At 61.2% G+C, this 230,686-nt stretch carries 207 protein-coding genes, 2 tRNA genes and 6 pseudogenes (2 of these 215 cut by a window edge); 81 read left to right on the top strand and 134 right to left on the bottom strand.

The genetic code is table 11. The features are described 5' to 3' along the window. Together RPMA_RS07940 and RPMA_RS07935 are read right to left on the bottom strand one after the other, a co-directional pair. A protein-coding gene (locus RPMA_RS07940) for a TPM domain-containing protein (RefSeq protein ID WP_211912301.1) crosses the window boundary here: on the bottom strand, positions 1 to 240 show its start. It extends 648 nt beyond the left edge of the window; the window shows 240 of its 888 coding nt (coding positions 1–240); the start codon lies at positions 238 to 240; the stop codon falls past the left edge of the window. 7 nt (positions 241 to 247) lie between these two features. After that, the gene (locus tag RPMA_RS07935; RefSeq protein WP_211912300.1) at positions 248 to 856 is read right to left on the bottom strand and encodes a LemA family protein; all 609 of its coding nucleotides are present in this window, start codon (positions 854 to 856) and stop codon (positions 248 to 250) included. Positions 857 to 1,048: 192 nt separating this feature from the next. Here RPMA_RS07935 and RPMA_RS07930 point away from each other — a divergent pair, with 192 nt between their 5' ends. Then, entirely contained in the window at positions 1,049 to 2,611 is a 1,563-nt protein-coding gene (locus tag RPMA_RS07930) for an AMP-binding protein (RefSeq protein ID WP_211912299.1), read from the top strand. 139 nt (positions 2,612 to 2,750) lie between these two features. Here the strand turns inward: RPMA_RS07930 and RPMA_RS07925 are convergent, their stop codons facing one another. Further along, entirely contained in the window at positions 2,751 to 2,951 is a 201-nt protein-coding gene (locus RPMA_RS07925; protein WP_211912298.1) for a hypothetical protein, read from the bottom strand. 169 nt (positions 2,952 to 3,120) lie between these two features. Here RPMA_RS07925 and RPMA_RS07920 point away from each other — a divergent pair, with 169 nt between their 5' ends. From RPMA_RS07920 to glgA, 5 genes and pseudogenes are all read left to right on the top strand, one after another. Beyond that, positions 3,121 to 3,453 carry a winged helix-turn-helix transcriptional regulator gene (locus tag RPMA_RS07920; RefSeq protein WP_328516568.1) on the top strand — a complete coding sequence of 111 codons (333 nt, stop codon included), beginning with the start codon at positions 3,121 to 3,123 and terminating at the stop codon, positions 3,451 to 3,453. Beyond that, on the top strand, positions 3,453 to 3,623 hold the full coding sequence (locus RPMA_RS28390; RefSeq protein ID WP_328516567.1) for a hypothetical protein: 171 nt from the start codon (positions 3,453 to 3,455) through the stop codon (positions 3,621 to 3,623). Before RPMA_RS07920 ends, RPMA_RS28390 begins: the two co-directional genes overlap by 1 nt. After that, the gene (locus tag RPMA_RS07915) at positions 3,620 to 5,023 is read left to right on the top strand and encodes an MATE family efflux transporter (RefSeq protein ID WP_249225591.1); all 1,404 of its coding nucleotides are present in this window, start codon (positions 3,620 to 3,622) and stop codon (positions 5,021 to 5,023) included. Before RPMA_RS28390 ends, RPMA_RS07915 begins: the two co-directional genes overlap by 4 nt. 113 nt (positions 5,024 to 5,136) lie before the next feature. Further along, complete coding sequence (locus RPMA_RS07910) at positions 5,137 to 6,525, top strand: MFS transporter (protein ID WP_211912297.1); 1,389 nt, start codon at positions 5,137 to 5,139, stop codon at positions 6,523 to 6,525. A 201-nt stretch (positions 6,526 to 6,726) separates the two neighbouring features. Next, a pseudogene (gene glgA, locus RPMA_RS07905) lies at positions 6,727 to 8,140 on the top strand (glycogen synthase GlgA). 125 nt (positions 8,141 to 8,265) lie between these two features. On the opposite strand, the gene RPMA_RS07900 reads toward glgA, so the two are convergent. Both RPMA_RS07900 and RPMA_RS07895 read right to left on the bottom strand, forming a co-directional pair. Beyond that, on the bottom strand, positions 8,266 to 8,679 hold the full coding sequence (locus tag RPMA_RS07900) for a YciI family protein (RefSeq protein ID WP_211912296.1): 414 nt from the start codon (positions 8,677 to 8,679) through the stop codon (positions 8,266 to 8,268). A gap of 94 nt (positions 8,680 to 8,773) precedes the next feature. Continuing rightward, complete coding sequence (locus RPMA_RS07895) at positions 8,774 to 9,421, bottom strand: glutathione S-transferase family protein (protein WP_211912295.1); 648 nt, start codon at positions 9,419 to 9,421, stop codon at positions 8,774 to 8,776. Between the two features lie 506 nt (positions 9,422 to 9,927). Here RPMA_RS07895 and RPMA_RS07890 point away from each other — a divergent pair. The 3 genes from RPMA_RS07890 (at position 9,928) to RPMA_RS07880 (ending at position 14,058) form a co-directional block, all read left to right on the top strand. Next, entirely contained in the window at positions 9,928 to 11,943 is a 2,016-nt protein-coding gene (locus RPMA_RS07890; protein ID WP_249225590.1) for a TonB-dependent siderophore receptor, read from the top strand. A gap of 98 nt (positions 11,944 to 12,041) precedes the next feature. Beyond that, on the top strand, positions 12,042 to 12,845 hold the full coding sequence (locus RPMA_RS07885; protein ID WP_211912293.1) for an SDR family NAD(P)-dependent oxidoreductase: 804 nt from the start codon (positions 12,042 to 12,044) through the stop codon (positions 12,843 to 12,845). 178 nt (positions 12,846 to 13,023) lie between these two features. Further along, positions 13,024 to 14,058 (top strand): FkbM family methyltransferase, encoded by a 1,035-nt coding sequence (locus tag RPMA_RS07880; protein WP_211912292.1) that lies wholly within the window; start codon positions 13,024 to 13,026, stop codon positions 14,056 to 14,058. Between the two features lie 61 nt (positions 14,059 to 14,119). Here the strand turns inward: RPMA_RS07880 and RPMA_RS07875 are convergent, their stop codons facing one another. From RPMA_RS07875 to RPMA_RS07845, 7 genes are all read right to left on the bottom strand, one after another. Continuing rightward, positions 14,120 to 14,593 (bottom strand): anthrone oxygenase family protein, encoded by a 474-nt coding sequence (locus RPMA_RS07875; RefSeq protein WP_328516566.1) that lies wholly within the window; start codon positions 14,591 to 14,593, stop codon positions 14,120 to 14,122. Between the two features lie 5 nt (positions 14,594 to 14,598). Then, positions 14,599 to 15,837 (bottom strand): multidrug effflux MFS transporter, encoded by a 1,239-nt coding sequence (locus RPMA_RS07870; RefSeq protein WP_211912290.1) that lies wholly within the window; start codon positions 15,835 to 15,837, stop codon positions 14,599 to 14,601. Positions 15,838 to 15,909: 72 nt separating this feature from the next. Further along, positions 15,910 to 16,329 carry a VOC family protein gene (locus RPMA_RS07865; protein WP_211912289.1) on the bottom strand — a complete coding sequence of 140 codons (420 nt, stop codon included), beginning with the start codon at positions 16,327 to 16,329 and terminating at the stop codon, positions 15,910 to 15,912. A 22-nt stretch (positions 16,330 to 16,351) separates the two neighbouring features. Further along, a complete protein-coding gene (locus RPMA_RS07860) occupies positions 16,352 to 16,759 on the bottom strand; it encodes a DoxX family protein (RefSeq protein WP_211912288.1) in 408 nt (135 codons plus the stop codon). A 177-nt stretch (positions 16,760 to 16,936) separates the two neighbouring features. Further along, a complete protein-coding gene (locus RPMA_RS07855; RefSeq protein WP_211912287.1) occupies positions 16,937 to 18,199 on the bottom strand; it encodes an RNA polymerase sigma factor in 1,263 nt (420 codons plus the stop codon). Continuing rightward, positions 18,196 to 18,561 carry a YciI family protein gene (locus RPMA_RS07850; protein WP_211912286.1) on the bottom strand — a complete coding sequence of 122 codons (366 nt, stop codon included), beginning with the start codon at positions 18,559 to 18,561 and terminating at the stop codon, positions 18,196 to 18,198. The genes RPMA_RS07855 and RPMA_RS07850 overlap by 4 nt, the downstream gene beginning before the upstream one ends. Before the next feature lie 92 nt (positions 18,562 to 18,653). Beyond that, entirely contained in the window at positions 18,654 to 19,214 is a 561-nt protein-coding gene (locus tag RPMA_RS07845) for a TetR/AcrR family transcriptional regulator (protein WP_328516565.1), read from the bottom strand. A 198-nt stretch (positions 19,215 to 19,412) separates the two neighbouring features. Between RPMA_RS07845 and RPMA_RS07840 the strand changes: the two genes are divergently transcribed. Beyond that, positions 19,413 to 20,057, top strand: a complete 645-nt coding sequence (locus RPMA_RS07840) for a glutathione S-transferase C-terminal domain-containing protein (RefSeq protein ID WP_211912285.1) — start codon at positions 19,413 to 19,415, stop codon at positions 20,055 to 20,057. On the opposite strand, the gene phnE (RPMA_RS07835) is transcribed toward RPMA_RS07840, so the two are convergent. From phnE (RPMA_RS07835) to phnC, 4 genes and pseudogenes are all read right to left on the bottom strand, one after another. Then, on the bottom strand, positions 20,058 to 20,906 hold the full coding sequence (phnE, locus tag RPMA_RS07835; RefSeq protein WP_211912284.1) for a phosphonate ABC transporter, permease protein PhnE: 849 nt from the start codon (positions 20,904 to 20,906) through the stop codon (positions 20,058 to 20,060). It abuts the gene before it with no gap. After that, positions 20,903 to 21,786 (bottom strand): annotated as a pseudogene (gene phnE, locus RPMA_RS07830) (phosphonate ABC transporter, permease protein PhnE). The gene phnE (RPMA_RS07835) and the pseudogene phnE (RPMA_RS07830) overlap by 4 nt, the downstream one beginning before the upstream one ends. Positions 21,787 to 22,018: 232 nt before the next feature. Next, positions 22,019 to 22,957 (bottom strand): phosphonate ABC transporter substrate-binding protein, encoded by a 939-nt coding sequence (gene phnD / locus RPMA_RS07825; protein ID WP_211912283.1) that lies wholly within the window; start codon positions 22,955 to 22,957, stop codon positions 22,019 to 22,021. 117 nt (positions 22,958 to 23,074) lie between these two features. Continuing rightward, the gene (gene phnC / locus RPMA_RS07820) at positions 23,075 to 23,890 is read right to left on the bottom strand and encodes a phosphonate ABC transporter ATP-binding protein (protein ID WP_211912282.1); all 816 of its coding nucleotides are present in this window, start codon (positions 23,888 to 23,890) and stop codon (positions 23,075 to 23,077) included. Positions 23,891 to 24,078: 188 nt separating this feature from the next. On the opposite strand from phnC, the gene RPMA_RS07815 reads away from it, so the two are divergent. Genes RPMA_RS07815 through RPMA_RS07805 form a run of 3 tightly spaced genes read left to right on the top strand, consistent with a single transcriptional unit; the run spans position 24,079 to position 26,664 of the window. Continuing rightward, positions 24,079 to 24,726, top strand: coding sequence for an LbetaH domain-containing protein (locus tag RPMA_RS07815; protein WP_211912281.1), 648 nt, complete (start codon positions 24,079 to 24,081; stop codon positions 24,724 to 24,726). Next, the gene (locus RPMA_RS07810; RefSeq protein WP_211912280.1) at positions 24,723 to 25,907 is read left to right on the top strand and encodes an alpha-D-ribose 1-methylphosphonate 5-triphosphate diphosphatase; all 1,185 of its coding nucleotides are present in this window, start codon (positions 24,723 to 24,725) and stop codon (positions 25,905 to 25,907) included. Before RPMA_RS07815 ends, RPMA_RS07810 begins: the two co-directional genes overlap by 4 nt. 52 nt (positions 25,908 to 25,959) lie before the next feature. Beyond that, entirely contained in the window at positions 25,960 to 26,664 is a 705-nt protein-coding gene (locus tag RPMA_RS07805) for a DUF1045 domain-containing protein (RefSeq protein ID WP_211912279.1), read from the top strand. Between the two features lie 4 nt (positions 26,665 to 26,668). Here the strand turns inward: RPMA_RS07805 and RPMA_RS07800 are convergent, their stop codons facing one another. The 3 genes and pseudogenes from RPMA_RS07800 to araD form a co-directional block, all read right to left on the bottom strand. Beyond that, the gene (locus tag RPMA_RS07800; protein ID WP_249225589.1) at positions 26,669 to 27,208 is read right to left on the bottom strand and encodes a class I SAM-dependent DNA methyltransferase; all 540 of its coding nucleotides are present in this window, start codon (positions 27,206 to 27,208) and stop codon (positions 26,669 to 26,671) included. A gap of 317 nt (positions 27,209 to 27,525) precedes the next feature. Next, a pseudogene (locus RPMA_RS28525) lies at positions 27,526 to 27,879 on the bottom strand (tetratricopeptide repeat protein); the annotation flags it as partial. 112 nt (positions 27,880 to 27,991) lie between these two features. Further along, positions 27,992 to 29,725, bottom strand: coding sequence for an L-arabinonate dehydratase (gene araD / locus RPMA_RS07790; RefSeq protein WP_211912277.1), 1,734 nt, complete (start codon positions 29,723 to 29,725; stop codon positions 27,992 to 27,994). A 247-nt stretch (positions 29,726 to 29,972) separates the two neighbouring features. Between araD and RPMA_RS07785 the strand changes: the two genes are divergently transcribed. Together RPMA_RS07785 and RPMA_RS07780 are read left to right on the top strand one after the other, a co-directional pair. Then, complete coding sequence (locus RPMA_RS07785) at positions 29,973 to 30,869, top strand: 3'-5' exonuclease (RefSeq protein WP_211912276.1); 897 nt, start codon at positions 29,973 to 29,975, stop codon at positions 30,867 to 30,869. A gap of 265 nt (positions 30,870 to 31,134) precedes the next feature. Next, a complete protein-coding gene (locus RPMA_RS07780) occupies positions 31,135 to 33,003 on the top strand; it encodes a dihydroxy-acid dehydratase domain-containing protein (RefSeq protein WP_249225588.1) in 1,869 nt (622 codons plus the stop codon). Positions 33,004 to 33,181: 178 nt separating this feature from the next. Here RPMA_RS07780 and RPMA_RS07775 read toward each other — a convergent pair whose 3' ends face one another. Both RPMA_RS07775 and RPMA_RS07770 read right to left on the bottom strand, forming a co-directional pair. Next, the gene (locus RPMA_RS07775; protein WP_211913549.1) at positions 33,182 to 34,747 is read right to left on the bottom strand and encodes an amidase family protein; all 1,566 of its coding nucleotides are present in this window, start codon (positions 34,745 to 34,747) and stop codon (positions 33,182 to 33,184) included. Positions 34,748 to 34,925: 178 nt separating this feature from the next. Beyond that, a complete protein-coding gene (locus RPMA_RS07770; protein WP_211912275.1) occupies positions 34,926 to 35,765 on the bottom strand; it encodes a hypothetical protein in 840 nt (279 codons plus the stop codon). 429 nt (positions 35,766 to 36,194) lie between these two features. On the opposite strand from RPMA_RS07770, the gene RPMA_RS07765 reads away from it, so the two are divergent. Continuing rightward, on the top strand, positions 36,195 to 37,466 hold the full coding sequence (locus RPMA_RS07765) for an acyl-CoA dehydrogenase family protein (protein ID WP_211912274.1): 1,272 nt from the start codon (positions 36,195 to 36,197) through the stop codon (positions 37,464 to 37,466). A gap of 124 nt (positions 37,467 to 37,590) precedes the next feature. Then, complete coding sequence (locus RPMA_RS07760; protein WP_211912273.1) at positions 37,591 to 39,087, top strand: AMP-binding protein; 1,497 nt, start codon at positions 37,591 to 37,593, stop codon at positions 39,085 to 39,087. A gap of 40 nt (positions 39,088 to 39,127) precedes the next feature. On the opposite strand, the gene RPMA_RS07755 is transcribed toward RPMA_RS07760, so the two are convergent. The 5 genes and pseudogenes from RPMA_RS07755 to RPMA_RS07740 form a co-directional block, all read right to left on the bottom strand. Then, positions 39,128 to 39,892, bottom strand: coding sequence for a hypothetical protein (locus tag RPMA_RS07755; RefSeq protein ID WP_211912272.1), 765 nt, complete (start codon positions 39,890 to 39,892; stop codon positions 39,128 to 39,130). Positions 39,893 to 39,900: 8 nt separating this feature from the next. Then, positions 39,901 to 40,101, bottom strand: coding sequence for a hypothetical protein (locus tag RPMA_RS07750; protein WP_211912271.1), 201 nt, complete (start codon positions 40,099 to 40,101; stop codon positions 39,901 to 39,903). A 4-nt stretch (positions 40,102 to 40,105) separates the two neighbouring features. After that, entirely contained in the window at positions 40,106 to 40,558 is a 453-nt protein-coding gene (locus RPMA_RS07745; protein ID WP_249225587.1) for a hypothetical protein, read from the bottom strand. A 24-nt stretch (positions 40,559 to 40,582) separates the two neighbouring features. Then, positions 40,583 to 40,921: a CHAT domain-containing protein gene (locus RPMA_RS28235; protein WP_256438217.1), complete on the bottom strand. Its 339-nt coding sequence runs from the start codon at positions 40,919 to 40,921 to the stop codon at positions 40,583 to 40,585. Positions 40,922 to 40,944: 23 nt separating this feature from the next. Continuing rightward, positions 40,945 to 42,909, bottom strand: a pseudogene (locus RPMA_RS07740) (CHAT domain-containing protein); the annotation flags it as partial. A 1,210-nt stretch (positions 42,910 to 44,119) separates the two neighbouring features. On the opposite strand from RPMA_RS07740, the gene RPMA_RS07735 reads away from it, so the two are divergent. Next, complete coding sequence (locus RPMA_RS07735; protein ID WP_211912270.1) at positions 44,120 to 45,040, top strand: dienelactone hydrolase family protein; 921 nt, start codon at positions 44,120 to 44,122, stop codon at positions 45,038 to 45,040. A 64-nt stretch (positions 45,041 to 45,104) separates the two neighbouring features. On the opposite strand, the gene RPMA_RS07730 is transcribed toward RPMA_RS07735, so the two are convergent. Continuing rightward, positions 45,105 to 45,755, bottom strand: coding sequence for an invasion associated locus B family protein (locus RPMA_RS07730; RefSeq protein WP_249225586.1), 651 nt, complete (start codon positions 45,753 to 45,755; stop codon positions 45,105 to 45,107). After that, positions 45,745 to 54,030, bottom strand: coding sequence for an autotransporter outer membrane beta-barrel domain-containing protein (locus RPMA_RS07725; protein ID WP_211912269.1), 8,286 nt, complete (start codon positions 54,028 to 54,030; stop codon positions 45,745 to 45,747). Before RPMA_RS07725 ends, RPMA_RS07730 begins: the two co-directional genes overlap by 11 nt. A 422-nt stretch (positions 54,031 to 54,452) precedes the next feature. Here RPMA_RS07725 and RPMA_RS07720 point away from each other — a divergent pair, with 422 nt between their 5' ends. Beyond that, on the top strand, positions 54,453 to 56,420 hold the full coding sequence (locus RPMA_RS07720; RefSeq protein WP_211912268.1) for a methyl-accepting chemotaxis protein: 1,968 nt from the start codon (positions 54,453 to 54,455) through the stop codon (positions 56,418 to 56,420). 11 nt (positions 56,421 to 56,431) lie between these two features. Here the strand turns inward: RPMA_RS07720 and RPMA_RS07715 are convergent, their stop codons facing one another. From RPMA_RS07715 to soxY, 6 genes are all read right to left on the bottom strand, one after another. Continuing rightward, positions 56,432 to 56,821, bottom strand: a complete 390-nt coding sequence (locus tag RPMA_RS07715; protein WP_211912267.1) for a c-type cytochrome — start codon at positions 56,819 to 56,821, stop codon at positions 56,432 to 56,434. 69 nt (positions 56,822 to 56,890) lie between these two features. Next, positions 56,891 to 57,592, bottom strand: a complete 702-nt coding sequence (locus tag RPMA_RS07710) for a c-type cytochrome (protein WP_211912266.1) — start codon at positions 57,590 to 57,592, stop codon at positions 56,891 to 56,893. Continuing rightward, a complete protein-coding gene (gene soxC / locus RPMA_RS07705; RefSeq protein ID WP_211912265.1) occupies positions 57,576 to 58,856 on the bottom strand; it encodes a sulfite dehydrogenase in 1,281 nt (426 codons plus the stop codon). The genes RPMA_RS07710 and soxC overlap by 17 nt, the downstream gene beginning before the upstream one ends. A gap of 43 nt (positions 58,857 to 58,899) precedes the next feature. Then, positions 58,900 to 60,597, bottom strand: coding sequence for a thiosulfohydrolase SoxB (soxB, locus tag RPMA_RS07700; RefSeq protein WP_211912264.1), 1,698 nt, complete (start codon positions 60,595 to 60,597; stop codon positions 58,900 to 58,902). A gap of 50 nt (positions 60,598 to 60,647) precedes the next feature. Then, a complete protein-coding gene (soxZ, locus tag RPMA_RS07695; protein ID WP_211912263.1) occupies positions 60,648 to 60,977 on the bottom strand; it encodes a thiosulfate oxidation carrier complex protein SoxZ in 330 nt (109 codons plus the stop codon). 48 nt (positions 60,978 to 61,025) lie between these two features. Further along, the gene (gene soxY, locus RPMA_RS07690; protein WP_211912262.1) at positions 61,026 to 61,490 is read right to left on the bottom strand and encodes a thiosulfate oxidation carrier protein SoxY; all 465 of its coding nucleotides are present in this window, start codon (positions 61,488 to 61,490) and stop codon (positions 61,026 to 61,028) included. 165 nt (positions 61,491 to 61,655) lie between these two features. On the opposite strand from soxY, the gene soxA reads away from it, so the two are divergent. From soxA to RPMA_RS07675, 3 genes are read left to right on the top strand one after another with little or no spacing between them, the layout of a single operon-like run. Beyond that, complete coding sequence (soxA, locus tag RPMA_RS07685; protein WP_211912261.1) at positions 61,656 to 62,480, top strand: sulfur oxidation c-type cytochrome SoxA; 825 nt, start codon at positions 61,656 to 61,658, stop codon at positions 62,478 to 62,480. Positions 62,481 to 62,490: 10 nt separating this feature from the next. Then, positions 62,491 to 63,117, top strand: coding sequence for a sulfur oxidation c-type cytochrome SoxX (gene soxX, locus RPMA_RS07680; RefSeq protein WP_211912260.1), 627 nt, complete (start codon positions 62,491 to 62,493; stop codon positions 63,115 to 63,117). Positions 63,118 to 63,139: 22 nt separating this feature from the next. Next, on the top strand, positions 63,140 to 63,640 hold the full coding sequence (locus RPMA_RS07675) for a GlcG/HbpS family heme-binding protein (RefSeq protein ID WP_211912259.1): 501 nt from the start codon (positions 63,140 to 63,142) through the stop codon (positions 63,638 to 63,640). 27 nt (positions 63,641 to 63,667) lie between these two features. Here the strand turns inward: RPMA_RS07675 and RPMA_RS07670 are convergent, their stop codons facing one another. Beyond that, positions 63,668 to 64,255, bottom strand: a complete 588-nt coding sequence (locus RPMA_RS07670; protein ID WP_211912258.1) for a SoxW family protein — start codon at positions 64,253 to 64,255, stop codon at positions 63,668 to 63,670. Positions 64,256 to 64,273: 18 nt separating this feature from the next. Next, a complete protein-coding gene (locus RPMA_RS07665) occupies positions 64,274 to 65,017 on the bottom strand; it encodes a cytochrome c biogenesis CcdA family protein (RefSeq protein WP_211913532.1) in 744 nt (247 codons plus the stop codon). Positions 65,018 to 65,078: 61 nt separating this feature from the next. Between RPMA_RS07665 and RPMA_RS28385 the strand changes: the two genes are divergently transcribed. The 4 genes from RPMA_RS28385 (at position 65,079) to RPMA_RS07650 (ending at position 67,053) form a co-directional block, all read left to right on the top strand. Beyond that, a complete protein-coding gene (locus RPMA_RS28385; protein ID WP_328516564.1) occupies positions 65,079 to 65,339 on the top strand; it encodes a hypothetical protein in 261 nt (86 codons plus the stop codon). Further along, positions 65,315 to 65,464, top strand: a complete 150-nt coding sequence (locus RPMA_RS28380; protein WP_328516563.1) for a hypothetical protein — start codon at positions 65,315 to 65,317, stop codon at positions 65,462 to 65,464. The genes RPMA_RS28385 and RPMA_RS28380 overlap by 25 nt, the downstream gene beginning before the upstream one ends. 32 nt (positions 65,465 to 65,496) lie before the next feature. Then, on the top strand, positions 65,497 to 65,874 hold the full coding sequence (locus tag RPMA_RS07655) for an ArsR/SmtB family transcription factor (protein WP_211912257.1): 378 nt from the start codon (positions 65,497 to 65,499) through the stop codon (positions 65,872 to 65,874). Positions 65,875 to 65,943: 69 nt separating this feature from the next. After that, positions 65,944 to 67,053: a YeeE/YedE family protein gene (locus RPMA_RS07650; RefSeq protein WP_211912256.1), complete on the top strand. Its 1,110-nt coding sequence runs from the start codon at positions 65,944 to 65,946 to the stop codon at positions 67,051 to 67,053. A gap of 6 nt (positions 67,054 to 67,059) precedes the next feature. Here the strand turns inward: RPMA_RS07650 and RPMA_RS07645 are convergent, their stop codons facing one another. The 7 genes from RPMA_RS07645 to RPMA_RS07615 form a co-directional block, all read right to left on the bottom strand. Then, the gene (locus RPMA_RS07645) at positions 67,060 to 67,509 is read right to left on the bottom strand and encodes a DsrE family protein (protein WP_211912255.1); all 450 of its coding nucleotides are present in this window, start codon (positions 67,507 to 67,509) and stop codon (positions 67,060 to 67,062) included. 14 nt (positions 67,510 to 67,523) lie between these two features. Next, positions 67,524 to 67,997: a DsrE family protein gene (locus RPMA_RS07640; RefSeq protein WP_408056542.1), complete on the bottom strand. Its 474-nt coding sequence runs from the start codon at positions 67,995 to 67,997 to the stop codon at positions 67,524 to 67,526. Positions 67,998 to 68,089: 92 nt separating this feature from the next. After that, entirely contained in the window at positions 68,090 to 69,139 is a 1,050-nt protein-coding gene (locus tag RPMA_RS07635; protein WP_211912254.1) for a YeeE/YedE family protein, read from the bottom strand. A 198-nt stretch (positions 69,140 to 69,337) separates the two neighbouring features. Next, positions 69,338 to 70,093 carry an IclR family transcriptional regulator gene (locus RPMA_RS07630; RefSeq protein ID WP_211912253.1) on the bottom strand — a complete coding sequence of 252 codons (756 nt, stop codon included), beginning with the start codon at positions 70,091 to 70,093 and terminating at the stop codon, positions 69,338 to 69,340. Positions 70,094 to 70,173: 80 nt separating this feature from the next. Continuing rightward, complete coding sequence (locus RPMA_RS07625; RefSeq protein WP_249225585.1) at positions 70,174 to 71,253, bottom strand: extracellular solute-binding protein; 1,080 nt, start codon at positions 71,251 to 71,253, stop codon at positions 70,174 to 70,176. A 41-nt stretch (positions 71,254 to 71,294) separates the two neighbouring features. Continuing rightward, positions 71,295 to 73,088, bottom strand: coding sequence for an ABC transporter permease subunit (locus RPMA_RS07620; RefSeq protein WP_211912251.1), 1,794 nt, complete (start codon positions 73,086 to 73,088; stop codon positions 71,295 to 71,297). Next, positions 73,085 to 74,236, bottom strand: coding sequence for an ABC transporter ATP-binding protein (locus tag RPMA_RS07615; RefSeq protein WP_211912250.1), 1,152 nt, complete (start codon positions 74,234 to 74,236; stop codon positions 73,085 to 73,087). The genes RPMA_RS07620 and RPMA_RS07615 overlap by 4 nt, the downstream gene beginning before the upstream one ends. Before the next feature lie 273 nt (positions 74,237 to 74,509). Between RPMA_RS07615 and RPMA_RS07610 the strand changes: the two genes are divergently transcribed. From RPMA_RS07610 to RPMA_RS07580, 7 genes are all read left to right on the top strand, one after another. Continuing rightward, complete coding sequence (locus RPMA_RS07610) at positions 74,510 to 75,295, top strand: CoA transferase subunit A (RefSeq protein WP_211912249.1); 786 nt, start codon at positions 74,510 to 74,512, stop codon at positions 75,293 to 75,295. Then, entirely contained in the window at positions 75,295 to 76,062 is a 768-nt protein-coding gene (locus RPMA_RS07605; protein WP_211913530.1) for a CoA transferase, read from the top strand. The genes RPMA_RS07610 and RPMA_RS07605 overlap by 1 nt, the downstream gene beginning before the upstream one ends. 33 nt (positions 76,063 to 76,095) lie before the next feature. Next, entirely contained in the window at positions 76,096 to 78,408 is a 2,313-nt protein-coding gene (locus tag RPMA_RS07600) for a molybdopterin-dependent oxidoreductase (RefSeq protein WP_211912248.1), read from the top strand. Positions 78,409 to 78,423: 15 nt separating this feature from the next. Beyond that, positions 78,424 to 78,993, top strand: a complete 570-nt coding sequence (locus tag RPMA_RS07595; RefSeq protein ID WP_211912247.1) for a peroxidase-related enzyme — start codon at positions 78,424 to 78,426, stop codon at positions 78,991 to 78,993. A 74-nt stretch (positions 78,994 to 79,067) separates the two neighbouring features. After that, complete coding sequence (locus RPMA_RS07590; RefSeq protein WP_211912246.1) at positions 79,068 to 79,754, top strand: L-fuculose-phosphate aldolase; 687 nt, start codon at positions 79,068 to 79,070, stop codon at positions 79,752 to 79,754. A gap of 33 nt (positions 79,755 to 79,787) precedes the next feature. Further along, positions 79,788 to 80,747 carry a sugar kinase gene (locus RPMA_RS07585; RefSeq protein ID WP_211912245.1) on the top strand — a complete coding sequence of 320 codons (960 nt, stop codon included), beginning with the start codon at positions 79,788 to 79,790 and terminating at the stop codon, positions 80,745 to 80,747. Between the two features lie 51 nt (positions 80,748 to 80,798). Continuing rightward, positions 80,799 to 81,545: an SDR family NAD(P)-dependent oxidoreductase gene (locus RPMA_RS07580; RefSeq protein ID WP_211912244.1), complete on the top strand. Its 747-nt coding sequence runs from the start codon at positions 80,799 to 80,801 to the stop codon at positions 81,543 to 81,545. 31 nt (positions 81,546 to 81,576) lie between these two features. Here RPMA_RS07580 and RPMA_RS07575 read toward each other — a convergent pair whose 3' ends face one another. The 7 genes from RPMA_RS07575 to urtA all read right to left on the bottom strand — a co-directional run bounded on the left by RPMA_RS07575 (position 81,577) and on the right by urtA (position 88,413). Beyond that, complete coding sequence (locus RPMA_RS07575) at positions 81,577 to 81,918, bottom strand: FmdB family zinc ribbon protein (protein ID WP_211912243.1); 342 nt, start codon at positions 81,916 to 81,918, stop codon at positions 81,577 to 81,579. 173 nt (positions 81,919 to 82,091) lie between these two features. Further along, complete coding sequence (gene fmdA / locus RPMA_RS07570) at positions 82,092 to 83,321, bottom strand: formamidase (RefSeq protein WP_211912242.1); 1,230 nt, start codon at positions 83,319 to 83,321, stop codon at positions 82,092 to 82,094. 44 nt (positions 83,322 to 83,365) lie between these two features. Beyond that, a complete protein-coding gene (urtE, locus tag RPMA_RS07565; RefSeq protein WP_211912241.1) occupies positions 83,366 to 84,055 on the bottom strand; it encodes an urea ABC transporter ATP-binding subunit UrtE in 690 nt (229 codons plus the stop codon). A gap of 120 nt (positions 84,056 to 84,175) precedes the next feature. Further along, positions 84,176 to 84,931 carry an urea ABC transporter ATP-binding protein UrtD gene (gene urtD, locus RPMA_RS07560; protein WP_211912240.1) on the bottom strand — a complete coding sequence of 252 codons (756 nt, stop codon included), beginning with the start codon at positions 84,929 to 84,931 and terminating at the stop codon, positions 84,176 to 84,178. An 11-nt stretch (positions 84,932 to 84,942) separates the two neighbouring features. Beyond that, on the bottom strand, positions 84,943 to 86,091 hold the full coding sequence (gene urtC / locus RPMA_RS07555; RefSeq protein ID WP_211912239.1) for an urea ABC transporter permease subunit UrtC: 1,149 nt from the start codon (positions 86,089 to 86,091) through the stop codon (positions 84,943 to 84,945). Between the two features lie 33 nt (positions 86,092 to 86,124). Then, the gene (urtB, locus tag RPMA_RS07550) at positions 86,125 to 87,051 is read right to left on the bottom strand and encodes an urea ABC transporter permease subunit UrtB (protein WP_211912238.1); all 927 of its coding nucleotides are present in this window, start codon (positions 87,049 to 87,051) and stop codon (positions 86,125 to 86,127) included. A gap of 102 nt (positions 87,052 to 87,153) precedes the next feature. After that, the gene (gene urtA / locus RPMA_RS07545; RefSeq protein ID WP_211912237.1) at positions 87,154 to 88,413 is read right to left on the bottom strand and encodes an urea ABC transporter substrate-binding protein; all 1,260 of its coding nucleotides are present in this window, start codon (positions 88,411 to 88,413) and stop codon (positions 87,154 to 87,156) included. Between the two features lie 159 nt (positions 88,414 to 88,572). Between urtA and RPMA_RS07540 the strand changes: the two genes are divergently transcribed. Together RPMA_RS07540 and RPMA_RS07535 are read left to right on the top strand one after the other, a co-directional pair. After that, on the top strand, positions 88,573 to 91,944 hold the full coding sequence (locus tag RPMA_RS07540) for a hybrid sensor histidine kinase/response regulator (RefSeq protein ID WP_211912236.1): 3,372 nt from the start codon (positions 88,573 to 88,575) through the stop codon (positions 91,942 to 91,944). Continuing rightward, positions 91,934 to 92,857: a response regulator transcription factor gene (locus tag RPMA_RS07535; protein WP_211912235.1), complete on the top strand. Its 924-nt coding sequence runs from the start codon at positions 91,934 to 91,936 to the stop codon at positions 92,855 to 92,857. Before RPMA_RS07540 ends, RPMA_RS07535 begins: the two co-directional genes overlap by 11 nt. Before the next feature lie 23 nt (positions 92,858 to 92,880). Here RPMA_RS07535 and RPMA_RS07530 read toward each other — a convergent pair whose 3' ends face one another. The 12 genes from RPMA_RS07530 to RPMA_RS07475 all read right to left on the bottom strand — a co-directional run bounded on the left by RPMA_RS07530 (position 92,881) and on the right by RPMA_RS07475 (position 107,108). Continuing rightward, positions 92,881 to 93,465, bottom strand: a complete 585-nt coding sequence (locus RPMA_RS07530; protein WP_211912234.1) for a glycerol-3-phosphate responsive antiterminator — start codon at positions 93,463 to 93,465, stop codon at positions 92,881 to 92,883. A 15-nt stretch (positions 93,466 to 93,480) separates the two neighbouring features. Then, positions 93,481 to 95,022, bottom strand: a complete 1,542-nt coding sequence (locus RPMA_RS07525; protein WP_211912233.1) for an FAD-binding oxidoreductase — start codon at positions 95,020 to 95,022, stop codon at positions 93,481 to 93,483. Positions 95,023 to 95,026: 4 nt separating this feature from the next. Further along, positions 95,027 to 95,668 (bottom strand): glycerol-3-phosphate dehydrogenase C-terminal domain-containing protein, encoded by a 642-nt coding sequence (locus tag RPMA_RS07520; protein ID WP_211912232.1) that lies wholly within the window; start codon positions 95,666 to 95,668, stop codon positions 95,027 to 95,029. Continuing rightward, positions 95,665 to 96,702 (bottom strand): glycerol-3-phosphate dehydrogenase/oxidase, encoded by a 1,038-nt coding sequence (locus RPMA_RS07515; protein WP_211912231.1) that lies wholly within the window; start codon positions 96,700 to 96,702, stop codon positions 95,665 to 95,667. Before RPMA_RS07515 ends, RPMA_RS07520 begins: the two co-directional genes overlap by 4 nt. Beyond that, positions 96,703 to 98,241 carry an FGGY family carbohydrate kinase gene (locus RPMA_RS07510; protein WP_211912230.1) on the bottom strand — a complete coding sequence of 513 codons (1,539 nt, stop codon included), beginning with the start codon at positions 98,239 to 98,241 and terminating at the stop codon, positions 96,703 to 96,705. It abuts the gene before it with no gap. Continuing rightward, positions 98,241 to 99,692, bottom strand: a complete 1,452-nt coding sequence (locus tag RPMA_RS07505) for an MFS transporter (RefSeq protein WP_211912229.1) — start codon at positions 99,690 to 99,692, stop codon at positions 98,241 to 98,243. Before RPMA_RS07505 ends, RPMA_RS07510 begins: the two co-directional genes overlap by 1 nt. Positions 99,693 to 99,891: 199 nt before the next feature. Beyond that, a complete protein-coding gene (locus RPMA_RS07500; protein WP_211912228.1) occupies positions 99,892 to 101,331 on the bottom strand; it encodes an NAD-dependent succinate-semialdehyde dehydrogenase in 1,440 nt (479 codons plus the stop codon). 78 nt (positions 101,332 to 101,409) lie between these two features. Further along, positions 101,410 to 102,591: an ABC transporter substrate-binding protein gene (locus tag RPMA_RS07495; protein ID WP_211913529.1), complete on the bottom strand. Its 1,182-nt coding sequence runs from the start codon at positions 102,589 to 102,591 to the stop codon at positions 101,410 to 101,412. 69 nt (positions 102,592 to 102,660) lie between these two features. Further along, positions 102,661 to 103,503, bottom strand: coding sequence for an alpha/beta fold hydrolase (locus tag RPMA_RS07490; RefSeq protein ID WP_211912227.1), 843 nt, complete (start codon positions 103,501 to 103,503; stop codon positions 102,661 to 102,663). Beyond that, complete coding sequence (locus RPMA_RS07485; RefSeq protein ID WP_211912226.1) at positions 103,500 to 103,865, bottom strand: hypothetical protein; 366 nt, start codon at positions 103,863 to 103,865, stop codon at positions 103,500 to 103,502. Before RPMA_RS07485 ends, RPMA_RS07490 begins: the two co-directional genes overlap by 4 nt. An 11-nt stretch (positions 103,866 to 103,876) precedes the next feature. Then, positions 103,877 to 105,964 (bottom strand): acetate--CoA ligase family protein, encoded by a 2,088-nt coding sequence (locus RPMA_RS07480; RefSeq protein WP_211912225.1) that lies wholly within the window; start codon positions 105,962 to 105,964, stop codon positions 103,877 to 103,879. Next, complete coding sequence (locus tag RPMA_RS07475) at positions 105,954 to 107,108, bottom strand: acyl-CoA dehydrogenase family protein (RefSeq protein ID WP_211912224.1); 1,155 nt, start codon at positions 107,106 to 107,108, stop codon at positions 105,954 to 105,956. The genes RPMA_RS07480 and RPMA_RS07475 overlap by 11 nt, the downstream gene beginning before the upstream one ends. A gap of 119 nt (positions 107,109 to 107,227) precedes the next feature. Here RPMA_RS07475 and gcvA point away from each other — a divergent pair, with 119 nt between their 5' ends. Further along, on the top strand, positions 107,228 to 108,121 hold the full coding sequence (gene gcvA / locus RPMA_RS07470; RefSeq protein WP_211912223.1) for a transcriptional regulator GcvA: 894 nt from the start codon (positions 107,228 to 107,230) through the stop codon (positions 108,119 to 108,121). Positions 108,122 to 108,128: 7 nt separating this feature from the next. On the opposite strand, the gene RPMA_RS07465 is transcribed toward gcvA, so the two are convergent. After that, positions 108,129 to 108,902, bottom strand: a complete 774-nt coding sequence (locus tag RPMA_RS07465) for a TrmB family transcriptional regulator (RefSeq protein WP_211912222.1) — start codon at positions 108,900 to 108,902, stop codon at positions 108,129 to 108,131. 227 nt (positions 108,903 to 109,129) lie between these two features. On the opposite strand from RPMA_RS07465, the gene RPMA_RS07460 reads away from it, so the two are divergent. The 5 genes from RPMA_RS07460 (at position 109,130) to RPMA_RS07440 (ending at position 113,639) form a co-directional block, all read left to right on the top strand. After that, a complete protein-coding gene (locus RPMA_RS07460; protein WP_211912221.1) occupies positions 109,130 to 109,963 on the top strand; it encodes an ABC transporter permease in 834 nt (277 codons plus the stop codon). Positions 109,964 to 109,974: 11 nt separating this feature from the next. After that, complete coding sequence (locus tag RPMA_RS07455) at positions 109,975 to 110,817, top strand: ABC transporter ATP-binding protein (RefSeq protein ID WP_211912220.1); 843 nt, start codon at positions 109,975 to 109,977, stop codon at positions 110,815 to 110,817. Positions 110,818 to 110,820: 3 nt separating this feature from the next. Then, positions 110,821 to 111,876 carry an ABC transporter substrate-binding protein gene (locus RPMA_RS07450; protein WP_211912219.1) on the top strand — a complete coding sequence of 352 codons (1,056 nt, stop codon included), beginning with the start codon at positions 110,821 to 110,823 and terminating at the stop codon, positions 111,874 to 111,876. Between the two features lie 174 nt (positions 111,877 to 112,050). Beyond that, the gene (locus RPMA_RS07445) at positions 112,051 to 112,683 is read left to right on the top strand and encodes a flavin reductase family protein (protein ID WP_328516562.1); all 633 of its coding nucleotides are present in this window, start codon (positions 112,051 to 112,053) and stop codon (positions 112,681 to 112,683) included. A gap of 5 nt (positions 112,684 to 112,688) precedes the next feature. Next, a complete protein-coding gene (locus RPMA_RS07440; protein WP_211912217.1) occupies positions 112,689 to 113,639 on the top strand; it encodes a carbon-nitrogen hydrolase family protein in 951 nt (316 codons plus the stop codon). Positions 113,640 to 113,874: 235 nt separating this feature from the next. Here the strand turns inward: RPMA_RS07440 and RPMA_RS07435 are convergent, their stop codons facing one another. From RPMA_RS07435 to RPMA_RS07370, 14 genes are all read right to left on the bottom strand, one after another. Continuing rightward, positions 113,875 to 115,377 carry an aldehyde dehydrogenase gene (locus tag RPMA_RS07435; protein ID WP_211912216.1) on the bottom strand — a complete coding sequence of 501 codons (1,503 nt, stop codon included), beginning with the start codon at positions 115,375 to 115,377 and terminating at the stop codon, positions 113,875 to 113,877. 63 nt (positions 115,378 to 115,440) lie between these two features. Then, positions 115,441 to 116,430 carry an amidohydrolase family protein gene (locus tag RPMA_RS07430; protein ID WP_211912215.1) on the bottom strand — a complete coding sequence of 330 codons (990 nt, stop codon included), beginning with the start codon at positions 116,428 to 116,430 and terminating at the stop codon, positions 115,441 to 115,443. A 13-nt stretch (positions 116,431 to 116,443) separates the two neighbouring features. Further along, positions 116,444 to 117,832: an amidase gene (locus RPMA_RS07425; protein WP_211912214.1), complete on the bottom strand. Its 1,389-nt coding sequence runs from the start codon at positions 117,830 to 117,832 to the stop codon at positions 116,444 to 116,446. Next, positions 117,832 to 118,026, bottom strand: coding sequence for a hypothetical protein (locus RPMA_RS07420; protein WP_211912213.1), 195 nt, complete (start codon positions 118,024 to 118,026; stop codon positions 117,832 to 117,834). Before RPMA_RS07420 ends, RPMA_RS07425 begins: the two co-directional genes overlap by 1 nt. Positions 118,027 to 118,033: 7 nt before the next feature. Beyond that, the gene (locus tag RPMA_RS07415) at positions 118,034 to 118,738 is read right to left on the bottom strand and encodes an ABC transporter ATP-binding protein (RefSeq protein ID WP_211912212.1); all 705 of its coding nucleotides are present in this window, start codon (positions 118,736 to 118,738) and stop codon (positions 118,034 to 118,036) included. Continuing rightward, complete coding sequence (locus RPMA_RS07410) at positions 118,731 to 119,486, bottom strand: ABC transporter ATP-binding protein (protein WP_211912211.1); 756 nt, start codon at positions 119,484 to 119,486, stop codon at positions 118,731 to 118,733. The genes RPMA_RS07415 and RPMA_RS07410 overlap by 8 nt, the downstream gene beginning before the upstream one ends. 61 nt (positions 119,487 to 119,547) lie before the next feature. Next, complete coding sequence (locus RPMA_RS07405; protein WP_211913528.1) at positions 119,548 to 120,807, bottom strand: ABC transporter substrate-binding protein; 1,260 nt, start codon at positions 120,805 to 120,807, stop codon at positions 119,548 to 119,550. Positions 120,808 to 120,851: 44 nt separating this feature from the next. After that, the gene (locus tag RPMA_RS07400) at positions 120,852 to 121,814 is read right to left on the bottom strand and encodes a branched-chain amino acid ABC transporter permease (protein WP_211912210.1); all 963 of its coding nucleotides are present in this window, start codon (positions 121,812 to 121,814) and stop codon (positions 120,852 to 120,854) included. Continuing rightward, positions 121,811 to 122,662: a branched-chain amino acid ABC transporter permease gene (locus RPMA_RS07395; RefSeq protein ID WP_211912209.1), complete on the bottom strand. Its 852-nt coding sequence runs from the start codon at positions 122,660 to 122,662 to the stop codon at positions 121,811 to 121,813. The genes RPMA_RS07400 and RPMA_RS07395 overlap by 4 nt, the downstream gene beginning before the upstream one ends. Before the next feature lie 21 nt (positions 122,663 to 122,683). Beyond that, positions 122,684 to 123,568 (bottom strand): polysaccharide deacetylase family protein, encoded by an 885-nt coding sequence (locus tag RPMA_RS07390; RefSeq protein ID WP_211912208.1) that lies wholly within the window; start codon positions 123,566 to 123,568, stop codon positions 122,684 to 122,686. A gap of 2 nt (positions 123,569 to 123,570) precedes the next feature. Then, positions 123,571 to 124,278, bottom strand: coding sequence for a fumarylacetoacetate hydrolase family protein (locus RPMA_RS07385; protein WP_249225584.1), 708 nt, complete (start codon positions 124,276 to 124,278; stop codon positions 123,571 to 123,573). Then, positions 124,275 to 125,159 carry a polysaccharide deacetylase family protein gene (locus RPMA_RS07380; protein WP_249225583.1) on the bottom strand — a complete coding sequence of 295 codons (885 nt, stop codon included), beginning with the start codon at positions 125,157 to 125,159 and terminating at the stop codon, positions 124,275 to 124,277. The genes RPMA_RS07385 and RPMA_RS07380 overlap by 4 nt, the downstream gene beginning before the upstream one ends. Before the next feature lie 37 nt (positions 125,160 to 125,196). Continuing rightward, the gene (locus RPMA_RS07375; protein ID WP_211912207.1) at positions 125,197 to 125,844 is read right to left on the bottom strand and encodes a cysteine hydrolase family protein; all 648 of its coding nucleotides are present in this window, start codon (positions 125,842 to 125,844) and stop codon (positions 125,197 to 125,199) included. A gap of 2 nt (positions 125,845 to 125,846) precedes the next feature. Then, positions 125,847 to 127,100, bottom strand: coding sequence for an alpha/beta hydrolase family protein (locus RPMA_RS07370; protein ID WP_211912206.1), 1,254 nt, complete (start codon positions 127,098 to 127,100; stop codon positions 125,847 to 125,849). A gap of 162 nt (positions 127,101 to 127,262) precedes the next feature. Between RPMA_RS07370 and RPMA_RS07365 the strand changes: the two genes are divergently transcribed. Further along, a complete protein-coding gene (locus tag RPMA_RS07365) occupies positions 127,263 to 128,030 on the top strand; it encodes a GntR family transcriptional regulator (RefSeq protein WP_328516561.1) in 768 nt (255 codons plus the stop codon). Between the two features lie 397 nt (positions 128,031 to 128,427). Here the strand turns inward: RPMA_RS07365 and RPMA_RS07360 are convergent, their stop codons facing one another. Continuing rightward, positions 128,428 to 128,664: a hypothetical protein gene (locus tag RPMA_RS07360; protein ID WP_211912204.1), complete on the bottom strand. Its 237-nt coding sequence runs from the start codon at positions 128,662 to 128,664 to the stop codon at positions 128,428 to 128,430. Positions 128,665 to 128,818: 154 nt separating this feature from the next. Here RPMA_RS07360 and RPMA_RS07355 point away from each other — a divergent pair, with 154 nt between their 5' ends. Further along, the gene (locus RPMA_RS07355; protein ID WP_305849007.1) at positions 128,819 to 129,646 is read left to right on the top strand and encodes a GrlR family regulatory protein; all 828 of its coding nucleotides are present in this window, start codon (positions 128,819 to 128,821) and stop codon (positions 129,644 to 129,646) included. Between the two features lie 227 nt (positions 129,647 to 129,873). Here RPMA_RS07355 and RPMA_RS07350 read toward each other — a convergent pair whose 3' ends face one another. From RPMA_RS07350 to RPMA_RS07295, 12 genes are all read right to left on the bottom strand, one after another. Beyond that, the gene (locus RPMA_RS07350; RefSeq protein ID WP_211912203.1) at positions 129,874 to 130,758 is read right to left on the bottom strand and encodes a tripartite tricarboxylate transporter substrate binding protein; all 885 of its coding nucleotides are present in this window, start codon (positions 130,756 to 130,758) and stop codon (positions 129,874 to 129,876) included. Positions 130,759 to 130,853: 95 nt separating this feature from the next. Continuing rightward, positions 130,854 to 131,420 (bottom strand): VOC family protein, encoded by a 567-nt coding sequence (locus RPMA_RS07345; protein WP_211912202.1) that lies wholly within the window; start codon positions 131,418 to 131,420, stop codon positions 130,854 to 130,856. A 5-nt stretch (positions 131,421 to 131,425) separates the two neighbouring features. Next, entirely contained in the window at positions 131,426 to 131,713 is a 288-nt protein-coding gene (locus tag RPMA_RS07340) for a YciI family protein (protein WP_211912201.1), read from the bottom strand. 65 nt (positions 131,714 to 131,778) lie between these two features. Further along, positions 131,779 to 132,750 carry a sugar ABC transporter substrate-binding protein gene (locus tag RPMA_RS07335; protein WP_211912200.1) on the bottom strand — a complete coding sequence of 324 codons (972 nt, stop codon included), beginning with the start codon at positions 132,748 to 132,750 and terminating at the stop codon, positions 131,779 to 131,781. 40 nt (positions 132,751 to 132,790) lie between these two features. Then, positions 132,791 to 133,765: an ABC transporter permease gene (locus tag RPMA_RS07330; protein ID WP_211912199.1), complete on the bottom strand. Its 975-nt coding sequence runs from the start codon at positions 133,763 to 133,765 to the stop codon at positions 132,791 to 132,793. After that, complete coding sequence (locus RPMA_RS07325) at positions 133,762 to 134,712, bottom strand: ABC transporter permease (protein WP_211912198.1); 951 nt, start codon at positions 134,710 to 134,712, stop codon at positions 133,762 to 133,764. Before RPMA_RS07325 ends, RPMA_RS07330 begins: the two co-directional genes overlap by 4 nt. Further along, positions 134,705 to 136,243 (bottom strand): sugar ABC transporter ATP-binding protein, encoded by a 1,539-nt coding sequence (locus RPMA_RS07320; RefSeq protein WP_211912197.1) that lies wholly within the window; start codon positions 136,241 to 136,243, stop codon positions 134,705 to 134,707. The genes RPMA_RS07325 and RPMA_RS07320 overlap by 8 nt, the downstream gene beginning before the upstream one ends. Next, positions 136,240 to 137,634 carry an FAD-linked oxidase C-terminal domain-containing protein gene (locus RPMA_RS07315; RefSeq protein WP_211912196.1) on the bottom strand — a complete coding sequence of 465 codons (1,395 nt, stop codon included), beginning with the start codon at positions 137,632 to 137,634 and terminating at the stop codon, positions 136,240 to 136,242. The genes RPMA_RS07320 and RPMA_RS07315 overlap by 4 nt, the downstream gene beginning before the upstream one ends. A 60-nt stretch (positions 137,635 to 137,694) precedes the next feature. Beyond that, positions 137,695 to 138,576, bottom strand: a complete 882-nt coding sequence (locus RPMA_RS07310) for an intradiol ring-cleavage dioxygenase (RefSeq protein ID WP_211912195.1) — start codon at positions 138,574 to 138,576, stop codon at positions 137,695 to 137,697. Positions 138,577 to 138,583: 7 nt separating this feature from the next. Beyond that, on the bottom strand, positions 138,584 to 139,489 hold the full coding sequence (locus RPMA_RS07305; protein WP_211912194.1) for an NAD(P)-dependent oxidoreductase: 906 nt from the start codon (positions 139,487 to 139,489) through the stop codon (positions 138,584 to 138,586). Continuing rightward, a complete protein-coding gene (locus tag RPMA_RS07300) occupies positions 139,486 to 140,844 on the bottom strand; it encodes an amidohydrolase family protein (RefSeq protein ID WP_211912193.1) in 1,359 nt (452 codons plus the stop codon). The genes RPMA_RS07305 and RPMA_RS07300 overlap by 4 nt, the downstream gene beginning before the upstream one ends. 2 nt (positions 140,845 to 140,846) lie before the next feature. Beyond that, positions 140,847 to 141,881, bottom strand: coding sequence for a maleylacetate reductase (locus RPMA_RS07295; protein WP_211912192.1), 1,035 nt, complete (start codon positions 141,879 to 141,881; stop codon positions 140,847 to 140,849). Between the two features lie 214 nt (positions 141,882 to 142,095). Here RPMA_RS07295 and RPMA_RS07290 point away from each other — a divergent pair, with 214 nt between their 5' ends. Next, on the top strand, positions 142,096 to 143,196 hold the full coding sequence (locus tag RPMA_RS07290; protein ID WP_211912191.1) for a LacI family DNA-binding transcriptional regulator: 1,101 nt from the start codon (positions 142,096 to 142,098) through the stop codon (positions 143,194 to 143,196). Positions 143,197 to 143,482: 286 nt separating this feature from the next. Next, positions 143,483 to 143,824 (top strand): NADPH-dependent FMN reductase, encoded by a 342-nt coding sequence (locus tag RPMA_RS28320; RefSeq protein ID WP_305849006.1) that lies wholly within the window; start codon positions 143,483 to 143,485, stop codon positions 143,822 to 143,824. Between the two features lie 352 nt (positions 143,825 to 144,176). Here the strand turns inward: RPMA_RS28320 and RPMA_RS07280 are convergent, their stop codons facing one another. The 8 genes from RPMA_RS07280 to RPMA_RS07245 form a co-directional block, all read right to left on the bottom strand. After that, positions 144,177 to 145,769, bottom strand: coding sequence for a gamma-glutamyltransferase family protein (locus RPMA_RS07280; RefSeq protein WP_211912190.1), 1,593 nt, complete (start codon positions 145,767 to 145,769; stop codon positions 144,177 to 144,179). A gap of 76 nt (positions 145,770 to 145,845) precedes the next feature. Further along, positions 145,846 to 147,237 (bottom strand): aspartate aminotransferase family protein, encoded by a 1,392-nt coding sequence (locus RPMA_RS07275; RefSeq protein WP_211912189.1) that lies wholly within the window; start codon positions 147,235 to 147,237, stop codon positions 145,846 to 145,848. A gap of 92 nt (positions 147,238 to 147,329) precedes the next feature. Further along, entirely contained in the window at positions 147,330 to 148,376 is a 1,047-nt protein-coding gene (locus RPMA_RS07270; RefSeq protein WP_211912188.1) for a histone deacetylase family protein, read from the bottom strand. Continuing rightward, on the bottom strand, positions 148,373 to 149,977 hold the full coding sequence (locus RPMA_RS07265) for an ABC transporter ATP-binding protein (RefSeq protein ID WP_211912187.1): 1,605 nt from the start codon (positions 149,975 to 149,977) through the stop codon (positions 148,373 to 148,375). Before RPMA_RS07265 ends, RPMA_RS07270 begins: the two co-directional genes overlap by 4 nt. Next, positions 149,974 to 150,804, bottom strand: coding sequence for an ABC transporter permease (locus RPMA_RS07260; RefSeq protein ID WP_211912186.1), 831 nt, complete (start codon positions 150,802 to 150,804; stop codon positions 149,974 to 149,976). The genes RPMA_RS07265 and RPMA_RS07260 overlap by 4 nt, the downstream gene beginning before the upstream one ends. Beyond that, positions 150,801 to 151,769, bottom strand: a complete 969-nt coding sequence (locus tag RPMA_RS07255) for an ABC transporter permease (protein ID WP_211913520.1) — start codon at positions 151,767 to 151,769, stop codon at positions 150,801 to 150,803. Before RPMA_RS07255 ends, RPMA_RS07260 begins: the two co-directional genes overlap by 4 nt. A gap of 20 nt (positions 151,770 to 151,789) precedes the next feature. Continuing rightward, on the bottom strand, positions 151,790 to 153,439 hold the full coding sequence (locus RPMA_RS07250) for an ABC transporter substrate-binding protein (RefSeq protein ID WP_211912185.1): 1,650 nt from the start codon (positions 153,437 to 153,439) through the stop codon (positions 151,790 to 151,792). A 48-nt stretch (positions 153,440 to 153,487) separates the two neighbouring features. After that, positions 153,488 to 154,726 carry an allantoate amidohydrolase gene (locus tag RPMA_RS07245; RefSeq protein WP_211912184.1) on the bottom strand — a complete coding sequence of 413 codons (1,239 nt, stop codon included), beginning with the start codon at positions 154,724 to 154,726 and terminating at the stop codon, positions 153,488 to 153,490. Positions 154,727 to 154,903: 177 nt separating this feature from the next. On the opposite strand from RPMA_RS07245, the gene RPMA_RS07240 reads away from it, so the two are divergent. Continuing rightward, positions 154,904 to 155,503 (top strand): TetR/AcrR family transcriptional regulator, encoded by a 600-nt coding sequence (locus RPMA_RS07240; RefSeq protein ID WP_211912183.1) that lies wholly within the window; start codon positions 154,904 to 154,906, stop codon positions 155,501 to 155,503. A 51-nt stretch (positions 155,504 to 155,554) separates the two neighbouring features. On the opposite strand, the gene RPMA_RS07235 is transcribed toward RPMA_RS07240, so the two are convergent. Next, positions 155,555 to 156,214 (bottom strand): TetR/AcrR family transcriptional regulator, encoded by a 660-nt coding sequence (locus tag RPMA_RS07235; protein WP_211912182.1) that lies wholly within the window; start codon positions 156,212 to 156,214, stop codon positions 155,555 to 155,557. A 129-nt stretch (positions 156,215 to 156,343) separates the two neighbouring features. Here RPMA_RS07235 and RPMA_RS07230 point away from each other — a divergent pair, with 129 nt between their 5' ends. From RPMA_RS07230 to RPMA_RS07215, 4 genes are read left to right on the top strand one after another with little or no spacing between them, the layout of a single operon-like run. After that, a complete protein-coding gene (locus tag RPMA_RS07230) occupies positions 156,344 to 157,537 on the top strand; it encodes an ABC transporter substrate-binding protein (RefSeq protein WP_211912181.1) in 1,194 nt (397 codons plus the stop codon). A 10-nt stretch (positions 157,538 to 157,547) separates the two neighbouring features. Continuing rightward, positions 157,548 to 158,558, top strand: coding sequence for a glutathione S-transferase N-terminal domain-containing protein (locus RPMA_RS07225; protein WP_211912180.1), 1,011 nt, complete (start codon positions 157,548 to 157,550; stop codon positions 158,556 to 158,558). Beyond that, positions 158,528 to 160,102 carry an acyl-CoA synthetase gene (locus tag RPMA_RS07220; protein ID WP_211912179.1) on the top strand — a complete coding sequence of 525 codons (1,575 nt, stop codon included), beginning with the start codon at positions 158,528 to 158,530 and terminating at the stop codon, positions 160,100 to 160,102. Before RPMA_RS07225 ends, RPMA_RS07220 begins: the two co-directional genes overlap by 31 nt. After that, entirely contained in the window at positions 160,089 to 160,826 is a 738-nt protein-coding gene (locus RPMA_RS07215) for a glutathione S-transferase N-terminal domain-containing protein (RefSeq protein ID WP_211912178.1), read from the top strand. The genes RPMA_RS07220 and RPMA_RS07215 overlap by 14 nt, the downstream gene beginning before the upstream one ends. A gap of 337 nt (positions 160,827 to 161,163) precedes the next feature. Here RPMA_RS07215 and RPMA_RS07210 read toward each other — a convergent pair. After that, positions 161,164 to 161,257 (bottom strand) — tRNA-OTHER (locus RPMA_RS07210). Positions 161,258 to 161,356: 99 nt separating this feature from the next. Between RPMA_RS07210 and RPMA_RS07205 the strand changes: the two genes are divergently transcribed. Beyond that, positions 161,357 to 162,562: a site-specific integrase gene (locus RPMA_RS07205; RefSeq protein ID WP_211912177.1), complete on the top strand. Its 1,206-nt coding sequence runs from the start codon at positions 161,357 to 161,359 to the stop codon at positions 162,560 to 162,562. A gap of 156 nt (positions 162,563 to 162,718) precedes the next feature. Here RPMA_RS07205 and RPMA_RS07200 read toward each other — a convergent pair whose 3' ends face one another. From RPMA_RS07200 to RPMA_RS07185, 4 genes are all read right to left on the bottom strand, one after another. After that, positions 162,719 to 163,117 carry a hypothetical protein gene (locus tag RPMA_RS07200; RefSeq protein ID WP_211912176.1) on the bottom strand — a complete coding sequence of 133 codons (399 nt, stop codon included), beginning with the start codon at positions 163,115 to 163,117 and terminating at the stop codon, positions 162,719 to 162,721. Between the two features lies 1 nt (position 163,118). Next, entirely contained in the window at positions 163,119 to 164,306 is a 1,188-nt protein-coding gene (locus RPMA_RS07195) for a hypothetical protein (RefSeq protein ID WP_211912175.1), read from the bottom strand. 127 nt (positions 164,307 to 164,433) lie between these two features. Beyond that, complete coding sequence (locus tag RPMA_RS07190) at positions 164,434 to 165,540, bottom strand: hypothetical protein (protein WP_211912174.1); 1,107 nt, start codon at positions 165,538 to 165,540, stop codon at positions 164,434 to 164,436. Then, on the bottom strand, positions 165,537 to 167,369 hold the full coding sequence (locus RPMA_RS07185; protein ID WP_211912173.1) for an AAA family ATPase: 1,833 nt from the start codon (positions 167,367 to 167,369) through the stop codon (positions 165,537 to 165,539). The genes RPMA_RS07190 and RPMA_RS07185 overlap by 4 nt, the downstream gene beginning before the upstream one ends. 630 nt (positions 167,370 to 167,999) lie before the next feature. Between RPMA_RS07185 and RPMA_RS07180 the strand changes: the two genes are divergently transcribed. The 4 genes from RPMA_RS07180 (at position 168,000) to RPMA_RS07165 (ending at position 172,952) form a co-directional block, all read left to right on the top strand. Further along, entirely contained in the window at positions 168,000 to 168,617 is a 618-nt protein-coding gene (locus tag RPMA_RS07180) for a recombinase family protein (RefSeq protein ID WP_211912172.1), read from the top strand. 498 nt (positions 168,618 to 169,115) lie between these two features. Then, positions 169,116 to 170,204: a DUF4268 domain-containing protein gene (locus tag RPMA_RS07175; protein WP_211912171.1), complete on the top strand. Its 1,089-nt coding sequence runs from the start codon at positions 169,116 to 169,118 to the stop codon at positions 170,202 to 170,204. Positions 170,205 to 170,493: 289 nt separating this feature from the next. Further along, positions 170,494 to 171,600, top strand: a complete 1,107-nt coding sequence (locus RPMA_RS07170) for an ATP-binding protein (protein ID WP_211912170.1) — start codon at positions 170,494 to 170,496, stop codon at positions 171,598 to 171,600. An 89-nt stretch (positions 171,601 to 171,689) separates the two neighbouring features. Further along, positions 171,690 to 172,952 (top strand): hypothetical protein, encoded by a 1,263-nt coding sequence (locus tag RPMA_RS07165; protein ID WP_211912169.1) that lies wholly within the window; start codon positions 171,690 to 171,692, stop codon positions 172,950 to 172,952. Between the two features lie 430 nt (positions 172,953 to 173,382). On the opposite strand, the gene RPMA_RS07160 is transcribed toward RPMA_RS07165, so the two are convergent. Further along, entirely contained in the window at positions 173,383 to 173,889 is a 507-nt protein-coding gene (locus RPMA_RS07160) for a hypothetical protein (protein ID WP_211912168.1), read from the bottom strand. 3 nt (positions 173,890 to 173,892) lie between these two features. Next, the gene (locus RPMA_RS07155; protein ID WP_211912167.1) at positions 173,893 to 174,282 is read right to left on the bottom strand and encodes a hypothetical protein; all 390 of its coding nucleotides are present in this window, start codon (positions 174,280 to 174,282) and stop codon (positions 173,893 to 173,895) included. Positions 174,283 to 174,335: 53 nt separating this feature from the next. On the opposite strand from RPMA_RS07155, the gene RPMA_RS07150 reads away from it, so the two are divergent. Next, positions 174,336 to 174,515 (top strand): helix-turn-helix domain-containing protein, encoded by a 180-nt coding sequence (locus tag RPMA_RS07150; RefSeq protein ID WP_211912166.1) that lies wholly within the window; start codon positions 174,336 to 174,338, stop codon positions 174,513 to 174,515. Between the two features lie 50 nt (positions 174,516 to 174,565). Here RPMA_RS07150 and RPMA_RS07145 read toward each other — a convergent pair whose 3' ends face one another. The 7 genes from RPMA_RS07145 to RPMA_RS07115 form a co-directional block, all read right to left on the bottom strand. Continuing rightward, positions 174,566 to 174,943 carry a DUF3768 domain-containing protein gene (locus tag RPMA_RS07145; RefSeq protein WP_249225582.1) on the bottom strand — a complete coding sequence of 126 codons (378 nt, stop codon included), beginning with the start codon at positions 174,941 to 174,943 and terminating at the stop codon, positions 174,566 to 174,568. After that, positions 174,937 to 175,503 carry a hypothetical protein gene (locus tag RPMA_RS07140; RefSeq protein WP_211912165.1) on the bottom strand — a complete coding sequence of 189 codons (567 nt, stop codon included), beginning with the start codon at positions 175,501 to 175,503 and terminating at the stop codon, positions 174,937 to 174,939. The genes RPMA_RS07145 and RPMA_RS07140 overlap by 7 nt, the downstream gene beginning before the upstream one ends. Before the next feature lie 217 nt (positions 175,504 to 175,720). Next, a complete protein-coding gene (locus RPMA_RS07135) occupies positions 175,721 to 176,836 on the bottom strand; it encodes a hypothetical protein (protein WP_211912164.1) in 1,116 nt (371 codons plus the stop codon). Between the two features lie 237 nt (positions 176,837 to 177,073). Further along, positions 177,074 to 177,817 (bottom strand): hypothetical protein, encoded by a 744-nt coding sequence (locus RPMA_RS07130; protein WP_211913875.1) that lies wholly within the window; start codon positions 177,815 to 177,817, stop codon positions 177,074 to 177,076. After that, entirely contained in the window at positions 177,777 to 177,971 is a 195-nt protein-coding gene (locus RPMA_RS07125) for a helix-turn-helix transcriptional regulator (RefSeq protein ID WP_211912163.1), read from the bottom strand. Before RPMA_RS07125 ends, RPMA_RS07130 begins: the two co-directional genes overlap by 41 nt. Positions 177,972 to 178,068: 97 nt before the next feature. Continuing rightward, complete coding sequence (locus RPMA_RS07120; protein WP_211912162.1) at positions 178,069 to 178,905, bottom strand: hypothetical protein; 837 nt, start codon at positions 178,903 to 178,905, stop codon at positions 178,069 to 178,071. Positions 178,906 to 178,988: 83 nt separating this feature from the next. After that, a tRNA-Gln gene (locus RPMA_RS07115) sits at positions 178,989 to 179,063 on the bottom strand. 251 nt (positions 179,064 to 179,314) lie between these two features. On the opposite strand from RPMA_RS07115, the gene RPMA_RS07110 reads away from it, so the two are divergent. The 11 genes and pseudogenes from RPMA_RS07110 (at position 179,315) to RPMA_RS07060 (ending at position 192,622) form a co-directional block, all read left to right on the top strand. Further along, on the top strand, positions 179,315 to 181,090 hold the full coding sequence (locus RPMA_RS07110) for an acyl-CoA dehydrogenase (RefSeq protein WP_211912161.1): 1,776 nt from the start codon (positions 179,315 to 179,317) through the stop codon (positions 181,088 to 181,090). A 114-nt stretch (positions 181,091 to 181,204) separates the two neighbouring features. After that, positions 181,205 to 181,969, top strand: a complete 765-nt coding sequence (locus tag RPMA_RS07105) for a crotonase/enoyl-CoA hydratase family protein (RefSeq protein WP_211912160.1) — start codon at positions 181,205 to 181,207, stop codon at positions 181,967 to 181,969. A 23-nt stretch (positions 181,970 to 181,992) separates the two neighbouring features. After that, positions 181,993 to 183,654, top strand: a complete 1,662-nt coding sequence (locus RPMA_RS07100) for a bifunctional metallophosphatase/5'-nucleotidase (protein ID WP_211912159.1) — start codon at positions 181,993 to 181,995, stop codon at positions 183,652 to 183,654. A gap of 84 nt (positions 183,655 to 183,738) precedes the next feature. After that, a pseudogene (locus RPMA_RS07095) lies at positions 183,739 to 184,682 on the top strand (histone deacetylase family protein). Positions 184,683 to 184,793: 111 nt separating this feature from the next. Next, entirely contained in the window at positions 184,794 to 185,045 is a 252-nt protein-coding gene (locus tag RPMA_RS07090; protein WP_211912158.1) for an exodeoxyribonuclease VII small subunit, read from the top strand. Between the two features lie 134 nt (positions 185,046 to 185,179). Beyond that, positions 185,180 to 186,487, top strand: a complete 1,308-nt coding sequence (locus RPMA_RS07085) for an alpha/beta hydrolase (RefSeq protein ID WP_211912157.1) — start codon at positions 185,180 to 185,182, stop codon at positions 186,485 to 186,487. Positions 186,488 to 186,819: 332 nt separating this feature from the next. Continuing rightward, the gene (gene dxs, locus RPMA_RS07080; protein ID WP_211912156.1) at positions 186,820 to 188,745 is read left to right on the top strand and encodes a 1-deoxy-D-xylulose-5-phosphate synthase; all 1,926 of its coding nucleotides are present in this window, start codon (positions 186,820 to 186,822) and stop codon (positions 188,743 to 188,745) included. A 139-nt stretch (positions 188,746 to 188,884) separates the two neighbouring features. Further along, positions 188,885 to 189,427: a nucleoside 2-deoxyribosyltransferase gene (locus RPMA_RS07075; protein WP_211912155.1), complete on the top strand. Its 543-nt coding sequence runs from the start codon at positions 188,885 to 188,887 to the stop codon at positions 189,425 to 189,427. Positions 189,428 to 189,429: 2 nt separating this feature from the next. Further along, a complete protein-coding gene (locus RPMA_RS07070; protein WP_211912154.1) occupies positions 189,430 to 190,185 on the top strand; it encodes a TlyA family RNA methyltransferase in 756 nt (251 codons plus the stop codon). Next, on the top strand, positions 190,178 to 191,401 hold the full coding sequence (locus RPMA_RS07065; RefSeq protein WP_211912153.1) for a class I SAM-dependent RNA methyltransferase: 1,224 nt from the start codon (positions 190,178 to 190,180) through the stop codon (positions 191,399 to 191,401). The genes RPMA_RS07070 and RPMA_RS07065 overlap by 8 nt, the downstream gene beginning before the upstream one ends. Before the next feature lie 78 nt (positions 191,402 to 191,479). Continuing rightward, positions 191,480 to 192,622: an alpha/beta hydrolase gene (locus tag RPMA_RS07060; protein ID WP_305849012.1), complete on the top strand. Its 1,143-nt coding sequence runs from the start codon at positions 191,480 to 191,482 to the stop codon at positions 192,620 to 192,622. Between the two features lie 54 nt (positions 192,623 to 192,676). Here the strand turns inward: RPMA_RS07060 and RPMA_RS07055 are convergent, their stop codons facing one another. Then, positions 192,677 to 194,431: an acyl-CoA dehydrogenase family protein gene (locus RPMA_RS07055; protein WP_211912152.1), complete on the bottom strand. Its 1,755-nt coding sequence runs from the start codon at positions 194,429 to 194,431 to the stop codon at positions 192,677 to 192,679. A 91-nt stretch (positions 194,432 to 194,522) separates the two neighbouring features. On the opposite strand from RPMA_RS07055, the gene RPMA_RS07050 reads away from it, so the two are divergent. Further along, positions 194,523 to 195,224: an SDR family NAD(P)-dependent oxidoreductase gene (locus RPMA_RS07050; RefSeq protein WP_211912151.1), complete on the top strand. Its 702-nt coding sequence runs from the start codon at positions 194,523 to 194,525 to the stop codon at positions 195,222 to 195,224. A gap of 15 nt (positions 195,225 to 195,239) precedes the next feature. On the opposite strand, the gene RPMA_RS07045 is transcribed toward RPMA_RS07050, so the two are convergent. Together RPMA_RS07045 and RPMA_RS07040 are read right to left on the bottom strand one after the other, a co-directional pair. Further along, on the bottom strand, positions 195,240 to 195,851 hold the full coding sequence (locus tag RPMA_RS07045) for a GNAT family N-acetyltransferase (RefSeq protein ID WP_211912150.1): 612 nt from the start codon (positions 195,849 to 195,851) through the stop codon (positions 195,240 to 195,242). 26 nt (positions 195,852 to 195,877) lie between these two features. Then, positions 195,878 to 196,081: a DUF1127 domain-containing protein gene (locus RPMA_RS07040; RefSeq protein WP_211912149.1), complete on the bottom strand. Its 204-nt coding sequence runs from the start codon at positions 196,079 to 196,081 to the stop codon at positions 195,878 to 195,880. Positions 196,082 to 196,206: 125 nt separating this feature from the next. Between RPMA_RS07040 and RPMA_RS07035 the strand changes: the two genes are divergently transcribed. The 4 genes from RPMA_RS07035 to RPMA_RS07020 all read left to right on the top strand — a co-directional run bounded on the left by RPMA_RS07035 (position 196,207) and on the right by RPMA_RS07020 (position 200,054). Then, a complete protein-coding gene (locus RPMA_RS07035; RefSeq protein WP_211912148.1) occupies positions 196,207 to 197,106 on the top strand; it encodes a transcriptional regulator GcvA in 900 nt (299 codons plus the stop codon). A gap of 112 nt (positions 197,107 to 197,218) precedes the next feature. Then, complete coding sequence (tcuC, locus tag RPMA_RS07030) at positions 197,219 to 198,544, top strand: MFS transporter (protein ID WP_211912147.1); 1,326 nt, start codon at positions 197,219 to 197,221, stop codon at positions 198,542 to 198,544. A gap of 80 nt (positions 198,545 to 198,624) precedes the next feature. Beyond that, positions 198,625 to 199,569, top strand: a complete 945-nt coding sequence (locus RPMA_RS07025; protein ID WP_211912146.1) for an MBL fold metallo-hydrolase — start codon at positions 198,625 to 198,627, stop codon at positions 199,567 to 199,569. Next, positions 199,566 to 200,054: a CinA family protein gene (locus RPMA_RS07020; protein WP_211912145.1), complete on the top strand. Its 489-nt coding sequence runs from the start codon at positions 199,566 to 199,568 to the stop codon at positions 200,052 to 200,054. Before RPMA_RS07025 ends, RPMA_RS07020 begins: the two co-directional genes overlap by 4 nt. 97 nt (positions 200,055 to 200,151) lie before the next feature. Here the strand turns inward: RPMA_RS07020 and RPMA_RS07015 are convergent, their stop codons facing one another. The 7 genes and pseudogenes from RPMA_RS07015 to RPMA_RS06990 all read right to left on the bottom strand — a co-directional run bounded on the left by RPMA_RS07015 (position 200,152) and on the right by RPMA_RS06990 (position 207,370). Then, the gene (locus RPMA_RS07015) at positions 200,152 to 201,123 is read right to left on the bottom strand and encodes an ABC transporter ATP-binding protein (RefSeq protein WP_211912144.1); all 972 of its coding nucleotides are present in this window, start codon (positions 201,121 to 201,123) and stop codon (positions 200,152 to 200,154) included. Next, positions 201,120 to 202,535, bottom strand: coding sequence for an amidase (locus RPMA_RS07010; RefSeq protein ID WP_211913510.1), 1,416 nt, complete (start codon positions 202,533 to 202,535; stop codon positions 201,120 to 201,122). Before RPMA_RS07010 ends, RPMA_RS07015 begins: the two co-directional genes overlap by 4 nt. Continuing rightward, positions 202,532 to 202,729 (bottom strand): hypothetical protein, encoded by a 198-nt coding sequence (locus RPMA_RS27970; RefSeq protein WP_249225702.1) that lies wholly within the window; start codon positions 202,727 to 202,729, stop codon positions 202,532 to 202,534. Before RPMA_RS27970 ends, RPMA_RS07010 begins: the two co-directional genes overlap by 4 nt. Before the next feature lie 16 nt (positions 202,730 to 202,745). Beyond that, positions 202,746 to 203,741, bottom strand: a pseudogene (locus RPMA_RS07005) (ABC transporter ATP-binding protein); the annotation flags it as partial. 53 nt (positions 203,742 to 203,794) lie between these two features. Next, positions 203,795 to 204,682, bottom strand: coding sequence for an ABC transporter permease (locus RPMA_RS07000; protein WP_211912143.1), 888 nt, complete (start codon positions 204,680 to 204,682; stop codon positions 203,795 to 203,797). A gap of 4 nt (positions 204,683 to 204,686) precedes the next feature. Beyond that, a complete protein-coding gene (locus tag RPMA_RS06995) occupies positions 204,687 to 205,640 on the bottom strand; it encodes an ABC transporter permease (RefSeq protein WP_211912142.1) in 954 nt (317 codons plus the stop codon). A 113-nt stretch (positions 205,641 to 205,753) separates the two neighbouring features. Beyond that, positions 205,754 to 207,370: an ABC transporter substrate-binding protein gene (locus RPMA_RS06990; protein ID WP_408056541.1), complete on the bottom strand. Its 1,617-nt coding sequence runs from the start codon at positions 207,368 to 207,370 to the stop codon at positions 205,754 to 205,756. Positions 207,371 to 207,629: 259 nt separating this feature from the next. Here RPMA_RS06990 and RPMA_RS06985 point away from each other — a divergent pair, with 259 nt between their 5' ends. Next, positions 207,630 to 209,228 (top strand): ABC transporter substrate-binding protein, encoded by a 1,599-nt coding sequence (locus RPMA_RS06985; RefSeq protein ID WP_211912140.1) that lies wholly within the window; start codon positions 207,630 to 207,632, stop codon positions 209,226 to 209,228. Between the two features lie 145 nt (positions 209,229 to 209,373). Here RPMA_RS06985 and RPMA_RS06980 read toward each other — a convergent pair whose 3' ends face one another. The 3 genes from RPMA_RS06980 to rocF form a co-directional block, all read right to left on the bottom strand. Beyond that, a complete protein-coding gene (locus RPMA_RS06980) occupies positions 209,374 to 210,975 on the bottom strand; it encodes an alpha-amylase family glycosyl hydrolase (RefSeq protein ID WP_211912139.1) in 1,602 nt (533 codons plus the stop codon). 90 nt (positions 210,976 to 211,065) lie between these two features. Further along, positions 211,066 to 211,347, bottom strand: coding sequence for a hypothetical protein (locus tag RPMA_RS06975; protein WP_211912138.1), 282 nt, complete (start codon positions 211,345 to 211,347; stop codon positions 211,066 to 211,068). 134 nt (positions 211,348 to 211,481) lie between these two features. Continuing rightward, positions 211,482 to 212,450 (bottom strand): arginase, encoded by a 969-nt coding sequence (gene rocF / locus RPMA_RS06970; RefSeq protein ID WP_211912137.1) that lies wholly within the window; start codon positions 212,448 to 212,450, stop codon positions 211,482 to 211,484. A 151-nt stretch (positions 212,451 to 212,601) separates the two neighbouring features. Here rocF and glgX point away from each other — a divergent pair, with 151 nt between their 5' ends. Together glgX and RPMA_RS06960 are read left to right on the top strand one after the other, a co-directional pair. Next, positions 212,602 to 214,707, top strand: coding sequence for a glycogen debranching protein GlgX (gene glgX, locus RPMA_RS06965; RefSeq protein ID WP_211913508.1), 2,106 nt, complete (start codon positions 212,602 to 212,604; stop codon positions 214,705 to 214,707). Positions 214,708 to 214,848: 141 nt separating this feature from the next. Next, the gene (locus RPMA_RS06960) at positions 214,849 to 215,685 is read left to right on the top strand and encodes a transglutaminase-like domain-containing protein (RefSeq protein WP_211912136.1); all 837 of its coding nucleotides are present in this window, start codon (positions 214,849 to 214,851) and stop codon (positions 215,683 to 215,685) included. A gap of 1 nt (position 215,686) precedes the next feature. On the opposite strand, the gene RPMA_RS06955 is transcribed toward RPMA_RS06960, so the two are convergent. Further along, positions 215,687 to 217,210, bottom strand: coding sequence for a permease (locus RPMA_RS06955; RefSeq protein WP_211912135.1), 1,524 nt, complete (start codon positions 217,208 to 217,210; stop codon positions 215,687 to 215,689). After that, positions 217,207 to 217,959 carry an ABC transporter ATP-binding protein gene (locus RPMA_RS06950; RefSeq protein WP_211912134.1) on the bottom strand — a complete coding sequence of 251 codons (753 nt, stop codon included), beginning with the start codon at positions 217,957 to 217,959 and terminating at the stop codon, positions 217,207 to 217,209. The genes RPMA_RS06955 and RPMA_RS06950 overlap by 4 nt, the downstream gene beginning before the upstream one ends. Positions 217,960 to 218,205: 246 nt before the next feature. On the opposite strand from RPMA_RS06950, the gene RPMA_RS06945 reads away from it, so the two are divergent. Together RPMA_RS06945 and RPMA_RS06940 are read left to right on the top strand one after the other, a co-directional pair. Next, positions 218,206 to 218,898 (top strand): Crp/Fnr family transcriptional regulator, encoded by a 693-nt coding sequence (locus RPMA_RS06945; RefSeq protein ID WP_211912133.1) that lies wholly within the window; start codon positions 218,206 to 218,208, stop codon positions 218,896 to 218,898. Between the two features lie 177 nt (positions 218,899 to 219,075). Next, the gene (locus tag RPMA_RS06940; protein ID WP_211912132.1) at positions 219,076 to 221,037 is read left to right on the top strand and encodes a methyl-accepting chemotaxis protein; all 1,962 of its coding nucleotides are present in this window, start codon (positions 219,076 to 219,078) and stop codon (positions 221,035 to 221,037) included. A gap of 69 nt (positions 221,038 to 221,106) precedes the next feature. Here the strand turns inward: RPMA_RS06940 and RPMA_RS06935 are convergent, their stop codons facing one another. After that, positions 221,107 to 222,015, bottom strand: coding sequence for a LysR family transcriptional regulator (locus RPMA_RS06935; RefSeq protein WP_211912131.1), 909 nt, complete (start codon positions 222,013 to 222,015; stop codon positions 221,107 to 221,109). A gap of 250 nt (positions 222,016 to 222,265) precedes the next feature. Here RPMA_RS06935 and RPMA_RS06930 point away from each other — a divergent pair, with 250 nt between their 5' ends. Together RPMA_RS06930 and RPMA_RS06925 are read left to right on the top strand one after the other, a co-directional pair. Then, complete coding sequence (locus RPMA_RS06930; protein WP_211912130.1) at positions 222,266 to 223,207, top strand: ring-cleaving dioxygenase; 942 nt, start codon at positions 222,266 to 222,268, stop codon at positions 223,205 to 223,207. Then, complete coding sequence (locus RPMA_RS06925) at positions 223,204 to 223,842, top strand: alpha/beta hydrolase (protein WP_211912129.1); 639 nt, start codon at positions 223,204 to 223,206, stop codon at positions 223,840 to 223,842. The genes RPMA_RS06930 and RPMA_RS06925 overlap by 4 nt, the downstream gene beginning before the upstream one ends. A gap of 202 nt (positions 223,843 to 224,044) precedes the next feature. Here RPMA_RS06925 and RPMA_RS06920 read toward each other — a convergent pair whose 3' ends face one another. The 3 genes from RPMA_RS06920 to RPMA_RS06910 form a co-directional block, all read right to left on the bottom strand. Continuing rightward, positions 224,045 to 225,742: a thiamine pyrophosphate-binding protein gene (locus RPMA_RS06920; RefSeq protein WP_211912128.1), complete on the bottom strand. Its 1,698-nt coding sequence runs from the start codon at positions 225,740 to 225,742 to the stop codon at positions 224,045 to 224,047. A gap of 199 nt (positions 225,743 to 225,941) precedes the next feature. After that, complete coding sequence (locus RPMA_RS06915) at positions 225,942 to 226,265, bottom strand: hypothetical protein (RefSeq protein ID WP_211912127.1); 324 nt, start codon at positions 226,263 to 226,265, stop codon at positions 225,942 to 225,944. A 126-nt stretch (positions 226,266 to 226,391) separates the two neighbouring features. Continuing rightward, entirely contained in the window at positions 226,392 to 227,399 is a 1,008-nt protein-coding gene (locus tag RPMA_RS06910; RefSeq protein ID WP_211912126.1) for a class 1 fructose-bisphosphatase, read from the bottom strand. A gap of 150 nt (positions 227,400 to 227,549) precedes the next feature. On the opposite strand from RPMA_RS06910, the gene RPMA_RS06905 reads away from it, so the two are divergent. Then, entirely contained in the window at positions 227,550 to 228,218 is a 669-nt protein-coding gene (locus tag RPMA_RS06905) for a biliverdin-producing heme oxygenase (protein WP_211912125.1), read from the top strand. On the opposite strand, the gene hemF is transcribed toward RPMA_RS06905, so the two are convergent. Further along, complete coding sequence (gene hemF, locus RPMA_RS06900; RefSeq protein ID WP_211912124.1) at positions 228,219 to 229,103, bottom strand: oxygen-dependent coproporphyrinogen oxidase; 885 nt, start codon at positions 229,101 to 229,103, stop codon at positions 228,219 to 228,221. 262 nt (positions 229,104 to 229,365) lie between these two features. Here hemF and hemE point away from each other — a divergent pair, with 262 nt between their 5' ends. Continuing rightward, entirely contained in the window at positions 229,366 to 230,337 is a 972-nt protein-coding gene (hemE, locus tag RPMA_RS06895; RefSeq protein WP_249225701.1) for a uroporphyrinogen decarboxylase, read from the top strand. Positions 230,338 to 230,415: 78 nt separating this feature from the next. On the opposite strand, the gene RPMA_RS06890 is transcribed toward hemE, so the two are convergent. Then, a protein-coding gene (locus RPMA_RS06890) for an amidohydrolase family protein (RefSeq protein ID WP_211912122.1) crosses the window boundary here: on the bottom strand, positions 230,416 to 230,686 show its end. Its footprint extends 833 nt past the window's final position; only the last 271 of its 1,104 coding nucleotides appear in the window; its start codon lies beyond the right edge, outside the window; the stop codon is at positions 230,416 to 230,418.

Raw genomic sequence — 230,686 nt, 5'->3', positions numbered from 1 at the left:
GGAGAACTGCGCGATCGTCTCGGGCTCCGTGGTCGGCACGATCAGGACGCCGATCTGGCTGCCCTTGCGCTTCTCGAAATCTGCCAGTTTGCCGCTGAGCTCGGATTGCTCGCTGCTGGACAGCGTGCCGGTCTGATCCACCACACGGCCGGTCAAGGCCGGCACGGCGACGTCGGCAAAGGCTGGCGCGCCGCAGCAGAACAGCAGCAGCGCCAGCAGGCCGGCCTGGACGAGCCTCATGGCAGCGTTACTTCGCCGGGGCCGGTGTCGGATTGAAATCGACCTTCGGCGCGGTGGAGATCTCGCCTTCATTGGCGACGGAGAAATTCGCCTTCTCCTTGTAGCCGAAGATCATGGCCGTCAGATTGTTCGGGAAGGTGCGCACGCCGACGTTATATTCCTGCACCGCCTTGATGTAGCGGTTGCGCGCCACCGTGATGCGGTTCTCGGTGCCTTCGAGCTGCGACATCAGGTCCTTGAACAGCGCATCGGACTTCAGCTGCGGATAGTTCTCCGTAACGACGAGAAGACGCGACAGCGCGCCGGAGAGTTCGCCCTGCGCAGCCTGGAATTTCTGCAGCGCGCCGGGATCGTTCACCACGTCGGGCGTCGCCTGCACGCTGCCGACCTTGGCGCGGGCATTGGTAACGCCGAGCAGCACGTCCTTCTCCTGCTGGGCAAAGCCCTTCACGGAATTGACGAGATTGGGGACGAGATCGGCGCGGCGCTGATACTGGTTCACGACCTCGGACCAGGACGATTTCACCTGTTCGTCATTGGTCTGGATCGCGTTGTAACCGCAACCGGACAGGCCGAGGGTCGCCAGTGCCGCCAGCACGGTCAAAAACTTGCGCATCGTTGTCTCCTGTGACGCAGCCGAACGTTCGGCCGGTTTCTAGCACAGTCAAATGACGGAAGTCGCGAGAAGTTCGTCCCCAGCCGTCAGGGCTCCTCGCAATGACGGTGAGGTATTTGCACGCATTGAAATCGTTGCTAGCCTGATCGCCATCATCGGCCCGCAGAGGCCGGGACAAAACGGGAGGATGCGATGACGGACGTGCTCAACACGTTTCCGACGGTGGGCCTGCAAACCCTGCGTGCGCTGGCGCGCTATCCCGATCGCATCGCCTTCAGCTGGCCCGGCGGCTCCCTCACCTATCGCGGCGCCACCGACATGATCGGGCGGCTGCAGCATGCGTTCATGAACCTTGGCGCAAAGCCCGGCACCAAGGTCGCGCTGCTGACCGCCAATCGCGCGGATACGTGGTGCACCGGCGTCGCAGCGCAACTGTCGCGCTTCGCCATCACCTGGCTGCATCCGCTGGGATCGCTGCAGGACCAGATCGACCAGATCGAGGATTCGGAATCGCAGATCCTGGTGATCGATGCCGACAACTTCCTGCAGCGCGGTGGCGAGCTGGCGGCCAGGGCGCAGGGGCTGCGTCATGTCTTCACGCTCGGCCGTGCGGATTACGGCGTCGATCTCCTTGATGTGATCGACAAGAACGGCACCGCCACCGCACGCGACTTCGCCGGGATCGACGACGTCGCCGTGCTGAACTACACCGGCGGCACCACCGGCAAATCCAAGGGCGCGCTGCGCCGGCATCGCGAGGTCTCCCCCTTTGCCGATGGCGTGTTGTCGGATTTCGAAATACCGGACACGCCAAGCTATCTCACGGTCGCGCCGATCAGCCATGTGGCCGGCACGAAGGTGCTGCCGACGCTGATGCGCGGCGGCACGGTGCACATGCTGAAAGGTTTCGATCCCGAGGCCGTGCTGAAAACCATCGAGCGCCAGCGCATCAATTTCACGCTGTTCGTGCCGACCATGATCTATGTGCTGCTCGATCATCCAACTCTGACGAAGACCGATCTCTCGTCGCTCGACCTCGTGCTCTATGGGGCGTCGCCGATGTCGCCAAGTCGGCTGGTGGAAGGCATCGAGCGGATCGGACCGGTGTTCTCGCAGCTGTACGGCCAGACCGAGTGCTATCCGATGTCGGTGCTGCGCAAGGCGGATCACGACGTGAAGCAACCGGACCTGTTCCTGTCCTGCGGCTTCCCCATCGCCATGTGCGACATCCGCATTCTCGACGATGACGACAACGAAGTGGCGCGGGGCGAATCCGGCGAGATCTGCGTGCGCGCGCCGCATGTGATGCTGGAATACTGGAAGCGGCCGGAGCAGACCGCGGAGACATTGAAGAACGGCTGGCTGCATACCGGCGACATCGCGCGCATGGACGAGCGCGGCTACATGTTCATCCTCGACCGCAAGAAGGACATGATCGTGTCCGGCGGCTTCAACATCTTCCCACGCGAGGTCGAGGATGTGCTCACCACCCATGCCGATGTCGCCATGTGCGCCGTGATCGGCATTCCCGACGACAAATGGGGCGAGGCTGTCACCGCTGTGGTGGTGACGCGCAGCGGCGCGCAGCCTAATGCGGACGAGCTGATCAATCTGGTGAAAGCACAGAAGGGCTCGGCCCATGCACCGAAACATGTGAAGTTCGTGACGGAACTGCCGATGACCGGCGTCGGCAAGATCGACAAGAAAGCTCTGCGCGCGAGCTTCTGGGTCGGGCGGGAACGGATGGTGGGGTGAGCACACTCTGTCCCTCATGGTGAGGAGGCGCGAAGCGCCGTCTCGAACCATGAGCTTGCCTGGCTCCAAGCCTGGGGCCATCCTTCGAGACGCGGCCAAGAGGCCGCTCCTCAGGATGAGGGGAGAGTTTTAGTTGCGCTCAGTGCTCTAGCCTCGCCGCATGGAACCGCGATTTAACTTTCAAATCCGCCGTCCATCCTTTACCGAAATCATCGTCTTCCACTTGGGTCTCACAATGTCCTGGTTCCAGCTTCCGCTTCGCGAGCAACTGCTTGTCGGCGCCGCGATGGCGCTGACCTTTGCCGTCTTCTATGTCGCCGGCCTGCAAATCGGCGGTCACTGGTAAAATCCCGTAGCCCGGATGGAGCGAAGCGCAATCCGGGGACAGCGTTTCAATTGAAGCGCCGTCCCCGGATTGCGTTACCGGCGCGATGCGCCGTCCACTCCATCCGGGCTACTCTTTCCGATGTGACTTGCATGATGATAGTGACTCGCCTAGCTTGTCTCCCATGCAGAGGAAGAGCTTCAACAAGATGGAGTGCCCGGTCGCCCGCAGCCTCGAGCGCGTCGGCGAATGGTGGAGCATCCTGATCATGCGCGACGCCATCTATGGGATGACGCGCTTCGACGAGTTTCAGAAGAATCTCAACATCGCCCCGAACATGCTGACCAGGCGCCTCGCGGTGCTGGTCGAGGCCGGGCTGCTGGAGAAGCGGCTCTATTCCGAGAAGCCGCCGCGCTACGAATATATCGTCACACCGCGCGGCCGCGATTTTCGCGCCGTGCTGTGGTCGCTGCAGAGCTGGGGCAACCGCCATTTCGCCCCGAGGGCGAGAGTGTGATGCTGGTCGACAAGGAGACCGGCGCGCGCGCCGATCCGATCCTGGTCGATCGCAACACCGGCAAGCCCATCACCGAAGCCACCCACGCCAACGCACCCGGCCCCGCGGCCAGTGCGCGTGTGCAACGCCGCCTCACCAAACCGCGCCCACAGAAGGACGGACAACAATGAAACTGGAAACGCCGCAGGCGATCGCTGCCGCCCATCCCGCGCCGGTGCCGGAGATGAATCCGCGCACGCGGATGCTGCTGCAGGCACCGCTCGCCCCCACGCTGGTGAAGCTCGCCTGGCCCAATCTGCTGGTGATGCTGGCGCAGGCCTCTACCGGCCTCATTGAGACCTGGTGGGTCTCGCATCTCGGCAGCGATGCCCTCACCGGCATGGCGGTGGTGTTTCCCGGCTTCATGATGATGCAGATGCTGTCGGCCGGCGCCATGGGCGGCGGCATCTCATCGGCCATTGCGCGTGCGCTCGGTGCGCGGCGCACGGCAGATGCCGAGGCGCTGGTGCTGCATGCCACCTTCATCAATATCCTGCTCGGCCTCACCGGCTCCGCGATCTTCCTGATCTTCGGTCGCGCCATCTACACATCCATGGGCGTCAGCGGCGGCGCGCTCGATGCGGCCATGCAATATTCAAATGTGGTGTTCGGCGGCAGCGTGCTGGTCTGGCTGATGAACGGCTTTGCCAGCATCATCCGCGGCACCGGCAACATGCTGGTGCCGTCGCTCTCGATCTGCATCGGCGTCGTCATCCTGATCCCGCTGTCGCCGCTCCTGATCTTCGGCTGGGGGCCGATCCCCGCGCTCGGCATTGCCGGCGGCGGCTGGGCGGTGGTGCTCTCGACCTTCACCGTGGGCGCCGTGCTGGCCGGCTACATTCTCTCCGGCCGCTGCATCGTGCATTTCAAATGGGCGCCGCTGCGCTGGGACCTCTCGGCCGACATTCTTCGCGTCGGCGCCATCGCTGCTGTCATCTCGCTGCAGACGAGCCTCACGGTGCTGCTCACCACCGCACTGGTCGGCGGTTTCGCGGGTGGTGACGCAGTGGCCGGCTTCGGCACAGGCGTGCGGCTGGAATTTTTGATGGTGCCGCTGGCCTTCGGCTTCGGCGGGCCGCTGGTCGCCCTTGTCGGCACCAATATCGGCGCCGGGCAGGAAGACCGCGCACTTCGCGCAGCTCTGATCGGTGGCGCCATGGTGTTCGCGATCACCGAAACGGTCGGCCTCATCGCCGCCATCTGGCCGGCGGCATGGCTCGGACTTTTCGGCAGCGATCCGCAGATGATCGAGACCGGCAGCGCCTATCTGCGCATCGTCGGCCCCGCCTACGGCTTCTTCGGCCTGGGCCTGTCGCTCTATTTCGCCTCGCAAGGTGCGGGCAAGATGCTGTTTCCGCTGCTAGCCGGCGTATTGCGGCTACTGATCTCGATCGGCGGCGGCTGGCTGGCACTGCGGCTGACGGGATCGCTGACCTGGCTGTTCGCCTGCCTCGCATTGGCGCTGGTCACCTACGGCACCATCATTGCCACTGCGGTGGCATCGGGGACGTGGTTCAAGAAAGCGAACTGAGCCGGCGACGGGCGCATATGGCACATGCAGTTGCGCGTCTGCAGGCCTGCGACGAACTGGCCTAGATAGCCGGGATCGGCCACGATGGCGGCCGCATCTAGGAATCCCCAGAGATGGCAGATGGTATCGCGGCACAGGCTTCTCAGCCCAACGGGCTGACGCCGCAACAGCAACGCTGGGCGCGTGTCGCGATCTTCACCGCGCTGGCCATGGCCTCGCTCGACACCGCTATCGCCAACATCGCGCTGCCCACCATCGCATCGGATCTGAAGGCGACACCAGCCGACGTCATCTGGGTGGTCAATGTCTACCAGATCGCCATGGTCGCCACTTTGCTGCCTTTCGGCGCGCTGGGCGAGATCATCGGCCATCAACGCATCTATCTGTTCGGGCTGGTCCTGTTCACCGTGGCGTCCGTCGCCTGCGCGCTGGCCTGGTCGCTGGAATCGCTGCTGATTGCACGCGTGCTGCAAGGGCTCGGTGCCTCCGGCGCCATGAGCGTCAATGCCGCGCTGGTACGCACCGTCTATCCACCCCAGCATTTCGGCCGAGGGCTCGGGCACAATGCGCTGATCGTGGCCACGTCCTTCACCATCGGGCCGACCATCGCGTCTGCCATCCTGTCGGTGGCCAGTTGGGAATGGCTGTTTGCCATCAACCTGCCCTTTGGCCTTGCGGCACTCGCCATCAGCCTGAAAACCCTGCCGAAGACGACGCGCGCGACGCACAGCTTCGACTACCTCGGTGCTTTGCTGGCTGTTGCGTGCCTGGGCCTGCTGATTACCGGCATCGACAGCGCCGCGCATCATGTCTCGGCCCCGGTCGTAATCGCCGAACTCGTCGCCGGAGCGCTGATAGGCTGGGTGCTGCTGCGACGGCAGGCTGGACATCCCGCGCCTATGCTCCCCATCGACCTGTTCCGCCGGCCGCTCTTTGCCCTTTCGGCGGCGACGGCGGTCTGCTCCTTCGCCGTGCAGGGCCTCGCTTTCGTGTCGCTGCCTTTCTACTTCGAAGAAGTTTTGCATCGCTCGGCGGTGGAAACCGGCATCTTCCTGACGCCGTGGCCGCTGGTGGTGGGCATCATGGCGCCGATCGCCGGCCGGCTGTCCGACCACTATCCGGCCGGCCTGCTCGGCGGCATCGGCCTGGCGCTGCTCGGGGTCGGCATGGTGCTGCTGGCAACCCTGCCGCCGGACCCGAGCATCGCCAATATCGTCTGGCGCATGGTGATCTGCGGCGCCGGCTTCGGCTTCTTCCAGGCGCCGAACATGAAGGCCATCATGTCCAGCGCCCCCGCCGGCCGCAGCGGCGGCGCCAGCGGCATCGTCGCCACCGCCCGGCTCACGGGCCAGAGTACCGGCGCGGCCCTTGCTGCGTTCTGTTTCGGACTCTTCGGCCATGCCGGCGCGACCTGGGCGCTGGCGCTCGGCGCCGGCTTCGCCGCCATTGGCTGCGTCATGAGCTTCCTGCGCCTCATCGTGCAGCAGCCGACCGACGCTTAAAAATTATTAGCGACAAATCGCGCGCGTCACATTTCTCTTTTGCAATGCCGCATTAAGTGATGTGATATATCGCAGTGCAAATAGAGTTGATTTGGCCGGCAAGTAATAAAACTGAGTTCCAAAACCGTTAGGTAGTGATGCACCCAGAGGCATCGGACCGGTTTCCATTCACTTGCGCCACATGGGGCACGAGGGGCGCGCTTGAGGGTTCTGTTCGTCACGCCTGAGATCGACGACTATGTCCGCGTCGGCGGACTCGCCGCCGTGTCGGCGGCCCTACCCCGCGCGCTGCGCAACTGGACCGACGTTCGCGTCATCCTCCCCGGCTATCGCGACGTGGTCTCCCAATGCGGACCGATCGAGATCGTGGGGAATGCCCGGCGCTGGCCGAGATGCCGGCCTGCTCGCTCGGCCTCGCCGCCACCCGGGACGGCATGCCTATCTATGTGCTGCTGTGCCCGCAGCTCTATGATCGCCCCGGCAATCCCTATGGCGACGAAAACGCCCGCGACTGGCCGGACAACGATATCCGCTTTGCCCGCTTCGCCTCGGCGGCGGCGCTGCTGGCAGCCGGCGAGCTCGACCCGAACTGGGCGGCCGATCTCGTTCATGCCAATGACTGGCCGGGCGCACTGGTGCCGGCCTATATGGCCTGGAACGGCAGCCAGATCCCGACCATCCTGACCATCCACAATCTGGCCTATCAGGGCCTGTTCCCGAAGACTGCGCTGCGCCGTATCGGCGCGCCGGACGAGTCGTTCCATATCGACGGGCTGGAATTCTACGACAAGCTGTCCTTCCTCAAAGGCGGCCTGAACTATGCGACGCATCTCACCACGGTGAGCGAGACCTATGCCCGCGAGATCACCACGCCCGAGCTCGGCTGCGGCCTCGAAGGCCTGCTGAAGAAGCGTTCGAATGCATCGCAGCTCACCGGCATCCTCAATGGCATCGACGAGACCTGGGATCCGCGCGTCTGCCCGGAACTGATGCGCCCGTTCGGCGCCGGCGACTGGGAAGCCAAACGCGCCAATGCCGATGGTGTCCGTCAGCAATTCGGGCTCGCGCTGTCGCGCGGGCCCATTTTCGGTCTGGTCGCCCGTCTCGTGCATCAGAAGGGCGTCGATCTCGTACTCGCTGCGGCTGATGCGATTGTGTCGGCTGGCGGACAGATCGTCGTCACCGGCCGCGGCGAGACCGCCATCGAGAATGCGCTGATGGAGGCGCATCGCCGCCGACCCGACGCCATCGGCGTCGCCATCGGCTTTAACGACCGCGAAGCCCGCCGCATCTTCGCCGGCAGCGATTTCACGCTGATGCCGTCACGCTTCGAGCCGTGCGGCCTGAGCCAGATGTATGCGCAGCGCTTCGGCTCGCTGCCGATCGGCCATCAGACCGGCGGCCTTGCCGAAACCATTGTCGATGGCGAGACCGGCTTCCTGTTCACGCAGCCCTCCACCGAGTCGTTCCTCGGGGCATCCTGCGCGCCTTCGCCACCTATGGCGCGAAGGACCGGCTGAACTCCATGCGCCGCAGCGCCATGGCGAAATCATTCTCCTGGAACATTTCGGCGGCGAGCTATTCCTCGCTCTATCGCAAGACCATCGCCGCCTGATTTGCGCCTGTAGGGTGGGCAAAGCCTCCGCCATAGCGCGCAGCGCGTCGGCGGACGCGTGCCCACCGTCAGATGCTGGGTCGGGAATGGTGGGCACGCTGCGCTTTGCCCACCCTACATGTCGCTTACTTCTCCAGCTGCGCGCGCATCAGCTCTTCCTGCTCGCGCAGCTCGGGCGTGAACGCGTCGCCAAAATCCTCCGGCGCAAAGATCTGTCGGATCTCGATCTCGGCACCGCTCTCGAACGGCGCGCGCTTCATCCAGGCGATCGCTTCGTCGCGCGTCTCGGTTTCGATCAGCCAGAAACCGGCAAGGAGATCACTCGACAGAGGGAATGGCCCATGCGTCACAGCGGGCGCGCCGTCCCCATAGCGGATGCGCGTGCCCTTGCTGGTCGGATGCACGCCCTCGCCGGCCTGCATCACACCGGCCTTGACCATTTCTTCGTTGAAATTTCCCATCGCCGTGAGCAATTCCATCGACGGCATCACACCGGCTTCGGTGTCCTTGTTGGCCTTCACGATCACCATGAAACGCATGGCTCTTCCCCTTCAGCGTTGACTGTCAGAATGACGATTGGTGATCTGCCAATCCGACAGCGCCTTTGGAATTATCTCCGGCGTCATGGCCGCATCATTCCTGCGGGAACATGCCGAGATAAGGCTCGGCTTCCCTGAGCACGCGCGCGATCGACGGCCGGGCCTGCAAGCGCTGGAGATAGGCGAAGGCGCGCGGATGCGTGTCGGCAAAGGGCAGCACCTTGTTGGCGTAATAGAGCGGCGGCAAGGCCGCGCAATCAGCGAGCGTAAAGGCACGCGCCATCGCCCACGGTCCATCGGCCATGTCGCGCTCGATCATGTCATAGGCGATACCCAACTTTGTCTTCGCCTCCGCAACGCCATGCGGATCCTTGACATCGGCCGGGCGCAACCGGTCGTCGATGATCTTCTGCATGTGTGCGTGAAGGTGGAGATCGAAGAAGCGATCGCGCAGCCGTGTCTTCAGGCCGAGATCGCCTTCGGGAATGAAACGTGTCGCCCCGGGATAGTGACTGTCGAGATAGTCGATGATGATGGTCGCTTCCGGCACGATGTCACCGCGCGCATCATCCTGCAGCACCGGGAACTTGCCGACCGGCCACAACGCCAGATGCGCATAGCGTTGCGCGGGGTCACCGAGATTGACTATGCGCGGCACGAACGGCGTGTCGTTCTCATAGAGAGCGATCAATGTCTTCCAGCAATAGGATGACAGCGGATGGAAATGCAGAGTGAGTGACATGAGCATTCTCCCGGACATGCGCGAGCATTGAGATTTGGCAAGCGACTGAAAGACGAATGACAACCGCACGTGCCGACATACTCTTTGTAGTTTCGTAAAAAATAACATGCTCCTCTTAGTTTCGCGACTAACAAGGAGTCGCGCAGAAACGCTGGGCAACAGTGGAGCGATACTAAACTGGTGGCCTGTGAAAACAGCCATTTGGCGTTTCCTCGGCCGTAGAGAGGCGTTACCGAATGAGCTGAAAATTAGGCGACAAGGTAACTATGCTAAACTCCAGCACATCTCGGCGACTCTTCGGAGCGTCAATCTCGGTTCTCACCATCTTCGCTGTCGATGCATCGGCACAGGCGCAAAACCAACTCCCACCCGTTGTTGTCGAACAAGCCAAACCCAGGGCCACGCCGATCCGTCCGCAACGTGCGCAGACGGCGCGTGCAACAAGCCGTCGAACTGCGGCGCGCGGCAACACGGCTCCGACTGCTGCAACAGCAGCAGCACCCGCGGTGCGTGCGGCGACCGGCACCAGTCCCGTACAAGGTTATCTGGCAACAGTCAGCGGCACCGGCACCAAGACTGACACGCCACTGAACCAGACGGCACAGTCGGTCAGCGTCGTGGGCGCCGAGCAAGTGCGCGATCAAGGCGCCACCAGCGTTGCCGAAACCCTGCGCTATGTGCCCGGCGTGTTTGCCGAACCCGGCGGCGTCGATACGCGCAACGACTACATGACGATCCGCGGCCAGAGCCCGAACGTCTATCTCGACGGCACGCGGGTGAATGAGCGCGGCGCCTTCAACGAATGGCGCGTCGATCCTTTCATGCTCGAGCGTGTCGAAGTGTTTCGCGGCCCGGCCTCGGTGCTTTACGGCGACTCGTCGATCGCCGGCCTGGTCAATCTGATCTCGAAACGCCCGCGCGCCGAAGCGCATAATGAAGTCGGCGTCGCCTTCGACAATTTCGGCCGCAAGCAGATCCAGATGGATTCCACCGGCAAGCTGACCAAGGATGGCGAGTGGCTGTACCGGTTCGTCGGCCTGTTCCGCGATAGCGGCACCCAGGTCGATTTTGTCCCGGACAATCGGATCGCCCTCTCGCCATCGCTGACCTGGCGCCCGACTGCGAATACCAGCTGGACCGTGCTTGGCACCTATCAGAAGGACCGATCAGGCACCAGCAACGGCTTCCTGCCGCGCGAAGGCACGCTGGTGGCGGGACCGAACGGCTATATTCCACGCAATCGCTTTACCGGCGATCCGCAGAACGACATCTACCAGACCGAGACCGGCGCCATCAGTAGCCTGTTCGAACACGAATTCAACGATGCGGTGAAGTTCACCCAGAACATGCGCTACGCGCATGTTGATGGCATCTACCGTTCCGTCTACGCGTATTCGTTCTTCCCGAATCCCTATGTGTTCGACTTCAGCGGCAACAGGCGTTCCGTCATTCGCGGGACCGGCAATCAGACGTCGTCCAACGACAGCTTCACCATCGACAACAATATCCAGGTGAAGGCGCTGACCGGCCCGATCGCGCACAAGATGCTGTTCGGTGTCGATCATCGCAATCTCGAGCAGCGCTCGGCGTCGGCCGGCGGCGTCGATGCTCAACTGTTCGACCTCTATAACCCCGTCTATAGCAGCGTGGCCCTTCTCCCGCTGGTCAATAATCCCGATACGCGGCAGACCCAGACCGGATTTTACGCGCAAGACCAAATGCGCCTCGGTCCTTGGCTGGCAACGCTGGGCATTCGGCATGACCTTGCCAGCACACGACGCACCGTGGCCGACGACAGCGACCGATCGGCCACCACCGGCCGTGCCAGCCTGATGTATGAAACGCCTTTCGGTCTCAATCCCTATGTGACCTGGGCGCAATCGTTCAATCCGGTCTTTGTGAGCGCCGTCTATGGCGGCAGTGCCTGTGTCGGCGGCACCTGCAAGGATCAGCGCGGCGAAACATTCGAGGTCGGCTTCAAGTACAACCCGACCTCCACCTTGGCGATCAATGCTGCGCTCTACGACACGGTGGAGAAGAATCGGCTGGCCCCATCAAGTAATCCGTTCGCCTCCAGCCAGACCGGACAAGTCCGCATTCGCGGCGCCGAGCTCGAAGTCATCGGCAAGGTGACCGCTGATCTCGACATCATCGGCAGCTACTCCTACATCAACGCCAAGGTCGAAAGCGGCACAAATATCGGCAAGAGCGTCGAAGGCGTGCCGAACAACCAGGCCTCGCTGTGGGGCAAGTATAGACTGACGGCATTCGGTCTGCGCGATGTCTCGGTGGGCGCCGGCGTGCGCTATATCGGAACGTCCTATGACGAGCCAAATTTGATCACCATCCCCGACTACACGCTGTTTGACATGATGATCGCCTGGGACCCCGGCCCGTTCCGGCTGCAGATCAACGCCAACAATATCAGCGACGAGCGCTATGTGGCAGCGTGCTATTCCCGCGGCGACTGCTATTACGGCCTTGGACGTACGGTGTTGGGAACGGCGACCTACCGGTTCTGACGACCGAACCTCCCGTCAGGATCGCGCAACGGCCGGGCTTGTCCCGGCCGTTGTCATTTCCTAAACAGCCCTTCAACGATCAAGCTGCAGGGCAGGACATGACCAAGACTGACAACAACGAACAGACCCGCAAGGTCGCGCTGGTAACCGGCGCTGCGCGCGGCATCGGGCTCGCGGTGGCGAAGCGGTTTCTTGGCGAGGGCTATCGCGTCGCGCTTCTGGATATCGAGGGCGAGCTGCTCGCCGCCAGCGTCAAGGCGCTCAACGATCCCGACAATACGCTGGCGCTGCATACGGACGTCTCCGACGAGAAGGCCGTCGCCAAAGCCTTTGCCGACACGCAGGCCCGCTTCGGCCGGCTCGATGCGCTGGTCAACAATGCCGGCATCGCGAATTTCAAGCCGCTGCTGGAGACCACGCTGGACGAATGGGAACGCATCATGGCGGTGAATCTCACCGGCCCGTTCCTGTGCACCAAGGCGGCAGCCCCCCTGATGCGCGAACATGGCGGCGGGGCCATCGTCAATATCGCCTCGATCTCGGCTTTGCGCGCCTCGACGCTGCGCGTCGCCTACGGCACCAGCAAGGCCGGCATCATCCATTTCACCAAACAGTCCGCCGTCGAACTGGCGCTGCAGGGCATCCGCGTCAATGCGGTGGCGCCCGGCCCGGTGGAAACGGCGATGGCCAAGGCCGTGCACACGCCGGCGATCCGCGCCGACTATCACGACGCCATTCCGCTGAACCGCTACGGCGGCGAGGACGAGCTGGCCGATGCCATCTTCTTCCTGTGCAGCGACCGCGCCAGCTACATCACCGGCCAGATGCTGGCCGTGGACGGCGGCTTCGACGCCACCGGCATCGGCCTGCCCACGCTGCGGCGTGAAGGGATCAATGGGTGAGATGCCATGCCGCTCCGATGAGCGCATGACTGACGAAGCTGGGAACTAAGCTTCCGCGCCGAGGGCAAGCGCCTCAACGCGGGCGTCGCGACTTAGCCCATTTGATCTCGGCATTTGTAGCTTTCGTCTCGCCGAAATCATGGATATGTTAGTAATTAGTTTAAATTTTAGGTCAAAAATGTCGCTCTGGCTCTTAAAAGAATGTTACGCACACCCGCTCCTGATTGGAGCCTTGTCCGATAGTCCACTGATTTTTGTCGATGTCGGTGCGGCTGTTGGCGTCGAAGACCCTTGGTGCGATTTAATCTCCGATAGAAAGCTAACAAAAGTAGTAGCCTTCGAACCGCATCCGGACAATTTTCAAAAAATAAAACGAGAGCCAAACGGCGACTATCATCAGATTGCTATCGGCGAGAAAGACGACTCTCTCCCGTTCTACCTTGATGGAACCGAAAGCTCGCTTACGAATCGAACGGGCAACTGCGAACATCAAATGGTCTCCGTGCGATCGCTACAGTCGTTGCGGCACGACGGAACCATCCCATCGCTCGACGTCATAAAAACCGACGCCGAATGTCACGATTTCGAAGCAATGATGAGCGCCGGACACTTTTTGGCGGATGAGACCCTCGCCATCCAATGTGAGTTTGGCTTCGACACTGTCGGCGAGCCCGCATTCCGAGAATACGACGCGGTTCTCTCCCCTAAGGGCTTTAAGCTCTTCGGACTCTCAACCCAACGTGGGGCACTGGGTGAAATCATGGGGGGAAACTTTCTTTATGTTCGAGACATTTTCTCTCTGCTCGATGATGTAGCAGATCCACAACATTTGCGAGTTAAGGCGCTTAAGCTTTTCGCCATCTCGATCTCGCTGAGCAACCTGAACTACGCTTACGTGATCGCGCGAGCACTAGGCGAACAAGGTATTTTGTCTCCAGATGAATCGTCCGAGCTCGTGAGACTGTCAACATCCGGACGATACATGCCGGATGCATACCAAAGCTCCCCCCTGCGTAACCGGATAGCAGCTGCGCTTGGCAATCTCGCGCATCTCGTCGTAGGCCAGGATTGGCGAGCAGTAAGCTCACTGGAGGCAAACAGACTTCACAATTACTCTCTGCTAGTACGAAAGGGGCGCGCGGATACCCATTTGTATGAGTACTATTATAACGAGGTCAAGCAAAGCCACACTCATTCGAAAAGCGCTCTGTAAAATCATGATCCTCTGTGAATTCGCGATCAGGATAGTCGGCAATCCTCGATGTTGATTGGTCCTAGAGATGCCGCAGCGCCATAATGAAACTCCCGAGCGCCGCGGTGGATGTCACCGTGCGCACGTGGTTCCAGCCGGTCCAGACCGCGAGATAGCGCGTCCACAAGCTTGCTGCCTCGCTGCTGTCGGGCGTGGCGGCGGCGAGCGCATCATTCATCGGCACGTTGAAGATGATGGTGACGAGGAAGGTGCCGGCGACATAGAGTAGCGCGCCGGTCACCAGCCAGCCCGATGCGGGGCCAGCCCAGTCGAGCATCGCGATAACGGCGATGATCACGCAAACCAGCGCCGTGCCCATGAAAGCCGCGAGAAACAGCGGGTTCAGGATCGTCGTATTGATGGACTGCATCGCGGCGATGCCGGCGGGCACCGGCAGCTTGCCGAGCGCGCTCATGATCGTCACCGAGAAGATGAAGAACAGTCCGGCCATCAGGCCCGAACCGATCGCCGCGAGAAAGGCCAAACCGAACGTCATTCGCTTCATCCCTCTTCCTCGATCGATCGAGCCTGACAGATATTGCTCATTCCGCAAGTTGCGGCGATAGCGCGCGGACGCAGGGTGGCCATGGTGATCACCAGAGCCGCCACCGCCGTGAGCGCGATCGTCACCACCATCGGCAGCGACGTGCCGTTGAAGAACAGGCCGGCGACGGCGATCACCGCACCGCCGGTCAGCATCTGCAATGTGCCGCCGAGCGCGCTGGCGCTGCCGGCGATGGGGCCGTGATTTTCCAGCGACAGCACCATGGTCGAGGGGATCACCAGGCCGAGAAACGCGAAGGACGTGAACAGCAGCGGGATCAGCACCCACAGGCTGGTGAAACCGGCCAGCGTCAACGCAAGCAGCAGTACGGCGAAGCCGGCATAGGCCATCACCGCGCCCATCACCACGCGGCCCATGCCGAAGCGCCCGCCGAGCCGGCTGGCCAGCTGCGACATACCGATGAAGCCGACCGCATTGATTGAGAAAGCCACGCTGTATTCCGCGAGGCTCATGCCATAGGTCTTGATATAGACGAAGGACGACATCGACAGGAAAGTGAAGAAACTCGACATGCCGAGGCCGCCGATAAAGGTGAGGCCGAGGAAATGCCAATCGCGGAACAGAGTGCCGAAATGGCCGAGCACGCTGCGGATATCGCCGCGAATGCGCTCATGCGCCAGTCGCGTCTCGGGCAGCATCACAGCCAGCAGCACGGTCGCGATCAGTGCCGCGATCGTCACCGCCACGAACACGGCGCGCCAGCCGAACGGCACGATCAGCGCGCTGCCGCCAAGCGGCGCGAGAATTGGCGAAACCGAGAATACTAGCATCACCAGCGACATCAGCCTGGTGGCCTCGATGCCGGTGTGCAGATCGCGAATGATGGCGCGCGGGATCACGCCCATGGCGGCAGCGCCGAGGCCCTGAACGAAACGCGCTGCGATCAGCCATTCCACGCTGGGCGCAAAGGCGCAGCCGATGGAGCCGACGACAAACAGCGCCAGGCCGGCATAGAGAGGCGCTTTGCGGCCATAGACATCGGATAGCGGCCCATAGGCGATCTGGCACAGGCCGAAAGCGATGAAGTAGCTGGTCAGTGTCAGCTGCGTCGCGGATGTGGTGGCGCCGAGATCGCTCTCGATATCCGGCAGGGCCGGCAGATACATATCGATGGCGAAAGGACCGACGGCACAAAGCAGGCCGAGCACGATGGCGTTACGGGCAAACGGAGACATAAGACTACTTTTCAATTCGGAAGCACAGGCGCAGCGCCTCCCCGCACATCGCGGGGAGGCGTCGGCAAAACATCACTGGTCGGGACAGTCCTGCGCGGTGTTGATCATCCATGGCACGCCGAACTTGTCGATGCACATGCCAAAGCCTTTTGACCAGAACGTGGCAGCGAATGGCATCTTGGCCTCACCGCCCTCGGCCAGCGCATTGAACCACGTCTCGCCCTCGGCCGGGGTCTGGGCCTGCAGACAGACCGAGAAGCCCTGCATCTTCTCGAAATAATCCGGCGGACAATCGGAGGCCATGATCACCTCGCCATCGATGGAGAGCTGCGCATGCAGCACCTTCTTGGCCATCGAGGCCGGCATCTGTTCGGCGGCCGGTGAGCCCTCGATATGCATGATCACATCGATCTTGGCACCGATCGCCTTCTCGTAAAACTTGAAGGCTTCCTCGCAATTGCCGTCATAGTGAAGATAAGGATTGATCTGCATGGTCGTCTCCTCGGGTTGAGTTTCAGGTCCGGATCGGAATCAGCGCACGCAAGGCGGGGTCGCGCAAGTAGAGGCCGCCCCACGCCATCACACCGATATAGAGGCCGAACAACAGATGGCTGAATAGCGGGCTGTCGACACGCAGATGCGTTGCCATGGCGCCCCCGAGCAATCCGGTCAGCAGGATCGCGCCGAGAATGGCGGTGCGCGGAATGGCATACAGCACTGCGCAAGCCAGGGTGATGACACCAAGCAACCGCGCCTGCCCGACCGAGCCGCTATAGCCGAGCTGCTGCAGGGTCTCGGTAACCTCCTTGATGGGCACCAGCTTGATGCCGCCATCCATGAGCAGGAACAGAATGACGAGGCCGCTGAGAATGCGGCCGGTCCAGAGAGCGACGGGAGAGACGGGCATGGTGGGCCTAAACATTGAGAAGTTGTTCTGGAGAGGACGAACGGCGAGGATGGGATCCGACATGCGATAAGGATTTTTCTGTAGGATGGGTAGAGTGCAGACGCGCAGCGTCGAAACGAAACCCATCGGCCGGAGCCAGCCACAAGCGTGATGGGTTTCGCTTCGCTCGACCCATCCTACGAACGCGCTGTTTCAGACCACCTTGACCTTGCTGTCGTCCTCCAATCGATCGATATGCCGGCGAATGTGATCGGCTTCGGCAGGCGTGTTCGCCAGGGCGATCGCCCGGTTGAAGCTTTCGCGGGCTTCGTCATGCCGGCCGAGCTGGTTCAGATAGGCGCCCTGCGCGCCGAAGAAGTAGAAGTAATTGGCGAGTTTCGATGCCAGCGGCGCGATCATGTCCAATGCTGCCTGCGGGCCACGGACCTTTGAAACGGCGACCGAGCGATTGAGCGTGATCACCGGCGACGGCTGCAGGATTTCCAGCGAGCCATAGAGCAATTCGATCTGTGCCCAATCCGTATCTTCCGGCCTGGCCGCGCGCGCATGCAAAGCGGCAATGGCGGCCTGGATCTGATAGGCGCCGGTGCGGCGATGGCGCATGGCCTTGTCGATCAGCGCGAGGCCTTCGGCGATCATCTTGCCGTTCCACAGCGCCCGATCCTGATCCTCGAGCAGGATCGCAGCACCATCGGCATCGAAACGTGCCGCCGAGCGCGCATATTGCAGCAGCATCAATGCTGCGAGACCCATGATCTCGGGCTCGGCTGGGAAGAGCTTGAGCAGCAGGCGCGCGAGGCGAATGGCTTCCTCGCAGAGCGGGGCGCGCAGATCGGCGCTCTCGCCGCCGGCCGAATAGCCCTCGTTGAAGACGAGATAGAGCATCGCAGCCACGGCGGCCAGACGCTCACTGCGCTCCGGCGCGCCCGGCGCTTCGAACGGCACCTTGTTTTTGGCAATCGCCGCCTTGGCGCGGGTGATGCGCTGCTCCATCGCCGCCTCGCTGACGAGGAAGGCGCGGGCGATCTGCTTCACGGTCAAGCCGGAGACGATGCGCAGCGCCAGCGCGATCTGTTGCGTCGCCGGCAATTGCGGATGGCAGCAGATGAACAGCAGCCGCAGGATATCGTCGCGATATTGCGAGCCATCGAGCCGGTCGGCGATTTCGCTCTCTGCATCGTCGAGATCGGAGATCGCATGGTCGTCATCGGGCAGCGGCTGCTGCCGCTTGCCGCGCCGGATATCGTCGATGCCGGTATTGCGGCCGACCATGATGAGCCAGGCCGCGGCATCGCGCGGCGGACCATTCTGCGGCCACGTCTTCAGCGCGCGCAGACAGGCGTTCTGATACGCCTCCTCCGCGGTGTCGAGATCGCGGAAATAGCGCAGCAGTGCGCCGAGCGCCTGGGGACGCGCCGAGGTCAGCGCCGCATCGATCCAGGCAACATCGGTCATGGCTGGAATGCTCCATGAAAGACACCGATGGGACGGATCTCATAGGCGCCGCCGGGATTGGCGCGCCCGAGGTCCTGCGCGATCTCCAATGCGCCATCGAGATTCTCCGCCTCGACCACATAGAAACCGAGCAACTGCTCCTTGGTTTCGGCAAAGGGCCCATCCAGCACCACCGGTGGATCATCCTTGCGCAGCGTGGTGGCGGCGGTGGTCGGCAACAATCGCGCGACGGGACCGAGGCGGCCCTGCGCGGCCAGCTTGCCATGCACGACGGCGAGCTTGGCCATCACGTTGTCGTCCTCGTCCTTGGACCAGGCACCGACAACGGCTTCGTCATGGTAGCAGAGAATGGCGTACAGCATGGGGGCTCCTTGATTGAAAGACGGGCAGCGCGCGGCGATGCCGACAGGTTAGCTGAAATTATTGTGGCGTGACGCGCAGGACGGTTCCCGCCTCATGCGCGGCAGAGCTGGGTGATGGCGCCGTCCACGATGGAATCGAGTTCGGCGCGCGGCACGCCCGCGCGGGCACGGATCGACGACAGGTTCAGCAAGGCGGAGGCCAGTTTTGCCAGCCCATCGACATCGGTGGCCTCGGGCAGCTCGCCGCGCGCGATGGCGGTGCGGAAGCACCACGCAAAGGCATCGTCCAGCTCCTTGAACCCTTCGACCATCATGGCGCGGATCTCAGGATCGGCGATGGCGTCGGACGCCACTGTCATCACAGCGAAACAGCCGCCTGGATCGACATCACCTGTCGTGTAGATATCGAGCGCCGCGGCATAGAAGCGGCGCAGGCGTTCGCGGATATCGATATCGGCCTTGAACAGCGCCAGCACCTTGGCGGTGTAGTCGTCGCGATAGCGTTGATAGCTCTTGATGTAGAGCGCGCGCTTGTCACCAAAGGCGCCGTACAGGCTTGGCCGGTTCATGCCGGTGGCGGCGCTGAGATCATCCAGCGATGTCGCGGCATAGCCGGTGCGGCGGAACAGCGACAAGGCCTGCCCGACAGCCACATCCGGATCATAAGCGCGCGGACGACCGCGACGTTTGCCCTCGCTCGGCCCCCTCCCCCCGTCTCCGTTCCGCCCGCGGCCGATTTCTTTTTTTGTACCATTTCGCAAATTATTCCTTGACCGCCCTATTATTGTGCGAAACGGTAGGAAAATCAACAAAGGCGCCACCGCACGGCGCCATACTGCGAAGGAAACCCCATGGATCTCTATTTCTCGCCGATGGCCTGCTCGATGGCTACCCGTATTGCGCTGTATGAAGCCGGCGCCGAGGCGCGCTTTCTCGAAGTCGATCCGCCGAGCAAAACCCTGCTGCAGGACGGCTCGAATTTCTACGGCGTCAATCCGCTCGGCCTTGTGCCGACGCTGCGCACCGATGACGGCGTGATCCTGACCGAGAATGCCGCGATCCTGCAGCATGTGGCCGAGTGTTTCCCGAATTCGCCGATCGCGGCCGGTAGCGGCATGGAGCGCAGCCGGCTGCAGCAATGGCTGTGCTTCATCGGGACGGAGCTGCACAAGTCACTGTTCCAGCCGCTGCTTTCGAAGAAGGCGCCGTCTGACGCGAAAGCCTATGCGCTGGAAATCGGCCGTTCGAAACTCGATTATCTGGAGAGACATCTCGCTGGCCGCGAATTTCTGCTGGATCGGTTCAGCGTGGCCGATTGCTATCTCACCACGGTGCTGAACTGGACCATGGTGATCCCGCAGCTGGATCTGGAGCAATGGCCGGCGATCAAGGCGTATCACGCGGGCATCCGCCAACGCCCCCATGTGATGCGGGCTGTGGCTGAGGAATTTGAACTGTTCAAGGCCGAACAGGCCCGCCACAAGGCGGCGGCGTGATTACGCCACCGCGCGGCGGCCGATGATCGCGAAACGGAGGCGGCCGGAGATCCAGTCAATGGCCGCCACTGCGACAAGAATCATCAGGATCAGGAACGACACCTTCTGCCATTCCAGCACGCGGATCTGCTCGGCGAGCTGCAGGCCGATGCCGCCGGCGCCAACGATGCCGATGATAGTGGCCGAGCGCGTATTGGATTCGATGAAGTAAAGCACCTGCCCTGCGATGACGGGCAGCACCTGCGGCATCAGGCCGAAGCGGATTTCATGCAACGGGCTGCCGCCGGAGGCGCGAATGCCTTCGACCTGTTTCTTGTCCGCGCCTTCGATGGCCTCCGAGAACAATTTGCCGAAGGCGCCGAAATCCGACACTGCAATGGCGAGCACGCCGGCGAATGGGCCGAGGCCGACCACATTGATCCAGACCAGCGCCCAGATCAGCGTATCGACGCCACGGATCGTGTCGAGCGAGCGGCGCACGGGAAAACGCAGCCAGGCGGACGGAATGACGTTTCGTGCGGCAAGCAGGCTGACGGGCAATGCGAGCAGCGCGGCGAGCGTGGTACCCAGCACGGCAATCGACAGCGTCTCGCCCATGGCCTGCAGATAGGCCGGCAATGACGAGCCGGGATCGGGCGGGATCATCATCATCGTGATCCAGCCCAATTGCTGCACACCGTGCAGCATACGCGCCGGGGAGAAATCGAGTTCGACAAGGCCGAAGATCAGCAGCGCCAGCGCGGCCACGAAGATCGTCGGCACGGCTGCGCGCGACTTCAGCGGGCGGTGGAACACATGCGGATAGCGCGCGCGCAACGCGTCGGTGTTGATATCGGGCTGTCTGCTCACGACCGCGTCTCCTTGCCGAACAGGCGGCCACGCAACCAGCCGGTCGAGACATCGATGACGAAGACCGTGACGATGATCATCAGCAAGATCGCGCTGACATCGGAATAATAGAATTTTCGCACGGCGACCACGAGCTCCTGCCCGATGCCGCCGGCACCGACGAAGCCCATCACGGACGCGCCGCGCACATTGATCTCGAAACGCAGCAACGTGTAGCTGGCAAAGCCGGCCGAGACCTGCGGCAGCACGGCGAAGCGCATGCAGTCGATCCAGCTGGCGCCGGTCGAGCGGATACCTTCCACCGGCTTCATGTCGATATTCTCGACGATCTCGCCATACAGCTTGCCGAGCGCGCCGACACAGTGAATGGCGATGGCGAGCACGCCGGCCATGGGCCAAGGCCGAAGGCGATGACGAAGATCAGCGCAAACACGATGTCCGGCACCGTGCGGCAGAATTCCATGAAGCGCTTGACGACAAAGCGCAGCCAGCGCGACGGCGCGGTGTTCTCGGCGGCGAGGAAGTTCAGGCCGAAGGCGAGCACAGCGCCCACTACGGTGCCGACATAGCTGATCAGGATCGTTTCACCGAGCAGCGACAACCACTTCTGCCAGCCCCAGAACCATTCGGCAAAATCCGTCCAGACGCGCGCGCCGCTCTCCAGCGTGAAGATGCGATCGAAATAGCTGAAGAAGTTGCCGATCTTGGCGATGAAGGTCGACAGGTTCACCTCGGCGCCGATGGCGGCGACGAACAGCACCACCGCGCAAGCGACGCAAACGAACAGCGTCCGCAGGCGACGCCGCGACACCGCCTTGCGATAGGCGTCGTTCAATACGGCGAGCTGCTGGCTCGGCAGGATGGAGACGGCGGCGGGCATTTGGGTGAGCCTTGCGTGCCAAAGATGAAGCGACGTAGTCCCCTCTCCCCTCCGGGGAGAGGGTTAGGGTGAGGGGGCGCCGCGGACGATGTTATTTGTGGATGCCCCCTCACCCGCCGCTACGCGGCGACCTCTCCCCAACGGGGAGAGGTGAAGAAAGAAAGCGCACCAGCAGTCAGAATAAAAAAGGAGCCGGATCATGCCCGATCCGGCTCCCGTCGAAGTTAGGGTCTTACGACGCCTTCTTCTTGCGCAGGGCGTCGACGAACTTGATCAGGTCGATGGTCGCGTCCCAATCCTTGGTGGTCGCGGCATGGAAGCCCTTCTTCTGGCCGTCGGACAGCTTGTCGAAGGCCGCCTTGTCCTTGGTCGGCGCTTCTTCGAACGCCTTGCGGATGGCGGCCTTGAGCTCTTCCGGCAGGTCCGAGCTATAGGCATAGGGGCCGTTGATGATCGGCGCCGACTTGTGGATGATGCGGAAGTCGTCCTTCTTCATCACCGAGCCGTCAGCATTCTTCAGCATGCCTTTGGTGATCATCTGGGCCAGCGTGGAGTCGCCGTCATTGGTCCACTGATTGGCAACCACATCGACGGTGCCCTGCGACAGCGCCAGCATCGCGTTTTCGTGGCTACCGGTGAACACGACCTTGCTGAAATAGGTGTCGGCATCGGTGATGCCCATCTTGTCGAGCTCGAAGCGCGGCACATTGTTGCCCGAGGTCGAATTCGGATCGACCAGGCCGAGATTCTTGCCCTTCAACTCCTGCACGGTCTTGTAGGGGCTCGTCGCCTTGACGAAGAACACCGAATAATAGCCCGTTGAACCGTCGATATTGATGTCGTTGGCGAAGGCATCGGTCTTCACGCCGGTGAGGCGGGCGCGGGCGAACGAGGCCGAACCGTAGCTGGCCAGATGAATATTGCCCGAACGCTGGCCTTCGATGACGGCGGCATAGTCATTGGCGATGCGCAGATTGACCTTCACGCCCAGCTCCTTGGAGAGATAGGCGGTGAACGGTGTCCAGCGCTCGGTGACGCCCGAGGCGTTCTCTGCGGGCACGACCGCGAAGGTCAGTTCCGGATACTTCGCCTTGTAGTCCTGGGCCGAAGCCGAGGTGGCGGCGAAAGCCAGCGCCGCGGCGCTGAGCAGAATGGAGCGACGATTGATCATGGCAATCCCTGCGTGATCTGGAGAGGTGACGGAGTTTCTTGTTGCTAAGCGGAGCGTCTATCGCCGCGATGACATCACCCGCGCAAAATGCGGGCGCGGACCATTGCGGAAATTCGATCAGGCGACGGCGGCTGCGCCGTATTCCGGAACGCGTGCGCCGACTGGCGCATGTATTGGCGTCGATCCCATCACCTCATCGGCTTCGAGATCGTAGAGTTCGCGGGCAATGTGCTCGGTGAGCTGCGCAGGCGCGCCATCGAACACGACACGACCGGCCGACATGCCGATCAGGCGATCGCAATAGGTGCGTGCCAAATCGAGCGAGTGCAGGTTGCACATCACCGTGATGCCGAAATGCTTGTTGATACGCAGCAGCGCATCCATGACGATGCGTGTGTTGCGCGGATCGAGCGAGGCGATCGGTTCGTCGGCGAGAATGAGATCGGGCTGCTGCACCAATGCGCGGGCAATGGCGACGCGCTGCTGCTGGCCGCCCGAGAGCTGGTCGGCGCGCTGCGAGGCATATTGCGCCATGTCGAACTGTTCGAGTGCGGACATCGCCAGCGCGCGATCTTCATCGGGCCACATCTGCGTAAGCGAGCGCCATTGCGGCATGCCGGACAGGCGCCCCATCAGCACGTTGGTGAGCACGTCGAGACGGCCAACGAGATTGAATTGCTGGAAGATCATGGCCGAACGCGCACGCCACTGGCGTAGTTCGCGCCCCTTGAGCGCAGTCACATCGAGACCGTCGAACATGATGCGGCCCGCAGTCGGCTCGGCCAGACGATTGATCATTCGCAGCATCGTCGACTTGCCCGCGCCGGAACGACCGATCACGCCGACGAAAGCGCCGGGCGCAATCGTGTAGTTCGCGTTATCGACCGCCGCCTTGGTACCGAAGCGGCACGTGAGGCCTTCGACTGCAAGCATGAGATACTCCGGTATCAATAAATTAACGAACCGGTATCGCTGGGGAATGACAGTGATGTGACGAATAAATTGCAGGGCTTAACCCGCAGCCCTGCGGCGATGCGGCGCGGTTTTTCATTCCTGCGTCACGCGCCTGTCACGAAAGCGTCTGATGACGCCTCACCCGCATTTGAAGTCACGGAGCCGTCATGGTCGGAAAGATGCTGTCGCTCGATCCCGTTATCGAGCCGAGCGCAAAACTCAAAGACGCTACATTCGGCCGCTATAACGAAGTCGGCGCGCGAACCGTGCTGAATGAAGTATCGATGGGCGACTACTCCTATGTCGAGCACGAGTCCCAGATCACCTATGCGACGATCGGAAAGTTCTGTTCCATCGCTTCGCTGACGCGGATCAATCCCGGCAATCACCCGATGGAACGCGCTGCGCAATCGCATTTCACCTATCGCGCCAGCGCCTATTTCCCCGGCGAAGCCGATGACAGCGACTTCTTCGCATGGCGCCGTGAACATCACTGCATCCTCGGCCATGATGTCTGGCTCGGCCACGGCGCGGTCGTGCTGCCCGGCCGACAGATCAGCACGGGTGCGGTGATCGCCGCCGGCGCCATCGTCGCAAAAGATGTTCCCGCTTACACCATCGTCGCCGGCAACCCGGCGCGGCCGATACGGCGGCGTTTCTCGCAGGCGGTCGAGGACGGGCTGATGACCCTCGCCTGGTGGGACTGGGATCACGAGATGTTGCGGCAAGCTTTGCCGGATTTCCGCAAATTGTCTGTGGATGACTTTCTGAGCAAGTATAAGGGCGTCAAGGCGACGCAGGTGGAGACGGCATGACTGAACTTTACATCGAAGGCGGACGCACCCTGCTCGGCACCGAGATCGGCGAGACCTCGCTGACGATCTCGGGTAACGTGATTGCCGGGATCGGCGATGCCGCCCATGGCGCATTCGGCCTCGACGCCAGCGGACTGCTCGTGATGCCGGGGATCGTCGATATCCATGGCGACGCTTTCGAGCGCCAATTGATGCCGCGTCCCGGCGTCGATTTCCCGGTCGATGTGGCGCTGATCGACAGCGACAGACAGGCCATCACCAACGGCATCACCACCGTCTTTCACGGCACCACATGGTCGTGGGAGCCGGGACTGCGCGGCGCCGACAATGCGCGCAAGCTGCTCGCCGCCATCGAGACGCTGCGGCCGCAACTTGCGGCGGATACGCGCTTCCATCTGCGGCAGGAGACGTTCAATCTCGATGCGGAAGACGAGATCATCGGCTGGATGAAGGACGGCCGCATCGACCTGCTCGCCTTCAACGACCATATGGATCTCGCCGGCATCTCCAAGCCTGCGAAGCGCGCGCGCATGGTGGAACGCACCGGCCTCAGCAGCGAGGCCTTCGATCAGCTGGTGGACCGCGTGCTGTCGCGCGCCGATCAGGTGCCGGCCTCGATCGCCCGGCTGGCCGAGGCCGCCAATGCGGCCGGCATCCCCACGCTGTCGCATGACGACAACAGCCCGGCGATGCGCGCTGGCTTCCGCGATCTCGGCGTCCGCATCGCGGAATTCCCGATCAATGAGGAAACCGCAATCGCTGCCGCGGAAGCCGGCGACTTCATCGTGTTCGGTGCGCCCAACGTGGTGCGCGGCGGCAGCCATACCGGCTGGACCAAGGCTTCCGACATGATCGCCAGGGGCCTCTGCTCGGTGCTGGCGTCGGACTATTATTATCCCGCGCAGCTGCTTGCGGCATTCCGCCTCGTCCATGACGGCATTCTGGCACTGCCGCAGGCATGGTCGCTGGTCTCGTCGGCCCCGGCCAGAGCGGCCGGCCTCACCGATCGCGGCGACATCGCGCCGGGGCGGCGGGCCGACCTGCTGCTGATCGATGACAGTATCGCGCTGCGCCCGCGCATCGTTGCCGTCATCGCCAATGGCAAACTGGCCCATCTCGCCGATGGCGCGCGGTTGCGCCCTGCGACAGCCTTGCCACATCAGGCGATTGCTGCGGCCTGACGGACGATCATGCTCTCTGGAGCATGATCCCGTCATGCTCTATGCTGGACCCATGAGTGACTATCCGAGATATGCGATCTATTTCGCACCCGACGCCGACCGCGCGCTGACGCGGTTCGGCGCCGAAACCCTGGGCTATGACGCCTATAGCGGCCACGACATTGACCATCCAGATTCGCTGACGACCGAATTCGAGGATTGGAGCGCCATCACCAGGGATCCGCGCAAATACGGTTTCCACGGCACGCTGAAGGCGCCGTTTGCGCTCGCAGAAGACACCAGCGAGGCCGAACTGCTGGCTGCCGTCGATGACTTCGCGGCGGAGCCGCGGGAGATCCCGATCATCGCGCCGGTGGTCCGCACCATTAGCGGCTTCACGGCCATCGTCCCGCGCGAAGACGACGATGACGAGTTGCATCTGCTGGCGGAAGCCTGCGTGCGCGACTTCGATTCCTTCCGTGCGCCGATGACGGCGGACGACCGCGCGCGTCGCAAGCCCGATGCGCTGACGCCGCGCCAGATCGAGCATCTCGACGATTGGGGCTATCCTTATGTGTTCGAGGACTTCCGGTTTCACATGACGCTGACCGGACGATTGCCGGAGGAGCGCGGCGCACAGGTGCTCGCCACCTTGCAGCATCACTTCTCCGAACTCGATCTCGAAGCGCTGTCCATCGACAGCATCGCTGTATTCAAGCAGGACAGCAGCGCGACGCGCTTCCGCATCATCAAGCATGTGGCGCTGACGCCGGCCTGATCCGTCAGCGACGGCGCCAGACGAACAGCGTGCCCTTCACGGGCATGTTCGCTTCCAGCCGGATATCGACAGGGCATTGCTCCAGCAATTCAAAATAAGGCTCGGCGAGGCGAAGCAGATAGTCGTCCGCATGGGCGAAACGGCCGGATGGCAGGATCGCGAAATCCTGGGCGGCACATTCGATGCTGGCCGCGAAGATGCCGCCATGCATGACAGCCTGCGCGATCACAGCCATCGCAGCATCGAGCCTGCCGAAATAGATCAGCGTATCGGCCGCGAAGATGAGATCGAACGCAGCGGAATGCGCGCGGAGATGATCCAGCGCTTCGGCATGGACCAGCGCGTCGTAGACGCCGCGCTGCTCTGCGCGGGCCAGCATCTGCGTGGACAGATCGACGCCTGACAAATCGCCGCCCCATGCCACAAGATGCGGCCCCGCGAGGCCGGTGCCGCAGCCGAGATCGAGCATGTGCTCGAAGCTGCGGCGATGACCGCTGACCAATGCGGCAAGTTGCGCCGGCACGTCATAGCGCAGCACGCCCACCAGCTTGTCGTCGAAGCCCGCGGCAAACGCGTCGAAATGGGCCTCGACATAAGCGGGGGAACGCTGTCGATCGCCCGCCGAGCGACGGCATCGTTCAGGTGCCGCTGCACGGGGTCATCGGGTGTCGCCGCGATCAGCCATTCGCCCAGCCCCAGCGCCGCCTTGTCATGACCATAGGCACTCAGCAAGCCGAAGCCTTCACGGATGACATCGGTGATGGGATCGGCGTCACTGCCGGCGATCGCGGGATAGCGCGCGATGGCGCCGGCGACATCGCCGTCGATCATCGCGGCAAACATATGGGCACGGACATAGCGGCGCACCGTTTCGCCGGCGAGCGGCGTATCGTTGCGCGCCGACTCAAACGCCGCTGCGCTGTCTCTGAAGCGCCCCAGTTGATAGAGCGATTGCCCCAGCAGCAGATGCACGACGGCATCCGCCTCGCCGCGCGCAACCACCGCCTGCAGATAGCTCGCCGCCTGGTCGTACCGCGATGCACGGAAGCACGCGACGCCCAGTCCGAAATAGGCGTCACTGAGATCCGGATCGCAAGCGAGCGCCTGGAGGAAACCATGTTCTGCCGCAGCGGCATCGCCTGCTGCATCGGCCGCCACGGCCTGCTGCAGCCAGACCTGCGCTGCAGCCTTGTCTTGATCGGATATGTCAACCATGCCGCCGTCCACCAACGCCGGCGACACCACCAGGCGTGCACCGCGAATCCGGTGCAGCCCTGATCTAGGTCAACGCGGCGCAAGCGGGAAGACGCGCCGTTGTCACAGCGTATCAGTAGATCGCCGGTTCCTTCACCGGCGCGCCGAAATCGGTGCGCAGGAAATCGAAGTCGCAGCCTTCATTGGCCTGCTGGATATGTTTCGAGAACATCCAGCCATAGCCGCGTTCGTAATTGCGCTCGGGCGCGACCCACGCTGCGCGACGCTTCTCCATCTCGGCATCGGAGATATCGAGATTGATGGTGCGCGCATCGACGTCGAGCGTGATCATGTCGCCGTTCTGCACCAGCGCGAGCGGACCACCGATGAAGGACTCCGGCGCCACATGCAGGATGCAGGCGCCGTAGCTGGTGCCGCTCATGCGGGCGTCGGAGATGCGCACCATGTCGCGCACGCCCTGCTTCACCAGTTTCTTCGGGATCGGCAGCATGCCCCATTCCGGCATGCCCGGCCCGCCCTGCGGCCCGGCATTGCGCAGGATCAGCACGTGATCCGCAGTGACATCGAGGCTTTCGTCGTCGACGGCCTTCTTCATGCTGGGATAGTCGTCGAACACCAGCGCGGGGCCGGTGTGCTTGAGAAAGCGCGGATCGCAGGCCGACGGCTTGATCACACAGCCATCCGGCGCGAGATTTCCCTTCAGCACCGCCAGCGCGCCTTCGGCATAGATGGGATCATCGACGGTGCGGATGACATCGCTGTTATACACTTCGGCGCCGGCAATGTTCTCGCCGAGCGTCTTGCCGGTGACGGTCATCACATCAAGATGCAGATGCTCCTTGATGCGCCCCATCAGGCCAGGCAATCCGCCGGCGTAATAGAAATCCTCCATCAGATAGGTGTCGCCGGACGGACGCACATTGGCGATGACCGGCACCTTGCGGCTCGCGATCTCGAAATCATTGAGGCCGATATCCTGCCCGGCGCGGCGCGCCTGCGCGATCAGGTGAATGATGGCATTGGTGGAGCAGCCCATCGCCATCGCCACGGTGATGGCGTTCTCGAACGACTTGCGCGTCTGGATCTTTGCCGGCGTGAGATCCTCCCACACCATTTCAACTATTCTTCGGCCGCAGGCCGAGGCCATGCGGATATGGCCGGCATCGGCGGCGGGAATCGATGACGCACCGGGCAGCGACATGCCGATGCTCTCGGCGATGGCTGTCATGGTGGAGGCCGTGCCCATGGTCATGCAGGTGCCGTAGCTGCGCGCAATGCCGCCCTCGACTTCCAACCACTCTTTCTCGGAGATATTGCCGGCGCGGCGCTCATCCCAGTATTTCCAGCCATCGGAACCGGAGCCGAGCGTCTTGCCCTTCCAGTTGCCGCGCAGCATCGGGCCGGCCGGAAGATAGATCGCGGGATAGCCGGCGGAGGTCGCTCCGAGCAGCAGGCCCGGCGTGGTCTTGTCGCAGCCGCCCATCAGCACGACGCCATCGACGGGATGGCCGCGCAATAACTCCTCCGCATCCATCGCCAGCATGTTGCGATAGAGCATCGTGGTCGGCTTGAGGAAGCTCTCCGACAGCGACAGCGCAGGCAATTCCATCGGGAAACCGCCAGCCATCAGAATACCGCGCTTCACGTCATCGACGCGGGTCTTGAAATGCATGTGGCAAGGTTGTGCCTCGGACCATGTATTGAGGATCGCGATGACCGGACGTCCCTTCCACTCCTCCGGCGCATAGCCCTGCTGCATGGCGCGCGAGCGGTGACCGAAGGCCCTGAGATCGTCGGGTGCAAACCAGCGCGCGCTGCGGAGTTGGTCGGGCGTCTTCCGGGTCATGGGCTTCCTCAAAGAATGGCGGCGACATTGATGCGGTCGCGCTTTACCGGCGACTATATATCTGCCGCCATTCGGGGGTCCATGGGGATCGCGGCTGGCAATGCTCAAGCACGGAACGGTTGCAATTCTGCGGCAGCAAGCGCGGATGGCAAGATAGGGATGCCTTCAGCGGGCGAATCACCGATCATGCAGTTCTGATTTTTTATATGCACCGATCGACACCCGACGCTGGAATTCACTGCACGACATGCCTGAACCATCGCTGAGCCTCGCTGCCATGGCGGACGAACTTGCCAAGAGCGGCGACTATCGCATCCTTCGCCGTCTCGTGCCGCGCGCGAACTACACGCCGTCAAATGGTCAGGCCGTCAAAACCGGCATCCTGCTCGACGTCGAAACCACCGGCCTCGATTACACCCGCGACGAAATCATCGAACTGGCGATGATCAAGTTCGACTATCTGCCGGATGGAACCATCATCCGCGCCGGCGAGGTGTTCACGGCGTTCAACGAACCGTCGAATCCGATTCCGCCCGAGATCGTCGAACTGACGGGGATCACCGACGAGATGGTGGCCGGACATCGCATCGATACCGATGCCGTCACCGCCTTTGTCGATGGCGCCGTGATCGTCATCGCGCACAATGCCGGCTTCGATCGCAAATTCGCCGAGCGCATCTGTCCGCTATTTGCCAAGAAGCCGTGGGGCTGCTCGCAGAAGGAGATCGACTGGCAGAAGCATGGTTTCGAAGGCGCCAAGCTCGGCTATCTCCTCGCCGGCGCCGGCTATTTCCATCAGGCCCACCGCGCCATCGACGATTGCCACGCGCTGCTGGAGATCCTCGCTTTCGAGCTGCCGACCCTCGGCACCTCCGCCCTCGCTGCGCTGCTGGAACGGGCGCGCCGCAAGACCATGCGGGTGTGGGCGGAACAGTCGCCGTTCGATCTCAAGGACGAGCTGAAGCGCCGCGGCTATCGCTGGAGCGACGGTTCCGATGGCCGGCCGAAATCCTGGTATATCGACGTGGATGAGGGGCAGGAGGACGCGGAAATCGCGTTTCTGCGGAGCACCATCTATCTCCGCGAGGTCGATCCCCGGGTGCAGGCGCTCAGCGCCACGGTCCGGTATTCGACCAGAGCCTGACGTCTCTGCCGTCATTGCGAGGAGCCATTTGGCGACGAAGCAATCCAGAGCCCCGCGAAGGAAGAAAGACTGGATTGCTTCGTCGCTCCGCTCCTCGCAATGACGGGGATCGGCCCGACGCCGCAGAAACGCGCAGATTGCAAGCGTTCTAAGCAATTGTCTTTGCGCGCCCCCGGGTTTATTCACAGAACCGGCGGATCGGAACTGGCTTTAGCCTGCCGATCGTCTTACCCCACAGAATACCGCCGCTAGGAAGGAATTCGTCGTGTCCAAGTCTCCCGTCGTCACCATCGACAACCACCCCGGCCGTTCCGCGCAGACCATTGGCATGGCGCGCGTACTCGGCACGGACGAGACGCTCATTCATGAGCCGTCGGTGGGCGTGGTGGGCACCAAGGGTGACAGCCAGTGCTACATGGGCGTGATGTCCAAGGTGGACGCGATCCATGAAAGCCTGAAGAAGCGGATCGGCCGCGGCGCGGGCCAGCTGCCCTATCGCCTCGTGCAGCCCGAATACACCATCGCCACCTCGGACGGCATCCGCAACGGCACGCGCGAAATGCGCTATTCGCTGATCGGCCGCGAAGTGACCAACGACGCGCTGTCGGAACATCTGAGCGCCACCGGCCTGCTCGGCACCATCGCCGTCGTCGCCTGCGACAAGCCGCCGGTCGGCACGCTGGCCGCGCTGCTCGAACATAACGAGCCGGCGATCATCATGTCGGACGGCTCGATCCATCCGGGCGAAGATCCGAAGACCGGCGAGAAGCTGGACATCGTCAGCGCCTATCAGGTCGCCGGCAATCCGGACGCCGAATATCGCCACCACATCGCCTGCCATGCCTGCCCGGGCATCGGCTCGTGCGGCGGCATCTTCACCTACAACACCATGCAGACCTTCATCGGCGTGGTGGGCATGCAGCCGCTGCACATGGTGGCGCCGCCGTCGGACGATCCGCGCCGCCTGAAGGAGTTTCCGGAGCAGCTGGTCGGCTATCTCTCCAACATGATCGCCAAGGGCATCAAGCCGCGCGACATCGTCAGCCGTGACTCCATCCGCAACGCGGTCATCGTCTCGCTGGCGATCGGCGGTTCGACCAATGTGACGCTGCATGCGCCGGAAATCGCGCGCGCTGCAGGCTTCACCGACTTCTGGAAGGAAGTCATGACGCCGCAGGAATTCAACTATCTCTCGCAATATGTCGTGCCGGTGCTCACCGACGCGCGGCCCTATGGCAAATATTCGATGGTGGACATCGACAATGTCGGCGGCGTGCAGGTGATCGTGCGCGAGCTGATGGAAGCCGGCCTGATCAATGGCGACGTGCTGACCTGCACCGGCGAGACGCTGGCCGAGCAGATCAAGCGCCTCGAGACCAAGCCGGCCGACGGCAAGGTCGTCTACAATGTCGCAAAACCCTACAAGCCGACCGGCGGCCTGCGCGTGCTCGGCGGCAACCTGTCGCCGGAATTCTCCGCGATCCTCAAGCTCGCCGGCGTCGAAGGTGGCCTCGAGGACAATTGCTTCCGCGGCACTGCGCGCGTGTTCGAAGGCGAGCGCGGCCTGATCGCCGCACTCGACCAGCATCCGGAGAAATTCCAGAACCACGACATGGTGATCGTGCGCTACGACGGCCCGGTCGGCGCTCCCGGCATGCCGGAAATGCTGGACCCCACCTCGCGCATCACCACGCTCTGCCGCGAGCGCAATATCGTGGTGGGTCTGATGACCGATGCGCGCTTCTCCGGCGGTTCGGTGGGCCTCGTCATCGGCCATGTCGGACCGGAAGCGGCACTCGGCGGCGCCATCGCGCTGGTGGAAGACGGCGACGAGATCGTGGCCGATCTCAACAGCAACGAACTGAACTGCACGCAGCTTCAGGACGCTGCCGTCTATGCCAAGCGCAAGGCGGCATGGGACAAGGTGGTCGCCGACAATGGCGGCATCCATCCGAGCTGCGGCGAGGCCGATACGCGCCTGCTGCATCGTGCGCGCCAGACGGCGGTGCCCGCCACCCGCGGCGCCGGCCTGCATCCGAACCGCGAAGTCTGGGTGCGCAATGCGCGTGAAGCCAAGCGTTCCGGCTTCTCGCCGAAGAACGTGCATCGTCCGGACGCCGACAAGACGTTCTGATCGGAGCGATACATCGCCGTGTAAGGTGGGCAACGCCGTGCCACCTTACACTCGGTCCCGTAGCCCGGATGGAGCGAAGCGCAATCCGGGAGCCGGCGTTTGAACAATCTCTGCTGTCCCCGGATTTCGCTTCGCTCCATCCGGGCTACAGACCCACTCCAGACGAGAGCGGAGCGAATTACTCCGCTCGCTCCCACAACTGCCGCACCAGCATCCCCACGCGCTTCTCGATCGCCGCGGCGGCATCCAGCGCCAGATCCTCGCGATAGCGTCCCGCGATGAGCTGCACGCCTATCGGCTTGCCGTCATGCAGCGCCACCGGCACCACCGCGCCAGGCAGGCCCAACACGTTGATGGCCGAGATGAAGCGCAGATCGTTCCAGAATATCTCGAGCGTCCGCTCCGGGCTCTCGGCATCCGCACGCGGCCCCGGCGTCGGTTGCACCGAGGTCGGCGCCAGCACCACCGGATAGTCCTCGAAGAACATCTGCCACGTACGGATATGCGTGCTGCGCGCTGCCGTCGCCTTCATCCAGGCGCTGAGATCCAGCGGGTTGGCTTTCGTCGTGATGCCGGCCCAGGCCTTGTGGAAGTCCTTCGAGGTCACCGGCAGCATCGCGGCTTCCTGCAGCGTCATTGCCTCATTGGCGATGATGTCACACCAGGTCTGCCACACCGCACTGATATCCGGCACCGCAACCTCGGTGACGCGGTAGCCGCCGCGTTCCAGATGGTCGGCAGCCTGGCGCAGCGCCGCCGTCACCGACGGATGCACGTTCATGTCATCGGGCATCTTCGCCAACGCGACCTTGATCGGCCCCTTCAGCTTCGGCCCCTCCAGCGGGGCCGGCACCCACCAGGGATCGCGCGGATCGCGCCGGCTCATCACGCCGAGGGCCAGGCGCACATCGGCGACGCTGCGCGCCAGCGGCCCCTGCGCGGACATCAGATGCGCCATCAGCGGCCGCTCGGCCGCCGCACTCTCGTTGAAGGCGGGGATGCGCCCCTGGGTCGGCTTGATGGTGGCGACGCCGTTGCAATGCGCCGGCCAGCGCAGCGAGCCGCCGATATCGTTGCCATGGGCGATCGTGCCGATTCCGGCCGCCACCGCCGACCCCGCGCCGCCCGACGAGCCGCCGCAGGTAATGTCCGGCCCCCACGGATTGAGCGTCAGCCCGTAGAGCGGATTGTCGGTGAAGCCACGGAACGAGAATTCCGGCGTGTTGGTCAAACCGAGAACGATGGCGCCGGCCTGTTTCAGGTTGCGCACCACCGGCGCGTCCGACGGCGCGATCAGATTGGCCAGCGCCGGCACGCCATTGCTGTTGGCCTGCCCCTCGAAATCGACATTGACCTTGATGGTGATCGGCACGCCATGCAGCGCGCCGCGATCGGCATCCTTGCGCACCTTGTCGGCGGCCCGCGCGGCGTTCAGTGCCTGCTCCGACAGATCGACCACGAGAGCGTTCAGCTTCGGATTGACCGCCTTCATATGCGCGATCTGTGCTTCGGTGACCTCGACGGCCGACACCACGCCCGAGCGGATCGCCGCAGCAGTCTCCACCGCGGTCCACTGCCAGGCCGGTCCCTTCGGCAGACGCACCTTCGGCGTGACTGTTTTGGATGCCTTGGCCGGGGATGACTTAGCTAGAGATGTCTTGGCCTTGGATGCTTTGGGCTTGGATATTTTGGGCTTGGATACTTTGGCCTTGGCTGCCGGACTTTTGGCTGCCGCCTTCTTCATCACCTTGTGCGCCTTGACCGTTTTCGCCGCCGGGCGCTTCACCGTCTTCTTTGCCACCACGAAGTCTCCATCCATCGAATGGACACAGCCTGCCAACACATGCGCCGCGTGGCAACGCGGCGTTCCGTGCAAATGCAAAAGATGCGCGTCTATGCGACATTGATAGTCATGGGCGCCCCTATGGGGCGCCCGCTGCATATGCCCGCTCGATGATCACGAGCTTTTCGGCCTGCGCCATCGCATATTCGCGCCAGAATCCCTGAGAAATCCACATTGCCGACTGGCCGCGCTTGCCGGCCCAGCCAAGGCTGCCGATGGCCTCCGCCGCGCGCAATTTGCGCAGGAGATGACCACGGGACAGAGCGAGCCCGACCACCATGTCGATCGCCGACGTGGACGCTGTCGGGATGCGATCGTTCTGGATATCATCCAGCGAAATGCCGGCCATGATGCGATCCATCACCAGGCCGCCGCTATTGATCCAGGTGAAAAGAGCAAAGGTCTTGTCAGGCTTGCGTATGGCCGGCGACACCAGCAGCCCATCGGCGACTAAGGGCTGAACGCGCACCAGGATATCGTCGTGCGCCATCGCGCGGGTGTAGCGCGATCCGCCATCGAGGCCGTCCAGCGTCGCCAGATGCAGCATCAACCAGCCATGCACCTGCGCCAGACTTTCCGCCGTCGGTTCGATCGGGCGCGTGCGCTTGTCGCGCTCGTCTTCGGTCGCACGCGCAAAATCGTAATGCACCATCTCCTTGACGAAGGTGTCTGCGGTGTTGCGGCTGGCAATCTCATGCAGCGCCACGACATCGAAAAAATCCGCGAGCTTGATACGACGTTCCGGACTACGGAAGTAAAGCGCGAGCGCAGCGTGGGCCATCAGCCAGCGCTGCTGGGTGGCGAACACCGCCGTGAGCCGCGGATTTCCTTCGAACGCCCCAATCAGGCCAGCAGACTGTCGCTGCAGACAGGCGGCGAAGCCCGGATGCTCCACGAGCTGATCAGGCGTGAAAAACATGGGCGCGGCATTCCGTGATGTCGTCGAACGGGCATGGAAACCGTCCAGCCACAGGACGGCTCTCTTGGCATGGATGGCGCGATTTTACCATGACAGCCTTCGCCGGTTGTCTTTCTGCGATATGCCATTTGATGAAATTGCGGGCTGCGCCTGAGCAGCATGATGTCGTTTTAAACATGCGCACAATTGACGTTCCGCGCGCTGGAATTGCCGCACAGCAACCAACGCCGCAATGCGTATAAAACGCTTGGGACGACGCGCCACACATGCAATCGTATCGTGCTGCAAACCGACCGCACCAATGCGCTCCGATGTCCCATGCCGGTCACGTATATCGGCACAAGACAGCAACAAGCTCCGCGCCTGCAACACGCGCGCAACCATCCGATCGAGATGGTCGCCAACAGAAGAAACGGGAGAACGACGACGATGAAGACGACCTATACCCCGCGACAGACGCCCTACACGCTTGCGCCCGAAGACGCGCTGAACGATCTGCGCATGTCGGAGCAGGTCAGGCCGCTCTACGACCACGTCCGCAAGTTCATCGCGACCACCGTCGAGCCGATGTCCGTCGAATTCTATCGCGCCGGCGAGAAGAAAACCGATCGCTGGTCGTTCACGCCGGAACAGCTCGAGATTCTCGGCAAGGCGAAGAACAAAGCGCGCGAGGAAGGCCTCTGGAACTTCTTCTTGCCCGATGCAGAAACCGGCGAAGGCCTGAAGAATCTCGATTACGCCTATATCGCCGCCGAGCTCGGCAAGAATCCCCTCGCCTCCGAAACGATGAACTGCTCCGCGCCGGACACCGGCAATATGGAAGTCATCGAGCGCGTCGGCACCAAGGAGCAGAAAGAGAAGTGGCTGAAGCCGCTGCTGGCCGGCGAAATCCGTTCCGCCTATGCGATGACCGAACCGAATGTCGCGTCATCGGATGCCAAGAACGTCTCCACCTCCGCCAAGCTGGAAGGCGACGAGTGGGTGATCAATGGCGAGAAATACTACATCTCGGGTCTCGGCGATCCCCGCTGCAAGATCATGATCGTGATGGTCAAGACCAATCCCGATGCCGCGCCCAGCAAGCAACAGTCACAGATCCTCGTTCCCGTCGACACGCCCGGCGTCGAAGTGATCGGCCCCATGCATGTGTTCGGCCATGACCATGCGCCGCGCGGCCACATGCATATGCGCTTCAACAATGTGCGCGTGCCCAAGGAGAACATGCTGCTCGGCGAAGGCCGCGGCTTCGAGATTTCGCAGCTCCGTCTCGGGCCTGGCCGTATTCATCACTGCATGCGCACCATCGGCAAGGCCGAGAAGGCGCTCGACATGATGGTGGCACGCGGCCTGACGCGTGAGGCCTTCGGCAAGAAGATCGCGCATCTCGGCGGCAACCTGCAGATCATTGCGCAGGCACGCTGCGAGATCGAGGCGATGCGCCTGATGGTGCTGAAGGCCGCCAAGGCCATGGACGTGCTCGGCAACAAGGAGGCGCGGATCTGGGTCAGCATGGTCAAGGCCATGGTGCCGGAGCGCGCAGCGAAGATCATCGACCAGTCGATCCAGATGCACGGCGCCACCGGCATCTCGCAATGGACGCCGCTCGCCGAAATGTACACCGACGTGCGCCATCTGCGCTTCGCGGACGGCCCGGACGAGGTGCACTGGATGGTCGTCGGCCGGCATGAGCTGACGCTCTGATTCATCCATCGACGTGCAAAGAAAACGGTCGCCCGGCATCGTCGATGCCCGGGCGACCGTTTCAAACTTCCTGCCACACAGGCCCAACGCTCATGAAGAAGCGTAACGATACTGGAGAAACCATATGCTGATCCCCCTCGCCGACGTGCCGCGCTGGTATGCCGAACGCAAACCGAAAGACACGATCGCGGTCAGCCATAGTGCGGACACGCTGACATGGGAGCAACTGGAGCGCGGCGCCAATCGCCGTGCGCGCGCTTTCGCCGCCAAAGGCGTCAAGCCCGGTGACTTCGTCGCCATCGGCCTGCCCAACAGCAATGAATTGTTCGAAACCACTTTTGCCGTGTGGAAATGCGGCGCGACGCCGACATCGCTGTCCTGGCGGTTGCCGCGCGGCGAGGCTGCGGCCGTCCTCGACATCCTCAAGCCATCGCTGGTGGTGGGCGGCGAAGCCGACTGGAATGCGCCGGTGTCGCTGCCGGCAAGGTTTACGCCCGACGGTTTTTCCGACGAGCCCCTGACAGCGCCGGTCTCACGTTACTGGAAGGCCATGACCTCAGGCGGCTCGACAGGGCGACCGAAAGTCATCCTCGATCATCTTCCGGCCGTGACCGACACCGCGGCTGAGCCACCACTCGGCATGCCCAAGGGGGCATCGGTCCTCAATCCCGGCCCGCTCTATCACAACGCGCCTTTCATCGTGTCGCATTACGCGCTGTTCACCGGTGGCCGCCTCACGGGCATGGTGAAGTTCGATGCCGAAGAAACGCTGCGCCTGATCGCGGCGCAACAGGTGCAATGGGTGAACTTCGTACCGACCATGATGCACCGGATCTGGTCGCTGCCGAAAGCGGTGCGCGAGAGCTACGATATCTCCAGCCTGCATATGATCTTCCATATGGCGGCGCCGATGCCGCAATGGCTAAAGGAAGAATGGATCAACTGGCTCGGGCCGGAGAAAGTTTTCGAACTTTATGGCGGCACCGAGCGGCAGGGCCGCTGCGTGATCTCCGGCACCGAGTGGCTGGCGCATAAGGGCTCGGTCGGCAAGATCGGCGACGGCTGCAAGCTGCGCATTCTCGACGCCAATGGTCAGGACGTGGCGCCCGGCGAAAGCGGCGAGATCTTCTTTCTGCCGGATGAAGGCGCCGGCAGCACCTATCACTATCTCGGCGCCGAGCCGAAGCGCAGGCCAGACGGCTGGGAGTCGCTTGGCGATGTCGGCCGGCTCGATGCCGAGGGCTATCTGTATCTCGGCGACCGCCTGTCCGACATGGTGATCCGCGGCGGCGCCAATATCTATCCGGCGGAGATCGAGGCGGCGCTGATGGCGCATCCCGATGTGCGCTCCTGCGTGGTGATCGGCCTGCCCGATCCGGCACTCGGCCAGCGCGTCCACGCCATTCTCGAACTCGGCGCTGGCGTCGATCCGCAAAGCGCGATCGATGGCATGTCCGGATTCCTCGCCGACCAACTCAGCCGTTACAAGCATCCGGAGAGCTATGAGGTTCTCAGCGAGGGCCTGCGCGACGATGCCGGCAAGGTCCGCCGCACGATGCTGCGGGACGAGCGGGCGGCGTGGCTGGCGGAAGGCCGGGCGTTCCGGCTGATGGCATCCTGATGAATGAGTGCACGGCGCCGTCCCGCGCCGCGCCGTGCATCTAGAGCAGCACGCCTTTCAGGCCCGTATAGATCGAGCCGGCGACGCCGGCTCCGGCGCCGATCAGCGGCCCCACGGTCTGGGCCAGCTCCTGGATCCAGCGGGCGCGCCGACGCAACTGCTCGTCGCCCACATGCTCGCCGAGCAGGCGCGCGGCCTTGAACGCGACCGCATTGGGCTTGCCGCCTTGCGCGAGCGTGCTCGGCAGGATGCGGAATACTGCCATGCCGAGAACATTGCCGGACAGGAATGCCAGGCTGATGCTGGCAACATATTCGCCGACCTCGCGCCACTCCGTCCAGGACGCGGGGATGATGGGCACATCGTCATTCACGCCGGTGACGACCAGCATCAATCCGACGCTCAGCATCGCCGTGACCACGCCGATCAGCAATCCACCGAGTGGCCCAAGCTTGTGGAACGGCATCGATGCGACACCGAACAGCAACGGAATCACGATCGATGCCACGCGCAGATAGAGCGGCGAGACGTTCAGGACTATGGTGATCAGGATATGCGCCGCCACCAGCAGGATCGTGGGTATCAGCACATAGATCGCGGAGTGTGACAGGAAATAACGGAGCGGGTGTTTCAAACGGCCCAGCTTCGCTTCGGCGCGATCCAGCGCATGGGTGAGCTTGTCGATCTCGCTGACGAGATCCTGCACTTCAAGCAGGACCGGCCGCACGAAACGCAGATCGCGCGAACAGCCCTTGCAAGCGATGGCCTCGTCCCTGATCGTCTCCGTGCAGAATGGGCACTCCATCGACGGCCTCAGCCCTTTCGCCCGGCACGGAAGGACGTAATCTCGCTTCTGATCCGGGCCAGCTTGTCCAGCGCAGCATCCCGCTTGGCGATCAGATCCAGCCGCTCCTGCGCGAGCGCTTCAGGAATAGCGATGTCCCGTGAACAGGTGGTGCAAACCAGCACCCTGTCATCGTTATCACGCAGGCAATAGGGGCAGGTCAGCGCCATCGTGTCAGCGCGCGACCTTGAGGATGAAGCTGGTGCTGCCGGCGCGGCCGTCGCTGTCCTTGAGATCGACCCGAAGCATGTGCTCCCCGGGCGGCAGCGATGCATCGGGCATGTCGATGCCGGCCGGCTGCAGGAATGTCTTGAGGCGCTCGGTCAGATCGACATTGGGCGTTCGCAGATAGAGCACTTTCACCGACGCCAGATCGACGGTCGCGCCGCCGAAGGTCTGAAACTTCAGCTGAAAGCGCGTCGGCAAAGATGCGATGTCGCTGCCAGACACCAGCTCGATCTTCGGACCGCGCGTCACGCCGCGCCGGTCGACGCCAACCGCGCCTTTCGGCGGCGGCAGAGCGGCTTCTTCCGGCGTGATCAGCGGCCCTGCAGCGCGCGACGGCAATGGCTGACACAAAGCCATCAGGCAAACGACCAGAAGACCAAGACCCTTACGACTCATCATCACTCCCCCAACCCCGCTAAACGCTTATCTCGCTCCGCCGTCACCGATGATGGTGTAGGGCGCCCAGAACAACGGATGCGCGTAAGAAAACTCCGTCTTGCCCTCGGCATTGAGATAGCCGGGACCATCCGCCAGCGCCATCATCGCCTGCCGTTGCGCTTCCCCGCGCGCGAGCGTGGTGTCGTCGGCCTGCCGCTTGAACAGGTCTGCCATCAACTCCCGCGCCGACTGCGAATGCACCGACCAGTTGGTGACCAGTAGCGCGCGCGTGCCCGCATAGAAGAAGGCCCGGCCGAGCCCCGAGGCAGCCTCGGCGCCGGCACCGGCCCCGCGCCGGTGTTGCAGGCGGAGAGAACGACCCAATCCGCATCGAGCTTGAGACCCAGGATCTCTTCCATGGTCAGCAGGCCATCGCCTTCCTCACCGGTGACCGTTGGCGACGACAGTGCGAGCGCCGGCTGCGTCAGCCCGTTCAATTCGCCAGGGACCAGACCATGCGTTGCGAATGCGATGACCTTGAACCCGGAGAGATCGACCGACTTGACGGCCTTCTCGGTCGCGCCCTTACCGAGATTCAGCACCTTCGACGGATCGGCCTGCAGTGCCAGGGCGATCGAGCGAAGCTCGTCTGCTGTATCAGGAAGCCGCGGCAGCAGGCCCAGTTCGGCGCTGTCCACGCCGTCGAGCTTGGGGCTGTTGCGCCGCTTCAGCGGTACGCCGCGCATCGTATTGGCGTCCGCGAGATCCGCGACCCGGATCTTCGCATCGATCTGTTCGGCTTCCACCTGCTGCTCGCTGTTGAAATAGGGATCGCCGAACGCAATCATCTCGCCGCGATTGGCCTTGCCGGCTGGCAACTGCCGCAGCGTCCGCAGCGCTGCCGCAGATGGCACCATGGTGACCGCATGGGTTCGCGCCAGCCACGGGACGTCCTTGTAGCTCGCGAACAGGACATCCTCATCCTTCTTGAGTTCGGATGGTGCGGTCGGCAGCAGCGATGCGGGCAGCAGGCCCAATGCACCATTGGTGACCACGATCAATTTCTTCGCCGGCTTCCAGCCTGCTTCGACAGGCTTCAGCAGCAGGGAATAGATCTCGTAGCCCAGCGCCAGGTCGAAAGCGGGGATGTCCGAGATCATGGCGGCCGGCGGCTCCAGCGCCTCGCGCAGCTGCCGGATCTTGGTCTGGACATCCGCAGCGCTGGCGCTGATCGCAGCAAAGGCAACGGGCCCTGATTTTGGCACCGCCCAGACGAAACTGGCATTCTGGCCGAAATAGAACGACAGCATCGACTCATCCGCCGCCAGGGTGGCGCGAATGTCATCGACGGACGGCGCCTTGGGCGACACGAGATCGGCATAAGACGGGAATTTGCGATTGATCTCCTGCCGCGCATTGACGCGTTCGCTACGCAGGCTGGCGATCGATGCGTTGAGGGCCTGAACACCTTTCTCATCGCGCTCGGCCGATGCCAGCGACAGCGCATTGTTCAGCGTGCCGAGCTGCGCATTGATCTGCTTCGACAGATCCTGCTCCTTGCGCACCAGTGCCGCGAGCGCCGGATCCTTCACCGAGCTACGCGCGCTCGACGCCGCCAGCGCCTGCTGCACCGAACTGCCGCGAATGGCATCCGCGAGGCTGAATGTCTCGGTACCGACATCGGCAACCGTGTCGCCCCCCTTGGCCAGCACGCGGAAATAGGCTTCGACGATGGTCTGGAAGCGCTGGCTGCGCGTCGCGACGAGCGTCGTGTCGTCCTCGTCACCGCCCTCGCGCGACGACGCCACCAGGATCGGGATGGCTGCCTTGAACTCGCGAATCGCATCGGCGTCACGCCCTGCCCGCGACAGTCCGATGGCCAATGTTCCGCGCGCGGATGCCGTGTCGAAATGATTGTCGCCGACGCGTGCGACCTGCTTCTTGACCATCTGATTGGCGGCCGCGATGCCGGCCTCGATCTGCCCTGACGCATAGAGCGACGAAATCCGCGAGCCGTTCAGCTCGAAAGCCTCCCGGCGCAACGGCTCCCAATTCGCGATGGCGCGGTCGATCTGTGCGTAGATTTCGACCGCTTCATTGCTCTTGCGCTGCAGATTAAGCACGCCCCCGAGCTGCGCCAGCGTCTGGACCATCTGCGGCGCATCATCGGGAATGCCGGTCGTCTTGGCGATATCCAAAGCGACGCGCAGCAGTTTCTCAGCGTCGGCATGCCGCCCCTGCTCGACCAGAACCCCGGCAAGACCCATGACAAAACGCGCGGTCGAGCTGTGATACTTGCCCTGGTTCTTGAGCTGCGACAGCAGCGCGCGACGCGCATCGGACTCGGCCTCGGCGAAGCGGCCCTGACGCATTTTTGTACGCGAGAGATTGAGCGCGATGAAATCGATCGCCTGGGTCAGCGACGATTCCGTGGGCGGATTTTCGCCGGATAGCAGACCTTTTGCGCCCGCGCGCTTCCGCGCCTCGGCGATCCGCAGCGCCGCTTCGGCTTCCTTGAACTGGCCACGCGCCTCGAAGATCGCGGCATTGCCGAGTTCGATCTCGGCTTCCCAGTTCTGGCCGTAGCGCGCATAGGCCGCGCGCATGGCGGGATGGCCGCTCGTGCGCGCTTCCTCGATCGCGGGACGGCTGCGACGCATATAGCCTTCGGCCTGCACGATGTCGCCCATCTGGATCAGCGACATCGCGATGGAGCGATTGGCGGTGTGTACGAAGCCCTTGGCGCCCGGCGTATTGGCGGTGTCGCGCAGCAAGCGCTGGAAGGTTTCGAGCGCCTTCTTCGGATCGCCGGCGCTATTGTATTGCACGGCGACGAGCTGGACCATGCGCGCCATCATGCCAGGCGCGACGTTGCCACGGCCTGTCTCGATGCCCTTTTCATAGTCAGCGATGCTATCCGTCAGCCGGCCGAGCTGCGCGCGGGCGCCGGCACGATCCGAATAGAACTGCGCGAGAGCGGCGCTCGATGCCCCGCCGGGGACCTTGACGTCGGCATCGATCTTCAGCTGCTCGATCTTCTTGGCGTCCGGCTTCTCGGTATCGAGAATCGCCGTGATATCGGCGATGGAGCGCGGGGGCGCGACGAAGCCGACCGGCAATGCCGATCCCGGCGCCACCTTCGGCGCGGCTTCCACCGGCACCGCGACCGCCACATTGGCACGTCCATTCGCAGCCTTGAGACTGGACATCACGCAGGATCGAACCGCCGGCGTCGCCTGCCCGCGGCATGCTTCCAGACTACCGCCGCCGCCGCGCATGCACGACATCACGATGGGCCGGCCCACGGTCATCCTGCACTTTTCGAGCGCAGCTTCCTGGCTGAGTGCGAAGACCGGCACTGCCGACGATATGATCGCCGCCATGGCGCCGAAGACAGCGAGTGCGCCGGAGGCCACATATCGGGTCGCGAAAAACCTGGAATTGACCGCTTGCATGATCACGGTTCCAAATAACTAGCTGAAATATGCCGCGATCCTATCCACAAACCGATTTGATCGACAAGCGCATTGCAACGTGTTTCGAATGGAACTCAGTTGTTTCCATCACGCGCGGACGTCGAAGATGTGGACCTGCAGCCGACGGCTTTGTCAGTTAGTTGTTATCACCGCCGCGCTCAGCACGGCCTCGGTAAGCGCGCTTCATGCCGAGCCCGAGCAGCCACTGCGCGCTTTGCCGCCGGACGCCGCAATCCGGGCCACGACATTTGCTGCTGACCTCGTGTTTCCGGAACGCGCCGAGGCCGTCGAAGCTTTGGCCTCTCCGCGAGCTGCGCTTCTGAAACCATCTGGCGACGGGCCATTCCCGGCCCTCGTGATGGTACATCAATGCGCGGGATTGAATCCGGCCGTCGCCCACTGGGCGCGCGAAGGCGTCCGGCGCGGTTACGTCGTGCTGCTGATCGACAGCCTGAAGCCGCGCGACGTGCAGACTGTATGTTACGGGCCGCGCGCGGGCGTCAACCTGTTCCGTGGCGCGAAGGACGCTTTCCAGGCTGCTGCGCATCTGCGCAACTATCCGTTCGTTGACCCGTCGCGAATATCGTTTGTCGGTTACTCATGGGGTGCCATGGTGGGCTTGATCGTCGCCAGCGCGCGCTACACCGACGCACTCGGAGGCCGACCATTCGCCTCGATCACGAGTTTCTATCCTGGCTGCTTTCGCGTCTCGCGTCCGAACGCACCTGTCTTCGATCTCGTCAGCGATGACATGAAGCAACCCGTCCTGGTGCTGATGGGCGACGCCGACAACGAAACGCCAGCGGCGGAATGCGTCGGCAAATTGCAGCATGCGAAATCCAGTGGCTCGCTGGTGGATTGGCATGTCTATCCCGATACAGGACATTGCTGGGATTGCCAGCAACTCGACGGCCGCACAAAGACCGACATGCGCGGCAACCAGATTTCCTACAGATTCAGCGCCGCGGCCACACATGATTCATCGAAGAGGCTGTTCGCTTTCCTCGGGGCCCTGCCGGCGAAATAAGCGATACGTGCCGTGAGAGATATCGGAGCGGAACGCCGCCGGGCTCCTCTCCACCATCCCTGGATCAATTGATCTTGTCGTAGCCTTCGGCAAAGCCCGAGAGCACGAAGGCAAGGTTCACGTTTTCTTTGTTCAGGTTCTGGAAAACGACAGAGAGCCGTTTGCCGGATGTCATCGTCGTCAGTATGTCCGGTGAGAGCGGCGTCGCGGCATAACACCCCTTCAGATCGCAGGTCTGGATCGCGAGTGCCTGAGGCTTGCCTTCATCGACCTGGAAGGTGACTCCGGCGGGTAGAAACAGCCCCACCGGAAGCTGGATCATCATCACCGGCTGCCGCGTATCGGCGGGCAGCTTGACATTCACGGACGCCACAAGCTGTCCCGTCTTGGTCATGTAGAGACTTTGCTCGACCTCGCAGAGCAGTGCGGACTTCCTTCCCTCGCTTGCGCAACGCGATGTCCAGACCGGCTGAGACTGCGCGTTGCCCTCCACCGATGCAGCAGGCGCAGGTGCCGCCGCCGCTGCGGGTTTCGGCGCAGCCGGGGCCGCCTTGCTCGGTTTCGGTTGCGCTTGTTGAGGCTGCTGTGCCGCTGCCGGATTGCCCAGCACCAGGCAGATCGCTCCCGCCACCAGAACAAACGTCCGCGCAATGTTTTTGATCATTTTATCCATCGTCATACCGAGCGCTCGATTGATATCGAGCTTACCACGCAATCTTCAGACCGGTCGTGCCTGCATAAGCGAGGCTACGCGCAGCCACCTGAGTTGAGAAAGAGCTGAATACCGACACCCGGTTAGATAGCGTGATTTCACCACCGGCGACAATCTGCGCCGAGTCTGCCGACGCGGGCGTTCCGATCGTATTGAACAGGAAACCCGGCGCAACATTGAACGATGCCGTGATATGCCGATCCGGGAAGAAATCATGCACCCAGACGGCGCGCACGAACGGCGTCCAGGTCATCTGATCCGCCAGTTCGAAGCGGCTGTCGAATTGCAAGCCGAGCGATGCCGGCAACGACATCGTCGATTGCGCTTGATAGGTCAGCCCGAGAAGACCATTAGAGGCGCCCGACGCGATGGTTTCCGTGTAACCACGCTGCCACGTATTCGACAGTTGCAAAGCGGCAAACGGCGTGACCGTCAGCCCCTCAAGCGCATGGCGCCATCCCAGCTCTAGACGTCCGGAGAATTGATCGCTGGCGAATTTGCCAGCAACGAACTCGATCGGGAGACCGGCCACCGCGATTTCGCGGGTCATCCGATTGTCGAATCGGCTGTAGCCGAGGCTACCGCTCAGATAGAGCGGACCATCGCGATATGCACCGTAGACACCGACATGCGCGCCTTCGATGCGACCGGTGGTGGAACGGTCCTCCACCGCCCAGGCCGAGCTGCTGCCGCCGACACTGACGCCGAACACCGCGCTGTCGCCGAACTGACGCTCGACACCAAATCCGCCACCGGCCCCGCGCGCAGACGAGCCCGGAGCTCCCGTCATCGCATTGCTGCCGATGGTCTGCTTCGAGCCGAACGGTGCGGCCCATGTCCGCCAGCGGTCAGAGAAGCTCGTCGGCGTCTTGCGGATGACACGGAATGCACTGTCTGCAACGACATCGGCGGGCGACATGGCGGCATAGGCCATCGCATTGTCGTCGAACACGACGCCATTGTTGCTCGGCGCACCGGCGACCCATGTGTTGATCTGGTCGAACATCATGGACGCGAAGCCCGTTCCGGCGCCGAAGCTCGCCTCCTGCGTTGCCGCCGTACCGCCGCCGCCGACAGCATTATAGAACTTCGTCAGCGCGGGCTGATCAGGCAGGTCGAACAATGCGGCTGCAATCGGCGCGAAGCCCGGCGAGCTGCGGGCTGTTTGGATCGCATTGATCGTATTGCCGATCGAGGCGAATTGCGGAGCCATCCCGACCGGATTGAACGTGACGCTGTAGCCGAGCAGCACGTCATTCGGGTTCGGATAGATCAGCCTGTAGGTCACGATCGCAGACGATGCGGCGTCGATCGACAGTCCGGTATCGGAGACACCACCGCCGGTCGACACGATCGTCATCTGGTGGTCGCCGGGCGATACGAGCGCCTTGTTCAGGAAATTGATAGCAACCTTGCCGCCGAGCGATCCCGTGCCCGTCGCATTGATCCGGTCAGCCGTGCTCGGCCCGAAATCGAGATCGAGCTGATAGGTGGCACCAGCCGACTGCGCGAGATTACCTGACACCGCGCTGGTGAAGACGTTATTGATCGCGCCGGGCGACATCGTTCCGTTATTGGCGAAAAGGTTTCCGGCACCGAGCGTGACATTCGCTCCCATGTCGAACAGCGCCCCGGCCCGGTTGTTGAAGGCATTGGCACCTGCGCCAAGATTGATCGAGCCGATCATCCTGCCGTAATTGTCGACCGTATCGTCGCCGCTGGTGGCCGTCATCGCATAGCCGGCGATCTGGTTGACCGATGTGATCCGGCCGTTATTGGTCAGCACATTCGTTGCGCCTTCGAGGAAGCCGACGCCTGCGCCGGTCCCGGTGCCGCCAACGATCGTGGTCCCGGACGTGACCGTGACGTCCATATCGCCATTGCCGGTCCCGCCGGCGCTCTGCACCAGCAGGCCGACCGAGTTGAGGCCGATCGACGCGACATCCTGAGTCTGCGTCAGCGACACGCGTGCACCGGTGCCAGTGCCGCCCGCCGTGCCCCGGAACATCGGATCGAGGCCGAGCAGATCTCCGGATTTTCCGATCACGCCGCCGCCACCGCCGACGCTCTGCACGAAGACACCCGCGGCGTTGTCGCCGGTCATGATGATGGAGCCGTTGTTGACAACGCTCACGACGCCGCCATTGCCGTTGCCCTGCGCCTGGAGCGCGAAGGTCGCAGCGCCATCGGCCGTCGCAATGCCGCCGCCGCCGCCAACGCTCTGCGCGAACAGGCCGACAGAGCCCGCGCCTGTCATCGTGATCGTCCCGGTCGATGTGTTGGTGACCGTGACGTCTCCGCCCGTGCCGACAGAACCGTTGCCGCCGCCGATCGGCACGACAGCGCCGATGGTCGCCGCGATCGCCGATCCTCCCGAACCGCCGCCGCCGCCGACGCTCTGCGCGAAGATGGCAACCGAGTTGATGCCCGTCGTCGTGATCGCGCCGTTGTTGGTGACCGTGATGACGCCGCCATTACCGCCGTTGCCGCCGGTGCCGCCGACCGCCACGGTGCCGCCGCCTGCGGTGCCCGACACTGTCAGTGCAGCGCCGCCATTGCCGCCGCCGCCACCAACGCTCTGCGCGAAGATCGCCGTCGAGCCTGCGCCCGTGGTCGTGATCGTTCCGCTCTGGCGGTTGGTGATCGTGATATTGCCGCCGTCCCCGCTCGAACCACCGCCACCGCCGACGCCGATTCCGACGGGTGCGCCGAGACCGTAGCTGCCGGACGTACCGCCATTGCCGCCGCCGCCGCCGATGCTTTGCGCGAAGATGCCGAGGGCGATCGCGCCATTGGTGCGGATCGCACCGTAGTTGTCGATGGTGATGGCGCCGCCATTGCCGGACGATGCACCATTGCCGCCGACGGACATCGAGAGCCCGACGCCGCCCGACACGACATTGCCGCCACCACCGCCACCGCCGCCGACGCTCTGTGCGTAGATGCCGTAGGCCATGTCGCCCGAGGTGGTGATCGAGGCCGTCGATGAATTCGTGATCGAGATGGCGCCACCATCGCCGCTCGAACCGCCGGAGCCGCCGAACGCCATCAAGCCATTGGCTGCCGCGCCGCTACCGCCACCACCGCCGACGCTCATGGCCATGATGCCGTTCGCGTTCGCTCCGGTCGTGACGATCGCACCGGTGTTGGACACGGTTACGGCGCCACCGGCACCGGAATTGCCGCCCGTGCCACCGATCCCGAGCACGCCTGACGTCGCGCGTGCCGAGCCGCCGCCGCCGCCAATGCTTTCCGCGACAATGGCGTGAGAATTCACGCCGCTGGTCGTGATGGATGCATTGGTCGTCACGGTCACGGTGCCGCCGTCGCCGCTGCCGCCGCCATCGCCGCCGACCGTGATGATGCCGAGCAGGTCACCACCGCCGCTACCGCCGCCGCCGCCGATGCTGGACGCATAGACACCGCGCGAGTTGCGCCCGGAGGTGACGATGTTGCCACCGCTCGACACCGTGACGGTGACCGTGCTGCCGTTGCCGCTGGAGCCGCCGGCGCCGCCGATGCCGAGCAGGCCAGTGATGCCCGGGGCTGCATTGCCGCCGCTACCGCCACCGCCACCGACGCTTTGCGCCATGATGGCATCGGAATTGGCGCCGCTCGTGGTGATCGCGCCGGAACTGGTCACGGTCACCGTGTTGCCCGCACCCGAATTCGCACCGGTGCCACCAATCGCAATTTTCGGACTGAGCGGCGTCGCATTGCTGAAGGGGATGAGAACTGTGCTGGGATCGACCGGGAGCGGGGTCAAACCGCCACCGAGGCCGACCGAACCGTTGCCGGCTTCGCCGCCGCCGCCACCGATGCTCTGGGCGAGAATGCCGACGGAGTTGTCGCCGGTGATGGTGATCGCGCTGTGATTATTGACGTTGACGGTGCCGGCATCATTGCCCGTGCCGCCGTTGCCACCGACCGAAATCGCGATGTTGATATTCGTGCCACCGCCCGGTGGGTCGCACACGACAGGGAGTCCGCATGTTCCACCGAGCGCGAAAGCGAGCGAATTGGCGCGGCCACCGACGCCACCGCCGCCGCCAATACTCTGGGCGAGAATGCCGTGCGCGCCATCGCCGATGGTTTCTATTCCACCGGTCTGATCAATCGTGACATTGCCGCCGACATTGCCCGAGCCGGCATTGCCACCGACCGCGACCGATGCATTGATCGTATTGCCGGCGCTCCCCGCAGAAGCACCGACGATGGCGCTGATCGATCCACCGCCATTGCCGCCGCCGCCGCCGATGCTTTGCGCCTGAATGCCATAGGCACCATCGCCGCGCGTGCTGAGCACCCCGTTATTGGTGACGTTGACTGCGCCACCGCTGCTGCCTGAGCCGCCCGAGCCGCCGATCGACACGCCCATATTGACGCTGGTGGCAGTGCCGCCGGTGCCGAGCGCGGTGGCAACGGAAAGGCCACCATTGCCGCCACCGCCGCCGATGCTTTGTGCGAGGATAGCGGTGGAGTCGGCACCGGTTGTGCCGATACGGCCGGTGTTGTTGACCGTCACGGCTTCGCCGATGCCGCCGACACCGCCCGAGCCGCCGAGCGCGAAATTCACATTGAACGAATTGCGCTGCGCGAAGCCACCCGCGAAAGCGAAACCACCGCTGCCGCCGCCGCCGCCAATGCTCTGCGCGAGAATGCCGAACGAGCCAGCACCCGACGTCGAGATGTCGCCGTTGCGCGTGACACCTACGATGCCGCCGTCGCCGCCGGCACCACCGGTGCCACCGATCCCCAAAGCAAGGCTGAGATTGCTGTTGCAGTCGCAAGCGGTTCCTGCGGCGATCGACGCCGCAGCGCCGAAACCGCCGGTGCCACCGCCGCCGCCGACGCTTTGCGCGAACACCGCCGCCGACGTGTCGCCGACCGTCGCCAACGAACCGGTGCTGTTGACCGTGACAGTGTTGCCATTGCCACCACCGCCGCCCTTGCCACCAACCGACGCGCTCAGCGCTCCGGAGATGCCGGCAGTATTGAATGCCAGCGCCATGCTCTGGCCGCCGTCACCGCCACCGCCGCCGACGCTTTGCGCCAGGATCGCATTCGATCCCTTGCCGCTGGTGAAGATGTTGTCGACACTGGTGACATTCACGGTGCCGCCCTGTCCGGCCGTCCCTGCGGAGCCACCGACACTGACGCCGACATTAGCGAATGTTCCGGCCGTGCCGGCGGATATCGCGCCGCTGAAACCACCACTGCCGCCGCCGCCGCCGACGCTCTGGGCATAGATCGCCGACGCATCGTCACCTGCGGTTCGCATGGTCAGCGTCGTGCCCAATGTCGCTCCGACATTGCTGTTGACCACGACGCTGCCCGCATCCTGGCCACCGCCGCCACTGCCACCGACGCTCACACTGCCGGCACCTGGCCCCGTCGTGAACGTGCCGGTGACGCTGAAGCCGCCATCGCCACCGCCGCCACCGATGCTTTGTGCCTGGATCGCCCGCGCACGGGCACCATCGGTGAACACCGTGCCGGTATTGGTGACGGTGACTGTTCCTGCGATGCCACCGAGGCCGCCCGACCCGCCGACGCTGACGCTGGCGGCACCGGTCTGCGCGCCCGCTGCCGACAGGCTGAAGCCGCCATTGCCACCGCCACCGCCGATGCTTTGGGCCAGGATCGCCGTGGATCCACTGCCGCTGGTCCATATGTCGCCATGGCTCGACACGCTGACATCCCCGGCATTGCCGCCGCCCGCGCCGCTACCACCCACGCTCACGGCAGCGGCGCCGGTCAAACCGCTTCCCGCGGAGAACGCGCCGGATACGCTGAAGCCGCCATTGCCGCCGCCGCCGCCGATGCTTTGCGCAACGATGGCCTGTGCATTTTGACCCGTGGTCCGGATGTTGCCCGTGCTGGCCACCGTCACGGCGGCACCTGTCTGGCCTGCGCCACCGCTGCCACCCAGACTGATGCCGACCGATGCCGCGCCGGGGATCACAGGCGGCGCAAAGCTGAAGGCGCCGGTGACAGAAAATCCGCCATTGCCGCCACCGCCGCCAATGCTCTGTGCAACGATGCCGCGCGCATCAGAGCCAAATGTCGTGATCGCTCCATTGCTGGTCACGGACACGAAGTCGGCGACGCCACCGCCGCCGCCGCTGCCACCGAGGCCGATCGCGGCGGCGATCGCGCCACCGCTGGCCGCAACCGCGAAGCCGCCGTCGCCACCGCCACCACCGATGCTCTGCGCGATGATGCCGTTGGAGCTCCTCCCGACCGTCGTGATCGCGCCGGAATTGCTGACGGTCACGCCGCTCGAGCGGCCGCCGCTGCCGCCCCTGCCGCCAAGCCCGACAGAGACGCTGACGCCTCCCACGCCGGCCGCGACCGCAAAGCCGCCATTGCCGCCGCCGCCGCCGATGCTTTGCGCGGAAATGCCGTTCGACTGGCTGCCGCTCGTGGAGATGGAGGCCGCCGTCGTCACCGTGACCGACGCGCCCGCGCCACCACTACCACCGCTGCCGCCCAAGGCGACTGACGCCGAGAGGTCGCTGCCGCCGGCTGCGCTGACGGCGAAGCCGCCATTGCCACCACCGCCGCCGACGCTCTGCGCGAGGATGCCCGAGGCGCTGTTGCCGGACGTATTGATATTATAGGCCGGATTTCCGCTGGTCCCTTGAACCGTGACCGTGCCGCCAGCGCCGCCCGCACCGCCGCTGCCGCCCATCGCCAGAGTCAGCACACTTGTGGAGAAGGCGACGGAATTGCCGCCATTGCCGCCGCCGCCGCCGACGCTCTGCGCCTGAATGCCGACCGAGTTGACGCCCTGCGTGGTGATGGAGCCGCCATTGCTGACAGTGACATTGCCGCCGACACCGCCGCCGCCTGCACTGCCGCCGAACGAGAACGTACCACCAGCCGTTCCGCCATTGCCGCCGCCGCCACCGATGCTTTGCGCAAAGATGCCCTGGGAGTCCGCGCCTTGTGTGCTCAGCGTGCCGGTGTTGGATACGGTGACATTGCCGCCGGGAGTGGTCGACGATCCGTTACCACCCAGCGACACCAGCCCGCCGGAATTGCCGCCGTCGCCGCCGCTACCGCCGACGCTCTGCGCAAAGATCGCGATCGACTTCGCACCGCTGGTGGTGATGGCACCGCTATTGGTGACCGAGACGTCACCGCCATTGCCACCGCTGGAGCCGCTGCCGCCGAGCGACACGAGGCCACCGGCACTGCCGCCGCCACCGCCACCGCCGCCGATGCTCTGTGCAAAGATGCCGTAGGAGTTTGCCGCATGCGTCGTGATCGAACCTGCATTGTTGATCGTGACGGTGCCGCCATTGCCTGCGCTGGCGCCGCTGCTGCCGAATGCGACGACGCCGTAGGAGCTGCCGCCGCTTCCTGCAAAGCCACCGATGCTGGCGGCGTAGATGCCGTTGGAATAGGCGCCGAAGGTCTCGATGGATGACCCCGACAAGGTCGTCACATTGACGCTGGAACCGTAAGCCGCGCCGCCGCCGCTGCTCGATCCGCAATAGATGCCGGCGCAATCACCCGCAGAGCCGCCGGCGCCGCCACGGCTGACCGCGCTGATGCCGTTGGCATCCGACCCATTGGTGCGGACCGAACCATTGAGCGTGACCGCCACCGCGCTGGCATGACCGCCTTCGCCGCCATTACCACCACTGCCGCCAAGCCCTGCGGAATCGCCACCATTGCCACCGTCACCACCAACGCTGGCGGCGACGATCCCTGCCGCGCCATTGCCAGTGGTCGAGATGGCACCCGTCGCCGAGACCGTGACTGCACCGCCGGCACCACCATTGCCGCCGCCACGTCCGTTGCCGGCTACATAGGCGTCACCGCCACTGCCACCATTGCCGCCTCGTGAGCTGACAACAATGCCTGAAGCGTTGGTCGTCACGATCGCGCCGGAACTCCCCGAGGACGCACTGGCGCCTAGCTGCGAATAAGTCAGGGTGAGACCGTTACCACCGTTACCGTCGTCACCGGGCTCCGTCCCGATTCCAACACCGCCATCGCGGCCATTGCTGCCATCGTCGGCGCGGGCGGACAGGTTCAATCCCGCAACGCCGCCGGACGGGGTGACATTCGCGGTCAGGGAGTTGACGTTGAGGGTCGTGACCGAATTGCCGTCATAGCTGACGCCGCCCGCGATATTCCCCGAGCAGTTGACGACGCTATCGCAAACGGCAGCCGCCGGAGCGACAGAGGCGACCAGACCGGCGCAGCCAATGGCCGCAGCCCGCAACCAACGGACCAGCCCAAATCCCTCCCCGAGATTTCGCAATGCCCTGTTCCTCTCCCGACACGCACAGCCTGCGCCTATGGCTTACAGACCGGTGACACCCCACGAATCGTCATGTCATGGCGTCGCGATAAGTGTCCTGAAATGGCGGCGGGTTTTTCTGAAATTTTTCTGAAATTCCCTTTGGGCTGTGAGACTTAAGTATCTCAGGCGCGGTCTCGATTGACCGGCCAGCCGAGAAAGCGGGGACCTCGCGTTTGGTTTTGCACGTTTAAAGCCGAACGGATCGCGAGAGGCATCGGGCCTTCGGCGCAGGCCGAGCAACGAAAGCCGTCCATCACCAGGTGCTGCCGAATAGCAACCTAGCCGGCTCTCGACGGTATATTAATATTCTCAACCTATGGTTTTCAGGAGGAAACACCAAAGTCCGATAGAGCTGTCATAGCCGCGGACGGGAGCATCGCATGCTTGCCAATCTGAGCCTGAAGGCCCGTATCACCGCAGCACTTGTGGTATCCGCCGCAGCGACAGCACTCGCTTTGCTCCTGGGAGCCATGTGGATCATCGGCGGCATCGTCGACCGCGCCGATCGCAGCGAACTGCAGAGCAATTACGATGCCCTGCAATCACGCCTGCTTCAGGAAGCACGCCGGGCGGCAGCAATGAGCGCGGTGGTGGCGACGATTCCTGCGGCGCAGCAGGCGGTGGCACGCAATGATCGTGAGGCATTGCAGCAACTGTTCGGGCCGGGCTTCGCCCGACTCAAATCCGACTACGGCGTCGACCAGTTTCAATTCCATACACCGGCCGGACTATCGCAGTTCCGGGTACATCAGCCGGCCAAGTTCGGCGACGACCTCACGGGCTTCCGCAAGACGGTGGTCGTGGCCAATTCGAGCATGAAACCGGTGGTGGGCCTTGAGGGCGGCGTGGCCGGCCTCGGCATTCGCGGCGTCGTGCCCGTGGCGGACAAAGGCAAGCATCTCGGCACTGTCGAATTCGGGCTTACATTCGGACAGGGCTTCTTCGATGAGTTCAAGCGCGACCGTGGCGTGGATGTGGCGTTCTATCTCGCCGACAAGGATGGCTTCAAAACCTTCGGCGGCACGCTGAACAAGACCAGCTTCTTCGATACCGCGGCCTATCGCAGCGCCACGGCCGGCAGCTTCGTGATCCGTCCGGGCGAGCTGAACAAGACGCCGGTGGTCGCTCTGCTGGGACCGGTCAAGGATTTCTCCGGCCAATCCATTGGCGCCGTCGAGATCGTCATGGACAACAGCGAATATATGGCCTCGATCGCGCAGGCGCGCTTGCTTGCTGCCTGCATGGCCGCGATCTGCCTGATTCTCGCCGCAACCGGCGGTCTGCTGATCGCGCGCAGCATCTCGCGTCCGATCCTTGCGATCACCCATGCCATGCGCGAACTCGCCGACGGCAACCTGTCGATTGCTCTGCCACAGCGTCGCGGCACGGATGAGGTCGGCCAGATGGCGCAGGCGGTGGAGATCTTCAAGCAGAACGCTATCCGGGTCAGCCATTTCCAGACCGAGCAGGACGCGAACAATGCGCGCGTCGAGCAGGAGAAACGCGCGATCTTTACGGCGCTTGCCGACAATTTCGAAAGCAATGTCCGCAAGGTCGTCGATCACGTGTCATCGGCCGCAACAGAGATGCAGCACACAGCACAATCCATGTCGGCCGTCGTCGAGCAATGCCGCGTGCAATCCAATGAAGTGTCAGACGCCTCGGTGTCGGCGACGGACAATGTGCAGACCGTGGCAGCAGCGTCCGAGGAGCTGTCCTCGTCGATTGCGGAGATCAATCGGCAGCTGGCACAGTCATCGGCTGCCGTCGGCAAGGCCGCCGATAGCGGACGACGCTCCAATGCGCGCATGCAAAGCCTTGCAGCCGCAGCCGAAAAGATCGGCGAAGTCATCGCCCTGATCAATCACATCGCAAGCCAGACCAACCTTCTCGCGCTCAATGCAACGATCGAGTCGGCGCGCGCCGGTGAAGCCGGCAAGGGATTTGCCGTGGTGGCCGGCGAGGTCAAATCACTGGCGACCCAGACCGCCAAGGCGACCGAGGATATCCGTGCCCAGATCGCCTCGATTCAGGACGAAACCAAAGCTGCGGTGGATGAGATCCAGGCAGTCTGCGTCACCATCGACGAAGTCGACAAGATCTCATCGATCATCGCCGCCGCCATCGAGGAACAGGGCGCTGCGACACAGGAGATCGCCCGCAACGTCAATCAGGCCGCCGCGCGTACCGACGATGTCTCGCGCAATATTTCCAGCGTGACGTCGGGGATTTCAACAACCGGCATCGCCGCGCATGACGTCCTGGGCTCGGCGACGAAGCTCGCAGCGCAGTCCGAAACACTGCGCGGCGAGGTCGATCGCTTTCTGGCGAGCATCAGGGCCGCATAAACAAAGGCGGCTCAGCCGCCCTTCTTGCCGTCCGCACCAAACTGCTTAAGAAACGCGGTGAGATCCTTGATCTCCTGCTCGTTCTTGATGCCGGCAAAGCTCATCTTGGTACCTGGCATCTTGCCCTTCGGGTCCTTGATATAGTCGGTGAACACAGCGTCATCCCAGGTGAGGCCGGAACTCTTGTTTGCTTCCGAATAATTGTAGCCCGCCACGGTGCCCGATTTGCGGCCGAACAATCCGTTGAGGATTGGCCCGACAGTGTTCTTCGCGGTCTCGCCGACCTGATGGCAGGCACGGCATTTGTTGAAGGATTTTTCGCCAGCAGCGACATCCTGCGCCATGGCGTCGGTGGCGAATAAGATCAGCGAGACAGCGAGCAGCGAAGAACGAAATGTCATTCTGGTCAAACCTCTGTTGTGATGATTATCATTTCCTGCACGGCACAGCGCAGATGATCGCGGCGCTACTCACTCGACCTTGGGGCCCGACTTGCCATCGGGTGTGACGTCGATCGACATCGCACGCCCGGTGACTTTCGGCGCGGGCCGGCAATCCTTCATGCAGGGGTTCTTGTTCCAGAACTGCTTTTCGGACGTCTCGCGGTCATCCTCGAAGAAGGCCGACGCGTTCGGCATCTTGATCGAGGTGAAATTCTTGTGGCTCAGCTCGAAATTCTCGTCCTTGACGACATCGTTCATGCTGAGCAGGTAGGCCGTCAATGCGTAGACTTCATCATTGGTAAGCGACTGCGCGTTGCCATAGGGCATGGCACGCTTGATATAGTCGAACACGGTCGATGCATCCGGCCAGAACGAGCCCACGGTCTTGTCCGGCCGGTCCGCCTTCAGCGTGCCCGCGCCACCCGCGAGAACCGGCCAGCGGCCAACGCCTTGTCCGAATTCGCCATGACAGGATGCGCATCGCTCCTGAAACAGTTCGTCGCCCTGCTTCACCGTCCCCTTGCCCTCTGGAAGGCCACGGCCATCGGCCCGCACATCCGTGTCCCAGGCGGCGATCTCATCGGCCGTCGCAGGACGCCCGAGCCCGAGTTTCGCAGCGGGCTTAGTCACCTCGCGGTTCGCAACCTGCTGTGCCGATCCTTCACCGGCGATGCTGCCGAGCAGGATGGCCGTCAGCACGAGCGCTACAGCACTAGCCGATTTCGACATTTTCAGTCTCCCCGCCTGAACGCACCAGCCAGGTCTGAATGCCATTATTGTGGTAGATCGAATTGACACCACGTACCTTGCGCAACTCGTCTTTCGACGGCTGCACATAACCGGTGGAATCGATGGCGCGGGACTGGATCATCAGCTCCTGGCCGTTCCACTCGAAATCGACATAGAAGCGCACCACGGATTTATCGAAGACGGGGCCGTCGATGCGCGCGGTCTGCCAGTTGCGACCGCCGTCGAGCGAGACATCGACGCGCTTGACCGTTCCGCGGCCGGACCAGGCAAGACCGCTGAGCACGTTGCGCCCCTTGTGCTTCAGCGGCGCCTGCGGCGACGGATTGGTAACGACGGATTTCGCATCCATCACGAATGTATGTTTGCGCGACGTACCGTTGGCGAGGAGATCCGTATATTTCGACGTCTCTTCACGCGTCTGCCATGGCTGGTCGCCGGCCTCGACGCGGCGCAGCCATTTGACCCACAGATTGCCTTCCCAGCCGGGAATGACCGCACGCAACGGATAGCCCTGCTCCGGCCGCAGCGCCTCGCCATTCATGGCGAAGGCAAGTATGACGTCGTTCAGCGCCTTCTCGATCGGGAGCGAGCGGTTCATGCCGGAGGAGTCCGCGCCTTCCAGCATCAGCCATTTGGCATTCGGCTTCAGCCCGGCTTCATCAAGCAGCACCTTCAGCGGCACGCCGGTATACATGACATTGTGGATCATGCCGTGCGTGAACTGGCAGCCATTGAGCTGGCTGCCGCGCCATTCCATGCCGGAATTGGCGGCGCATTCGAGGAAATACACCTTGTTGACGCGCGGCATCCGCTTGATGTCGTCCATGGTGAAGACGAGCGGCTTGTCCACCAATCCATTGATCATCAAGCGATGATCTGCCGGATTGATCTCGGCGACGCCGCCATGATGACGTTCGAAGCAGAGACCGGATGGCGTGATGATGCCGTCAAGCTCATGGAGCGGCGTGAAATTGACCGAGGATTCCGCAGATGCCGTGAGCCACGGCACGTCACGACGGATCACGTTCTTTTCGAACTTGGACGGCACACCGTAAGGATGCTTATCGACGCCTTCGCCGAGATAGCGCTGCCAATCCTGCACGTCCGTGATCAGCGCTTCGGATTTCGCCGTCTCGCCGGCGATTGCGGGAACGCCTGACAGCGCCGCGCCGGCGCCAGCCAAACCGGCCGCGCCGAGAAAGCGGCGGCGGTTGAGCGTTTTCCCTGAGGTTAGATCAGTCATGCGGCAAGCTTCCCTTGTCTCTGCACGTTTGATGGCGCCTGGATCAGGCGCCCGTCACCTTGACCGCCGTGTTCGGCTCGATCTTCACGTTCGAGACCTTCGCCACATGCGCGGCCACCACATCCCAGATCGGCGGTCCCTGCGTGTTTTCGTTGATGCTGGCCCAGCCGGAGACCGTGTAGGTCTTGCTCGCCTCGATCGGCTTGCCAGATTTCAGATGCGTCATCGCCGAGATGCGCGAGCCCATTGGCTTGGAGATATCGATCGCGTAGCCCATGCCACCCATGCGGACCATGTCGCCGCCGCCCTGGAAATACGGATCGGGATGAAAGATGTTGTCGGCGACGTCTTCGAGCACTTCCTTGATCTGAGTGCCCGTCATCTGGTTGCGATAGCAATTCGGATAGGTGATCGCCGTCGCGTTCGTAATCTGCTCCCAGGTTATCGCATCACCCGGAACGAGCGTGCCGCCCCAGCGGAAGCCCGGCGACAGCACGATCTCCGCATCGCGCTCCGCCATCATGGCGTTGCAGATCAGATCGTCGAAGGTTCCGTTGAAATTGCCGCGGCGATAGAGCAGCGAATCCGTCTTGCCGATCTCGCGTGCCAGATCTTTGGCGAACGGCGCACGCACCTTCTCGACCAGCGCCGTCATGGCCGGGTCGGGTTTGATCGCATCGGCGAACACCGGCATCAGCTTGAATCTGACATCGGCGACCTTCTTGTCTTTCACCTCGATGTCGAGGCGCGACACGAATTTTCCGTGCGATCCCGTCGCCACCAGTACGGTGTTGCCGACCTTCATGAGGCCCGGCATCGCGTCATGCGTATGCGCGGTCAGGATGACATCGAGCCCCTTCACACGGCCTGCCAGCTTGTGATCGACATCGAAGCCGTTATGCGAGAGCAGCACGACGATGGACGCGCCGGCGGCGCGGGCTTCATCGACCTGCTTCTGGATATCTTCCTCGCGGATACCGAACTCCCAATTCGGGAACATCCAGCGGGGATTGGCGACGGCCGTCCGCGGCAACGCTTGGCCGATCACCGCAATCTTCGCGCCGCCACGCTCGAACATCTTGCGCGCTTCGAAGACAGGCTCCTGCCATTCGTTGTCGCGCACATTCTGGGCGAGGAAAGCGAAAGGCGCGGAGTCCGCGACCTGCTTGACGCGCTCGGCGCCGTAGGTGAACTCCCAATGGCCAACCATGGCGTCGAGCTTCAAGGCCGACATCACGTCGATCATGTCCTGCGCCTTGGTCTGCAGCGACGTCCAGCTGCCCTGCCAGGTATCGCCGCCATCCAGCAACAGCACCTTGTCGTCGCCGCGTTCGGCACGCACGGCGCTGATCAGCGTGGCAATGCGATCCATGCCGCCCATGCGGCCATAATTCTTGGCGAGCGCCGTGAAGTCGTCGGCCGTCAGTGCGAAGGCATCCGCCGAGCCTGCCGCGATCTTGAAGTATTTCCGGAACTGGTCGTCGGTCAGATGCGGCGGCTTGCCCTTGGCGTCGCCGACGCCGAGATTGACCGAAGGTTCGCGAAAATGCAGCGGCATCAACTGCGCGTGGATATCGGCGACATACAGAATCGTCACCGTGCCCAGCGGGTCGAACCGCAGGATATCGGCCTGGGTCAGACGCTGCTGTGCCGCAGCCCGACCGAGCGGGCCAAGGCCGCCACCGATCGTCAGCGCCGACGCAGCCGCCGTCGCTTGCAGGAAATCCCGCCTCGATATCATGAGTCACCTATGATCCCTTCCAACCGGAAGGGTGAATGTTCAGAAGAACGTCAGGCCACGGTCAACTTGTTGGTCGCGACATAATCGGAGCCGTCGTCATCCTTCCAGGTGAAGGTGAACTCGCCGGACTCCGAGGCCTTGTAGAAGAAGGACTGATATGGATTGGCCGAGATGGCAGGATTCCAGTCGGCCTCGAACACCATCTTGCCGTTGAAAGCGGCGGTGAACTTGTTGATGATCTTGCGCGGCACGATCTTGCCGGACGCATCCTTGCGCTGGCCCGATTCCATTTCATGAGAGATCAGCGTCTTGATCTCGATCATTTCGCCGGCCTTCGCCTGGGAAGGGACACGAACGCGCGGGGTTGGTTTGGTTGCCATGGGAAAGTCCTCGCCTGATGAGTTTGTTGTTTGAACAATATTGCGGGACTAGCCGCCGCAGCCGCCGATCGTGACCTTCACATTGGCCTTCGCCATGTGAAGCTTGCCGTTCGACATTTCGGCGATACAAACGATGTTCTGGGTTTCCGCGAGACGCATGCGGGTGGAGGCCGACGCCTTGCCGCAGGCCGGCGTGAACTTGTAGCTCACCACGCCCGGCAAAGGATTGCCTTCGGCGAACACATGCACCGACTTGACGTAGTCGGCATCGGTCATCGGGCTTTCGATTTCGACATTGATGGGAACGACGAGGCCGTTCTCGGCAATTTCGGGAACGTCGAGCTTGATCTTGCCGCTCTCGAACGTCTTGTCGCCATACAGCTTCTTGATTTCTGCAGCGACCATCTTCTCGTCTGCAAATGAAAGCCGCGGCGCCAGGATTGCTGCAAGCCCGGCAATGCCAACCATTGCCAGCGTATTGCGACGGGTCAGTTCGACCGACTTCGAAACCATGAGCACATCCTCCTGCGGGATTTGAATGATCCCTTTACGATAGTATCGCTTGACGATTGCAAGTCTGATCTATCTTATCTGCACATATCATTATATTCTTTTTCTTGAATGTAAAGATGTGAAATGCACGAACGCCGCAAAGACGGCTTGTGTGGGAGGGGATAGATGAGGACAACCGCCATCTGGTCAGCGGCAGCGGCCGTACTGGCATTCTGTGCGATCGGGCTCAGTGCCAACGCGCAGGACGCCAGTGAGAAAGAGATCGAGCGTTATCGCGAGATGATCTCCGATCCGATGTCCAATCCGGGCTACCTCGCCGTCGATCGCGGCGAGGCGCTATGGAGCGAAGCCCGCGGCACCAAGAACGTCTCGCTGGAAAAATGCGACCTCGGCCTCGGCGCAGGAAAGCTCGAAGGCGCCTTCGCAAAACTGCCGCGCTACTTTGCCGATGCCGACAAGGTCATGGACCTCGAGCAGCGGCTGCTTTGGTGCATGCAGAACCTCCAGGGTCTTGATACCAAGGACGTCATCGCACGGCGTTTCTCCGGACCGGGCCGCGCCTCCGACATGGAAGATCTCGTCGCCTTCATCGCCAACAAGTCGAACGGCATGAAGATCGACATCCCCGTCGCCCACGCCAAGGAACAGGAAATGCTCGCGGTCGGCGAGGCGCTGTTTTATCGCCGCGGCGGCGTCAACGACTTCTCCTGCGCCACCTGTCACGCCGACGAAGGCAAGCGCATTCGTCTGCAGGGGCTGCCGAACTTCTCGAAGCCCGGCAAGCCTGCGCAGGAAACCATGGGCGGCTGGCCGACCTATCGCGTTTCGCAAGGCGCGCTGCGCACGATGCAGCATCGCCTGTGGGATTGCTTCCGTCAGCAGCGCTGGCCCGTGCCGGAATATGGCTCCGATGCCATTACCGCCCTCACCGTCTTCCTGCAGAAACAAGCATCGGCCGGCGAACTCAATGTGCCGTCGATCAAGCGATAAGGAGCCCGAGATGAAACGCTCACTCACCCTCGCCGCGCTCGTGCTTGTCGCAGGCTCATGGATGACGGCCGCCACGGCGCAGACCGCGGTCAAGGCGCCGGATCCGGCCCTTGTCGATCGCTACATGAAATCGACCTTCGGCAAGGCCCCGCCGGAATGGCAGGCGCGGATCGAACCGGATGAAACGCTGAAGGCCTGCAACGCCTATCACAACAATGTTCCGAGTGCAGAGGCCGACAAGATCGTCGCGCGCGAACTCGCCCGCGTCGTGTATCCCGCGGATGGCAAGTTCCTCGGCAACTGGAAGGAAGGCGCGAAAATCGCCAATAACGGCCGCGGCGGCCAGTTCTCTGATCCGCCGGACACCGTGAGCGGCGGCAATTGCTATGCCTGCCATCAGATGGAGCAGAAGGAAGTCAGCTTCGGCACGCTGGGGCCGAGCCTGACGAATTACGGCAAGGATCGCAAATTCGATCCGGAAGAAATCAAGAATGCCTACACCAAGGTCTATAACTCACAGGCCGTCCTTGCCTGCTCGAACATGCCGCGCTTCGGCGTCAACAAGGTGCTGAGCGAGCAGCAGATCAAGGACATCGTGGCGTTCCTGTTCGATCCGGAATCGCCGATCAACAAGTAGACAGGAACGGGAGACGATCGACATGACGATGAAAACCCTCTGGGCCGCCATTGCCCTGTCGGTCGCTCTATCCTCCACGGCGCGCGCGGAAGAAACGGTGGTCACCTACAAGTCTCTCGGGCTTGAGCTGGCACTCGACGCTGCGCGCGCCGCTTTGAAGGACTGCCAGAAGCGCGGCTATCAGGTGGCCGTCGCAGTGGTCGATCGCTTCGGCACGCCGCAGGTTCTGTTGCGCGACCGGTTCGCCGGTCCGCACACACCGCCGACTGCGACCGGCAAGGCCTGGACATCGGCGACGTTCCGCAACAGCACGACCGAGCTCAACGCCATCAGCCAGCCCGGCATGATGCAGGCGGGCCTGCGTGATCTGCCGAATGTGGTGATCATCGGCGGCGGCGTCATGATCGAAGGCGGCGGCGCGACGCTCGGTGCAATCGGCGTATCCGGTGCGCCGGGCGGCGATGCGGATGAAGCCTGCGCAAAAGCAGGCATCGCCGCAATCCAGGACAAGCTCGATTTCTGATCGGGCTTTATCCGCAGGCGTATCGCGCTACGCCTGCTTCTTCAGCCATTCCGGGAATGTCGCCGTCTCATAGCCCTTCTCGCGCACGTAACGAAACATCGCGAGAAATTCCGTGGGCTCAAGCAAGCCGGGCATGCGAGCGACTTCCCGCGCCTGTCCATTCTTGCCAGCGAGACCTGCGACAGTTTCGGGAAAGAACTGGATCGTCGGCGTGAAGCGGATGCCATAGGCTTCGCCGAACGCCTTTTCACCGCGCTTGCGACCGTCGAAATCCGTCACCTCGCGCGCACCGATGTGATTGAGATGGAGTATCTCGAAATTGTCGCGGATATAGGTTTCGATTTTCGCATCGAGCATATGGACTTCGTGCATGCGCTTGCAGGAGGGACATCCCTTTAGCCCCCACATGATCGCGAAGCGTTTGCCCTTGGCGGTTGCGCCCGCAAGATCCTCGGCGACGTCGAGGAAGCTCTCGAGATACCAATCCATGTGATAGAGGCCGTCGTCGCCGAGCGTCGCTTTCGCTGATGCCGGCATCGCCCGCAACGTGGCAATGCCGATACCGATGGTGGCGAGCGCATGCCGCCGGGTCATCGCGCCATTCGTCCTGGACATCCGATCCTCCGATCCGCTTCAACCAAGAGTGCCGAAAGCTGGAAAAGTCTCCAGCATCCAGCCTGCAATCCGCGGCATGCTGCCAGTCAAAAACAGAATCCCTGTCAGGACAAGGCCGCCGCCGATCGTCTTTTCGATGACAGGCATGTGGCTGCGCAGCCGCGCCATCAGTCGCATGAACGGCCCCGAGAACAGCGAGGCCAGCATGAAAGGGATACCAATCCCTAACGCATAGGCTGCGAGCATCAACGCGCCCTGCGCCGGAGCCCCTTCGGCACCGGCCACCATCAGGATCGCAGCCAATACCGGCCCCACGCACGGCGTCCATCCGAAGGCGAAGGCCAGGCCGACCAGGTAAGCGCCGAGAAAACCTGCCGGCTTGCGCGCCGTTTGAAACCGCGCTTCGCGAAACAGAAGCCCGATCCTGAAGACACCGAGAAAGTGAAGCCCAAGAACGACGATGAGTATGCCGGCAATGATACCGAGCGTCTCGAAATGCGCAGTGATGGCCTTGCCGATGAAAGACGCCGATGCACCGAGCGCGACGAACACCGTCGCGAAGCCCAGCACGAATGCAAATGATAGCGCGACGACGCGCATATTCGGCTTCCAGCCAATCTGCTCATCGGAATCGGTCAGTTCGTCCAGACTGACGCCGGCCAGAAAGCACAGATAGGGCGGCACCAGCGGCAGGACGCAAGGCGACAGGAACGACAGCAGTCCCGCGCCGAGTGCTCCAAACAACGAGATCGATGACAGCACGGCAGCCCCGGCACTGGTATAAATATTCAAATTCGTCTATATGTAACACATGACGTCGAGATTGGCTCTGAAAAACGCGTTGATTGCCGCTTTGTTGTTGCTGGCCACGGTGCTGCCGGCGGGAATGGTCGAGGCATCGGAGCTTGTGATGTTCGAGCGTGACGGCTGCGCCTGGTGCGCGCGCTGGAATCGCGAGATCGCGCCCGGCTATGACAAGACCGACGAGGCGAAGCTGCTTCCGTTGCGCCGCATCAACATGGATCACGACAAGAACCCGGCTTCACGCTGGCATCGCCGGTGCGCTTCACGCCGACCTTCGTGATCGTCGATGACGGCCACGAGATCGGCCGCATTACCGGTTACATGAATGACGAATCCTTCTGGGGCCTGCTCGGAAAGTATGCCGCCAGACTGACGACCTCGCAGCCCAACGCCAATCGTTCCTGAAGCTCTCAACTTTCGCGGGATCCGCGCCTCCTATGGCTTCCATCATCTCATCTGAACTCGAAGACGAATTGCGCGACGGCGCGGAGTATTCTCCCGAACTCGACCAGCTGATGCGCAAGGCGCGCACGGCCAGCAATTTCCTCAAGGCGATCTCGCACGAAAACCGGCTGCTGCTGCTTTGCCTGCTGGCCGAGCGCGAACGCTCGGTGTCGGAGCTCGAAAACATCCTGTCGCTGCGGCAGTCCGCTGTGTCGCAGCAGCTCGCGCGTCTGCGCTATGACGGCATGGTCGATACCCGCCGCGACGGCAAGACGATCTATTACAGCCTGGCCAGTGACGATGTGCGACGCGTCATCTCGGTCATCTACGATATCTTCTGCGCCACGCCGGCGCCGACCAAGAAAAAATAACGCCGCCGAACTGGCAGGCGGAGGCGGACGGCCCGTAAGGCTGGCCCGCTTCGCATCAGGAGGAAGCCCATGCAGAGTGTGTCTGCCTGGTTATCTGCGCTTGCTGGTTTTGCCATCGGCGTCGTTGCGGGCTTTGCCGTGCAGCGCGCCCGCCTCTGCACATTCGGCGCGATCGAGGATGCTCTGATCGGCGGCGATGCGCGTCGGCTGAAAGTCTTCGGTCTCGCGCTGGGCATTGCGATCCTCGGCACCCAGGCGCTGGTGCTGACCGGCTTCCTCTCGCCCGAACTGACGACGTTCGTTCCGCCCGCTTTGCCCCTCGTCGCCATCGTCATCGGCAGCCTCATGTTCGGTATCGGCATGGCGATGGTCGGGACGTGCGGCTTCGGCTCGCTGGTGCGGTTCGGCACCGGCGATCTCAAGAGCCTGGTCGTCATTCTCGTGCTTGGCGCAACCGCCTACGCAACGCTGCGCGGCCTGTTCGCCGACCTGCGCATCAGCGTGCTCGAACAGCTTTCGATCCAGATGCCGGACGGCATTCGCTCCGACTTCGCGTCCTTGCTGGCCGAGGCCACTGGCAGCGATCTCCGACTGCCGCTCGCCGTGCTGCTCGGCGGAAGCCTGTGCTGGCTCGCGCTCACCGACAAGCGTTTGCGCCGCGCACCGCGCTTGCTGACGGCCGGCGTAACCCTCGGCCTGCTGATCGTCGCCGGCTGGATCGCGACCGTCGGCCTGGCCGACGACTTCGCCGGCCCGCCTCGCCCGCAGAGCCTGACATTCGTCTCGACGGTCGGAAAAGCGCTCTATGCCGGGGTGCTGAATGTCGCGAATTTTGCGGATTTCGGCGTCGGCACCGTGTTCGGCGTCATCGCCGGCGCATGGCTCGCGGCATGGCATGCCGCCGAACTGCGCTGGGAGGCTTTCGACGACGATCACGAGATGCGCCGTCATCTGCTCGGCGCCTGCCTGATGGGTGTCGGCGGCATTCTGGCGGGCGGCTGCACCATCGGTCAGGGCATCACGGCCGGATCATTGCTTGCGCTGTCCTGGCCGATTGCCCTGGCGGGGATCGTCGTGGGTGCACGGATCGGCATTGCGATCCTGGTCGATGGCTCGCCCCGCGACATCATCCAGCGCAACTGGATGCTGCTAGCGCGCAAGGCACCGCCATCGAAGTGAGAATCGTCAGGGCTTGAGATAGCTCCAGCCGGCTTCCTGCAGCTCGATCAGCCGCACGGCGCCGGACGGCACCACTGTGGCGTCTGAGATCACGCTGATTGCCTTGCCCTCCCGCTTCTCCATGCCGTCCTTGGTATTGCCGCAGGCGAGAAACTTGATGTTGGACGGAAAGCTGGCATCGACAATCTGCTTGATGCGATCCTTCACCGGCGAGGTGTCATCCCGGAGCATATGCAGGCCCGGACCGAAGGTGACGATCTCGACCTGCACCGTCTCGCCCTTGGCCTTGTAGAATTCCATGACATTGGTGGCGTTGTTGAGCGCCAGATTCATAACTGCCGGATCGTTTTGATTGACCTGGATGGCGACGCGATGCTCCTTGGCATCGGCGGCATGAGCGGTCCATGCGACCGCGGCAAACCAGATCATCGCAATGACGCCGAGTATCGATCGCATCTGAGAACTCCGTTTCAAGGACGTACAATCGTAAAGCCGCGCTCGGCCAATTCCAGCATATGGCCGACGCCGACCTGCACTTCGATCGCATGCGGATTCAACGCCGGACGCCTGCCGGTCTCGCGTTCGATGGTATCCAGCGTATTGCCGCACACCGCAAAGCGCACGCCCTGGCTCACCAAACTGTCGACCAAGGCGCGATGTTCGTTCTGCTCGCGCAGCAAATCGATCCCGGGGCCGAAAGCGACGACTTCGACAGCCACCTTGTCGGGCCCGTAGGCTTTGAGGACATTGCTGGCCACGCTGAGAACCAGCCGTTCCTTTTTCGAGTCGGATTCTGACAACTGCAAAACGATGAAATGTTCGGCAAAAGGCTTGTCGGGAGCGGCGCCCTGTTTTGCTGGATCTGCATGTGCGAGGGACGCCAGCAGTGTCGGCGATGCGAGCATCAGGACCGACAGCAATATGATAAGTGGTCGCCAATTCATCGCGCGCAAAACCTCTGACGATCGCCAGACTGATTAGCAATCGCCACAGGCGCGCGCAATTGAACTAACGAAGCGCGCGCGTTGCTCGCGCGTTATTGCGCTGCAAACACAGGGCGCGCCGCAAAACCGCGAAGCGCTAGCGCGGCACCGACGAGGATACCAGCCACTGCGATGAAGGACGGCAGCGCGAGCGTCGATAGGCCGGTCAATCCTTGCCCGACAGAGCATCCATAAGCCATCGCACCGCCGATCCCCATCAGTGCAGCGCCGGCCATCGAACGCCCCGTGTGGCCCGCCGATGTATATCCTTCGAATGCGAAGCGCCCCGTCAGCAAGGCCGTGAGCAGGCTGCCGACCAAGACGCCCGCGACCAGCGCGATGCCGAAATTCAGCGTCATGCCGGTGGACAGCATGATGAATTGCAGCGTGTCGGCGACCGGCGAGATGAATGTCAGCGACGCGACCGGAACCGGGTCGAAATCATCAGCGCCAAGCCAGCCGGTGGCGAGCCAACCGGCGACCACCAGAGAGCCCATGGCGAGACCCGCCAGCATCTGGCCGGGCGAGCGGCGGAGTTCGCGATGCGACAATGCAAAGACCAGCAAGACGCCGCCGACGCTCAGTGCCGCAGCGATCCGGGCGGTGCCGCCATTTAGGCCGAGCCGATCGAGCAATGCCGGCATGGAATTCGCTGCCGGTGTCATCTGCGTCCATTGCAGGATCGCCAGCCGCGCCGGGGCCAGAAGCCCCTTCAAGGTCATCTGCGCGGTGACGCCGATGATGGTGAGCACGGCGAGCGACCTGAGATTTCCCTTGCCCAGAAGAACCACGGCCCGTGACGCGCAGCCATTGGACAGCATCATCCCAAGGCCGAACAGGATTCCACCGATGAAGATCAACGGCGCTGAAAAGGACGGCTGCAGATAAAGCGATTTCGTGATGTCGATCAGGCCAGCGGCAGCGACGACTTGAGTCCCGAGGATCGCCACCGCAACGGCCAGCGCGTAACTGCGAATTCTCCGTCCGTCGTCCCGTGTCCACCAGTCGCGCAAACTGCTCATCAAACAGAAGCCGCTCAACAGCCCGACAACGCCAAAAACGGCGCCGATGGCAAAACCGGCTAGGACCGGCAAGGTTGGCATGGAAGGCTCCTGGTCGAGACTGTGCGAAACGGGAGCCGTCCAGATATCCACCGGTCCGGTTGCAGTCCAGACTGCGCCGATATTCAGTATTTCATTCCATCGGACAGCTGAATTGGCGGATATCCGTCCAAAATATCCGGCTTTGGTGGCAAAAATGACTGGCACGTCGCGGCAAACGGTACCGCTGAAACGTCGTACCTACAGCCCGCGTACGTGACCGAGCGCCAGGCCGATGGTCCGTGCGGCATCCATCACATGCACGGAATATTCCTTGAGCTGCTTTCGTTTGACCCGGATATCCGGGCCGGACATCCCGATCGCTCCAACGAGTTCACCGGACCGTCCGACAATGGCGCAGGCGCAGGCGGCGATGCCTTCCCGCCATTCACCGTGCAGGACGGAGGAATATCCCTGTGCGCGTGCGGCGTGAATATCCTCACGCAACTCCTCGATCGTCGTTCGCGTCGTGTCCGTGTAGCGCTTCAGATGCGGGCGAAAATTCTCGAGATAGTCGTCGGGCATTTGCGCAAGCATGGCTTTGCCTGTCGCCATGGTGAAGGCGGGCGCGCGCATGCCGACGCTCGTATGCGCGCGGATATGATGCGCGCTTTCGATCTTGTCCACATAGACCACTTCAGTGCCCTCGAGCACCGACAAATGCACAGTTTCTCCGGTGATTTCGGCCAGCTTCGTCATCGCCGGACGCGCGATGCGGATCAGGTCCATGCGCTGAATGACGTGATTGCCGAGCACCCACAATTTCGTGGTGAGCTCATAAGTGCTGTGCGGCGGGATCTGACGCACGTAGCCCTGGGACTGCAGGGTTGCCAGCAGCCGATGCACATTGCTCTTGGTGAATTTGAGCTCATTGGCGAGGTCGGTGACCCCGCGCGGCTGGTCGCTGAGCGCAAGGGCCTCAACTAGTCGAAGTCCCTTTATGAATGCTTTGTCCATTCAAGCAGCCGCTGCGGTGTCCCTGTCTTCCGAATGACCGGCAGCCATCCGCTGCCGGTCATATTGTTGTCTGGCAAGATTTACTGGGCAAGCAGTGCGTTCAGCTTTTCCTGCGCATATTCTTCATTGGTCGAATTGCCCGCCGGCGACGGCGCGCCCCAGAAATCCGGGCTCCACTCGATCGCCTTGGAGACGTTGTCGGGATTGTTCGCCCAATAGCGCGCGATGTTCTTGTCGGTCGCCGCATCGAACACGACCTTCGATGGCAGCGCCACCGGGAAATTCGAGGTCAGTTCGGCGGCGCGCTTGGGATCAAGACGCCAGGACAAGAGCTTGAGCGCATTGTCGTAGTTCGGCGCGCCCTTCGGGATCGAGAAGAAGTCGTAATAGACGAAGCCCTGGTTGAAGGTGAGATCGATCGGTGCACCTTCCAGCGCCAGCTTGCTCATGGAGCCGGTATAGGCCTGGCACATATCGGCTTCGCCATCGAGGATCAGCTGCGGCGGTTGCGCGGCGGTGGTCCACCACTTGACGATATGCGGCTTGATCTCCTTGAGCTTCTTGAGCGCCCGCTCCATGTCGATCGGATACAGCTTGTCCTTGGCGACGCCATCAGCCATCAGCGCGGCTTCGAAGGTGAAGCGTGGCCAGGCGGGCATGCAGCGGCGGCCCGGAAACTTCTTCACATCCCAGAAATCGGCCCAGTTCTGCGGGGCCTTGTCGCCCTTGAACTTGTCCTTGTTATAGACGAGGCCGACGCCGATCACCTGCAGCGCGACGCCCTTCTTGCGCTTGAGATTGTCCGGCATCGCCGCCAGCGTCTTTCGGGCGGACTCCGACAGCTTCGAATAGTCGATATCGGCCAGGCAGCAATCGCCGAGCAGCTTGGTTTCCTGATCGAAGATGAAGGTCAGGTCCCACTGCGCCTTGCCGGCATCGGCCTGCGCCTTGATGCGCGGACCGCTGCGGGCCTCCTGCACGGTGACGACCTTGATGCCGGTTTCCTTCTCGAACGGGCCATACATCACCTTGCGCAGCGCATCGCCATAACCGCCGCCCGGATCCTGCATGATGACGACATTGCTCTGGGCAACGGCAAGACCCGTTCCCATCGCGATGAACGCCGCCGAAGCCAAGGCCGGCAGCCTGAAACGCTTCATTCCCAGCATAGTCCCGTTCCTCCTGTTGGATCGTTTATTGATCAAGTCGCCTTTTGCGACGTTGCGAGCACCGGCCGCGCGAGGAACAATCCTCCCACCACCAGCAGCACTTCGAGCGTGGACACCACGGCCAGCACCGGATTGAGCCGGTAATTGATGTCACCCCACAGCATCAAGGGAAGCGTCTTCAGCTGCGCGCTCGACAGGAACAGGGTCAACACCAGTTCGTCGAACGAATGCAGGAATGCGAAGAAGGTCGCAGCGGCAAGACCCGGCGCGATAGCCGGCAGCGTGACCAGCCGCAACACCGTCAGCGACGACGCACCATGCACCGAAGCTGCCTGCTCGAGCCGCGAATCCACTCCCTGCAGCGCCGCCGCCAGGATCACCACCACGATGGGCAACCCACCGATGGCATGTGCCGCGGCAAGGCCGAACACCGAGCCGATGAGATCGAACTTCAGGAACAGCGTGTAGAGCGACAGGCCGAGCACGACAGGCGGCACGATGATCGGACTGACCAGCAACAGCATGATCGCCGATTTGCCGCGCACATTTCCCCTCACGATCCCCAGCGCCGCGCATGTCCCGAGACCGACCGCAATAATCGCGGAGACCACCGCAATCAGCGCCGATGACCAGAATGCGCTCATCCAGTTGCTGTCGGCGAAGAATTGCTCGTACCAGCGCAGCGAGAAACCCGGCGGCGGAAAGGTCAGGTAGCTGGCACTGCTGAAGGAGATGATCATCACCACAACGATCGGCAGGATCAGCACCGCGACCACAAGGCCGCCCATCAACCGCACCGTCCATGTGCCGCAGCTGGCCGGCAGCATGCCGAACAGCCGCAGCAACGGCCAGCCGATGGCATCCGCAAAGGCGCTGCCGAAGCTGCGGCGCGGCGAAGCAGCCGTTGCAACGGTTCTGGCTTTGCTCGCGGTCGTCTCGGTCAGCTTGCGGCCACCCCAGATGAATTCGAGCCCAAGAAAACGCCCGGCAATGGCCACCACGGCCAGCGTGATCAGCAGCAGCACGACGCCGAGTGCCTGCAGAAAGCCTTCCGACGTCACCGAGTCCGCCTGCTGCGTGATGTGCATGGCAAACATCTGATCGCCGGGACCACCTAGCAATGTCGGCGTGATGAAGAAGCCGATGGCTGCCACGAAGACCAGCAGGAAACCGGCACCGATGCCGGGCAGCGTCAGCGGCAACAGCACGCGCCAGAACACGGCGATGGGCCCGGCACCACTTGCCAGTGCTGCACGGGTCAGGCCGGGATCCAGACGCGACACGCTCGAATAGATTGTCAGCACCATCAGCGGCAGCAACACCGCGGTCATGCCGAGCAGCACGGTCCCGCGGTGAAACAGCAACTGGACCGGCTCACTCAGGACACCGATCGACACCAGGAACTTGTTGACCGGCCCATTGCGACCGAGCAGCACCATCCAGGCATAAGTGCGGATCAGAATGGCGATGAAGTATGGCAGCACGATCGTGGTGGCGATCAGTGCGCGCGTGATGCCGCGGCTGCGATGAATGAGCAACGCGGTGGGATAACCGAACAACAGACACAGACAGGCCACGGTGACCGAAATCTGCATCGTCCGGACCAGCGACTCCCAATAGAGCGGAACCGCAAAGACGCGTTGGAAATAGGTCAGCCAGCTTGGACCGCTGATGCTGATGCGAATGAGATCGATCAGCGGCAGCAGATAGATGAACCCCAGAAAGGCGACTGCCGGCAGCAGCAACAGCGCAGGGTTCTTGAGCTTAATGGCCAGGCTCGAGCTCGGCCGATGCCGTGGCTCGTCGGACAGCGATATCGTCGTCATGTCAACACCCAGCAGTCTTCCGAGCCCCAGCTCACATGCAGGCGATCGCCGACATTGGGCATCGGCCGCTTCGCAGTGTCGGTGCAACGGATCAGGAGCGTGTCTCCGCCTTCCATTGTCGCTTCGATACGGAGAATTTCGCCGAGGAAAATCGCCGATGTCACGGTCACCGGCGTCGAGCTAGCGGTCGGCTCATTGGCGATGGCGACGCGCTCGGGCCTCACCAATACGGTGACACGGCCGACATCGATGGCATCGCGGCTTTCGGCGTCGAACACATAGCCGGCGCGGTTCTTCAGCGTCACCGTGGTGCCGCGCTTCTGCATGATCTCGGCTTCGATCAGATTGCTCTCGCCGACGAATGACGCCACGAAACGATTCGACGGATGGCGATAGATGTCGAGTGGTCGGCCGATCTGGACAATCTTGCCGGCATCGAGAACGGCGATCCGATCGCTCATGGTGAGCGCTTCACCCTGATCATGGGTGACGAACAGGATCGTGCTGCCGATGGTCTGATGCAGATCGCGAATTTCGATCTGGATCGATTCGCGCAAGCGACGGTCGAGCGCGCTGAGCGGCTCGTCCATCAGTACCACTTTCGGCCGCATGACGATCGCTCGTGCGATCGCAACGCGCTGTTGCTGACCGCCGGACATTTCCGACGGCGATTTCCGTGCATGCTCGGACAGGCGCATGATTTCCAGCGTCTCGGCAACACGCCGCTCAGTGGTGGCGCGATCGACACCGGCCATGCGAAGCGGGAACGCAACGTTCTGCGTGACCGTCATGTTGGGGAACAGCGCATAACTCTGGAACACCATGCCGAAGCCGCGCTTGTGCGTGGGCACGTTATGCACGGGCTTGCCATCGACCAGGATTTCGCCGCCATCGAGGGTTTGGAAGCCGGCCAGCAGGTTCAGCAAAGTGGTCTTGCCACTGCCCGAAGGGCCGAGCAGCGTGATGAATTCGCCGGGCTCGATATCGAGATTGATGCGATTGACGGCGTGGAAGTCGCCATAGCGTTTCTCGGCATCGCGAACCGCAATGCGCGAACCGATGACCTGACGTGCGCTTGCGCCGCCCGACTGCGATGCCGGACCACCTGCGCCGAAATCTCCCGCGCGCAGCGCCAATGGCTCAGCCATCATCATCCTCCCTAGTCGTTCTATATTATGAGACGTTATTCCAATTATTCTTGGCGCAGCGAAGCAACTTGTCAAGTCAGTGAACCATGCGGCACTGCACCCACGGCCACAACACGTTTCGCAGAATTGCAATTATCGTCTGCGCTAGAAGTGTTTCCCGACACAAACGCATTGACAGCCGCGTCGCCACGAGACTAATTTTATTTAGAACTTCGTTCTACATTATAGAACAATAAAATCGGGAGGCGAATTGTGATCAGCGATCTTCGCGCAATGGCGAAGTACGTAGAGCCGGGAACGAGGCTCGCACTGCCGGTTGATTACGCCGGTGTCTCCATGGCGATGACGCGCCTGATCATCGAGCGTAAGACCCGCAACCTCGATCTCGTTTGCGTGCCGACCGGCGGCCTTCAGGTCGATCAGCTCATCGGCGCCGGGCTGGTGCGGTCCGTCGAGACCAGCGCCGTCTCGCTCGGCGAAGCTGGCGGCGCACCGCGCTTCAATGCCGCCGTCAAGGATGGCGCGATCCAGCTCAAGGACGCCACCTGCCCGGCCATTCACGCGGGCCTCATGGCTGCGCAGAAGGGCAGCCCGTTCATGCCAATGCGCGGCCTGATCGGCAGCGACCTTCTGCGTCACCGCAGCGACTGGCAGGTCATCAACAATCCGCTGGCAGATGGCGGCGACCCCATCGTGCTCATTCCCGCCATCAACCCCGATGTCACGATCTTCCACGCACCGATGGCCGACCGGTTCGGCAATGTGTGGATCGGCCGACGCCGCGAACTTGCCGCGATGGCGTATGCATCGGCGACCACGCTCGTCACCGTCGAACGCATCGTCGATGAAAGCCTGCTCGCCAACGAAATGAGCGCCGCGGGCGTATTGCCGGCGCTCTATGTTACCGAAGTCGCCGTAGCTCCGAAGGGCGCATGGCCCTATGGCCTGTGGGGCGAATACGCGTCCGACACCGCCGAGATCGTGCGCTATGCCCGCGCGGCACGCACCGCCGAGGGATTTGCCGACTACATGGCAAATGCCCAGATGGAGCCCGCATGATGCGTGAGATTCATCCGCGCGAAATCCTGATCTGCACCATCGCAAAACTGCTCGACGGCGTTCGCCATGTCGCTGTCGGTGCATCGTCGCCCATCCCTGCCGCCGGCGCCATGTTGCTACGTGCACTCAAGCAACAGGCCGGCGAGAAAGGACCGCGCATTTCGATCCTCGGATCGGTGGAGCATAATTTTTTCACCAACGGCTCGGCGGAATTGTTTGACTGCGCCGGCCAGGGCCGTATCGATGCTTTTTTCCTCGGCGGAGGCCAGATCGACGGCCGCGGCAACATCAATCTGGTGGGCACCGGCGACTATCCGCAAACGCCGGTGCGATGGCCCGGCTCGTTCGGATCGGCCTATCTCTACTACGTCGTGCCGCGTGTCATCCTGTTCCGCGAGGAACATACGCCACGCGCACTGGTCGAGAAGGTGGATTTCATCAGCACGCCCGGCGTCAGCGACGATGGCGTCCATCGCAGCGGCGGGCCGATCGCATTGTTGACCAGCAAGGCGCTGTTCCGCTTTGACAAGTCGCGACCGGGTTTTGCACTGGAAAGCATCCATCCTGGCCATGATCTGACGGGTATCAAGGACGCGACCGGTTTTCAGTTCACGCATGACAGCGCTCCGGAACAAACCGCGCCGCCGGATGCGTCAACGCTGGCTTTGCTGCGCGGACGCGTCTACGACGAGGTCGCGGAGACCTACCCGGACTTCGCAGCCCAGATACGGCGCGAAATCGAACAGACCTTATCCCGTGCATCCTGACCGGACCGGGGAGAAGCAACACGGAGACGGCGCGTGAGTGAGATCAAGCGGATCCCGCATTGCAGCCACTGGGGCGCCTATACGCTGCTCGTGAAGGACGAGCAGATCGTGGGCGTCGAGCCGTTTGCTCACGATCCCGCTCCCTCGCCGATCATTCATTCGGTGCCCGAATGGGCCAATCCGGAGCGCCGCATCCTGCGCCCGATGGTGCGCAAGGGCTGGCTCGAAAAGCGAGAACAAAGCGACCGCCGCAAGCGCGGCGCGGAGAAATTCATTCCCGTCAGTTGGGAAGAAGCGACGACACTGGTCGCGGATGAAATCCGCCGCGTCTCCACCACGCACGGCAATGCGTCGATCTTCGCGGGCTCCTATGGCTGGACCAATTCCGGTCGGCTTCACCATGCCTCGTCGCTGCTCAAGCGCATGCTCAATCTGGTGGGCGGTTTCACCCGGCACGTGGATACATATTCCATCGCCGCCGGCCCGGTGATCCTGCGCCACATATTGGGAAGCTCGGACGCCTGCGACGGCCAGGCCAACACGCTGGATACCATCGCAGAACACACCGAGACGCTGGTGGTGTTCGGCGCGCTATCGCCGCGAACGGCGCAGACCGAAGCCGGCGGCATCGGCGCCCATCGCCTTGAAACCTATCTGCGGAAAATAGCCGACCGCGCCATTCGCATCGTGCATGTGTCGCCGCTGAAAGACGACCTGCCGGACTGGGTTGATGCCGAATGGTGGCCGATCCGTCCGAATACCGACACCGCGCTGATGCTCGGCCTCGCCGGCGAGATTGTGAAAGCCGGCCGACACGCCCGCGATTTCCTCGCCCGCTGCACCAGCGGCGCCGATCAGCTGCTTGGCTATCTCGACGGCTCAGCTGACGGCACCCGCAAGGATGCGACCTGGGCTGCGGAGATTTGCGGTCTCGACGCCGAGAACATCCGCCAACTGGCACAGCGCCTCTTCGATACCCGCAGCATGCTCACCGTGAGCTGGAGCCTGCAGCGCGCGCATCACGGCGAACAGCCGTTCTGGGCCGCGCTCGGCCTCGCTGCCATCGTCGGTCAGATCGGATTGCCGGGCGGCGGTGTCGGCTATGGCTATGCGTCACTCGGCGGCGTCGGCTCGCCGTTCAATCTCGGCAAGTCACCGGCGATCTCGCAGCTGACGCGCCCGATCGACAGTTTCATTCCGGTGGCGCGCATCAGCGACATGCTGCTCAATCCCGGCGCGAGTTTCACCTATGAAGGCGAGACGCGGACCTATCCGGATACGCGGCTAGTCTACTGGGCCGGCGGCAATCCCTATCATCACCATCAGGATCTCAACCGGCTGTCCGAAGCCTGGACGCGGCCGGAGACCATCATCGTCCAGGACCCGATGTTCACCGCAACGGCACAGCGCGCCGATATCGTGCTGCCAGCGACCACATCGATCGAACGCAACGACCTCGCCGGCAACAAGCGATCCGACTTCATCGTGGCGATGAAGCAGGCCATCAAGCCGATCGGCGACTCGCTGCCCGACTTCGAGATATTCGACCGCATCGCCGGCAAGCTCGGTGTCGCCGATCGTTTCAACGAAGGCCGCGACGAGATGGACTGGGTGCGTCATCTCTATGAAGAGAGCCGCAAGGATGCCGCCGACCGGCTTGGCTTCGCCATGCCCGATTTCGACACATTCTGGCACGACGGCTATGCCCGCTGCCCCGTGCGCGCCAACCATACCTTCCTGGCTGACTTCCGCGTCGCGCCCGAAGCACACCCGCTCAAGACCGAGAGCGGCAAGATCGTGCTCGGCAGCGAGACATTGGCCAGCCTCGGTTATGCCGATTGTCCGTCGCATCCGGCCTGGGTCGAGCCGGCGGAATGGCTCGGCAAGAGCAGCGACGCGTCCGACCTGCACATGATCTCGCATCAGCCGGTCGGCCGACTGCACAGCCAGATCGAGACCGGCGTCGCCAGTGCATCCACGAAGCGCAACGGCCGTGAACAGGCCCGGCTGCATCCGGCTGATGCTGCTACGCGCGGGATCAGCGATGGCCAGACCATCCGCATCTGGAATGCGCGCGGCGCCTGTCTCGCCACCGCCGATGTCAGCGAGAGCGTACGTCCTGGCGTACTGGTGCTGCCGACTGGTGCGTGGTTCACTCCGCGTGACGAGAGCGGCCTTGAAGTCGCCGGCAATCCAAATGTGTTGACGCTCGACATCGGCACCTCGCAATTCGGCCAGGGCTGCTCGGCACATACATGCCTGGTCCGGGCTGAACCCCATATCGCAGATCAACGCGACGCCTTTGAAGAATACCAAGAGAGACTGGTTGCACTCGCGACCGCCTGAGAGGAAACAGACGTCATGACCACACCTGCCATCAGCCGCTTCCCCGTCCCCGAAATCTCCGGCCTGCCGGACGATATCCGCACGCGCATCCTCGCGGTGCAGGAAAAGTCCGGCTTCGTGCCCAATGTCTTCCTGACGCTAGCGCATCGCCCCGACGAATTCCGCGCCTTCTTCGCCTATCACGACGCGCTGATGGACAAGCCGGGCCCGATCACCAAGGCCGAGCGCGAAATGATCGTGGTGGCCACCAGCAATGCCAACCAGTGCCAGTATTGCGTGGTCGCGCATGGCGCGATCCTGCGCATTCGCGCCAAGAATCCGCTGATCGCCGACCAGATCGCCGTGAACTACCGCAAGGCCGACATCACGCCACGGCAGCGCGCGATGCTGGATTTCGCCATGAAGGTCTCCATGCAGGCCTACGAGGTCGGCGATGCCGACATCGAGACACTGAAGGGCCATGGCTTCTCCGAAGACGATGTGTGGGACATCGCCGCCATCGCTGCTTTCTTCGGCATGTCGAACCGGCTGGCAAACGTCACCAGCATGCGACCCAATGATGAGTTCTTCGCCATGGGGCGCTAACGCGCCTCACGCGATATCATGATCCCCGCAGCGGCCATCAAGAGCCGCTGCGCCGACGACCGAGGAAACGAACCATGACGCATCCGAGCGCCACCGACATTGCGACCCGACAGGCCATCATCGATGCCTGCTGCGAAATGTCGGCCGCGGGCATCAATCAGGGGACGTCCGGCAATATCAGCGTTCGGTGCGACGATGGCATCCTGCTAACGCCGTCCGGCGTTCCCTATGACACGATGCGGCCCGAAGACATCGTTCACATGACATGGGATGGCTCGTGGACCGCACCGGAAGGCCGCGTCCCTTCGACCGAATGGCGTTTCCATCTCGATATTCTCAAGGCCAAGCCTGAGACCGATGCCGTTGTGCATGCGCATCCGATCGCCTGCACGATCATCGCCATCATGAACCGCAGCATTCCGGCGATCCACTACATGATCGCGGCGGCCGGCGGCAACGACATCCCCTGCGCGCCCTATGCGCAGTATGGCACCGCAGAATTGTCGGAAGCCGCGCTCGTCGCGTTGCGCTATCGCCGCGCCTGCCTGCTCGCACATCACGGGCTCATCGCCATCGGCCCGAACCTGCGCAAGGCGATGTGGCTGGCGGTGGAAGTCGAGGTGTTGGCGAAGCAGTATCACGGCTGCCTGCAACTCGGCACGCCGCCACTGCTGCCCGATGCCGAGATCGACAGCATTTTGAAGCGATGGGGACAATACGGCCTGCGTGACAGCGACAGCACGCCGAAGACCTCGACCTGACAACCCTGCACCAACCACTGCGAGACTTGCTCCATGGCCCATCCCCACGACGTCAGCGTCTGCGGCACCTATATCCTCGACATCCTCGGCGTTCCCGTGACGGAAATCCCGGCCGGCGGCGGCCGCGCGTTGATCGATGAAATCAAGCTCACGGTCGCCGGCACCGCAGGCGGCACCGTCGTCCCCTGCGCGCGCCTTGGATTGAAGGCCCTCGCCGTCGGCGCAGTCGGTGCCGACGAAAAAGCGGACTGGGTGCTGAATGCGATGGAGCGCGAAGGCATCGACATTTCGGTGATGGAACGGATGGAAGGTGCACCGACCTCGGCCACCATTTTGCCGATCCGCCCCGACGGCTCGCGCCCGGTGCTGCATGCGCGCGGTGCCTCCGCGCGCTGGAAGATTTCGCCGGAAGCGCAGAAGGCCGCCTGCAAGAGCAAGGTGCTGCATCTCGGCGGGGTCGGCTCATTGCTGGCGATGGATGGCGAACCGACGGTGTCACTGCTGCGCGATGCAAAAGCTGCCGGCTGCATCACCACCGTCGATCTCATTCAGGCACGCGCCGAAACACTGGCGCTGGTCGAACCGCTGATGCCGTATACTGACTTCTTCATGCCGAGCATCGACGAGACCCATGCTCTGGTCGGCACCGACGATCCCGCGGCCTGCGCACAGTATTTCATCGGTAAGGGCGCCGGCGCCTGCGCCATCTCGCTCGGCGAGCACGGCTCCTTCGTGATGACGCGCGATGGACGACAGTTCACGGTGCCAGCCTTCGATGTGAAAGTCCGCGATACGTCAGGCTGCGGCGATTCCTACACCGGCGGCTTCATCGCTGGCCTGGTACGTGACTGGGATCTGCTGGACTGCGCGAAACTGGCGACAGCAACTGCAGCCACTGTCGCGACCGGACTCGGCTCCGGCGCCAATCTCGTGTCCTTCGAGGAAACCGTGAAGGCGATGAACACGCTGCCGGTCCGTGGCGCGCGCGCCTGATCCTCACATCACACAGCCTCATCTAAACAGAAACGTTCCGAGGAAACTTCCATGACCAGACATGCCATCGTGACCGGAGCAAGCCGCGGAATCGGACGCGCCATTGCCCTCGGGCTCGCCCAGCGCGGCTACAATCTCGCTCTCACCGATATTGCCGCGCAGGAGAGCACGCTGCTCGAGACGGTCGCCGACGTGAAAAAGCTCGGCGGCAAGTGCATCCCGGTATTGGCCGATGTCAGCAAGCTCGAGGATTGCCAGCGCTCGGTCGCCGAGGCGCTCGCGGGTCTTGGTCATGTGGACGCGCTCGTCAACAATGCCGGCATCCTTCGTCTCGCCACCATCGACGAGACCACTCCTGAACACTGGGACCAGACCTTTGCCGTAAACGTCCGTGGCGTGTTCCAGATGACCCAGGCCATGGTCGTGCACATGAAGGAGCGCAAATACGGGCGTATCGTCAATATCGCCTCGCTGGCCGCGCGGACCGGTGGCCCCGGCCAATCACACTATGCCGCCTCGAAATCTGCCGTGGTCGGTTTCACGCGCGTTTCATCGATGGAATTCGGTGGCCACGGGATCACCGTGAATGCCGTCTGCCCCGGCATCATCCTGACCGAGATGGGCCGCAACAATCTGCGCGATCCCGAGCGCGTCACCTATTTCGAAAAGATCACCGACCTGCATCGTCTTGGCCAACCGGAAGACGTTGTCGGCCCCGTGGCGTTCTTCGCTTCGGACGATTCCGCCTTCGTGACGGGACAAGCGCTCAATGTGGACGGCGGCATTTTCTATAGCTGATACACGCCGTCATACCTCGGTGTGAACGCGGTCAGTGGCTGATCATCCACGGCCGTGCGGTCGGAAAACTCTTGGATCCGGTCGCGGTTTTATTCATCAACCGCGCCGGCTTCTTGCCGGAGCAACAGCCACAGCCGGGCGCATGCTTCGCCTTGTATTCCGCCACGGTCTGCGGCGCGCTGCTGCTCCGCTCATTGGTGGCGTGCGCTTTGCGCTTGTCCGACGGCATGCAGAAGAAGGCCGGCGCCGTGAGCATGACGCGCGGCGCCGAAGTCGCGCAATGCGGGCAGTCCTGCGGATCGTCGCATTCGGCCATTGGCCGCATGTCGGTAAAAGGTCCGCAAGCGTTACAGAGATATTCATAGACCGGCATGATGGTGATCCATCGTTGGCCGCAGGCCTCTCCCCGTCATTGCGAGGAGCGGAGCGACGAAGCAATCCAGAGAGCAGAGTGAAGGAAGGGCTGGATTGCTTCGCTTCGCTCGCAATGACGGAAGGAAAAAGCCGCCGCGCCGATGACGTGGCGCCGCGGCCGAGTTAACCGCGTTACTTGTCTGGCGACAGCGGCATCTGGATGGACCCGTCGATATGTTTGATCGGTCCGGCCCCTGACGGCATGATGTCGAAGTCGAAGATTTCCGTCGGCAGCCACAATGTGGCGCAGGCATTGGGCACATCGACGACGCCGGAGATATGTCCCTGGCACGGCGCAGTGCCGAGGATCGAATAGGCCTGTGCGCCGGAATAGCCGAATTTCTTCAGATATTCGATCGCATTGAGGCATGCCTGACGATAGGCGATGTGGACGTCGAGATAATGCTGCTTGCCGGCTTCATCGACCGAAATGCCTTCGAAGATCAAGAAGTCCTTGTAGTTCGGTGTCATCGGCGACGGCTTGAAGACGGGATTCTTGATGCCGTATTTGGCGACACCATCCTTGATGATATCGACCTTGATATGCAGCCAGCCCGCCATCTCGATGGCGCCACAGAAGGTGATTTCACCGTCGCCCTGGCTGAAGTGCAGGTCGCCCATGGAGAGGCCGCCACCGGGCACATAAACGGGGAAATAGACCTTCGAGCCGCGTGAAAGATCCTTGATGTCACAATTGCCGCCATGCTCGCGCGGCGGGACGGTGCGCGCACCTTCAGCCGCGGCCTTGTCTCGCGCCTCGCCCTTGAGGCGGCCCATATGGGCGGTCGGGCCGAAGGGCGGGTTGGCGAGGCCAGGCACGCGGGTTGGGTTGGTGTCGATCAGCGCCTGCTCGCGCTCGTTCCAGGTGGCGAGCAATTTCGGATCGGGCAGACAGCCGATCAGGCCGGGATGGATGAGGCCCGCAAAGTTCACGCCCGGGATATGGCGCGACGAGGTGTACATGCCCTTGAAGTCCCAGATCGACTTCTGCGCCTGCGGGAAATGATCGGTGAGAAAGCCACCGCCATTCTGCTTGGAGAAAAAGCCGTTGAAGCCCCACTGACTGTCCTTCATCGGGCCGACATCGAGCAGATCGACGACAAGGAGATCGCCGGGCTCGGCGCCCTTGACACCGATCGGTCCGGACAGGAAATGCACGATCGACAAATCGATGTCGCGCACGTCGTCGGCTGAGTCATTGTTCTTGATGAAGCCGCCGGTCCAGTCATAGGTCTCGACGATGAAATCGTCGCCCGGATTGACCCACGCCACCATGGGAATGTCCGAATGCCAGCGGTTGTGGATCATGTCGTTGTCGTAGGCCGACTGCGTGAGATCGACCTTGATCAGTGTATCAGGCATTCAATGCTCCCCATGGGTTACAGGTGTTGCGTTTCTACGATTGACTAGACGGACAGATATTTTGCGATCTGCGCCGCATCGATCCCCTCGCGCGCTTCGTCGCGAACGATCTCGCCGTTCTCGATCACCAGCACGCGGTCGGCGACATCCAGCGCGAAGCTGAGCACTTGTTCGGAGACGATGATCGAGAGCCCCTTGTCGTCACGGATCTTCTTCAGCGTGCGCGCCATGTCCTTGATGATCGAGGGCTGGATGCCTTCGGTCGGCTCGTCCAGCAGCAACACCTTCGGCTTGGTCGCAAGCGCCCGCGCAATGGCGAGCTGCTGCTGCTGACCGCCCGACAGGTTACCGCCGCGGCGGCCTTTCATCTCCAGCAGCACCGGGAAGAGTTCATACAGATCCCCGGGCACGTCCTTGCCGCCATGCGCCACCAGGCCGGTCTCGATATTCTCCTGCACCGTCATGTGCGAGAAGATCATGCGTCCCTGTGGCACGTAAGCGAGACCACGCGCGACGCGCTCATAGCTCTTGAGCGCGCCGAGCTCCTTGCCATCCATGGTCACCGAGCCGGATTTGGTCGGCACGATCCCCATCAGGGATTTCATCAACGTTGTCTTGCCCATGCCGTTGCGGCCCATGATCGCAACGATCTCATTGGGCTGAACCTTCACATTAAGGCTGTGCAGGACCTCGGCGTGACCATAGGCGACATGGAGATCGTTAATGGCGAGCATGGCTCTCTCCCTTCGTCATTGCGAGGAGCGTAGCGACGAAGCAATCCAGAGCCGCAATCGAAGAAAGAACTGGATTGCTTCGCTGCGCTCGCAATGACGGCTGATGGTGCGGTGTCATGCTCAATGCCCCAGATAGACTTCAATGACCTTGGGGTCGTTCTGCACCTTCTCCATCGTCCCCTCCGATAGGATCTGGCCCTGATGCAGCACGGTCACCTTGTGGGCGATGTCTTCGACGAATTTCATGTCGTGCTCGATCACCAGCACCGAGCGGTTCTTGATGATGGTGTTGAGCAATTCTGCAGTCTTCACGCGTTCGCTCACGCTCATGCCGGCGACGGGCTCGTCGAGCATCAGCAGATCGGGATCCTGGATCAGCAGCATGCCGATCTCGAGCCATTGTTTCTGGCCGTGCGAGAGTGCATCGGCATACATGTTCAGACGATCTTTCAAGAAGATCATCTCGGCGACTTCCTCGACGCGATCCTTCACGGCGGCATCGCGCTGGAACATCAGCGAGCCGAAGACCGAGCGCCCGCGCGGATAGCAGATCTCCAGATTCTCGAATACGGTGAGATCTTCGTAGACCGACGGTGTCTGGAACTTGCGCCCGACTCCGGCGGTGACGATCTCGTTCTCCTTCAGCTTGGTCAACTCGGTGCCGCGAAACTGGATCGAGCCGGAGGTCGCTTTGGTCTTGCCGCAGATCAGATCGAGCACCGTGGTCTTGCCGGCGCCGTTGGGGCCGATGATCACACGGATCTCGTTTTCCTCCACATAGAAAGAGAGATCATTGACCGCTTTAAAGCCGTCGAAGGAGACGGTGAGCCCCTCCACCGCGAGCAGAAAATCTTTTGGCTGGTGTCCAACGAGCATTGATACGTCCCCTACTCTGCCGGCGCGCCATCGGCGGCGGATTTGACGACCCAGTCCTTTTTCGCCTTCGACGAGAAGGACGCGATCAAGCGATCCACATGGCGCTGAACGTGATCACGCCAGATGCCGGACAGGCCATTGGGGAAGAACAGCACCACCGCGATGAACAGGCCACCGAGACCGAACAGCCAGAGTTCAGGGAAGGATTCCGACAAGCTTGTCTTCGCGAAATTGACCAGCAGCGCGCCATAGACCGCGCCAAAGATCGAGCTGCGCCCGCCGACTGCCGTGTAGATCACCATCTCGATGGACGGCACGATGCCGACAAAGGATGGCGACATGAAACCGATCTGCAGCGTGAACATGGCGCCACCGATGGCCGCGAAGATCGCTGCTGCACAGAAGGCGAATATCTTGAAATTCGCCACGCTGTAGCCGGAGAAGCGCACGCGATCTTCCTGTTCGCGCATCGCCACCAGGATGCGGCCCAGCTTGGTCAGGCGGATGAACTGCGCGGTGATGATGCAAGCGAACAGGCAGGCGACTTCGAAGAAATACAGGATGAATTTTGCGCTATCGGTGCGGATATCCCAACCGAGCAGCGTGCGCAGGTCGGTCATGCCATTGATGCCGCCGGTGTAACCCTGCTGACCGATGATGAGGATGGTGGCGATCGCCGCGATCGCCTGGGTGATGATGGCAAAATAGACGCCGCCGACCCGGCGCTTGAACATCGCAGCGCCGATGATGAAGGCGAGCAGCGCCGGCACCACAAAGATCGCGATGATGGTCAGCGTCAGCGAGTTGAATGGCTTCCAGAACATCGGCAATGCCGTGATTTGGTTCCAGTCCATGAAATCCGGGATACCTGGCGTCGATTGTATCTTGGTGTTGGCGACGCTCGATGCTTCCAGCTTCAGGAACATCGCCATGCAGTAGCCGCCGAGGCCGAAGAATACACCCTGCCCGAGGCTGAGGATGCCTCCATAGCCCCAGCACATCACGAGGCCAATGGCGACGAAGGCGTAGGTCAGATATTTCGCGACCAGATTGAGCCGGAAGATATCGAGGCAGAGCGGCAGGATCACCACCAGCAGCAGCACGAGCGACAGGAAGCCGATCAGCTCCGAGCGATTGAAGAAGCGGGAATTGATGATCATGTGAAAATGCCCTGCTCTTTCTGTGCTGCGCGCTTACTTGCGGACCTTGAGGGCGAACAGGCCCTGTGGCCGGATCATCAGGATCGCGACGATGGAGAGCAGCGTCAGCACCTTCGCCATCGAGCCGGACATGAAGAACTCCATGGTCGACTGCGCCTGCGAGATGGTGAAGGCGGAAGCGATGGTGCCAAACAGGCTGGCCGCGCCGCCGAACACCACGACAAGGAAGGTGTCGACGATATAGAGCTGGCCCGAGGTCGGTCCGGTCGAGCCGATCATTGTGAAGGCGGAACCGGCGATCCCAGCGATGCCGCAGCCAAGGCCGAACGTGTAGCGATCCACTTTCTCGGTATTGATGCCGACGGCGCCGGCCATGACGCGGTTCTGCACGACGGCGCGCACCTGCTGGCCCCAGCGCGACTTGAACATGATCCAGGCCACGACCATGGTGATGGCCAGCGTCAGGCACATCACGAAAATGCCGTTGATCGGAACTTCAATCGTATCGGTGACCTGCTTGGAGCCCATCATCCATGACGGCAATTCGACGCCGACTTCACGGGCCCCGAAAACCGAGCGATAGGCCTGCTGCAGGATCAGGCTGAGGCCCCAGGTGGCCAGCAGCGTATCCAGCGGGCGTTTGTAGAGATGCCGTATCAGCCCCCACTCCACCAGCATGCCCAGCGCGCCGGACGCGATGAAGGCGAGGATCATGGCAACGAAGAAATAGCCGGAGAACAGCGACGGCAGATAAGACTGGAAGAAGCCGGACGTCATCCACGTGACGTAGGCGCCTAAAATCATGAACTCGCCGTGGGCCATGTTGATAACGCCCATCTGGCCAAAGATTATGGCGAGGCCGAGGGCCATCAGCACATAGACCGAGAACAGGATCAGCCCGGCAAAGCCCTGCATCGCGAAGATGGCGCCGAGATCGCCAATGGAATAGTCGCCGAACATGATCCGTCCTCCGTCAGGGAAAGGTCCCGCGCCGCGTGTGAACACGCGACGCGAGGTCTTGATGCGCGGATAGGTCGTCCGCGCCAGGGAGAGCGTGAGGGCTTACTGATAGCCCTTGGGGAACGGATCCGGCTCGATCAGCTCGGGCGTCTCGAACACGACCTTGAACTGGCCATCGAGCTGGGCCTGGCCGACACGGGCCTTCGACCACAGATGGTGGTTCGGATGTATCTTGACGTAGCCTTCCGGTGCCTTGGTGAATTCGATGCCGGCACTGGCCGCCGCGATCTTGTCCACGTCGAAGGAGCCCGCCTTCTCCACCGTCATTTTCCACAGCCACGGACCGAGATAGGCAGCCTGGGTGACGTCTCCGATCACGGTCTTCTCACCCCACATCTTCTTGAAGGCGGCGACGAATTCCTTGTTGTTGGGATTATCGAGCGACTGGAAGTATTTCATGCAGGCATAAGCGCCCGCGATATTCTCGCCGCCGATGCCGTCGATCTCGTCCTCGGTGACCGAGATGGTCAGCATGGTCTGCTTCGACAGATCGATGCCGGCCGCTTTGAGCTGCTTGTAGAAAGCGACGTTGGAACCGCCAACCACCGCTGCATAGATCACGTCGGGTTTTGTCAGCTTGATCTTGTTGATCACCGAGTTGAACTGGGTATGGCCGAGCGGGAAGTATTCTTCACCCGCCACCTTGCCACCGAGCTTGCCCTCGATATGCTTGCGCGCGATCTTCATCGAGGTGCGCGGCCAGATATAGTCCGAGCCGATCAGATAGAAGCTCTTGCCCTTCTTCTCCTTGGCGACCCAGTCGAGGCCGGCAAGGATCTGTTGCGTGGCTTCCTGCCCGGTATAGATGACGTTCTTCGACTGCTCGAGGCCTTCATAGAAGGTCGGGTAGTAGAGCATGCCGTTATATTGCTCCATCACGGGCAGCACGGCCTTGCGCGAAGCCGAGGTCCAGCAGCCCATGATGGCCGCGACCTTGTCATTGACGAGCAGCTTCTTCGCCTTTTCGGCAAAGGTCGGCCAGTCCGATGCGCCATCCTCCTGGATGAACTTGATCTTGCGGCCGAGCACACCGCCCATGGCATTGATCTGCTCGATCGCCAGTTTCTCGGCCTGCACGGAACCGGTTTCCGAGATCGCCATGGTGCCGGTGACCGAATGCAGGATGCCAACAGTGACTTCGGTATCAGTGACGGCGAGACCCGTGGTGTTGATCGCCGCGGTGGCCGGCGCCTGCGCAAAAGATGTGCGTGGGAGCATCGAGATGGCCGGCAGCGCCGCCATGCCCATCAGCAGTTTTCGCCGCAAAGGCGAGTGCAGGCCCGTTTTTTTCTCGTCTGACATCACTTCCCCACTGGTTTGGAACGCTTATTGGTGAGGCAAGTGTTGCTGAACTTCGTCGCTACCCGGATACGTGGGATTGCGTATACTGCACCGCAAAATGCCGACGTAGGTTTTTGCTGAACGCAAACATGCGTGGTGATGCAGGGTCAGGAGTACGGGGTGGCAGGGCGGCAGCGGATCGACCGTGTTCGGCGCCAGTATAATCAATGGGTCGCCAACCAGACCCTTGAGGATTACGCCCTCCGCTTCACCGCGAAGAGCGCGCGCCGCTGGTCATCCGCCCGCGTGGCCAATACGGCGCTCGGCGCCATCTCGTTTCTCGCGCTGGAAGCTATCGGCGCCACCATCACGATCAATTATGGCGTCACCAATGCTGCTGCGGCCATCCTCGTGGTCAGTGTCATCATCTTCTGCTGCGGACTGCCGATCGCCTATCACGCCGCAAAGTACGGCATTGACATCGATCTACTCACCCGCGGCGCAGGTTTCGGCTATATCGGCTCAACCATCACGTCGCTGATCTATGCTTCCTTCACGTTCATCTTCTTCGCCATCGAAGCCGTGATCATGGCCGTGGCGCTGGAGATGTGCTTCGGCATTCCCCGCCCGATCGGCTATCTGATCTCGGCCGTTGTGATCATCCCGCTGGTCACCCACGGCATCACGCTCATCAGCCGCTTCCAGCTCTGGACCCAGCCGGTATGGGTCGTACTCAACCTGCTGCCCTTCGTCGCCATTGCCTATGCGAGCCGTGACAGTTTTGCCGACTGGATCAAGTTCCCTGGCGATCACGGCAGTCCCGCCGGCCATATCGATCTGCTGCTGTTCGGCACAGCGGCCTCGGTGATGTTCTCGCTGGTGGCGCAGATCGGCGAACAGGTGGACTTCCTGCGCTTCCTGCCGCGTGAGCATGGCCGCACCAGAGTATCGTGGTGGATTGCGATGATCTGCGCCGGCCCCGGCTGGATCGTGGTCGGCGCGATCAAGCTGTTTGCCGGCTCATTCCTCGCTTATTTTGCGCTCACGCATGGCGTGTCCACGGAACACGCGGCCGAACCCGCTTACATGTATCTGGAAGCGTTCCGCTACGTGCTGTCGCATCCCGATCTCGCGCTGGCGCTGACCGGCGCTTTCGTGATCCTGTCGCAGCTCAAGATCAACGTCACCAATGCCTATGCCGGCTCTATCGCCTGGTCGAACTTCTTCTCGCGCCTGACGCATAGCCATCCCGGCCGCGTGGTCTGGCTGGTGTTCAATGTGCTGGTGGCGCTGCTGTTGATGGAGATCGGCGTCTACAAGGCGCTGGAGCAGACGCTGGCGCTGTATTCCAATGTCGCCATCGCCTGGGTTGGGGCACTGGTTGCGGATCTCACCATCAACAAGCCACTCGGGCTGCGGCCCCGACATATGGAGTTCAAGCGCGCGCATCTCTACGACATCAATCCGGTCGGCGTTGGCGCCATGCTGGCTGCCACGGTGATGTCGGTCAGCGCGTTCTACGGCCTGTTCGGCCCGACCGCCAAGGCGCTGTCGCCCTTCGTTGCGCTCGTCACGGCTCTCGTCACCGCCCCCATCATCGCCTTCGCGACATCAGGAAAATACTATATCGCACGAAAGCCGAAACGCGCCTGGCAGAACGCAGCATCCATCCAGTGCTGTATCTGCGAACACACATTCGAACTTGAAGACATGGCGCACTGCCCCGCTTATGCCGGGCCGATCTGCTCATTGTGCTGTTCGCTCGACGCGCGCTGTCATGATCTTTGCAAGCCACATGCGCGCATCGATGCGCAGCTCTCGACGACCGTCGGAAAGCTGCTGCCGGAGCCTCTCCTCGCACGCCTCAACTCGCAACTCGGGCATTATCTCGGCGTGTTCGCCATGGCCGCCGGCCTGGTCGGCCTCACGCTGGCGCTGATCTATCTGCAGACATCGGCCACCTCGCCGGATGACAGCTCGACAGTCTCCGAAGTGCTGTGGAAGGTGTTTTTTGCCCTCGCTATCATCATCGGCGTCATTGCATGGCTGTTCGTGCTCGCCAAGCAGAGCCGCCGTGCCGCAGAGGCTGAGACCAAGCGGCAGACGACTCTTCTCATGCAGGAGATCGACGCTCATAAGCGCACCGATGCCGAGTTGCAGCGCGCGAAAGAAGTCGCGGAGTCCGCCAATCTCGCCAAGAGCCGCTATGTGGTCGGCCTCAGCCATGAACTCCGCTCTCCGCTCAATGCCATATCGGGCTATGCGCAATTGCTCGAACAGGATGACAGCCTGGACACGCGCCCCCGCGAGCAGGTCCGCGTCGTCAAGCGCAGCGCCGATCATCTCTCAGGCCTTATCGACGGCATCCTTGACATCTCCAAGATCGAGGCCGGGCGTCTCTATCTGTCGCGCGACGAGGTGCGGCTCACCGACTTCCTCGATCAGCTCGTCGGCATGTTCCGCCTGCAAGCCGCGGCCAAGGGCATCGAGTTCGTCTTCCGCCGTCCACCGGTGCTCCCCGCCGTCGTCTATGCCGATGAAAAGCGGTTGCGGCAGATCCTTATCAATCTGCTCTCCAATGCCATCAAGTTTACGCAGGAGGGCAGTGTCACTTTCGTCATTCACTATCGCAGCCCGGTTGCCGAATTCGAGATCATCGACACCGGCCCCGGTATCCGTCCTGATGATCTCGAACTGATCTTCGCCCCGTTCGAACGCGGCGCACTGGGCGCAGCCCAACCGCATAGCGGCACTGGTCTCGGCCTCACGATCTCGAAACTGCTCGCAGGTGTGATGGGTGGTGACATTCGCGTCACCAGCGAGGTCGGACATGGCGCGACTTTCCGCGTCAAGATGTTGCTGTCCGAAGTGAATAACCCGACCCGCACGGCACCGATCGACGCGCCGATCCTCGGCTATCACGGCCCGCGCAAGACGATCCTTGTCACCGACGACGATCCGACCCAGCGCGACTTGCTGCGGCAAGTGCTGGCGCCGCTTGGCTTCATTTTGCTCAGCGCGCCCGATGGACCCGCTTGCCTCAGCCTTGCCCAGCATTGCCGGCCTGATCTGTTCCTGCTCGACATTTCCATGGCCGGCATGGATGGCTGGACCGTTGCCGAGACATTACGCGGTGCCGGCCACCATCAGGCGCGCATCCTAATGGTCTCCGCCAGCGCGCTGGAAGCCCACGGCGCTCCGCTCGCGCAGCCATTTCATGATGGCTACCTGATGAAGCCGATCGAACTGCCGCGCCTGCTCGAGATGATCGGCCAGCTGCTCAAGATCGACTGGCGCTACGACCGCGATGACACTGTACCCGTGTCACAATGGGCCTCCAATGATGCGCCGCCGCCAGGACGGCATATCGAAGAGCTGATCCGGCTCGGCACGATGGGGCACATTCGCGCCATCCAGATGAAACTCGACGCAGTCGGCGCGGAACATCCCGAACATGCCGCCTTCGTCACGCAGATGCGCATGTTGATCGACCGCTTCGATCTCGACCAATACATGACCACCTTGAAGACGTTGCAGGCACATGACAGCTGACATCAAGAAACGCGACGTCGCACTGGTCGTGGACGACAGCCCGGAGACGCTGCGTCTCCTCACCGATGCTCTCGACAACGTTGGCATGACCGTGATGGTCGCGCTCGACGGTGCCGGCGCCATGCGCATCGTCGAGCAGATCACACCAGACATCGTGCTGCTCGATGCGGTCATGCCCGGCATCGATGGTTTCGAGACCTGCCGTCGTCTCAAGCGCGACACCGGCCTCGCTGATGTCCCGGTAATCTTCATGACCGGCCTTAGCGAGACCGCACATATCGTGCGTGGCCTGGAAGCTGGCGGCGTCGACTATGTCACCAAGCCGATCGTCATCGAGGAAATGCTGGCGCGCATCCGCGTTCATCTCGCCAATGCCCGCCTGACGCAAAGCGCGCGCGCCGCGCTGGATGTTTCCGGCCGGTTCCTGCTCGCGGTCAACAAGCGCGGCGAGATCGTGTGGACGACACCACAGGCGCAAAAACTGTTGAACGATCACCTGATCGCAGGCATTGACGACACGACCTTGCTGCCGCCCGTCATGTTGCAATGGCTCGAACAGATGCAGAAGCCTGGCGCCAAACCGGTGCCGTCGGTGCCGTTTCCCGACAACGACTTACTGCGCCTGAACTATCTGGGGAAAGCCGGCCCCGACGAATTCCTCTTGCGCCTCGCCAAGGACAATGCCGCGACCATTCCGTCCGAATTCAGCAAGGAGCTCGGCCTGACCATCCGTGAAGGCGAAGTTTTGTCCTGGCTGAGCAAGGGCAAGAGCAATCGCGATATCGCGCAGATTCTTGGGCTATCACCACGCACGGTCGATAAGCATCTCGAGCAGATCTACGCCAAACTTGGTGTCGAGAACCGCACCGCAGCGGCAGCCGTCGCGGCGAATGTGTCACTGAAGCGATCGTAGCTCGGCGAAGCGCTTCGCGAAGACTAGCCGCGGAGTGATTTTCCGCTCAGCCGCCAGAGACCTTGATCGCTCGTGGACACCGCAACGGCGCCGTTCTTGATGGCATCGAGCACGTGACTTCGGTCGCAGACGAAGCCCGATGCAATGATCGGCGGCATAGCCTTGCGGTGCTGTGCCGGGACATAAGACAGCATCGGTGCCGGCATCAGCTGCACCAGATTGGGTTCGCTCTGCCCCAGCGCCGCCACGCTTCTGGGGAAATTCGAACGGTCCGTGACGAACACCTTCTGGATGGCGACAAGCCCGGACTTCTTCGCGCGCTGAATGGTCGCCACACGCGTCGAGACGACGCCTTTGGCGCCGATCTCGACGAGATAGTCGACACCGCCCTTGTCCTGCGAAAGGCCATCACAGCTGTCGATATTCACAACAGGATACTTGTTAGCATCGACAAGCGACTTGATGACCGCACCGAGCTTCCGCAACTCGAAATTCGCGACGATCGCGATTTCCGCCTCGCCGCCGAGGAATTCCTCGACGAGCTCAGGGCCATAAAGCGTGGCGATCACAGGGTGCCGTGTGAGGCGCAGGGCCAAGGTTTTGTCCATGACCTCTATCTAAGGTTATGCGCCGACTTTGTCACTCAATCCCAGCTTTCCGGGATTCAGAATATTGTTCGGATCGAGCGCCGCCTTGATCTTCTCGAGCACCGGAAATGCCGTATCCAGCGAGGCCGCCATATAGGGCGCACGCAGAAGTCCGACGCCGTGATGGTGGCTCAATGTCGCATTGTACTTGATGATGACGGCATTCGCCGCATCCCAGGCCTGCCGATACCATTTCTGACGATTTTCGACCTCCACTTCACCGCGCAGCGAGAAATAGAGACAGGCGCCATCCACATAGGCATGAGACTGATGGGCAGAGCCTGCCAGAGTGCCGGGCACGGCATTGATGGCCTGCACGACCTCGTCATAGATGGCAGGCAGGTCGCGCCACGGACCGATCATTTCCAGCGTGTCCGCCACAAAGCCCGGGCTCGGCGTGAAACCTTCCGCGCTCTTGCCTGTGAGATAGCGGGTGTCGAGCCAACGCTCCAGGATCGCATCGCTCTCCAGCCTGTCTCCAAGCTCCGCACAGGCTTTCTCGCTGATCGCCATCACGGCATCGACCATCTCTTTTGGCCCTTCATCAGCGACCAGCAGAACATTGCTCTTGGGCATTCCGAACTGCACGCCGCTTTCCAGCTCGTCGTAAAGCCGCAATGCCGCCGGATTGGCACCCCGCTGCATGATCTGCCTGCAGGCCTCCAGACCAATGGCAAAGGTCTTGAAGCCGTAAGCGATGGCGCGGCCATAGTCGGGGAGCTGATGCAACTTGAAGCGGATCTTCACGACGACGCCCAGCGTTCCCTCGGAGCCGATGAACAACTGCAACAGATCCGGCCCGACCGCCGCACGCGAGTAGCCGCCGACAGTAATGAGGCGGCCATCGGCCAGCACCACATCCATGCCGAATACCATATCCTCGATCTTGCCGTAGCGCGTGGATAGTTGCCCGGCACCGCGGCAAGCGACCCAGCCACCCACGGTGCTGATGCCGAAGGACGATGGCCAATGGCCCATGGTCATCTTGTAGTCGCGCTGGATCGTCTCCTCGAAGACGTCGCCGAACATCCCAGCCTCGACCTCGACGATCTGGCTCTCTGCATCGAAGCCCACGAGCTTGTTGAGGTCGCACAGATCCAGCACGATGCCACCGCGAACCGGCAAGGCGGCGCCGGTCACATTGCTGCGCCCGGCCGAGACCGTGACCGGGATCGTCGCGGCATTGGCGATGCGCATGACTTCCTGCACCTGCGCGACCGACGACACGCGAACCACCACTGCATTTGGCGTCGCCGGCTTGCCCGCGGTCTCCGTCATCATCGATCCCGCCCACCAGTCGCGGGTCCAGGCAACGACGTCGGCCGTCTCGGTCATCACGTGATCGGTGACCTTGCGAAGCGATGCGATGATATCGGCCCCGACGGTGATGGGATCGCGCTGCAGACCAGGCGTCGCGGACGTCTCTTTGACACGCGCAACATAGGCCGGCGGCGTGTGTGCGCCGACAACATATCGGCCACGATTATAGCCACGACGAACGGCATCTTTGCTCAGCATTTTCTTACTCTCCCAGAAGAATGGATTTTTCGCGCGCGACACTGGCGGTGTAGTCAGCCACCTGCTGCGCAATGATCTGTTCGGACAGCCCAAGCTCGGACTGCAATATCTGGCCGACGCGCGCCGCGGAATGTGCGGATGCATCGCGCGCATTCATGCGCGCGCGCATGCGCCGGGACAGCACGTCGTCGACCGTGGCCGCCATTTCATGGCGAACCGCATAGATCACCTCGGCCTCGCTATGCGGTAGGCCTTGGACGATGGGGGCAGCCGACGCCGGATCGGCCTGCAGGATATCGCTGACGAAACACGCTTCGGTGCCGTAGCGTTCGCCGAGATGCGCCTGCATGCCCCCGGTTGCGATGATCGCCTGCGCATCGTAACCGGCGGCGCCCAGCAGATAGGCTTTCTTGGTCTGGCACCTACCGCTCTTCCCGATCACCTTCTGTGCGGCATCGACGGTCTGTTCAGCCATGTGCCGCGATGTCGTTAGCTTGCCGCCGACAATGGTGATCAGTCCGTCATCCGCAATGTCGATCTTGTGGTTGCGCTTGACCTCGAGCGTCTTGCCACCGGGCGGCGCCACCAGCGGCCGGCACCCGGCAATACTGCCGACAGCATCTTCAGGACGAAGATCCGTCTTCAACGCCGAGCGGGCCCCTCCAGCAGGAAGTCGAGCTCCTCGCGCGTACAATGCACGTCGTCGAGATCGCCCTGGTAGTCCTCGTCGGTCGTGCCGAGATAAGACACATTGCCCCACCGCGTGATCGTTGCGCGGCGACTGCGGCCGGGCACGGGAATCGTCACGGTGCAGTCATTGCGGATCTTCAACCAGGGGATCGCAACATGGACCCCCTTGGCCGGGCGTATCTCTAGCTTGCGCTCCGCACCTTTCTTGATGCCGCTCCAGTCACGCAACCAGACACCCGTGGCCATCACCACAGCCGTGGCATTGACGGTGATCTCCCGACCATCGGCCTGGACGACCGCCCCCGTCACCTTGCCATGATTGTTGCGGGTGATCTCAACAGCCTTGGTGTGATTGGTGATCGCCGCGCCGTGATAGGCAGCCGTGCGCGCAAGATTCAAGGTGAGCCGCGCATCATCGACACGCGCGTCAAAATACATCAAGCCGCCGATAAGATTGTCGTCCTTGAAGGTCGGGCAATGCGACAGAACCTCAGCCTTGCTGAGCCGCTGATGCAGGATACCTTCGCGCCAACCGCCTGCGAGGTCGTAAGTCCAGAGCAAGCTTTCAAACGCCTTCGCGAGGCGTTTGTCGAAGACACCATCCTTTTCGAGAATCGGAAACAGGAAGGGCAAGCGCTGCACCAGATGCCGGGCATTGCGGCGCAGCCGCTGACGCTCCAACAGCGAGTGGCGCACCAGACCGAGATTACCCTGCTCGATATAACGCAGGCCGCCATGCACCATCTTCGATGACTTCGACGACGTTCCCGACGCAAAGTCATCCTTCTCGACAAGCGCCACGCGAAAACCACGCAGGCTCGCATCGAGCGCCGCATAGGCGCCGGTCACACCGCCTCCGATGATCAGGATATCGAAGCGATCACTCGCCAGCCGTGCCAGATGTTCGCTGCGAACAAATCCAACAGGCGCCACGCCGGTCATATCGGCGCTTTCGCGGTTGGGCTTCAGCGAAGGTAGAAAGTTGATCATCTATCGGTCCGTCTCGTGCGCTGCGAACACGTTGGCGTGATCGAGCTCGGATTTGATGCGCGCATGCCAGAGGGCACGACGCTCATTGCGCATGTCGGCTTGCATCTTCGGTTCAAAGACCTGCTCTTCTGCAGCGAATGCCGTGCTGCGCGGAATGTCATCCCAGAACAGTCCGCGGGATCCGGCCAGATAGGCCGCTCCCCGTAACGTCGCGCGGGCGGTATTCGGCTTGCGGCGGATCGGAACGCCGATCAAATCGGCCTGCATCTGCAACAGCGGATCGCTTGCGGACAGCCCGCCACCGACGATTAGCTCCGCGATATCGACTCCCGAGACATCTCGGTCGGATTCGAGGCAGCTCGCCACCGAATGCGCGATCCCTTCAAGAATGGCATAGGCGACTTCCGGCCGGGTCGATGCCATCGAAATTCCGGTCAACGACGCGCGGGCATTCGGCTGCATGTCCGGCGTCCGCAAACCGGTCAGAGCCGGAATGAAGGTAACGCCGCCTGATGACTGGACCTCGGCAGCCAACCGGCTGATCTCGGTCGCATTGCCGAACCAGTGCAGCTTTTCGCAGACCCAATCGAGCGCAGAGCCCGTTGTGGCTGCGAATGTCTCAACGGCGAATTGCGATTGATTGTTGCGGCGACGAGCCACCATCGTGGTGGTGCCGGCGAACAAGCCAGCCTTGGCTGGCTGCTCCGATCCGATGATCAGATCCACGAAACTGCCGGTGCCGTGGATGCACATGGCCTGCCCGCGATCGAGGCATCCCAGGCCGATGGCTCCGGCATGCTGATCGCCCATGCTCGCCAGGATCGGAACGTCGATCCCGAGCACGTCAGCATTTGTGCGCCCAAGATCGTCCGCATCCGATCGCAGCTCGGGCAGCAGCTCTTGCGGAAATGCCAGTGCATCGAGCCAGTCACGTTGATAGCGATGCTCGGCGAGAATATAGGCGCCGGCCGATGTCGCATTGGTCGGCGTCGTCACGTAGACGCGGTCAAGCGTCAGATGCCACAGCAGCCAGGTATCGATCGTCCCGAAACCCAAACGCTTTTCGGCGAAAGCTTGCGCCACCTCCGCCGTTTCGCGGATATGTCGTGCCGCCCAGAGATAGGGCGAGCGGACGCCGCCTGCCCGCCCGACCTGTTTGGCCAGGATGGAATCCCAGACGGGCGCCAGCTTGTTGAGTTCGCCGACATAACGCGTGTCTTGCCAGACCATGGCGGGCACGAGTGCCCGCCCGGTGTTTTTGTCCCACAACACAGCGGTCGCCCGCTGTGTTGCAATCGCCATTGCGACAATCCTCAGTCCAGCCTGGGACGCCTGTGCGATGGTTGCACGACAGGCCGCCACGGTCTTATCGAGGATGGCGTTCGCGTCCTGCTCCACCACGCCCGGCCGCGGCGTATCGACCTCAAGTGGCAGATATTCGAGGCAGGATACATCGCCATCGGCGGAGACCGTCGCGGCACGGGTGCCGGACGTTCCCTCGTCGATGGTCAGGATGACGTCTTTGAGCTGACTGGTCATCACGGCTTCGATGTCTGCAGCGTCGTGCCGACGTAAGGCTTGTCATCCGCGAATTGCGGCGCGCCGACCTCGTTGTCCGGATTGATCGTTGTCCGGGTCGGATCCCACTTGATCGAGAAGCAGATGATGCTCGCAATCAAGGGAACGGCGGACAGGATCAGGAAGGTGTGGTTGAGGCCATACCATTCACGGAACAACGGGAAGACCAGCAGGCCGAGCGCGGCACCGATCGATCCCATGGCGCCGATGACACCATTGGCGCCAGCCCGCAGTTCACTGCGGAACGACAGTGACGACAGGCTCTTGCCGTTGGCGCCGGGACCGCCGGAGTGGAACAGGATGAACAGCGAAGGCACGATCGCTGCCAGCCAGATCGGCATCTTGTCGCTGAACAGACCGAGGATCAGCAGCATCAAGAACACCGCAGCGAAGCCTACCGCCGACGCGATGCGCAGGCCGAACACGCGCCCGATGGTCGGGGACAGGAAGCCGCCGAAGATACCGAACACGTTGAACATCAATGCACCCAGCGTTGCATAGACGAAGTCCTTGCCGAACAGCGCCGCGCTGATCAGTGGCAGATACCATCCCACCGCGAAGTACTGAATAGATTGTCCAATCTGGACGGTCGCCGCAAGGATCGTGCGCGGCAGATAGACGCCACGGAAGATCAGCAACAGGTTTGCAACGCCGCGGCGGGCCTGGTTGAGGACCGGGATACGGTCTTCTGGTGGTGCCGCAACGAAGCTCTGACCATAGATACGGGTCATCGCCACGGCGGCTTCATCGAGACGCTCCTTGCGTGCGAGCCAGATCGGGCTTTCCACCAGCAGCGAATATTGCAGGATCAGGATGGCCACGGCGAAAACAGCGGTTGCCGCGACCGAATAGCGCCAGATCGTGTCGCCCACATCCCATGAGAAGAACAGCAGTGCGAGCAGCAAGTTCGTACACACGGCGGTGTACCACATGCCCTGCCAGGTATTGAGGCGGCTCTTGAAGCGCGACGGCGTGAACTCTGCAAGCACGGCCATGGCAATCGCGAAATCGATGCCATAGGCGGCACCGACAAAGAAGCGGCCGACAATGATGGTCTCGAAATTCGATGCAAAGATCACCAAAACCGCGCCGATGATCGCCAGCACCTTTGCAGTGACCAGAGGCGCCACGCGGCCCCAGCGATCTGCCATCCAGCCGCCGATGGGATTGAATGCGATCGCGACCCAGGACGCGAATGACGTCAGCAGCGCGACCTGCCCCGCCGTCAGCTGCAGATTGCGCGTCATCGGGCCGAGCCCTGCGCTCAGCGCGGAATTGGCGAAGGCGTCGAGAAAAAGCCCACCGAGCGCGAGCCACCAGATCACACCGGCACGGCCGTTGATGCCGGTGCGCGAGTCCGTGAACGACAGGATGTCGTCCACACCACGTAGTCTTAATGTCGTTGATTGCATTGCTTTCCTCCCCAGAATTTTGATCTGTAAGGAGGCCAAAGCAAAGTATAGACGTGCAAGATGACCATCTTACAGACAGTCTTAAATCTTGCTTCTGTGCAAACAGACTAGGACGCCGCTCGAAACGTGTCAACGTGTTGATATAAATTCTTCACGAACACGTCTCCACAGCGTTCCGTCGATTTCTGGATCGCATGCGTCAGCCAGCGAACTGGCTGACATATTTGATGGTCTGGAATTCCTGTAGTCCCTCGATGCCACCTTCAGAGCCGACGCCTGAGTCCTTGTAACCACCGAACGGTGTCTCGGGCAGCGAGGCTTGCCAGTGATTGACGATGACATTTCCACTCTGGATCGCCTCGGTCATCGCCGCGGCGTTACGCATATCATGCGTCATCACATAGGACGCCAAGCCAAACGGCAGACGGTTGGCGAGGCGAATAGCGTCATCCATGGTTCGGAACGGTGCCGTGGCCGCCAGCGGACCGAACGGTTCAACATTCGAAGCCATGCAGTCATCATCGACATGCGAGAGCACTGTCGGGCGATAGAAGAAGCCCTGATTGCCGCAGCGCTCGCCGCCTGCTGATACTGCGATCTTGCGCGCCCGCGCATCCTCGACGAAACGCTCGATGGAATCGATGCGGCGCGCATGCGCCAGCGGACCCATCTTGGTTGTTGCGGCAAAGCCATCGCCCACCGTGATTGCGTTGGCGAGTTCAGAAAGTTTCGCGGCAAAGCGATCATGGATCGATTCATGCACGAAGAAGCGCGTCGGCGAGGTGCAGACCTGACCGGAGTTGCGGAATTTCGCCGTCACCGCCGAGATTGCCGCCGCTTCCGGATCGACATCGCCAAAAATCAGCACGGGCGCATGCCCGCCGAGTTCCAGCGTCATCTTCTTCATGGTTTGCACGGCAAGCGCGCCGAGCTGCTTGCCGATTTCCGTGGAGCCGGTGAAGGTCAGACCGCGCGTGATCGGTGAGCTCAGTAGCTTTTTCGAGATCAGCGCAGGATTGCCGAACACGACATTCAACACACCTGCAGGCAATCCCGCATCCACCAGCGCTGCGGCGATGGCCAGTGCGGTTGCCGGCGTCTCCTCCGCCGGCTTGATGATGACAGAGCAGCCTGCGGCCAGCGCGCTCGAAATTTTTCGCGCCGGTGTGATGGCGGGCGCATTCCATGGCGCGAAGGCTGCGATCGGACCAAGCGGCTCGCGGATCGCGACCTGCTGAATGCCACGGTTGCGCGACGGGATCACGCGGCCATAGGCGCGACGCCCCTCTTCCGCATTCCACACAACGATGCCGGCCGCCGTATCGACCTCGGCGCGGGACTCCGCAATGGGCTTGCCGAGTTCCAGCGTGATGAGGCTGGCGATTGCTTCCTTGCGCTCCATGATCAGCGCCGCAGCGCGCTGCAGGATCGCCCCGCGCTCCATCGCCGACATCTTGCGCCATTGCTCGAAGCCACGAGCGGATGACGGCAGCGCCTCATCGAGATCCGCAGCACTCGCATGCGGTAATTCACCGAGCGCGCCCCCGGTCGATGGATTGAGCACCGTTTCGCCGGCTCGGCCCTCGCCGCTGCGCCACGTGCCATCGATGAAGAGCTTCAACGCGGGATATTCGATCATCCGTGATCCTCTGGAAGCAAAACGGGCACGGCGACGCCGTGCCCGTAAGTTGGGGGCAAGTTTATTGGCGCTCGGCTCTTACTTGGCCGCGCTGACCAGCGGGCAGTTGCCGTCCTTGAGCGGGCGGAACGCCTTGTCACCGGGAATCGTGTCCAGGATCTTGTAGTAATCCCACGGATACTTGGAATCCTTGGGCTCCTTGACCTGCAGCAGATACATGTCACGGATCACACGGCCGTCTTCGCGGATCGACGCATTGGTCGTGTAGAAATCATTGATCGGCATCTTCTTCATCTGTTGCACGATCGCCGCACCGGAAGCCGTCTTATTCGCCTCGATCGCCTTCAGATAGTGCGTCACCGCGCCATAGACGGCGACCTGCAAGCTGCCCGGCGCCTTGCCGTTGAAGCGCTCCATGAAGCGCTTGCTCCAGGCGCGGGTCTTGTCATTGGCATCCCAATAGAAGCTGTCGGCAAAGATCAGGTCCTTGGCGCTGGCGAGGCCAAGCGCATGGATGTCCGGCAGATTGACCAGCAACGCCGCCATGCTCTGACCGCCCGAGGTCAACCCGAACTCATTGGCCTGCTTCAGCGCCGTCATCATGTCCGAACCGGCATTGGCGAGGCCCACGACCTGCGCCTTGGAGGCCTGCGCCTGCAACAGGAAGGACGAGAAGTCCGACGAATTCAGCGGATGCTTGGACGAGCCAAGCACCTTGCCGCCATTGGCGAGAACGACCTTGGACGCTTCCGACTCCAGTGCGAGGCCGAAGCTGTAATCCGCGGTCAGGAAGTACCAGTTCTTGAGGCCCTTCTGCACCAGCGGCGCGGTCGCCACATTGGCAAGCGCGTAGTTGTCATAGGCCCAGTGCACGCCATTCGGCGAACAGGACTTGCCGGTCAGCTCCGGCGTGCCGGGACCGGTGGCGAGCAACACCTTATCCTTCTCGCGCGACAGCTGCTGTACGGCTAGCGCAACGCCGGACGACACCACTTCGGTGATCGTGTCGACCCCCTCGGTGTCGTACCACTTGCGTGCCAGCGCGAGGCCGATATCCGCCTTGTTCTGGTGGTCGGCCGAGATTACCTCGACAGGCATGCCGGCAACCTTGCCGCCAAAATCCTCCACGGCCATTTTCGCAGCGAGAACCGAGCCGGCACCGACATTGTCAGCATAGGGCCCGGACATGTCGGTCAGCACGCCGATCTTGACGGTGCCGTTGGAAATATCCGCCGAGGCAGAGGTGACGAATGACAGCATGGCGGCTGTCACGAGCAGCTTGTTGATCTTCACGCGTTTTCCCCTCTTCAATGTTTTCTTAGGCTTGCTTCACTTGATGTCTTGCAGCACCGGCAGCAGGTAGCTCAGGAACTTCTCGGGATCCTCGCTCATCGGGAAATGACCGAGGCCTTTCATGATGGTGACGTGACTACCCTTGACGCTGTTGGCGACGGCCATCGTCTCTTCCGGCGTGCACGAGTAGTCGTATTCGCCGGATAGCAGGAATAGCGGGCACTTCGACGTATCGATCTGCGCCACACGTGCACGGATATCGCCGTCGATCTTGTAGAAATACAGGTCGCCCTTGAACACGCCGGGACCGCCCTGCATGTAGTGCCATAGCGTTTCCCAGCGATCAGCATCGGGGGCGTCCGGGCCGACGAGGCCGGAGACGATCGCCGCGCAGACTTCACCGCCATGCACATCCGGGCGATGCAGGAAGTTGAGATCGTAATAGGGATCCACATGCGCGCCGGCCTGCAGGCCGATGATCGCGCGGAAATGCTCGGGATGTTCGAGCGCCAGATGCAGCACGATGCGGCCGCCGATCGAGCAGCCCATGACGATAGGTTTGTCGAGTTCGAGCGCCTCGGAGACCGCGAGGATCATCTCGGTATATTGCGCCGAAGTGAGCTGGTATTCTTCATTGTGCCAGCCGGCCGGCGGCGACGACTTGCCGTGCCACGGCATGTCGAAGGCGATGACGCGATGCCCTGCGGTGACGCGCTCGTCATTCATCAATGCGCGATATTGGCGACCATCGGCGCCGGCAGTGTGCAAGCAAAGCAGCGGCGTGCCTTGGCCTGCTTCCTCCACATAGATGCGATGCTTGCGGCCGAACAGATCGAGATGCAGATAGCGACCGATGGTGGATTCGAAACGAGCGGTCATGCGGCGGCTCCTGCGCGCAGTTTCACCAGCGCTTCCTTGAAGTAGCGCAGATTGGCCATGAAGACGTGCAGATTGCCCTCGGCCTTCAGCACCCGGCGCTTGATCAGCGCCATCAGGTCATGCGAGCCCGGTTGCGGCTTTGCGCTCCAGAACTTGCTCCACTCGTCTTCCGATGCACGCAGCGCGAAGGACCAGGATGGCATGACGAACGGGCCCTTGGTGATCGAGACGATCTGTCCCTCATTGATGCCGATCAGCCAGGTGGTCGATCCGACTTCGAGCAGAAACGAGGTCGAGAGAAACCGACCGCGCTTCACCAGCATCTCGTCGCCATTGACCTTGTTTTTCAGGTCTTCAATCATGTGTCCTCCCTTCAGGCGAGCGCGACCAGCGCATCGACGGCGACCACGCCCTCGCCCACCCGGTTGATGATCAGCGGATTGATCTCGGCATCCACCACGACCGTATTGTTATCCAGCGCAAGCTGCGACATCGCGACAATCGCCTGCGCCAAAGCGTCCATATCGCCATGAGGCTTGTTGCGGAAGCCCTGAAACACGCGGCTGATCGACAGTTCCGCGATCATGGCTTTCGCTGTATCGAGATCGACGGGCGCCAGACGGATACTGCGATCGCGATAGATCTCGGTATAAATGCCACCGGCCGCCAGCAGCACCAACGGCCCCGCTTCCGGATCGACGCGATAACCGAGCAACATCTCGCCGAGACCCGATGTCATCGGCTGCACCAGCACTTGCGACACGTGTGCGTCGGACCGATGCGTTTTTAGGCTGGCAAGGATTTTTGCCATCGCAGCTTTCAGCTCAGCCTCACTGCCGACATTGAGCACGACGCCGCCGACTTCCGTCTTGTGCGCGATCTCCGCTGACAACAGCTTCACTGCAACAGGATAGGCGAATGGCAGCTTGATCGATGCAGCATTGATATCGACGGCAACGGCCGGCGCGTGCGGCACGCCGACCTTGTTCATCAGCGCGTAAGCCGCGATCTCGTCGAGCTGCGTCGTCGGCTTCGCCATAATGTCATGTAGCGGCTTGGCCAGCGCAGTCGCCTTGCGGCGAAGCAACGCAGCGCTGACGGCATCGGCACAGGACTCCGGCGTGCGGAAATTTGGCACGCCAGCTTCCGCCAGCAGGTTGAGCGCCTGCGGCGCATCCGGCACCAGGAAGGTCACCAGCGGCTTCGCCGATGCCGCGCTGTCGATCACCGGCTTCACCGCCAGCTCTGGCTGGAAGCGCGCGGACGAGCCTACGACGGCCACCACCACATCGAATTCCGGCGCCGATAACATGGTGTCGAGCGCGGCCTTCATCACGTCATAGCGCGTGCCGGCAAGCGTGAGATCGGTGATGCGCTCGTGATTGACCTTGACGCCAGCAGCCGTAAGCTTTGCGTAGGTCTCATCACTCGGCTTCACCACATCGATGCCGCGCATGGAGAGTTCGTCGACCACCATGGCGGCACCGCCGCCGGTGGTGGTGACCACGCCGACGCGCTTGCTGCGCGCCGCCGCCGGACGGGCCGGCAGACGCTGCAGCAGCGGCAGCGCTTCGAGCAGCGTTTCAAAATTGAATACGCGCGCGATGCCGCAATCGGCGAGAAAAGCCGCAGCCACATCGTCTTCGCCGGCCAGCGCGCCCGTATGCGACAGCGCGAGCTCCGCGGCCGCGGCCGAGCGACCGAGCTTATAGGCAACCACAGGCTTGCCGCGCTCGGCAGCGGCCAGCGCAAAGCTCCGCAGGTCCTGCGCGTGCCGGATGCTTTCGAGGAACAGCATGTAGCCGGTGACGGCGGGATCATCGAGCGTCGCCGAGCAGATTTCGCCCAGACTGAGATCGATCTCGTTGCCGACGGAGACGAGGCCGGCGAAGCCGATATTGCGCGCCTTGCCGCGCGAGATCAGACCGCCGAGCAGGCTGCCGCTATGCGAGGCCACGAAGATGCCGCCGCGCGGCAGATCCGGCTCGGCAAAAGCGGCATTGGCCGTGATGATCGTCTTGTGATGGAGATTGATGGCACCGAGGCTCGACGGCCCCAGAATGCGCAGGCCGGTCTCGGCGCAAATCTTTTGCAGCTGCGCGACCAGCTTCTGGCCGTCATCGCCGCCTTCCGCAAAGCCGGATGCGAGAATGGTGGCGACAGCCACACCGAGCCGCGCGCATTCGGCAGCGGCTTCCACGGCGCCTTCTGTCGGCGCCAGGATGAAGGCGTGGTCCGGCACCTCGGGCAGATCGGCGAGCGACGGCCATGCCTTTTCGCCCAGCACCGTCGGCCGGCGCGGATTGATCGGATAGATCGTGCCCTCATAGCCGGCGCGCCGCAGATATTGCAGCGGCCGCGCCGAGGTCTTGGTCACATCGTCGGACGCGCCGACAAGCGCGATGCTGCGCGGAGCGAGCAACGCCTGCCGGAGCGATGGTCTTGTCGTCTCAGCTCGCACGGGCGCCCCGCTGATCGAACCGGCGGTCGAACACGTCTTCGGCGATCCGGTTCTTGAGGATTTCGATGGAGCCGCCCGCGATCATCCAGCCGCGGGTGCGGCGCATGCAGTATTCTGCCAGCGCTTCCTGGCTGTAGCCGAGGCCGCCCATGATCTGCACCGCTTCATTGGCCGCATCGAACCCGGCCTGGTTGCAGGCGAGCTTGGCGAGCGCCGTCTGATATGGCGACGGCAGGCCTTCGGTGACGCTGGCGGCGCGATAGAGCAGCATCTGCGCCGACTCGAGCTTCAGCGCCATGTCGGCGAACTTCCACTGCAGTCCCTGGAACTCGCACAGCGGACGACCGAACTGCTTGCGGATCGCCGCATGGTCGCGGGCGAGATTGAAGGCGTAGCGACCAAGCGCCAAGGCGCGCGACGAATTGCCGAGACGCTCCACATTGAAGCCGGAAATCTGCTTCTTGAAGCCACCAGGGCCGAGCAACACATTAGCTTTCGGAATACGGCAGTTCTCGAAATAGAGCTGGCTCCACTGCTCACCGCTCATGAAGGGCGTGGGCTTGCCGATGGTGAAGCCGGGCGTGTCACGCTCGATGATGACCGAGCCGATGCCGTTCACGCCGGGCCCGAAGCGGACATAGACGAGATAGATCGCGGCGTCCGGACTGTGCGTGCCGAACACCTTGCTGCCATTGATGAGATAGCCGTCGCCGTCTTCAGTCGCGGAGGTCTTCAGCTCCGTCACGGCCGAGCCCGCATCCGGCTCGCTCATGCCGAGACTGATGCAGATATTGCCGGCGAGCAGATCGGGCAGCCAGCGCTCCTTCTGCTCCGGCGTCGCATATTCGACGAAGGTGCGGATCGGGCCGAAATTGCCAGCCTGGATCACGTCGGCGCTGCGCGGACAGACAGATGCAATCTGCTCGATGGCGATCACAGAGTCGAACAGCGTGCCACCCTGGCCGCCGTGTTCGGGATCGAAGGCGATGCCCATCAGGCCCTGCTTGCCCATCATCTGCGCGACGTCGCGCGGGAAATGCGGGTCATGCGCGCGCTCCAGCGCACCGGCCTTCAGATTCGCCTCGGCGAAACGTCGCACCGAGTCCGCAAATGCCTGCTGCTCTTCGTTCAGTTCGAAATTCATGTGTCTGGCGTACCTGCTGGATGACCCATCCTGTTTCCCAGCGCAGGCTTTGACCGACAACTGCACATCGGTTATATGGTCATTACAATATGTAATGATTAGAATTCGTCGATCGGACCATGATCCCACCGCTCAATCCGCTGCATGTGTTCGATGTCGCCGCGCGCCATTTGTCGTTCACGCGCGCCGCGGCGGAGTTGCGCGTGACGCAGCCGGCGATCAGCCGGCAGATCACGACGCTGGAAGGTTTCCTTGGCGTCCGTCTGTTTGAACGGGACCGACACGGCCTGCGCCTGACGTCGGAAGGCGAAGAGTTTCAGCGCCAGATTGCACCGGCATTCCGCATCATCGCCAATGCCACCACCAGCGTGATGGCCACCGGCAAGGCCGAGCCGTTGAAAATTCGCGTTTACACGACATTTGCGGCGAAATGGCTCATTCCCCGACTGCCGTCATTCTATGTCGCTTATCCCAACATCAAGCTGAACATCAGCAATGTGGTCACGCCGATCGATTTCGAGAAAGACAAGGTCGATCTCGCTATCCAGTTCGGCAACGGCAAGTGGCCCGGCGTAGAAACCGAGCTGCTGTTCAAGGACGCCATTCAGCCGATGTGCAGCCCGAAGCTGCTGAAGCGCACGCGCCTCGTCGAACTCGACGACCTCCGCAAGGTGCAGTTGCTGCATTCGCACTATCGCCGTGCAGACTGGCCCGATTGGCTGATGGCAGTGAAGCGTCCGGACCTGCTGACCGATGTCGGCGTGAGCTTCCCGAGCTCAGTTCTCACCTACCAGGCAGCCGTGGAAGGTGTCGGCGTCGCCGTTGGCCAGCTCTTCCTCCTGCGCAACGAGATCGAGGACGGCACGCTGGTGCCACTGTTCAACGCACCGTTCGAGCGCCCGATGGCCCACTATGTCGCCTGGCCCAAGCAGCGCCCCCTCGGTCGCAAGGCACGCAGTTTCATCCATTGGCTCAAAGGGCAGATTCAAAGTTCACTTCCGGCGCAGGACTGAACCCGCCTCAGCTCGCATCCGTCGTACTCAAGCTCCACATCGCATCGAACAGCGATGCTTGAAAGGCAGCAAATTCGGCACTGTCGATGATCATGCCATAGCTCTCGCGCGCCGAGGAGATCAGGCAGACCTTGTTGCCATAGACAAAGCAGGTCATCGCCAGCGTGTGGTCAGCAGGCGCATAGCGCAGTTCACGCCGGAACTCCTGGCTGGACGGCCAGATCGGCACGATGTCGCGCTCCACCGAACGGATCACTTTCAACCAGATGTCGCGACGCGCGCGCTCCTGAAGATAGCGCTCCATCTCTTCAAGGCCCGGCTCCGCCATCAACTCCTTCATCGAGAGCGTCGCCCGCAACACCTTGTCGCCACCCGAGAGCGTATCCCACAACGCGGTTCGGATACCGTCAGGGCCGGGATGGAAGCGCACATTCGGCTGCCCGCTCTCATGATGATACATCGAGCGCAGCACCGGCATGACGTCCGACAGCATCTGTCGGCGGGCTTCGATCCGCTCCAGCAGAATGCCGGGGTCTTGGGCGACCACGAAACGGCGCTTGCCGTGATCGACGAACTTGATGAGCCCTTCCGCCTCCAGCTTGGCAAGCGCGTCATGCGCGGTTGTACGCGGCAGGCCGGCGGCGGCGGCCACCTCCGTCACCGACGCGCCACCAAGGCGCACCGCCGTCAGGAACAGCTTGTAAAGCGTCCCTGTGATGCCGATCTGGGCCAATTTCTCTTCGATATCCAAGGCCATCCCCTGCGCGTACGGGGCGAACATGTCCGATACCATCGCCGCCGTCTATTATCGGTTTTAGCCGACACAACCGTAGATAATCACGCCCATTTAAGCGGCAATTGATGATCATATCGGCAGAAATAAGCGGAATAAGCTCGAAATTCGCCCAAATGCGACCTTTGTGTGAATTGACGAAAATCGCCGATATTGACTAGCCTTCTGTGTGCCTCGGGATGCGAGGTCTGTTGGACACACAGAAGGGACCTCATATGGAAGCCAACGCCGATGCGGGCCGCCTGCCCGTTCAAACCGCGGCGCCGGCCTCGGGCCTGCTGCAGCGCGCGTTCAAAGGGCGCTCAATCCGCGCCATCCTCGGCCTGACCGCGTTCTTCGCTTTCTGGCAGGCCGTGACCGGCCTCGGCATTGTCGATGGCTTCCTGTTGCCGTCGCCCGTCGCTGTCGCACAGGCGCTTTGGGATCTCGCGCTTGATGGTTCGCTCTGGGTTCATCTCGGCGCCAGCCTGCAGCGCGTGGCCATCGGCTTCGCGCTCGCCTGCATCGTCGGCCTGGTGCTCGGCCTGATCTGCGGCTGGTGGCGCACGGTGTCAGACTATGTGCGGCCGGTCGTTGAAGCGCTGAGGCCGATTCCACCGCTGGCCTGGATTCCGATCACCATTCTCTGGTTCGGCCTCGGCGATGCCGCCTCTTACTTCCTCGTGTTCCTCGGCGCCGTTTTCCCGGCTTTCGTCGCCACTTACACAGCTGTCCGCGGCCTCGATCGCAACCAGATGAATGCCGCGCTCTGCCTCGGCGCAAAACCGTGGCAGCTGTTCACCGACGTGCTGATCCCCGCCTCGCTGCCGATCATCCTGCCGGGACTGCGCATCGCGCTCGGCGTCGGCTGGATGTGCGTCGTCACCGCAGAGCTGATCGCGGCGCAGACGGGCCTTGGCTACCTGATCCAGCAGTCCCGCATGCTTTTCCAGATCAACAATGTCGTGGCCGGCATGGTCACGATCGGTCTCGTCGGCTTCGCGATGTCCGCCATCCTCGAACGGATCGAGCGGCGCGTGAATGCCTGGGCACCGTCAGAGCGCAGCTGAGGAGAACGGCAATGAACACCAGCACCGCTCTCAAAATCCCGGCATCCGGGGATTCCGTCGCGCAGACGTCGGCATCGGACATCCAGATCGACATCAGCCATGTCGGCAAAGTCTATCAATCGCAGGGCACCGACGCTCCGGTCACCGCACTCGACGGCGTATCACTGCGCATTCGCCGCGGCGAATTCATCTCGCTGCTCGGACCTAGCGGCTGCGGCAAGTCCACGTTGCTCAACATCGTTGCCGGCTTCCAGTCAGCGACGTCGGGGCAGATCCTGCAGAACGGTCGCAAGATCACCAAGCCCGATCCGTCACGCACCGTGGTGTTCCAGGACTACGCGCTGTTCGGCTGGATGACGGTGCAGCAGAATGTCGAATTCGGCCTCAAGGCCAAAGGCATGCCGAAAGCGCAGCGCGCCGAGATCGCGCGCTCGCTGATCGCCATGGTGCAGCTCTCCGGCTTCGAGGACAAATTCCCGCACCAGATGTCCGGCGGCATGAAACAGCGCGCGGCCATCGCCCGTGCGCTCGCGCCTGATCCCGACATCCTCCTGATGGACGAGCCGTTCGGCGCACTCGACGCGCAGACCCGCGTGCTGTTGCAGGAAGAAATCGCGCGCATCTCCTCGGAAGCCAAGAAGACCGTGATCTTCGTCACCCACGGTATCGACGAAGCCGTCTTCCTGGCCGACCGCGTCGTCGTCATGAGCCCGCGCCCCGGCCGCGTGCGTAACGAAGTCCTTGTGCCGCTGCCCCGGCCGCGTACGGCAGACATGCGATCCGATCCCTGGTTCGTCTCCACGGTCAAAGACCTCTGGGAGACATTGAAGCCTGAATGGCAAAAAGGAGAATAGACTGTGACATCCACGATCTCGCGTCGTCGCTTCGGTCAACTCGTCGCCGGTGCTGCTGCCTCTCTGCCTTTCGCTACACCTACGATTGTGCGTGCGCAGGAAGGCGATCTCGTCAAAATGTGCTGGTTCAACACGACTACCGTGTCGGCCCAGATCGCCCATGTCCTGATGCGCACCGACATCGCCGCCAAGAACGGCCTGAAGATGGAGATGATCCAGCTCGCCGCCTCGCCCGCGATCACCGAAGCGCTCGTTTCGGGCGCCGGCGATATCGGCACGCTGTCCGACTTCGCTGCGGTGACCACCATGGCCATCGGCGCGCCGGTGACCACCGTGGCATCGCAGGCGCTATTCCGCTCGGCCGTGCTGACGACCAAGAAGTCGGGCATCACCGACATCGCCGGCCTAAAGGGCAAGCAGGTCTACGGCACCTTCGGCATCACCGCGTTCCAGAACGCACAGGAAGCAATGATCAAGGCCGGCCTCACGCCCGGCAAGGACATGACCTTCGTCAATGTCGGCCCGGCCGAACTCGCTGACGCTGTCGGCGCGCAGCGCATCGACGCCTTCTTCACCTATGACCCGTTCGTCTCCTTCTTCGAGAATTCCGGCGCGGCCCAGGTCGTGTCGCAGAACGTCACGCCCGTGATTGCGCTGTCGGCGAACAACAAGTTCTTCCAGCAGCGCCCGGAAGTTCTGAAGCGCTTCCTGCGCGCCAATGCCGAAGCGTTGTTCTTCGCAAGCCAGAACCATGACCTCGTCAATGGCTGGTTCCGCTCGCTCGAACCGGCGAAGAATATCCCGGTGGAAGTGCTGCAGAAGGCGTCGAGCTACGATCCGGCCTGGAACGCGAAGACGTTCATGGACATCAAGGTGACACTGTCGCCGGAACAGATCGCCAAGATGGAAGCGCTCGGCAAGTGGGGCGTCGAGGCCAAGCTGCTGCCGAAGCTGCCCGACGTCGCCAAGTTCGTCGATACCAAGATCGCGAGTGCGGTCGATAAGGACGCCGCGACCAAGAGCTTCGATCCGAAGTCGGTGAAGATCACACGCGCCTGATCGTACGTCACCTTATCCAGACCAACGCTTACGGCCCATGGGCCGTAAGCACGTCTGCTCGTGAAGCCGCCATTCGATAGGACCGAGATGAGCGAGATACACGCAGAATTGCATGAGCGACAAGCGTTGCTGCCTCCCGCCTTGGCCCCGACGCGTCATTTCGATTTCGCCGCCATGTCCGGTGATGACCGCTATCGCCTGATGGCCTCCACCATCATGCCGCGTCCGATCGCATGGGTCGTGACCTGCTCCCGTGACGGCGCAATCAATGCCGCACCCTACTCCTTCTTCAACATGTTCGGCTCCGATCGCCCCGTGATTGCGCTCGGCGTTCTGGCACGCCCGGGCGCGCCGAAAGACACCGCCGCCAATATCCAGGCCACTGGCGAATTCGTCGTCAACCTGGTGCCGTTCGCGTTGACGGAAGCAATGAATATCACCTGCATCGACGCGCCACCGGATATCGACGAACTCACGCTTGCCGGCCTTACGACCTTGCCAAGCCTTGCGATCCAGCCACCGCGGATCGCCGCCTCTCCCGTCGCCTTCGAATGCCGGCAAACACATCTGCTCGACACCGGACCCGGCCAATTGCTGGTGGTCGGCGAAGTGCTCCATGCGCACTACGCCGAACACATTCTCACCGGCGATCCCGATCGCCCGCGCGTCGATCACAACGCACTCGACCTCGTCGGACGCATGCACGGCGCATCCGCCTATATCCGCACGAACGATATTTTCGATCTCATCCGTCCTGTCTGGCAGGACAATCACCCCCGCGCACCCAAGACGCATCACGAGGAATAACCGAGATGGCCAAGTTGAAAGTCGCCGCCGTTCAGGCCGCGACCATTCCCTTCGACGCAGCGGCAGCGACTGCACGCGTCGCGACCCTCATCGCCGACGCCGCCGCGACCGGCGCCAAGCTGGCGGTTTTCCCGGAAGCCTTCATCGGCGGCTATCCGAAAGGACTCGACTTCGGTTGCTGCGTCGGACGACGCACACCGGAAGGCCGCGTCGACTTCGCCCGTTATGTGCGCGGCGCCATCGCGGTCCCCGGCCCCGAAGTGGATGAACTCGTCGCGGCCTGCGCCAAACATGACATGCACGCGGTTGTCGGCGTGATGGAGCGCGATGGCGGCACGCTGTATTGCACGGCCCTGTATCTCTCCCCCGAAGGCCTGCTCGGCAAGCACCGCAAGGTGATGCCCACGGGGTCGGAGCGGCTGATCTGGGGCTTTGGCGACGGCTCGTCACTCACCGTGGTCGATACACCCTATGGCCGCCTCGGCGGCGCGATCTGCTGGGAGCATTACATGCCGCTGATGCGCGCCGCCTATTACGCAAAGGGCGTCCAGATCTGGGCTGCGCCGACCGCCGATGACCGCGAGACCTGGATCCCGACCATGCGCCACGTCGCCATGGAGGGGCGCTGCTTCGTCATCAGCGCCTGCCAGGTGATGCGTCGTTCCGATTTCCCCGCCGACTACAACAGCCGCATCGAAGCAGACCATGACGAATGGATGATGCATGGCCGCTCGGTGATCGTGGGGCCGCTCGGCGAGGTACTAGCCGGTCCACTGCTCGACGAAGAAGGCATCCTCACCGCAGATATCGACACCGACGACATCCTGGGTGCCAAGCTCGACTTCGACCCGGTCGGACACTATGCAAGGCCGGATCTGTTCAGCCTTCGTGTCGATGAACGGGTGCAGGCGCCGGTGATATCGCTGACAAAGAACAAGACAGACGGCAGCGATTAACTGCCGGTCACCACTGGAAACTGCGCGAGATCGACGCATCAGCAAGCACGATGGCTGCTTTTGATGCGTCGATCAGAATCACGGGCGCAATCCTGCTACGGCATGTCGATACGATAGGCATTGAGACTACCCGTATCAAAACCGCGGATCATACCGGGCATCCGCGGCCAGCTCTACTGCAAAGGATCACGAGCTTGACGAAAGCTTAGAAAGAACAAGCTCCAAGCACGACGTTCTAGCTGTAACGCTTTTCTTTGCCGTCTTCCGCATACCAGTCGAAAGGCTCATCGGACAGGTTGACGATGATGTTCTGGATCTGCGTGTATTCCTCATAGGCGACGACACCGTTTTCGCGTCCGATTCCGCTCATCTTGAAACCGCCCCATGGTGAGCAGGGATCGATCCGGTGGTGATCGTTGATCCATACGATGCCGCTCTGCAGCTGGTGAGCGACGCGATGCGCACGAGTGACATCGCGTGTCCAGATCGACGTCGCGAGGCCAAACTCGGTGCCGTTGGAGATTGCGATCGCTTCTTCCTCGGTATCGAACGGAATCACGCACACCACGGGGCCGAAGATTTCCTCCTGGGCGATCCGCATGTTCGGCGTCACGTTCGTGAAGATGGTGGGCTGGTGATAGTAGCCATCGGCGAATTGCGCGCCATCGGGCCGTTTCCCGCCGGCAGCGAGCACGGCGCCCTCCTCCAGCCCGATCTTCACATATCGTTCGGTGAGATCGCGCTGCCTGGCCGAGACGAGCGGTCCCATTTGCGTTGCCATGTCCTGCGGATCGCCGATGCGGATCGCCGCCGTTCGTCTGGCCAATTCGGCCACCACGGCGTCATGGACGGACCGCTGGACCAGCAGACGCGCACCCTGCACGCAGGTCTGGCCCGTGGCGATAAAAGACGCGAACAGCGCCGCGGCAACGCCACGCTCGACCGGTGTATCGTCAAACATGATCACGGCGGCCTTGCCACCGAGTTCGGCTGCAACCTTGGTGAGATTGGCACCGGCCAGTGACGCGACCATCTTGCCGGTCTCGGTGCCGCCGGTGAGATCGATCTTCTTGATGCGCTTGCTGGTTGTCAGCGCCTTGCCTGCAGTCCCGCCAAATCCCGGCACGACATTATAGACACCATCCGGGACCCCGGCTTCTTTGAAGATATCCCCCAGCAGCAGCGGCGTGATCGGCGCCAATTCGCTGGGTTTCACCACCATCGTATTGCCCGCGGCCATCGATGGCGCGATCTTCTTGGTCAGGATCAGGAGAGGATGGTTCCATGGCGTGACATGGCCAACGACACCGAGCGGCACACGGCGAGTGTAGTTCAGGAAGTTGCCGCCAAACGGCGGCACCGTGTCTTCATGCGTGCGCGCCAAAGCGCCGAAATAGCGGAACCATTCGGGCAGACGGCCGAGCTGTGCGCTCATCTCACGCCGCGCACGGCCGATCTGATCGACCTCGATCGTCACCAGCTCCGGGAGTTTCTTGGCCAGCAATTCGCCAGCGCGATGCATGATGTCGCCGCGTACGGCACCCGGCGTTGCGGCCCAGACGGCCGCCGCACGCTCGGCCGCATCGATCGCGAGGTCGATATCCGTCTCATCGCCTTCGGCAACATCCGCAACATGGCTGCGGTCCTTCGGGTTTTCCACACGGATCGTGCGCCCGGACGAAGCCGGCTGAAAGCGGCCATTGATATAGAGCCCATAGGGCTTGCCATCGTTCATCATGTTATATGCTCCCTAGCGCACTTCGCAGCAGCGCCTTAGATCCATCGATCTTCGACGCCGACGTCAGGCGATCCGAAACAGCCGGCTGGCATTCCCGAACAGGATCTTTTCGCGATCGGCATCAGACAGCTTTGCCTGTTTCACCAGACCGACCGGGTCATCATCACCCATATCGAACGGATAGTCAGATCCCATCATCACGCGATCAGCGCCCACAGTGGCAACGAGATTTTCGATCAGTCCCGAAGAGAAAACGCAGGTATCGAACCACATGCGCTTCAGATAGGTCGAGGGCGCCTCCGCCGTCAGCCGGCGCACTTCCGGCCGCACCTTCCACGCATGGTCCATGCGCGCGGCGTAGAATGGATAATAGCCACCGCCATGCGCGATCACCACATCGAGTTCGGGGTGACGATCGAGGATGCCGCCCATGATGAAATGTGCGATCGCCATTGTCTCTTCCACCGGCTGGCCGACGCTGTTGACCATGAAGAAATCACCGAGACGCTGGCCATGGGAGAAGCCGAGCGGATGGATGAACAAGGGAGCCTTGAGCCTGGCGAGCCGCGCATAAAGCGGATCGAAAGCGGCGTTCGACAGTTCGAGATCCTCGACGCGGGTGTCGATCTGGAAACCGCGCAGACCGAGATGTTCGACGGCATGCACCGCTTCATCGACGGCACGCTGCGGAAACCGCATCGGCAGTGTGCCCATGCCGCCAAAATGTTTGGGATCCTGCGCGACAAGCGACGCGATATCTTCGTTCTGCACCCGCGACAGCGCCACCAGCAGCTCTTCGTCCGCCCAGTAATTCTGTTGCGCTGGCGCGGGCGCGATCACCTGAATATCCACGCCCATCTTTGCCATCATCTCGCGCCGCTTGGCGATATCGAGCATCAGGCCCGGCAGTATCTTGCCCTGCTCCGCGTCGGTTTCGCGACTCGCAGGCGACATATCGCGACGATAGGGATTGTCCATCGGATCGTATTTGCCGGCCACCAATGGCTCGACGCGCTTGCTGAGCGCATGGGTATGCATGTCGATGATGGGCATGGGACGTCCCTTCTTAATTGATCTCGGCCGCGGCGGGCACGCGGTGATGCCAATCAGTCGTATCTTGATAAGCGTGCGCTGCACGCAGGATGGTGGCTTCGCTGTAAGGCCGGCCAACGAGCTGGAACGCGATGGGAAGGCCAGCGCGATCGAAACCGCACGGGACGGAAGCGCCGGGCAAGCCAAGGTAGTTGATGCCGCGGGTACAATGGGTGAGCTGGCCGATGACCCGTGCGATATCGGCGGGATCCCCCTCCGTGGTCGCAGCGATTGTCGGTACCGGGATCGATATGGCCGGCAACAGCGCGAGATCTGCGTCACCCATACAGGATGCAATCCAGTCCTCGGTGATCCGCGCGCGCAGGGACAGCGCCTCGACGTAACGTGTCGCCGGATAATAGAGACCTGGCTCGATACGGGCGCGCACTTGATCGGCATAGTCCTGCGGCCGTTCGATCAGCCAGCGCCGATGGATCGTCGCGGCCTCGACACCCATGATGAGCTGCATCAGCGCATTGATGAGACCCATGTTCGGCGGCGCCGTCTCGGAGATAATCGCGCCCAGCGATGCCAATGTCGCGATCGCCTCATCCAGCGCAGCGGCGATCTCCGGGTGCAGCAGCTCGCGGTAGTAGCCGCCGGGCACCGCGATGCGGAGGCCGGCGACGCCCTCGCCCAGACCAGCCAGATAATCGCGCGCGGCGATCACCGAGAGGATACGCGCTGCATCTTCCGCCGTCCGCGTCAGCGGACCAGAACAGTCCAGGGACGCCGCGAGCGGCATCACCCCGTCGGTCGGCACCAGCCCCCAGGTTGGCTTGAGCCCGACCAGACCGCACATGGCGCCGGGATGACGAAGCGACCCGCCGGTGTCGGTACCAAGCGACGCCGTCACAAAGCGCGCTGCGACTGCGACACCCGAGCCAGATGACGACCCACCCGGCACATGCGCAGTATTCCAGGGATTCAGCGCATGGCCGAGCGACTCATTGTAGCCAGTCGGACTCATGGCGAATTCAGCGAGCTGCAAGCGGCCGATATCGAGCGCACCCGCCGAATCCAGACGCGCGACCGCAGTCGATGTAACTTCAGCGCGAAAATCCGTGCGAATTTTTGAACCGCCGCCGGACAGGTGGCCGGCGCGATAGAACAGATCCTTATGCGCGAGCGGAACGCCATGGAGCGGCGGCAATGCGGCGCCAGAGGCGCGCAACCTGTCGGCTGCCCGTGCAGCTGCCAGTGCGTTGTCGCGATCAAGCCGAACTACGGCATTGAGCTTGCGGCCGACATCATCGAGGCGATCGAGCGCGACCGTTGTTGCCTGCTCCGAGGTCACGTCCCCTTCTGCGATGGCTTTGGCGAGTGCGCTGAGATCGAGCGCAGCAATCTGCGTCGCTGGCATCAGCGATCGTCCGTGTCTGCGAGCCAAGCCTGATAGGCATATGGCGTTGAATCGAATGGCAGCATTTTCAGCGCGTCAGTGGCGATCCTTGCATTCACGTCGGTCACCAGGGCGCTCATGCGCGCGGTCCGGCTTGCCGTATCCGGTGACTGGTTCAGATCGGCCGCAATCTGGCGCAACAACTCGTCGCTCATCACAACCTCACTGCACGCCGAGGCGCTGGAACAGCACTTCGGTCTGGTTGTTCAACTCTTCCGACGTCCCGTGATGCACGACCTGCCCGGTCTCCAGCACATAGACGCGATCAGCGACAGCGAGCGCGCTATAGAGGTTTTGCTCGACAAGCAGGATCGAGAGCCCCTCCTTCTTCAGGTCCACGATGATGCTTTCGAGATGTTGCACCATCACCGGCGCGAGCCCCTCGGAGGGTTCATCCATCAGGATCAGTTCGGGATCGATCATCAGGGCACGGCCGACGGCCAGCATGCCGCGTTCGCCACCCGACAGCTGACCACCGCGATGATTGCGGCGCTCTGCCAGACGCGGGAATATTCCGAACACACGATCGAGCGTCCAGCCATCTTTGGCGCGCGCGCTCTTGAGCATGGTCAGGTGCTCGGTCACCGTCAGCGACGGAAACAGCCGGCGCCCTTGCGGAACGATGGCGATCTTTCGCCCGGCAATGTCGTGCGCGGGCATGCCGATCAGGCTTTCGCCGCGCCACGTGATCGTTCCCGAACGCACCTGTGGCGGCACGAGGCCCATGATCGAACGGATGACCGTGGTCTTGCCCATGCCGTTACGGCCGAGCAGCGCCACGATCTCGCCTGGCTTCACATCGAGAGATACGCCGCGGACGACGACCGCATCACCATAACCGCTATGCAGATCGCGAACTTCAAGCATGACGCGGCTTCCCGAGATAGACTTCCTGAACCTTGGCGTTGCGGCGGATTCCTTCCGGAGGCTCCTCCACCAGCACGCGGCCCTCGAACATGCAGGTAACGAAATCGACCAGGCCCAGCGCGAGATCCATGTCGTGCTCGATCAGGATCACGGTAATCGCGGGATCGAGCGATCGAATGACCTCAGCGATCATCGAGCGCTCGGATGGCGACAGACCAGCTGCGGGCTCATCGAGCAGAAGCATGGTCGGCGTCGTCACCAGCGCGATGGCGATCTCAAGCTGCCGCTGCTCGCCATAGGACATTTCCTTGACGATGACGTCTGCCCGCTCGGCAATGCGCGCAGCTTTCAGCGCGGCAGCAATACGCGCCGCCTCCGTCCCATCAGGATCAGGCGAACCGAACAGTGAGAACTTCTTCGGCTTCAATCCGCGCAGTGCCAGCATCATGTTGTCCTGCACGCTGAGCGTGGGAAACAGGTTGGTGATCTGGAAGGTGCGCGAGATACCAAGCTGAGCACGCCGGTGTGGCGGCAGTTTGGACACGTCGTGGCCATTGAAAGTGATCTTGCCGGATGTCGGCGGATGTGCACCGGCAATGGCATTGAACAGAGTGGTCTTGCCGGCGCCGTTAGGGCCGATGATGGCGCGGCGCTGGCCGCGCGGCACGGTCAGGCTGACGCCATCGACCGCCTTCAAGGCATCGAAGGCCACCGTTACATCGCTGAGCGTCAGGATCGGTTCGGACACGTATGTTTCCCGTCAGGCGGAGCGCGGCCTGACCGCGCTCCGATGTCTGCGTTGATGGAGATCAGGTTTTCTTGATGCCCTGGAAGGTCCGCGAATAAGCCGGCTGCTTCAGGTAGGTCGCCGGATCATATTTCCAGAACTGCGAGACGTTCGGATAGGTCTCGATCGGAATGTTCCAGAACTTGCCGTCCGCACGCTTCACGGTCTTGCGAATATAGACGTCGTAGATCGGATTGCCGTAGTCGTCGAACTTGACGGTCTTGCCCAGTGGCGAGTTGTCGAGTTCGGTTTTCAGCACGGTATCGATGAAGACCTCGCGATCCTCGACCTTGCCGCCCACCTTCTTCAGCGCCGCATCGATCCACATCATGCCGGAATACATCGAGAAGCCGTATAGCGACGGGATCTTGCCGTATTTGGCTTCGTATTCCTTCGAGAACTTCGCCGTGGTCGGCACATCCGAACCTTCGGCGAAATGGGCGGCTGCGATGATGCCTTCGCATTCCGGGCCCATGGTGCGGATCACCGACTGATCGGTGCCGTTCATGGCCATCAGCAGCGGCGTTTTCCCCTTCAGGCCGAAGGACGCATATTGCTGGATCAGGCGGGTCGAATCGGCGCCGGTCTCCATGGCGAAGATCGCATCGACCTTGAGATCGGCGAGCTGGCCGAGATAGGGGCTGAAATCCGCCGTGTTCAGCGGATGCCAGAACTGCTGCACGATCTGGCCGCCGCCTTCGGTGAACACCTGGGCGAGACCGCCACACTGTTCGTGGCCGAAGGTGTAATCCTGGCTGATCGTCGCGATCTTCTTGTAGCCCTGCTTCAGGCACCAATCACCGAACGGATGAGTGAATGCCGATGCCGTGTAGCCGGCAACGCGGATCACGTTCTTGATGCGCGCCCGCTGGGTGAGATCATCGGCCGCGATGATCGGAATGAAGTAAGGCGTACCGGTGCCCTTGACGTAGTTGGCGACGGCCAGACCGGTATTCGCCAGCAGATTTCCGATCAGCATGTGGCAATTGCCCTGCTCGACCAGGCGGCGGGCCTTTTGCAGAGCCGTGTCCGGATTCGATGCGTCATCCTCGATCACGAGTTCGACCTTGCGGCCGCCCATCTCGTTCTTCACCTGGTCGAGATAGAACTGCACGCCTTCGACCATTTCCTTGCCGCCGGAGGCGACCACGCCGGTGAGTGGCGCGAGCAAGCCGATCTTGATCGGCGTCGCCTGCGCCTGGGCTGCACGCCAGGGAGCGGCGCCGACGCCGGCTGCGGCAACAGCGGCGGTAGAGGTCTTGAGAAATTGTCTGCGATCCATCTCGAAGTCCTTTCGTGAGTACCCGATTGAAACGTGAAACCGACTTATCGCGGCTTGCGCGAGGTGAGTGCGCGAAGCTTTCCGATGATGCCCTCCGGGGCAAAGATCATGATGAGAACGAATGTGACGCCGAGCACCATCAGCCAGCGCTCGGTGTAGGAACTGACAATGTTCTCGAGGATGATGATGGCTGCCGCGCCGACAAACGCACCGAACAGCGTGCCGACACCGCCCGCGATCATCATCAGAACGCCTTCCACCGACTGGGCGAGCGCCACGGTCGATGGGCTAACGAAATTGTTGAACATCGCATAGAGTGCGCCGGCAATGCCGGCGAAGATACCGGACACCGTGAAGCCAATGAACAGATGCAGCGGCACATTGTAGCCGAGGCTGCGCATACGGCTTTCACTGTCGCGAATACCGCGAAGCGTCAGACCGAAAGGCGAATTCACAAAGCGCCACATCGCATAGGATACCGCGGCCGCGCAGGCCAGCACAGCCCAATAGAAGGCGCTTTGTCCCACCAGAGCGGCGGGACGCACATCGCCACGCATGCCGTTCTCTCCGCCCGTGACCTGCGTCCAGCGCAGGCACACGCCCCAGATGATCATGCCGAGCGCCAGCGTGAGCAGTAGGAAGTAAACGCCGGAGGTTCGCACCGCTAGCAGTGCGAAGACAGAGGCCACCGCCGTTGCGGCGGCGACGCCGAGCACCAGCGCGATCCAGGGCGACATCTCGCCCTGGGCCGTCAGATACACCACCACATAGGTCGAGACGCCGAAGATCGCGCCATGGCCGAGCGAGGTGCGACCTGCAAAGCCCGCAAGAATGTCGATCGACATCGCGAGGATACCGAAGATCAGGATTTCGGTCGCGAGCCCGACCTGATAGCTCGACAGGCCCAGCGGCAGCAGCGCCGCGACAAGGACGACCGCCGTCGCGATGACGAGGCCTCGTCCGGTCATGCCGGCAAAGCGAGAGGATCGTGGTGCAGGTTGCGTCATGTGGCACGTCCGAACAGGCCGAGCGGACGGAATGCGAGCAGCACCGCCATCGGTCCGAAGATCACGAAATAAGCAAGCTCTGGGAACATCACCTGGCCGAGCGTATTCAACAGGCCGACCAACAGACTGCCGACGGCAACACCAACCAGGCTGCCACGGCCGCCGATGATCACCACGGCAAGGCTGAAGGTGAGAATTTCCGCGTCCGCCGACGGGTAAAGCGAGAGAAACGCGCCGCCCATCAAGCCACCAAGGCCGGCCAGAGCCGAACCGAACAGGAAGGTGAAGAGGAAGACGCGGCGAATATTGACGCCGGACGCTTCCACCATCTCGGCATCATCCACGCCGGCGCGGATCAGTGCGCCAAGCCTGGTGTGATTCAGCAACACCCACAAGCCGATAAAGACGAGAATGCCGGTGACCAACACGAACAGGCGATAGATCGGATAGAACGTGCCGAACACCCGCGTGCCGCCGCGCAGCAATTCGGGGATCGGCACCGTGAAGCTGTCGCCGCCCCAGATCACCAGCGCCAGATCGTTGAGGAAGAACGCCACGCCCAGCGTCAGCAGCACCTGCCGCAACTCATTGCCGCGTACGAAACGCAGCAGGCCCTGATCGAGCACGAAGCCGATAGCCGCAATCGCCGCCATGGCGCCGATACCGCCGACCAGGAAGCTGCCGGTCTTGATCGCGACGGTGTAGCCGATATAGCCGCCAAACAGATACAGCGCGCCATGCGCGAGGTTGACGATGCGCAGCAGGCCGAAGATCAGCGTGAACCCGCTCGCCACCACGAAGAGCAGCGCAGCGAAGGTCAGGCCGTTGAGAATTTGAAAGAGGCTCATGCCCTGTGACTTTGCCTGCCGTTAGACCGTCGGCGCTTTCGGCCCGACATCGAGATACCAATCGAGGATCTGCTCACCCGTCATGAAAGCGACGTCCGGCTTCTTCTGGATGGTCTCGAAGATGCGTCGGAAATGCTTCAGACGATGCGGCGCCCCCATGATGTAGGGATGCACAACCAATGCCATGACGCGCGCACTATCGGCAGCGTCCTCGTAGATCTGCTCGAACTGGTCGATGGCGCGGTCGTAATATTCCGATGCCTTGTGATGCTGGATCAGCATCATGGCGACGTCGTTGCACTCCTGCGTATACGGCACGTTGACGATCGGGGCGGTCGTCGTCTTCAGCCAGACCGGTTGATCGTCCAGCACCCAGTCGCAGACATATTCATAGCCTTCCTGCTTGAGCAGATCCGGCGTTTCCCAGGTCTCGGTCAGGCCCGGCCCGAGCCAGCCACGCGGCCGCTTACCGGTGACGTCCTCGATCACGTCCGCGGTCTTGCGGATGTCCTCGCGCTCGTTCTCCACCTTCTGCATGTTGCGTTGGGTGAAGCCGTGCCCCATGAACTCCCAATTGCGCGCTTTTGCGGCATCGACGATGGGCGGATAGGCCGCGATCGCCGACCCGTTGATCGCCAGCGCCGCCGGGAGCTTGTAGTCGTCGAACACTTTCAGCATGCGCCAGAAGCCAACGCGGTTGCCGTATTCATGCCAGGCCCAGTTCGGCACGTCCGGCGACGGCGAACCGCCGGCCGGCGGTGTCAACACCGTGCGCGGCATTGGCTGCTTGGCGTCCCATTCCTCCACATTGACGATGATCCACACGGCCATGCGCTTGCCATTCGGCAGCTTCAGCGGCGGACGGCTGTCGATCGGCGAATAGGAGATGCGTTCGGTGGGCAGCATGCTCACTCCTCCGGCGCAACGATGGTGATGCCGAGCGACGGCAGCCCATCGATCCGCGCATCAATGACATCACCCGGCACAACGGGGCCGACACCAGCCGGGGTTCCGGTATAGATCAGGTCGCCCGGCTCCAGCTTCATCTGCTTGGACAGTTGCGACACGATTTCCGGCACGCTCCAGATCATCTGGCCGATGTCGCCACGCTGTTTCTCGACGCCATTCACGGACAAAGTGATGGCGCAATTGTTGAAGTGCCGCGCGTCGCGGGCCGGCGTGATCACGCCACATGGCGCGGACGCATCGAAGCTCTTTCCCATTTCCCAGGGCAGACGCATGTCGCGCGCATCGCGCTGACGATCGCGCCGGGTCAGATCGATGCCGACCGCATAGCCCCAGATATGTTCGAGCGCGTCTTCCACTGCGATATTGCGGCCGGGCTCACCGATGGCCAGTACGAGCTCGACCTCGAACTGAAAGTCCGCGGTGAAAGCCGGATACGGCACGCGTGACCCATCCGGAACCACGCTATCGCGTGGCTTCTGGAAGAAGAACGGCGGATCGCGTTCGTCGGCTTCCTTCATCTCGCGGATATGATCGAGATAGTTCCGGCCGACGCAATAAACACGACGTACCGGAAAGAACCCGCCGCCAAGAACCGGAACGCCTATCACCGGCACCGGCGGCAGAACCTGCTGACCCGCCACGCTCACTTGGTCACCTGGGTGTTGTACCAGTCCAGAATCTGTTCGCCGTTCCAGTGCACGACGCCCTCGAACTGGCTCACATATTTATAGACCTCTTCGAGATATTTGATGCGGAACGGCTGGCCCGAAATATAGGGATGAATCGCGATCGACATGATCTTCGGCCGATCGGCGCTCTCGGCATAAAGGCGGTCGAACTGGTCCTTGGCGCGATTGAGGAACTGCGTGGCCTCGTGATGTTGCACCATCATCATCGGAATGTCGTTCATCTCGACAGTGTAAGGCAGCGTCGTCAGCGGGCCCTTCTCGGTGCGGATCACCGTCGGCTCGTCGTCATAGACCCAATCGCCAATATATTTCACGCCGGCTTCGGCCAGATATTCCGGCGTCTCCAGCGTCTGCGTCAGGCCGGGTCCAAGCCAGCCAACCGGGCGCTTCCCGGTGAATTTTTCGATGACGTCCATGGAGCGATTGATCATCGCCTTCTGGTCGGCCTCCTTGTGGATCGGCCCCTGCTCATAGGCATGGCCCATGAATTCCCAGCCGAGATCCTTGGCCTCCTGCGCCACGCGCGGATAGTCCTCGCACACCCGCGCATTGATCGACAGTGTGGGCTTGATGCCGAGCTTCTTGTAGAGCTCAAAGAAGCGCCAAGCGCCGACGCGCATACCGTATTCGTGCCAGCTCCAGTTCGGCACGTCGGGCAACAGCGGTACGCCCGTCGGCGCCGGAATGACCTGGCGCGCCATCGGCTTCGAAATATCCCAGACCTCGAAATTGACGATGGTCCAGAAGATCATGCGGGCATTGCCCGGCAACTTCAGCTTGGGACGATCAACGATCGCAGAAAAGTCGCAACGCTCGCGCGGCTGCATGGGACCGGTCATGACTGGAAACCCTTCGACAATGAGAGATTGAATCGGATCATGCCGCGCTCCTGCCAGCCTTAAGGCTATCGAGCTTCATGACTTCATCCGTATCCATCACGAAGCCGAAGGCGGTCCGGATGCAGGCAAGGCCCGCAGCATGAAGCTCGGGGCCGTCCATACTGTCCACGCAGTCCTCGACAACAATCACGGAATAGTCGCGCACATTGGCAGCCGTCGTGGTGGCCAATACGCAGGAATTGGTGTTCACACCCGTGATCAGTAGCGTGTTGATGCCGTGCGAACGCAACACGAAATCGAGGTCGGTGCCGAGAAAGCAGTCATAGCGCTTCTTGGTATTGACGATGAAATCGCGGGAATCCAGCAGCTCCGGCATCACGGTGCAGCCGGGGCCGCCCATGATGTTGTGCCGCATCACGTTTTTCCGCGTCGCCTTTGGATCTTCGGCGCGGGTGCGCCAGAATGGATTGGCGCGGATTTCCGCCTCGTCGCGATAGGACGTCAGTTGATGCACGACGAGGATGCCATGCGCACGACACCAGTCGAACAGTCGCTTGTTGGCGGCGATGACGCGATCCGCCACCTCCTGCGTAGTCGGCATGGTTGCCACCGACAGGTCGAGATGACCGCGATGCAGGTCGATGGCAACGACGGCAGCCTTGACGTGGTCCACACCGAGATTCATCGTTACACCAGCGGATTGTAGGAGGTCTTCAGCAGCTTGCGCTGATCGATCCCGAACTTGTCGGCCAGCCAGTCGGACAGCACTTCCTGACCGATGGTCGGGTTGTCATGCTGGCAATGCTCGGCGCCCGTCTCTTCCGGTTCAAGCACGCGCAATGTCGCATCGACACCATTGGCGATGGCATGATCATAGGTCGCACGCGCTGCGGTGACGGTGAGAACGTCGTGCCCGCCATGCAGGACCAGATACGGGCACTTCATGTGTTCGAGGTGCCCCTTCAGCGTGAACGGCTTCATCAGCTCATGCGCATCCTTCATGGTCTTGGCGCCGAAGACCCAGCGAATATGCATCGCAAGGCCGAAATCGTCGCCTTTCTGCCCCCACATGTCATGCACCGACCACACCGCGCCGTGCGAGATCACGGCTGCGAGGCGATGCTCGTAGCAGCCGGCGCGCGCGGCATAGTAGCCGCCCATGCTGGAGCCGCAGACGGCAATCCTCGAGGGATCGACATCGGCGCGCTGCTCCAGCCAGTCGATGCACTTGCCAACCGGCACTTCAGTATCGGCGCGCGTGGCCAGCCCGTGGCGACGAAGCGTGCCGCCCTGCCCGGGCAAATCGACCATCAGGACCGAGATGCCGCGCTGCAGGCAGCCATGGGCCTGCATGAACCACATCTCGTCCTTGATGGAATCGAGGCCGCCCATGCAGATCAGCACCGGCAGCTTGTCGCCCGGGAATGGCGCGCGAATGAAATAGCCGCAGATCGGCTTGCCCGGCTCGTACGGAATTTCGACGACCTCACCGGGCGGATTAAGATGGGAGATGAATTTGTGTGAGCAGGCTTCCATCTTCTCGAAGGTCGGAAGCCGGCGCGGATCGGTCGGCTCGAGATGGAATTCCGCCTGGCGATAGTAATCGGCAGCGCGAAGGAAGCAGTTCATCGCCGTGCGGATATGACCCAGGCCTTCTTCGGCCAGACCGCGCTGCCAATTGGCATCGGCAATCACCATCCACTCTTTATGCCAGCTCTCCAGATCGCCGGGTATCATGCGCGATCCCGCCAGCATCACCTCGGAAACGCTGCCGCCGCCTTCCTGCGTTTCGCCCAGGCCGCGACGGAATTGATAGGCGAGCCAGGGATGCTCGGGCCAATGATGCCAACCGAACGGCTCATAGTGCGGAGAACGATCCGCGGTAATCTCCTCGATCGCATTTTCGCTAATCGGCTTTCCTGAACCCATGAGATGCGCCATTCATTTGGTCGTTTCCGTTGCCGCATCATTGCGCGTCTCAAACGGGTGTCAACAAAAATTACATACACTTTGTGTGACTGATCAACATTTCTACAGATTGCCTACCCTTCTTGCGTGATTTTCATGCATATTTCTCGCGTAATTCTGTAAGATGAACTATCGATGTCAGAACACTCAAACAGAAGTGTATCCACTTTTGCCATGCGAGCGAACGAGATGTCCGACCTGACTGACCTCAAAACGGCTGAGACCACGGGCGTCCGCGCCGGCAACCGATCCCTCTCGGTCATGGAGCAAATTCGCAATTTCATCCTCGAGGGCGCGGTCAGCGCCGGCGAGCGCATGAATGAGGTTCGGCTGAGCAAGACGCTGGATGTGTCGCGCACCCCGGTGCGCGCCGCACTGCAGGCGCTGGCCGGCGAAGGACTGCTCGACTACGCGCCCAATCGCGGCTTCATCGTTCGCGAATTTCCGCTCAACGTGATTGTCGACGCCTATGAGATCCGGGCTTCGCTGGAAGGACTCGCGGCACGCTTTGCCGCCGAACGCGGCCTGAGCGACGACGAACGCGCCATCATCGAGAAGAGCCTAGTCGCAGGCGACAAACTTTTGTCGCCGGGCGAATTCGCCGAAGGCGATCTTCTGCTCTATCGCGGCATCAACGGTGATTTTCACGACACACTGCTATCGGCTGCGCGCAACCGCATGCTGAGTGAGATGATCAGAATCTGCCACCACGTCCCGATGTCCTCAACCCGCAACATCGTCGCCTTCGAGCACCGCGACGTGCGCAGGCGACATGACGATCATCACCGGATCTACGAAGCGATCTTGGCCCGCGAACCGTGGCGCGCGGAAGCCATCATGCGTGAACATGTTTCGGGCGTGCGCGCTTCTCTCATCAAGTCTCTTACCGACCGGGTCCGGTAAGCTACACATACGCCGTGTGACGAGCCGACAAGCAGCAACTCGGCTGTAATACGCTCCGGGCTCGTGCCGCGATCCGAATTTACAAAGCGGCGGAACCTTGGGACGAGAAGTTCTCCGATCGAGACCACTACCCAACAAAATAAGGGATAGCTTCCGCAACGAAACGCCGTCGCTTTCATGCGGCACCGTCGCGACTGCTGAGCGATGGCTGCAAAAGCACGCGACCTCGCTTACCGACCACACCAATAGACTGCTCGATGCTCCGATCATCAAAGTGGACTTTGTTTTCATAATTTCGAGACGAGATCGAACTGACAAGTCAGCTCGTGATATTTCGGAGGCGCCTGCCTGATGGCGTCTTGGATTGTACCGATGACGCGCCGTCGCCGCCCTGAGCTTATCCACCGGATTTTGCCGGTGCATGGGGTCGACTGTGCCAGCCGAAGACTTTCCGGAATGCGCGAAAGGCCGCGAAATGCGGGCCTTTCTCGGCGGGGCGGGCGTTCTGGCCGAATGCCCGGACTGCCTGGCTGGGGCGGGAGTGCTGTTCGTAATTATCTCCGGGAAGATTCCCTGCAAACAGGGAATTTTTCAGGGAAATCACGTTTTCGGTAACGCGCATGGCCTCAGCCAATGCTCTTTTCCCGAGAATCTGAGCCCTCTCCCGCGAGTTTCCCTAAACACTCGAACAGGGATTTCATTCTGAGTTGCAGGGATCTGGAAAGGCTCGATCTGGGACTGCCTTTACCCCTCTATCTCCGCTTTGCGTCATTTACGGACCAAGACATATGCCTCGCTCGCTTGTTCTGGATCTTGAAGTACGATGCTCTTCTAGATTCCTTTTACCGTGTCGATGTCGCTTTTCGCGCATCAAAGCACCGACTAAAGTCTTCCACATGGCTGAGGCGACCATCTCATTCGACGGCTTCTATAAATGCGAGTACCGGGCTGGCCCTGTGCTCAACCGCAGCGTCATGCACGTTCGCGGTGGCCGAATGCTTGGCGGCAATTCGGCATTCGCACACATCGGGAGCTATCAGGAGGTCAATGATGGAGAAGTCGTCGGCCAGGTTGCCGGTCAGCGTCACGCGACTGATCCGAGCGTGAGCCAGCTCTACGGCGCCGACGATGACGTCCTCAATTTCCGTGGCCGAGCCATCGGCCATGCCTATCATTTCGCCTGCTCGCCTGTTCGAATACCCGATGCAGTCGTGAACTCGATCATGACGAGGCTGGACGAGGCCTCCTTGCCGCCTCCCGGTCGCGTAGATGCAGGAGGAATCCTCAACGGCCTGTATGCATTGCGCATGCGCGCACTCGACGGCGTCGATAGCGGCCTCACGGGCGTTATGTTACTGCAGGACGGCCGCATGCTCGGCGGCGACGCCTTTTTCTATTATCTCGGCTCCTATTCCTCTGCCCAGGGCCGCTGGAAGGGCGAGATCGTCAATCAGGAGCATACGAAGGCCAACGACGCCGTGTTCGGCGGGCGCGAAGTCGGCATCGGCTTTTCAGGCGCTTGCGACGACCGGGGCGCGACCTGGGAAGCGATTGCGCTGGCCGGCAAGCGCAGCATCCGACTTTCCGCGGAGATGGAACTTCTGCACAAGATCTGATCGGGCGATGAGATCGACGCGATCGTGCACCTGCGTAGTGCAACGTGCGACTCGATAACTAGCCCAACAGCTTTCCATCATCGCTGCGCAAGGCGGCAACACGACTTTGAAAAAGCCCGAACTGCATCGCCTGCTTTATTCAAGAACGATCCCTCGTTCTTTTACCAAGCGAGCCCACTTTTCGCGTTCGGAACTCAGGACGGACGAAAACTCTTCCGGAGAACTCCCTATCCCACGAGCCCCTGCTCCTCCAGGCGCGCCGCGAATTTTGGATCTCCAAGGATCTTTCGAACCTCGGAGTGTAGTCTATCAATGACGTCACGAGGCGTCCCTGCTGGCGCCAGCATGCCGACCCAGGAATTGACCTCGAAGCCGGGATAGCCACGCTCGGCAACAGTCGGAACATCTGGCAAAGCCACCGACCGCTTCGCTCCCGTTTGAGCGATTGCATTCAGCGCGCCAGCTTTCACATGCGGCAGCGCAAGCGAGGCTGACAGGAACATAGTTTCGATATGTCCGCCGACCAAGTCCTGTTGCGCCGGTCCGCCACCACGATAGGGAACATGCGTCATGGTTGTCGCCGTCGCCGACTGAAACAGTTCGGCCGTCAGGTGGTTGCTCGAGCCAACACCGACGCTTGCATAATTTACTCGGCCAGGCTCCGACTTCAAAAGCTTGACAAAGGTCTCAAGGTCCTTTGCCTGCACCTTCGCGTGGGTGAGTAAGATAAGCGGATTGCTCGCGATCTGCGTAACCGGCACAAGATCACGCGCGACATCAAAGTTTAATTTCAGATATGTCAGTGGGTAAAGGGCGTAGGAGTCAAATACGAGCAGTATCGTATGCCCATCCGGCTGCGATCTCGCCACTTCACTGGCCCCCAACGTTCCTCCAGCTCCACCGCGATTGTCGATGACGACCGTTTGACCCAAAGCCGTCTGCAATTGAGGCTGGATCTGGCGAGCGACCGCATCAACAAAGCCACCGGCGGGAAATGGCACCACCAAACGAATCGGCTTGCTAGGCCAGGGCGTCTGGGCATAGGCGGCGGAAACGCACGCCACCCACGCCGTGACGAGTGCGCCGACAAACTTAGGTGCCGATTGTCTCATTCTGCCACTCCCTGCTCTGTCGTCATATCTGCTCACGGGCCCTCGCCGCGCGGCAGAAGCGGACCATTCAAAAGTTTAAAACAACGCTGGTACAGTCACGCCTGTGGCGGACGTTCGATCATCCGGGGCGTATCGGTCATGCCCGGTTGCGGCCAATTCCCGAACATTTCCGCATAGCTTGCCGACATTATCTCGATGACGGTGCCCCATGGATCCTCGCAGTAACATAGTCGCCAAGGACGGCCTGGTACGAAGTTGGTGGGCTCATTGCGCTTGCGGCCGCCGCGCGCACAGATTTTCATAACTAAGCCATCGACATCGGGACAGGTGAGCGCGATGTGGAACGGGCCGCGCTGCCAATAAGGCATATTCTCGGCGGTCAGTTCGACGGCTGGTTCGATGAACTGAAACAGTTCGAGGCCGACGCCGTTGGCTAGCAGCAAATGCGCTTGATAGGCTGAGCGAAACTGCTTTCCGAAAATGCCGGGCGTTTCATGCGTGGCGCTATCCGCCGCCGCGAGCAGCCGCGGGCCCATGATGTGGCTGGCGCCGAACACCTCGCCATACCAGTCGATCGCCGCGAAGATGTCGGGCACGGTGAGCCCGACATGGTTGAAAGCCAGTGGCAGGCTGCAGTTACTAAGCGTCCGGTCCGCGCTCAACGGGCTCATCCTTGACGCCGCAGGAAACCGGTGATCGTAACCTTTTCCCAGATCCCGGCTGCGAAAAACGGATCAGCACGATGAAAAGCCTCGACTGCAGCCCGGCCCGCTGCCTCGACAAGGAACAAGCTGCCAATCATTGTCTGGCCATCGTCGGCGACCAATGGGCCAGATATTACGATGGCGATATCGAAGCGCGACGTGTCCGACAGAAACGCCTTGTGCGCGTCGTAGTTGGACAGCCGCTTGTCGAGCGAACCTGGGCGATCGACAGCATGAATGGCAAATAGCATCGGGTACTCCGTGGATAGCATCATCGCGGTTCTTGGCGACCGCGATGATGCTCGGTGGTTGAATTTTACTTTGTGTTAAGTTTCGAGGCTTCATCCCAAGTCGGACACGCACGCGATTCCAGCGGCACGTCGTAGGGCTGATAGTTCTCCTTGCTGATGACGGTGGGCTTCAGAACGATCTCGGTGATGACCGGTTCGTTGCGCAGCGAACGGATGGCGATGGTCATCCCCAAACAGCCCTGAACGAACCCATTATAGTCACCGGTCGCGAGGAGCTTTCCCGACTTGATCGCATCGATCGCTTCTTTGGTGCCGTTCACTCCGATGACGGCAGCTTTCCGGTTAGCGCCCTCAAGTGCCTCGATCGCGCCGATGGCCATTGCGTCGTTGGCGGCGAGCACACCATCGATCTTCGAATTAGACTGCATCAGGTTTTCCATCACCTGCAGCGCCTGCAGTCGCTGATAGTTGCCGGGCTGCGAGGCGAGCAGCTTGGCGCCCGGATTTTCCTTCAGGGCGTCGTTGAAGCCACGCACACGATCGATGCTGGTTAGCGATCCCTTCACGCCCTCGATAATCACGACATTGCCTTTGCCGCCGAGCGACTTCAGCATGAAACGTGCGGTCTCCAGGCCGAGGCTGTAGTCGTCAGCACCGACGAAGGCGACGAACTTGCCACCGGCGGAGCGGTCGGTCACGTTGACAACCGGAATCTTGGCATCGTTGATTTTCTCGACGCCAGGCACCATGGCCTTGTAGTCGACCGGAATAAAGACGATCGCAGACGGCTTCTTAACGATGACGTCTTCGATCTGACTAAGCTGTTCCGGAATGCTGTCGGGCTTGGTCGGGATATAGTGGAGCGTCTTCGCCTTCATGGCTTTTGCCGCCGCGTCAGCCCCCACCCGCACGGTCTGGAAATACGGATTGGTTTGGTTTTTGGTGAAGACGGCAAGCGTCTCGCCATCCGCGAAGGCATGTGACGTCAGGGCGGCGGAGCAGAGCATGGTCGCAGCGATTACAGCAAGTCTCTTCATTTCGTTCCCTCCAGTTTTTCGTTTTGAAATTCTTGTAAACTTACCGCGCGTGGTGACGGGTCTTCATGTCCAGCCACACCGCGAGGATGACAATGACGCCGGTCACCAGCGGTTGCCAACTGGCGCTGACCGACAGCAGATTCATGCCGTTCAAGACCAATGTGAGGATGAGCGCTCCGACAAAGGTGCCAAACACGGTGCCGAGCCCGCCGAACAGCGACGTCCCGCCAATCAGGACGGCCGCAATCGCCGGCAGGGTCAACGTTTCGCCGATGTCGGCCTCTGCCGAATTTAGGCGCGCAAGGAAGATGATCGAGGCCAGTCCTGCCATCGCGCCGGAGACGACATAGACGAGCAACAGACGGCTGGCGACGGGAATGCCTGACAATCGTGCCGCGACCGGATTGGCACCGATCGCGTAGATCTCCTGTCCCCACGTGGTTCGTTGAGCGAAGATACTCCCAATCGCAAGAAAGCCGACCATCAAATAGACGGGGATCGGCAATCCAAGGAAATAGCCGCTGCCAATCTGACGGAAACCGGCTGGAAAGCCGTGCATCGTTTCGCCGGCCATGTACCAATATGTGACGCCGTGCAGCACCCACAGCATCCCATAGGTGGCAATAAATGACGGGATGCGCAGTACCGTGACCATCAGCCCGTTGAGCAACCCGACCGTCGCTCCGACCCCGATGCCGGTAAGGACACCGAGCGCTGGAGATCCCGTCTGATGGATCACGGTGCCGGCGATACAGGCCGAGATCGCAACATTGGCGCCGATCGACAGGTCGAGGCCGCCCGTCAGCACCACCAGAGTGAGGCCAGCAGCGATGAAGAACAGCAGGCTGGTTTGCCGAAGCACGTTGAGAATATTGCCCAGGCTGAAGAACGACTCAGTGAGAACCGTCAGCGCTGCACAGATGAGGAATGCTGCGAGCAGGCGATAGAAAACCTGGATCATCTCCTCGGAGAGCGCGAAGCGCCCTGGCGACATGGGCTTGGACATATCGGTCATGAGCGGCTCCGCAATCCGTCGACGAACAAGGCTGCAATCACAAGGAGACCGACGCTTGCCACCTGGATCGATGACGGCAACGCCATCAGGTTCAAGCCGTTGCGCAGCACCCCAACGGTGATGACGCCAAGTACCGTGCCAAGCAGCCAACCATTGCCGCGTTCGAACGACGTGCCGCCGACGGCGACCGCAGCAATCGCATCGAATTCGAGACCAAGACCGGCGGTCGGGTGACCGGAATTCATACGCGCGGTCATCAGCAGGCCCGCCAGTCCGACCATTGCGCCGCCGAGGGCATAGACCATGATCAACAGTCGTCGCGGAGAGATACCAGCATATTTCAGCGCTTCACGGTTGCCGCCAAGCGCAAAGATGTAAGTGCCAAACCGGGTGTGATAGAGCAGCCCGTGAAACGCGAGACAGCTCGCAAGTGCGATCAGAACCGGCAAAGGGATCCCCGCAAAGGTGCCCGAATAAATGGCGCGCACCGTCGCCGGCACGCCGACGACGCTCTGTCCGTCGCTGACGATCAGCGACAGCCCCTGCGCCATGCCAAGCGTACCGAGCGTGGCAACGAAGGGTGGGATGCCAACTACGGCGACCAGCCATCCGTTTGCCGTCCCGAACGCGGTCCCCACCGCGAGGCCGGCGAGCAGGCCGAGCAGGAGCGAGCCAGTCGACAGCGAGACGATGGCGACGACAAGAGATGTCAGTGTCAGAACGGCACCCATCGAGAGATCGATGCCCTCTGTCATGATGATGAGCGTCATCGGCAGCGCCAGCATCAGCAGGATCGTCGACTGAACGATGACGTTCGAGATGTTCGGCACCGTGAGAAAGCCCGGCGTCATGATGCTGAATAATCCGCACAGCAACACGAGCATGACCGCGACACCGGGAATTCGCTGCAGCGGGTTCGACCGCAGCTCCATGACCTGTTCACGCATGATGCATCCCCAATCTGACGATATTCTCTTCGGTAAGATTCTCGCGCGACAGTTCGCCGGCGATCCGACCATCCCGCATCACGTAAGCGCGGTCGCAGACGTGGCAGATCTCGGCTTGTTCGGACGAGATCATCAGCGCTGCAGCGCCTTCGCCGACCAGGCGGTCAATCAGCGCAAAGATCTCGGACTTGGCACCGACATCGATGCCGCGGGTCGGCTCATCGAAGATGAAGAGTTTTGCTCCCGCCGCCAGCCATTTGCCGATCACGACCTTCTGCTGGTTGCCACCAGACAGCAGGCCGACTGCCTGCTTGTCGGACGGCGTCGCGATCCTCAGCTGTTTGACCAGATCCTTTGCGATGTGACGCGACTTGCTTTGGTCGAACAGCCCGTGCGGAAACACCTTGCGCAGCGCCGCGACGACCAGGTTATCGCCGACCGATCGGATCAGTGCGAGGCCTTCAGCCTTGCGGCTTTCCGGGATCAATGCGAGGCCGAGGCGCGCCGCCTCATCCGGACCGCCGCGCTTGGGCTGGCCATCGAACATGATTTCACCAGTGGTTGTGGTGTCGGCACCGAAGATCGCGCGCACCACCTCCGTCCGCCCCGAACCGACCAGGCCACAGAGACCAACGATCTCGCCGGCACGCACGACGAGATCGATGTCGGCGATGCCGGATGGCGCGCTGAGGCCCTTCACCTCCAGCATAACCTTGCCCGGCGTCTCGACGAAGGTCCGCGGATAGCTCATGTCGACAGTGCGGCCGACCATCATCCGCACGAGGTCGTCGGAGGAGACATCGCCTGGCCTGACCTCATCGATGCGGCGCCCGTCGCGCAGAACCGTGATGCGGTCCCCCATGGCGAACACTTCGGCCATGCGGTGTGAGATATAAATGATCGCAACGCCGTCGGCCTTGAGTCGCGCGATCAGCGCGAACAACAATTCAGTTTCGCGGTCAGACAGCGCCGCGGTCGGCTCGTCCATGACGAGAATTCGGGCGTTCTGGCTGATCGCTTTGGCGATTTCCACCATCTGCTGTTGTGCGACGCCGAGCGTATCGACGCGGATCGACGGATCGATATCGAAACCGATTGACGCCAGAACCCGCCTGGCGTCGGCATGAATGCGTTTGCGGTCGATGGTGCCGGGAATGCGGCCGGCCGGTTCGCGCCCGAGGAAGATATTCTGCGCAATGTTCAGATACGGTACCAGCGAGAATTCCTGGAAGATCACCGCGATCCCAAGCTTCTGTGCATCCGCTGGCGATGCGATCTCGACCGGCGCGCCGTTGTGATGGAACGAGCCGCCATCGGCGCGATAGGCGCCGCAAAGCACCTTCATCAGGCTCGACTTGCCGGCGCCGTTCTCGCCAAGCAGCATGTGCACTTCGCCCGGAAACACCGAGAAGGACACGTTGTCCAGCGCCTTCACGCCGGGAAACTCCTTTGAGATGCCGCGCAACTCAAAAAGCGGCGACGTCGGCTCGGCGAGCGGCGGAAGTCGGTCGTTACGTTCGAGTACCGTCATGGTCTCGCTCCGAGCGTGAAGATCTTGCCGGGGTTCAAAGTCTGCTGTGGATCGATCGCCAACTTGACGGCGCGCATCACATCGACCGCCTCCCCATGCTCGTCCGCGAGAAAGCTCATCTTGCCGGTGCCGATACCGTGCTCACCCGTGCAAGTGCCTTCCATGGCGATGGCACGCGCCACCAGGCGGGCATGCAGCGCCTTCGCACGCGCGACTTCGTCGGCATTATCGTGATCGATCAGGATCAGCAGATGGAAATTCCCATCGCCGACATGGCCGACCACTGGCGCGATCAATCCATTGGCGTCGATATCGCGCCGGGTGTCGGTCAAGCATTCGGTCAGCCGCGAAATCGGCACACAGACATCCGTGATCATCGCCTTGGCACCGGGCTTCAGGCTGAGGCCGGCATAAAGCGTGTTGTCGCGTGCGTGCCACAGCTTCGACCGATCCTCGGCGGCGCGGGCCCACTGAAAGCCCTGCCCGTCATGATCTGCCGCGATCGCCTCGGCGAGTTCCGCTTGTTCGGAGACACTCGCATCGGTGCCGTGAAACTCGAAGAACAGAGTCGGCGTCTCGCGATAACCAAGTTTCGAATATCCGTTGATGCCGCGCATCATGACTTCGTCCAACAGCTCCATGCGCGCGACCGGGATGCCCGATTGGATAATTTCAATCGCTGTATCGATGGCTTGGTCGAGCCGCGCGAAACTGCATACGGCCGACGAGATAGCCTGCGGCCACGGATGAAGCTTCAACGTGACCTCGGTGATGACACCGAGGGTGCCCTCCGCGCCGACGAATAGCCGTGTCAGGTCGTAACCGGCGGAGGACTTCCGGGCGCGACTGCCGGTGCGGATGACGCGACCGTCCGCGAGCACGACTTCCAGCGCCAGCACATTGTCCTTCATGGTGCCGTAACGCACGGCCATCGTGCCCGAGGCGCGCGTCGATGACATCCCTCCGATCGACGCATCCGCGCCAGGATCGATCGGGAAGAACAGGCCGGTATCGCGCAGTTGCGCATTCAACTGCTTTCGGGTGATGCCCGGCTGTACGACGACGTCGAGATCCTTATCATTTACCCTGAGCACGCGATTCATCCGCGCGAAGTCGATGCAAACCCCGCCCGCAATCGATGCAGCATTGCCTTCCAGTGAGGTACCAGCGCCGAATGGCACAACGGGCATGCCGAGTTCATTGCACAACCGCACAATGCTAGCGACTTCCTGCGTGCTCTCGGGAAACACTACGACGTCCGGCGGACGGCTCGCGTGATACGCTTCGCTACGGCCATGATCGTCGAGGACGCCACGGGCGGTGGTCGCCCGCGCTCCCATGAATTCATTCAGACGGCCGACCACCGTCTCCACGCTCACCGGCGCTCCCATCCCATTCCTCCCGTCTTATTGTGTCAGATCGGGCCTTTTGACCTCGATCCTGCCCGAGAACTACACCTCGGTCGCTGCGACCGTCTGCTTCAGGCCAAAATCGTAATGTAAATGGTAGTAGGGCCGGTCGAGCGTGTTGCCGTCCGGTGCCTTCCCCGGAGGCTCGCGGACAAACTCACGGATCAGCGTGTCCTTGACCCCGAACACCACATCAGAATCGAGATATTTGTCACCGGCCACGAAGACGTGGGTGACCAGTTGCTCGAAGCCCGGTGCCGAAATCATAAAGTGGACATGTGCGGGCCGCCATGGATGGCGTCCTTGCGCCTCCAGCATTTCGCCCACTGGCCCGTCATGCGGGATCGGATAGGCAGCCGGCTTGATCGACCAGAATCGGAAGCGACCTTGCGCATCGGCGCGGAAGCGCGCGCGCATGGCCAGATCGCCGATCTTGTCGAGCTGCTGGACATCGTAATAGCCATCATCGTCGGAATGCCAGACATCGATCGTGGCATCGGCGATTGGCTTGCCGTCGCACGTCGCCACCGATCCGGTCACCAGCATCGGCTCGCCTTCCATGTTGCCGGAGATATCGTCGCCAAGTTCTCTCTGGGGCGCCGCCTGCACGAAGAACGGGCCAAGCACCGTGGTATCGGTCACACCGCTCTGCGAGCCATGATTGATGGCATCGACCAGCATCGACACACCAAGGGTGTCGGACAAAAGGATGAACTCCTGCCGCTTGTCATTGCACATGTGCCCGGTACGGGTCAGAAATTCGATGCCCTGCTCCCATTCCCGCTGGGTCGGCCGGATCTCGCGCACGAAAGCATGCAGATGTCGGATCAGTGCCTCGCTGATCTGCTTCGCCCGCGGCAGTTCGGCGCCACCGACGCGATCGAGCACGGCGTCCGTAATGGTGTTTTCATTGAAATTGCGCATGATGACCTCACCCGAGCTTTGGTTCGCCGAGGCCGGACAGGCGTTCGACATATCGGACCGTGGCAATGAAATCGGCCTCACCGTCGCCTTGCGCGACGAGCGATCCGTAGATTTCGCGCACATGCGCGGCAAGCTGCAGTGAGACGCCGACGTCATGCCCGGCGCCGAGAATGAGATCGAGATCCTTCGTCATCTGGCGGCACGAGAAAGTCGATTCGAAATCCCGCGTCGCCAGTAGCGGCGTCTTGTACTTCACCATCGGCGAAGCGACGGCGCTATCGTCAAGCACCTTTAGAATATCGGGCCAGGAGATGCCGCCCTTGCGCGCCAGCGCGAGGCTCTCTGCCATCATCCCTGCCGATACCGCAATCATGAGATTGACAGCGAGTTTGGCGAAACGCGCCTCCTCGGCCTGCCCAAGATAAGTCTGCGCCCGCGTGAAGGACGCGAGGATCGGCTGCACCTGATCGAAAGCCGCACGCGGGCCGGACACAAAGCAGGTCAAGTTGCCCGTATGCGCGATCGCCGCATTGCCAGAAACGGGCGCACGCAGATACAGAATTCCGCGCGTCTCCGCAGCGCTGCCGATCTCCGCCGAAATCTCGGCGCTGACGGTGCTGGTCTCGATCAGGATCGCACCGCGCGCGAGCTTGTCGAGCAGACCGCTGTCCGCCAGCACCACCGCGCGTAACGCGTCATCATGCGGCAGCGAGGTGAAGACGATCTGCTGTCCGGCAATCGCGGCATCGATCGTATTGACGATCTGTACGCCGTTTTTAGCCGCGAGATCCATACGGTCGCGATCGCTGTCATAGCCGGCGACGCGCACGCCCATCTCGAGCATGCGGCCAGTAATCGGAAGTCCCATCTTGCCGATACCGATCCATGACACCGACCCAGTATGTTCTGTCATGCCGCCTTCTCCTGTCGCTCGATTTCCGAAACGATGCGCCTGCCTGATCGCTCCAGCTCGTCCTTTTTGTTCTGCAGGTTGCCGAACAGCAGCCGGCCATCCCGCTTGCGCCAGACGCCATCGATCATCACTGCCTCAACATTGCCGATACTGGACTGCATCAGCACCGTCGACACGGGATCATGCACCGGAAAAAGATTCAGCGCGGTCGCATCGATAACGACGAGATCCGCTTTCTTCCCTGGCTTGAGCGACCCGATGCTATCGGCACGACCAAGCATCCTCGCGCCCTCGATCGTGATCCAGCGCAGCGCCTCACGCGTGGTCACCGTGGTCGCCGCCGGGATGGCGCCCGTCGCCGTCCGGCTGGCGGCATTGTCGAGCGCGCGCTGCATCGACAGCGCGATACGGCCGACATTGAACATGTCGCCCGGCAGCACCGATTCCAGATCAACGCCCAACGACGGTCGCGCCCCGCGGGCCAGCAACCGTCCGGTGATCGGAAAACCGTGTCCCTGATTCATCTCGTTCTCCGGGGTCACCGAAAAGGATGCACCGAGATCGACGAGCTCGCGCAGCAGATCATCTGGCAGATCGTTGCCGTGCACGATGTTCACATGGGATCCCACGGCACCCGCGCCGATGAGTTGGCGCCACCCTCCCGGTGTTTTCGCCGCCCCGCCGCCCTGATGCATCGAGGCGATCAAACCGAATTCGCGCGCCATCAGGAAATCGTGGAAGGCGACATCCATCGTCGAATAATGCGGTCCAAGGATTGCGAGACCGAGCGTGACAAGCCCATCACGGTCCGACAGCGCACCTGCCAACAAGCGCTCCACCTCGCGACGCGGATGGGGCACCTCGGAGAAGTGCGGCTTGCCCGGTTCGGGATCCGGCTTGGGCGACCCGTGAAAGAACGCGGCACGAATGCCGCTGGCCTTCAATGCCATCACCGCCGCATCGCTGTGTGCCGGCGTCGGATTGTTGTGGCACCAGTCCACCAGCGTAGTCGTGCCACAATTGATCTGGTTGAGCGCACCCATCAGCGTGCCGACGCCAATATCGTCCGGACGAAATACCGTGGCCAGTCCGGCATGCATGCGGCGGAAATATTCGGGCAACGTCCAGTTGGCCGAAAAACCACGCAACGCGGTCTGCCATGTGTGCATGTGGGCGTTGACGAGGCCCGGAATGATGACGCGCCCGCGCACATCGATCACCTCGGCGTATGATGCTTCAAGTCCGGGCTGGATCGCGACGATACGGTCGCGCTCGATCAGCACATCTGCATCGGCGAAGTCGCCGATCGCATCGTCCATCGTCACGACAACAGCTGATTTGAGCAGTGTCCGCATGGTCAGATCTCGCCCTTTGGACGTTCGCCGTCCCATGCGCGGGCGATCAAATCGCGAATGGCATCACGCTCTAACACGCGCGGATTCCAATACGCGTTCTTGAAGGCGATATCAGTTGCCTTTTCGATACCGTCGCGGGGCATGCCGATATCGCGCAAGGCGAGCTTTGCGCCGAGGCCCTTCGCCAGATCGAACAATCCCTGGGCCGCATCGTTGACGCCCAACGCTCGCGCCACGCGGGCGGCCGCGGCAGGAACCGCCGGCGCGTTGTAGGCCAGAGCATGCGGCAACACGATGGTGTGCGTCTCCGCATGCGGCAGGTCGAAAGTTCCGCCGAGGGTATGGCAAAGCTTGTGGTGCAGGCTCATGCCAACGGCGCCGAGGCAAGCACCACACAACCACGCGCCACGCACCGCGTCGTCGCGCGCATCCGCATCATCGCCGGCGACGAGCCGCGGCAGCGCGCCGGCCATGAGCTTGATGCCTTCCTCTGCCATGAGTGAGATGACGGGATTGCCGTCACGGGCATATAGCGCCTCGACGGCGTGAGCGATCGCATTGATGCCGGACGTAACGGCGAACGGCACCGACAATGAACGCGTCAGATCGACATCATAGATCACCGTCTCGGGAAGGATTTTCGGGTCCGAGCGGGTCGTCTTTAAGCCGTCGACCGTCTCGCCAAGGATAGGCGTCATCTCCGATCCCGCATAGCTTGTCGGCACCACGACCTGGGGCAGATCGGTGCGAAACGCGATCGCCTTACCGAGCCCGATAGTCGAGCCGCCGCCAACCGCGACGACGCCATCAGCGCGCAGCAGCGCCACTTGCTGCATAGCCTGCTCAGTCACATGGACTGGTGTATGCATTGTCGCACCGGAATAGACGCCAGCCGCGCGGCCGCCGATCATCGATGCGATGTCGTCGCCTTGAATTTTCTGATGTGGCGTCGTCAGAATAAGTGCCCGCCCGACGCCCAAGCGATCAAGCTCTGCGCTCAGATCAGCGAGCCGCCCTGCACCGAACAGCACCCGCATGGGTGCGGCCTGATAGGTGAATTTCTCCACGCGTCCATCCCTGTCAGCACCGCGTTCGCACGCGTTTTGCTGCACCGCAATGCAGTGCCCAGCTTTTGTTTACTCAAAACTGATGTCCATGCACACGTTTGTCAAGATTTTTTGCACACGTGTGCGACATCGTGCAACATGGCCACTCTGCAATGATCGTTTGGTGCGCGGCACACGGGACGCTATGGCCAAAAAGACCAAGACAACATCGAACGCTACGCTACCGGAGCGGGCGAACCGCACCACGATCGTGGATGTCGCCAGATGCGCTGGCGTGCACTGGTCGACGGTGTCGCGCGGTCTAAATCCAGAAAAGCGCCATCTCATCTCGCCGGAGATGATCGAACGCGTCGAGACATGCGCAAAGCAGTTGGGTTACCGCGCGAATGCCATGGCCTCGGCGCTCCGGACTCAGCGATCCCGAACAGTCGGCGTCATTGTATCGAATCTTGGCGACCCCGTGCATCCGCCGATCGTTCGTGCAATCGAAGATCGTTTCGCAGAGATTGGATATGTGACGATCGTCGGAAACACGGACAACCACCCGGGCAGACAAGCGGCGCTCATCGAACGATTTATTCAGCAAGGCGTCGAAGGCCTTATCGTAGCGACGTTCGAGCGCAACGATCCAGGGATTGCCGTCTGTGTTGAAGCGAACATTCCCGTGGTCGCAGTCTTCCGCGATCCCGAAAGCGAGTTCGTGCCAAGTGTGCGCATCGACGACGCAAAGGCAATGGAATTGGCGGTGCATCACCTCGCTGAGCGCGGTCATAGGAAGATCGCACACATCGGCGGCCCACAGAACGTATCGACCGGCTATCACAGATACCGGGGATTTCGACGGGCCTGCAAAGCCCTAGCAAATCAGGGGGTCGAACCGAGCGCAGTGTTCGGCGAGGCATTTACCGTGGAAGAGGGCCAATTCGCCTGCGAACGGCTCCTGGCCGACCACAACGACATCACCGCCATCGTCGCTGGAAACGACATGCTGGCTGTTGGATGCCTGCGCTTCCTCCGAAGCAAAGGCATTGACTGTCCAAACGCTATCTCGGTCGTTGGGATGAACGACATGCTGTTCATGGAAGATATCGCACCAGCACTAACGACAGTACGGACACCAACTGCAGATCTCGGAACTCAGGCATCTTGCATCCTGGTTTCTATGATCCAGGGTCTGCCCATCTCAAACGACAGAATCTTGCTGAAACCAGAATTGATGGTCCGTGACTCCGTCACCTCGGTTGACGCTCAGCAGAGCACCAAAAGAAGACGACCCGCCAAATAGACGACTATATCTTTCGCCCAAACCGTACATCCGATCTCCGCCGAACGTGAAAGGCCCCCAACGTGACCCAATCGCCTCTGCAATTCGTCGTGCTACTTGGCAGCTTACGCCGCGCGTCGTCCCATGGCGCACTTGCGCGATCGCTTTCAGCAGTCGCGCCATCCGATGTTGAAATTACAATGCTTGGATCAGTTGGCGACATGCCTCACTATGACGCTGACATCCAAGCCGAAGGCTTTCCTGCTTCCGTGACAGCAATGGTGCCGCAATTAAGGCTGCAGATGGCGTGATCGTCGTGTCGCCCGAATATAACTATTCGATCCCAGGTACATTGAAGAATGCATTCGACTGGCTTTCAAGACTGCCTGATGCCCCGTTTGCAGGAAAACCAGTCTCAATCCTCGGCGGGTCACCTGGACCGGTCGCTGGTGCACGCATGCAATACCACCTGCGCCAAGTACTGGTCTTCCTGGATGCGATCGCATTCACGAAGCCAGAGGTGATGATTGGCAGCATCAACACGAAGGTGGACGTCACCGCGAACACCATCACTGACGAATCTACCCGTCAGTTCGTTGCCGCGCATCTAAAGGCTTTCGAACTGTTCGTGAGACGACTTCGCCAGTAAGTGCGGGAATCAAATTCTGATGCGGCTAGTCCGAAGATGTAATTGGATGGAAACGGGTATTCACCGTGACCTGAGTGATTCGCGCTTCACTCAGCACGGCTCCCCACATTCGAGCCAACTATAGATTCATGGTGCGCTGAATCTCATGTCGTTCGACGATGCTTGGGGTTAATACAGAGCTGTCAAAATTCGGCTCACTGATTTCAAGGGCAGTCGCCACATGCGCAATAATAAGGCGATGTCCGCTTTGCGCCAGGAGCGGACATCCGCGCTCTTGGCTTCCCGAAGCTCAACTCTCCTCTGATGAGCAATCCCCACCCGTGGATTGAGAGGCCATGGGTTCGTGAACTGACTAATAGCCGAGCGCAAGGCCGTCCTTGCGATGGTCCGAGGCGCCGATGAGCGTGCCGCCCTGCCAGTCGATCGCAATGGCCTGCGCGCCGCCGATGGGCCAACGTGGGGGCTGAACCGTGAGACCGCGCGCAGCAAACGGCTCTGTGATCACAGACCGGAGGATTTCCTCGGCCTCGACCGCGTTGCTGCCGGGCAGCGGAAACAGGCGCGGCTCATCCATGGCGGCCTGGAGATCGAGTCCGTGGTCGAACAACCGGGTCAGGAAATGCGCATGGCCCATGGCCTGGTAGTGCCCGCCCATGACGCCGAACACCATCGAAGGGCGACCGTCTTCATAGACCATGCCCGGAATGATCGTGTGCATCGGTCGCTTGCGCGGGGCGATGCAATTGGCATGGCCCGGTTCGATTACGAAACTCTGTGCACGGTTATGGAACAGCACGCCGGTCTTCGGCTCCATCAAGCCCGCACCATAGGGGTGGAATAGCGAGTTGATGAAGCTGACGGCGTTACGGTCCTTGTCCACGGTCGAGATGTAGACGGTGTCGCTATGCTCGGTACCGGACAGCACCGGCATCTCCGCAATCGCCTTGTTGAGATCGATCTTCGCGGCCAATGATGCGGCAAGTTCGTCTGACAGCATGTAGTCGACAGGCACGGAGGCCATGGCCGGATCGGCCAGCAACTTGTCGCGTGCGGCATAAGCGAGACGCGTCGCCTCGACCTCAATGTAGAGATTGTCGATATCGCGTGGCGCCCCCGTCCGCTTGAAGCGGGACAGGATCTTCATGATCATCAGCGCGATGATGCCCTGCCCGTTCGGAGCGCATTCGTATACTGTGCGGCCACGGAAATTGATCGAGATCGGGTTGGTGTATTCGCCCTTGGCGGCAGCGAAATCATCGCGCGTGTGCAGTCCACCCTTGTCCGCAAGGAAACCAGCCAGAGTGGCCCCGACTTCGCCGTCGTAAAAGGCACGCGCCCCTTCCCGTCCGATCAGTTCGAGCGTATCGCCGAGTTTCTCCTGCCGTTGGATCGCGCCGGCCTTCGGAGCTTTGCCGGACACAAGAAACGTCTGGCGGCACGCTGCATCCGCATCGAGCATCGCCACCTGATTGGCAAGATCGAACGCGACGCGTGGCGTCAGCACATAACCGCGACGCGCCATCTCCATGGCGGGCGCGAGGATTTCCGAGAGTGGCAGACGGCCATGATCCCTGGCAAGCGTGGCCCAGGCTTCCACGGCGCCCGACACGGTCACCGCATGCGGCGACTGCCGCTCGATGCTCCGAATTCCGTTGCGGAGATACCAGTCGGCCTCTGCCGCAGCCGGCGTGCGTCCCGATCCGTTATAGGCCAGCGGCTTGCTGCTGCCGGCCGGCGTGAACAGCGCGAAGCAATCGCCTCCGATGCCGGTCGATCCCGCTTCCACCACGGACTGCACCGCGCAAGCCGCGATGGCAGCGTCCATCGCATTACCGCCAACCTTCATGATCTCGACGGCCGTCAATGTCGATGCCGGATGGGATGTGGCGGCCATTCCGCCGCGGCCATAAGCCTGGGAACGTCCGGGTGTCTCGAAATTGCGCATGATGGGGACCGTGGTCGTTGAGGGCATAAAAAGAGCGAGCACCGGCCCCGAGGGACGCCGGTGCTCGCCGATAGCATCAGACGGCTGCAGCCGGTCGGCCCGCCTGAAGCCATGCATGAGTTTCGTCGAGCGCAAGCCGCGCGCGGGCATACATGTCTGCAATCTCGGCCTTGGTGATGATCATGGGCGGGCAGAAATTGACGGTGTCACCGAGCGCGCGCGTAATCAGGCCGTGCTTCAGCGCGCGTTCGCCGACATGCGCCGCCACGCCCCATGACGGATCGAAGACCTCCTTCGTCTCCCTATTGCAGACCACTTCGAGCGCGCCGATCAGGCCCACGCCGCGGGCATTACCGACCAGCGGATGGTCGGCAAATGCATGCAGACCGTCCTGGAAATCGCCCATGATGGAGCGGACATAGTTCACCATGTCGCGCTCCTCATAGATCTTGAGCGTCTCGAGCGCGACAGCCGTGGCGACCGGGTGACCGCCATAGGTGAAGCCGTGGCCGAAGGTGCCGATCTTGCCGCTTCCCTCACGGAGGGCCTGATAGACCTTCTCGTTGACCATCACGGCCGCGATCGGCTGATAGGCCGCCGACAACTGCTTCGCCATGGTTATGATGTCCGGCTTCATGCCGAAGGTTTCGCTGCCGAACATGTTGCCGGTGCGCGCAAAACCGCAGATCACCTCATCGGCGACCAGCAGGATGTCGTATTTCTGCAGGACTGCCTGGATCTTCTCGTAGTAAGTGGGCGGCGGCACGATGCAGCCACCGGAGGCCATCAGCGGCTCGGCGAAGAAGGCGGCGATCGTGTCCGGCCCTTCCTTCTGAATCAGCTGTTCGAGGGCATCCGCGCAGCGGGTCGCGAAATCCTCTTCGCTTTCGCCGGGATTGGCATAGCGATAGTGCAGCGGACACTCCGTGTGCAGAACGCGATCGATCGGGAGGTCGAAATCGCGGTGATTGTTCGCGAGGCCAGTGAGGCTTGCTGAGGCAATCGTCACACCGTGATAGGCACGCATGCGCGAGATGATCTTCTTCTTGTTCGGCTTGCCGATCGCATTGTGATAGTACCAGACCATCTTCATCGCGGTATCGTTCGCTTCTGAACCGGAATTGGCGAAGAACACTTTGCTCATCGGCACCGGCGCGAGATCGACCAGACGCTCGGCAAGCTCGACGGCCGTGTCGTGCGACTTGCCGCCGAAGCTGTGGTAGAAGGGAAGCTTCTGCATCTGGCGATGCGCGGCATCGACGAGGCGCTGTTCGCTGAAGCCGAGCGAGGCGCAGAACAGACCACCCAATCCCTCAATATATCGGTTGCCTTCATTGTCGATGACATAGATGCCGTCACCGCCCTCGATCATCATCGGGCCCACCTTCTCGTGAACGACGGCGTTCGTGTATGGGTGCATGACACGCGCAACGTCACGGGCCTCGATCGAATTCGGACGAATGGTCATAACTTTGATCTCCTCGATTGATCGACCTGCCCAACGGCATCCGCGATACTCATGGCCTGTCGAAATTCCATATGCTTCAGAAACAGTCTCGTTCAGTGACGCGCAGAGAAGCCCGCGACGAAGCGCCGTGGCGCCTTGGCGATGACATCGAGCGAATAGCCGCCCTCCTGTACGATCACGGTCGGCAAACGCATGGCGCCGAAAATTTCACCGATCCGGTGATAGGCATCGCCGGACACACGAAGCAGCGACAGCGGATCGTCCCGGTGGGCATCCCATCCGGCCGACAGCACGAGCGCCTGACATCCGGCTCTCGCCGCAGCCTCGCTCAGCAACGTGCAGGCTGCGACGAATTTGGAATCGCCGGCACCGGGCTGCAGCGGAAGGTTCAGATTGTATCCTTCGCCTTTGCCCGAACCGCGTTCGTCCGCATAGCCGATGAAGAACGGATAGTAATTGACGGGATCGGTGTGAACATTGCCGACGAATACGTCGTCGCGCCCGTAGAAGATCGACTGCGTGCCGTCCCCATGATGCGTGTCGAAATCGATCACCGCGACGCGCCCGAAGCTGGAAGCCAGCATGTCGGCCACCACAGCCGCATTGTTGATGTAGCAAAATCCCGCCGCCTGATCGCGATAGGCGTGGTGCCCGGGCGGACGGCAGGCAGCGAATGCGCTGCGCTCACCGGCGGTAACGAGCTGAGCGGCATGAATGGCGCTGCGTGCGGACGCCTCGATCGCCTCCCACGTCCCCTCGCCGATGGCGCAGTTGAGGTCGCTGACATACCAGCCGGCTTTTCCGGTGATGGATTGCGGGACACGCCCCGGCGGCTGGCCCGCTTGCGATGCGCGTCGATAGTGATGCGTGTTCGGCAGCACCTCGACGCTGGCATCGGAAAGTTTCTGCCACTCGGCATAAGCCTCGCTGAGAAAATCGACATAGAGCGGATCGTGAACCCGACGGACGGGATCGAGTGCATGGGCGCCGGGCTCGATGGCCTCGTGCCCGTCTTCCGCAAGGCTCTGGGCGAGGATGCGCAGCCGCTCGGGTTGCTCAACAGGCTTGATCATCCTCCCGCGCAGCATGATCTGCTGCGGATCATGCCTTGTCTGAACCGGCGACGAGATGACCTTCATGAAGCCTCCACAGCGCGATAATTGGCACTTTCGTCCGCCAGTCCCGGCACGGACGCGATCAATGTTCGCGTGTAGGGATGCTGCGGATTGGACAGCAGTTCCCTGGCCGGCGCCTCTTCAACGATCTGGCCCAGTTTCATGACCGCGATGCGATCGCAGATCTGTGCGGCGACCCGCATGTCATGGGTGATGAACAGCATCGACAGGCCGAGCTTGTCACGCAGGCCCTCCAAGAGATCGAGGATCTGGGCCTGCACCGATACGTCGAGCGCCGAGACCGGTTCATCGGCGATCAGCAATTCGGCATTCAGCGCCAAAGCACGCGCGATGCCGATGCGCTGCCTTTGCCCGCCGCTGAATTCATGCGGCCAGCGATCCAGCGCCGACGGATCGAGACTGACAAGCTGCAGCTTCTCGCGCGCAATGGCGCGCGCCTCTTTCGCGCTTGCTCCATGCGCCATGGGCCCGTCCGCGATGATGTCCCCGACCGAACGGCGCGGATCCAGGGACTCGAACGGATCCTGGAATAGGAACTGGATGCGCTTGCGGAACGGTTTCCATTGCTTACGGGACAGCCCGCGAAGGTCCGTTCCCTCGAACCGGATCTCGCCGCTGTCGGGCGTGATCAGATTGACGATGGTCCTGGCGAAGGTCGACTTGCCCGATCCGCTTTCGCCGACAAGGCCGATGGTCTCGCCCTTGCGCAGATCGAGATTGATGTTGTTGAGCGCAGCGACTTCCTTGCTTCCGCGCCAGAACGTCTTGCGCAGGCTGGATGCCTTGAGGACCGTCTGCTCGGCGCGCGGCCGTGGCGGGTCCATGTTCGGCTTCGGCATCGCCGCGAGCAGCTTCTTGGTGTAGTCGTGCACGGGGCGTTCGAGGACGTCGCTCGTCGCCCCCTGATCGACCAGTTCACCGTCTTTCATGACGATCACGCGATCGGCGATTTCCCGCACCACGCCGAAATCGTGGGTGATGAACAGGACGCCGGAATTGCGCCGCTTCTGGATCTCGCGGATCAGTTTGAGGATTTGCGCCTGGGTCGTCACGTCAAGCGCCGTCGTAGGCTCGTCGGCAATCAGGAGTGATGGCTCCAGCGCGATCGCCATCGCGATCACGACGCGCTGCCGCTGGCCGCCAGACAGCATGTGCGGATAGACATGGATCAGCGCTTCCGGGTCCGGAAGGTTGACCGCTTTGAGCAGGCTGACCACCTGTTCTTCCTTGCCCGGCAGCCCGTGAACCTGGAACACTTCGGCGATCTGATCCCCGATCCGCATCAGCGGATTGAGCGCCGCCATCGGCTCCTGGAACACCATGCCCATTCGGGCGCCGCGCAGGCTCCGGAGCTGCGCCGGCGTCTGCTTCAGCAGTTCGACACCCTGCAGATCGAGCCGACCGCCGAGAACGGGCAGCTCCTTGGGAAGCAGCCCCATGATCGCATTGGCGATCATGGATTTTCCGGAGCCGCTCTCGCCGACCACGCACAGGATCTCGCCCTCGTTGAGCGAGAAGTTGACATTGCTGACGGCGCGCGGACGATCCGCATAGATCGGCAGCCCGATCGACAGGTCATCAACGGTGAGAAGAGTCTTGGTCATGGCATATCCCGCTTCGACAGACGCGGATTGAGCCATGTCTGAAGCCCTTCCCCGAGCAGATTGAGTCCGAGCACCGTGATGAAGATGGCAACGCCCGGGAGAACGCTGATCCACCAGCCCATCCGGATCACGCTCCGCCCGGAGCCGACGAGAAAGCCCCAGGACATCCAATTGGCATCGCCTAGGCCTAGGAACGACAATGCAGACTCCGTCAGCACCGCGTTGGCCACCATCAGGCTTCCCAGCACGATCACCGGCGGCAATGCGTTCGGCAGCAATGTCTGCCACACGACCCGCGTATGAGAGACGCCGAGGACTTCGGCTGCTTGAACGAATTCCCGCTTGCGCAGCGACAGGAACTCGGCACGGACGACACGGGCGACCGGTGGCCAGGACACCAGCGCGATCGCAGCGATGATCGAGAAGATGCTCGGGCGGAAGATCGCGACCAGAAGGATCGCCAGCAGGAAACTGGGGATGGTCTGGAAGAATTCCGCAAACCGCATGACGGCATCATCCACACGGCCGCCGACATAGCCTGCGAGCGCGCCGAGGCTGACGCCGATGCCAAGCGATGCCAGCGTCGAGACTCCTCCGATCATCAGCGAGACCCACGCGCCATGCGCGATCCCTGCCGCGATGTCGCGCCCGAGCGCATCGGAGCCAAGCAGGAATTCCGGACTGCCCGGCGGCTCGAACGGGGTTCCGCGCATGTCCCACGGAGAGAACGGAAACAGGATTGGCGCGGTGAGCGCCATGGCGACGATGGAGAGCATGATCGCGCTGCCGACCGCCATACGGGGATAGCGTCTGATGAAATTTTTCATAGCGCCTGAACCCGTGGATCGAATGCGAGATAAAGAAGGTCAGTCAGAAGATTGAAGATCAACACGACCACCGATGTGCACAGGAAGATGCCGAGCAGCAGGTCGTAGTCGCGTGCCAACAGCGCTTCGAATGCGAGACTGCCGATCCCCGGCCATGCGAACACTGTCTCGACGAGAACGGACCCGCCGATCAGATGCCCTGCCTGGATGCCCGCGAGCGTGATGACGGGCAGCAGCGCGTTCCGGAGCACATGGACCCAGGTGATGCGGCCTTCCGTGGCGCCCTTGGCACGCGCGGTCTTGATAAAGGGATGGCTCGAGACCTCGACCATCGATGCCCGCGTCAGGCGCACATAGACGGCAGAATAGAACACCGCGAGCGTCACCACGGGCAAGATGGCGTGATGGGCGATATCCGCCATGCGCGCCAGACCGTGCAACGGGACATCGACGGTCTCCATGCCGAAGGTCGGCAGCCAGTTCAGCCAGACGCCGAAGACCAACACCAGCACGATGCCCACCAGGAACAGCGGTGTGGCATAGAAGAACAGCGACACACCCATTATGATGGTGTCGGCAACGCCACCCGGCTTGCGGGCTGCGCGGACGCCAAGTGCGATGCCGCTCGACAGCGCGATCGCGAATGCCGTTCCTGTCAGCAGCAACGTTGCCGGCAGTCTTTCGAAAATCACGGTCAGAACCGGCCTCTGCAGGCGATGGGATACGCCGAGATCCAGCGTCAGCACCTTCTGGACGTAGATCCACAACTGCACCGGAAGCGGCTTGTCGAGACCGAACTGCTCACGCAATTGCTGCATGAATTCGGCATCGGCCTGCCCCGACTGACCGGCGATCGCGCTTGCGGGATCGCCGGGGGCAGCGTGGATCAGGAGGAAGTTGACGACGACGATAGCCAAAACCATCGCCGCCATCTTGAGCACCCGCCATCCGATCAGGCGGGGCATCGCTTGAAGACGATTCTGCGTCATGTGAGGAAGACGTCGTCGAAGTCGTCGGCAATGCCCATTGCCGTCGTGATCGTGTTGTTGAGCTTTTTGGAATAGTAAGTCGGGAAGCTCATCTGGATCAGATAGATGTAGGGCATATCCTCGACTGCGATCCGCTGGAATTCGGACAGCAGCTTCTGGCGTTCGGTCGGATTTATCTCGAACCGCGCTTTGGCAAGGATTTCATCGATGCGCGGATTGTTGTAGCCGCCGACATTGTTGAAGGCGACGTTCTTGATGTTCTCCGACGTGAAGTACTGCTCCATGCCGATATTGGCGTCGCCGACCTGATAGATGTAGTTGATCGACGTGTCGTAATCCCACTTCGCCATACGCGCGGTGTGGCCGCCCGCATCCGTCGTATCCATGGTGACATTGATGCCGATCTTCTGCATCGATGCGCGGAAATATTCGGACAGGCGCGTCCAGACCTCGCCATAGGGCAACGGCATATGCCGGATCGTGAAGCGGACGCCAGACCCGTCCGCCTTGTGACCGGCTTCGTCCAGCAACTTGTTCGCGGCAGCGATGTCAAATGGCGGCAGCTTGACCGACGCATCGTAGAACTTCGTGGTCTCGCAGAGTGGGCCGGTGGCGACCTTGCCGCTGTTGAACCAGAGCTTCTGCAGGATGAAGTTGCGATCGAGCGCCATGCTCATGGCGCGGCGGACGCGCGCATCGTCCAGCGGCTTGACGCGCTTGTTGATGTCGATCCATGCGAGCGGGCCGTAATATTCCCAACCCTTCAGGGTCACCGACAGATTCTGCTGCGCCTGGAAGCGCGGCAGGTCGAATGGCTCGATATCATTGCCGCCGGCGAGCTGAACCTGGCCGGACTGCAGGGCTACCGCGCGGCTCTGGCTGTCGGGCACGATACGATAGACGATCTCGTCTAGATAAGGCTGGTTCGGCTTCCAGTAATCATCGTTGCGGCGCAGCCTGATGAAGCTGCCGCGCTGCCATTCCGCCAGCTTGAACGGCCCGGTGCCGACCGGCTTGGCGTTATTGGGATTGTTGCGCATGTCGGCAACGTCATAGAGATGCTTGGGAACGATGGTGAAACCGGTTCCGCCGAAGCCATAAAGGAATGGCGCGAAGGGCTCCTTCAGCGTGAAGACCACCGTGTGCGGATCCGGCGCCTCCGCCTTTTCGATGCGGGCGAATACGATGCGCGCGCGCAGCGACAGCGTCATCCAGAACTTCATCGCCGAGAAGATGACGTCATCCGCCGTCATCGGTTTGCCGTCGTGGAACTTCACGTTCTCCTGCAGGCGGAACGTGTAGACCTTCTTGTCGTCCGACACTGTCCAGCTCTTGGCCAGCACGGGCTCGAAATCGAGCGTCGGCGTATACGTGAACAACGGCTGGAAAATCTTGCTGACAACGGTAAGCGTCGGTGCCTGGGCGTTGACGCCGACCATCAGCACCGGCGGCTCAGGCGTCAGCAGGCTGGTGAGCGTTCCGCCCCGTTTCGGCGCGATCCCCTGCGCAATCGCTTCATCGACGCGCATCAGGAACGGCACGGTCGCCGCTGCGGCGACGCCCGCCTTCAGCAATGCGCGCCGTGACGGTCCGGTATTCGTCGCAGTCGTAGGGTTGTTCCCCCGAGACGAAATCGATTCACTCATATCCCTGCCTCCTCACCTTGATTAAACGCCGAAACAAAATCCTGGCCGTCACTCGTCCGGCCGCTGCGCGCGATCGAGCACCATATTGGCGAGCACATCGGCGCCGGCCGTGGCGTGTTGCGGTTCGCACCACTCGAATTCGCTGTGGGAAATGCCGTCGCGGCACGGCAAGAAGATCAATGCGGTGGGACACACCACATGCATGTTCAGCGCATCATGCGCGGTCCAGGTCGGCAGCCGCATGGATGAATGGCCGAGCTGGCCGGCCACACGCTCCGTCAACTCCACCAGTTCGACCGGGAAGTCGAACTTGTGCCGCTGCGGATTGCGCGAGAACGACGTGGTGAAGTGATTGTCCCGGCCGATGGCGACGACCGCCTGTTCGATGGCGTCGAGAATGCGATCACGCCCTTCCGGATCCGCATGTACCGTCAGGAACTGCACGACGGCCTTGTGCGGAATGTTGATCCGGTTGTTCGGCAGGATGTCGATCACGGTGGCGCTGGCCATGCCGTGCGGCTCCTGCGCCATGCCGATCGTCTCGATCGCCTCGATGATCCTGGCCGCGCCGACCAGCGCGTTGCGCCGCTTCGACATCCGCGTGGTCTGGGAGTGCCCGTTCTCGCCCAGGATTTCGATGATGCCGCCGCCCTGGCACGAGGTGTTGGTGACGGCGCCGATGACGACATTGGCCGCTTCCAGTACGGGCCCCTGCTCGATATGCAGTTCTAGATAGCTGTCTACCGGCCGCTGGCCGACCTCGGCTTCGCCGAGATAGCCGATACGCTTCAGCTCGTCGCCCATGAAGATTCCGGCACGATCGCGCGTCTGGTACAGCGTTTCCAGCGTTGTGCGCCCCGCAAACAGGTTGGAGCCGACCACACCGGGCGGAAAACGCGCGCCCTCTTCATTGGTCCAGTTGACCACCTCGATGGCCCGGCGCGTCCTGATCCCCGCACGGTCCAGCGTCCGCACGACTTCGAGACCTGCCAGCACCCCGAGCACGCCGTCGAACCGGCCGCCCGGCGCCTGTGTATCGAGATGGCTCCCCATCATCACGGGGGCCAGACTTGGGTCCTGCCCCTCGCGACGCGCGAAAATATTGCCAATCTTGTCAACAGTGATGCCGAGTCCGGCCTCCTTCGCCCAATGGACGAACAGGTTGCGGCCATCGCGATCGGCGTCCGACAGCGACGTGCGATAGGATCCTCCATTGGCGGTGGCACCGATGGCGGCCATCGTCATGAGATCAGACCACAGGCGATCGCCGTCCACCTTGAGCGTCATTCCAGATTCCCGTTTTCTCGACTTCGTTGTCTACAATCTGGTCAAGCGACCAATTTTAGTCAAGCGACCAATTTTAGGCAGTGATGCTGACATTTTGTGCGCCGCGGGACAGGAAACGAGCGCGACGATTTGACAGGGATCGACGCATCGCAGAAACATCGACGCATGAAGACCACGATGTCGAAGAGCGAAATCACGCGTGCGCAGATTATCCAGGGGGCCCTGCAAGCTCTGGAGAAGACAGGCGTTCTCGGTACGACCACACGGAAAATCGCGGCGGAAGCAAATGTCCAGCTCGCGACCCTGCACTATCATTTCGAGAGCAAGAGCGCCCTTCTCGTCGCAGTTCTGGAGGCAATGATCGACGAGATCGCCGAGCGGCTGCGCGAGGACCGCGCAGGCAAGGAGCCCGATCTCGATGAACGCATCGAGATTCTCGTGCGCGGGACCTGGCGGTCCATCATGCAGTCGCGGACGCGACAGATCGTGCAGTACGAACTCACACTTTACGCGCTTCGCGAAGGAGCGCAGTGGCTGGCCGACCAGCAATATGAAGCGTATCTCCGCCTCTATCGCGATCAGCTCACGAGCAAATCCGGCAAGACCGAATTGTCGTCGCAAAACTACATCCTGCTCGCTCGCTTCATCCTCGCTGGGATCGACGGCCTGATCCTCCAGGAGCTGGTGAAACCGAACCGCAGCAGATCTACCCACGCGATCGAAACGTTGATCTACACCTCGAAACAGCTCGCGCACAAACTTGCCCGTGAGGCCTGAGCACTACGTCGCGATCTGAAATCTGCGCATGGCGGGCGAACGGCCCGGGCACTACTTGCCCTTGAGGCCGTGTTCCACGAACCGCATATATGCCGACACGACCCATTCGGGGATGTTCGCCGCAGAGGCACCGCGCTTTGAGAAGCGAAGATAAATGTAAAATCTCGCGGCCATCAAAACATATGCCACGACTTCCAAGTCGCGTTCCTCGAACCCGCTGATCTCACCGTCTTTCAGACTGCGACGAAGGGCCCTGGTATAGTGCCGGGCGAGGTTGGAGATATGGCGATCGAACGCTGCCGGCGCGACCACTTCTGACTCGTTGACGACGCGATAGAAGCCGGGATTGCGGACCAAGAAGTCGAAAAATCCGCGAAACCCCTTCTCCTCGACTTCCAGTATGTCTTGGGATCCGCGGACCTGCTGCCTGACCTCGTCGAGGAGCCGGTCTCCCAATGTCGGCAGCAGCTCGTCGAACATCGCCTGCCGCGACTCGAAATGCTTGTAGAACGTCCCGTGCGCCAATCCCGCCCGCTTCGAAATCTCGGCGATGGTGGCCTCTTCATAGCCAACCTCGCCAACGACCTCTGCTCCAGCTTCGAGTAACGCCTTGCGGTTTCGCGCAACTTTCTCGGCGCGCGTAGGCTTCGGGTCATCATTCGATTGAGCAACGGTCGTCGTCTTACGGATACGCGGCATGTGGTCGATCATCTCCCCGCGACACACTAGCCGACCCCGCCAACTGCGACAAATCCACAAAAGTGACTCACCAGTCACTTTTGTTGTTGTTTTGATTTCACCCCTCTGCCATGCTTTCAAAAAACATACTGGGAGGAACCAATGCTAAAGCTTGCAGCGATGTCGGCTGCGGTCGTCTGCTGGTCCACAGCAGTTGCCGCACAAACGATGCCGATCAAGGTGGGCGTGTTGACCGACATGTCCGGTCCCTATGCCGCGATCGCAGGAAAAGGCGCAGTCGTTGCCGCCGAGCTCGCAATCGCAGACTTCGCGAAGGAGTTTCCTGCAGTCAAAGTGGAACTCGTTTCGGCAGATCATCAGAACAAGCCGGACGTAGCGATCTCTATTGCGCGGAAATGGTTTGATTCCGACGGCGTGTCGATGGTGTCGGAGTTGACCACCTCGGCCATCGCGCTCGCGGTCCAGAAGCTCGCCGAAGACAAGGACAAGGTTTCGATCGTTTCCGGTGCCGGCTCGTCGGATCTGACCGGCAAGGCGTGTTCGAAAACCGGCTTTCACTGGACCTATGACACCTACGCACTCGCCCGTGGTACCGGGAGCGCGATCGTCGACCAAGGAGCCAAACAATGGTTCTTCCTGACCGTCGACTATGCCTTCGGCAAATCCTTGCAGCAGGACGTCACCGACGCTGTACTTGCCAAGGGCGGCAGTGTCATCGGCGATGTGAAGCATCCGCTCAACACGTCGGATTTCTCCTCTTTCCTGCTGCAGGCCCAAGCATCCAAGGCCGATGTCATCGGTCTGGCCAATGCCGGCTCGGACCTCATCAACGTCATCAAGCAGGCGAACGAATTCGGCATCGCGAAGAGCCAGAGGCTCGCGGCGCTACTGGTCTATATCAGTGATGTCCACGCATTGGGGCTGAATGTCGCCAAGAACGTCTATCTGACAACCGCGTTCTATTGGGACATGAACGACGAAACCCGCGCGTGGTCGCAGCGATATTTCGACAAGGTCGGCGCCATGCCGACCATGGCCCAGGCGGGCGAGTATTCCGCTGTGCTTCACTATCTGCGTGCCACGCAGAAGGCGGGATCGACGGCGGGCGGAAAGGTCGCCGAGGCCATGCGGGCACTACCCGTGAAGGACATCTTTGCCCCGAACGGTACCGTCCGTGCCGATGGTCGCATGGTGCACGACATGTATCTCGCCCGGGTCAAGGAACCATCCCAGTCCACGAAGCCATGGGACTATTACGCGATCGTCAAAACAATCAAGGGCGATGAGGCCTTCAGGAAGATGGCAGCCGGCAACTGCCCGCTGGTCAGTAACTAAGGAACAGTGAATGACCGAACGCTACCGGTTGATCGGTTCGACCGCTTCGCCATACGCACTCAAGCTGCGTGCGATCATGCGCTATCGGCGGATCGCCTTCGACTGGGTGATCATGAACAGGTCTCTCCGCGAAGCCACATCTTCGCTGAAACCGATGCTCATTCCAGTGCTGCAATATCCGGACGGCAGCTATCGGAATGAGACGACCACCCTCGCTTATGACCTTGAGCGCCGTCATCAAGGGCGCTCGATCATACCGGCCCATAGCGCCGTCGCGTTCATCTGCGACCTCCTGGAAGATCTCGCAGACGAATGGGCAGTCAAACCGCTGTTCCTCTATCGCTGGTGGGATCCGGAAGACCAAGGCTATGTCTCCCGGTGGGCCGCGGAAGAATGGTCTGTCGCCGACGCCGAACCGGGCAGCGCTGCCGAGGTCGAGTTCATGCGCCAGAGGCAAACCTCCAGGATGCCGATCCTCGGTGCGACCGACGAGAACCGCCCGCTGCTGCAGGAAAGCTACCGTCGGATCCTGAAGGCGTTCGAGCCGCATATCGGGATGACGCGTTACATCTTCGGATCGCGACCCTCCCTGGCGGACTTCGCTTGGTTCGGTCAGCTGAGCGAATTGGCGACTGATCCGACCCCCATGCGCATCATGCGGGATATTGCGCCATTCACGGACCACTGGGTCCGCCGTCTCGATGATGCGTCTGGCGTCGAAGGCGCCTGGTATGACTGCGAACAAGCACTGGGACCGTTTGCGGAAGGACTTCTGGCAATCGCAGGCGAACTCTATCTGCCTTTTCTGGTGGCGAATGCCGATGCCTATCGCAAGGACCTTCCGCACCTGGAGATGAACGTCTGGGGCCATCCCTACGCGCTCACGCCATTCAAATACCAGGTCAAATGTCTCGATCAGATCCGGGAGCGTTTCGGGGCGCTCTCTCAGACAGATCGTGTCATCCTCAAGCCGATATTGGAGCGGACTGGATGTTGGCAGCACCTGCATCAAGCGAACTAGCCAATTACGCCGCTCCCGACTGGATCGGGCACTACGCGCAGCAGACGCCGGACAAGCTGGCGATGACGGACGTCCATTCCAGGCGCACCTACACCTACCGCGCCATGAATGAGCGTTGCTCCCGCCTCGCCTCCTTCTTGCGCACAAAGAAAATCGGTCCAGGCGAGCGGGTCGCGGTCCTGTGTCACAACTCGACTGACATTTTCGAGATTCAATTCGCTTGCCGAAAGCTCGGCGCCATATTCGTTCCTCTGAATTGGCGACTGGCGCAGGCCGAACTCTCGGCCATCATCCGGAATGCCGAGCCCCGGCTTCTGATATATGGCCATGAGTTCTCGCTCATGGCGGAGGCATTTCATGCAAGCGGCATCGTCCCGAATCTCATCGAGACGCGGGATGGCCAGGCATCGCCCTATGAAACCGGCATCGCCGAACACGATGCCAGTTTGGAGGCCGTGCCCGTCACGCATAGTGATATCTTCGCCATCATGTATACGTCCGGCACCACCGGTCAGCCGAAAGGCGTGATCATCACGCACCGGATGACGATTTTCTCTGCTGTGAACGGGATGATGAAAGCCAGCGTCAAGGGCACGTCGAACGGCTTGACGTTTCTTCCGCTCTTCCATGTCGGTGGCCTCTTCCTGATGGCAAACTTCATCTTCCATGCGGGCGGCCACAACATTCTGATGAGAACGTTCGATCCTGGACAGGCTCTGGCAATACTGGGAGACCCTCGATTTTCCATCACTCACTCGTTCGGGGTACCGACTAATTTCAGCATGATCGCCGAACTCCCGGCCTATGCCGACACGGACCTCTCTCATCTTGAATGCCTCACGGTCGGCGGCGCTCCGTCGCCCATGGCATTGCTCGAAGCCTATGCGAAAAAGGGCGTGAAGCTGCAGCAAGGCTGGGGCATGACCGAGACAACCACGCTCGGCACCATGTTGGCAGCTCGCGACGCGTTCACAAAAATCGGCTCGGCCGGGCAGCCGGTGATGCATGCTGAGCTGACAATATTCGACGACGACTTCCAGCACGCCTCCCCTGATGCCGTCGGCCAGCTGGCAATCAGGGGCCCGACGGTCACCCCGGGCTATTGGCGGCAGCCGGCAGCCACGGCAGAAGCATTTCATCAAGGCTGGTTTCTGACGGGTGATGCCGCGCAATGCGATGCGGACGGCTACTACGCGATCGTCGATCGCTGGAAAGACATGTACATCTCCGGTGGCGAAAATGTTTATCCCGCGGAGATCGAGAACGTCCTTTCGGGCATTTCCGGTGTCGTCGAGGCGGCCGTGATCGGGGTCGCGGATTCAAAATGGGGCGAAGTAGGCTGCGCCTATGTCGTACGCCGTAGCGGCACGGTACTGACCGCCGCGGATGTCATTTCACACTGTGCCAACAATCTGGCACGCTTCAAGCTACCCAAATATATTCGCTTCGTCGACGCCATTCCTCATTCCGCTGCCGGCAAGATATCCAAGCCCGAGCTGCGCGCAGCTTTTGCCCGGGAGGCGCCGAACCATGGACATCCGTGAAGCGCCAGAGCTGCGTCCGCGCGGCTCGGCGGATCTCGACTTCTTCACCTGGCCCACGCCGAACGGTCGCAAGATCTCGATCTTTCTCGAAGAAGCGTCGATCCCGTACAACCTCGTTTCAATCAACACGCTCGACGGCGAGCAATTCGCGGCCGATTATCTCGCGCTCAATCCGAACAATAAGATTCCCACCATCGTTGATCATCGTCACACGTCGCCGCTGGTCGTCTTCGAGTCGGGCGCCATCCTCTGGCATCTGGCGAAGAGGGAAAATCGTTTTCTTCCCGACTGCGATCGACGCCGTTCCGAATGCATGCAATGGCTGATGTGGCAGATGAGCGCTTTCGGCCCCATGCTGGGTCAGGCCCACCATTTCAATCATTATGCTCCTGAACACATGCCTTACGCTTCCGATCGCTACAGCAAGGAAGCGAACCGCCTCTACAGCGTGCTCGATCGCAGATTGAGAGATCGGGAATTCGTGGTCGATGAGTTCTCCATCGTCGACATGGCCATCTGGCCCTGGATCACGCCGCGCAAGCTCCAGAATGTCGACCTCGCCGATTACCCCAACGTGTCCGCCTGGAACGAGAGAATGAAGGTCCGCCCCGGCGTGCGGCGTGGCTATGCGCTGCTGTCTGATCGCGAATCCCGCCAGAAGCCGTCCGGCGCTGCGTGGGACGGTCTCTTCGGCGATCGGCAATTCGGGAATACCGTTACCTGATGACAGGGGGGCAAATAGAGGAACGGGACCACAAGCGGCTTTGAACGGGCCAATCGGGCACCGGTCGAGACGATCAATTCCCCGCTCCCGACGGTCGATGTTGGAGAACTTGCCGAGACAAAGTGCCAAGTTCGGGCCGCAGTGGCGATCGAACCGGGTCTCCAATTGCAATCTCCCGAAAATGGTAATTCTCAAATTCTCGGCCAGAGACTTTCGGGATTTTGGCAGTGTACGGGGTCGGTTGCGCCAGCCGGAGACTTTCAAGTGTGCGCGAAAGCCCGCCGAATGCGGGCGTTTCTCGGCAAATCGGGCAGCTTGGCCGAATGCCCGGACTGCCTGGCTGGGGCGGGAGGGATCGAACCTCCGCATGGGGGAATCAAAATCCTCGACAGGCCACCGACACATGCCGCCATTGCACGACAGTAGCCCCGGAAGCTTAGCTTTATCATTGACTTAACAATTTTCGCGACCGACACACGACGGCATGCATTTGGCGCACGGGGTCGACTCAGGGTCGACACGGGGGAGCGATGGCCGTTCAGAAGATCACGAAGCGAGTAGTCGACACCGTTGCTGTCGGCATTATCCGCGATTCCGAAGTTAAAGGCTTCCTTCTGATTGTCTCCAAAGGCGGACACAAGAGCTACAGCATTGAGTATCGGGTCGGTAATGGGCGCGGGGCACCCAAGCGCCGGTACTCGATAGGCACGCACGGATCCCCTTGGACACCAGATCAAGCGAGAGCTCAAGCTAAGCGCCTACTTGCGCTAGTTGCTCAGGGGACCGACCCTCTCGCTTCGCGGTACGCTCATCTTCGTGAGATGACCATTGCTGACCTGTGCGAGCACTACCTTGATGAAGGAACAGCGCATAAAAAGCCAAGCACGCTGCGCGGCGACAAAAGTCGCATAAAGCACTACCTGATACCACGCCTCGGTTCGCGTCCAATAACCTCAGTCGTGCGTGCTGATGTTGAACGACTAGTTCGCGACATCACTCACCTGCCCGCCACGGTGCAGGCAAAAAAGGCCAAAGATGATGTAATCGGTGGTCCGGGGGCAGCTTTTCAATGCCTAGCTGTTCTTGGAGCAGTATATTCCTTCGCGGTCCGCCGAGGTCTCATTCAACTAAATCCGACCAGCGGAGTTAAGAAGCCAAAGATCAAAAAGATGGAACGGTTTCTTTCGGAGCAGGAAATCAGCGCCTTGTGGCAAGCGCTTCGTGACGAAGAAATTTCCTCAGGAACGCCCCATCTAACAGCGGCGATCAAACTGCTCCTGCTCACAGGCTGCCGGAAGGGAGAAATTCTTGATCTCTTCTGGAAAGAAGTCGATTTCGACAATCGATGCCTACGTCTGAGGGACAGCAAAACCGGCGCTAAGATCATTTACCTCAACAACGAAGCCTTGGAAGTGCTGCGCAAACTGCCGAGACTCGAAGATAACCCCTATGTGATTATCGGTCCTAGAATCCAAAGCGGTCATGCGGCTATCGATGGAGTGTGGCATCGGGTTCGGAAAAATGCTGGGTTATCAGACGTCCGCCTGCACGATCTTCGCCACTCCTTTGCGAGCATTGCGATCAAGAATGGTCTGAGCTTGCCGATTGTCGGTGCATTGCTCGGGCACAAGCATCCGGCGACCACGATGAGGTACGCACACCTAGCTGCGGACACACTCCGAACGGCCGTCGATGCTATCGGCGTGAACGTCGTGCGTGACCTCGGCTCCGTCTAACCTGCAACCAGACCGCTATGAGCTCAACCTCGTAGCGGGAAATGCGAGCAAAACGCCGTCTTATTCAGTCCATCCAGAAGCTTGATCTTCGATGAACATCAGAGAGATTTGAATTTCGGGCATGGTCACTCTTGTGAGCGAATAGGCTGTCCGTGCTTAGCCTCTAAAAAGTCTCTTGATCATGAAACCGCTGTAAACGCCCAATGCGGTGTCGATGATGCCCACAGCGCGCTTTAGTTGCTCGAGAGTTTCGACACGTCCGCCGTAATAAAGATATTGCACGCCGATTACGGCAACGCTGAATGTGAACACTAGGAAGATGGTCAAGGCCGAGAATTGCAGAGAGAACGACTCCTGATCATCTGCGATTCCGTCGCGACTATAGAAATTCACTACCACGCCGACGTAGAGACCTGTCAGGGGCATCAAAATTAGAATGACCTGCATTGCGTGTTCGAAATTCACGATCAAGAACGGCGCCGCGATGATCGTCGCAACATGCAGCAGAAGAATAGTCCAGCAGACAATAGCTCTGAGTACGTATCCGTGGACCACGTTACAGCTCCTCTGAATACTCGCCACCTAACGTCTTCGCTATCAGTTTCTGCAATTTTGACGAAAGCGTCGATAGCTCCGCGTCATCAATTGGATTTTCCTTGAAGCGCGTCTCCGGCGGCTGCTCTCCATTACCACTCGGGGCGTTGAAGCCCGAAGTGATGACAAACTGAATATTGAGACTCTTAGTTCTGTCTTCCAACTCATGAGAGTAGCCGGTCATCGCGACCACGTACTTTTCCCAATGGCCTTTCTTATGGAAGTGAAGATCCTCACTCCTACCAATTATTTCGAACAATCGAACGTTGGCTCCTTTTGTGCTCATTGCAACAGGTTGACATTGCTTCTTGCAGAATATGTTTCGCGCCGCTGACGTGGCAAGCTTGTCGAAGTGAGCTAGCATCCCAGAAACATTTGAATACGGGTACTTTTTCGCAGAAAACGCGACCTGCTCGGGAATTCCACCATACTCAGGCATGCTCAGTTCAACGTAGTGAAAATAGCCGGATTTCCGTAACTCAGTTACGATAGCGCCTATCCTTCGGACGTCAGTGACGCGATAGTTCATTGGAAAGACAACATCAATGAAACTCGAACAATCCGAGTCCAGCTCTCGCCATTGGGGGAATTTTGATGCCAATAAGTCCATAGCTGCGTCGAATCTATCGAAAATTGGATAGGCAGAGACGTACAAATCGCGAGGAATGAACGGAGTCTTAGTAAGGAAATCCTTTGTTACGATCTGTGGGTCGATGCGACGCTTACGCTTATCTCCATCATCACGCTCCAAGCGAATGCTCAATCCTACATCCGTAGCGATTGCTCCTTCCCATAACGTCTTTTTGTCGTCCATTCGTTTGCGTAGCGTCAGCGTAAGCGATTCCCCCTTGCGCGTTGTCAGCGATCCAACAAGTAATCCATCTACGCTGTTATCGAGCGTTCCTCTCGCAAGAATATCCAAGCCATTTTTGTCTTTTGCGCACAGGATCATTTCCGCTTTTCCCCCGGTCCAACGAACTCGAGAGCTAGCATTTGTACTTTCGATGCCATCGTATGGACCAAGTGTTTTCATGACGACACCGGAATACGTTTGCTCAGTCTTAAGTTGCGCACTAACGGGTGATGAAGTGACGAAAGGTGCGGTCAAGATCGCGCCAAGAGCGACGACATGAACAGTTGACGTTTTCATTTGAGCGCTCCCCATGTAGCGCCATCATAGGCGTTCTCGACCTATCATATAGCGGCTAGTGATCGGGCGGCCGACACACCAAGTTTGCCCATAAACCGACTTGAGTTCGCGACGCTACTGCGTGCGATCAAGAAGGATGCGACCAGCAATCATCTTCACTGACGTAACCGCTTGAGCCATCAACAATCTCAAGCTCGCCCTTCGGTCCGACATTGGCGAATTCAACAGTTCCGTCCTTGTGCTCCCAGAACATCAAACGGAGAGCTTCATGGCTCTTGAGCAGATGTGTTCGGCGCGCTGCCGCGCCATCGGAAGTGCGAACAACCGGCTTCAAATCCCCCTTAGCGTCTGCTCGCTTTAGATCGCCGATTTCATTTTTTGGCTGCCCCATTACAATTCTCGCACATGTTTCTCTGAGCAAATCCGCATTAGCTGCATCCGCGCCGACTGCGCCATGCCGCTGTGCCGTCTCAAAGAACCCAGCACCAACTCGGAACGATGGAACTGCGAGCGTTTTGGCAGAGCCCCCGCTAATCGCTATTTGAAGGATTTCGGCGACAATCGCAAAATGCAGTCCCGCAGCATCAAGAGCACGGGACCACAGCGCGCTCGCGCCGACGCTCAGCGCTATGTCTCTGATATCGTCGGCAAGCAGTACACTATGTGTCGTACTCAAAGGAAAATGCACTTCTCCAACCGAACTTAAAACGGCGCCGCTATTTGCTGTAGCTTGGATCGAAACGATACCTAAGTGGCGAGTAAAGCTAGAGATCACAATGTTCCCGCAGGCGTCCGGCTTGGACGTCAGCCTTTGCAGCGCGAGCGTGACCAGCAACCGTAATGTGGCTTCAAACAAAACAGGTCGCGCTTGATATTGCGAAATGTCAGGCATCGATTGTCGCAACTCGGCCGCTGTTACTTCAACATCAATGACATCTTCAACCGATTGAGATCGACTTAGTATAAAATTAATCGAGCGTCTGACGTCTTCCGTTGAGTAAACATGCCTTAAATTCCAACTGTCGAGCAACTTTGAGATATTCGGTGGGCTTGGAAAGAACCCATTATCAGCGAGAAATGTCAAAGTATCCGAAGGAAGCAGTCCGCGAAAAGCTCCTGTAAAAAAACAAGGCCGCGCCCAGTACTTGAGGCAGCTTATTATTTCTTCAGCCTCATCTTGGCTCGATGCGTGATTTGGAACGGCGAGCAGAGCAGGATCAAAATTGAGAATCATTTGTTTCGAGCATTCTTCTCAGCTTGGCGTTTAGCTGCTGCGGCTCGAAGTATGGCCTCGGACTCTAACTGAGACTGCTCAAAGAAGTCTTTCGGCCAATCCGAGATGGCGCCATACTTGGTAACGGGCACCTCTCTGCACTTAGTTGTACCCGCCTCGCGTTCTGTGAAGTAGATCTTTGTCGTGGCGACTAATGAATCGCCCACCGCAGCAGCTACTCGGTGACGAAAACGATCAATTAGGTACTCGCTATGTGTCTCCAGAATGCATTGCTTTCCAATCAATGCGACAGACAGGAAGAAATCTGCCAGCCGGGCTTGCACTTTAGGGTGCAAATGCAACTCAGGCTGTTCAAATATAAGAAGTGCAGGTGAATCAGCGAGCAGCGCCGAGACGATAATTGGGAGTACCTGACTTACGCCGACGCCGACGTTTGTTAGATCGTGAAAGCGGTCGATCCCCTGCGTCCTAACCTGCAACTGATGTCCAACCTTACCCTGATCTTCGGTTGATACTTCACTGGCGACGCCGACGTACGTCAGCCAATCGACGACGGCATCATGCAATGAAACGTACTTGGAATTAAGGTTGAAGCCGTCACCCGTTATGAACGAACTCGGCAAATAGCGCACCGATCTATCTTTATGTAGGTCAAGGACCGCCGCGGTGTGCTCTCCTTTGAAACCGACCTCTGTGGTGCTTGCTAGAGCTTCCAATGGGTAAATTGGCTTGGGCTCATCACGCAGTGGTCCGAGATAATGGACTGCCGACATGAAGTACTGAGTTGCGTATTGAGAGCCCTCGTTCAACAGCGATGGAAATTCGAGTTCATCTTTGTATTGCGGTGATTGACCGCGATAAAGTACAGCCTCGATCTCTGAACGGATCTCGTTCGGCGTTCTCGTAGGCTCCTTTCTATGAGCTCGATTGTTCATACGATATCGACGATAGCGTGCCGCGACTTCTTCCACAGTGGTCGCTTCGTCGACTTCTGGAAACAGTGTCAAGTTCGCTGATCGAGACTCTCCAGTCAGGAGTACGAATATTTCGTTCACAACGCTTGGCGAGAGCTCCACTCTGCCGATATCCCGCGCGCGGTAATATGTATAAGGGTCATCGCCTGATATCATTTGCGCGATCTCGCGCGCCCGATTGAGCGTTGAATTGAAGCGAACCGCGACTGCTGACGGGAAAAAGTATCGCAAAGTTCCGCCGACGATTGAGCAGTCTGGCTTGTTGCCGACTACTTCGGCCTGCGAGAAGTCGTCAATGACCGTCACTGATAACTTGCTATCTTTCTGACGCTCCATCGTCAGCATAAATGGTGCTGCGCCCTTTTCGTTTGTTGTCGCGAGCAAGGACGCGGATGTGATTCGAGGATTTAGCTGCAGCAGATCGGCGCTTGCGAGTTTAATAGTAGGCCCAACGACGCCCGTCGAAGGAACAGCGTCCCACCTGAAATCGCCAGAGACAGTTGAAAGGTTGCTTCGCCCCATGTAGTAGAATTGTTCAGAATAGAGATCGTTCGACGACCTGAAACGCTGTGATGAGTCTTCGACATCCATCTCCCATGCAATTCCAATATAGTTGTCATCAGACTTACTATTTTTGATGTCCTCAAACGTCCCAAGTTTTACTAAGGGACCATTCAACGCCATTCCGCGGCTGGCAGGGGCATATTGAACCGTCTGTTTTAAGAGCAAGATACTCTGGATGATTGAGCTTTTTCCGCTGCTATTTGCCCCGGCGAAAATCGTGATAGGAGCCAGCGCCAAGTCTGTTCGACCAGAAAATGATTTGAAATTCTCTATTGACCAGCGTTTCAGCATCTTCCACCTATCGAGTTACCTACACAAAGTATGTACCAGATAGACCTTGCACAGAACGGCACTCAAAGGCCACGAGCCGATGACTTACTCTTGCAGGTAACCATGCGGTGTAGCGATTCGCAGCACTTTGGTTGTGAAGTCCGTTTTTTATCCTTGTACGTGTTGCTCGATACACACCCTGTCGAGCTTTCTGCGGATGGTGTTTTTCACGGGCCAATTATTTGATTTGGGGCGAACCGTCTTGCCTCGAGGAGTGGCGATATCCTAACCACCCGCGTTTGGTGCCAGTCTAAATTTGAGTATGCCGCCTGTACGGAAAACCTCACCGATTGCAGCGAAATATTTGCTAGCGAAATCAAAGCCCGCATAGCTTGTTGACAATATACGGAAATTATAGGACAGCCGTCCTAACGCTGCAGCACACCTTGCGGCCTGCTTCATCTGGGCGATCCCGCCGACCGTACTCCGCTACGCATTTCCGCAAAATCAGCCGTTCAACGATCCCGGCGCGCCGGTTCACTTAGGGTACGCCCTAGGCAAACCAACAATAGGATGGTTCAAAAAATCGATTTGACCATTTAAAATGAACTGATATAAGTGAACCGGTTATATTGAACCGAGGACACAGCGTTGTTCGTCCGAGCCTACCTTCGCGCGTCAACATCGGAGCAGGACGCACAGCGTGCTCGCGAACAACTGAGGGTCTTCGCGGCCGAGCGTGGCCTGAGCATTGCCGCGTGGTATGCCGAAAACGAAAGCGGCGCGAAGCTGGCTCGCCCTGAGCTGTTCAGGTTGCTCGGGGACGCACACCCCGGCGACGTCCTTCTTGTCGAGCAGGTTGACCGGCTTTCAAGGCTGGGCACGGCCGATTGGGAGCGCCTCAAGGCCGAGCTTGTCGCTCGCCGCGTGCGGGTCGTGGCGCTTGATCTACCCACATCATGGATGATGGCAGCTAAGAGCACGGACGATTTTACAGGTCGTATGTTCGAAGCGATCAATGGCATGCTGCTTGATATGCTCGCCGCCGTGGCTCGCAAAGATTACGATGATAGGCGACGGCGGCAGGCTCAGGGCCAAGCCAAAGCCAAGGCAGAGGGCCGTTACAAAGGCCGTCCCGAAGATACCGCGCGGAATCAGGGAATAGCGCGGCTTATTGAGGCCGGAGAAACTTGGGGAGCTGTCCAGCGCGCTACCGGTTGCAGTCGTGCGACGATTGCCAAGATTGTGAAGCGTAACCACGCTATCTGACACAGCCGTCGCGAAATGCGATCCCTTGCGGGTCTGACTTCCCCGTAGCTCGAGCGCAACTTTCAGCACCTGTAATCTTTTGGCCAGTGTCCGAATAGCGCCGTTGGTCTGCGATAGTTCTTTTCACGTGCGGTGATCGACTTCGTCGTGAGGGTCGGCTTGCTGCTCTATTATTCACCATACCGTCTTGCCTAGCGAACGCGTTCCGCGCTCTGCATGTACAGCCTGAGAGACCAAAACGATTGCCAAGGCGGTGAAGGTGCGTAGCAGTTGCCATTCTCCTCAAATCATCCCGAGCGATTAGGATGGCAATGATGCTTCTGTCGCAATTATAAAAAGGCATCCCGCCGAAAGGAATTTGGAGACATTGCCCCGCAGTGAGGCCGCTAAAACACTTTGGCTGTCCCTAAGAGTTAGACTTTTGCCCTATTTGTTCGCAGGCTCGGAATATGCAGCTTTAGGGTGCGCGCGAATACGTAGTAAGTCGGGGGAAGACGGATGGCACTGTTCACGATCAACAATGACAAACTCGAGTCGGTACCGCTCACGTCCTATTCGCAAGAAGCGATACTAGAGAGAAAACACCTCCAGCTTCTTTTGAAAAATCACATCGCGCCTCTAGCGCCGGATCTGATGGTTTTGTGTGAAGAGTTCTCTGATTGGGAAGACAGCTCTCGCAGAATCGACCTTTTGTGCCTTTCGAAGGACGCCAACCTCGTCGTCGTTGAAATAAAAAGATCAGAAGACGGCGGGCACATGGAGCTGCAAGCCATTCGCTATGCGGCGATGGTGTCTAGCATGACATTGGAGCAAGCAGTTGCAGCGCACGCCCGGGACAAGGGCGGCGATCACGAGCTGGCGACTAAAGAGATTTTGGAATTTCTCGAGGTCGGGTCTCTCGATGCGATTGAATTGTCGGATGATGTCAGGATTATCCTCGCCGCTTCAAACTTCTCAGACGAGCTTGTTACCTCAGTGATGTGGCTCAACAAAAGTGGCCTCGACATCACCTGTGTTAGGCTAGCCCCGTACAAATTCGACGGAAAAATATTGATCGATGCGACGCAGATCGTCCCGCTACCGGAAGCTTCCCACTACGAGATCAAAATTAGAAACCAGACAAATGAGATTCGAAAAGTTAAATCAGCCCGACACGAAATATTTCGCAAATTTTGGGCTCAGCTGATTGAGCGAGCTCGCGCAAAGACAAGCCTCTTCGCGAACCGCACGACCTCGTCAGATCACTGGCTTTCCGCAGGGATCGGCCGCAGTGGTTATGTCTTGAACCTTATTCTGACAGAGGATCAAAGTCGCGTCGAGTGTGTGATCCGGCTCAAAGAAGGCAAGGAAGCTTCGCTCGCTGCATTCCAGAGATTGCAAGCTCAGAAAGAACCGCTTGAATCCCATTTCGGGGCGCCTTTGGAATGGCAAGAATTGCCCGGAAGGCTGAGTTGCCGAATAAGCAAAGACGTTGGCGCAGGATGGAGGAGCCCTGAGCAAGATTGGTCCGGCCTGCAGGATGAGCTGATCGAGTCAGCGATTAAGCTAGAAGCAACATTCCGAGGGCCAATCGAAAAACTACCTTGATCGAAGTCAGCTGTGAGGCCGGGGGTTGCGATCATTGGTCTTCCAGCGTCTAGGCGGAGAAAAGGGTTCTGGTGGGGGGCAGATCGAACAAAAGCGGATGTAGTACTCCCCCGATTATTAGCTCTTTAACATTGCGCAGCATCTCTGCGCAGCTCAGGATAGCGTTTCGCGACGTGGATTCGGACGGATCGCACCGCAACACATTTATTTATTGGCGCTAGCAATGTCGTTTGAGCATGAAGTTTATAGGGCACACACATCGGGTCGGCTGGATCAGAGCATTGTCGACATGTTTTTGCCTGACGGAGCAATCCGAAATATCGAAGGGCCGATGTGGGACTATAAAGTCGGATTTTGCTTGCCAAAGGCGGAGCTGCATCCCGAACCAGTCCTAACCTGTGAGCTGATGCATGACATCGCCGCGTTATACAACGCATTTGGCGGGTATCTCGTAATCGCGTTCAAAGAAGAAAATGCCGATCATTTTAAGCGGCTATGGAATAAAGACGATTTCGACAAGCTGACCGACAGGTATTTCAAGACTTATATTCCGATAGCGCCTTTGCTTTGTGATCGAACCATTGGCGGCGACAAGGCCAAATTGCTCCTTCTGCACGTAGCTAAACGATCCATTGGTCCGCCGATTGCATATAAACGAAACTCCGCGGCGCGGTCAGATCAAAGCTTGGTATTTAGACTGGATGACATACCACTGAGATACGGCTCCAGCACATTAGTTATCAACCAGCGGCATGATCTCTTAGTTTTTGCTTTTGGAGACCGCAAGGCTGATATCGGTGAAATGCCGGGGCCTTTGAATGAAGTCGACAACAATCTGCCAGCGCGTGATCCAAATCTCATCGAGTTCATCGGTCGCCGTGAGTATTTGGTCCAACTGTGGAATTGGCTCGCAGACACCCGCAATCCGGTAAAGATCCTCACAGCTCTAGGAGGGACCGGCAAGACTGCTATAGCGTATGAATTTTGTGAACAGGTTGTGAAAACCCGCTCTGAGGCGTTTGCTAAGGTTATTTGGTTGACGGCGAAGTCACAGACGTACGCAGCTATCTTACAAAAGTATGTCAGTACAACGCGAACAGACTTCACTGACATCGATACGTTTCTAGACGCGTTTCTAAGTGAAATAGGATGCTTGACTAGCGATTTTGAGCAGTTCGAAAACCTAGAAGACAAGCTTGATTTCGCGAAAGAGCTAATCAAGGACGTTCCTGTCCTGCTAGTAATTGATGATCTCGACTCGTTAGACCCAGACAAGCAAATTGAATTGTATTCTCGGATAGCGCAGCTGTTCGATCAAGGACTGTCAAAAACAACCCAAGCCGAGTCCTGTTTACGTCGCGTCTCGAGCCAAGCGCCGGTGCAAACAGGATATTGAGGATCGCAGGATTCACTCGGCAAGAGGCTTACGAGTTTGCCACATCCGTCGTCGGGCATTTGGGCGGCCAGCTCACGTTCGGGCCTAGCGTGTCTGAATGGATGGATGCAATCCATAACGCATCAAAAGGCTCGCCAATATTCATCGCATCAATATTACGCTTGGTCAGTTTCGGGGACGATCTCGAAAAGGTGCTGGCAAACTGGACCGGAAGGGATGGGGATGAAGTAAGGCGATTTGCGTTCAAGCGTGAAATTGACAGCCTCAACTATTCCGACCTGCGCGTGCTTTACGCTCTTCAGCTTTTGTCCTCATCAACCTTCGAAGAATTGTTGGACGTACTTGCGGAGGATAGGCAGTCGCTTCAAGCATCGCTGCTGCGAATGAGTCAATTTCATCTATTTGCAGGGAGCGGGAATCCCGCGACTGGCTCGCAGATTAGCATACCCGAGCCCATCAGGCTCATGGTCAAAATTACTCAGGAGAAGTTGAGTCCTCAAGACGCTGAAGATCTGCGTAAGAGAAGTGCGCAAGCGGTTAGCCGAGCTAAGGACGGGAAAAGCGAAATCGGAAAACGCGTCCGAGGGATTTCACTGCTTTGGACTCGGAAGCGTTACGCTGAAGCGCTTGCTGAAGCGCGGCGCGCCAGCAAAGACTTTCCGGGAAGTGGCGAAGTTAGCTTCACTTTGGGGCGAACGTATCTCCTCCAAGTTCCCCCAATCTATGATGCCGCTGACGAGGCGTTCAAGGAGGCAAATCAGAAGAAGTATCATTCGCGTAATCTACTTGAGTATTGGAGTCTCACTCGCTTGAAGAAGGGCGATATCGCGGGACTGTTAAGAATTACAAACCCATCCCTAGCGCCGAGCCTAGCTGGGGTCGCACTTTTGTACCGGCTAGCGGGCTTCTACCGACTGGCGATGACGCGCGAAGCGGAGGGTGATTACGCCACAGCTCTGCGAGACTATCAGCGTCTGATGACAGAGGCAGTCGATGCCATCAGACTCGAACGCACGGAGCCAGTCAATGCTTACGTTGTGCGTCTTGCATCGGCCGTGGCCGACTACATCATTGATGTTGCATTCAAATCTTATCGTCGCGAAAGTGTGGACCGGGTCTTAGAACTCGCTTTGATTTCTACGCAAGATGGCTTTCCGCCAATGCAAACCTTGAGTCGTTTACTACAAGAGGTCGTCTTTCAGTCACGCGCGGCTAAGAATGTCGGCCTTTTGCGAAGACGATCCGAGCAATGCGCGAAATTAGGACGTGCGCTGTCTAAGGCAATCGGGTCGGAGCATGTTCTCGTTACTGAAATTCGAAAAGCGGGGCGCGACTTGCAGCCATTTAAATGAGCGGCGCAAACGCGGTGAGAAGCATGCGTCTCGTCATTCCTTTAAATATTGCGCGGGAAGGCGAGCGAGCGGATAAACCTTATTGCTGTCTGGCCAGCCAACGTTTCGCCTGCTCTTGGCTAACAAGGTCCCCTACTGAACCTGAGCGGCTCCGCATGGACAACTTTGGCGGTAATAGGGAACCGGCCGCGGCCGCTCGGCTGGAACCGTTCCACCGGCCCGAAAGGCGAGTTCACCGCCTACGGTGCCGCGAGGGCCCCTCGCTGCCAAAAATCGCGCCAGTCGCCTTCGCTGCGGCTTCCAAGCGTGGTCGAGGGGGGGGGGCGGAAGCCCGCACTGAAATAAAGGAAATTAAGGTGCTGAGGTACCGTTTCGGATTGCGGCGTCAGCGATGCCAGCATCGGGAACGCGGAAGCGACAGCTCGGTCCTTTACAGTTTTGGGACCGGCACCCGGGACCTGCGGTACCTCTCTTGATCGGCTTTATCGGCAAGCTCTGCATCGACCAGATGAAGGCCGCGACGGGAGGGCGTGAACCTTAGAACCTTTCCTCCGTCCAACTGCCATTCGTAGCCCGGTCCAGTGGACCGGTCTTCCGGAACAGCTACAGCGGGCTTCGAAAATTGCTCGGATATCGATTTGACTACTTCCTCTACGCTCGAGTTAGTCCGCAACTCCGTGTAGATCGCAATCAGGGGAGTATCGTCTAGCTCCGGCGAAAACCACAAAGTCATGTCGTCGCATTTGACCCCGTAAGGAATGACCTCGCGCGAAAAGTTGACGCAACTGACGTTGTTCTTCCTCACAAATTCGCCCGCCTCGGCGAATGTCATTCCCGGGCGAAAGCCGCGAATATCTTGCTTGCCTTGAGCAAACGCGATGGTGGCTCCAAGGATCGTGCCGACTACGGTTATGCAATGGAGCTTCGAAATCATCATTTCCTACCAAAGTTTGTGATTAGATGAGCCAGCGCTGGTGGCGACTGCGATGCGGATGGGACGGCAAGCAGGAAAAAGTCCAATGGCCGAGCCCACGCTCAAATCGATTGGCCATGGATTGTCGGCGGGTTTGTCCAGATTAAGCATCGTAACGACTGCGCAGTTTTGCTCGCCATTCACGAGTACGCCTTCAATCGCGACCGCTTTGTCCCCGACGTTCTGAATGCGGATTTCGCCGCCCGGCCTTAGCGTCACATCAAGCTCGGCCCTTTGCGGCATCGCTAACCAGACAGCGGCGACGATCAACCCGACTGGCGCTAGGTACCACCACTGGGAACTGCGCTTGGAAGCGTGCGTCGCGGCGCTGTTGGTGTTCACTGGCAATTCACTCACGGTCGAATCCTTCCGTTTTCTCCCCGGGAGGCCGCATCCGTGCTGCCAAAGGCATGAGCCAAGAAGCCTTGGCGTTCGATGCAGAGGTCGACCGCTCGTACATCAGCGGCATCGAGCGCGAAGCTTTCAACCCGACCGTGGATCTGCTGGAAAAACTGGTTGAGGCTCTGTCGATTGACGTCGGGGAGCTTTTTAATGTTCCGCGAGGGGCAGCGGCGAAGCCAAATCCCTGAAGCCCGGACGTCGGCCAAAGGCCTGAGACCCGGATGCGTGGCGGTCGCGATCAGTACTCATCGGCCCGCATAATGGTCAGCACGCGCGTGGTCACCGAAGGATCGGTTGGGTCGGGCGAACCAAACTGCACCCATTTATCGTAGCAATCGATCTTCCAAAAAAGTCGATTGCCACTGTGATCGAGCGCTCCAAAGTCGTGTTCGCCGTACGGATCGTTATCGGGGCCGAACCCATCAAACGTTCGCACCGTTTCCAATACATGCGCGATCTCCACGCTTCCGAGTGCGGCTACGTGGTCCGTGACATGGACCCGAAAGCCTTTGCCGACGCTCGGTAGTTTTCGCCGGAAGATGTCATTGAGATCACGTATCCTCGCGATGCGCTCGGCCGAGGCGTCCACGGACGGAGTGTCGCGCGAGGTCAGCACGGTTTTGCCGTGGGATGAGGGGCAACCTGATCGCGGCGACGATTGAACGGCCCAAGCTCTTTAGCCGAGGTCCATTTCAGCGTGAGCGTGTCGCCATCGACGTGCTGAACCTCGCAAGCCCACCAACCTTCGTTGTCGGGATCTTGCGTGGCGAGGACTAGGGAGCCACGGACGAAGTTCGGGCGGCCATCACCTGAACCCGGCTTCTCCGGCACTGGCGCAGCGGCCTTTCCAGTGGTCGCGGGAGCAGGTGTTGGCGCGGCGGACGTCTTGGCCGGCGCGTCGCTTCCCGTAGCCGACAACAGCTGCTTGTAAAGCGCAGGCCGAACTTCCTGCATGCCTTTCGGCCACTTGGCCGATAGCTTGCCAGCTGGAAGCCGACGGGCGACGTCGCGGAGCCGCTCCGTGGTCACGCGCACAGCTTGCATCTTTAGCGACCGAGCGAGCTTTGCTGCTGCACCGGCGTCGGCTGACGTGAAGCGCGACGCCTGTCGCTTTGGACCAATGACAACCAGTGCGATATCGGTCGAACCGGTCGCCAACACAGGCTTAGTGCTCATCCGCTACCTCCAATAAAAAAGAGGCCCGGTTTGATGTGGGCCTCTTTGTCAGACTTGGACACGCCGAACAGCGTTGCGGGGACTGCGCAGGCAAAGGGAAAGTCAGCGTCAATGGACCGGCTCCGCAATGTAGCTTGGGTTAAGGTGCAAAAACCCTATAGGATTATATACTCTATGTCAAGCTTGTGGTTTGCGTCAAAAAAAACGGACTTTCGTCCTATTTCCTTGCACTTGAGCGCTGGAAGTGATGCCGAGCAGCGGTAGCTGACCATTCCCAATCGCGCATCAGAGCAAGCCACCTTGGCGTCGGCTCCTCGATTGTCCAAGGTCGCTTTTCCTCTCTCCGAAGCTCATCGCGGTTCAAATGATACGTCCAATCTTTCGTCCAACCCATGTCTGGGAGCTGCTGAACTGAAAAAGTCCCGCTGAAGGCATTCTGGCGACCGCTCCGCTGCGAGCGATTTAGACCCGAAAGAGCGTCGTTTCTAATCCGTTTCAAAGCTGCATTACCTCGTACACCGCCTGCAAAAGTCAGCCTGTCTATGTAGTGAAGTCTCATCACCGGCTGAACGGCAATCTGTGTGCTCGGTCTGGCAAATGGGGAGCTTTTTTGATGAAACTCTTTGATTTCGACGATCTCGCCGGTTGTCTTATCCAACTTGGGCGCTGTCTTTACCCATACTCTGTATTCCCCCGTCGCGCCCTTTGTCAGGTACCGAGCTAAACCTGAAAGGTCGCTAATTTCTTCTACATGTGCAGCTGGGCAGCCGGGCACGAACGATGAATGCTCTGCATTGATGCGGCTCGCAACCATCTTGAGCTTATTCATCTTCGCGCCAACGGTTATTAGATGGGCGTGAAACGACAGCTTCGGTGACGATCTCGTCGTGCCTTCTCCGAAGTTCGTATAGGGCGCTATCTCAACCATGGCGACGAAATCGAACCCGCGCATCATCTCGTTCACCCACGACTTTATACGTCGCAGATTGAAGGTTTTCGCATTCTCGACCGACATGACGTGCTCTCTGAGCGCGAAGGTCACGAGATGATGCTTTTGATCGAATGTGAATTCTCGAATATGGACCGAAAATATGGTCTTGAAGCGAATCCATGCTTCTGGATTGGCAGCTGACAGAAACGGGGCATCGCAAGGCAGATAGTCGCGGAGTAGCGCTTCCTTCTCCTCTGGAGCATGTTTGCAGCGAGCGGAGCTGATGTAATGTTTCACACGCTCTGCGTTCAAACGTAGATGTCGGGAATATTCATAGTGGTCAAAATTCACACGCCTTAAGCGCTCAACCTCCTTCCGCTTTTGCTCTTTTTCTTTCTCCATCAGCTTCCGTTCGTACTTGGAGTATCGGGGGGAGCTGTTTGAGGCATATGTCACCATTAGGGATTGGGGGGGGGTCATGCAGGCTGGGTGGGGCGAAATTGCTCCCTGCTGCTGAAATTCGGGTGTGTTGACGTTTGGGATGTGGGAAAAGCGGGTAACAAAGGATACGACTGTTTTACGGCCGTCATTCCCCTGAAGGTTTGGGCCTTGGGCAAGAAGCCCACGTCCGCTTTACTCTCATGGTAAAAGTCGCTTGGTCACGACCACCTCGTACTGCCAACGGCCACTTCCTGCCGCGCGGATGACCAGCGGCTGGATCGTGTTTTTATCCAGCACGACCGAGAACTCATGTTCACCATCAATGTTAAGTAAGGGCAGCCTTTTAGTTTGACGCGAATTCTGAGGATTGTCTCGTTTCGCTGTCTTTAGAAGTCCGTCAACGCCTCCGTTATTCAACGCGTGGAAAAGATCTTCTACCGCGAGCCGCTTTTCGAAGGGAACGATCAGCGCCCGATGATAGCGACTTGCCGTCTTCTGTGCCGCCTTTCCAGCTCCCGCATAAAGGTTGAGCGCTGCCCGTAGCACGGCACGGGCCGTGAAGTCTGCTTGCTGAAGGGAATGCTCAGCAACGAACAACTCCCACGAAGCTTTATTTCGTAGTAGGAAATGACCGACGTGGTAAACCAAGGCGAGTTCTCGGTGATGACTGCGGCGATCTTGATGCTGCGCTGCCAAACGTGTCTTTGTAGCTTCCCTGAGCTTCCGCGTGATTGCTCCCGGCGCTGAAAGGGCGATATCTTCCGGAAGCTTAAGAGGCGCGTTATGAATCAAGCGAAAGTTCGCAACTTGCGAACTGCGAGCCGCAGAGACAAGCGGCTTTTTTTGGACACTCGCCTTACCCGAAAGCGGCGATGGGTTTTTCTGTCGCATCGTACACCCGTTATGAAGTGACATGCGAAGTTGATTGGCGAGAGCACGCATCTACCCATTCAGTTAAACAAGCAGGCTGGTAGCGGATCACTCCACCTAACTTGCTATACTTTGGGCCGTTGCCATTCACGCGAAGTCGCTCGAGGGTTCGCGTCGACAGCTTCAAGATTTTTGCAGCTTCTTTTTGGGTTAGCAGGCTGGACATTTCACTTCTCCGGGTTTGAACAATGCAAACCTAGAGATTCAGCCACGTTAAAAATATTTGGACGCTCGCAAACCGCCTGAGATTACTTTTTTGCGCCCTACCTAATGCGAATTTTTGTAGCGTTTGCAACGCTGTAGGTCCGTGACAACTTCTGCTGCTGCGGTGAAAGCTCGCTCAGGCTTGGATCGGCGCTTTCTACTCCCCTCGGAAAATTGACAAACTCGAGTCTCCTTTCCGCCAGCAAATCCAGCGAAGCGATCAGCTGCGTTTGGATCGCGTTCGCACTTTGAAAGTAGGATGTCATCAACCTGACTTCAGACAGGCGGGCGAGCTTAGCGAGCGCACCGTCATCGTCAGGCGCAAGATCAACCAACGGCAATTTGCTGATCCTTGCCGCCAAAAGGAACGGTGACACGGCTCCGTAGTGAAACCATGCCTTCTTCGATGTGCTGACTGCGCGCGGCGGGCAAATCTCCGTTTTCGTAAATGGCGGAGCGAAACCGCCTTTAGCGATGAAGAAGCGGCACCGATTTAAGCTCGGGCGAGGAAGCCGAGGAGCTCGAACTAGATATTCCGCGGTAGCACATGCGAGCTTGTGTTCTTCTTCAATTGCTGCGTATTCGATGAAAAACGGCTCTTGTTTGTAGGCGCGGTCCAACAGCACATCCGCAACCACTGACGGGCTGAGGTACAGGTTCATGAGGACGTCGACGTCTTCGGAAACGGTGCCGACGGGCTGCACCTTCCCTTGCAATAGCCCGCGGACGACAAGCGCCCCAGCGACGGCTCGCGCATCTTCGACCATTCGTGGCCCTGCTGGCCAGTATAACCATGCACAGAATGTCGCCAGCGCAATCAATCGCTCGTGGGGGCGCGGCTCACGAAGCTCGAGCAAGACCTCGATCAGATCGATGATATCGGTGCGGTGCGTCACAAAGTTTCGCTCAGGGGGCGACTCGGGGTCGACTCAGCCATCTGAGGCGCGTTTTAGATGAAGTTTAAGCTATTGAAAATGCTTGGCTGGGGCGGGAGGGATCGAACCTCCGCATGGGGGAATCAAAATCCCCTGCCTTACCGCTTGGCTACGCCCCAACGGCCGAAACGCGGATCAAGCGGGTACAGCCCGCACTGTGCTTCGACTTCGCCGGTCTATAGAGAGACCTGCACGATTTCAACCACCTGACGGCAATGTTCCACGGCTCGCCGGACCTTTTCGCGCCGCGTCGTCCGTGCTTGGGACCAGCCCAAATGCGCCCTTTGGCGTGTTGAGGACCGCCTCAAATCGTGGGAAGACGGCGGAAAGCTGAAAAGCGTACCCACAGGAATTCCGGGAGCGAGATGCCATGACTTACCGAGCACCCATCAATGACATGCTGCTGTCCCTAAATCATGGTGCGGGACTGCAAGCGGCGTTGAAGGCCGGCCATTACGGCGACTTCGATGCCGATATGACCGCCCAAGTGCTTGAAGAAGCCGGACGTTTCGCCTCCGAGGTGCTGGCGCCGCTCAACACCGTCGGCGACAGGAACGGCATCAAGCTCGCCGACAACAAGGTCACCACGGCGCCCGGCTGGCCCGATGCCTATCAGCGCTGGACGGCAGCCGGCTGGAACGGCGTGTCCGGCCCCGAAGCTTTTGGCGGCCAGGGCCTGCCGCTCGCCGTCAATGCGGCCTGCACCGAGATCTGGGCCTCGTCGAACATCGCCTTCGGCCTCTGCCCGTTGTTGACCCTCTCCGCCATCGAGGCGCTCGATGCCCATGGCAGCGATGAGCTGAAGAACATCTATTTGGAAAAGCTCGTGACCGGTGAATGGACCGGCACCATGCAGCTCACCGAGCCGCAGGCCGGCTCCGATGTGGGCGCACTGCGCTCGCGCGCGGAGCGGCAGGCCGACGGCAGCTATCGCGTGTTCGGCACCAAGATCTTCATCACCTATGGCGATCACGACATGACCGACAACATCGTGCATTTCGTGCTCGCACGATTGCCCGATGCGCCGGCCGGCACCAAGGGCATTTCGCTCTTCCTGATCCCGAAATTCCTCGTCAATGCCGACGGCTCGCTCGGCGCCCGCAACGACATCTATGCATCCGGCGTCGAGCACAAACTCGGCATGCACGCCTCGCCGACCTGCACCATGACCATGGGTGATACCGGCGGCGCCATCGGCTATCTCATCGGCGAAGAAAATCGCGGCATGCTGTGCATGTTCACGATGATGAACCAGGCCCGCCTCGGCGTTGGCCTGGAAGGCGTCGGCATTGCCGATCGCGCCTATCAGCAGGCGCTGGCTTTCGCGCAGGAGCGCAAACAGGGCCGCGGCATCGGCAGCAAGACTGATGGCATGGACCCGATCATGGTGCATCCCGACGTCAAGCGCATGCTGATGCAGATGCGCTCGCTCACCGCCGCGTCTCGCACCATCTGCTATGCCACGGCCGTCGCGCTGGATATCGCCGCACGCTCGCCGGATGCCAAAGTGCGCACCGAAGCCGCCGCCCGCGGCGCGCTGCTGACGCCGATTGCGAAGGCCTTCTCCACCGATATCGGCAACGAGGTCACCTCGCTGGGCGTGCAGATCCATGGTGGCATGGGCTTCATCGAGGAAACCGGCGCCGCCCAGCACTATCGCGACGCCCGCATCACCGCGATCTACGAGGGCACCAATGGCATTCAGGCCATCGACCTCGTGACGCGCAAGCTGGCAGCCGGCGGCGGGGCCGCCGTCTGGGCGCTGCTCGACGAGCTCAACGGCATCGTCAAGCGCGTCGAGGGATCCAACGATCCGGCGTTCGGCACCACCGGCGCCAAGTTGCGTGACGCAGTGGATGCATTGGAGCGCAGCAGCAAGTGGCTGCTGGAAAAGATGGCTTCCGCGCCGAACGACGCGCTCGCGGGCGCCACACCCTATATGCGCCTGTTCGCTTCGGCCTTGGGCGGTTGCATGCTGGCGAATGAAGCCATGGCGGCCCGTGACGGTGAAGGCGACTCCGCACGCTATGTCTCGGTGGCACGCTTCTTTGCCGAGAATATCGCCGTGCAGGCGGGATCGCTGGAGCGCACGGTCATGGATTCGGCCGAAGCCGTGCTGGCCGCGGATTCCGCCCTCCTGGGCTGAACGGTATCGATATCCAACTATCCGCCGGTTCGGATTGATGTAACATCCGACCGGTAAGAGGCGATGTGCGCAATGCTGCGCGTATCGCGCTGAATGGGCGAGCCGAGGGGCGACATGACCGAACACCTGATCGTAACCGACGAAGACGCAACCCGCGTCATCACGCTGCGGCGACCAGAAAAGAAGAACGCGCTCACCCAGGACATGTATCGCGCCATGTCGGATGCGATCGACACCGCGCAGAACAATCCGGACATCCGCTGCTTCATCATCACCGGTGGCTCCGGCGCCTTCACTGCCGGCAACGACCTGCAAGACTTCCTCAAGGACGGCACCGATACGCGGTCATCGGAATTCCGCTCATCCAATGCGATCAAGTTTCTTTATTCGCTCGCCCACAACACCAAGCCGATCATTGCGGCCGTCGATGGCATTGCCATCGGCATCGGCACGACGATGCTGTTTCACTGTGACTACGTGCTGGCCTCGACCACCGCGACATTCAAGACGCCGTTCATCCATCTCGGCCTGGTGCCGGAAGGCGCATCCAGCCTGCTGTTTCCGCGCACCATGGGCCATCAGCGCGCCTTCGCCACGCTGGTGATGGGCCGCACCATGCATGCGGACGACGCGCGCACGGCAGGCTTTGTCAATGAAGTGGTCGCCCCCGGCCATACCGAAGTGGAAGCCCGCAAGGTTGCGCGCGAGATTTGCGCGCTGCCCGCGGAAGCCGTCGCCATTTCGCGAAAACTGCTGAAATTGCCGCCGGAAGACCTCACCCGCCGCATCGACCAGGAAAGCCACCTGTTCGGCGAGCGCATGAAATCGCAGGAGGCGATTGCGGCATTCCAGGCCTTCTTCGCGCGTAAGAAGACGTAACACTTTTGCGCTAGACGGGCGCCATGACCAGAATTCTCGCGCCCGTCCTCGCCGCCTCGTTGCTTTGCGCCGCTGTTGCTCACGCCCAGACGGTGACCGATCCCGTCGATGTCACGCTGCTAGCCATCAACGACTTCCACGGCAATCTACGCCCCGCGCCAGGCGGCATCAGCATCGATGATCCCGCCGACAAGACAAAGAAAATCACGGTCCCGGCCGGCGGCGCCGAGCATATGGCGACACTGGTCAAGCAGTTACGCGCCGGCAAGGCCAACACGGCATTCGTGGCCGCCGGCGACCTGATCGGCGCCAGTCCGTTTCTGTCCGCCCTCTTCCACGACGAACCGACCATCGAGGCACTGTCGATGATGGGGCTGGATATCGCCTCCGTCGGCAATCACGAATTCGATGAAGGCCGCGACGAACTGCTGCGCATGCAGCATGGCGGATGTCATCCTGTCGATGGCTGCAAGGGTCCGCACCCGTTCATGGGCGCCACATTCCGCTATCTCGCCGCCAGCACGATCGATACGAAAACCGGCAAGCCGCTGCTACCGCCTTACGAGGTCCGAAACTTTGAAGGCATCCCTGTTGCCTTCATCGGGCTCACGCTGAAAGGCACGCCCAATCTCGTGGCGCCTCCCGGCATTGCCGGCCTCGAATTTCGTGACGAGGCGGAAACCGTCAATGCGCTTGTGCCGGAATTGAAGACGAAAGGCGTCGAGGCCATCGTTGTGCTGATTCACGAGGGCGGCTTTCCCACCGGCGGCTACAACGAATGTCCGGGCATTTCCGGTCCCATCGTCGATATCGTGGGGAAATTCGACAAAGCGGTGGACGTCGTTGTCAGCGGACACACGCACCGCGCCTATACGTGTGAGATCGACGGCCGCCTCGTCACCTCCGGCGACAAATACGGCACGCTCATCACCACCATCGATCTCAAGCTCGACCGCACGACGCGCGACATCACCAGCGCGAAGGCCAACAATGTCGTCGTGCACACCTCGATCCCCGCGGATCCCTCGCAGACGGCGCTGCTCGCCGCCTATGACGGGGTTGCGGCCCCCATCGCCGCGCGTCCTGCCGGCACGATCACCGAAACGCTATCGCGCATGCCGAACATGCAGACCGGCGAGACATCGCTCGGCGACGTCATTGCCGACGCACATCTTGCCGCGACGTCGGCGCAGGATCGCGGCGGCGCTGTGATCGCCATGACCAATCCCGGCGGCATCCGATCGGATATCATCCGCAAGACGGACGGCGCCGTATCCTACGGAGATGTCTTTGCCGCGCAGCCTTTCCGTAACCAGCTCGTCACGCTGACGCTGACTGGCGCGCAGATCAAGGCGATGCTGGAGCAGCAATGGCGGGACCCGAGACGCCCCCGCATCCTCCAGATATCAAACGGCTTCCGCTACACGTGGGACAATGCGGGCGGCGACGGCGCGCGCATTATTGCCGACAGCATGAAACTGAACGGCGTGACGATCGATCCGGCCGCGCCCTATCGGGTCACCGTGAACAATTTTCTCGCCGTCGGCGGTGACGGCTTCACTGTGCTGAAAGACGGCACCAATCCCATCATCGGCATCTATGATGTCGATGCGCTGAGCGCCTATCTGCGTAGCAACAGCCCGGTGGCACCGGGCCCGATGGACCGCATCTCGCGCGTGAACTAGGCAGGGACGCCACGAGCCCTATCGGAACCCGAAGCAACCCGCTAGGTTGTCGCACCATCTATCTGCCGCGTGGGATCATTTTGCATGACGACACTTCTTCTCTCGCATCAGGCCTCGCTCGACCACCTTACGCCGCCCGGCCATCCGGAGCGCCCCGACCGCATGCGTGCGGTGGCGCAGGCGCTCGGCGATCCCAGGTTTGATGCGCTGATCCGCGCCGATGCGCCGGAAGGCAGCCTCGATCACGTCAGCCTGTGCCATGACAATCACTATATCGACGAACTTCGCCACGTCGCGCCCAGCAGCGGCCTCGTCTATATCGATGGCGACACCTCGCTGTCGCCCGGCACCTGGGAAGCCGTGATGCGTGGCGTCGGCGGCGCCATCGCCGCCACCGATGCGGTGATGAAAGGCGAGCACGACAACGCGTTCGTCGCTACGCGGCCGCCCGGCCACCATGCCGAAAGCAACAAGGCGATGGGCTTCTGCTTCTTCGACCAGGCCGCTATTGCAGCGCGTTATGCGCAGCGCACCTACGGCATCGGCCGCGCCGCCGTGGTCGATTTCGACGTCCATCACGGCAACGGCACGCAGGAGATATTCTGGGCCGACAAGAGCGTGATGTATTGCTCGACGCATCAGATGCCGCTGTTTCCAGGCACCGGTGCCTCACAGGAGCGCGGCGATCACGACACCGTCGTCAACGCGCCGCTCCGCGATGGTGATGGCGGCGCCAAATTCCGCGCCGCCTTCGACAATCTCATCCTGCCGCAGCTACAGAAATTCGCTCCCGAATTGATCATCATTTCCGCCGGCTTCGACGCACATCGCCGCGATCCACTCGCCTCGCTCGAACTCGATGCGGCCGATTTCGGCTGGGTGACGCGAAAGCTGCTCGACCTCGCCGACCAGACCGCGGGGGCCGCGTTGTTTCAGTGCTCGAGGGCGGATATGATCTGCAGGGTTTGCAAGAATCGGTCGCCGCCCACGTGACCGAACTGATGGGCAAGCAAACACCAGGAATTTGATAGCAGGGATGACGCTGGGCTTGGTTCGCGTGCAGCGCAACCAGCCCGCCACATTGCGTCCGCAAACATGCCTATAGAATCCGGATGTCCCGAACGCACACGGAAGAGCGAATGGCCGACAACACCCACGCCGACGTCAAGAAGCTGACCTTCGAAACGGCGATCGAAGAACTCGAATCGATCGTGCGCCGCCTCGAAGAAGGCAAGGTGCCGCTCGAGGAGTCGGTTGCCATCTATGAGCGCGGCGAGGCCCTGAAACGCCGATGCGACGAGTTGCTGCGGCAGGCCGAAGCACGCGTCGATAAGATCACCACCGATGCGAACGGGCAGCCCGTCGGCACGGAGCCGCTCGACGTCCAGTAACGCCGAGCTATGAAGTCGAAGATATTGGTCCGCCCGCAGCGATATGCCTCGGCGGCATCAGGTAAGCCGCAACCGATTTAGCATTGGCACGACGCCCGGCCTGTTATAATCCGCTGTCAGTTCGAGGGACCAGCGTGCGCGTCGAGCACCGTCATGTTATCTATGTGCAGGGATACGACCCCAGGGGCCTGGCGCAATATTATCGTATGTTCCGGACCGAGCTGCGCAAGTTCGGACGACTATATGGCCTGACCACATCGGTCGGCCGCCCGAAAGGGCATTCGGACGGCGAATTCGCCCATGAGTCCGCCTCCTGGATCATCGAGACCTCGGGTGATGGCTGGCAGACCAAAACCGACTATGACTTCCTGCGATGGGAAGACCTGATCCAGCGCGATCTGGCGGCCCCCCTCTGGCAGACGCTTGCCCATGGCATGCTGATCTATTGGGGATTGGTGTTCTCCGGCACGATGGGTCGTTTCTGGAAGGCACATTGGCGTTTTGCCACCTTCATCAGCTGGCCGCATTTCGTGCTGCTCAACGAGGCCATCTGGTCGGCAGGCGCGGCATGGCTCGTCGCATGGGGGCTGCAAACGCTCGGCGTCCATGGCTTTTTGGTCGGCTGCGCCGCGGCAGCCGTTTTCGTCGCCGCGCTGGGCTCGCTCGTCAAATACACGGAAGAACAGAGCTATCTGCTCTATCTGATGGCCGACACCATTTTCACCTGGCAATTCTCCCATGGCGACAGGCCGGACTGGGACGCGCGGATCGACCGTTTCGCGCGACATCTCGTCACCGTGGCCAATACGACTGCGGCGCAGGAAATCGTGTTGGTCGGCCATAGCTCAGGCTCGTTCCTTGGCTCCGAGATCCTGGCGCGCGCTCTGAGGCTTGATCCGGAGCTCGGGCGCCATGGACCGCGCGTGGTCCTGTTGACGCTTGGCGGCAATATGCCGATCGTCGGCTTCCACAAGCGCGCAACGCAGTTTCGGGACAACCTGTGGCTGCTCGCTACCGAGCCTTCGATCGATTGGATCGATTGCCAGTCCCGCAAGGACGTAATGAATTTCTATCCGTTCGACCCGGTGGCCGGCCACGGGATCGATGCCGGAGCCAACCGAAGGAACCCGACCATCGTACCGGTCAGGTTCCGCGAAATCATCCGCCCCGAACACTACGGCAAGTTCCGCTGGAAGTTTTTCAGGGTTCATTTCCAGTTCGTCATGGCGAATGAGCGCCCTCATCCGTACGATTTTTTCATGATCGTCGCGGGGCCGGTTCCACTACGTGAACGAATTGCGCATCCGGCCACAACTCTGGCCTTGGTCGATGGCGACGCTGCAACCCGCGAAAACGCATGGATGAAGCTTGATTTAGGTCAAAAAAGCTCCATCTCCGGCCCATCGGACGCTTCTGGAACCTCCACCAGGCGTATCGGTTAGGCACAGCGCGCGGACAGGTTGCCCGTGAGCCTGGCAGGCGCCGGTTGGCTTTGGTCATCGCTTTGGTGTAAAGGGACAAGGTTGACCCGTGGGCAACCGAGCGGCAACGCCGGGCGTTAACGGTGATAAGCGCTTCAACCATCTGACGAAAATGTTCGGATGAAGAAGCTTTCAAGCATGCTAGATACCACGACGAAAAATCGAAGCCCATTATAAGGCCTCGAAACAAGCTTCCCGGTTCTGGGGGCTGCGGATAGTCCGAACCGTCAGACGCCTTCGCGCGACGAACTGGAGCTACCGCATTCCCGGACATGTCAAATTGGAATAGTGCCGTGACCAATTTTAGTAAGACCCCGCTTCTCGATACCATCCGCACGCCGGAAGATCTGCGCAAGCTGAAGGTCGAGAAGGTGCGTCAGGTCGCAGACGAGCTGCGTCAGGAGACCATCGATACGGTGTCCGTGACCGGTGGTCACTTCGGTGCCGGCCTCGGCGTGGTCGAACTAACGACTGCGCTTCACTACGTCTTCGATACGCCCCGTGACCGCATCATCTGGGACGTCGGCCATCAGGCCTATCCGCACAAGATCCTGACTGGTCGCCGCGACCGCATCCGCACCCTGCGCACCGCGGGTGGCCTCTCCGGCTTCACCAAGCGCAGCGAGAGCGAATACGATCCGTTCGGCGCCGCGCACTCGTCCACCTCGATCTCCGCCGGCCTCGGTATGGCCGTGGCGCGCGATCTGTCGGGCGGCAAGAACAATGTCATCGCCGTGATCGGCGACGGTTCGATGTCGGCAGGCATGGCCTATGAGGCCATGAACAATGCCGGCGCGATGAATTCCCGCCTGATCGTCATCCTCAACGACAACGACATGTCGATCGCGCCACCGGTCGGCGCCATGTCGGCCTATCTGTCGCGCATGTATTCGGGCAAGACCTATCGCGGCCTGCGCGATGCCGCCAAGCAGCTCGGCAAGCATCTGCCGAAGCTGATCGCCGATCGTGCCGAGCGCGTCGAAGAATATTCGCGCGGTTTCATGAACAATGGCGGCACGCTGTTCGAAGAACTCGGCTTCTATTATGTCGGCCCGATCGACGGTCATAACCTCGATCACCTGCTGCCCGTGCTGCAGAACGTGCGCGACATGGAAACCGGCCCGATCCTGGTTCACGTCGTGACCCAGAAGGGCAAGGGCTACGGTCCGGCCGAAGCTGCGGCTGACAAATATCATGCGGTCGTGAAATTCGACGTCGCCACCGGCACCCAGTCGAAATCCAAGCCGAACGCCCCGGCCTATCAGAACGTGTTCGGTCAGAGCCTCGTCAAGGAAGCCGAGAAGGACGACAAGATCGTCGCCATCACCGCGGCCATGCCGTCGGGCACCGGCGTGGATATCTTCAACAAGGCCTTCCCTGCCCGTACGTTCGATGTCGGCATTGCCGAGCAGCATGCGGTGACCTTTGCCGCCGGCCTCGCCACCGAAGGCTACAAACCTTTCTGCGCGATCTACTCGACCTTCCTGCAGCGCGGCTATGATCAGATCGTCCACGACGTGGCGATCCAGAACCTGCCCGTGCGCTTCGCCATCGACCGTGCCGGCCTTGTCGGCGCCGACGGCGCGACCCATGCCGGTTCGTTCGACAATGCCTATCTCGGCTGTCTGCCGAACATGGTCATCATGGCCGCGTCCGACGAAGCCGAACTGGTCCACATGGTCGCCACCCAGGTCGCCATCAACGACCAGCCGAGCGCGCTGCGCTATCCGCGCGGCGAAGGCCGTGGCGTCGAGATGCCGGAAGTCGGCATCCCGCTGGAAATCGGCAAGGGCCGCATCATCCGTCAGGGCAAGCAGATCGCGCTGTTCTCCTTCGGCACCCGTCTCGCCGAATGTGAGAAGGCCGCTGACGAGCTCGCAGCCCATGGCCTGTCGGCCACCATTGCCGATGCCCGCTTCATGAAGCCGCTCGATCTCGAACTGCTACTCAAGCTCGCGCGCGAGCATGAAATCCTCCTCACCATCGAGGAAGGCTCGATCGGCGGTTTCGGCTCGCATGTCATGCACACGCTGGCCGAGCACGGCATGCTCGACGGCGGCCTGCGCATGCGCTCGCTGGTGCTGCCCGATATATTCCAGGATCACGACTCGCCGGCTGCGATGTATGCTCAGGCCGGTCTGGACTCGAAGGGCATCGTCAAGAAGGTGTTCGAAACCCTCGGCAAGGACTTCAACGCCGAGACGGTCAAGCTTGCCTGATCTTCGCAGGGCACGATGGCGTGCCCGCGGCCTTAAATGATTGTAACGAGGCAATTCGGTATCAATATCCGGATTGCCTCGTTCTCGTCTGAATTGACGGGTCAAAGTCGGCCCGCTTCGCGATTACGACGGGGACTTCATGAATATCTATCTCGCTGGCCCCGACGTCTTCCTGCCCAACGCCGCCGAGATCGGCCGGCGCAAGGTCGCACTCTGCAAGCGCTACGGCGCCCACGGCTTCTTCCCGCTCGATAACGAGGTCGATCTGCAAGCGAGCGACGCGTCGCGGCAGATCTTTCATGGCAACGAAGCGATGATGAACCGCTGCGACATCGTCATCGCCAATCTCACGCCCTTCCGCGGCCCCAGCGCCGATGCCGGCACCGTGTTCGAGCTCGGCTTCATGGCTGGCCACGGCAAGCTCTGTTTCGGCTATAGCAACGATCCCGCGTCGTATGTCGATCGCACGCGTCGCCTGAGCGAGATCACCGACAGCAATGGCCATCTGACCGACAGAGACGGCCTCACCGTCGAGAATTTCGGCCTGACCGACAATCTCATGATGATTCACGCGCTCGACCTGTATGGCTCGCCGCTGATCGTTCCGCGCGAAGCACCCGCCGATCTGTGGCAGGACCTGACCAGCTTCGAAGCCTGCTTGAAACTCGCTGCATCCTACTGACCATGACGAAATCCCAGACTTCACCTGCGGCCGCGAAGAAGCGCGCCGATACGCTGCTCGTCGAGCGCGGCATCTTTGAGAGCCGCGCCCGCGCCCAGGCCGCCATCGAGGCTGGCCTCGTCATCGCCAATGGCAAGCAGGTCGCCAAGGTGTCCGAGCTGTTGCTGCCGGATGCCGCAATCGAAGCCGAACCTGCGCATCCCTGGGTCTCCCGCGGTGGCGTCAAACTGGCGGGCGCGCTCGAGCATTATCCGATCGAGATCGAGGATCACGTCTGTCTCGATGTCGGCGCCTCCACCGGCGGCTTCACCGAAGTGCTGCTCGCCAATGGCGCCAGCATGGTATTTGCCATCGATGTCGGCACCAGCCAGTTGCATCACTCGTTGCACGGCCATCCGAAAATCGTCTCGATGGAATCCACTGACATCCGCAACTTCGAGAACAAGCGCCTGCCCGCGCGGCCCGATGTGGTCGTCATCGATGTCAGCTTCATCTCCCTGAAAGCCGTGCTGCCCGTGGCACTATCGCTAGCTGCCGCACCGATGAGCTTGCTCGCGCTGATCAAGCCGCAATTCGAAGCCGATCGGAAACAGTCCAAGCGCGGCATCATCAAAAATGCCGACGTGCATCAGGCGATCTGCGACGACATCACATCATTCGCCAAAGAGCTGGGCTGCACCGATATTGAAGTCTTTCCGTCCTCCATCAAGGGCGGTGACGGCAATATTGAATTCTTCATGGGCGCACGCCGTGGCTGAGCGCATCACCATCGATCATGTCGGCCATCGCGGCGACGGCGTCAGCAGCGATCACCCGCCGGTCTATGTGCCTTTCGCGCTCCCCGGCGAGATCGTCGAGGCCGAGAGCCGCGAGGGCAAATGCCGCCTCGCAAAGATCGACCAGCCCAGTCCTGAGCGCATCGATCCCTTCTGCATCTATTTCACCCGCTGCGGCGGCTGCGCTATCCAGCATTGGCAGCCGACGCGCTATCAGGCGTGGAAGCGCCAGATCGTGATCGACACGCTGGCGCAGGCGAAGATCGATTGCACCGTCGCCCCCCTCGTCGATGCCCACGGCGCCGGCCGCCGCCGCGTGACACTGCATGCGCGCTACAAGGACGGCGAGACGCAAGTCGGCTTCGCAGAAGCTGCCAGCCACGCCATCGTGGCGATCGATAGCTGCCCGATCCTCGACCCCGCTTTATCCGGCGCGCTCAACGCCGCACGCGCGATTGCCGAACTGCTGAAGCCGATGGCCAAGCCGCTCGACGTCCAGGTCACCGCGGCCGACAACGGTCTCGACATCGATGTCCGTGGCAGCGGCCCCATCTCGACGGCGTTGATCTCAAAACTCTCCGCACTTTCGACCGAGCACAAGCTTGCCCGCCTGACGCGCCATGGCGAACTCGTGCTGATGCGCGCACCGCCGGTGGTTACCATGGGCACCGCCAGCGTCGCCTTGCCACCGGGCTCGTTCCTGCAGGCGACGGCCGCTGGCGAAGATGCCCTCGCCGCACTCGTCCTGCAGCACTGCAAGGGCGCCAAGACGATCCTCGACCTGTTCTGCGGCATCGGTCCCTTTGCGTTACGCCTTGCCGCCAAGGCCAAGGTGCATGCGTTCGACAGCGATGCGAAAGCCATCGCCTCGCTGCAGCAGGCCATCAAGGACACCAAGGGCCTCAAGCCCATCAAGGCCGAGGCGCGCGACCTGTTCCGCCGCCCGCTCGTCGCGCAAGAGCTGCGCGACATCGATGCCGTCGTGTTCGATCCGCCGCGTGCCGGCGCACAAGCCCAAGCCGAGCGGCTCATCGCCAGCAAAGTGCCGATGGTGATCGCCGTCTCCTGCAACGTGCAGACCTTCGCTCGCGATGCAAAGATCCTGATCGATGGCGGCTACAAGCTCCACGGCGTCACACCTGTCGATCAGTTCCGCCACACCCCGCATATCGAATTGGTGGCCCGCTTTACGAGATAGTTGTCTTTTCGCCCACACTGCGCTGGAGTGGCCGCGACGCTGCCACACGAGAGCAGCAGTGGAGGCAACGTGACCACTCTGGATCCCATCAACTCCAACATTCTGCCACCCGGCATTCGCTCGCGCTTCGTCGAGAATATCAACGGCCTGCGCATGCATGTGCTGGAAGCCGGCCATGAGCGCGCCGACCGTCCCTGCGTACTGCTGCTGCACGGCTTCCCCGAACTCGCTTACAGCTGGCGCAAAGTGATGCCGCAGCTGGCTGCCGCCGGCTATCACGTCATCGCGCCGGATCAGCGCGGCTATGGCCGCACCACCGGCTGGAGCGCCGATTACGATGGCGACCTGCGCCCGTTCAACCTGCTCAATCTGGTCCGGGATGCGCTCGGCCTCGTCTTCGCGCTCGGCCATCGCCATGTCGATGCGGTTGTCGGCCATGATTTCGGCAGCTCCGTCGCCGCTTGGTGCGCGCTGACGCGGCCGGATGTGTTTCGCTCCGTCGCCTTGATGAGCGCGCCGTTCTCCGGCCCGCCATCCATCCCCTTCGACACGGCCAACAAACCAGCGGCTCCGAAAGCCGACGATCTCGTCCATCGTGATCTCGCTGCCCTGCCGCGTCCGCGAAAACACTATCAATGGTACTACGCGACACGCGAAGCCAATGATCACATGCAGCATGCGGCGCAAGGCGTGCATGATTTCATGCGCGCCTATTATCATCACAAGAGCGCGGACTGGGCCGACAACAAGCCCTATCCTTTGCAAGGCTGGACCGCCCGTGAGCTCGCAAAACTGCCGACCTATTACGTGATGGACGCCGGCGAGACCATGGCCGAAGCCGTAGCGAAGGAGATGCCGTCGCCCGACGCCATCGCTGCCAATACATGGCTGCCCGACAGCGAACTCGCTTACTACAGCGCCGAATATGCCCGCACCGGCTTTCAGGGTGGCCTACAATGGTATCGCTGCAACACCACCGGCCTGTTCAACACCGACTACGAACTGTTCTCCGGCCGCACCATCGATGTGCCGTCCACCTTCATCTCCGGCCTGCAGGACTGGGGCATCTATCAACGCCCCGGCGCTATCGAGACGATGCAACACAAGGCCTGTACCGACATGCGCGCCGTACATCTGATCGACGGCGCAGGTCACTGGGTGCAGCAGGAACAGCCGACCGAAGTGAGCCGGCTGCTGCTCGATTTCCTGCATAAAAAGTAGCTGCCCCCAAGTCACTCAGCCGGTGTTGCGAGCGATCGAGGGCGGCAAGGACGACTAGGCCACGACCAGTCGTCCCGCTTCCTGCATGCTCACATCGCGCTCGCCGAGCAAATGCGCGACCATAGCTTTTTGCGTGTCGCTCTCGACCACCGCAAACGGATCCGGCGCCAGCAGGCGATGCTCGATGACCAGACGCGACATCAACAGCCGGCGTGCATCGCCGCGCCGTTCGTGAATGCGATGCGCTTCCCAGGCCATCGCGACGGCACTCGCCACATGATAAAGCGAGCTCGTTGCGCGACGCGCATCGCCCTCATTGTCCGTTCGTGCCGCGACCTCGCGCGCAAAACTGATGGCCCGATCGGATAGCGCGTGAAGCCGGTCGCGCCACGCCTGCGGCACGCTCGGGGACTCATTGATCCGCTGATGCAGATCGGCTGCCAGCGCCGCTTCCGCGCCATGTCGCCCCACTGCACGCATCAGCGCATCGAGCGCAACGATGTTTCCAGTGCCTTCCCAAATCGAACCGAGATGCGCATCGCGCAGCAGGCGTGCGGTGGCGAATTCCTCGATATAGCCGACGCCACCGCGCATCTCCATGGCATCGCCACAGACCTTGCGTGCATCGCGTGTCGCGCGGAATTTCAGCGTCGGCGTCAAGATGCGCAGAAGCGCCGCGGCATCCTGGCTGCCGCCTTCCGCACGATCGAGCGCATCCGCGGTGAGGAAGCTCATGGAGAGCCCCTGCTCTGTCGCCAGCAGGATCTTCATCAACTGCCGGCGTGCCAGCGGCATATCGATGATGCGCTGGCCGAACACCACGCGATTGCGCGCCACCGTGATGGCATCGTGCCAGGCGCGGCGCATCAGCGCCGTGGATTTCACGCCATTGGAGAGGCGCGATGAATTCACCATCTCCGCCATCTGCACGAAGCCGCGATCGAGCTTGCCGACCGCATAGGCGATCGCGCCGTCCAGCTTGATCTCACCCGATGCCATCGAGCGCGTGCCGAGCTTGTCCTTCAGACGCACGATTCGGTAGTGGTTCTGCGTGCCATCATCGAGAAAGCGCGGCATCAGGAACAGGCCGACGCCCTTGGTGCCGCCCACAGCACCTTCCGGCCGCGCCAGTAGCATGATCACCTTCGCATCGGCATTGGAGCAGAACCATTTTTCGCCATGGAGGCGCCAGTGATCGCCTTCCTGCACGGCGCGCGTGGTGAGCTTGCCGACATCGGAGCCGCCTTCCTTCTCTGTCATGAACTGGCCGCCCTGGGTCAGCTTGCTCATGTCGATCTGCGTCAACCCGTCCAGATACTTCGCCTGCAGCGCCTCGTCGCCGAAACGCGACAACAGCTTTGCGGCGCCGTCGGTGACATTGATCGGACAACCCATGCCGAATTCGGATTGGTTGAACAGGAAGGTGAAAGCGTGCTTCGCCGCGACCGGATAGGCCGATGGCCAGCCCATGATGCCTTTGCGATGCGACAGCGCGTGGATGCCGAACTGGCCGAAAGCGGCATTCTCCAGCTCACGATAGGCCGGGTGATATTCCACCCACTGCACATCCTGTCCGAACTTGTCGCGCTGATGCAGCACCGGCCCATGCCGATCCGCCATGCGTCCGGCTTCATCAAGGGGACCACCGACAAGCTCACCGAGCTTTTCGAGATGCGGCTCCATATGTTTGAAGAGATCGTCCGGGAGATGAATGCGCAGAAGATCACGCAGTGCCGGATCCGCATGATAGAAATTCATCCCGGACGTATCCGGCGCGATCAGATTTGCAATTTGCGCATGGGCGTTCATGGCGGCCTCTTGTGATGGGCGACGTGCGTTTCCATCTGCATCATGCACCCGCAACGCATGCGGATAAAGTGCCCAGCCGGAGGTTCGTCTCATGGATATCCCGCAATACGAAACAGCGCTGATCGTCGGCGCCGGCGAGGGCATCAGCGCGTCGCTCGCACGCCTGTTGTCGCAACAGGGTATTCGCGTGGCCCTTGCCGCCCGGAATACTGAGAAACTCGATGCGCTCTCGCGCGAAACCGGCGCGAAGACATTTGCCTGCGATGCCACGCAGGCAGACGATGTCGAAAGCCTGTTCAAGGACGTGGAAGCGCAGATCGGCAAGATCGACATCGTCGTTTACAATGCCAGCCAACGCGCCCGCGGCCCCTTCATCGAGCTTGCGCCGAATGATGTTGCGCAATCCATCGCTGTCAGCGCCTTCGGCGGTTTCCTCGTCGCGCAGCAGGCACTGCAACGCATGCTGCCGCACAAGCATGGCGCCATCCTGTTCACCGGCGCCTCTGCCAGCATCAAGGGCTTTGCCCAATCCGCGCCCTTCGCCATGGGCAAATTTGCATTACGCGGTCTCGCCCAATCCCTCGCCCGCGAATTCGCACCGCAGGGCATTCACATCGCGCATTTCGTGATCGATGGCGGCATTCGCAGTTCGGTGCGTGCGGAGCCGGCAGATAGACCGGACTCGTTGCTCGATCCCGATGCGATCGCCGCGAATTACTGGAACGTGCTGCAACAACCACGCAGCGCGTGGAGTTCGGAGCTGGAAATCCGGCCGTGGGTGGAGAAATTTTAGGTCGACGCTGTCGCGCTACAACACATGCGCGCTGGCGGTCATCGCCGCCAGTCGCCAGCTCACGCAGGGCATGTCCTGCGCAGCAAGTGTGATCGTCTTCTCGAAACGGATCTGCTTCCAGTCACCCGGCGTCGGCGTCAGGGTAAAGCCAGCCTTGCGCGCCAGCGCCAGCATCGCATCATTGGTGCGCAGCGTATCGCCAAGCAGGTGCCCGGCGCCGAGCGACGCAGCACGGCATTCGAGATTGTCGAGCAGCGCTGCGCCGATCCCCTGCCCCTGCATCGTATCATCGACGGACAGGCCAATCTCGAAACTGTCGTTCATGTCGTCGATCGCATAGCGCGCCTCGCCGATGATCACCTCAACGCCGTCGCGCTTGACCGTCGCAACCAGCGAAAAGCCATCGCTCTCGCCGGCATGAATGAAACGGTCGAGTTGGCCAGCCGGCAACTCGCTCGCAGCGCCCATCAGGCGATTGTAGCGCGACTGCGCTGACAATCCGCGAAAGTAGGATTGCAGCGCGTCGGCATCGGTAACGTCGGCGAAGCGCAGCGTGATCACCTCACCGTTGCGCGACAGAAGGGCGTCCGAGTAACGGCCGAGATCGTTGAGATCGATGTGTTTCATGACACCCTCCCGCGCAGATGATGGGCTCAGGCCCGCCAGAACGGCTTGTCGGCTTCCGCCAGCATTTCCGACCAGCTGAGGCCGAGATCGTGCAGGTCGCGTTCGGTCCATTCGGCCAGTTCGCGGCGCTGCTGATGTCGCTGCCACCACAGCCGAAAGGTATCGCCGACACCGGACAGGGCACTCGGCGCATGATGATTTGTCATCGATTCATGGGTGCAAATAGACATGTCGCTCTCCTGAAGCTAAATCTATGCCTGTTGATATCGTCCCGAACGACGTTTTCGACAAACGACATTGTGCATCGCAAAACATGAGGTAAACTCATGCATCGGACCGATCCGAGGAAGACGTCATGAGCCACCGGCTGCCATCCCTGAATGGTCTCCGCGCCTTCGAGGCCGCCGCGCGGCATCTCAGCTTCACCATCGCGGCCGATGAGCTGAACGTGACGCAGACGGCCATCAGCCATCAGATCAAGCGGCTGGAAGAAGAACTCGGGGTCAAACTCTTCATCCGGCAGAACCGCACATTGGCCCTTACCGAACACGGCCGCGATTACCTGCCGGGTATACGCGCGGCGTTTAACGACCTGCGACTCGCGACGGATCGCCTGCTGCATCGCGACCGCGATCATGTGCTGACGGTAAGCACGCTGGCGTCGCTTGCTTCAAAATGGCTGCTGCCGCGGCTATCCGCGTTCCAGCAAGCCCATCCGCATATCGATGTCCGGATCACGACATCAACGGCACTGGTCGATTTCAAGAGCGGCGATGTGGACGCCGCGATCCGCTACGGCCGTGGTCAATGGCCCGGCCTGCGCGCCGACTGGCTGACGGCGGATCATCTGTTTCCGGTGTGTAGTCCGAAATTGTTGATGGGTGATCGGCCTTTGCGCAAGCCGGAAGATCTCGCGCGCTACACGTTGCTGCACACCAATGCCAGCCACGACGACGACTGGCGCCTCTGGCTCACCGCCGCGGGACTGCCGACCAATATCTCGAAGCAGCCGGCACTTGGCTTCGACCTGATCTTCATGACCCTGCAAGCCGCCATCGACGGCCTCGGCGTCGCCGTCGGCCGCACCACCTATGTGGAGGGCGATCTCGCATCCGGGCGGCTGGTCGTGCCGTTCGACATCAAGCTGCCCGCCGATGCCGGCTTCTATCTGGTCTCGCCGGAAGCCAGCGCCGACTCTCCCAATCTGCGCGCGTTCCGGCAGTGGCTGCTGTCCCTGGTGCCACCCAAAACGTGATCCGTTTCGGCTTGGCCGCCCCCGACAGACTGTGGCAGATTGCCGCAGATCGGCAGCCAAAGGCTGCCCGGCCGCGCATCTCGCCGGTCGTTCGAGACCGGGAGAACGCCACATGGATGCCACCAGCACTGCTGCGCCGGAGACAGTCGCACCTCACCAGATCAAGTCGCGTCTGGCGGCAATCCTGCGAGCAACCAGCGGCAACTTCCTGGAGCAGTTCGACTTTTTCCTGTTCGGCTTTTACGCCTCGGCGATCGCCCGAGCCTTCTTCCCGTCCGAGAACGAGACTGCCGCACTCCTGAATACCTTCGGCGTGTTCTGGCTTGGCGCCCTGATGCGCCCGGTCGGCGCCATCGTGCTTGGCGCTTACATCGACCAGATCGGCCGCCGAAAGGGGCTGATCGTCACCCTCGCCATCATGGCTGCCGGCACGGTGACCATCGCGGTCTGCCCGACCTATGCGAGCATCGGCGTCGCGGCTCCGATCATCGTGCTGATCGGACGGCTGCTGCAGGGCTTCTCGGCCGGCGTCGAGCTGGGCGGCGTGTCGGTCTATCTGGCGGAGATTTCCACGCCCGGCAATCGCGGCTTCTACACCTCGTTCCAGTCATCGAGCCAACAAGTCGCAATCTTCGTCGCCGCAGTCATCGGCTTCGTTCTCAGCGAGCTGATGCCGAAAGACGTCGTCGATGCCTGGGGCTGGCGCATCCCGTTCTTCATCGGCTGCATCATCATTCCGTTCCTGTTCTTCCTGCGCCGCACGTTGGAGGAAACGCCCGCTTTTCTGGCGATGAAAAAGCATCCGACCGCCAGCGAAGTGTTCGCCTCAGCCGCCGCCAATTGGCGCATCGTGTTGCTCGGCATGATGCTGGCGACCATGACCACCGTGACGTTCTACTTCGTCACCGTCTACACGCCGACTTTCGGGAAGAATGTGCTGAAGCTCTCGACCCAGGATGCGCTGATCGTGACATGCCTCATCGCGATCACCAATTTCATCTGGAACCCCGTCGGGGGCGCACTGTCCGATCGCATCGGCCGCAAGCCGGTGCTGCTCACCATCACCTGCGTCGCTTTCCTCACGGCGTATCCGGCGCTGAGCTGGCTGGTGTCCGCCCCGAGCTTCGGCAAGATGCTGGCCGTCGAGATGCTGTTCTCGTTCTATTTCGGCGTCTATAGCGGCACCATGCTGGGCGCGCTGGTCGAGATCGTTCCTCCTCATGTGCGCACGACCTGCTTCTCGCTGGCCTTTGCGCTTGCAGCCGGCCTGCTTGGCACCTTCACGCCCTTCGCCTCGACCTGGTTGATCGAGCACACCGGCAATCGCGCCTCGCCGGGTTTCTGGCTCATGGCGGCTGCCGCCAGCGGCGCGATCGCTGCACTTGTGATTTATCGTAATCACGGGGAAGCAACGCTCAAAGAGCCGGCTGCCGCATGAGGCACAGTGTTGTGAACGCCAGGGGATTGACGGACACGCCGACATGCTAAGACGTTGGCGTCCCGACCCTGGAGTTCCTCATGCGCCCCTACGCTATTCTGCTCGCCACCTTCCTCGCTGCCAGCGGCCTGCCGGCATTCGCGCAGACACCAGCGCCTGCCACAGCGGTTGCACCGGACTTCTCCAAGGTCGAGATCAAGACCACCGATCTCGGTGACGGCGTCTATATGCTGGAAGGCATGGGCGGCAACATCACGCTGGCGACGGCGAAATCGGGCGCGATCCTGATCGACAGCCAATTCGCGCCGCTGCACGACAAGATCAAGGCGGCGATTGCAAAGGTCACGCCGCAACCGGTGAAATATCTGGTGAACACGCATTTCCACGGGGACCATACCGGAGGCAACGAAGCCTTTGCGAAAGACGGCGCGACCATCGTCGCAAATGTCAAACTGAAGACGAAGCTTCGTAAGGGCTCCATCAATTTCCTGACCGGCGGACAGAACCCGCCCGCCCCCAAAGCCGCGTGGCCAGCCACCACCTACACGAACCAGCTCAAACTCAGCCTTCGCGGCCGCATCGCCGAGCTTAGACACATCAAGAATGCGCATACCGACGGCGACACTTATGTTTACCTCAAAAGCGCGAATGTGATCGCGACCGGCGACACCTTCACCAATGGCCGCTATCCCAACATCGACGTGCTCAATGGCGGCAACATCAAGGGCATGATCGCCGCTGCCGATACCTATCTGAGACTCAGCAACGACAAGACCAAGATCGTCCCCGGCCACGGCCCTCTCGGCGACAAAGCGGCGCTCACTGCCTATCGGGACATGCTGATCACGGCGCGTGATCGCATCGCGAAGCTGGTCAAGGCCGGCAAGAGCGAAGATGAGGTGCAGGCTGCAAAGCCTTTCGCCGATCTCGATACGAAATGGGCACCGAACGAAACCGCCAGTAAGAACTTCGTTCGTGCAGTTTACGGCTCGCTGGCACCGAAAAAGGCGGGGTCCAAGTCATGAGAGATTTGCTCCCGCTGGCCGAGAAAGTCGCCTTTGAGCTAATCGCACGCAAGCAGACGATCGGCGTCGCCGAGTCATCAACCGGCGGCTTGATTTCGGCTGCGCTACTCGCCGTGCCCGGCGCTTCCGCCTATTTCATCGGCGGTGGCGTCATTTATACGCGCGATGCGCGGCGCGCGCTGATGGACATTCCCGACGATGCGTTCCGGGTTCCGGGCATGCGTTCGTCGTCCGAACCTTATGCGCAGCTGCTGGCGAACCAGATCCGCGAGAAGCTGGGATGCGATTGGGGACTGTCGGAGACCGGCGCTAGCGGACCATCAGGCAACCGCTATGGCGATGCCGCAGGGCACAGCTGCATTGCTGTGGCCGGGCCTGCAAACGAAGTGATGACACTGGAGACGGGAAGCAGCGACCGGCAAGAGAACATGCAGGTATTCGCGCAGACAGCGCTGACGTTCCTGCTGAAGAATTTAAAGAGTTAGTCTATCCCGTCATGCCCGGCGAATGCCGGGTATCCACGTCTTAGCCGCTAGCGAAGACGTGGATGGCCGGGACAAGCCCGGCCATGACGGAGTGCGACTAAGCCGCCACCGTCTCCGCGCGAATACAGCGCACGACACGATCACCCACGAGCTCGACATTCGGTGGCAGAGCTTCCGTGCAGCGATCCTGCGCAAATTTGCAGCGTGGCGCGAATGAGCAGCTCGCTGGCTTTGTATCCAGCGAAGGTGGCGTACCGGGGATCGTTTCGAGGCGTTCGCCGCGCTTGGCGCCGTGGACCGTCGAAGACAGCAAGCCCTTTGGATAAGGATGCACCGCCGAGCGCACGATCTGGCTCGTGGTGCCCTGCTCCACGATCTGGCCGGCATACATCACGGCAACGCGGTCGCAGATTTCGATGGCGACGCCGATGTCGTGGGTGACGAAGATGATCGACATACCGAATTCGCGCTGCAGCTCGCGCAACAGCAGCAGGATCTGAATTTGCACGGTGGCATCGAGCGCCGTAGTCGGTTCGTCCGCCAGCAAAATCTTGGGCTTGCATGCGAGCGCGAGGGCAATCATGGCCCGTTGGCGCATGCCGCCTGACATCTCGTGCGGATAGGCATCGAGACGGCGCTTGGCGGATGGAATGCGTACGACTTCGAGCATTTCGAGCGCACGCTTCATCCCGTCAGCGTGGCTCTTGCCTTCATGACGCATCACGCTTTCGGCGATCTGCTGACCGATGGTGTAGACGGGATCGAGCGCCAGTGCGGGCTCCTGAAAAATCATCGACACGCTCTGGCCGCGAAACTTAGACAGTTCGTCATCATCCAGCGCCAGGACGTCCTTGCCGAGCACATTGATGCTGCCGGTGATGTCAGTGCGCTTCTTCGGCAGCAGACGCATCAGCGCGCGCAAGGTCACGCTCTTGCCGGAGCCGGACTCGCCGAGCAGGCCGAGCACCTCCCCCTCCTTCACCGACATGCTGAGATCATTCACCGCATAGACGGTGCGCTCGCCTCGGAAGGTGACGTTGAGATTGCGGACGTCGATCAGATTGGTCATGGCAATTCCGGGCATTTCATATGGTGATCGGTTGCGCGCTGAAACGTTCCACCGATGGTCAGCAACGTCGCTTCGTCGAACGGCTTGCCGATCAGTTGCATGCCGACCGGCAACTTCGTCTTGGTGAAGCCGGCCGGGATCGAGAGAGCAGGCAAACCGAGATAATTGATCGGGCGGGTAAATCGCGTGACGCGCTGGATGAGCGCTTCGGCGCCCAGACTATTGCCGACATCGGTCTCAGCGATGGTCGGAGCCGCCATGGGGGCAACCGGTGCCAGCAGGGCATCGACGCCTGCAACGGCAGCAAGATGCGCAGCAAGCGCAGGACCGCGCCAGCGCATCGCTTCGAGATAGGCAACACCGGCAATCGCAAGGCCGTTCTGTAGCCGCATCAAAACCTGCGCGCCGTAATCCTGCGGGCGCTCGATCATCCAGCGCTTGTGCATGGCGGCGGCTTCAGTCGCGAGCACGAATTGGCAGGCCGCGGTGAGCTGCCCCTGATTGGGCAGATCGACTTCGACGACCTTGATGCCCTCGTCCTTCAACGCTGTGATCGTGGCTTGCAGGATCTCTGCCGTATCGGCATCGAGATCGTCCACATAGAACGCCTTGGGAATGCCGATGGTCATGCCCTTGGCCGACGCCTTTGTCGCAGCCGTGTAATCCGGGACATCGCGGATGCTGGTGGTTGGATCGAGAGGATCAGCACCGGCCATCAGCTTCGTCAAAAGCGCGCAATCCTCGACCGTGCGCGCAAGCGGGCCAACCGTATCAAGCGACTGCGACAGCGGCATCGCACCGGCACGGCTGACGAGACCGACTGTCGTCTTCAGGCCCGATACACCGCAAAAATGTGCGGGCATGCGGATCGAGCCGCCCGTGTCCGAGCCGAGCGCCGCAAAGGTAAGGCGGGCGCCGACCGCAGAGCCGGAGCCCGAGGACGAGCCACCCGTGACGTGATCGACATTCCACGGATTACGCACGGCGCCGTAATGGACGTTATGGCCGAGCGGGCCATATGCAAACTCCACCATCTGCAGCGAACCGAGACGCACCGTGCCGGCGTCTTTCAGGCGCTGCAGTGATGTCGCGGTCGTCTTCGCGACCCAATCCTTGCGGATCAGCGAGCCGCAGGTAACGATATGCCCCTCGTCGTAATACATGTCCTTATGCGCGAGCGGCACGCCATGCAGCGCGCCGCGGCTCTCGCTTTTTGCCAGCGCGGCGTCGGCGGCGTCCGCAGCCTTCAGCGCACTATCGGCTTCGATGGACATGTAGGCATTGAGATGCGGCTGCCATTTCGCCACACGATCGAGGCAGGACTGCGTGGCTTCGCGCGACGAGATTTTCTTGTCGGCGATGGCGCTGGCGACTTCGGTGAGCGACAGCAGTGCGGGTTCGGTGACACTCACTTGCCCACCTTTCCGTTTTGCACGGCGAGGAAGGTGGCGGGTTCGAGGTCGATGAGCAGCGTGCCGGCAATGGCCGCAAAACCTTCGAAGGCCGGACCGACCGAATTGGCGATGCGCTCCGCCACCTCGTCCGTCACCGGCAAGCCGGAGACCTCCGACATTCCCTTGATCTGCTTTGGCGTCGGGCGCGTCATGTGGAAGCTCCTGCAACGGGGCCTTGCTGTGGCCGGAGCCGGGGATCGCCATGAAGCAAGCCGCCTGATGGCCTGATGCGGTGATCTCGGTGAGAACAGGCTTGCTTTCCCCGCACATGGCTTCCGCAAAAGCGCAACGCGTGTGAAAGCGGCAGCCCGACGGCGGATCGATGGGATTCGGCGGATCGCCGGTGATCGGCGGCGTCTGCGTGCGATTGTCGGGATCGGTGGACGGCATTGCGGCCAGCAATGCCCGCGTATAGGGATGCGCCGGTGCATCCCAGACATCATCGACGGGACCAAGCTCGACGACTTCGCCGAGATACATCACCAGCACGCGATCGGAGATGTAACGAACGACGTTCAGATCGTGGCTGATGAACAGATAGGTCAGGCCGAATTCGCGCTTGAGATCGACCAGCAAGTTCAGCACTTGCGCTTCGACCGATTTATCGAGTGCAGACACCGCCTCGTCCAGGATGACGAGGCGCGGCGACAGCGCCAGTGCACGGGCAATGTTGACGCGCTGGCGCTGGCCACCGGACACTTCATGAGGATAGCGATTGGCGAAAGTTTCCGGCCGCAGGCCGACCTTCCCCAGCAGGTCACGCGCAAGCGCCCGCGCGACCTTGTCGGCCATGCCATGGACCTTGGGACCAAACGCGATCGACTCCTCAATGGTCAGGCGCGGATTCAGTGACGCGTAGCTGTCCTGAAACACCATCTGCATGCCACGACGGAGTTCGCGCAGCGTCAGTTCGCGACCGACCATGCGGCCGTCGAAAATGATGTCGCCCGAATTGCGCTCCATCAGATGCATCAGGAGACGCGCCGTGGTGGATTTTCCGCAACCGGATTCGCCGACGATTCCGACAGTCTCGCCCTTACCAATGGCGAAACTGACATCGTCCACGGCGCGCACGGTCTTGCTCGGGGCAAACAATCCGCCGCGCACGGGGAAATGTTTGGTCAGCCCCTGCACATGGAGCAGAGGCTGCGCCTCGCCCCCCATGTCTTCGAGGGGTCAAGCATCTTGTCGGTGATTTCGAGTGTGTCAGTCATGCATCAATTCCGGATATCCATGGCGCTGCGCATGCCGTCGCTCAGCAGGTTGAAGCAGATCGACACCGCAAAGATCATCACGCCGGGCAGTGCAGCCACCCACGGATTGACGTAGATCGCGGTGCGCAGCGTGTTCAGCATGAGGCCCCATTCCGGCTCCGGCGGTTTGGTGCCGAGACCGAGAAAAGAGAGACCGGCAGCGAGGATCATCGACACCGAGATCAGGCCGGTCGCATAAACGAAGATCGAGCCCAGGACGTTGCCGAGCATGTGTACCCGCATGATCGTGAATGTATCGGCGCCCGAGGCGCGCGCGGCTTCCACATAGTCCATGTTGCGGACACCTGTGGTCACGCTCTCGGCGACGCGCGTGATCTGCGGCACGAAGACGATGGTGAGCGAGACGATGGAATTGACGATGCCGGCGCCGAGCGCACCGGAGATGGCGATCGCCAACAGCACCGAGGGGAACGCATAGAACACGTCCACCGTGCGCATGATGGCGGTGTTGAGCTTGCCGCCGACATAACCGGCGACGAGGCCGAGCGACGTGCCGATGATGAAAGCCAGGATCACCGGCAGGATGCCGATCAGCAGCGACAGCCGGCCGCCGTAGATCAGGCGGGCCAGCATGTCGCGACCGAGTTCATCGGTGCCGAGCGGATAGTTCGGCGTGCCGATGGCGCGCAGGCGGCGGATCATCGAGCCCTGATAGGGATCAGCGAGACCAAGATAAGGCGCAAAGATCGCTGCGAGCAGGATCAGCAACAGGATCGCCGCACAGGCCATGGAGACCTTGTCGCGGCGGATACGGCGGCCAACCGTTGCCCAGTAGCCGCGCGCTTTGGTGACGGGTGCTGCCTGCAATGCATTGTCGGTGAGAACGGTCATGGCGTCAGGCCCGCTTGATGCGCGGATCGATGAACGCCTGCGCGATATCGACCAGAAGATTGAGGAAGACGAAGAACAGCGCCAGCACCAGAATCGTCCCTTGCAACAGCGGCAAGTCGCGCTGGAAGATCGCGGAGTTCAGCAACAGGCCGGAGCCGGGCCATGAGAACACGGTCTCGATCAGGATGGAGCCGCCCAGCATATAGCCGAGCTGCAGACCCATCACTGCGAGTGCCGTGGGTGCCGCATTCTTGATGACATGCGTGAACACCTTGAACTCCTGCAGGCCTTTGGCACGGAGCGCCTCGACGAAATCCTGCGAGAGAATGTCGCCGGTGAGCGCACGCACGGTGCGGGTCACGATGCCCATCGGGATCACCGATGTCGTGACCGCCGGGAGGATCAGATACTTCATGTGCTCCCAGTCCCACGCCCAGGCACCGGAACCGCCCGGCCCTGCGCCCACTGCGGGCAGCCAGTTGAGCTGGACCGAGAAAATGATGACCAGCACCATGCCGAGCCAGTAATGCGGCACGGAGACGCCGGCGATGGCGATGGAGGTTGCAACCTTGTCGACCCAGGTGTCGCGGAAATAGCCGGCGATCAGGCCGAAGAAGAGACCGAGCGTGAAACCGATGGCCGCGGCGAACACCGCGAGCATCACCGTGTTTCGTACGGCGTTCATGACTTCGGAGAGTACCGGGCGTCCGGTTGCGATGGAGGCGCCGAGATCACCATGCAGCGCGCGCCATATCCAGAGACCGAATTGCACCGGCAGCGGCTTGTCAAAGCCGTAGGCCACGCGAAGCTGCTGCGCGAGCTCCTGCGATGCGTCTGCAGGGAGAACAGCGACCAGCGGATCGCCCGGCGTGATGTGCACGAGCAGGAAACACACCAGCGCGACGCTGAGAATGATGGGGATCGCGTAAACGACGCGGCGCGCGACATAGGCAAACACGGGGCACCTTTGGGTTCTTGAATTCCGACCTCTCGGTCGTCATGACCGGGGCTGCCCCCGACATAACTGAGGAGAAACCGGCTCCGCATTGCGGAGCCGGTGCTTGCGACGCCTTACGGCGTCATCGTCATGGTCGAGAAATCGACGAACCAGCTCTTCGGCTGCACGAAGTTCTTGATCTTCGGGCTGAGCGCGCGCGGGCCGACGTCGTGGGCGACGTAGAGGAATGCCGCGTCATCCACCGAGGCTGCGTGCAATTCGGCCAGAGCCTTGTCGCGTTCAGCAGCATCAAACGTGGTACGGGCCTTCTTCACCAACTCGTCGAATTTCGGATTGTTGATAAAACCCCAATTGTTCGACACCGGCGGCGCCATGCCGGACTGTAGGAAGCGCACCAGCGCGAAGAACGGATCCATCGCCGCGAAGGTGACGTTTGTGGCGTTGGAGTTGTTCGCCGTTGGGTCCTTGGCGCCACGACGCCAGTTGGTGAACAGCGTATTCCACTCGATGACATCGAGCTGCACGTCGAAATAGCATTCCGCCAGTGCCTGCTGCATATACTCGTTCATCGGCAGCGGTTGCATCTGGCCCGAGCCCGAAGCGGAGGTCTGCGTCTTGACCTTGAGCTTCTTGTTCGGACCGTAACCGGCTTCCGCCATCAGCTTCTGTGCTTCCTTAAGATCGTATTTGATCTTGAAGGTCGGGTTGCCGTGCCAGGGGTGGCCGGGCTCGAATGTGCCGGTGGCCGGCACCATCAGGCCGGCCAGCAGGCCGTCGCGCAGGCCTTCGCGATCGATGCACAGATTGGCGGCCTTGCGGACGCGCAGGTCGTTCCAGGGCGAACCTTCGATGCGCGAGAACTGCCACGGCCATACATGCGGCTGTTCGTTCTTCTCGATCTTGAAGCCGCGTGCGGTAATTTCCTTCACCGCATCCGGCGCCGGCGCTTCGGCCCAGTCGATCTGACCCGAGAGCAAAGCCGCGGTGCGCGCATTGGCTTCAGGCATCGGCAGCAGCACCATGCCATCGACCTTCGGAACGCGATCCTTGTTCCAATAGGCCGTGTTCTTCACCAGTTCGAGCCGCTCGCGCGGCGTGAACTTTGCCATCTTCCACGGGCCGGTGCCCGATGCATCCTTGGAGAATGCATCCCATGCCGCGGCAGCCTTCGCCTTGGCATCAGCGCCCTGCGCTTTGTCGTAGAAGGACTGCCATTTGGCCGGGCTGGCCATAAAGAGGTTGGTCAGATTGATCGGCAGAAACGAGTCCGGCTCTTTCGTGGTCAGTTCGACGGTCATGTCGTCGATTTTTCTGGCCGACACCAGGGTCGGCATGCGCGATGCGGTAACACCAACCTGGCTCGCATCGAAATGCGGCGCGTCCTGCTTCAGAACTTTCTCGACATTCCACACGACTGCATCGGCATTGAAGTCGCTACCATCGTGGAATTTGACGCCGGGACGCAGCTTGAAGGTCCACTTGGTCTTATCACTATCGTTAACTGCCCATTCTGTAGCCAATCCGGGGATCACAACGCTCGGCTTCGTGGCAGATGAGAGATCCCAGAGCGTGAGCCCCTCATACATTGTATTGCCGGTGAAGCGATTGCCTTCAAAACCCTGATCGGGCTGACCCAGCGTGCGCGGAATATCCGCGGCGGTCATGCCGATCTTGATCGTCTGGGCTTGCGCGAATTGCGGCAGTGTTAGCGCCGTCGCGACGGTGAGCATCGCGAGAGCGATTTTGAAACGGCCTTTGATTGGCTTCTCGATACGCATTCTAACTAGTCCCCTTCTTTCGATACGAATTCGGTTGGCTAATTCTGATGCAGTGCAATGCAACGCCTGTGCCAATAATCAGAGCAACGTGCGCGTGCGGTGTACATCCTCCTCCCCCGCGGCTGACTGGCGCAGGGCTTCTTGATTGGAACCAGTCTGGCACCAAGCTTGCTTAGTCGCCAACGAATGTTTTCCACATCAGGAGTCGGGGATGAGTTTTCGATTTTCTTTCGCAGGCGCAGCGTTGGCGGCTGTCATTGGCCTTGCTGCACCAGCGAAAGCCGAGACTGTCGTGCGTTATGGCATCTCGATGGCGGATGTTCCGCTCACCACGGGCCAGCCTGATCGCGGCGCCGGCGGCTATCAATTTACCGGCTACACGATCTATGATCCGCTGGTCGCATGGGAAATGGATGTCGCCGACCGCCCCGGCAAACTCATTCCCGGCCTCGCCACCGAGTGGAAGGTGGACGACAAGGACAAGACCAAGTGGCGCTTCACGCTGCGCAAGGGCGTGAAATTTCACGACGGCAGCGACTTCAATGCCGACGCAGTGATCTGGAATCTGGACAAGGTGCTGAATGAAAAGGCACCGCAATTCGACAAGCGCCAGAGTGCACAAGTCAAAACTCGCCTCCCTTCGGTCGCCAGCTACGCCAAGATCGACGACGGCACTGTCGAAATCACCACCAAGACCGTCGATTCCTTCTTCCCCTATCAGATGCTCTGGTTCCTGGTCTCCAGCCCGGCGCAATATGAAAAGGTCGGCAAGGACTGGGACAAGTTCGCGTCGCAACCCTCAGGCACAGGTCCGTTCAAGCTAACCAAGTTGGTGCCGCGCGAACTCGCCGAGCTCAGTAAGAATGCCGACTATTGGGATAAGAAGCGCGTTCCGAAAGCCGACAAGCTCGTGCTGATCCCGATGCCGGAAGCACTGACCCGCACCAATGCGCTACTCGCGGGGCAGGTCGATCTCATCGAGACACCCGCACCGGATGCCGTGCCGCAGCTCAAGGGTGCCGGCATGAAGATCGTCGATAACGTCACGCCGCATGTCTGGAACTATCATCTCAGCGTGCTGCCGGGCTCGCCCTGGACCGATGTACGCCTGCGTAAAGCGCTCAACCTCGCGATCGATCGCGATGGCGTGGTGGCGCTGATGAATGGTCTCGCCAAGCCGGCGATTGGTCAGGTCGATCCGTCCAGCCCATGGTTCGGCAAGCCGAACTTCAAGATCAAATATGATCTCGCCGAGGCTAAGAAGCTGGTGAAGGAAGCCGGCTATGGTCCGGAGAAACCGCTGAAAGCGACCTTCATCATCGCCAATGGCGGCACCGGCCAGATGCTGTCGCTGCCGATCAACGAATTCCTGCAGCAAAGCTTCAAGGAGATCGGCATCGAGATCGAGTTCAAGGTGGTGGAGCTCGAGGTCCTCTACACCGCGTGGCGCAAGGGCGCGGCCGACGAGAGCATGAAGGGCATCACTTCCAACAACATTGCCTATGTCACCTCGGATCCGCTTTACGCCATTGTCCGCTTCTTCCATTCCGGTCAGATCGCACCTGTGGGCGTAAACTGGGGCGGCTACAAGAACCCGAAGGTCGATGCGCTGATCGACGAGGCGAAGAACAATTTCGATCCGAAGAAGCAGGACGAATTGCTCGCGGAAGCCCATGCGCAGATCGTCGATGACGCCACGCTGGTCTGGGTCGTCCACGACACCAACCCGCATGCGCTGTCACCGAAGGTGAAGAAGTTCGTGCAAGCCCAGCACTGGTTCCAGGACCTGACGACGATCGGATTGGATTGAGCCGATAACGTAGCGACAAACGAAAACGCCGCCGGGCAACCGGCGGCGTTTGCATTGGTAGCCCGGATGGAGCGCAGCGTAATCCGGGAACAGAATTCGTTGAGACGCCGATCCCGGATTGCGCTGCGCTCCATCCGGGCTACGATCACCTCAATCGCACGATCACGCCTTCGTTGCCGCGCAGCTCAAGGAGACCCGGCACGTTTTCGCCGTCGCGGTCCAGCTCCGTCGATATCAGCACCTCCCCCGCCCCTACATGCAGCGACGCCGGCTCGCTGGTGAAATTCAGCGCGATCAGAAGCGACTGGTCATCATAGGTCCGGCGATAGGCAAGCACGGCATCCTGCGTCTCCACCGGATCGTAGCTGCCAAACACCAGCTCCGTTGTCCGCTTGCGTAAAGCAATCAGCTTTACATAAAGGCTGAGGATCGAGCGCGGATCAACCGCCAGCGCCGCGGCATTGTTTTCGCGAAAATCGTCATCGAGCGGCAGCCACGGCACGCCGGATGTGAAACCGGCATTCGCACTCGCGGCCCATTGCATCGGCGTGCGACAACCGTCGCGGCCGACGCCGATCCCCGGCACGTTCTTCTCAAACGAGTCCTGCACCTGATCCGGCGCAATCGGCACGTGCCGCATGCCGATTTCGTCGCCGTAATACAGCGTTGACGTGCCGCGCAGCGTCAGCAACAGCATCGCCGCAACGCGCGCTTGCGCCTCACCCACCCTTGTCGCCACGCGCGGCCGATCATGATTGCCGAGCACCCAATTCGGCCACGCGCCAAGCGGCAAGGCCGCTTCATAGCGTGCGATCAGATCGGCAATGTCCGGCGCGTGCCACGGCGCCGACAACAGCGCGAAATTGAACGGCAGATGCGCACCACCAAGGTCTTCGCCGTAATAGGCCACCAGCCGATCGATGGGCAGATAGACCTCGCCGATCAACACCCGATCCTCGAACTCGTCCACCACCTGCCGCATCTCGGCGACGACATCCTGCGTTTCCGGCCGATCGGCGGAATACAGCGTGATCAGCGTCTCATGCGGCGGACGGCCGGCGACATAGTTCGGATTGACGGGATTGTCACGATACTGATCGTCCTTGATCAGGTGCCAGATCACGTCGACACGAAAACCATCGACCCCGCGCCGCATCCAGAACCGCATCACCTCATAAATGGCATCGCGCACATCGGGATTGCGCCAGTTGAGATCGGGCTGCCGATCGAGGAAGGCGTGGTAGTAATATTGCTCGGTCGCTTCGTCATAGGCCCACGCACTGCCGCCGAATTCGGACAGCCAGTTGGTGGGGGCACTGCCGTCAGGCTTCGGATCGCGCCAGATATACCAGTCGCGCTTCGGGTTTTCTCGCGATGACCGGCTCTCCAGAAACCATGGATGCGCATCCGATGTGTGGTTCGGTACGAGATCGAGAATGATCCTGAGGCCCTGCGCATGCGCGGCTTCCACCAGCGCGTCGAAATCCGCGAGCGTGCCGAACAGCGGATCGATGTCGATATAATCGGAAATGTCGTAGCCGAAATCCGCCATCGGCGATGGGAAGATCGGTGAAATCCAGATCGCATCGACGCCGAGTTGGTGCAGATAGGGCAGCCGGCCGATGATGCCCTTGAGATCGCCGACGCCGTCGCCATTGGCGTCCTGGAATGAGCGCGGATAGATCTGATAAATGGTGCCGGCCTGCCACCAGATGGATGCAGCGGTTGCTTTGCTTGAACTGGTCATGATGCGGATTGAACCCGACAGAATGAGCTAAAATCGGCACGAAAAAGCGGCCCTTCCGAGAAAGGGCCGCCGAATCGCAGTGTTCAAATCCTAGTAGCGTTCGATGACAGTTCGACGCTCGACGCCACCGTCATAGTAGCCACGGTCACGGTCGCGGCTGCGCTTGATGATCACCGTCTCGTTGCGATCGCGACGGTCGCGATAGTAATCGCGGTCATAGTCGCGATGGTAACGATCGCGGCCCACGGCGCCTACGGTAACACCGCCCGGGCCGACACCCACACCGATTTCCTGTGCGCTTGCGGTGGTGACCGGAAGTGCGGTGCCGATACTCGCCGCAGCCACGGCGACAATGGCAAGATGCTTGATCATGACCTGCTCCTCAGTTGCGTAACGATGAGGAAGCAATCCGGCGTGGCGCTGATCGTTCCAGCACGATGTTACGAAACCGTTAGATAATGCCGGCATCGCCGGGGAACGAAATACGCGCTGGATGCGCGATTTATTCACTCCGCCGGTATGATCGCATTCGTCGGCGTCGGCCGGTCGGTGATCTGCTGGCCGAACAGGCTGCCGACCAGCTCGACCATCACCCGCGCCGTGCGGCCCCGTTCATCGAGGAACGGATTGAGCTCCACCACATCCAGCGAGCACATCAGCCCGCTATCGTGCAATACCTCCATGATGAGATGGGCCTCGCGATAGGTGGCGCCACCATGCACCATGGTGCCGACGCCGGGTGCTGTGATCGGGTCGAGAAAATCCACATCCAGCGAGACATGCAGCACGCCGTTGCGCGCCTTCACGCGATCGATGACACGGCGGATCAACACGCCGACGCCGAATTCGTCGATCTGCCGCATGTCGATGAGCGAGATTCCGCGTTGCTTCACCAGCTCCTTTTCAAGCTTATCGATGGAGCGGATGCCGAACAGATCAAGCCGATCGGTCGTAATCGATGCGCGCGGCTCCTCGCCGAGCAGGCCATCAAGCCCGGGCTCGCCGCACAGGAACGCCGCCGACATGCCGTGCATATTGCCTGTGATGGTGGTCTCTGGCGTGTTGTAATCGGCATGGGCATCGAGCCACAGCACGAACAGTTCGCGCCCCTGCGCATGCCAATGCCGCGCGACGCCGTTCACCGAGCCCATTGAGAGGCTGTGATCGCCGCCGATGAAGATGGGCAATGCGCCAGATGCCGCCAATACATGGGCTTTCGCACTGAGCGCCTGAACATAAGCCTGGATCTCACGATAGTGCTTGGCATTGGCCGGCACCGCGTCATGGCTCATAGGATTTTTGGGCGGCGCGAGATTGCCGTGATCCTCAACGGCAAAACCCAGTTCTTCCAGAAGCGGCTTGAGCCCAGCCGTTCGCATCGCATCCGGCCCCATCAGCGTTCCGAGCTGTGACGCGCCAATCTCGACGGGTGCCCCCAGCAGGGCAATGCGGTTCGGGCGGAACGGTTGACTCATCAGCAGGCTCCTCGGCTTTCACCGCACCTGTCATCACGGCGCGGCGAAATCGTGAAAATAATGTCCGAAATACGCTTTCCGCAGTGCAACGCAATCGAACGCTCGCCGTTATAATGCGCGTTTCATTCCAATATTTTGACCGAACGGGGCAATCGTGAGCAAAGCTGTCGAGGAAGGCCTTCCCTATCCGCTGGGTGCGCATTGGGACGGTAACGGGACCAACTTCGCGCTGTTCTCCGCCAACGCCACCAAGGTCGAGATCTGCCTGTTCGATGGTGACAAGGAAACCCGGATCGAGCTGCCCGAATATACCGACGAAATCTTTCACGGCTATCTGCCGGATGTCGGCCCCGGCCAGTATTACGGCTATCGCGTCCATGGCCCTTACGAGCCCGAAAAGGGCCACCGCTTCAATCCGAACAAGCTGCTGCTCGATCCCTATGCGCGCGCCCATGCCGGCACGCTGACATGGGACCCGGCTGTGTTCGGCTACAAGATGGAGACCGGCGACGATCTCACCTTCGACGAGCGCGACAGCGCGCCCTTCATGCCAAAATGCGTGGTGGTCGATCGCGACTTCGACTGGACCGGTGAAGCCGGCCGCCAGCCGGTGCCGTGGGATCGCACCATCGTTTACGAGACCCATGTGAAGGGTTTTACAAAACTCAATCCGAATGTGCCGGAAAAGCTGCGCGGCACCTATGCAGGTTTCGGCGCAAAAGCTTCTATCGACTATCTCCGAGATCTCGGCATCACCTCGGTCGAACTGTTGCCCGTCCACACCTTTATCAATGACGACTATCTGCTGAAGAAAAAGCTGGTGAATTACTGGGGCTACAACACCATCGGCTTCTTCGCGCCCGATCCGCGATACGCCTCGGACGTCCCGAACTCGCTGCGCGAATTCAAGGAGATGGTTGCGGCGCTGCATGCCGGCGGGCTCGAGGTCATTCTTGACGTGGTCTACAACCATACAGCCGAAGGCAACGAACTCGGCCCGACGCTGTCATTCAAGGGCATCGACAATGCCAGCTATTACCGGCTGATGCCGGATAAGCCGCGCTACTACATCAACGACACCGGCACCGGCAACACCGTCAATCTCTCCCATGCCAGTGTCATTCGCATAGTGACGGACAGCCTGCGCTACTGGGTGCGCGAGATGCATATCGATGGCTTCCGCTTCGATCTCGGCACCATTCTGGCGCGCGAGGTCTATGGCTTCACCGAACAGAGCGGCTTCCTGAAAGCCGTCAATCAGGATCCGCTGCTCACCACGGTGAAGCTGATCGCCGAGCCATGGGATATCGGCCCCGGCGGCTATCAGGTCGGCGGCTTCCCGCCCGGCTGGGCCGAATGGAACGACAAGTTTCGCGACACCACGCGTGACTTCTGGCGCGGCGAAGCGCCGGTGGCTGATCTCGCGCCGCGGCTCGTCGCCTCCGGCGACATGTTCAACCATCAGGGCCGCCGCGCCTGGGCCAGCGTCAATTTCGTCACCGCCCATGACGGCTTCACGCTGAACGACAATTTCAGCTACAACGAGAAGCACAATGAAGCGAATGGCGAGGACAACAAGGACGGTCACTCGCATAACCGCTCGTGGAATTGCGGCGTGGAAGGCCCGACCGACGACAAGGATATCATCGCGCTGCGCGAGCGCCAGAAGCGCAACATGCTGGCGACGCTTCTCTTCGCCCAGGGCACGCCGATGCTGCTCGGCGGCGACGAATTCGGACGCACCCAGAAGGGCAACAACAACGCCTACTGCCAGGACAGCGAGATTTCCTGGTTCGACTGGAAGTGGACGAAAGAAGGCAAGGACCTCCACGCCTTCACCAAGCGCCTGATCAGCCTGCTCGACGATTGCTCGGTGCTGCGCCGCTCACGCTTCCTCACCGGTGAGCACGATCCGCATCTGGATGTGCGTGACGTCACCTGGATCAACGCCAATGGCGGGCCGATGCAGGAAGAGCACTGGAAGGACGGCAACGTCAAATGCTTCGGCATGTTGCTGGATGGCCGCGCGCAGAAGACTGGCATCCGCAAGCAGGCCGACGATCAGACCATGCTGCTGATCTTCAATGGCTTCGAGGGGCTGGTGGATTTCACCATGCCCGAGGCTTTCGGCGGCAAGGGTTGGGAACTGCTGGTCGATACCAACATCCCGGATGCGCCGGGCGGACAGACCTTCCCGTTCGGCGAGATGTATCAGGTGACGGGGCGCTCGCTCTTACTGCTGACGTTGCGAAAGTGAAACCCGGGCAGCGGCAGCATCTCGCTGCCGCTGCTCACAATTCCCGCAAACTGCCCGCTTTTTGCCGCGGAACGAAGCTGCGCAGCTGAACTTGTCTGACATACTCTATCGGCATGGCAATGCGGCCACGGGAGACGTCAGGTGCAGATCCGCGCGGGTTACGATATCGCGTTCGAGTTCGATCAAGAGACTGCGGTCGTGCTGATGCTCAGCATCCATCCCGATCGCGAGCAAGACCTCCTCAGCCCGCATCAGATCCGCCTCTCCCGCGAAATCCCGCTCCACGATTATCACGACATCTACGGCAATACGTGTACCCGTTTGGTGGCGCCAGCCGGGCCACTGACCATCAGCAACAGCTTTCTCATCTCCGACAGCGGCCTCCCCGAATTGCCGCCGCCGCCGGGCAAACTGACGCCGGTCGGTGATTTGCCCGACGACACTCTGATTTATCTGCTCGGCAGCCGCTATTGCGACACGCAGAAACTGTTTGATCTCGCTCTGGCGGAGTTCAACGGCATAGAGGATGGCGCGCGACTGGTGCAGGCGATCGTCGACTACGCACATCACCGGATCGAATTTGGCTATCATCACGCGCGGAACGACCGGACGGGCTTCGAGGCGCATGAGGAGCGCATCGGCGTCTGCCGGGATTTCGCGCATCTTGCCGTCACGCTGTGCCGCTGTATGAATATCCCCGCGCGCTACTGCACCGGCTATCTCGGCGATATCGGCGTCCCCATCGATCCCGCACCGATGGATTTCAGCGCCTGGTTCGAAGTCTATCTGCTAGGCCAATGGTACACATTGGACGCCCGCCACAACGAGCCACGCATCGGCCGTATCGTGATGGCCCGCGGTCGTGACGCCGCCGACGTCGCCATCTCAACCGCCTTCGGCAAGCCACTGCTAACGCGTTTCGAAGTCGTGACCGATGAAGTGGCGGACACGCCGACGTCGGCCAAGAAAGTCGCCTGATCTAGGCCCTGTTCGGGCTGAGCTTCCACGCCAGTGCGACAATGCCGGTCGTGAGAATGCCAGCAATCGCCCCCGCGATTGGCAGCAACAGTGTGAGAACGGCCGTCGCCGCCCAACCGATCGAGGAGAAGGCTTCGGCAAAGGTGGCGATACGTGACGAGGTCTGGCGTCGCCGGAACTGGCTGCGTTTCGCCTGGACGCGAAACCAGAGTTGGATCGATGTGGCCGAGCCGGCAGCGATGACGACGGCCAATGCGGTCACCAGCGCCATCCGGATCGACACCAATGCCATCGCGCTGACCAGCGGGACGAAGATGGCAACGATCACCATCAGCACTACTTCGATCTTCGCAGTCAACAATGCCGACGCGGGGAGCGGCGCAGTCGCAACAAGGTCAGCCGCATCCTCGCCTGAAATCGTCAGCCAGGCGAGGCCGCCCGCCAGTTGCCCGGCAGCCATCACGATCACCGGCACCAGGACGACAAATGCGCTCGGTCCTTCACCGAAGCTTCGCCACAGCATGAGCGCCGGCGGAAGCAGGTAAAGCAATTGCATCAGCGCCTGCGACATCAGCCACGGGTCTCGCCAGAGCAAAACCAACTCTTTTCGCCGCAACGCCCGCCGCCGCGACATGCCGCGAAACGGCCCGGCGCGACCGCCTCTCCGCGACGCGAGCTGAGGCGACGCACTCGCGATGTACTGGCTGAAATGCGGCGCGAACACCGACATTACGAGCCCAAGCAAAAGCAATGCGCCAGCCAGCAGCGGCAGCAGCGCACCGACATCACCAAGCATCGCGCGCGCAGGCCACCATGCGATGCTGTTCACATCCGGCGCGAATGCCGCAACCGCATCCGAGGTCAGAACGGCGAAGCGCGACAGCGTGCCATAGGACAGGATTGCCCCGACTTGCAGCGCAATCACGAAGCCTGCCCCCGTCACTGCAGAAATGATCTGGGCGACAAGACGCGTCCGCGCCGGACCGAACACACGGAACAACGCCACAGCAATGGCAATCGCGCAGGCGGAGGCTGACAGCCCCATGGTCACGACGACGGCATAGGCAGAGAACCATCGCAGTCCGCCGCCGATCACCAATACGTTGATGAATGGGGTCGCGAGCATGGTGGCCATCGCCGTGACCGTGAGCGCGATTGCCGCGATGCGAACCGAAAACACATGTGAAAGCGGCGCCGGCGACGATACGATGAGATCGAGATCAGCGCGCGCATAGAAGACCCGCGTCACCGACTCGATCGCCTGCGACAGGATCAGCGCCCAGGCCAGAAAGATGCTCGCCGTGATGATGATGGATGTCGGTTGATCCAGCGGCGTAGCGACATCCGCGAACCGGCCGATCACCGCATAGGCTGGCAAATGCAGAAAGATCACAAATGCCAGCAGCAACAGCACCGCGCTGCGCCGTCGCCCCTTGCGGCCACCGGTCATCATCGCGATCACCTCGCGCCAACCGAGGCGAAGTTCGTGACGCGTGAACCACATGGCGCTCATGGGCGCATTCATGCAGCGGCCGGTGCATTTTCGATAAGGGCGACGAACATATCCTCGAGACTCGTATCGCTCTGTCCGATTTTCTGGCGAAGCTCTGCGAGTGTGCCTTCAGCGATCAACCGTCCCTGGGCAATCACGCCAATCCGATCTGCCATCCGCTCGGCAACTTCGAGAATATGCGTGGTCATGATCACAGTGCATCCGTCTCGCACACGGCCTTGCAAAAGCCCTTTGACATGGCGGGCCGAGACGGCGTCGAGCCCCGTGAGCGGCTCATCGAGAATAATCAGGCGCGGATCATGCACGAGCGCGCCGGCGAGCGCCACTTTCTGGCGCATCCCCTTGGAAAAGCCTTCGCACCGTTCGTGTTGATGCGCTGCGAGCCCGAGCGACAGAAGCAGATCTTCCGCTGACTGCTCCGCAATGCGGGGATCACATCCCCACAGGCCCGCGATGAATTCGAGATATTCGCGTGGCGTCAGCTTGTCGTAGATCATCGGCTCATCCGACACCCACGCCATCACCTGCTTTGCAGCCACGGGGTCCGCGAGAGCATCGCGTCCGGCGATCGCAATCATCCCGGCATCCGGCGGCAGCAAGCCTGCGACCATTCTCAGGGTTGTGGTCTTGCCCGCGCCATTGGCGCCAAGAAGCGCGTAAAACTCTCCGGCATAAACCGTAAGATCGAGCGCATCGACCGCCACGCGATCGAAACGTTTCGTTAATCCTCGCACCTCGAGAACGGAAGTCGGCGTGGTCATTGCGGAGCCCATGATAGTCGGCAGGTAGCATGACGCGAAGTCGTTTCGCCCCGGTGAATTCGATTGACTGAATTAGCTACCGATACGCTTTCTCATGCGGAGCTATGTACCCATCAGATTCGATGGATTCATCATGCAGTGCAGTTCTCGCAGACAATCCTTTTCAACCGAAATTCAATTCTCTAAAAATCTGACAGATCAGTACAACTGAAAATAGATCGTTCCGATCGTGATCAGGAGATGCCCATGACGCGACATGCCGTCCTGAAAGCCCCCACGGAATTCGACTTCGAGATTCCTTATTTCCTGTCCCAGCCCGGCGCGGGCAAGATCATCCATGACTACAGGAAGAACGACGCCATCTATAGTCAGGGCGATAGCGCCGACACCGTGTTCTTCATCTTGAACGGGCGTATCAAGCTCACGGTGCTCTCCGAGCAAGGCAAGGAAGCCGTCGTGGGCCTGTTGGAGGCCGGACAGTTTTTCGGTGAGTGCTGTTTGAATGGCATTCCCTTGCAGACCGCGACGGCGACCGCGATGGAAAACTGCACGATCACATCCATCACCAAGTGCACGATGCTTGCAGCGCTGCGTGACGACCCCGCAATGACCGATTTTTTCATGTCCTATCTGATCGCGCGCAACAGCCGCATCGAGGAGGATCTTGCCGACCAGCTGTTCAATTCGAGCGAAAAGCGCCTTGCGCGCCTGCTCACCATCCTCGCCCGCTTTGGCGACGACGGCAGCAGCAAGCCGATCGATATCGACATCAGTCAGGAGACGCTTGCCGAGATGGTCGGCACCACCCGGTCACGGGTCAGCTACTTCATGAACAAGTTCCGGCGTCTCGGCTTTATCAGCTATGATGACCGGATTCAGGTTCACGAGTCCCTTCTGGACGCGATGATGAGCGACAAAATGGAGCCAGAGGGCGCGTAGCCGGCTGGTGAAAGCATCATTGTTCGCCAGACGGACTTTGCGACCCTTGCGATGCTTCACCGCATAACCTGAGCAAAAAAGGTAATTAAGGCCTCCTTCATCGCAACCCCCTATGGCTGTCAACGTGGGGAAATTACGACCGCGGCCAATTTCAGGTCACGGCGAAGGGGCAGAAGAATGCACTTACTTAAGTCGATTTCGGCACGAATGATCGTTGCCATCACACTGGTTGCTGCAGGTTCTTGCGCGGCTTTGGCCGCTTTCAGCATGTGGCAGCAACAAGCGATCATCGACACGGCGCTGGATCGCGAAGCGCATGATGACTATGCCAATCTCACCGCTGCGCTGAATGCCGAAACCCGCACGCTTCTTTCCGTCGCGGAATCGATCGCGTCGTCGCAGCCGATCAAGGACGCGCTCAAATCGAGTGACCGGGCCGCCCTGCTGGCGAATCTCAAGGAAGTCCATCAACGGATCAAGCCGCGCGGCCTCGAACTGATCAGCGTCCAGGTTCCCCCAGCGATCACCTTTGGCCGCATCCACAATCCCGGCACCTTTGGCGACAACGTGGCCGAGCGCCGCAAGATGGTCGTACAGGGTCTGAGCAGCAAGCAGCCGGTCGGCGGCATCGAGCCCGGCCGCGATGCGCTCAATGTCTTCGGTGTCGCGCCTGCCATGGATGGGCAGACCCTTCTCGGCACCATCGATGTCGGCGCACCGTTCGGAAAGACCTTCGTGGAGAGCATGAAGGCCCGCTTCGGCGTCGATGTCGGCATTCATCAGATCGACGGTCAGGTCGGCAAGACACTGGCTTCCACCCTGAAATCGAATGCGCCCAATGTCGAAGCTCTCCGCCGCGCGCTCGCCGGCGAGATCGTCACCAGGCACGGCGAACTCGACGGCAAGCCGGTCGCAACTACTTTCGGCGCCATCAAGAGCTTCTCGGGCGAAAATATCGCCGTGTTCGAGATCACCCGCGACACCAGTCGTTACCAGGCTTTGATGCGCTCCTCCCTCACCTGGCTCGCCATCATCTCCGGATGCGTATTGCTGCTGGCTGGCGCCGTGGCCACCTTCATGGGCCGCAGTATGGCCAAGCCGATCCATGCGCTGGAAACCGCGATGCGCGACATTGCCAATGGCAATCACACGATCGCAGTGCCCGGCGCGGGGCGCAGCGACGAAATCGGCTCCATGGCCGGTGCCGTCGAAGTGTTCAAGACCGGCTTGATCGAAACCGAACAGCTGCGCGCGGATCAGGAACGGCAGCGCGAACGCGCCCAGCATGATCGCCGCGATACGATGAATGCGCTTGCCAGCCGTTTCGAGAGCGGCGTCGGCAGCGTCGTCAGCGCTGTCAGCTCGGCCGCGACGGAACTTCGCCACACCGCGCAATCGATGGCCACCACCGCGGAAGAATCGACCAATCAGACAGCCGCCGTCGCCGCGGCATCTGAAGAGGCAACGCAGAGCGCCCAGGCCGTCGCGGCCGCGGTCGAAGAACTCAACGCTTCGATCAGCGAGATCGCCAAGCAGGTGAACGAATCCGCCCGCGTTGCCGGCGATGCCGTCTCGCAGGCCAATGTCACCAATGGCGAAGTGCAAAGCCTTGCTGAGGCCGCGCAGAAGATCGGTGACGTCGTGAAGCTGATCAGCGAGATTGCTGCGCAGACCAACCTGCTGGCGCTCAATGCGACCATCGAGGCCGCGCGTGCCGGTGAAGCGGGCCGCGGCTTCGCCGTCGTCGCATCGGAAGTGAAGGCGCTCGCGACACAGACCTCGAAAGCGACCGACGAAATCTCTGCACAGGTGAGCTCGATCCAGACCGCCACCCGCGCGTCGGTGGATTCGATCCAGAGCATCACGTCCACCATCGGCCGCGTCAGCGAGATCGCCAGCACCATCGCCGCTGCCGTCGAAGAACAGGGTGCCGCTACCCTCGAGATCGCCCGCAACGTCGCCGAAGCCGCCCGCGGCACTGGCGAAGTGTCGCAGAATATCGCAGGCGTCAATGACGCCGCGCGCGAGACCGGCATTGCCGCATCGCAGGTCGTCGACTCCGCCGGCGAACTGTCACGGAATGGCGAAGACCTGAAAACCCAGGTCGATGCATTCCTCCGCGAAGTGCGCGCGGCATAGTTCCACGTCTTCTGGGCGCTCGGCCAGTCCGGGCGCCCGGATCAAGACGCTCTTCAAGCTTCACTCGCGCTAAAGGCCGGCATCCCAGCTCGGCGTTCCCGCAAATCGCGCCACCAGAAAATCGATGAAAAGCCGAACCTTGACGGCGAGGTGACGAGTCGGCGGGTAGATCGCATAGAGCGTCAGGGGCGGCGCCCGATACGGCTTCAACACGCTTTGCAGCGTACCATCGCGCAGCGCATCACCCGCGATGAAGGTCGGCAGCAGCGCGATGCCCCTGCCCCTCACGGCAGCGTCGCGCAACACTTCCGCATTGTTGACACAGAGCGTCCAGCTCGGCTGGATCCAGTGATCGCCATCCTTGCCGGTCAGCTTCCATCGGTTGCCCGTCAGCAGAAGCCCGTAAGTGAGCAACGCATGCTTGCGCAGGTCTTCCGGGAGTTTCGGCGTGCCGTGTTCTTTCAGATAATCCGGTGAAGCACAGACGACGCGATCGATCGCGACGATCTTGCGTGCAATCAGGCTCGATGATTCCAGGTCGGCAATCCGCAGCGTCACGTCAAACCCACCCTGCATCGGATCGACCTGATCGTCCGACAGCACGAGCTGGATCTGCAGCTCTGGACATGACGCCATGAAATCTGCCACCGCCGGCCCGAGTTGCAACGTGCCGAACGACATCGGCGCATTCACCCGCAACAGCCCCCGCGGCGACGACTGCGCCTGCGCGACGGCTTGATCGGCGGCATCGATATCGGCGAGGATGGTCATCGCGCGCTCGAAATAGGTCTGGCCGGCTTCGGTCGGGCTGGCGTGGCGCGTGGTGCGGTTGAGCAGCTGCACGCCGAGACTTTCTTCCAGCTCGCCGACATATTTCGAGATTGCCGAACGCGACAACCGCAGCTGCCGCCCGGCCTCCGAAAAGCTCCCGAGTTCGACCACTTTGACGAAAGCCCTCAGGCTATCGAGTTTATCCATTCCGCATGCACTCCGGCCCTCATGGTGAGGAGGCGCGCAGCGCCGTCTCGAACCATGAGCTGGCTTGGCTCCGCTTCCATCCTTCGAGACGCGGCCAAAAGGCCGCTCCTCAAGATGAGGGGTTGAGCGATAGATTGTCCTCAAATCATAGACAGTCTTGTCACAAATCGCCAGATTGTCTTTGAACGAGAACAGACCAATTATCCGGGCAACAGAGGACGACACGCCCTCCCAAACCGGAGACAAGACCATGTCAGGCATTCATCACGTTACCGCCATCGCCGGCCCCGCGCTGCGGAATTTCGACTTCTACACCCGCGCGCTGGGCCTGCGCTTCGTCAAGAAGACCGTCAATTTCGACGATCCCGGCACCTATCACTTCTATTACGGCGACGAGGCCGGAAAGCCGGGCACGATCCTGACCTTCTTCCCGTGGGAGCATGCCGCACCTGGTCGCGGTGGTGTCGGCCAGACCCAGCAGACCGCGTTCCGCGTCCCCGCGAAGTCGCTCGGCTACTGGACGCATCGCTTCGTCGCGCAGGGTATCGCGCATGAAGCCCTGGAGAAGCGGTTCGGCGAATCCGTGCTGCCCTTCACCGATCCGGACGGCATGAGCCTCGCGCTCGTCGGCGTTCCTGGTGCGGAAGATGAAGCGGGCTGGAGCAATGGCGACATCCCGGCCGAACATGCGATCCGCGGCTTCCATGGCGTGACGCTGCTGCTGGAGAAGGCCGAGAAGACGAGCGCGATCCTCACCGACGTGTTCGGCTTCAAGGAAGTCGCCCGCGAAGGTTCGATCATCCGCCTCACCGGCGACGCCCGGGAAGGCGCCGTGGTCGACATCTACGAGGCCGGCGGCTTTCTGCCGGGTCGTCAGGGCCGCGGCTCGGTGCATCACGTCGCCTTCCGCGCCAAGGATGATGCCGAGCAGGCCGAGATGAGCCGCAAGCTTGTCGAGGTACACGGCCAGCACGTGACGGAGCAGAAGGATCGCAATTACTTCCGCTCGGTCTATTTCCGCGAACCCGGCGGCGTGCTGTTCGAGATCGCCACCGACGACCCCGGCTTCGCCGTGGACGAGCCGGTCGAACAGCTCGGGCAGAACCTGAAGCTGCCGGCTTTCCTCGAAAAGCATCGCAGCGACATCGAGCGCGTGTTGCCACCGCTCACAACGAATGAGGTGACGGCATGACCGACCTGTCTCACATGCATCGCTTCGTGCCGGGAAACCGGCACGGAGCCACTCCCCTCCTGCTGCTACACGGCACCGGCGGCGACGAGAACGATCTGTTGCCGCTCGGCCAGACCGTGGCGCCCGGCGCGTCGCTGCTATCGCCGCGCGGCCAGGTTCTCGAGAACGGCATGCCGCGCTTCTTCCGCCGCCTCGCGGAAGGCGTGTTCGACGAGCAGGATGTCCGCAACCGCGCCAACGCGCTTGCAGATTTCGTGAACGATGCCCGCAAGCGTTACGATCTGCCGGCACCGATTGCGCTCGGCTATTCAAACGGCGCGAATATCGCCGCGGCGGTGCTGCAATTGCGGCCGGAGACTTTTGCCGGAGCGATCTTGCTTCGCGCGATGGTGCCGTTGAGTGATGCGCCTGCGGTCAAGCTTACGGGCAAGCCGGTCTTGATCGTATCGGGGCAATTCGACCCGATCATCCCGACCGACAACGCTCAGCGGCTGGCTGTATCCTTGGCCAAAGCCGGTGCGGATGTGCAGCATCGCACGCTACCGGTCGGGCACCAGCTTTCGCAGGCGGACCTGAGCGTTGCCGGTGACTGGTTGCGCGGGCTCGAGAACGACATCCTCAATTCCGCCGCGTAGCACTTGTTTCTTCCCTCTCCCCCGGGCACAGCAAAGCTGTGCAGGGTGGGAAAGGGTGGATGCGCGCTTCTTCGCGCGCAGACGGGTGAGGGGTAGCCACAAGCTCAGAACTCAATCGTACCCCTCATCCGTCTTCGCTGCGCGAAGCCACCTTCTCCCACCCTGCACAGCTTCGCTGTGCTCGGGGAGAAGGAAGGGAGAGCTACAAATTCGCGCCGCTGAAGACTTCGCGATACCAGTCCGCAATCAGCTTCGGATTGATACGGCCATCGACAATGAACACGCCCTCGGCGCCATCGGCGACCCATCTCTTCACTGGCGCGAGATCGTCTACCGTCCGGACCACGCACCCATCCGCGCCATAACCTCGCGCGATCGCGGCAAAGTCGGTGACGGGAAACTGCGCCATCGCAGCCGAATAACCTTCCGGCACAAAATGGTGCACTTCGGCGCTATAGGCGCTGTCGTTGTAGATGAAGATGCAGAGACGTCGCTTGAGGCGCACCGCCGTTTCGAGCTCTGCGATGGACATCAGGAAGCCACCATCCCCCACCGCCAGCACGGTGAGACGGTTAGGCTGGACCACTGACGCACCGATCGCGCCGGCAAGGCCAAGACCGATTGACTGGAATGCAATCGGGATACACCAGCCACGGTGATCCGGCACGGACAGATAGCGCGCCGCCCAACCGACGAAATGTCCGCCATCGACAACCACATTGCGGTCACCCGGCAGTATCTCGTCCATCCGTTTGCTCAGCGTTCGCGGATCGATGTGCTCGGCAGTGCTGGTGTCGTCATAGGGCGCGTTGCGATTGCCCTTTTCATGCATCACGGCCGCAATATCGGGCGTGCGCCAGCCGACATGCGCCATGTCCTCAGTCGCCAACGCTTCCAGCAGCGCCGTGGCCACCTGAGCGGCATCTCCTTCGAGCTCAAGATCGACCGGACGATGCACGCCGATGCGGTCTTTTTCGACATCGACCTGCACGAGTTGCGCATGATCGTCGATCAGTTTGCCCTTTTTGGTCGTCCACATATTCAACGACATTCCGAAAGCGAGGATCATGTCGCTTTGCGCGATCAGCTCCGCCGCGGCCGGCGACGAGAAACCACCGGCAATGCCGAGGTTCCAGGGGTGGCCCGAAAACATGCCATGTGCCTGGATCGATGTGGCCAGCAGCGCGCCGAGTTTGTCGGCGAGATCGACCAGAAGCGGCTGCGCGTCGGCGACGACGGCGCCATGCCCGGCAAGAATGAGCGGCCGACGCGAGGACTTGATGGTCGCCACCAGCTCTTCGAACTTCGCCGCATCGAGCGTGCGGCGCGGCCTCAGTGGTGGATGCCGCTTGCCCATGGTCGCCGTGACCTGCATGTCCTGCACGTCGATCGGCAGGCTGAGCACGACCGGCTTGCGTTCTTTCAAGGCACGCGCGGCGGCGTTCCATGTTTCAAGATAGGCCGTCTGGGGATCGGTGATCTGCCGCCACTCGCCGCCGACGGAATGGACCAGTTCGGATTGATTAAAGGCAAATGCCGACCGCTTGTCGCCGGTGACGACATCGCCGGCAAGAATGAGCAGCGGCGTGTCGCTTTTGGCGGCTTCACCGATGCCGGTGATCGCATTGGTGAGACCGGGACCTGCCGTGACGCTGACGACGACCAGATTGCGCGTGAGCCGTGCGGCGACATCGGCCATGCTCACCGCACCGCCTTCATGGCGCGCTGCGACGAATTCGACGCCGAGATCGGTGAGGCCCAGCGTCACCTTGAAATTGGCGCCACCGACCAGACCGAAGCATCGAGTCGCACCGATATCAGCAATCGCCCGCGCCACTGCGCGCCATGCGGGAATTGAGTCCGGAGCGTTTACAACCATGGCGGCAGATGAAGATGTCATGAGGTCACTCTGCTACAAGCACGATGCCCACGACATTCAAGGATCGGGCCAAGAAGGTTTAGGTTTAAAGGACTTTACCATCTTTGGCCGGGATGCGCCATGATACGGGCACAACAGATCGTGAAGCGGCAATCATCTTGTGATGCCGCTTAATACAGCTGAGCCTGAAATCAGTGCAGATCGTTTAGGTGCGGCGCACTCAGGCGCGGCCGACGGCTGTCATGCTGAGCAGGTCGTCACGGCGGCGCGGGGCAGCGGCCTCTTCGAGGGAGGTGCGCAGTCCTTCGACATCGGCACCGGGCTGGGGCCGCCAGCCGCACGGGCAAAGGCCATCCTGATGCGCAGTGGCGACTTCGCGATAGGTCTGGCCGAGGGCAGATGCCAGCATCTTCATCACGACGTCCGGCGGCAGCCGTGAACTGTCGAGTACACGGCAAAAGGTCGTCATGACGGCCTGGTTGAGATAGGTCTGCGCCGAGTTTTCATCGGTGATATCAGAAACCTTGACCGGCTGTGGCAGCATGAGCTTTTCCTTCGCGACCCCGCGCCTGTCTAGGCTCTGAGATCGCGCCGCTCAACCGCTTTCCGGGCCTCGTCGCTTAGAAGCCCTGTAGCTTTGAATCGCTCCAAATGACGAAGTGTAGTTCGGCTATTCCGCCGCCTGCACGGATGCGCCATCGGCGTCGAGGTGCAATGCTTCGAGGCATGCAACCTCGTTCTTCGATCCCATGATCAGCGGAATGCGCTGATGTATCGCGGTCGGCGCTACATCGAGAATGCGCCGACGACCAGTCGTCGCTGCGCCGCCGGCCTGTTCGACGATGAACGCCATCGGATGCGCCTCATAAACAAGACGTAGGCGGCCATCGCTGTAACCCTTGCGCGCGTCGCCGGGATACAGAAACACGCCGCCGCGCACGAGAATGCGATAAGCCTCGGCAACCAACGCTGCGATCCAGCGCATGTTGAAGTTCTTGGCTTTCGCGCCATCCTTGCCGGCGAGGCACTGCTCGACGAAATCACGCACCGGCGCTTCCCAGTGGCGCTGGTTCGATGCGTTAATGGCAAATTCGGCGCAATCGGCGGAGATCTGCACATCGCTTCGGATGCGCTGATAGCGTCCGCTCGCACGATCCAGCGTAAAAATATCGACGCCATGGCCGAGCGTGAGCACCAGCGAGGTCTGGGGCCCGTAGACGACGAAGCCCGCGGCGACCTGCGCACTGCCCGGCGAGGTGAACGGCACCTTGCCGGCCACCGATGGCATGATCGAGAAGATCGTGCCCACGGTCATGTTGGTCTCGATATTCGACGATCCATCGAGCGGATCATAGGCGATATCGATGATGCCGCCGCTGTCACGAATATCCGCGGTCTCGGCTTCCTCCGAGGCCAGCGCTCCCCATGCGACATCCTTCAGCGCCGCGCGGACCATCTCGTCGGCGCGGACGTCGAGGTCTTTTTGCACGTCGCCGTCGGCGTTTTCGCTACCCTGGGTGGCGCCGGTGATCCCGGCCAGCGCGCCGCGGCCGATCAGTTCGGAAATGGCGATGGAGGCTTTGGCGAAGGCATCGACCGCCGCTGCAGTCGCCTGGCGGAGAGGGTCCTGACCGGCGAAATCGGCAGTGTGTTGAAACAGGTCGGTGCGGACGGTCATCGGGTCTCCAAGGGTCAAGTCGATGTGTTCTGGCATGCCCGGTTACGGGCCGACAAGGCGGGATTCGCGCCATCCGCTGCAAACTTGTGACCATCCGCGAAGGTGGTATGGTCCGGCCGCTGAGTTCCAGACAAAATACCGGAGACTTCCATGACGGCCCCCTCGCCCACCTCGCCGACCAGCGTCGTGACCGATCTCTATGTATCGACCAAGACACTGCATACCGAGGCAGAGCGCTCCGGCATCATCCGCGACATGCTGCGCGGGGATGTCAGCCGCGAGGGCTATGTCCTGCTGCAGCGCAATCTGCTGCCGGCCTATCAGGCGCTCGAAGCCGGCCTCGAAAGCCACCGCGACAATCCCGTCCTCGCCGCTCTGGCCGCCTATCGGCTCGACCGTTCGTCGCCACTCAAGGCCGATCTGGTCGCCATGTGCGGCGGCGACTTTTCGGCGATCCCGTTGCTCGCCGAAGGCACCGCCTATGCAAAGCGCATCGAGGAGGCAGCGAAGGGCAACGGCGAATTGCTGATCGCTCACGCCTATACGCGCTATCTCGGTGATCTCTCCGGCGGCCAGATCCTGAAGCGCCTGTTGGCGAAGAAGCCCGGCCTGCAGCCGAACGAACTGGCGTTCTACGACTTCCCGGCCCATGCCGATCTCGCCGCGCTCAAGAGCGACTATCGCAACGCGCTGGATGCCGCCGGCAAGCTTGCCGCCAATCCGCAGGCCATCGTCGCAGAAGGCTCGCTGGCCTTCCAGCTCAACACCGACCTGTCCTGGGCGGTGCAGGCCGCGATCGAAGCGGTACCCGCGTCATAGCTACGTCCAGCTCACCATCGGCGGCATCGAGCTCATGATGGTCTCGGTGTTGCCGCCGGTCTGCAGGCCGAACATCGTGCCCTTGTCATAGAGCAGGTTGAATTCGACATAAAGACCGCGCGTTTCCAGTTGCTGCGCGCGTTCCTCGTCAGTCCAGGCTTCCTGCATCCGTGTCCGCACGATGCGCGGATAGATATCGAGGAAAGCGGCGCCGACATCGCGCGTGAAGGCAAAGTCCTTCTCGAAGTCGCCGCTGTTCAGCTGATCGTAAAAGATGCCGCCGACGCCGCGGGCGACGCCGCGATGCGGCAGGAAGAAGTAGTCGTCGGCCCACGCCTTGAATTTCGGATAGTAGCCGGGATCATGCGCATCGCAGGCGGCGCGCATCGCGTCATGGAAGGTGACCGTATCGGGCGCATCCGGCGTGCGCTGCGCCGGCAGCATCGGCGTGAGATCGGCGCCACCGCCGAACCAGCCGACAGACGTGGCGAGGAAACGCGTGTTCATATGCACGGTCGGCACGCGCGGCGAACGCGGATGCATGATCAGGCTGATGCTGGTGGAGACATAATCGAGCTGCGCACCGCTGCCCGGCATCGCGCGTGCCATCTCGGGCGACAGTTTGCCATTGGCCGACGACGTATGGATGCCGATCTTCTCGAACAGGCGCCCCCCCGACAGGAAACCACCGACACCGCCGCCACTCCCGGTTTTGCGCGTCCAGGGCTTGAAAGTGAATGTCGCAGGCGTTCCGGGAAACAGCGCCTGGGGCGCGTCCCGTTCCAGTGTCTCGATCTCGGCGCAGATGCGATCGCGCAGGGATTCGAACCACTCTTTGGCTCTGGCGCGTTGCTGCGCGATATCGGAGGCAATGTCTGTCGTCATGTCGATCTTGGGCAATGAGTTCACGATTTATACGCTTTATATGCGGCTTTTGTCGCCCTCGCACCTTGCGATATATCAAGAATGCAGGAGCCCCGGCTGGCCGCGCCTCGCCAAGCCCGGCATGAGCGTGTATCAGGAGCCGCACCTTTTCCGGCCTCCTTAATCGCGGAACCTGCCCTTGACCTCGTCCGACACGACCTCGCCTGCAAAGCCCTTTCTCGACGTCCTCAACGGCCAGCGCCGGAGCACGCCGCCATTGTGGATGATGCGGCAGGCCGGACGCTATCTGCCGGAATATCGCAAGGTCCGCGAACAGGCCGGCGGCTTCCTCGATCTCTGCTTCAATCCGGATTTCGCCACCGAAGTCACGCTGCAGCCGATCCGCCGCTTCGGCTTCGACGCCGCGATCATCTTCTCGGACATTCTCGTCATTCCCTATGCGCTCGGGCGCAGCGTGCGCTTCGAGGCCGGCGAAGGCCCGCGGCTCGATCCGCTCGACACGCCGGAGCAGGTCGCCACGCTCTCGCGCGCGGCAGATTTCGGCAAGCTCGATGCGGTCTTCGAAGCGCTGCGCCGCGTGCGTGCTGCCCTCGATCCGAAAGTGACGCTGATCGGCTTCTGCGGCGCGCCGTGGACGGTCGCGACCTATATGGTCGCCGGCCGCGGCACGCCCGATCAGGGGCCCGCGCGCATGATGGCCTATCGCCATCCCGAAGCATTTTCGACGATCATCGATGTGATCGTGGAGAACTCGATCCAGTATCTGTTGCGCCAGCTCGAAGCCAGTGCCGAAGTGCTGCAGATCTTCGATACATGGGCCGGCGTGCTGCCGGCCGCGGAATTCCAGCGCTGGTCGGTGGAGCCGACGAAGCGAATCGTTGCCGGCGTGCGCGCCAAGGTGCCGAATGCGAAGATCATCGGTTTTCCCCGCGGCGCCGGCGCGCAGTTGCCGGGCTATGTGGAAGCGACCGGCGTCGATGCGGTGAGCATCGACTGGGCTGCGGAGCCCGGCTTCATTCGTGATCGCGTGCAGAGCCGCGTCGCCGTGCAGGGCAATCTCGATCCGCTGGTGCTGATCGCCGGCGGCGCAGCCCTCGACCGCGCCATCGACGATGTGCTGGCGAATTACGCGCAGGGCCGTTTCCTCTTCAATCTCGGTCACGGCATCCAGCCGGAAACACCGATCGCGCATGTGGAGCAGATGGTGAAACGCGTGCGGGATTTTAGGGGCTAGCTTTCTTCTCCCTCCCCACTGCGCCGCTGCGCGGCTGGAGGGAGGGAGGCCATTAGCTGTCTTGCAACCTCTCTTCGCCTATCCACCCAGTCGCGGCATCAGCTTCGCTGCATTGCCGCGTTCGATGCCGGCCAGCTCGTCGCTGGAAAATACGCCGGCATTGCGCAATCCTTCCACATGATCGATGCCCGTCCGATAGGGGAAGTCGGTGCCGAACAGTATCTGCGACGCCGGAATGATCGCGGCCAGCGCCGACATCGAGCCCTTGTTCGAAGTCTGCGCCGTGTCGTAGTAGAAGCGCTTCAGTTCAGCCAATGTCCCATCGGGCACGGACCCTTTGGCTTTCGGA

It is taken from the genome of Tardiphaga alba, from assembly GCF_018279705.1.
GTDB lineage: Bacteria > Pseudomonadota > Alphaproteobacteria > Rhizobiales > Xanthobacteraceae > Tardiphaga > Tardiphaga alba.
Note: the sequence above shows the minus strand (reverse complement) of the source record. Positions and strands in the feature narration are given on the sequence as shown.

Coding starts and splice junctions, on each gene's coding strand:
- RPMA_RS07720 (WP_211912268.1), top strand. CDS start 54,453: ATGCTTGCCAATCTGAGCCTGAAGGCCCGTATCACCGCAGCACTTGTG.
- RPMA_RS07815 (WP_211912281.1), top strand. CDS start 24,079: ATGGTCGGAAAGATGCTGTCGCTCGATCCCGTTATCGAGCCGAGCGCA.
- RPMA_RS07110 (WP_211912161.1), top strand. CDS start 179,315: ATGACTTACCGAGCACCCATCAATGACATGCTGCTGTCCCTAAATCAT.
- RPMA_RS06980 (WP_211912139.1), bottom strand. CDS start 210,975: ATGACCAGTTCAAGCAAAGCAACCGCTGCATCCATCTGGTGGCAGGCC.
- RPMA_RS07190 (WP_211912174.1), bottom strand. CDS start 165,540: ATGATTCTCAATTTTGATCCTGCTCTGCTCGCCGTTCCAAATCACGCA.
- RPMA_RS07055 (WP_211912152.1), bottom strand. CDS start 194,431: ATGAACGCCCATGCGCAAATTGCAAATCTGATCGCGCCGGATACGTCC.
- soxA (WP_211912261.1), top strand. CDS start 61,656: ATGAGGACAACCGCCATCTGGTCAGCGGCAGCGGCCGTACTGGCATTC.
- RPMA_RS07000 (WP_211912143.1), bottom strand. CDS start 204,682: ATGACCGTTCTCACCGACAATGCATTGCAGGCAGCACCCGTCACCAAA.
- RPMA_RS06935 (WP_211912131.1), bottom strand. CDS start 222,015: ATGGATAAACTCGATAGCCTGAGGGCTTTCGTCAAAGTGGTCGAACTC.
- RPMA_RS07525 (WP_211912233.1), bottom strand. CDS start 95,022: ATGCTGAGCAAAGATGCCGTTCGTCGTGGCTATAATCGTGGCCGATAT.
- RPMA_RS07310 (WP_211912195.1), bottom strand. CDS start 138,576: ATGCGCAATTTCAATGAAAACACCATTACGGACGCCGTGCTCGATCGC.
- RPMA_RS07635 (WP_211912254.1), bottom strand. CDS start 69,139: ATGCCAACCTTGCCGGTCCTAGCCGGTTTTGCCATCGGCGCCGTTTTT.
- RPMA_RS07500 (WP_211912228.1), bottom strand. CDS start 101,331: ATGATCGAATATCCCGCGTTGAAGCTCTTCATCGATGGCACGTGGCGC.
- RPMA_RS07745 (WP_249225587.1), bottom strand. CDS start 40,558: ATGATGAGTCGTAAGGGTCTTGGTCTTCTGGTCGTTTGCCTGATGGCT.
- RPMA_RS07590 (WP_211912246.1), top strand. CDS start 79,068: ATGACGCATCCGAGCGCCACCGACATTGCGACCCGACAGGCCATCATC.
- RPMA_RS07860 (WP_211912288.1), bottom strand. CDS start 16,759: ATGTTTAGGCCCACCATGCCCGTCTCTCCCGTCGCTCTCTGGACCGGC.
- RPMA_RS06925 (WP_211912129.1), top strand. CDS start 223,204: ATGACCGACCTGTCTCACATGCATCGCTTCGTGCCGGGAAACCGGCAC.
- RPMA_RS07205 (WP_211912177.1), top strand. CDS start 161,357: ATGGCCGTTCAGAAGATCACGAAGCGAGTAGTCGACACCGTTGCTGTC.
- RPMA_RS07390 (WP_211912208.1), bottom strand. CDS start 123,568: ATGCTGCCCACCGAACGCATCTCCTATTCGCCGATCGACAGCCGTCCG.
- RPMA_RS06910 (WP_211912126.1), bottom strand. CDS start 227,399: ATGACCGTCCGCACCGACCTGTTTCAACACACTGCCGATTTCGCCGGT.
- RPMA_RS07910 (WP_211912297.1), top strand. CDS start 5,137: ATGGCAGATGGTATCGCGGCACAGGCTTCTCAGCCCAACGGGCTGACG.
- RPMA_RS07320 (WP_211912197.1), bottom strand. CDS start 136,243: ATGACGGTACTCGAACGTAACGACCGACTTCCGCCGCTCGCCGAGCCG.
- RPMA_RS07090 (WP_211912158.1), top strand. CDS start 184,794: ATGGCCGACAACACCCACGCCGACGTCAAGAAGCTGACCTTCGAAACG.
- RPMA_RS07020 (WP_211912145.1), top strand. CDS start 199,566: ATGAGAGATTTGCTCCCGCTGGCCGAGAAAGTCGCCTTTGAGCTAATC.
- RPMA_RS07785 (WP_211912276.1), top strand. CDS start 29,973: ATGCCTGAACCATCGCTGAGCCTCGCTGCCATGGCGGACGAACTTGCC.
- RPMA_RS07920 (WP_328516568.1), top strand. CDS start 3,121: ATGCAGAGGAAGAGCTTCAACAAGATGGAGTGCCCGGTCGCCCGCAGC.
- RPMA_RS07170 (WP_211912170.1), top strand. CDS start 170,494: ATGTTTTTGCCTGACGGAGCAATCCGAAATATCGAAGGGCCGATGTGG.
- RPMA_RS07640 (WP_408056542.1), bottom strand. CDS start 67,997: ATGAATTGGCGACCACTTATCATATTGCTGTCGGTCCTGATGCTCGCA.
- RPMA_RS07270 (WP_211912188.1), bottom strand. CDS start 148,376: ATGAAGGTCATCTCGTCGCCGGTTCAGACAAGGCATGATCCGCAGCAG.
- RPMA_RS07405 (WP_211913528.1), bottom strand. CDS start 120,807: ATGGATCGCAGACAATTTCTCAAGACCTCTACCGCCGCTGTTGCCGCA.
- RPMA_RS27970 (WP_249225702.1), bottom strand. CDS start 202,729: ATGACGCGCCCGACGCCAAAGCAGATCAAGGGAATGTCGGAGGTCTCC.
- RPMA_RS07335 (WP_211912200.1), bottom strand. CDS start 132,750: ATGAAGAGACTTGCTGTAATCGCTGCGACCATGCTCTGCTCCGCCGCC.
- RPMA_RS07755 (WP_211912272.1), bottom strand. CDS start 39,892: ATGGAGTGCCCATTCTGCACGGAGACGATCAGGGACGAGGCCATCGCT.
- RPMA_RS07850 (WP_211912286.1), bottom strand. CDS start 18,561: ATGCTGTACGCCATTCTCTGCTACCATGACGAAGCCGTTGTCGGTGCC.
- RPMA_RS07605 (WP_211913530.1), top strand. CDS start 75,295: ATGCGTGAGATTCATCCGCGCGAAATCCTGATCTGCACCATCGCAAAA.
- RPMA_RS07295 (WP_211912192.1), bottom strand. CDS start 141,881: ATGCGGGTGCTGTTCGGTGCAGGGCGGCTCGCTGATCTGAGCGCAGAG.
- RPMA_RS07595 (WP_211912247.1), top strand. CDS start 78,424: ATGACCACACCTGCCATCAGCCGCTTCCCCGTCCCCGAAATCTCCGGC.
- tcuC (WP_211912147.1), top strand. CDS start 197,219: ATGGATGCCACCAGCACTGCTGCGCCGGAGACAGTCGCACCTCACCAG.
- RPMA_RS07340 (WP_211912201.1), bottom strand. CDS start 131,713: ATGCTATTTGCCATTCATGCTGTCGATCGCCCAGGTTCGCTCGACAAG.
- RPMA_RS07750 (WP_211912271.1), bottom strand. CDS start 40,101: ATGGCGCTGACCTGCCCCTATTGCCTGCGTGATAACGATGACAGGGTG.
- RPMA_RS07765 (WP_211912274.1), top strand. CDS start 36,195: ATGAAGACGACCTATACCCCGCGACAGACGCCCTACACGCTTGCGCCC.
- RPMA_RS07495 (WP_211913529.1), bottom strand. CDS start 102,591: ATGCTGTCATTCGTCACCTCTGCCTCGGCGGATATTTCCAACGGCACC.
- RPMA_RS07775 (WP_211913549.1), bottom strand. CDS start 34,747: ATGAAGAAGGCGGCAGCCAAAAGTCCGGCAGCCAAGGCCAAAGTATCC.
- RPMA_RS07460 (WP_211912221.1), top strand. CDS start 109,130: ATGGAAGCCAACGCCGATGCGGGCCGCCTGCCCGTTCAAACCGCGGCG.
- RPMA_RS07380 (WP_249225583.1), bottom strand. CDS start 125,159: ATGACCGGTCCCATGCAGCCGCGCGAGCGTTGCGACTTTTCTGCGATC.
- RPMA_RS07515 (WP_211912231.1), bottom strand. CDS start 96,702: ATGATCAACTTTCTACCTTCGCTGAAGCCCAACCGCGAAAGCGCCGAT.
- RPMA_RS07475 (WP_211912224.1), bottom strand. CDS start 107,108: ATGAATTTCGAACTGAACGAAGAGCAGCAGGCATTTGCGGACTCGGTG.
- RPMA_RS07655 (WP_211912257.1), top strand. CDS start 65,497: ATGGCTTCCATCATCTCATCTGAACTCGAAGACGAATTGCGCGACGGC.
- RPMA_RS07510 (WP_211912230.1), bottom strand. CDS start 98,241: ATGACCAGTCAGCTCAAAGACGTCATCCTGACCATCGACGAGGGAACG.
- soxY (WP_211912262.1), bottom strand. CDS start 61,490: ATGGTTTCGAAGTCGGTCGAACTGACCCGTCGCAATACGCTGGCAATG.
- RPMA_RS07880 (WP_211912292.1), top strand. CDS start 13,024: ATGTCGCTCTGGCTCTTAAAAGAATGTTACGCACACCCGCTCCTGATT.
- RPMA_RS07035 (WP_211912148.1), top strand. CDS start 196,207: ATGAGCCACCGGCTGCCATCCCTGAATGGTCTCCGCGCCTTCGAGGCC.
- RPMA_RS07225 (WP_211912180.1), top strand. CDS start 157,548: ATGACCGAACGCTACCGGTTGATCGGTTCGACCGCTTCGCCATACGCA.
- soxZ (WP_211912263.1), bottom strand. CDS start 60,977: ATGGCAACCAAACCAACCCCGCGCGTTCGTGTCCCTTCCCAGGCGAAG.
- RPMA_RS06920 (WP_211912128.1), bottom strand. CDS start 225,742: ATGACATCTTCATCTGCCGCCATGGTTGTAAACGCTCCGGACTCAATT.
- RPMA_RS07175 (WP_211912171.1), top strand. CDS start 169,116: ATGGCACTGTTCACGATCAACAATGACAAACTCGAGTCGGTACCGCTC.
- RPMA_RS06915 (WP_211912127.1), bottom strand. CDS start 226,265: ATGCTGCCACAGCCGGTCAAGGTTTCTGATATCACCGATGAAAACTCG.
- RPMA_RS07275 (WP_211912189.1), bottom strand. CDS start 147,237: ATGACCATTCGTCCGAATTCGATCGAGGCCCGTGACGTTGCGCGTGTC.
- RPMA_RS07395 (WP_211912209.1), bottom strand. CDS start 122,662: ATGAGCCTCTTTCAAATTCTCAACGGCCTGACCTTCGCTGCGCTGCTC.
- RPMA_RS07075 (WP_211912155.1), top strand. CDS start 188,885: ATGAATATCTATCTCGCTGGCCCCGACGTCTTCCTGCCCAACGCCGCC.
- phnD (WP_211912283.1), bottom strand. CDS start 22,957: ATGATCAATCGTCGCTCCATTCTGCTCAGCGCCGCGGCGCTGGCTTTC.
- rocF (WP_211912137.1), bottom strand. CDS start 212,450: ATGAGTCAACCGTTCCGCCCGAACCGCATTGCCCTGCTGGGGGCACCC.
- RPMA_RS07280 (WP_211912190.1), bottom strand. CDS start 145,769: ATGCGCAATTTCGAGACACCCGGACGTTCCCAGGCTTATGGCCGCGGC.
- phnC (WP_211912282.1), bottom strand. CDS start 23,890: ATGCTTGCAGTCGAAGGCCTCACGTGCCGCTTCGGTACCAAGGCGGCG.
- RPMA_RS07465 (WP_211912222.1), bottom strand. CDS start 108,902: ATGTTCGCCCCGTACGCGCAGGGGATGGCCTTGGATATCGAAGAGAAA.
- soxB (WP_211912264.1), bottom strand. CDS start 60,597: ATGATATCGAGGCGGGATTTCCTGCAAGCGACGGCGGCTGCGTCGGCG.
- RPMA_RS07915 (WP_249225591.1), top strand. CDS start 3,620: ATGAAACTGGAAACGCCGCAGGCGATCGCTGCCGCCCATCCCGCGCCG.
- soxC (WP_211912265.1), bottom strand. CDS start 58,856: ATGACTGATCTAACCTCAGGGAAAACGCTCAACCGCCGCCGCTTTCTC.
- RPMA_RS06940 (WP_211912132.1), top strand. CDS start 219,076: ATGCACTTACTTAAGTCGATTTCGGCACGAATGATCGTTGCCATCACA.
- RPMA_RS07535 (WP_211912235.1), top strand. CDS start 91,934: ATGACAGCTGACATCAAGAAACGCGACGTCGCACTGGTCGTGGACGAC.
- RPMA_RS07135 (WP_211912164.1), bottom strand. CDS start 176,836: ATGGAGAAAGAAAAAGAGCAAAAGCGGAAGGAGGTTGAGCGCTTAAGG.
- RPMA_RS07100 (WP_211912159.1), top strand. CDS start 181,993: ATGACCAGAATTCTCGCGCCCGTCCTCGCCGCCTCGTTGCTTTGCGCC.
- RPMA_RS07160 (WP_211912168.1), bottom strand. CDS start 173,889: ATGATGATTTCGAAGCTCCATTGCATAACCGTAGTCGGCACGATCCTT.
- RPMA_RS07615 (WP_211912250.1), bottom strand. CDS start 74,236: ATGGCTGAGCCATTGGCGCTGCGCGCGGGAGATTTCGGCGCAGGTGGT.
- RPMA_RS07040 (WP_211912149.1), bottom strand. CDS start 196,081: ATGTCTATTTGCACCCATGAATCGATGACAAATCATCATGCGCCGAGT.
- RPMA_RS07045 (WP_211912150.1), bottom strand. CDS start 195,851: ATGAAACACATCGATCTCAACGATCTCGGCCGTTACTCGGACGCCCTT.
- araD (WP_211912277.1), bottom strand. CDS start 29,725: ATGACCCGGAAGACGCCCGACCAACTCCGCAGCGCGCGCTGGTTTGCA.
- RPMA_RS07770 (WP_211912275.1), bottom strand. CDS start 35,765: ATGTTTTTCACGCCTGATCAGCTCGTGGAGCATCCGGGCTTCGCCGCC.
- RPMA_RS07935 (WP_211912300.1), bottom strand. CDS start 856: ATGCGCAAGTTTTTGACCGTGCTGGCGGCACTGGCGACCCTCGGCCTG.
- fmdA (WP_211912242.1), bottom strand. CDS start 83,321: ATGCCTGATACACTGATCAAGGTCGATCTCACGCAGTCGGCCTACGAC.
- RPMA_RS07415 (WP_211912212.1), bottom strand. CDS start 118,738: ATGCTTGAAGTTCGCGATCTGCATAGCGGTTATGGTGATGCGGTCGTC.
- RPMA_RS07735 (WP_211912270.1), top strand. CDS start 44,120: ATGTGGACCTGCAGCCGACGGCTTTGTCAGTTAGTTGTTATCACCGCC.
- RPMA_RS07870 (WP_211912290.1), bottom strand. CDS start 15,837: ATGTCTCCGTTTGCCCGTAACGCCATCGTGCTCGGCCTGCTTTGTGCC.
- RPMA_RS28390 (WP_328516567.1), top strand. CDS start 3,453: ATGCTGGTCGACAAGGAGACCGGCGCGCGCGCCGATCCGATCCTGGTC.
- RPMA_RS07430 (WP_211912215.1), bottom strand. CDS start 116,430: ATGCCCATCATCGACATGCATACCCATGCGCTCAGCAAGCGCGTCGAG.
- RPMA_RS07365 (WP_328516561.1), top strand. CDS start 127,263: ATGTCAGAACACTCAAACAGAAGTGTATCCACTTTTGCCATGCGAGCG.
- RPMA_RS07580 (WP_211912244.1), top strand. CDS start 80,799: ATGACCAGACATGCCATCGTGACCGGAGCAAGCCGCGGAATCGGACGC.
- RPMA_RS07630 (WP_211912253.1), bottom strand. CDS start 70,093: ATGGACAAAGCATTCATAAAGGGACTTCGACTAGTTGAGGCCCTTGCG.
- gcvA (WP_211912223.1), top strand. CDS start 107,228: ATGATCCCACCGCTCAATCCGCTGCATGTGTTCGATGTCGCCGCGCGC.
- RPMA_RS07195 (WP_211912175.1), bottom strand. CDS start 164,306: ATGAAAACGTCAACTGTTCATGTCGTCGCTCTTGGCGCGATCTTGACC.
- RPMA_RS07130 (WP_211913875.1), bottom strand. CDS start 177,817: ATGCGTGCTCTCGCCAATCAACTTCGCATGTCACTTCATAACGGGTGT.
- RPMA_RS07015 (WP_211912144.1), bottom strand. CDS start 201,123: ATGACCAATCTGATCGACGTCCGCAATCTCAACGTCACCTTCCGAGGC.
- soxX (WP_211912260.1), top strand. CDS start 62,491: ATGAAACGCTCACTCACCCTCGCCGCGCTCGTGCTTGTCGCAGGCTCA.
- RPMA_RS07930 (WP_211912299.1), top strand. CDS start 1,049: ATGACGGACGTGCTCAACACGTTTCCGACGGTGGGCCTGCAAACCCTG.
- RPMA_RS07220 (WP_211912179.1), top strand. CDS start 158,528: ATGTTGGCAGCACCTGCATCAAGCGAACTAGCCAATTACGCCGCTCCC.
- RPMA_RS07255 (WP_211913520.1), bottom strand. CDS start 151,769: ATGCCCCGCCTGATCGGATGGCGGGTGCTCAAGATGGCGGCGATGGTT.
- RPMA_RS07265 (WP_211912187.1), bottom strand. CDS start 149,977: ATGACCAAGACTCTTCTCACCGTTGATGACCTGTCGATCGGGCTGCCG.
- RPMA_RS07150 (WP_211912166.1), top strand. CDS start 174,336: ATGAGCCAAGAAGCCTTGGCGTTCGATGCAGAGGTCGACCGCTCGTAC.
- RPMA_RS07260 (WP_211912186.1), bottom strand. CDS start 150,804: ATGAAAAATTTCATCAGACGCTATCCCCGTATGGCGGTCGGCAGCGCG.
- RPMA_RS07140 (WP_211912165.1), bottom strand. CDS start 175,503: ATGAGCACTAAGCCTGTGTTGGCGACCGGTTCGACCGATATCGCACTG.
- RPMA_RS07435 (WP_211912216.1), bottom strand. CDS start 115,377: ATGATGAACGATGGCAAGCCCTATGGGCTCTATATCAATGGCCGCTTT.
- RPMA_RS07245 (WP_211912184.1), bottom strand. CDS start 154,726: ATGACGCTCAAGGTGGACGGCGATCGCCTGTGGTCTGATCTCATGACG.
- urtB (WP_211912238.1), bottom strand. CDS start 87,051: ATGTTCGGCGACTATTCCATTGGCGATCTCGGCGCCATCTTCGCGATG.
- RPMA_RS07305 (WP_211912194.1), bottom strand. CDS start 139,489: ATGACAGAACATACTGGGTCGGTGTCATGGATCGGTATCGGCAAGATG.
- RPMA_RS07760 (WP_211912273.1), top strand. CDS start 37,591: ATGCTGATCCCCCTCGCCGACGTGCCGCGCTGGTATGCCGAACGCAAA.
- hemE (WP_249225701.1), top strand. CDS start 229,366: ATGATGCGGCAGGCCGGACGCTATCTGCCGGAATATCGCAAGGTCCGC.
- RPMA_RS07445 (WP_328516562.1), top strand. CDS start 112,051: ATGTCCGGTGATGACCGCTATCGCCTGATGGCCTCCACCATCATGCCG.
- urtA (WP_211912237.1), bottom strand. CDS start 88,413: ATGTCAGACGAGAAAAAAACGGGCCTGCACTCGCCTTTGCGGCGAAAA.
- RPMA_RS07370 (WP_211912206.1), bottom strand. CDS start 127,100: ATGGCGCATCTCATGGGTTCAGGAAAGCCGATTAGCGAAAATGCGATC.
- RPMA_RS06985 (WP_211912140.1), top strand. CDS start 207,630: ATGAGTTTTCGATTTTCTTTCGCAGGCGCAGCGTTGGCGGCTGTCATT.
- RPMA_RS07125 (WP_211912163.1), bottom strand. CDS start 177,971: ATGTCCAGCCTGCTAACCCAAAAAGAAGCTGCAAAAATCTTGAAGCTG.
- RPMA_RS07885 (WP_211912293.1), top strand. CDS start 12,042: ATGACCAAGACTGACAACAACGAACAGACCCGCAAGGTCGCGCTGGTA.
- RPMA_RS07105 (WP_211912160.1), top strand. CDS start 181,205: ATGACCGAACACCTGATCGTAACCGACGAAGACGCAACCCGCGTCATC.
- urtD (WP_211912240.1), bottom strand. CDS start 84,931: ATGCTCGTTGGACACCAGCCAAAAGATTTTCTGCTCGCGGTGGAGGGG.
- RPMA_RS07070 (WP_211912154.1), top strand. CDS start 189,430: ATGACGAAATCCCAGACTTCACCTGCGGCCGCGAAGAAGCGCGCCGAT.
- RPMA_RS07840 (WP_211912285.1), top strand. CDS start 19,413: ATGGATCTCTATTTCTCGCCGATGGCCTGCTCGATGGCTACCCGTATT.
- RPMA_RS06950 (WP_211912134.1), bottom strand. CDS start 217,959: ATGACCACGCCGACTTCCGTTCTCGAGGTGCGAGGATTAACGAAACGT.
- RPMA_RS07610 (WP_211912249.1), top strand. CDS start 74,510: ATGGCGAAGTACGTAGAGCCGGGAACGAGGCTCGCACTGCCGGTTGAT.
- RPMA_RS06975 (WP_211912138.1), bottom strand. CDS start 211,347: ATGATCAAGCATCTTGCCATTGTCGCCGTGGCTGCGGCGAGTATCGGC.
- RPMA_RS07300 (WP_211912193.1), bottom strand. CDS start 140,844: ATGCGGACACTGCTCAAATCAGCTGTTGTCGTGACGATGGACGATGCG.
- RPMA_RS07440 (WP_211912217.1), top strand. CDS start 112,689: ATGGCCAAGTTGAAAGTCGCCGCCGTTCAGGCCGCGACCATTCCCTTC.
- RPMA_RS07865 (WP_211912289.1), bottom strand. CDS start 16,329: ATGCAGATCAATCCTTATCTTCACTATGACGGCAATTGCGAGGAAGCC.
- RPMA_RS07455 (WP_211912220.1), top strand. CDS start 109,975: ATGAACACCAGCACCGCTCTCAAAATCCCGGCATCCGGGGATTCCGTC.
- RPMA_RS07050 (WP_211912151.1), top strand. CDS start 194,523: ATGGATATCCCGCAATACGAAACAGCGCTGATCGTCGGCGCCGGCGAG.
- RPMA_RS06990 (WP_408056541.1), bottom strand. CDS start 207,370: ATGCTCACCGTCGCGACGGCGCTAACACTGCCGCAATTCGCGCAAGCC.
- RPMA_RS06905 (WP_211912125.1), top strand. CDS start 227,550: ATGACGGCCCCCTCGCCCACCTCGCCGACCAGCGTCGTGACCGATCTC.
- RPMA_RS07575 (WP_211912243.1), bottom strand. CDS start 81,918: ATGCCGGTCTATGAATATCTCTGTAACGCTTGCGGACCTTTTACCGAC.
- RPMA_RS07350 (WP_211912203.1), bottom strand. CDS start 130,758: ATGAGACAATCGGCACCTAAGTTTGTCGGCGCACTCGTCACGGCGTGG.
- RPMA_RS07490 (WP_211912227.1), bottom strand. CDS start 103,503: ATGACCGCTCGTTTCGAATCCACCATCGGTCGCTATCTGCATCTCGAT.
- RPMA_RS07215 (WP_211912178.1), top strand. CDS start 160,089: ATGGACATCCGTGAAGCGCCAGAGCTGCGTCCGCGCGGCTCGGCGGAT.
- RPMA_RS07585 (WP_211912245.1), top strand. CDS start 79,788: ATGGCCCATCCCCACGACGTCAGCGTCTGCGGCACCTATATCCTCGAC.
- RPMA_RS07025 (WP_211912146.1), top strand. CDS start 198,625: ATGCGCCCCTACGCTATTCTGCTCGCCACCTTCCTCGCTGCCAGCGGC.
- hemF (WP_211912124.1), bottom strand. CDS start 229,103: ATGACGACAGACATTGCCTCCGATATCGCGCAGCAACGCGCCAGAGCC.
- RPMA_RS07315 (WP_211912196.1), bottom strand. CDS start 137,634: ATGGGAGCGCCGGTGAGCGTGGAGACGGTGGTCGGCCGTCTGAATGAA.
- RPMA_RS07645 (WP_211912255.1), bottom strand. CDS start 67,509: ATGCGATCGATACTCGGCGTCATTGCGATGATCTGGTTTGCCGCGGTC.
- RPMA_RS07325 (WP_211912198.1), bottom strand. CDS start 134,712: ATGCGTGAACAGGTCATGGAGCTGCGGTCGAACCCGCTGCAGCGAATT.
- RPMA_RS07425 (WP_211912214.1), bottom strand. CDS start 117,832: ATGCCAGCGACGCAGATTGCTGCGCTCGATCTCAGCGCACTCGCCAAA.
- RPMA_RS07485 (WP_211912226.1), bottom strand. CDS start 103,865: ATGATTGAAGACCTGAAAAACAAGGTCAATGGCGACGAGATGCTGGTG.
- urtE (WP_211912241.1), bottom strand. CDS start 84,055: ATGCTCGCCATTAACGATCTCCATGTCGCCTATGGTCACGCCGAGGTC.
- RPMA_RS07895 (WP_211912295.1), bottom strand. CDS start 9,421: ATGTCACTCACTCTGCATTTCCATCCGCTGTCATCCTATTGCTGGAAG.
- RPMA_RS07620 (WP_211912251.1), bottom strand. CDS start 73,088: ATGACGACGATATCGCTGTCCGACGAGCCACGGCATCGGCCGAGCTCG.
- RPMA_RS07805 (WP_211912279.1), top strand. CDS start 25,960: ATGAGTGACTATCCGAGATATGCGATCTATTTCGCACCCGACGCCGAC.
- RPMA_RS07875 (WP_328516566.1), bottom strand. CDS start 14,593: ATGACGTTCGGTTTGGCCTTTCTCGCGGCGATCGGTTCGGGCCTGATG.
- RPMA_RS07235 (WP_211912182.1), bottom strand. CDS start 156,214: ATGATCGACCACATGCCGCGTATCCGTAAGACGACGACCGTTGCTCAA.
- urtC (WP_211912239.1), bottom strand. CDS start 86,091: ATGATCATCAATTCCCGCTTCTTCAATCGCTCGGAGCTGATCGGCTTC.
- RPMA_RS07650 (WP_211912256.1), top strand. CDS start 65,944: ATGCAGAGTGTGTCTGCCTGGTTATCTGCGCTTGCTGGTTTTGCCATC.
- RPMA_RS06955 (WP_211912135.1), bottom strand. CDS start 217,210: ATGAATGCGCCCATGAGCGCCATGTGGTTCACGCGTCACGAACTTCGC.
- RPMA_RS07290 (WP_211912191.1), top strand. CDS start 142,096: ATGGCCAAAAAGACCAAGACAACATCGAACGCTACGCTACCGGAGCGG.
- RPMA_RS07505 (WP_211912229.1), bottom strand. CDS start 99,692: ATGCAATCAACGACATTAAGACTACGTGGTGTGGACGACATCCTGTCG.
- RPMA_RS07625 (WP_249225585.1), bottom strand. CDS start 71,253: ATGAAGCGTTTCAGGCTGCCGGCCTTGGCTTCGGCGGCGTTCATCGCG.
- RPMA_RS07240 (WP_211912183.1), top strand. CDS start 154,904: ATGTCGAAGAGCGAAATCACGCGTGCGCAGATTATCCAGGGGGCCCTG.
- RPMA_RS07355 (WP_305849007.1), top strand. CDS start 128,819: ATGCCTCGCTCGCTTGTTCTGGATCTTGAAGTACGATGCTCTTCTAGA.
- RPMA_RS07855 (WP_211912287.1), bottom strand. CDS start 18,199: ATGACCGATGTTGCCTGGATCGATGCGGCGCTGACCTCGGCGCGTCCC.
- RPMA_RS07670 (WP_211912258.1), bottom strand. CDS start 64,255: ATGTCCAGGACGAATGGCGCGATGACCCGGCGGCATGCGCTCGCCACC.
- RPMA_RS07185 (WP_211912173.1), bottom strand. CDS start 167,369: ATGCTGAAACGCTGGTCAATAGAGAATTTCAAATCATTTTCTGGTCGA.
- RPMA_RS06945 (WP_211912133.1), top strand. CDS start 218,206: ATGACGCGACATGCCGTCCTGAAAGCCCCCACGGAATTCGACTTCGAG.
- RPMA_RS07250 (WP_211912185.1), bottom strand. CDS start 153,439: ATGAGTGAATCGATTTCGTCTCGGGGGAACAACCCTACGACTGCGACG.
- RPMA_RS07420 (WP_211912213.1), bottom strand. CDS start 118,026: ATGAGCGACGAGTTGTTGCGCCAGATTGCGGCCGATCTGAACCAGTCA.
- RPMA_RS07810 (WP_211912280.1), top strand. CDS start 24,723: ATGACTGAACTTTACATCGAAGGCGGACGCACCCTGCTCGGCACCGAG.
- RPMA_RS07900 (WP_211912296.1), bottom strand. CDS start 8,679: ATGCGTTTCATGGTGATCGTGAAGGCCAACAAGGACACCGAAGCCGGT.
- RPMA_RS07530 (WP_211912234.1), bottom strand. CDS start 93,465: ATGGACAAAACCTTGGCCCTGCGCCTCACACGGCACCCTGTGATCGCC.
- RPMA_RS07400 (WP_211912210.1), bottom strand. CDS start 121,814: ATGACGCAACCTGCACCACGATCCTCTCGCTTTGCCGGCATGACCGGA.
- RPMA_RS07675 (WP_211912259.1), top strand. CDS start 63,140: ATGACGATGAAAACCCTCTGGGCCGCCATTGCCCTGTCGGTCGCTCTA.
- RPMA_RS07375 (WP_211912207.1), bottom strand. CDS start 125,844: ATGAATCTCGGTGTGGACCACGTCAAGGCTGCCGTCGTTGCCATCGAC.
- RPMA_RS06930 (WP_211912130.1), top strand. CDS start 222,266: ATGTCAGGCATTCATCACGTTACCGCCATCGCCGGCCCCGCGCTGCGG.
- RPMA_RS07710 (WP_211912266.1), bottom strand. CDS start 57,592: ATGTCGAAATCGGCTAGTGCTGTAGCGCTCGTGCTGACGGCCATCCTG.
- RPMA_RS07715 (WP_211912267.1), bottom strand. CDS start 56,821: ATGACATTTCGTTCTTCGCTGCTCGCTGTCTCGCTGATCTTATTCGCC.
- RPMA_RS07230 (WP_211912181.1), top strand. CDS start 156,344: ATGCTAAAGCTTGCAGCGATGTCGGCTGCGGTCGTCTGCTGGTCCACA.
- RPMA_RS07330 (WP_211912199.1), bottom strand. CDS start 133,765: ATGACCGATATGTCCAAGCCCATGTCGCCAGGGCGCTTCGCGCTCTCC.